A 173,190-nucleotide genomic window follows, 5' to 3' on the forward strand; every position below is an offset into this window, starting at 1 on the left:
CGCCGGAGAATGAGGCCTGTAACGCCAGCAACGGCTGCGCCAAGAACGGCAAGGACAAACAGGGAGACGACGTTGGGGGGCAACCAGCCAAACCAGCCCTGCACAGTCAGCAAGGTTGAGAAAAATCTCTCCTTCAAAAGTCCGTCCCTGTCCTTTCATGCGGAATCTGCAAACGCGAACAGGCAGACGAAGGGTCGCTTCGCCTGCTCTCTGATTCCGAAATGCCCTGCGGGTCGTCCCGCAACGGAGTATGGTGAAAAGCGCCAGAGGGAGGAGAAGTTCCTCCCGTTTCCACAGCCAGCCGGACGATGATCCGGTGAGGGAAGGCACATGCCGTGAGGAGAGCAGTTTGCCTCCCCCGGATATGAAAGGACTATGCGTCCTTCAGTCAGCAACCCCGGACCGGGTTGAAACCCGGCCCGTCATTGGTCTCAAACGGACTTTTTGGAACGGTCGTTTTTCTTACGCTCGTGCGGATCGAGGTAACGCTTACGCAGACGCACGGCAGACGGTGTGACTTCCACCAGTTCGTCGTCCTCGATGTAGGCAATCGCCTGCTCAAGGCTCATCTTGCGCGGCGGGATCAGCAGTAGAGCCTCATCCTTGCCAGCGGCACGGATGTTGGTCAGCTTCTTTTCACGAACCGCATTCACTTCGAGATCATTCTCACGGGAATGCTCGCCGATGATCATGCCGATATAGACTTTTTCGCCCGCACCCACGAACAGCGTGCCGCGATCCTGCAGGGAGAACAGCGAATACTGCGTGGTGGCGCCGTCTTCCGACGAGATCAGCGAGCCGTTGCGACGGCCTTCGATCGTACCGGCATAAGGCTGATAGCCCGCGAACAGACGGTTCATGACGCCCGTGCCGCGCGTGTCGGTCAGGAACTCGCCGTGATAACCGATCAGGCCACGCGACGGGATGATGAAGGTCAGACGCACCTTGTCGCCGCCGGACGGACGCATGTCCTGCATCTGGCCCTTACGGAGCGACATCTTCTCGACCACGACGCCTGAATAAGGCTCGTCCACGTCGATCAGAACCTCTTCGTAAGGCTCCTCACGCTCGCCGGTCTCTTCATTCGTGCGGAACAGCACGCGGGGACGACCGATGGTCAGCTCGAAGCCTTCACGACGCATCGTCTCGATAAGCACGCCAAGCTGAAGCTCGCCACGACCGGCGACCTCGAAGGCCTCGCTCTCGGGGCTTTCCGTCACGCGGATGGCGATGTTGCTTTCCGTCTCTTTGAACAGACGGTCACGGATCTGACGCGACGTCACCTTCTTGCCTTCACGACCGCCGAGAGGGCCATCGTTGATGCGGAAGGTCATGGACAGTGTCGGCGGATCGACCGGAATGGCCTTCAGGGCTTCGGTCACTTCCGGAGAAGCAATCGTTTCCGGGATCGTGGCGTCGGACAGACCGGCGACGGCGACGATGTCACCAGCCTCGACCTCATCCACCGACACGCGGTCGAGACCACGGAAGGACAGCAGCTTGGTCAGACGGCCTGTCTCGACAACGCTGCCATCTTCACGCAGCACGCGAACCGGCATGTTGACCTTCGCACGGCCCTGCTCGACACGACCCGTCAGCACGCGGCCGAGGAAGTTGTCGGACTCGAGGATGGTCGCGATCATCGCGAACGGCTTGTCCTTGTCCACGTTCGGAGCCGGGACATGACGCAGCACGAGGTCGAACATCGGAGCAAGGTCCTTACGGGGCCCCTCGAGTTCAATGTCGGCCCAGCCCTGACGACCGGATGCATAGAGCATCGGGAAGTCGAGCTGCTCGTCATTCGCGCCAAGCGACGCAAACAGGTCGAAAATCTCGTTGTGGACTTCGTCCGGGCGGGCGTCGCTACGGTCGATCTTGTTGACCACGACGATCGGCTTCAGCCCACGGGCCAGCGCCTTGCCGACGACGAACTTCGTCTGCGGCAGCGCGCCTTCGGCGGCATCCACCAGCACGATCGCGCCGTCCACCATGCTCAGGATACGCTCGACCTCGCCGCCGAAATCGGCATGGCCCGGCGTATCAATGATGTTGATGCGGGTGTCTTTCCACACGACGGACGTGCACTTGGCGAGAATGGTGATGCCACGCTCGCGCTCAAGGTCATTGCTATCCATGGCGCGCTCAGCAACCTGCTGATGTTCATGGAACGAGCCGGACTGCTTGAGCAGTTCGTCAACAAGGGTGGTTTTACCATGATCGACGTGAGCGATAATGGCGATGTTGCGAATATCCATCGTGGGGCGAGCCTGATCTTTCATGCGTACCTGTCCGCCGCTGACAGCAAGAAGCGTGCAGCAGACACCTGTTAATGGCAGTCCATAGAGGGCAGCGGCGCGGATTGCACGCGAAACTTCGCGGGAGAGGGCCTGTTGACGCGGATCTGACACGCGCGGAAGGTCAGGAAGGTGGCGCCTCCCCGCTCTGACCTGTCGATCAGGCCGGTAACATCATGAGGCCCTGCGGCATACCCGGAGTCTCGACGCGAAAGCAGAAAACTGCCCCGTTCAGGGGTTCGTCTTCACGTTCGGCGACCGAAAGTCCCTTGCACGCCGTGGTCACGAAGACCGTGCGCAGATCGTCCCCGCCAAACGCCGCCTTGGTCACGTTGCTGGCCGGGATCGGCACGGGCGCGAGGCGGGTACCATCAGGCGCGAACCGCTCAAGACGATGACCGCCCCAGATTCCCACCCAGAGCGTCCCTGCGCTGTCGATCGTCAGGCCGTCCGGCGCGCCCTCCTCTATTTCTGCGAAAATCCGGGGGGGCGCCAGCGTTCCATCCGGTAGGATATCGAACGCATAAATGAGACCCAGTGCCGATTCGCAGTGATAGAGGGTCTGGCAGTCCGGGGAGACCGCCGGACCGTTGCTGATCGTGTAGCCGGTATGATGCTGGCGCAGCGAAAGGTCGTCCTCAAGAGTATAGAGGGAGCCCAGCGGGAGCTCCTCCCCGTCATCCATTGTCCCGAACCACAGGCGACCAGCACCATCCACGTGGGCGTCGTTCAGCCGTGTACGGGCATTATCCTGCTCGACCGGCATGATCGGCACGACCTCTCCGACCGAAGGATCGCAGAGGTAAAGCCCGTCCTCCATGCCGCACAGCAGACCGCCATCCTGTTTGGGCACGATAAAAGTGGGGCGACGCGGCACATGCAGCGTCAGCGTTTTGCCGTCAGACGGGCTGTAGCGGTGGAGCGTGCGACTCAGGATATCCACAAAATAGAAAGCCTGCTCAGCTTCGCTCCAGACGGGCCCTTCTCCGAGTTTTGCGTGCAAATTCCACACACTAACCGCCTCATTGAGGGGCGCATGCGTGGCCACGAATGGCCTGGCTGAAGGAATGGAATGAATCATCTGCTCGTCTCCGAAACACACAACGCTCCCCTGCCGGACAAGGTTGCCCCATCATTTATACGGGATTTGATGAAAACATTCGAACATGGACAGCGGTGCAGATAGGAAATAGGTATCATTCGCAATCAGTGACAGGCCAACAGGAGCCCCTCATGCGCCTGGACGAGCTTTCGGCCGGAATGAACGCCGTCATCGACCATATCGAAACCCGTACCGCCGATGACATCGTGGCGCGACGGCTGGGGGAACTCGGCTTCGTTCCCGGGGAACCCGTGAAAGTCGTGGCGGTCGGCCCTTTCGGCGGTGATCCGATGGCTGTGAAAATCGGCTTTACACGCTTCGCTCTGCGCCGCACCGAGGCTGCCCGCGTCATCCTGAAGGAGCGTGCGTAGGACCATGGACGCAATGGTCGAGACCCTCCCCCTCCGGGCCGCGCTCGTCGGCAATCCGAACTGCGGCAAGACCTCCCTGTTCAACCAACTGACGGGCAGCCGCCAGAAAGTCGCCAACTATGCTGGCGTCACCGTCGAGCGGAAAGAAGGACGGCTGACCACACCGGCAGGCAGAGCCGTGCGGCTGCTTGACCTGCCGGGCGCCTACAGTCTGGAGGCCACGAGTCCCGACGAGGCTGTGACCCGCGATGTCTGTGCCGGGCGCTACAGGGGCGAAGCGGCTCCCGAGCTTTTGATCTGTGTGCTGGATGCCACAAATCTGCGGCTGCATCTGCGCTTTGGACTGGAAGTCTGCCGCCTCGGCCGTCCGACAATCATCGTTCTGAACATGCTGGACGCCGCGGAAAAGGAAGGTCTGAAGATAGACCTGCCCCGGCTCGCCGCCGAACTTGGAACGCCGGTGGTAGGGGTGGTGGCAATCCGCAAGAACGGCGCCGCCGATCTGCTGGCGTTGCTCGACAACCCACCCGTTATGCCGCCTGTCCTGCGGGAAGCAGATGGTGGTGATATTCATGCGACCGTAAGGCGGCTTCTCACAGAGTGCGTGACACGGCCCGCCGTCGCGTCCGAAGCTCTGGAAGACCGGCTGGATCGCTGGGTGCTGCACCCTGTCTGGGGGCTGGTGATCCTCCTTGCCCTGATGTTCGTCATGTTTCAGGCCGTGTTCTCCTGGGCACAGCCACCGATGGACGCCATCGAAAGCGGCATGACGGCCTTCGGGGAACTGATCCGCTCGCTCCTGCCCGCAGGCCTGATCCGCAGCCTGCTGGTGGACGGCATTCTCGCAGGCGCGGGCACTGTCGTGGTTTTCCTACCCCAGATCCTGATTCTCTTCCTCTGGATTCTGGTGCTGGAAGAGTCGGGATATCTTCCGCGTGCGGCCTTCCTCCTCGACAGGGTCATGGCCTCCGCCGGACTGTCCGGGCGCTCCTTCATTCCACTTCTGTCCAGCTTCGCCTGCGCGGTGCCGGGAATCATGGCCACGCGCACGATCCAGAACCCGCGCGACCGTCTTGTGACGATCCTGATCGCGCCCCTGATGACCTGCTCGGCCCGGCTGCCCGTCTATGCCCTGCTGATCTCCGCCTTCATTCCCAAACGCCTTGTCGGCGGCGTGTTCAACCAGCAGGGACTGGTGCTGTTCGGACTTTATATGGTCGGAATTGGCAGCGGGCTGGCCGTGGCGTGGGCCATGAAGCGCCGGGAAGTGACCACGGAGCACCCGCTCCTGATGGAACTGCCCGCCTATCGCCTGCCCAGCCTGCGCGATCTGGTTCTCGGCCTGTGGCAGAGGGCTGTCATCTTCCTCTCCCGCGTGGGCACGATCATCGTCACGCTGAGCGTTCTGCTCTGGGCGCTGTCCAGCTTCCCCGCGCCGCCCGCTGGCGCAACCGGCGCACCGATCGACTACAGCCTTGCCGGACGGCTCGGCCATCTGATGCTGCCTCTGTTCGCGCCCATCGGATTTACATGGCAGATCTGCGTTGCCCTGATTCCAGGACTGGCGGCCCGTGAAGTCGCCGTCAGCGCCCTTGCAACGGTGTATGCTGTCGGGGGTTCAGAAACCGACGCCGCCTCGCAGCTCACGCCGATTCTATCGAGCCAGTGGAGTCTGGCGACGGCCCTGTCTCTGCTGGCGTGGTATGTTTATGCGCCCCAGTGCTTCGCGACGCTGGCCGTTATCCGCCGCGAAACCGGTGGGTGGAAGGTCGTCGCGCAGACTGCGGGTTATCTGTTTGGACTGGCGTATCTGGCCTCGTTCCTGACGTGGCGGATCGCCCTGGCACTGGGATGGGGGCCATCATGATTGAAGCTCTGATTGTCGGGCTGCTTGTTGTCGCCTGCGGGCTGTACTGGCTCGGCCGGGTAGCCCCTTCCGCGACGCGGGGACTCTGGCGCGGATTCGGCAGGACGTTGCAGGTGATTCACGCTCCGTCCTCACTCCAGATGGCCGTCGCGGGGCGCGCCACCGCCGCTCCACAAGGAGGTTGTGGCGGGTGCAAAGGATGCGACAAGAACGGCGGCTGTCACTGACGCCAGCCTTGGCGGGTCGGCTGTTTTCCAAAAACAGGTGAACCCTTATGCGATCCCGTGGGGTTGAAAACGCGCCCCACGAACGGCAAACCTGCACCGCATCGCGTGCGGCACGCCATCACATCCAGCCGGCCACGCAGACTGCCCCACGGTACAAAGATCTGCCTCGCATGCCGGCCTCGGGATACTATCGCAATGACATTGACGGGCTTCGTGCGCTCGCGATCACGGCTGTCGTCATCTATCATGTCTTCCCCCGTGCGCTTCCGGGCGGTTTTTGCGGCGTCGATGTGTTTTTCGTCATTTCGGGCTTTCTCATCACCGGACAGTTCAGTCGCCGTGAAATCGGCCTGACTGCGTTTTATGCGCGACGAGTCCGACGCCTCGCCCCGGCGCTCCTCTGCGTCCTGCTCGGCACGCTGCTGCTCGGAACATTCGTTCTTCTGCCGAATGAACTGAGCGCCCTCGGACGGGACAGCTTCGCAGGCGTCACTTTTTTCTCGAACCTGTTTTCCTGGCACGAACAGGGTTATTTCGATCGGACTGCCGCCCTGAAGCCGCTGCTTCATCTCTGGTCGCTCGGGATTGAAGAACAGTTCTATCTTCTGTGGCCCATTCTGATCCTCATCGGTATGCGCACCCGCCGCCTGTCACTGGGCTGGCTGGTGGCAGGCACCTTCGCCTTATCCTTCACATTCAGCTTGTGGTGCACGTTTTTCGCTCCGGACGCCGGTTTCTACTGGCCGATCAGCCGGATGTGGGAATTCATGCTGGGAGCTGCGCTTGTCGTCGGCGCCCCGGCGGTCAGGTCTCTGGGATCACACTGGCGCACGGGCCTGAGCTGGCTGGGGCTTGCCAGTCTGGGGCTTTCCGTCCTCGTCCTGTCTCCGACATCGGGCTTTCCAGCACCTCTGGCTGCATGCCCCACGCTGGCGGTCATGCTGCTGATCGCTGCAGGACCGAAGACATGGCTGGCGCAGCGGGTGCTGGCTTCGCCGCCAATGCGGACCCTCGGGCTCATCAGCTACCCGCTCTATCTCTGGCACTGGCCCCTGCTCGCTTACGAGCACATCCTCCACGGCCTCACCAATCAGGGCAGACGCACCGGGTACGTGATCATCGCGCTCTCCGTCGTTCTTGCCGCACTGACGAATCGTTTCATCGAAGCGCCTCTGCGCTGGAGAACGCCCGCGCGCCCGACACTCTGCGGCCTGCTGGCCGGCCTGTTCGCCACAGGCTGTCTCGGACTGGCGCTCTGGGCGTGGCCCGGCCTGCTGAGTCAGCAGTCACGGCACGGCACCGACATCAATATCGAAAGCATCAGTATCGCCGAACAGGATGGTATCTTCCCCGTGACTCCCAACATGACCGTCGAGCATGTCGGCAGCATCACGCTGGCCACCATCGGCCCCTCTATCGGCAATCCCATTCTCTTCACGGGCGACAGCCTGCTTTTCCAATGGGCGCCCCATATCGACGCTTTGTTCTCGGAGGGAAAACTCGCGCACACGGTCATCTTCGTCGCGGGACCGAGCTGCGCCCCCCTCCCCGTCGAACATTACGCGACCGAGTTCAGATTCTGTAAGGCGATGTCAGATCTTCAGGACAGGATTCTCACCACCTATCCCATCAGAAAAATCGTGATGGGCGCCTTCTGGCAGCGCGTCTTCAGTCTCGATCCCGCCGTATGGCCAGCCAGAAAAGCACAGGCCGAAGCCCGTATCAGAACGCTGCGGGATGGCGGGAAACGCGAAGTGACCATCATCCTGCCCACCCCCGCCAACATTCATTTCGACCCGGCGAATATGGTGCAAAGAAGCTTCTCGAACATCATGATCGACGCCAGCACCTTGCGGGCCGGTGTTCCCATGTCATCGATACGGACCGGAGGCGCTGACTTCACCGCCCTTCTGGAAAGCATCGCCCACGATACACAGGTTTCGACACTCGATCTGACAGAGGAAATCTGTGGATCACGCGATGCCTGTTTCCCTCTTATGGACAACGGCACTCCGAAATTCGCGGATGAGAAACACCTTCGCCCGGTGTTCACGCAGGGACGCCTGCAAGGGCTGGACCGGCTTCTGACCCACTAATCGGGCAGCGTGACCAGTCTTGAGGTGAGAGCGGTTTTAAGGAAGGTCGTTCACGCCGTTCCGCTGAACGATGCCAGTTTCAGCGGGTCGATATTGATCGCTGCCAGCGCCTTCCGCCATTTGCCGGAATGATCCGCGCCGAACACGATCTCCCGCGACGCAGGCGCGACGAGCCATGCGGAGTGGCGGCCGATCTCCTCTTCGAGTTGACCGGGTTCCCATCCGGCATGCCCGAGGGCCAGAAGCGCATCCCGAGGACCATCCCCGGCAGCAATATCCCTGAGCACATCAAGACTGGCGCTCAGAGATATCTTCTGGTCAACGGTCAGCGTCCCGTCGCCGCCCCAGTCGGCAGAATGCAGAACGAGGCCACGCCCGGCTTCGACCGGCCCACCGGCGCAAAGACCGATGCGGCGACGCGGCGGGGTGGGCGCGATATCGAGCTGAAGCAGCAGGTCGTCAAAGGCAGGCTGCGGAAGACGACGGTTGATGACCAACCCCATCGCGCCACTTTCGGCGGAATGGGCGCAGATATAAATCACACTCCGGTCGAACTCGGATTCCGCGAGGGAAGGCATGGCGATGAGAAGCTGCCCGGTGAGTGACTCTTCGTCTTCCGGGGCGGCGAGCATGTCTGTGGAGAGAAACGGCATGGCCCAGATATGGTGTGCTGCGGCTGATTTGACAACACACCGCACGAGAGCGGGTAATGCCTCCCCTTATGACCGGAGACACTGACATGGCTGATACAGTTCTTGTAACAGGCGCAACAGCGGGCTTCGGACGGGCCATCACCGAACGGCTGATCCATGACGGCTATCGGGTGATCGGCACCGGCCGACGGGCCGAACGGCTGGAAGAGTTGCAGCAAAATCTGGGAGAAGCGTTCCTTCCCTACCCGCTCGACATGATGGACCGGGACTCCCTCCGCACGCTTCCCGAGGAACTGCCCGAAGGCTGGCGGGAAGTGGATGTGCTGGTGAACAACGCCGGGCTTGCCCTCGGTATGGGTCCCGCACAGGGAGCGGATATTGATGAATGGGAGCGGATGATCGGCACGAACGTCTCGGGCGTGGTGGAGATCACACGGGCACTTCTGCCCGGCATGGTGGCGCGCGATCACGGGCATGTCGTGACGATCGGCAGCACGGCAGGCACATACCCTTACAAGGGTGGCAACGTGTATGGCGCGACAAAGGCGTTCGTGTCGCAGTTCATGCGCAACCTCCGCACGGACCTGCTGGGGACGCATGTGCGGGCGACCAATCTTGAACCGGGTCTTTGCGGCGGCAGCGAGTTCAGCAGCGTCCGTCTGGGTGACGATGAGAAAGCAGCGGACGTGTATCGTGATACGCACCCGATTCTGCCGGAAGACATTGCCGAGACGGTGGCGTGGGTCATCGGGCTGCCTCCGCGGGTGAACATCAACCGAATCGAAATGATGCCTGTCTGTCAGGCGTCCGGCGGCCTGGCAGTTGTGCGCGGGCTGGACTGACGGACAGGAAGATCAATGAGCACTCAGACCAAAAACTCAGTAACCGTGGACGATCTGGGCATCCTCGCCACGCGGTATCGGGTGGATGACTCGAAGCCGTTTCACCTGAAAGACTGGGACCCGGATGATGACGCCGCCCTGGGTCTGCGGAAAAAGGACGGCAAGGTCCTCCTGAAACTCGCGAAGGAACGGCTCGCCGTTCTTCAGGAACTGCTTTACGCCAACGGCACTGCCTCCATGCTCATCGTCCTGCAGGGCATGGACGCTGCCGGCAAGGACGGCACGATCAAGCATGTCATGTCCGGCGTGAATCCGGCGGGCGTCTCCGTGACATCGTTCAAGCAACCCGGCGCGCAGGAACTGGTGCACGGCTTTCTGTGGCGTATCCATATCGCAGCTCCGGCCGCGGGCCGGATCGTGATCTTCAACCGCAGCCAGTATGAGGATGTTCTTGTCACTCGCGTCCATACCGACCTGCTGGAACGCGAGCATCTGCCGGGCGAGATCGGCACCCCCGCGTTCTGGGAAGGCCGGTTCGACGATATCCGTCATTTCGAGCATTATCTGGCCCGACAAGGCACACTCGTTCTGAAGTTCTGCCTGAACATTTCAAGAAACGAGCAGAGAAAGCGTCTTCTCAGTCGTCTGGACATAAAAGACAAACGCTGGAAATTCTCGTCCTCCGATGTCAAGGAACGCCAGTTCTGGGATCAGTATCAAACCGCCTATGAAGAAGCGATTGCCCACACGTCGCGCGATTATGCGCCGTGGTTCGTCGTCCCGGCGAACCATAAGTGGTTCGCGCGGCTTGTGGTGATCGAGACGATCATCAAGGCTCTGAAATCGCTGAAGCAACAGCCGCCCAAGATTGATCCTGATTTCATGAAAAGCCTTGATGATTACCGCGAAGAACTGAGCAAGGAACAGGGCTGACCCTCCCTCTTCCGGAGTGTTCCATGATGTCTTTCACCCCGACCATGCGCGCCGTGCAGCTTGATACGCCTGACAGGCCCTTTGTCCTCCGCGCCGTTTCCATTCCCGAACCGGCAGCAGGGGAAGTTCGGGTGAAAATCGGGGCGTGCGGCGTCTGTCGCACCGATCTGCATATCCGTGACGGATTGCTTGATCTGGGAAAGCGGCATTTCACCGTGGGACACGAAATTGCCGGTGTGATCGACAGGTGCGGCGCCGATGTCGATCACACGTGGGAAAATCGGAAAGTCGCCGTCTATTACTATATCGGTTGCGGCCATTGTCGTTACTGCCGCGTGGGGGACGAGCAGCTCTGCCCTCACCCGAAAGCGCAGCCGGGTTTTTCAAGTGACGGCGGTTATGCCGACTATATTACGGTGCCGCTGCGCAACTGCGTGCCCATTCCGGATCATGTCGATCTGGCCGAAGCGGCGACAATGGGCTGTGCTGGATCGACTGCGGTTCATGCCGGGCGGCTGGCCGCCATCCATCCGGGCGAGTGGGTGGTCATCAACGGCACCGGCGGTGTCGGACTGGCGCTTCTCCAATACGCACGTAACGCCGGTGGTCGCGTGATCGCCATCGGTCGGGGTGGCGAACGGGAGAAACTGGCCCGCGAAATGGGAGCGGAACACACGATCGATGCGACCCGGACGCCCGATACCGCAGAGCGTGTGCAGGATCTGACCGGAGAAGGTGCTGACGTCGTCTTCGAACTCCTTGGCACACAGGAGGCCATGAGCGCGGCTCTGGGCATGTTGCGGCGACGCGGGCGCATGGTCATGCTCGGCTACACCACTGACGATTTCCGTGCCCACCCGGTCTCTTTCATCGTGCGGGAAATTACTCTGCTGGGGTCCGTCGGGTCCACGCTCGAGGATCTTCACGAAGCGATCGACCTGCTGGCGCGCGGCGTGCTGCGCTCGCCCGTGGCGGAACGCCTGCCGCTGGAAGACTTTGAAAAGGCGCTCACGGCTACACGTCAGGGCGGCCTTGCCGGGCGCGTCGTGCTCACGCCCGCCTAACGCACCATATGAGGAGTCGAACGGAAATTACGCAGACGTGGAGGCAGGAAAAGGCAATTTAACCCAATCGTAAATCTTCCTTGCGAACCTTTGCGGTGACGAAAAATCGTTCTTCGCAAGGGTAAAACCGATCCATGGAATTTCACGATCATCATCCGGACAGTGATGTCCGGCAGCCAAAAACCGCGGAACTTGCCGGGCTCCGCACCTCCCTCTCCCGCTTCGCCTCAACCGATCCGGTCATTCTCGCCTGGGCGAGACAATGCGCGAACAATCTCGCGGAAGAAGACCAGACCACTGAAGACATGATCCGCCTTTCAGCTACGGTGCTGAAATTCGTACTGGATCTTGACCTTCAGGCCCGCGCCGCCGTGCGGCGCAGCCTGCCCACCCAATGGTGTTCAACTCTCTAAATTCACGTCAGCGACGACGGAACAGCAGTTCCAGATCGTTTCTGGTCAGACGCACCCATGTCGGTCTTCCATGCGAACACGTACCGGCACGGGGCGTCTCTTCCATACGGCGCAGCAGGGCGTTCATCTCCGCAATCGTCAGGGAACGCCCTGCCCGTATGCTGCCATGACACGCCATACGGGCGATGACCGCATCCAGCCGCGCATCCAGCGTGGGCGTTTCGTCAATCGCCGCCAGTTCGTCCGCATCCAGCTCCTCCGCCAGATCGCGCAGCAGATCAATGGCCGAAGCATTGCCCAGCAGGGCCGGAAGGGAGCGCACCAGCACCGCCCCGGGTCCGAAGGGCTCAAGGTCGATACCGAGTTTCGAGAGAGCCGCCGCCCGCGACACCAGCAGATCAGCCTGACTGCGTGAGAGTTCCACCACATCCGGTACCAGCAGGCGCTGGGCCTGAATGGTGCCGGACAGAAACTGTTCGCGCAGCACCTCATGCGTCAGACGTTCATGCGCCGCGTGCTGATCAACGAGAATCATGTTCTCCTCCGCCGTCACGGCAATGATGTAAGTGCTCAGAACCTGCGCCACCGCGGCCCCGAGCGGATGCTCCGGCGCGGGCGAAGAGAAGGAGGGAACCGCAGTTGCCGGACCTATCGCAGCGGGCGGCACATCGCGAACCATCTCTGGAGAAGAGGGCGCCCTCGATGCGGCAGGAGCACTCCCGAACGTGCGTGCCGCAGGCTGCGCTCCCAGCGTCAGGAACGGTTCAGCAAATCCTTCCGAACGCGGCGTTTCCGGGGGATATACGATTCTCGCCGGACGCGGTGGCGTGAAAGCGGGCCGGACACCCGCCGTGCCGGCACCGAGTCCCAACGCCCGGGTGATGGTGCCGATCACAAGAGAGCGTACCCCGGCCTCATCGGCGAATCGCAGCTCCGTCTTGGCGGGATGCACGTTCACATCCACCTGCTCGTAGGGCAGCGACAGGCTGATCACCGCCACGGGATGCCGACCGGCCTCAATCACCCGGCGGTACGCAACCCGGAGCGCTGTGCGGAGCAATGGGTCAACCACGGCACGCCCGTTGACCAGCATGAACTGTCCCGCCGTTGTCGGGCGATGCACCGAAGGGCTACATGCGAATCCGCTCAGTTTCATATCGCCACGCTCGCCGTCCAGCCGTAGCAATCCGTCGGCATCGTCGAGCCCCAGCAGGGCCGCGGCCCGCGACTCCAGTGTTTCCACGGGACGGTCGAGAATCGTGCGCCCGTCGACGTCCATGAAGAACGCCACATCCGGTGCGGTCAGCGCCAGACGGCGCACTGCCGCCTCGGCGTGCGATCCTTCCACCCGCGCGCTTTTCAGGAACTTCCGCCGTGCGGGCGTGGCGAAGAACATATCCTCCACCAGAATACTGGTGCCCTTTTCGCCAGCACACGGCTCGGGCGGGGAGATTTCTCCGCCTGCCACATGGATTCGCCAGGCACATTCGCTATCAGATCTGCGCGATGTGATTGTCAGCCGGGCCGCCGCGCCGATCGACGGCAAGGCTTCCCCCCGAAAGCCGAGCGTTGCGATCCGCACCAGTGTCTCGTCCGCGAGTTTCGAGGTGCAGTGTCTTTGCACTGCCAACGCCAGTTCGTCGGGCGTCATGCCGATGCCGTCATCCGTCACGACGATCCGGTCGGCTCCTCCGTTCACAATCACCACCCGCACTCTGCTCGCGCCGGCATCAAGGGCGTTTTCAACCAGTTCCTTGAGGGCTGCGGCTGGGCGCTCGATGACCTCACCGGCCGCGATGCGGTTGATGACAGCGTCGGACAGGCGGCGCAGAACGGGAGTGGAGAGAGAGCGATCAGACATGCTGGGCCTGTTGTAGCCCATTCCCCCCGAAGGCGGAATCATGTCGCAAAACCTTTGATGAGGAAGCTTTGACGACGCATCCCGCTTTACGTCCGCGCTACATTGCGGCACCACATTTCCATGACTCGCATTTATATCGACGCTGACGCCTGCCCTGTGAAAGACGAAGTCTATCGTGTCGCAACCCGTTACGGGATCACCGTTTCAGTCGTCTCCAACAGGATGATCGCCATTCCGGATGCGCCGGGAATCGACCGCGTGATAGTGGAGGCCGGTCCCGACTGCGCCGATGACTGGATTGCTGAACAGGCCGGACCACAGGATGTCGTGATTACAGCCGACATCCCGCTGGCCGCGCGCTGCGTCGCCAACGGCGCGGAAGTTCTGGACCCGAAGGGGAAACTGCTCGATGCAGATTCGATCGGCATGGCGCTCGCCGTGCGCAATCTGATGACGGATCTGCGTTCCGCAGGCGTGCAGACACCCGGCGGTGCGGGTTTCAGCAAATCCGATCGCTCACGGTTCCTCTCGGCGCTCGACACGCTGGTCGTGCGGATGCGCAAACCGCGCCCCCGCAACCTCGCAGCGCGCTGAAAGCACGCCCCAAAGTCAGTGCCAGTATCAGTGTGACAATCGCAGGGCGCTGTCCTTGATGATGGTATTCAGTGCTGACGAAAACGCGTTCTGGATGGCCGGGCCGTCATCGGCCTGAAAATAATAGCCTGAACCGGAAGAACAGGCGTCCATAGCCCCTTCCATGCTGCCCGAACCACTCGTCGGCAAAGAACCGAAGAGCGCGTCATAGAGCTTGTTACCGGGAAACGGATAATACGGAACCCAGATGGAGAAGAGCTTCACGTTCTGGTTCTTCAACTGGGTGCAGTAAGATCCGTAACTGACATCCACGACACTCTGGTAGGTTGCCCTCGATGAATACACATCCTGCGCCCCATCGGAAATGAAGATGACATAGGTTTTCCGGCTGGTGGGCGAGGAGCCGTTCCCAACATTCTCCAGTCCCTGAACGACCTGCTGGAGAGCGAGACTGGTCTTTGTGTAACCACCATTATACACGCTGTAGTCAAACGGACCCCGGCGCGGATCATTGTTCTTGTTGCCATACGGGGTCGCATTCTCAATATCGAGTGCCGAGGCGGTATTCTGTACGGTCTCTATATCCGTGGTCGGGATCAGAAGCTGTGCGAAATTTGTTCCGAACGTATCGATGCCGACATACAGATGATTCCTGTTATCCTGCGAATATTCCGCCAGTTCCGTAAGAAAGGAATTGAGAGACTGATTGACGTAATCAATCTTCAGACTGATGCCGGAGGCTTTCGCCACCGTGCGCATATCGCACGGCGGCTGCCAGACCCCTCTCGATGAATAACTGCCTGTTGAAGACATGATGCAGCCATTGCTGATCGTGTAATATCCATTGGGATCGTGACAGGCGAAGGCACAGCGACCTGCTCCGTTTTCCAGTTCCGAAATGGCCGCGGGCGTTCCCCCCACTCCCATCGAATTTGAAATATCCACCAGAAAGATGACCTGAAGATAGGAATTCCCTTCTGTCATTGTCGCCATCGAACTCACTGAAATTGTTCTGGCACTGGAAGGCACGAAACCGGACATGAAGAAGTTCTGTGTCTGGGACAGAGAAACCTGCACGCTGCCTGAATAGGCCGTTTGTGGAATATACACCGCCGTGACATCCGGCACGGACGTGTTTCCATGCCCTGTGGCATTGGCTGCCACGGAAGCCCTGGCGGCACTTTCCGCGATCTCCGACGCATTGGCTCCCGCGTCCAGAACCAGACTGTCATTAACGGCCTTTGCTGCATGCAAAGATGCGGAATCCGCGATCTCCTGCAATTTGCCGCGTTTGAGAACCAAGTTGCCAATATTGACCGAAACAGCCATGCCCACCATGAGCACGCAGGCCGAAAACGCCACCAGAAGCGTCACGCTCCCTTTTCGGGATTTGTACAAGCGATGAATCATCAGTTTTTTGCGAAACCAAAAAGATGATCGGAGGCATGCATCGGCAAAATTCAAATCGTTCTTGTGAGATACAAATATCGGACGACAAGCCGGGACAAGTTTTTTTGAACTCTCCTCCGCAACGAATCATCGAATTCCGATACAATACTACACTATTTGAAATGTAATTAATAAATACCTAATAACCCATCGCGGTCTGGTTAATAATCACTTACCAGACGAACGCTCACTTCCTGATGTTAAAATCGAATCAAGAAAATGAATGTGTTTTTTTACAAACTCTGGCCGAAGATGGCTCATGTCCGCGTATTTCGGTTCACCATCCGTATCCAGAATGAAACATGACGGGGAACTTCCACAGATGTCGGCATAGGGATCAATGACCCCCACCTGAGAACGGCGCGCGATATCGCGGAGCGTTGCCGCCATTTCATCAGAGTAATCACGCAATTCGGAAATCGGCACACCAGATTTGATCGCCTGCTCATTCACGGTCGTGCGCAGCAGGCTGCGCTGCACCAGTGCTGCCGGATCAAAACGGGCATCCATGGGTGTTGGAAGAATCAGCCAGACCGCCCGGACACCCAGAGAAGAAAAATCCTTTATCTGCCGGACAATATCTTCCTTGAATGCTTCCTGATCCTGTCTGTGCTGCAAAAGAATGGGAGGCCATGCTGCACCGGCCACAAGGGTCCGGACATGATATTGCTGGATCACCTGTCGCTGAATGTCCGGCATGACAGTGCAGAAATTGAACATAGGCAAATAGTCGTTTCTGAAAAATGGACTGCATGCCGGCCCGGAAACAAAAACGACCGTATGTTTCAGACGCCCTTCGACCAGAAGCTGCTCGACCCGAGGCCCCCACTGAAACAGCAGGCTGTCGCCAGTCAGCATGACGGTGTCTCCGGCATCACCCATGACAGCGATGGTGATACCGTTTTCCCTGCGTATTTTCATATGAGGCGTTCTGGAAAATATCCCCTGTTTCACGGCAAGGTTTATTCGAGACACATCAATGGTGGCTGCACTCGGTTCGTAACGCCCGGGCCAGCCCTGCTTCTGCCATACCAGCAATCCTGCCGCACACATGAGTGCCAGCGCCACCAAAAGACTGACTGCCTTTCTTCCACGATGATGTTGTGAGCGGAAAGGACGCTCCGCCACCGCCGATGTCAGCCAGCCCAGAACCGTCGAAGCCGCGATGATGGAAAGTCCGGCCTTGTTTCGTAAAGTTCCCACGCCGTAAATGATGTGATGCCAGCTGACCAATGGCCAGTGCCACAGATAGAGCGGATAGCTGAGCCGTCCGATCCAGCGCAGGGCCGGACGCGAGAGCAGCTCCTTGTTGACGATACTGTCCGGTCCGGCCGCAAGCAACATGGCCGTGGCACCCGCAGGCAACAGGGCCAGTGGACCGGGAAAGAATCGTCCAGGCCGTAACAGCGCCAAAGCCACACCAAAGGCAACGCTCCCGCACCATGAAAGCATCATGCGTGACCGAGGCGATAAAACCAGACCTGTTCTGCGATGATCGGACGTCTGGAGAAAAACCAGACCGCCACCGAGCAAAAATTCCCACAGGCGGCTGAAGGGCGAATAAAACCCGGCTGTCGGGTTCGTAAACGCATAAAAACAGCTGATAACACCAGAAACGGTGAAAACACTGGCCATCAGGAATCCCCGATGTTTGTGCCAGCGGCAAATCCCCAGCAGCAGGAGCGGCCAGATAAGATAAAACTGCTCTTCAACGCCCAGAGACCATACATGCAGGAGAGGCTTCAGGGCAGCTTCCCGATCGAAATAGCCCTGCTCATGCCAGGACAGCAGGTTGGAGATGGAAAGCGCTGCGCCGCTCACGTCTTTTCCCAGTTCCGCAAATTCCACGGGCAGAAGCGTGAACCATCCGGCTACCAGTATCGCGGCAAGGACACACAGCAGAGCCGGCGCGAGACGACATATCCGGCGCAGGTAGAAATCGAGAAGCCCGACGCGCCCTTTTGCGTCATGCTCCAGAAGATGTCCTGTGATCAGAAAACCGGAAATAACGAAAAAGACGTCCACGCCAACGAAACCGCCGGGCATGAGGGCGGGAAAGACATGATAGAGAACGACGCTGAGCACAGCGACAGCGCGTAACCCGTCAATATCGGGACGCCAGCCCTTCCTGCTGGCAACGGTCGGACGCAGCCGCTTGAACTTCAGAATGTTCCCGGCTGTTCCCGCTTCTGCCTTTCGGAAGACGGTGCCGGGCTGCTCACTCACTCGCTACCCTCAAAAAACGTCCGAATCTCCTCCACGGCCGCCGCAATCCCCAGCCGGTGTGGAATCACACCCGACGGAAACGCGCTCAGCAGTCGGGACGGTGTGCGCCGGTCAAGCAGCACAAACACGCCGCGATCATTGCGCGCCCGGATGAGGCGACCAAAAGCCTGACGCAACCGAAGGCGGGCGATCCGGTCGTCGTACAGTTTAGGATTTCCCTGCGAGAGATGCATGCGCCTCTCGCGATGAAGGATATCAGGGCGCGGCCATGGCACGCGCTCGAACGCGACAAGACGCAGCGCATGACCCGGCACATCCACGCCATCCCGCATCGCGTCGGTGCCCAGCAGGCAGGAATCGGTTTCCGTACGGAACACATCCACCAGCGTGGTGTTGTCCATCGCATCGACATGCTGCGCGTAGAGCGGGATGCCCTCCTCCTCCAAAGGTGCCGCGATCCGACGCTGGACAGCGCGGAGACGCTCGATGGCCGTGAACAGTCCCAACCCTCCGCCTCCGGATGCCAGAAAGAGCGCCTGATAGGCCGCCGCGAGGGTGTCCGGGTCGTCATGCGCGACGTCATTAACGATGAACACGCGGGTCTGGCGGGAATAGTCGAACGGACTGGCGAGGGAAGCTCGCAGCGCCGGGGATGGCAGATGGCTCGCACCAACCCGCGCCTCGGCAGCCTCCCATATCTGCTCGGCTTCCGCGGACTGGTCAGTGTCCGTCTCGTCGCGCAAGGTCGCGGACGTGATCAGCAGCCCGTGCGCGGGGGCAGCCAGCACCGCGGCGAAGGGCAATGTCGGGTCCAGCCAATGCTGGTGCAGGCCGACATCCTGCTCACCGCGCCGCTGGCCTTCACGGGCCTCAAGACGGATGAAACGGATGAACTGCGGTGGGCCCACTTCGTCGGGTGGGGTGCAGAAGGTGGTGAGCATCGACACCCAGCCGTCGAGGCGGCCGATGGCGCGGCGCTGCAACGAACGGATCATCGCCTCGATACGGGCGCGGGTGGCAGTGTCGAGACTGTCCGTATCCTCGCGCAGCTTGTCTTCCAGCCGGTTGACGAGCGTGCGGAGCGGTTCGGCGATACGACTGAGAGAGCGGGCCAGTCCGTCAGCGGCCTCGGCAAGACCGGGGACCATCGGATGCAGGTCGCACTCGCTGCCATTACGCCGCACCGGTCCGCTGCCAACCGTGCGGGCCAGCACCTGATCCCGCAGCAGCCGCAGCAGCGTTTCGGTAGGGTTGTCGATGACCGGCTCAACAAGCTGCACCGGCACCGCCATCGGAAAGAGCGATGCAGTCACATCCTCCACTTCCGCTGTTTCCTCCGGTTTATCGGTCTGTGATGGGTCTGTCGGGGGTTCGATCCACAGACGGGCAGACCATCCCGGTGCGGGAAGCGCCTTCGCCGCCAGCAGGGCTGCGTCGAGGGGCGTTTCGAGACGCGGGTTCCCGGCGATCAGATCGTCGAGGCGACGGCGCAATCCCCGCGCCCGGGAGCGGCTCCCCTCGGCGCCAAGCAGCCAGCGCCTGAGTTCCGCCGCTTCCAGTCCGGACAGTTCGAGCGCGAACGCCCCATCCGCCGCATCGGCCAGATGGTGCCCTTCATCGAACACATAGCGCGTGGGGATGCCGTCCTCGTCAGGCACGGCTTCTTCCGGTGCGGTCTCCGGCTGGTCGCCCAGTTCGAGCGCGGGAAGGCCCTGCGACTGCGCCCATGCCGCCTGCGACATGACCAGCGCGTGGTTGGCGATCACCAGATCCGCATCCTGCGCCCGGCGGATGGAATGTTCCACGAAGCAGCGCTGATAGTGCGGACAGGCTCCGTGGATGCACTCGCCACGCCGGTCGGCCGTCGCGGCCAGCACGCCATGCCCGAGGAGATCCCCGAACCAGCCGGGAAGATCGCCCCCGAACAGATCGCCCTCCACCGTCGCCATGCCCCAACGAGCGAGCAGGCCGAGCGCGATGACCGGACCGGGTCCGCGCGTGGGGGCGATGTTCACCGCCTCCTCCATATTGAGCAGGCAGAGATAGTTCTCACGCCCCTTCCGCACCACCACATGGTTACGGCGCACGGCGGGGTCCGGGTGCAGGCGAGCGGTTTCGGCTTCGATCTGTCGCTGGAGATGGCGCGTATAGGTGCTGACCCAGACCGCGCCGCCATTGCGCTCCGCCCAGATGCTGGCGGGCGCGATATAGCCGAGCGTCTTGCCTGTGCCGGTTCCCGCTTCCGCCAGCACGACGCGGGGAAACCCCATCCCTTCACGCGGCGCGAACGCATGGGTGGCGACATCGGCAAAATCAGCCTGCCCCACCCGAGTCTCGGCATCAGGACCAAGAATCTGGCCGAGCCGGGCGCGAGCCTCCGCCGGTGTGACAGGATTGGAGCCGGGCGGCGGCCGACGGGGAGTATCTTCCCATTTGGGAAGCTGGTCCCAGATCCGGAGGGCCTCGCCGGGCTGCATCGCCTCCCGGGATAGTGGCCCGGTGATCTCCAGCGCTTCCAGCACGGCTCCGCTCCAGATCCATCCGGCCTGCGCGAGCCGCGTGGCGAGGGCGGCAAGGAAAGGATGTGCCGGTGTGTTTTTCAGGGCCCGCAAATCGGTCAGAAGCCGCGCCGCGAGGTCGGGCAACGCACTGGCCTCCACACGGCGGCCATCGAGATCGCCAAGGCCGAGGGCTATGGCCAGACCGCGCGGCGTAGGCGCGACGGGGCGGGCGGGATGTACGAAAGCAAATAGTTCCAGCAGGTCGAACCAGGGCGCGGGCTGACCCGGTGGCGGAATGCCGAGCATTCGGGCCGTCGCGGGCGCATGGACGACCAGCGGTGCCGCTTCTTCCTGAATGAACTGGCGGGCCCGTGTCCGGTTGAGCGTCAGCAACTCTCCATCGGCGGTGAGGCACGAGAAGAAACCGTGACCGGCGACAAAAGCGGGAGCTTCGTGGGGGGATGGAAACGCGGCGCACATCTGGCCCGCAGTCTAACGCAGGATGGCGGGGGTGCAATCACGGGATTGCGCCGGTCTGCCTCGCCGGGAGACTCCACCTCCGACAGAAGGGGGCTTTCTCCCGGCGATCACAGGCTTATTTCTTCGGAGCGCGGACCGCCACGACCTCGACTTCGATGAGCCATCCCGGATTGGCCAGTTGCGCCACGGCAAAGGCTGACCGCGCGGGCACGTTCGGCTGATCGGCCGATCCGAAGAACCGGCGATAGCCGTGCATCATGCCCTCAAAGTCCAGTTTCTTCGTGGCTGGGTCCGCCACCATATAGAGGTGCATCTGCACGACGTCCGCCATCCCAAGCCCCATCTTGCCCAGCGCGTCTTTCACGCGCTGAAAAGCGGCCGTGCTCTGATCTTCCATATCCCCATAGGCGGCCGGAGTACGAGCCGGCGCATGCGAGTCGCGAACAGGTGGGCCCAGGCCGCTGATATAGACAGTGGAATAGCCCGCCGGCACTTCAACGGCTGTGGAGATGGGATAATCCGCTTCCGGATAACGGACGACCTCCGCGCGGGCGGACATCCCGCAGGCTCCGCTCGCCAGTGCGAGACCGACGGCTGCCAGCAGCCCCCGGCGGATCGTGCGGCCATGATGATGGTTCATCCTGTTATTCTTCCTCTTGGGTGATGACGGGGCGGATGGGTGCCACATCCTGGGGCTTGAGGAGGTCGGTGTAGTGGTTGCCGAAATGTGTGCGGATATAGTTCACCACATCCGCCACCTGCTGGTCATCCAGCATGTCCGTGAACCACTGCATGGCGCCATAGCCGTGCAGAATGATGGAGGCGGGATAATACGGACTTTGCAGGTGACTGTTGTCGGCAAGCGCGGGAATTTTGGCGCCCGCACCCTGCGCGCCGCGTCCGTCCGCCATGTGACAGCTCTGGCACACATGGCGGTAGATGGCTTGCCCGTTCGAGAGGTCTTCCCCTTTCGGCGCCCCTTCGAAAACACCGGCGCTGTCGGCCATCGCTGGCGTGGCCCCGAACAGGAAAAGGCATCCCAGCACGGGGAGGATAACCGTCTTTCTCATCATGCCGCCCCTTTTGCGCGCCGATGGAGTTGCTTCACAGCATCGAGGGCGGAAAGAATCGCTCCTTCCTGCCAGCACCCCACATAGGAGGCGTGTTCCCCCGCCAGCACGATGCGCTTGTCCATCGTGCACAGCGTTTTGTAGTGCATCTTCCGCGACTGCTCGCTCCACAGGGAGCAGCACCCCATGGTCCACGGCACACGGCTCCATGCAAAACTCACGCCGTTGAGAAATTCCTTGCGATATTGGGGGTGAATCGCCTCCCCCTGCGCCAGCGCCTGCTCAATACGTTGCTGCGGCGACATCCCGGCCAGTTCATAGGCAGGCGCCCTGAACATGTAGGCTCCGAGAAGAACAGCGGGGCCCGGGCTGAATATCCCGTGACTGGGATAGGAAATCTGTCCGATGGACTGGTCGGTGAAGCTGATGCCACCGTAGATCTGCTCGTCCTCTTCCCAGAATCGCCGCCGAAACTCCAGGCCAATCTTCACCGACGACGCATAAGGCACCGCACTGATCGCCGCCTTGAGGTCGTCGCTCACCTGCACATCCAGTTGCGAGAGAATGGACAGAGGCAGAGTGCAGACACAGAAATCGGCCTGCGCCTGCTGGACGGCCCCGCCCTGCTTGCCATCGTTGTATGTGACCGTGACGCCGCTTTCGCTTTGTTGGATGGCCGTCACTTTGCAGTTGAGATGGATCAGATCCTGCACCTGACGGGTAAACGCCTTGCCAATCTGATCCATGCCGCCGACGGGCTGAAACATCGTCGTCTGCATGTCGACCGTCTCGTGAAACTCCATCCAGCGCCAGAATCCGGACTTCCAGATGTCGGCGGGATCGAAGGGCTGGGAAAGTTCGGGAATACCGCTCAGGCCCCCGCCCCGCGCCTTCTCATACCCACGATGCAGTGAACTCGGCACGCTTTTTTCATATCGCATGTTCGGGGTCAGGCCGCCCCAGTCGCGCATGGCCTCGCGAACATGCGCCCGCTCGTCGGGTGTCAGGACATCGTCCAGCTTGTGCTGATCCACCGCCTTCGCCAGCAGTTCCGCCGTGAAACCGTTGAAGTCGCTGTTGAACTCCCGATAGCGGACAGGTTTGCCGCCGAACTGACTTTTGGAATGCAGCCAGCTATTTTGGTTGATCTGGATGAAAGGTTCGAGCTGAACGCCGAAAGCCTTACAATAATGCAGTAACCCCTGATGATGGTAGGGAATCCGCCAGGGACCGGGGTTCAGATAATTGCCTGATGAAAAACCAACCTTCTGGGTCGCGCCCCCCATTTCCGTGACGGTGTCGCCGCCACGAAGCGTGATGTTTCGACCGCCGCTGCGGTTCTGGAATTCGAGAATCGTAACGGCATAACCTGCTTTCCGCAGTTCATACGCCGCCAGCATTCCCGACAGACCCGCGCCAAGAACCAGCACCCGCGTGCCGCGCTTAGCCCCGCCCAGAGCCGGCGGTCCGGAAAAATCAGTCCCCTGCGCATGGCCCAGGCTCGTCATGGCCTGATAAAGCGCGACACTGCCTGCCGCCGCCCCTATCCGCGTCAGAAACTGTCTGCGTGTCTCCGCCCGAAGCCCCCCATGCGATACCATTGCCATTCCTGCTTCTCTGTGAAAGACGATTTTCGTTATTGCATCAAAACCATATTGATAGCAGGGCGAAATATAAATGGGGCAAACTTCATTTTGAGAGGAGAAAATGTTTTTAAAAGACCGGAACAACGCAGGTACGACCGAGCGAAGCCAGTTCCGAGGGCAGATAGTTATAGCAACCGGCTATCGATAACGGCCGACAATGAGGCAGGCGAGGCCGTTTTGGGCAACGCGGATCGCCTGCCTGCGCTGCCGGGAATGAGCGTTCAGGGGCTTGCGAATCTAAACGCGGACCAATAAAGTCCGCGTATGGCACTTTATGGCGCAAGCACTGAATATGTTCTGCACAGTCTGCTCTGGCTCGTGGACAATCCCCAGCCTGTCAGCAGTCTCGATCTGGCGGAATTGCAGGCCATCCCTGCGGCTTTTGTGGCTAAACTGCTCCCGAAGCTGGAAAAGACAGGCTTGCTGGAGGCCTCCGAAGGGCTACGCGGCGGTTACAGGCTGGCCCGTCCGGCTGACCAGATCAGCGTGCTGGATATCGTCGAGGCCGCCGATGGTCGCAAAACCCTTTTCAACTGTCAGGAAATTCGAGGACAGTGCGTGCTGTTCGCGGCGGACGCACCCGAATGGGCAGGGCGGGGAGTGTGCAGCATTCATGCCGTAATGCTGAAGGCCGAGCAGGCCATGCGGCAGGAACTGTCACAAACTTCTCTGGCCGATCTGGCGCAAAGCGTGCGGAATAAAGCGCCCGCTCCCTTTCTCGGTGAAGTCCAGTCCTGGTTTGACGACCGCGCGCGGACACGCCGAACCAGCAAGGTCAGACAGCGAAAGCGATCAGCCGACGAATAGCCAGCGCCCCCTCATAATCAGGAAGATATGATACTATGCGTAAGTTCATCGCACTTGGTGCCCTGACGATGGGTCTCTATGCGCCTGCCCTTCTGGCGGCGACGCAGGTAACGCCTTTGCTGTCCCATGATCTGCCGGGTCTTCCGGGCAAGGAAGGGACGATGCTGACAGTCGATTATCCTCCCGGCGGTTCAGACCCGGTTCACCGGCATAATGCTTCGGTTTTCGTCTATGTGCTGAAGGGCAGCATTATCATGCAGGTTGCTGGTGGCCTTCCCGTCACCTTGCATGAAGGACAGACCTTTTTCGAAGGACCGGACGATATTCACCTTGTCGGACGGAATGCCAGCAAGACAGAACCTGCCAGGTTTCTCGCATTCTTCGTAAAGAACAAGAATGCTCCATTTGTTTTTGCAGCACACTGAATATCCGGAACATCAGACATGAAGATCTTTGTCGCTGGCGCCAGTGGTGCACTCGGCCGTCCGTTGATCCTGCGCCTTCGTGAGGCAGGTCATCAGGTGTGGGGAATGGCGCACCGCGCTGAAAGTCTTGCCATAATCCGGAATCTGGGAGCCGAACCTGTGCAGGGCAATGCTCTGGATCGGGCAGCTATTCATAACATTCTCGAGCAGATCAGGCCGGATGCGGTTATCGACCAGCTCACATCTCTCCCCTCCACCCCTTTCGATCTGCCGCAAAGGCTCCCGGCAGACCGCACATTGCGTCTCGAAGGCGGCGGCAATCTGTTTGATGCAGCGCAGGCTTGTGGCACCCGGCGTTATATCCAGCAATCCTGTGGCTTCTATCTGGATGCTCCTGACAAACTTGCCGATGAAACATCGTCACTCAAAATCATGGCGCCCGGCCATATCGGCGAGAGTACCCGGATGTATGCCGCACTGGAAAAGCGGTGCATGAGTGCTCCCCTCATGCAGGGGACGGCTCTGCGGTATGGCTTTTTTTATGGGCCCGGCACCTGGTACTGGCCTGATGGTGCGTTCAGCGCGGCTGTACGGAACAGTGAAGTGTCCCTCATCGGTGCGGGGAAGGCCACGTTCTCCTTCATTCACGTGGATGATGCAGCCGACGCAACTATAACAGCTCTGACCGCACCAGCCGGTATTTACAATGTGGTTGATGACCAACCCATTATGATAGCGGAGTGGCTACCTGCCTACGCGAAATGGATCGGAGCCCCGGCCCCCGTTCGCATGGATGAGAAAGAAGCACTTCGGCTATTGGGAGAAGAGAGCGTCTATTATCACAACACCCTGAATGGGGCGTCCAACCAGAAAGCCAGAAAAATGTTAGGTCTTGAGCCCCGGAAACTTCCCTGGCTGCAAGACATCCGGCAATAATCACTGACAAACGCTGGAATCAGGAGGAATGCCCGCAAGAGTTCCATACGCAAACTGGGGGTTATTCTCTGTCTTTCGGCGTTGTCTTCTGGATATGCCAGTTCCATCAACACGCTTTTCCAGCGCACTATGAGACTGTTTGCTTTCCGGTGATCAACTTCGCCCCCCTTAAGGGACAATGAGCGTGATAACGCACTCATCGCCCCTTATAGACAAAGCCTCAGTCTTCCACCAACAAGCCGTCGCGTAATGTCACCACCCGATCCATTCGTGCCGCCAGTTCCTTGTTGTGGGTCGCAATGAGTGCCCCCACTCCGGAACCACGCACCACGCGCAACAGCTCTTCAAAAACGATATCTGCCGTCGAAACATCAAGATTTCCGGTCGGCTCATCGGCCAGCAGAACGGACGGCGCATTCGCCAGCGCACGCGCGATGGCCACACGCTGCTGCTCGCCGCCGGACAGTTTGCCGGGCAGATGGTTCAGACGGTGCCCCAGACCAAACAGACCGAGCAGTTCCTCAGCACGGCGACGGGAAGCGGCAGGAGACGTTCCTGCAATCATCTGCGGCAGGGCCACGTTTTCACGCGCCGTGAACTCGGCCAGCAGGTGATGGAACTGATAGACGAAGCCGATTTCCGAGCACCGGATGGCAGTGCGGTCCTTGTCGGGCAAACGCCCGGCGTCACGGCCCGCAATCTCGATCACACCTCCATCCGGATGGTCGAGCAGACCCGCGATATGCAGCAGCGTGGACTTGCCGGTGCCGGACGGCGCAACCAGAGCCACAGTCTCGCCTGCACGGAGTTCGAAATTCACTCCGCGCAGGACATGCAGCGTCTCGTCGCCACTGAGATAGGAGCGTGTGATATCGCGCAGGTCCAGAACGGTCTCACCCATGACGCAGCGCCTCCACGGGGTCGGTTCGCGCGGCCCGCCATGAGGGATAGAGCGTCGCCAGCAGCGACAGACCCAGCGCCATGACGATGATCTCCGCCACCTGACCCCAGACCAGCTTCGCCGGAAGATGTTCGAGGTAATAGACCTCCGGGTTAAAGAGGTTCGTGCCCGTCATCTTCTGCAAAAGCTGTCTGATGCGCTCGATATTTTCACAGAACACCACACCCAGCACCGTACCGAGCACCGTGCCGGTCACCCCAACCGACGCACCGCACATCAGGAAGATGCGCATGATCGCGCCACGTGTCGCACCCAGTGTCCGCAATACGGCGATATCGGCGGTCTTGTCCTTCACCATCATGATGAGCGACGAAATCACGTTAAAGGCGGCAACCAGAATAATCAGCGTCAGGATCAGGAACATGACGTTCTGCTCGACCTGCACCGCACCGAAGAAGGCATTGTTGCTCTTCGTCCAGTCGATCACGCGAATACGCGGATCAGCCAGCGTCTCCGTGATTGCGCGTGTGACCGGCTGCACGTTTTCGGCGTCGGTGGTCATCACCTGAATCTGAGTCACAGCACGGGGCTGCTGAAAATAGACCTGCGCGGCAGGGAGCGGCAGAAAGACATACCCCGCGTTGTAATCGTTCACGCCCGCGTCGAAGATCGCGACAACAGTATAGGCGCGGACACGCGGCACGGTGCCGAAGGCGGTCGCGGCCCCGTTGGGCGAGACCAGCGTGATTTTGGAACCGATCATCAGACCCGACCGGTCGGCCAGCGTAACGCCGACGGCGATGGCGTCGTCACCCTGAAAATTGTCGAGAGAACCAGCGATGATCGAGGAACTGACTTCCTTCAGGTCCATCAGCCCCTGCTTCGTCATGCCATGCACGACACCACCGGAACTGTAGTTGCCGACACTGAGGAGCACCTGCCCCTCCAGCAGCGGCGTGGCGCTGACGACACCGGGCACTTTCCGAACTTCGCCCGCGATGGCGTCATAATCCGTGATCGAGCGCGTGACGCTGGTGCTGTAGAGCGAAAGATCGCCATTCAGACCGAGAATGCGTCCCATCAGGTCGGAGCGGAACCCGTTCATCACCGCCATGACGATGATGAGGGTTGCCACTCCAAGGGCGATACCCACCAGCGAGAAGATGGCGATGACCGAGACAAAGCGCTCGCCTTTTCTCGCCCGTAGATACCGTCCGGCGACGGCGCGCTCGAAAGAACCGAACATCAGGCGCCGGGAGCTTTCGCCATGATTTTTGCCAGAGCTTCGTCTGCCGTCAGCTCGAAACGCTCGCCAGTGGCACGACGCTTCAGCTCGACCTTGCCTTCTTTCGCACCGCGCGGCCCGACGATGATCTGCCACGGGTGGCCCATCAGGTCGGCATCGGCGAACTTGGCCCCGGCGCGGTCGGAACGGTCGTCATAGAGGAACTGCTCGGGCGCTGCGTTGTAGAGCGTCTCGCACATGGCGTCGCAGGTTTCGTCACCCGTTTTCAGGTTCAGGATCACCGCCCTGAACGGCGCGACATTGTCCGGCCAGATGATGCCCGCATCGTCGTGGCTCGCTTCGATGATCGCACCGACCAGACGCGACACGCCAATGCCGTAGGAGCCCATTTCCGGATGAACCGGCGTGCCGTCCGGCCCGGCGACAGTGACATCCATCGACTTGGTGTATTTCGTGCCGAAGTAGAAGATATGCGCGACTTCGATGCCCCGCCCTTCACGACGACGCTCGGCAGGCACGGACTCCCAAGCCTTCTCGTCGTGCTTTTCGTCGGTAGCGGCATAATAGGACGAGACGTTGTTGAAGAACTTCTCAAGATCTTCCGACTTGTCCACGTCCACCGGATCGGCCAGCCAGTCGAGCGTGTCGAGCGCACCGTCATAAAACACGCCACTCTCGCCGGTCGGAGCGAGAATGAGGAACTCATGGCTCAGGTCGCCACCGATCGGGCCGGTATCGGCCACCATCGGCACGGCACGAACGCCGAGACGCTGGAAGGTGCGGAGGTAGGACAGCATCATCTTGCGATAGCTGTCGACCGCACTCTTGTAATCGATATCGAAGCTGTAACCGTCCTTCATGTAGAATTCGCGACCGCGCATCACGCCGAAACGGGGACGGATCTCGTCACGGAACTTCCACTGAATCTGGTAGAGGGTCTGCGGCAGTTCCTTGTAGGATTTCAGTTCCTGCCCGACGACATCGGTGATGACTTCCTCATTGGTCGGTCCAAAAAGCAGTTCGCGCTCGTGGCGATCCTTGATGCGGAGCATTTCGGGGCCATAAGCGTCGTAACGGCCGGAGCGCTTCCACAGGTCGGCGGACTGGATGGTCGCCATCAGCACTTCCTGCGCCCCGACCCGGTCCTGTTCCTCGCGCACGATATTGGCGATGTTGCGCAGAACCTTCAGGCCCGCCGGAAGCCAGGTGTAGATGCCCGAAGCCGTCTGCCGGACAAGACCGGCCCGGAGCATGAGCCTGTGCGACGCGATCTGGGCGTCGGACGGGGTTTCCTTGAGGGTAGGCAGAAAACTGCGGGACAGGCGCATGATACGGCTCTCGTTCCTGAAGACGGACTGTTTGACCACGGACCGCACATGGGCGCCCCGGGTGGCATTATGCGTGATCTCTTACGCGGGCGCGGGATGCAAGTCTCCCGTGCCGTCAGATCCGAAGTTTAAGGGAAACCGGCCCCACTCCTGACGGGCAGCATGCCTCCGAAACCTCGATCTTATCGATACGATTCCCAGAGACGCGCCGCTGACAGGGTCCGGGGCGATGCCCCGGAAAATCATCAGACCCGAAGAACGTGCACATCCACCAGCGGACGCTTCTGGAGCTTGCGTCCCAGCGCCCGGCGAAGCGCCGTTTTTGCGGCTTCCCGGAAAGAGCCGTCATCCATGCGCAGTTCGTCCGGAATCTCGTCGATCGCGTTGGAGAACTCCTCCTGCACGCGATTGCTCTCCGGCTCGTCCTGCTCCAGCAGACCCGGCGCGCTGATCTTCGGCTCGCCGATCACGTAGCCTTCGTCATCAACCGCGAAACTGGCGATGATGATGCCGTTGAACAGCATTTTGCGTCGGGCGGAGAGAACATCGCCGTCCATGGCCAGCAGACGATTACCGTCCACGGCAAGGCGACCTGTCGGTGCCGTATCGACAACCTGAACCGCACCGGGTGCGAGGTTCAGGATATCGCCGTCTTCGAGCAGGATGGAGGCGATGCCCTTTTCCTGCGCAAGGGCAGCGTGAGCCGTCAGATGACGCCACTCGCCATGTGTCGGCACGGAGTACTGCGGACGGATCAGGTCATACATGGTCCGCACGTCATCGGCCGTCGCATGGCCGGAACAGTGGATCATGTAGCCTTCCTTGTCGGTAATGACACGGACGCCACGGCGGGTCAGGTTGTCCTGCACCTGCATGATCGCGCGTTCATTGCCCGGAATCATGCGGCTCGAATAGATGACCGTATCGCCTTCGCCGAGAGCGATGGTCTGATGGGTATCCGCAGAGATACGCGACAGCGCCGAGCGCGGTTCACCCTGACTGCCGGTGATGATCATCACCACCCGATCATCATCCAGATCGTTGGCTTCATATTCCGACAGGAACGGCAGCACGCCCGACAGATAACCGCATTCACGGGCGGCCACATCAAGATTGCGCAGCGAGCGCCCGACCAGCACCACGACGCGACCGGCGGCCTGCGCCGCCATGGCGATGGTTTCCACACGGGCGACGTTGGACGCAAAGCACGTGACGGCGATGCGTCCCTTGAGCGTGCCCATCAGCTCCGTCAGCCCCTGACGCACTTCGGCTTCAGAGCGCGACGAACCGGGGGTCATGACATTGGTGCTGTCACACACCAGCGCCAGCACGCCCTCGTCGCCAATCTGCTTCAGGCGTTCAATGTCGGTCGGAGGGCCGACCAGCGGCGTCGGATCGATCTTCCAGTCGCCGGTATGCACCACAACACCCTGCGGCGTGCGGATGGCCATCGCCTGCGCTTCCGGCACCGAATGGGTGACGGGAATGAACTCGATGTCGAACGGGCCGACATTGAAACGACCGCCGCAAGGGATCACGTGGATCTTCACCTGCTGGTCGAGACGCGCCTCGCCGAGCTTGCGGCGCAGCACCGTTGCCGCGAAAGGCGTTGCGTAAACCGGGCAGCCGAGGCGTGTCCAGAGATGCGCGACAGCCCCGATATGGTCTTCATGGGCGTGGGTGATGACCAGACCGGCCAGCTTCTCCCGACGCTCCATGATATAGACCGGGTCGGGCACCAGAATTTCTGCTTCCGGCGTGTCGTTGCCAGAGAACCCGATGCCGCAATCTACCGCGAGCCATGTGTCTCCCAACCGGTAGAGGTTGAGATTCATGCCGATCTCCCCCGTTCCGCCGAGTGGCAGAAAGGCCAGACCGCCGTCCTTTTCCGTCATATCGTATTGTTATCCTTCTGTTGTCGTGTCTTGTTCGTGGTCTAATGGCGGTTCCGGGTTTCGCGCGAACAGGAACCGCAATCCGTTGATGGTCAATTCGGGGTCGATATGGTCGAAGACCTGTGTCCCCTCGGAGAAGAGCGGAGCGAGGCCGCCGGTCGCGAGCACCTTCATCGGCGCTCCGAATTCACGCCTGATGCGCTCGACGATCCCCTCGATCAGCCCGATATACCCCCAGAACACGCCCGACCGCATGGCAGCGTTCGTGTTCTTGCCTATGACAAGGCCCCCTTCCGGGCGACCAATTCCGATCCGTGGCAGCCGCGCCGCCGCTGTATGCAACGCTTCGACCGACAGGTTGATACCGGGAGCAATGACGCCCCCAAGATAAGTGCCGTCCTCCGCCACAACGTCGAACGTCGTCGCCGTGCCGAAATCGATGACCACCACCGGGCCACCATACAGACGCTGGGCCGCAAGCCCGTTCAGCAGACGGTCAACACCTACTTCCGTTGGATTATCCAGATCGATCCGGAAACCCCAGTCGAGACGTGGTGAAGCCACCAGCGGCTCGACATTGAAATACTGACGGCAAAGCTGGCGCAGATGGTAGAAGGCCGCCGGAACAACTGTACCGACGGCCGCGCCCGTAATGTCCTCGGGCGAAATACCTTCATTCTGGAGAAGTGTCAGCAGCCACACCGCGTATTCGTCGGTGGTGCGCTGGGTCTGCATGGAGATGCGCCACGTCCCGCGCCATTTTTCCCCGTCATCGACGGCGAAAACGACGTTCGTGTTGCCTGCATCAATGACCAGCAGCACGACCGGTTTCCAGCGCGTTCACCGTGGGATCACCATAAAGCACTTCACCCGTGATCACCCGCTCGACCCTTCCGTTACAGTCGAGGAGCAATTCACCATCCTCACCAATCCCTGCAAATCTGCCTTCAGAATAGTGTCCGCCGCCGTTTACCACAAGGGGCGCGCCCACGGGCAGCGATCGGTCCAGCCATCCGGCCCGGATCGCGGCAAAGCCTTGGGCCTGAAAAACCTGCCGCCAGTGCGTCAGCGCGGCAAGAACCCGTTCGCCAACCGAGCGGGGTGCGCAGGACGCCGACCATTCCGCAAGACAGGCCAGTTTCCGGCCGGAAATGGCGGGCGACGCCACGAGATTGGCGCCGAAGCCTATGACCAGCCAGGGCCTTGGACCACCACCCGCCTCGACCAGAATACCCGCCATCTTGCGGCCATCCAGCACGATATCGTTGGGCCATTTTATCCGCAGACGGGAACTGGACCGGCCATTGGAAAGCGCATCGTAAAAAGCCAGAGCGGCAATGAAGGCCCATGCGCCCGGCTGTTTCCGCTCCGCCGCGTCCGGGCGAATAAGCGCCGAGAGCGCAAGACTGTCGCCGGGATCGGTCCACAGACGACCACGACTACCACGCGGGCTGGTCTGATGGAGAGCGAGAACGGCCAGAGCGTCCTCCTCCCCTTCCTCGGCTTTCCGGAGACAGAAATCCGAGGTGGAAGGCAGTTCATCGAAACAGGCGAGCCGCCACCCGGGCAGCCGGACTTCATGCCCGACTGCGCTGCTCCTTTCCGGAGTGCGGGGACTAATCAATGAGCGCCTGTGCCGCGGCCTGCGCGGCATCGCTGATCGGGCCGAGGCCAATCAGGAACAGGACCGTCGCCAGCCCCATGGCGATGGAGACGAACGAAACGGACGGAGCGGGGTGGTCGAAGGCCGGAGCCGCCGGATCGAAATAGGCCACCTTCACGATGCGCAGATAGTAGAACGCCCCCACCACGGCAGAGACCGCACCTACGGCGATCAGCGGATACAGCCCTGCGTTCCAGGCGGCGGCGAAGACCATGAATTTACCGAAGAACCCCGCAAGCGGCGGAACACCGATCATGCTGAACATGCAGATGACAAGGACCAGCGCGAGACCGGGGTTGTTGCGTCCAAGCCCTGCAATATCCGAAATCTCCGAGACTTCATGACCCCGCCGCCGCATGGCGGTGATCACGCCGAACGTGCCTGCGTTCATGATGAGGTAGGTCGTAAGATAGACCAGCGTGCCGGTCGTGCCAGCGGGAGAGGCGGCGGCCAGCCCCATCATGGCGTAACCCATATGGCCGATGGAAGAATAGGCCATCAGGCGCTTGATGTTGGTCTGAGGGATGGCGGCGAACGCGCCGAACAGCATGGACAGCGCCGAAATCACCTCGATCAGCATCTGCCAGCGCGGCGACATCGCGCCGAACGGGCCCATCATCACCCGCAGGATCAGGGCGAAAGCCGCGAACTTCGGAGCACCCGCCATGTAGGCCGTGATCGGCGTCGGGGCACCCTGATAGACATCCGGCGTCCACATGTGGAACGGCACGGCGGAGAGCTTGAACGCCAGCCCAACGATCAGGAAGACAACGCCAATGACAAGGCCTAGGGGCAGAATGCCATTGCCGTTGATCTCGGCGGCGATGGGCGCGTACTCCATCGTGCCCGCATAGCCGTAAACCAGCGACACGCCATAGAGCAGCAGCCCGGACGCCAGCGAACCAAGGATGAAGTATTTCAGTCCGGCTTCGGCAGACCCCAGACGATCCCGTTCAATGGCGCACAGCACGTAGATCGCCAGCGAGGACAGCTCCAGCCCGACAAACAGCGTCATCAGGCTGGCAGAAGACGCCATGACCATCGCGCCAAGGGTCGAGAACAGCACAAGGACGGGTGTTTCAAACGGCAGTTCACGATGCTCGCTGGTGTAACCCACCGACAGGGCGATCGAGACCACGGCCCCAACGATGGCCAGCAGCTTGATGAAACGCGCGAACGCATCCACCACGAACAGCCCCTCATAGCCCACGCCACCCGGCGACAGCGCCACCAGAAAGCCGGTCACCACGAAGGCTGCGATGCTCAGCGTGGCTGACGGAAGGAAGGCATGACCTTTCTTCGTCAGCACGCCCGCCGAAAGGATCAGAAGACCACTAACGGCCAGAAAGATTTCCGGCGCTGCAAGGATCCAGTTCATCGTCCATTCTCCCCGGCGATGACGTGCAGGACTTCAGAAAAACCGCTCATTGGAAGAACACCACGGTGGTGACCAACACGACGAGCCCGACAAGCATGGTGAACGCATAGACGGCGATGGAACCTGTCTGGGTGCGCGTCGCCGTGATGGCGGTGCCGCGTGTCATCTCGGCCAGCCCGACCGGCACTTTCTCGATGACGCCCTCATCCACGCCGTGCCACAGGGCACGGGCAATGACGCGATAGGGTTTCACGAAAATCAGGTCATACAACTCGTCGAAATACCACTTGTTGAGCAGGAATTGATAAACCGGACGGAAGGACGAGGCGATCTGCGCCGGCATTTCCGGCCTGGCGATGTAGAGAACATAAGCAAGGCCAATGCCCAGCAGACCGACAATGCTCGGGAGCAGCGCAACCAGCGTCGGAACATTCTCCAGCGACGCCATGACCGTGTTGCCCGGTGCGTTGAAGATCGCCCCGCCCCAGAAGCCTTCCTGCTTGCCGCCAATGTAAAGTGGTGCCAGCGCCGCACCGGCGACGAGGGCCCCGATCGACAAGATCAGCACCGGTCCAAGCATCACCGCCGGGCTTTCATGGGCGTGGTCGAACGCATGCTGGTCATGCGGTTTGCCGTGGAACACGAGGAAAATCAGACGCCAGCTATACAGCGCCGTGATGAACGCGGTGATTGTGCCGAGGATCCAGCCATAGGTGCCGACCTCCGAGTGAGCGGCCCATGCGGCATTGAGAATGGCGTCCTTCGACCAGTAACCGGCGAAGGGAAATACCCCCGCAAGCGCAAGACTGCCGATCCACATCATGGCGTAAGTCACCGGGATCTTCTTCCACAGGCCACCCATACGGAACATGTCCTGTTCTTCGTGCATCGCGTGGATCACGCAGCCCGCACCGAGGAACAGGAGCGCCTTGAAGAACGCATGGGTCGTCAGATGGAACACACCCGCCTGATAGGCGCCCACGCCGATGGCCATGAACATGTAACCAAGCTGCGAGCAGGTCGAATAGGCAATCGTGCGCTTGATGTCAGGCTGCACGAGGCCGACCGTCGCGGCGAAGAAGCAGGTCGTCGCGCCGATCAGCACGATGAACATCCGCGTATCGGGTGCGAACTCGATCAGCGGTGACATCCGCGCCATCAGGAACACGCCGGCCGTGACCATGGTGGCGGCATGGATGAGCGCCGAGACGGGCGTCGGCCCTTCCATCGCATCCGGCAGCCATGTGTGGAAGAACAACTGCGCCGACTTGCCCATCGCGCCGACGAACAGCAGCGTGGCGATGATCTCCAGCACGGAATGGATCGAACCGAACAGGTAATACCCAGTCTGGACGTGATCCGGGACTGTGGCGAAGATGTCGTCATACTGGACCGTGCCGAAGACCACGAAGATCAGGCCGATCCCGACAAGGAAGAACAGGTCGGCGACACGGTTGACCACGAAGGCCTTGATCGCGGCGGCGCAGGCGCTCGGCTTCTGATACCAGTAGCCGATCAGCAGATAGCTCATCAGACCGACGCCTTCCCAGCCGAAGAAAAGCTGGATCAGGTCGTTGGAGGTGACCAGCATCAGCATGGCGAAGGTAAAGAGCGAGAGATACGAGAAGAACCGGTAACGCGGCATCGTATCGTGAGCCATGTAGCCGATGCTGTAGACATGCACGAGCGTCGAGACGGTCAGCACCATCGCCACCATGGTGACCGAAAGCGTGTCGAACCGCAGCGCCCAGTTTACATGAAACGAACCGGCATCGATCCAGTGCGAGAGAAGCACCACGCTGGGCATACCCCCGCCTGCCATGCCGCCCATCAGCGCCCCGTAGCTGCTCAGCGTGGCGACGACCATGCACAGGATCGTCACGGCCTGCGCCGGACCGTCCCCGATGCGCCGACCGAACAGACCGGCGATGGCCGCACCGAACAGCGGCGCAAGCGTCGCGACTGAAAAGAGGATGAGTGCTGCCTGCATGGTGCTCAGCCCTTCATCGTCGCAACGTCCTCGACCTGAATCGAGCCACGGTTGCGGAAATAGACAGTGAGAATGGCCAGCCCGATCGCTGCTTCAGCCGCCGCGATGGTCAGCACGAACAGCGTCAGCACCTGCCCCGAGAGATCGCCGAGCACAGAGGAGAACGCCACCAGATTAAGGTTGGCGGCCAGCAGAATGAGCTCCATCGACATCATGATGATGATGATGTTCTTCCGGTTGAGAAAGATCCCGAACACGCCGAGCACCAGAAGCGCCGCGCTGACCGTCAGGTAAGGTCCGAGCCCGATCTGGGCGATTGCCGCGTTCATTCTGCGTCTCCTTCACGGCTGTCCTTCGCCCGGTTTTCGGACGCAGGGATTCCGTAAGATCCCGGTACAGCTGTGTCGTAATAGGACCCATGCGGACGGATGAAGCCGCCATTGTCATCCGTGCCCTGCCCCAGTGGCAGGGTCATCATCTCCAGCGTTTCCGCGCGCTTGCGGGCATGCTGACGGGAAATGATCTGGCGGCGGCCCATCGGACGATCACGCAGCGTCAGGGTGATCGCACCGATCATGGCGACGAGCAGCACGATGCCGCACAACTGGAACAACAGAAAATAGTGCGTGTAGATCAGGTTGCCGAGCGCGCCGGTGTTGGTCGCGGCCCCGCCGACCTGGCCAAGGCCACCCGTGATCGGAGCGGGCATGACAGGGGACATGCCCCAGTGCAGTCCGGCCATCACCAACTCGACGAACAGGATGCAGCCGACGATCGCCCCGATGGGAGCGTAGCGCTGTAATCCTTCCCTCATCCTGGTGAAATCGATGTCGAGCATCATCACCACGAACAGGAACAGCACAGCGACCGCACCGACATAGACGATCACCAGGATCATCGCGAGGAACTCGGCCCCGGCGACAAGGAACAGCCCCGCTGCGTTGAAGAAGGCGAGAATCAGGAACAGCACCGAATGGACAGGATTACGCGCGGTGATCACCATGGCGGCCGAACCGACCAGAATGGTGGCGAACACGTAAAAGACAAGCTGGACCATCATGCGGCGGTTCCCCTGCGAAAGGCGGCGGACACGGCGGCGGGTATAGCCGGGGGCCGATCAGCGATAGGGCGCATCGAGCTCAAGCCTCCGTGCCAGCACGCTCTCCCAGCGGTCGCCGTTCGAGAGCAGCTTTTCCTTGTTGTACATCAGTTCTTCACGGGTCTCCGTGGCGAACTCGTAGTTCGGTCCCTCGACGATGGCATCGACCGGGCAGGCTTCCTCGCACAGGCCGCAATAGATGCATTTCGTCATGTCGATGTCGTAGCGCGTGGTGCGGCGGGAGCCATCGTCACGCGGCTCGGCCTCGATGGTGATCGCTTCCGCCGGGCAGGCCGCCTCGCACAGCTTGCAGGCAATGCAGCGTTCCTCGCCGTTCGGGTAGCGACGCAGCGCGTGCTCGCCACGGAAACGCGGGGAGAGCGGTCCCTTTTCATAGGGGTAGTTGATGGTGACTTTCGGCTTGAACATCATCCTGAATGTCGAAGCCATGCCGGAGACGATCTCAGTCAGCAGAAAAGCCTTCAGCGCACGATCCATGCCAGCCATCAGCTTACTCCCTGCGGCAGAAGACCCGTTGCAAGCAGGAACCCGGCGGTCGCGATCATCCAGAGCAGCGAGAACGGCAGGAACACTTTCCAGCCAAGGCGCATGAGCTGGTCATAACGGAAACGAGGGAACGTTGCGCGGGTCCAGATAAAGACGAAAAGACAGAACAGGATCTTGGCGATCAGCCAGAGGGGTCCCGGGATCCATGTCAGCGGCGCGATACCGAGTGGAGGCAGCCAGCCGCCGAGGAACAGGATGCTGACCATGGCGGACATGAGGATCATGTTCGCATATTCGCCAAGAAAGAAGAGACCGAAGGAGAGTGAGGAATATTCGACGAAGAAGCCTGCCACCAGCTCGCTCTCGCCTTCGGGAAGATCGAACGGTGCGCGGTTCGTCTCGGCCAGCGCCGAGATGAAGAACAGGATGAAAATCGGGAACATCGGCACGCAGAACCAGACGTGGCGCTGCGCCAGCACGATGTCGTTGAGGTTCAGGCTCCCCACCGCGAGCAGCACGGACACGATCACCAGCCCGATGGAGACTTCGTAGGACACCATCTGCGCGGCGGACCGAAGACTGCCGAGGAAGGCGTATTTTGAGTTCGATGCCCAGCCTGCGATGAGCATGCCGTAAACACCGAGCGAGGAGATCGCCAGCAGGTAGAGGATACCCACATTGATGTTGGCGACCGCCAGCCCGTTGCCGGTCGGGATGACCGCCCACGCTGTCATGGCCAGCGAGAAGGTCAGGAACGGCGCGAACAGGAACAGGAAGCGATTGGCCCCGGTGGGGATGATCGTTTCCTTGGTGATCATCTTGATCGCGTCGGCAAAAGCCTGAAGCAACCCGAAGATGCCGTTCACGTTCGGGCCACGACGCATCTGCATCGCAGCCATCACCTTACGCTCCATGAGCGTCAGATAGGCCACGCCGATCAGCAGCGGCACGAGGACCGCCAGCGTCTCCAGCAGCATGAGAATGAGCTGGCCTGCGAGTGTATGGAAGAAAAAGTCAGCCACGTTCCTACTCCGCCGCCACAGCTACACCCGGCGCGTAGACATCCGCGCACTCGACCATGGTCGGACTGGACCGGCTGATCGGGTTTGTCAGGTAATAACTCCGGGAGGGCACCATCAGCGGCTTCGCCTCGATGGCCTCCGCACCCGGTTCGTCCGCGGTCAGACCCGCCGCCGAGGACACGCCGAGCTGAAGACGCTCACGCAGTTCCTCGATCGTGTCGTAGGGGAGTTTGGCATTGAGCACTTCCGAGGCGGCCCGGATGATCTTCCAGTCTTCCTTCGCCTCGCCCGGTGGGAACACCGCCTGAAAACTGCGCTGGATACGGCCTTCGGTGTTGACCCAGGTGCCTGATTTCTCGGTGTAGGCCGAACCGGGCAGGATCACGTCCGCACGGGCCGCACCCGCATCGCCATGATGACCCTGATAGATCACGAATGTTTCCGGGCTGATGGCGTTCACCGAGAACTCGTCTGCGCCCAGCAGCCACAGCACATCGACACCACCGCTCAGCATGCCACGCAGGCTACGGCCGCCGGGGCGCGGCACGAACCCGAGGTCCAGCGCGGCAACGCGGGACGCCGCCGTGTGCAGGATGTTCAGACCGTTCCAGCCCTCCGTGATCGCCCCCACCGATTCGGCAAGAGTGCGACAGGCTTTCAGAAGCGCACCGGAATCCTCACGGGTCAGCGCCTCCTGCCCGACGATGATCATCGGCTTCTTCGCCGCCTTCAGCTTTTCGACAAACTCGATATTGCCGCTCAGCAAACCATTTACCGAAACCGGATTGCTGCCGAGATCTTCGTAGGCCCATGTCGGATCTGACGAGAGCGAGCCGATCACACCGACTGGGAAACCGCCGCGTCCCAGCGACAGATAACGCTTGCGGATACGGGCATTCAGGACCGGCGCATCCAGCCGGGGATTGGCCCCGACTACGAGTAGCGCATCGGCCTCATCAATCCCGGTGATGCCGCTCGCAAAAGTGTAGCGTGCCCGATCAGACAGATCGTATTTCGCCCCATCCTGACGGCAATCGAGATTGAGTGAACCGAGAGTCCACATCAGGTCACGCAGCGCCATGATGCTCTCGGCGTCACACAGATCGCCGACAAGTGCGCCGATGCGGCTGCCCTGCACGCCCTCAAGCCGCTTGGCGATGGCGACGAACGCCTCCTGCCAGCTTGCGGGATGCAGCTTGCCATGCACGCGCACCCACGGACGATCGAGGCGACGACGTTTCAGGCCATCGACGGAGAAGCGGCCTTTATCGGACAGCCATTCCTCATTCACTTCGTCATTCACACGCGGCACGATGCGCTTCACCTCACCGCCACGCGCCTGAATCTGGATGTTGGTGCCGACCGCATCCATCACGTCGATGGCGTCGGTCTTCCGCAGTTCCCACGGACGAGCCTGAAAGGCCGATGGCTTCGAGGTCAGCGCACCGACCGGACAGATATCGATCAGGTTGCCGGACAGTTCCGAGGTCAGCGCTTTCTCGACATAGGTGGTGATCTCAAGGTTCTCACCACGCGAGATGCCACCCAGTTCCGGCGTGCCTGCCACTTCCGCGCTAAAACGGACGCAGCGCGTGCACTGGATGCAGCGCGTCATCACCGTCTTCACCAGCGGGCCAAGATTCTTGTCGGTAACGGCGCGCTTTTCCTCGTGATAGCGAGAAATGCCGCTGCCGTAGCCGTAGGCCTGATCCTGCAAATCGCACTCACCGCCCTGATCGCAGATCGGACAGTCGAGCGGGTGGTTGATGAGCAGGAACTCCATCACCGCCCGACGCGCCTTACGGACTGTTTCGGTGTCCGTGAAGATCTTCATCCCCTCGTTGACGGGGAAACCACACGAGGCAACCGGCTTCGGAGCCCGCTCGACCTCGACGAGGCACATGCGGCAGTTGCCCGCCACGGACAGGCGTTCATGGTAGCAGAAGCGCGGAATTTCCTTACCAGCCGCCTCACACGCCTGAAGCGCGGAGGAACCCGGAGCGACATCAACCGGCGTGCCGTCAACAATGACTCTGACCATCAGCCTTACTCCGCCGCAATCGCTGCAACTGGCGTGCCGGCAGGCAACTGAACCTGCTGCGGACCGCCATGCTGCCGCTTGTAGTCGCGGATACGCTCTTCCATGACCGGGCGGAAATGCCGGATCAGACCCTGAATGGGCCAGGCCGCCGCATCGCCGAGCGCACAGATCGTGTGGCCCTCGACCTGCCGGGTGACCTGCTCCAGCATGTCGATTTCCTCAATCTCGGCGCGGCCTTCGACCATGCGGTTCATCACGCGCATCATCCAGCCCGTGCCTTCGCGACAGGGCGTGCACTGTCCGCAGCTTTCATGCTTGAAGAACTGCGAGAACCGGGCGATCGCCTTGATGATATCGGTGGATTTGTCCATGACGATCATGCACCCCGTGCCGAGGCCGGATCGCTCCGCACGCAGGCTGTCATAGTCCATCAGGACCGTCTCGCAGATGTCTTTCGGCAGCAGCGGCACCGAGCAACCACCCGGAATGACCGCCAGCAGATTGTCCCATCCGCCGCGAACGCCACCGCCGTGCTTCTCGATGATTTCCTTCATCGGCACGCCGAGCTCTTCCTCGAACACACACGGCGTATTCACATGGCCGGAAATGGCCATCAACTTTGTGCCAGCATTATTCGGACGACCGAGGCCGGAGAACCACGACGCACCACGACGCAGGATTGTGGAGGCAGAAGCAATGGACTCGACGTTGTTCACCGTCGTCGGGCAGCCATAAAGACCAGCACCTGCCGGAAACGGCGGCTTCATGCGCGGCTGGCCCTTCTTGCCTTCAAGGCTTTCGAGCAGTGCCGTTTCCTCGCCACAGATATAAGCACCCGCGCCACGATGCAGATAAAAGTCGAAATCCCAGCCAGTGCCAGCAGCGTTCTTGCCGAGCAGTCCGGCTTCATACGCCTCGTCGATGGCGATCTGAAGGTGACGCGCCTCGTTGTAGAACTCACCACGCACATAAATATATGAGGCGTGCGCACCCATTGCGAAGGAGGCGATCAGCGCGCTTTCGATCAGCTTGTGCGGCTCATGACGCAGGATCTCGCGATCCTTACAGGTGCCCGGCTCTGACTCGTCACCATTAATGACGAGGTAACGCGGCACTGGTCCGTCGCCTTTCGGCATGAAGGACCACTTCACACCGGTGGGGAAGCCCGCGCCACCACGACCACGCAGGGCGGACGCCTTCATCTCATTGACGATCCAGTCGCGACCCTTGTCAGTGATCGCCTTCGTGTCGTCCCAGTCACCACGGGCACGCGCCCCGGCCAGTCGCCAGTCGTTCTGGCCATACAGGTTGGTGTAGATCCGGTCCTTGTCACTCAACATCGTCGCAGATCTCCCTCAGCCCTGACCCGAACCGGTCTCTTCGAGCAGCACACGGCGGCCCCCTTCAGGGGCGCAGGCTTCACGGTTGATGGTCGGCCCCGGCTCCGGATAGTCGCCACGCTTCAGCGCTTCGATCAGCACCTCCGTGCGGGGACCGTCGAGGTCTTCGAAAAAGTCGTTATCCACCTGAAGGATCGGCGCGTTGGAGCAGGCCCCGAGGCATTCGACCTCGCTCAGCGTGAACAGGCCATCCTCGCTGGTTTCGCCGATACTGTGGATACCGGTCGCCTTCTTGCAGGCGGACAGCACATCGTCCGAACCACGCAGCCAGCAGGATGTCGTCGTGCAGACCTGAAGGTGATACTTCCCGATCGGCTTTGTGTTGAACATGAAGTAGAAGGTCGCAACCTCGTAAATACGGATCGGCGCGACTTCCAGCCTGCGGGCGACGGCGTCCATCGCCACGGTCGGCACCCACGCGCTGCCGGTCTGCCGCTTCATTTGGTTCTGGACGACATACAGAAGCGGCAGAGCGCCACTAGCCTTCCGTTCAGGCGGATACTTGGCGAGGATCGTTATGATTTCGCCTTCACTGATCTCATCGAATTCGAAGTGATCAGGCTGCGCATTTGTGACAGAACTCATCGGTCCACCTCACCAAAGACGAGATCCAGCGACCCGATGATCGCCACGGCGTCGGCCAGCATGCCCCGACGCGACAGTTCGTCGATGGCCTGTAGATGCGCAAAGCCGGTCGGACGGATTTTGCAGCGATAGGGACGATTGGTGCCATCAGCCACGAGATAGACGCCGAACTCACCCTTCGGTGTCTCGACCGCCGTATAGGTGGCGCCGGGCGGCACGTGATAGCTCTCGGTAAACAGCTTGAAGTGATGGATCAGCGCTTCCATCGACCGCTTCATTTCCGCACGCGGCGGCGGCGAGAATTTCGGGTCCTGCACCTTGATAGGGCCGGGTTTGATCTGCGCCAGCCCCTGCTTGATGATCTTCACGCTCTCGCGCATTTCGGCGACGCGGACGAGGTAGCGATCATAACAATCACCATGCCGGGCAACGGGAATCTCGAAATCGACCTTGTCGTAATTGTCGTACGGCTGAGAGCGCCGCAGATCCCACGGCACGCCGGACCCGCGCAGGCATGGACCACTCCAGCCCCACGCCAGCGCCTGCTCGCTGGTGAACACACCAATGCCGACCGTGCGCTGTTTCCAGATGCGGTTTTCCGTCAGAAGACCTTCAAGATCATCGATCCAGTTTGGAAACTCTTCAGCCCACGCAGCGATTTTCTCTTCCATCCCTGCAGGCATGTCACGCGCAACACCGCCGGGACGGAAGTAGTTGGCATGGAAACGGGCACCGGAAACGGCCTCATGGAACTCAAGAAGCTTTTCACGCTCTTCATAGCCCCAGAGCGCCGGTGTCACTGCACCGCAATCGAGCCCCATCGCCGTCAAATTGAGGATATGGTTCAGGATGCGGGTAATTTCCGCGAAGATGACACGAATCCATCTGGCGCGGTCTGGTGCCTGAATCCCCAGCAATTTTTCGGTTGCCAGCGCGAAAGCGTGTTCCTCGCACATGGGAGAGGCATAATCGAGCCGGTCGAAATACGGCAGAGCCTTGGGATAGGTCTTGTATTCGATCAGCTTTTCCGTGCCGCGATGCAGCAGGCCGATATGCGGCACGGCGCGGGCAACGACCTCGCCTTCCATCTCCAGCACCAGTCGAAGCACGCCATGCGCGGACGGATGCTGCGGGCCGAAATTCAGCGCGTGACTGTCGATTTCGACCGTCCGACGCTCCACTTCCTTGTCAGCGACCTCTTCCGGCAGCAACGCTTCCGGCAACACGCCTTCATCAAGCACGTCACGCTGGCCGTTCAGCCGTTCGTCCTGTTTCAGGGCCTCTGTCATGCTCCGGCTCCTGTCAGTTCAGCTTTTTCATGATCTGGCGCAGTTCGTGCGCCCGCTCGTCGCCCGGCAGCGTCAGCACGCCTTCCCAGGGAGAGACAAAATCGAAATCGCGGAAATCCTGTGTGAGGGTCACAGGCTCGCGCACGATCTGGCGTCGTTCCGGATCGTACCGGACCTCCGTGTAACCGGTCAGCGGAAAATCCTTGCGAAGTGGATGCCCCTCGAACCCGTAATCGCTGAGGATACGACGCAGGTCAGGCTGTCCGGAGAAGAGGACGCCATACATGTCGTAGCACTCACGTTCCCACCATGTGGCGCAGGGCCAGATCTGGTGCACGGAGGCAACCGGCGTCAGCTCATCCGTCGTCACGATCACGCGCACGCGCTGATTCAAACTGACGGAGAGAAGATTATAGACGACGTCGAACCGCTCGGGGCGCTGCGGAAAGTCCACGCCACACAGATCCATGAGCTGCTCGAAACGGAACCGGGGATCGTCCCGGAGCAGCATCATGAGAGGGATCAGCCGCTCACGATCGGCTCGCACGACCAGTTCCCCGCCTTCAATGGCAGCGGACGCGATACCGGGCAGCGACGTTGAGAGCGTAAAGGCGAGGTAGGAAGGGTAGGAAGAAGACCGTCCTGCCGGGACGGAAGCAGTGGATTGATCAGCCACGGAGAATCGTCCCTGTCCGGCGGATTTTCTTTTGCAACAGCATGATGCCGTAGATCAGGGCCTCCGCCGTGGGCGGACATCCGGGCACATAAACATCCACCGGCACCACGCGATCACAACCGCGCACCACTGAATAGGAATAATGATAATAGCCGCCGCCATTGGCGCAGGACCCCATGGAGATCACCCAGCGCGGCTCGGCCATCTGGTCGTAAACACGCCGGAGCGCTGGCGCCATCTTGTTGGTCAGGGTCCCCGCCACGATCATCACGTCTGACTGCCGCGGCGAACCGCGCGGGATGACTCCCATCCGGTCAAGATCGTAACGGGGCATGTAGGCGTGGATCATTTCCACGGCACAGCACGCCAGACCGAATGTCATCGGCCAGAGACTACCGGTGCGACCCCAGTTCACGAGCTTGTCGAGACTGGCGACCACGAAACCTTTTTCACTGATCTCGCCCGTGATGCCGCGCACAATGGCATCCTGTTCGGGTCCGGCCGGAACCATCTCGCGGTTCCAGACGATATTCTCGCCTGCGCCGCCGGCGTTCTCACCGCTCATTGCGTGTTCTCCACCCTGAATTCCGTTCACCGTCACGCGTGCAGGCTTCCATCAATCCCAGTCGAGAGCGCCTTTGCGCCACTCATAGAGAAATCCAATCCCGAGGACGCCCAGAAACCCCATCATCGAGAGGAAGCCGAAAAGACCGATTCTCGACAGGCTCACCGCCCACGGAAACAGGAAGGCCACCTCAAGATCGAAGATGATGAAGAGGATCGAAACGAGATAGAAACGCACGTCGAAACGGCGTCGCGCGTCATCGAACGCTTCGAAGCCACACTCATAGGCTGTAAGTTTTTCGGCGTAGGGCTTCTGGTGTCCGCAGACCAGCGAAGCGCCAAGCATGGCTCCCGCAATTACTACGGACAGCACTCCGAAAATCAGAACCGGAAGGTAGTCATCAATAACCGACGGCACGTCGTCCCCCGCAATGGCTTCCTGCTCCATCCCCGCGCCGAGAGGCTCGATACGATGGATTAACGTCGTCAAACTATGCCCTGAAATCCAGCGTGGCCAGTCTCAAGCAGGTGAAAGCACAAACTTTACCGTGAGCGGTTCAGTATGCTGAACAGTGTTCCGCATACCGACATCGCCCGTTCCCGCCCCCTTGCCATCCTTACGTCTCAGTCACGCCAGGACGTTTACGGATACCAATCTGTATACAATCATATACAGATGATGAAAGAGCCGATCCGGTTGAAGACCAACGTAATATTCTGGATTTCCGGGTTCACTGCCCCCAACACACCCGGCTACGGAAAGACCGGCGAGAGCGGTCACTCGCCCATAACATGACACGGAATGTCAGAGGATGAGCGTTCGGCAGGATGCCGCAGCATAAATTTTCATGGGAAGGGGAATGGTGGGCGATGACGGGATCGAACCGCCGACCCTCTCGGTGTAAACGAGATGCTCTACCGCTAAGCTAATCGCCCTTGGCGCACTGCTTAGCTAAAAGAGAATGATCAATCAAGAGCCCATATGGGTAAGCACAGCAGACAAAAAACAGGCGTGGCGACCATGGCCACCACGCCTGTTTTCAAAACACGCTCAGAATGCAGCAGATTAGCTGACTGCGTCCTTAAGTGTCTTGCCGGGCTTGAAACGCACGGACGTCGAAGCCGGAATATCGATTTCCTCGCCGGTGCGGGGATTACGGCCCTTGGTTGCCTTGCGGTGCGCCGTCACGAACGAACCGAAACCAACCAGACGGACTTCCTGGCCACCCTTGAGAGCCTTCTCAATGGCTGCGAAGACAGCATCAACAACCTCGCCAGCCTTCGCCTTGGGCAGGTCAACATCGTCTGCAACAACCGAGACGAGTTCCTGCTTGTTAAGCGGCTTGTCCATACATACGCCTTTCCATGTTCTGGTCTCGCGCGCGACGCATTGTCGCCGGAGACATTCCGCGGCGCACTATGAAGCCGTTTTTCGCCACGTCAACCGCCACAGACAGGCACGGGGAAGCAAAAATTGCTTCCCCGTCACACGCAACCGTTTTTTAGTGCGCGACTGCGATCATGCCTCCCGATGCAGCGATCGGTGTCAGCGACTCAGTTTCATCTTCCCACTCGATGGGCTGAGGCGCACGAACGAGTGCACGGGCAATCACCTCGTCAACATGGGACACCGGAACCAGCTCCAGATTTTTCTTCACTGCCTCTGGCAGTTCCGCAATGTCCTTTTCGTTGTCCTTCGGCAGAAAAACCGTCTTGATTCCGGCCCGCAGAGCCGCAAGCAGCTTTTCCTTCAGCCCCCCGATGGGAAGCACCCGGCCACGCAGGGTAATCTCACCCGTCATCGCCACGTCACGCCGCACGGGAATGCCTGTCAGGACACTGACGAGGGACGTCGCCATGGCGATACCCGCCGACGGACCATCCTTCGGAGTCGCCCCTTCCGGCACGTGAACATGAATGTCCCGCTTCTCGAACAGGGTAGGCTTGATGCCGAATGACGTCGCTCGGCTGCGAACATAGGACAGGGCAGCGGAAACGCTTTCCTGCATCACGTCACCCAGCTTACCGGTCTGCTTGATGTTGCCCTTGCCCGGCACCATCACGCTCTCGATCGTCAGGATCTCGCCACCGACCTCGGTCCAGGCCAGTCCCGTCACCACACCGACCATGTCGACGGCTTCGGTCTCGCCATGAGCGAAACGATGCACACCAGCGAACTTGGCGATATTTTTCTCGGTAACCGCGACCTTCTTCGCCTTGCCCGTGACGATCTCCTTCACGACCTTGCGGGCCACGTTAGCGATCTCGCGCTCAAGGTTACGGACGCCCGCCTCACGTGTGTAGAAACGGATCAGATCCATCAGCGCCGCATCGGAAATCGACCATTCCTCAGGCTTGAGGTTGTGCGATTCACTCTGCTTGGCGACCAGATGCCGCTTCGCGATGTTCAGCTTCTCGTCTTCCGTGTAACCGGAGAGACGGATGATCTCCATGCGATCCAGCAGCGGCTGGGGCATGTTGAGGCTGTTCGCCGTAGTGACGAACATCACATCCGACAGGTCGTAATCGACTTCGAGATAATGATCCGAGAAACTGCCGTTCTGCTCGGGATCCAGCACCTCCAGCAGTGCGGAGGACGGATCGCCGCGCCAGTCCGCGCCAAGCTTGTCGATCTCATCCAGCAGAAAGAGCGGGTTGGAAACCTTCGCCTTCTTCATGCCCTGAATGATCTTGCCCGGCATCGCCCCGATATAGGTGCGGCGATGACCGCGAATCTCGGACTCGTCGCGCACGCCACCAAGCGACATACGGACATATTGACGCCCGGTTGCCTTGGCGATGGCCCGTGCCAGCGTGGTCTTGCCGACGCCCGGCGGCCCCACGAGACACAGAATCGGACCCTTGACCTTCTTGGAACGGCTCTGCACCGCGAGATATTCAAGAATACGCTCCTTGACCTTCTCCAGCGCGTAATGATCCTCGTCGAGCACCTTTTCTGCGACATCAAGATCGTTCTTGACCTTGGTCGGCTTCTTCCAGGGCACGCCGAGCAGCCAGTCGAGATAGTTGCGCACCACCGTAGACTCGGCGGACATGGGACTCATGCCGCGCAGCTTTTTCAGCTCGCCGACAGCCTTTTCCCGCGCTTCCTTGCTCAGCTTCGTCTTGGCGATCTTTTCTTCGATTTCGGCCGTCTCGTCCTTGCCGTCCTCGCCCTCGCCAAGTTCCTTCTGAATCGCCTTGAGCTGCTCGTTCAGATAGTACTCGCGCTGCGTCTTTTCCATCTGCCGCTTCACGCGATTACGGATGCGCTTTTCCACCTGCAGGACACCGATCTCGGCTTCCATGTGAGCCAGGATCTTCTCAAGCTGCTTCGTCACGGACGGCAGTTCGAGAATTTCCTGCTTCTCGGAAATCTTCAGATTGAGATGGCTGGCAATGGTGTCGGCGAGCTTGGAGAGATCGCTGATCTGGTTGAGTGAAACCAGCACTTCCGCCGCGATCTTCTTGTTGAGCTTCACATACTGCTCAAACTGTCCAACTACGGCACGAGCCAGCGCTTCCGCCTCTTCCGTCGCGGGAGGAGCGTCCGTCACGAATTCGATATCGGCTTCGAAATAACCATCGACATCGTGCAGAGCCACCACTCGGGCGCGCTGGTTGCCCTCGACAAGAACCTTCACCGTCCCGTCGGGCAGTTTCAGAAGCTGAAGGATCGTGGAGATCGTGCCGAAACGGTAGATATCGTCCGGCCCCGGATCATCAACGGTCGCTTCCTTCTGCGCCACCAGCAGGATTTTCTTGTCGTCCTTGGTGACGGATTCGAGGGCTCTGACCGATTTCTCGCGTCCCACGAACAGGGGCACAATCATGTGGGGAAAGACCACGATATCGCGCAAAGGAAGGATAGCCACACGCTCCAGAACGGGAGCTTCCGGCTTTTTCGCGACGGCTTTTGTCTTAGTGGTGGCGCTTTCCGCCTCCGCAGGCTTCGTGCGCTTGCGGCGGGGCGTCGGTGTTTTGGTTTTTTCTGTCATGATGCCGACCTCCTGAATGGACGATCCGGCGATGCGCGCCCGGTCATGGCACGCCCATCGCCCGTCTGCCCCGGCAATGGGCGGACATTTCTCCCTCTGGCCGCTCCAGCGGTCATGGGGAGAGGTCGTTGATATGGATCAATATCGGGATGATTTCCGGCACTACAAGAGCCGGGCACAAGAAAGCGCCTGCCCTGATCCGGCAGGGCAGAGCGCATTCCGTATGGTGGTGTGTCAGGCGTCAGGCGGACTGCTCCGCAGGCTGATCCTTGCCTTTGCCGTAAACAAATACCGGCGACGCCTTTCCTTCAGCAACCTCCCTGTTCACCACGACTTCCTCGACATTTTCGAGGCCGGGAAGTTCGAACATGGTGGACAGCAGGATGTTCTCCATGATCGACCGAAGGCCGCGCGCACCTGTCTTACGCTCAATGGCGCGATGGGAGATCGCCTTGAGGGCGTCCTCGGTGAAGGTCAGCTTGACGTCTTCCATCTGGAAGAGCTTGCCATACTGCTTGACCAGCGCGTTCTTGGGTTCCGACAGAATCTGCACCAGAGCAGTTTCGTCCAGATCATCAAGAGTAGCTACAACCGGCAGACGACCGATAAATTCGGGGATCAGACCGAACTTGATCAGATCCTCAGGCTCGACATGCTTGAGGGTTTCGCCAGTGCGACGATCCTCGGGTGCCTGCACGTCTGCACCAAAACCGATGCCTGAGCCCTTGCCTCGCGCGGCGATGACCTTCTCCAGCCCGGCGAAAGCACCGCCGCAGATGAAGAGCATGTTGGTCGTATCCACCTGCAGGAATTCCTGCTGAGGATGCTTGCGACCACCCTGCGGCGGCACGGAAGCGACCGTGCCTTCCATCAGCTTCAGCAGGGCCTGCTGGACACCTTCGCCGCTGACGTCACGCGTGATCGAGGGGTTGTCCGACTTGCGGGAAATCTTGTCGATCTCATCGATATAGACAATGCCGCGTTGGGCCCGTTCGACATTGTAGTCGGCAGCCTGCAACAGCTTGAGAATGATGTTCTCGACATCCTCGCCCACATAACCGGCTTCGGTCAGCGTCGTGGCGTCAGCCATCGTGAACGGCACATCGATAATGCGGGCCAGCGTCTGCGCCAGCAGCGTCTTGCCTGAACCGGTCGGACCGATCAGCAGGATGTTCGACTTGGAGATTTCGACATCGCTGTTCTTCTGCGCATAGGCAAGGCGCTTGTAGTGGTTGTGCACCGCTACGGAGAGCACCTTTTTCGCGTCGAACTGACCGATCACGTAGTCATCGAGAGTCTTGCAGATCTCTTTGGGAGTCGGGACACCGTCACGCGACTTCACCAGCGTCGTCTTGTGCTCTTCACGGATGATATCCATGCAGAGTTCGACGCATTCATCGCAGATGAACACCGTCGGGCCCGCAATCAGCTTGCGAACCTCGTGCTGCGACTTCCCGCAGAACGAGCAATACAGTGTGTTCTTTGAATCGCCGGACTTTGCGTTCATCTGCAGTCCTCCAATCTTGGCCCCCTGAGGGACCATCCGGCCAGAACGCCGGATAAAGCAAAAATCGTAACCAGACCCCGAGGACGCATCAAGTGATCGTCAGGCATGTCGTTCCCCGAAGGCTCACGCCTTCTCCGGTGAACCGGCTTCGTGTTTCTTGATGACTTCATCGACAATCCCGAAGGATTTAGCTTCTTCGGCCGACATGTAGCTGTCACGTTCCAGCCGAAGCTCGATATCCTCAAGCGACTGTCCCGTGTGCTCACGATAGATCTCGTTCAGACGCTGGCGGATCGTCAAAATCTCGCGAGCTTGAATTTCGATATCGCTCGCCTGCCCCTGCGCACCGCCGGACGGCTGGTGAACCATCACGCGGGCGTTGGGCAGTGCATAACGCTTGCCCGGGGCACCCCCGGCCAGAAGCAGGGAACCCATGGAGGCCGCCTGCCCGATGCACACCGTGCTGACGGGGCTGCGGATGTATTGCATGGTGTCGTAGATCGCCAGACCTGCAGACACCACGCCACCCGGGCTGTTGATATAGAAGGAAATTTCCTTGTTCGGGTTCACGCTCTCCAGATAGAGGAGCTGAGCCGAAATCACGGAAGCGACCTGATCGTAAACCGGACCTGTCAGGAAGATGATCCGTTCCTGCAGAAGACGCGAATAGATATCGAACGCGCGCTCACCACGGGAGGTCTGCTCGACCACCATTGGCACAAGAGCATTGTTGTAAATTTCGACAGGGTTCGAATCCCACATCACATCAATTCCCGACTTGTATGCCGTACATCCTGCCCCGACCCTGACTCATTGACCAGAGGCCGGCGCACTCCGGAAAAAACGCCCGGTCTGCTTAAGATAGAGATAATCAGGACCAGCGCCACCCCATACGGTGAAAATCCTGCGTTTCCACCCATCCAGCCATCCTCTGAACAGACAAGCGGCACTTCTCCACAAAACGGGAGAAGTGCCGCGAATCGACCATTCAGTGGAATGGCGGAATATCTCAGACGCTGGCCGGAGGCATGTCTGACAGCTCTTCCGGCGTCACTTCCTTGTCTTCAACCTTCGCGAGTTCGATGATGTAATCAATCACCTTGTTCTCGAAGATCGGACCACGGAGAGACTCTGCCGCCTGCGGGTTCTTCGAGAAGAAGTCGAACACCGCCTGCTCCTGACCACGATAACGCATGGCTTCGGCGCGAACCGCACGGGCCATCTCGTCCTGCGTGACGGTGATGCCCTTGGCGCGACCGATTTCGGCCAGCAGCAGCCCCAGCTTCACGCGGCGCTCGGCGATCTTGCGATAATCGGCCTTGAGCGTCTCTTCGTCCTTACCCTGGTCTTCCTCGTCGAGCTCACCGGCCTTGCGGTCAGTTTCGACACGAGCCCAGATCTGCTCGAACTCAGCTTCGACCATGCCTTCCGGAGCCGGGAAGTCAGTCTTTTCAGCCAGCTTGTCGAGCAGGTCGCGCTTCAGGCGCAGACGGGAAAGCTGCTCATACTCGTCCTCGACCTGCTTCGTGATCAGCTCACGAATCTTGTCGAGATTCTCGAAACCGATCTTCTTCGCAAGGTCATCGTTGAGTTCAGCCTCGACCGGCTTCTTCAGCTCTTTGGCCTTGATGTCGAAGGTGACTTCCTTACCGGCAAGTTCCTCTGCGCCGTAATCGGCCGGGAAGGTCACGTTGATGACCTTTTCCTCACCAGGATTCATGCCTTCGATCTGCTCGGCAAATCCCGGAATGAAGCCTTCGCCGCCGATCTCGACATTGATGTCCTCAGCCGTGCCGCCCTCGAAGGGAACGCCCTCGTGCTTGCCGACAAAATCGACGACCACGACGTCACCGTGAGCGGCCGGACGAACTTCCTCGATCGCCACGAAATCACGCTGGCGCTTGGCAATGTCGTTCAGGGCCTTGTCGACTGTCGCTTCGTCAACCTTCGCCTTCAGACGCACCAGAGACAGGTCGGACAGGTCCGGTTCCTTGATCTCGGGAAGAACTTCCGTCTCGACCTTGAACTCGAGATCGCCCTTGCCGTCGCCACCGGACACGACATCGACCTTCGGCTGCTGGGCCGGACGAAGATTGCGCTCCTCAAGCAGGCTGCGCAGCGAATCGTTGACCGTCTGCTCCAGAATCTCGCCCTTCACGGCATCGCCGTAACGCTGGCGAAGGACCGGCAGCGGCACCTTGCCGGGACGGAAGCCGGGAAGATTGGCGGAAGCGCCGACTTCCTTGAGGCGCGCCTCTTCCTTCTTCTCGAGTTCGGCCGACGGAACGACCACGGTGAAGGCGTGCTTCAGGCCTTCGGAAAGCGTCTCAGTAACCTGCATATGCCCAGGCCATCCTCTCGTACGAACTCGTCAACACAAGGCGATCGTCATGCGACCGCCAGAAATCTTTTCGGCAGAACAATCATGGGGTGCAGCCAGGCCCCACCTCCGCAGGAAGGGCTGGTACGGGCGGAGGGACTTGAACCCCCACAGCTTACGCCACCAGAACCTAAATCTGGCGTGTCTACCAATTCCACCACGCCCGCGTGGCCTTAATCAGCGCAACCCAAAGAACGCCGAGGGCGCCCGATTACCGCAGACTGCCGGACACGGCAAGGTCGCACCCCATGTTTCCGTCCCCTGCGGTCAGGAAACCACCCGCAGCCTGCCTCCCATGTCTCAGCTCATCCGTCCACCTGCAGGCGTGTCGCCTTTTCGCGAGCGGCAGCGAGATGCACGTCCAGATCCTCGGCAATCAACCAGTCTCCCGCCCGCAACGCGGCCTCTCCATGCAGCCACACGCCGGCGCAGGCAGCCTCCCACGGCTCCATTCCGGCCGCCAGAAGCGCACCGATGATCCCGGTCAGTGTATCGCCGGACCCGGCTGTCCCCAGCGCAGGTGTCGCATGCGTATTCAGCGCCACCCGCCCATCCGGCGCGGCGATGATGGTGGTCGCACCCTTCAGCACCACGACAGCATCGACACGCTTCGCTGCGGCGCGCGCTGCCGCCAGCGGATCGCCGCCCGGCGCTCCGAATACGCGCGCGAACTCACCCCCGTGCGGCGTCAGCACAGCGGCCCCACGCAGCCGCTCTGGCGCATCTGCCGCCCAGGAGAAGGCACCAGCATCGGCGAGAATCTGCCGTTCCGCCGCGACAAGCTGAGGGAAAACCTGCTCCACCTCCTCCGGCAACAGACCGGGACCGCAGATCCATGTCTTGCGACGATGATCCTTCAGCAGGTCGGCGAGCGGCTCCTCGTCGATGATGAGGCCCGGTTCGCCCAGACGAAATGACGGCGCAGCCTTTCCTGCTGCAACGCGAACGAGCCCCGCCCCCGTCCGTCGTGCGGCAGCAGCGGCGAGACGGGCCGCTCCCGGCATGGCCTCGCCCGCACAAAGGCTGACCACCCCACGCGAATATTTGTGAGCCTCCAGCCCGAGCACCGGAAGTTTCCACAGTCCCGGTTTATTCTCCCACGTCCGCACCACGACTTCATCAAGCACGGATGCCGAAATCCCGATGTCTCTCACCACGAACTGCCCGAGATATTCCCGTCCGGGGAGCAGAAGATGCCCCGGCTTGGCACGAAAGAACGTCACGGTGAGGTCGGCTTTGCGGGCGTGCCCCCGCACCTGCCCCGTGCCGCCATCAATGCCGCTCGGCATGTCGATTGAGACGACCCGTTTCGCGGCAGCCAGCACGGAAGGAACCGGCTCCTCCACATCGCGACTTAACCCCGCACCGAATACGGCATCGATCACCAGATCGGCGCGAGCCGCCTCTTCAGGCGAAAAAGGAACGCGGGGGCCCCGAAACCGTGCGGCGACTGCGGCGGCATCGCTCCCCGCATGCGGCTCGGCAAGCGCCGCCACGGCAACCGGCCAGCCTGCCTCGGCCAGACGACGGGCCGCGACGTAACCGTCACCGCCATTGTTTCCCGGCCCGCACAGCACCAGCACACGACAGGGCTTCGCAAAGCGTCGCACGGCTCGGGCAACGGCTCGTCCGGCATTTTCCATCAGCACGGAAACAGGAACTGAGCGCGAGGCGACCTTATCTATAGCCCCCATTTCCTGCGGAGACGGCAGGGCAAACCTGTCATTCCTATCGGGCATTGCTGTTTCCTCCTGCATTCCGCCGCGCGACCGGATGGCCTCACATGATTTTGTGTGCAAACGCACCCGCTTGCGTTCGGCGCTCCGATTGGCGACACCATACGACCGTCAAAGCCGATCTGTCCGATGGAGTTCGCATGCCGCATATTCTCTGGAGTCTTGTCCTGACGCTCCATATCGCCGGAATGGCGCTGTGGGTCGGGGGCGCCACCTATGCCGTGATGATCCTGCGTCCCAGCCTGACACTGCTCGACAAGACGCAGCGCAGCGCCGTGCATCTGCTGACACTCAAGCGCTTTCTTCGCGTGATCTGGCATATCATGCCGATCGTGCTGATCACCGGCTGGCTGATGATTCTCCATGAAGGCGGTTTCGCTGTGATACCGTGGACAACAAACCTGATGCAGCTTCTCGGTTTGATCATGGCTGGGCTGTTCCTGCGCGTATTCTACGGCCCCTACCGGAAGGCCAGCCGCGCGATGCGGCCCCAGCAGGCAACGTTCGATTCCATCCGTTCGCTGATGCTCGGAGTCGTGGCCTGCGGCGTGCTGACCATTCTCTGCGCTTCGCTTGGGCATGGTCTCTGAAAGTTCATGAAACCCGAACCCTCATCTGTCCGCTGCCCCCAGTCGGGTGACACAGGAGCGCAACGGGTAACGCTTGATTTTTCACCCGGGACGGCCTACCGACAGGCACCGGTGTTTTACCGGTCCTTCCGTGCGCATCCGCCTTCTGGCGGCCGACATTATCTGAGAGCGACTTGAGCCCCAAAGCCTCCGACACGACCGAGAAAAAGCCGCGTAAAGCGGCCTCCCGCACTCGCGCCCGCAAGACCGGTGATACCGGTGATGCGGTAACGGCTAAGGCCGTCGCGCCTGAGGAAGAACCCTCGACGGCTGCCGCTGCGAAGCGGGCACCCGCGCGACGCCGGAAAGCGGCTGAGCCCATGACGGAAGCCCTGGCTGCTGAAGCCAAGGCGCCGGCGGCGAAGCCTGTCCGCACGCCCCGGAGAAAACCAGCGGCTGCGGCAAGCGAAGCCACAGTGCCGGAACCGGTAGCTGTCGCTGAAGAAGCTCCCCGGAAGCCCCGCCGTGCACCGCGCCGGAAAGCCGCACCGCCTGCTGAGGCCGTGAGCCCCGTGGCAGAGGTTTCTGCAAACGAGACAATCGAAGAAACTGCCCCCGCTCCGAAGGCGCGCGCCCGGAAAACGGCTGTGAAAGCCGCACCGGAGAAAACTGCACCGGCTGCGAAGAAGCCCGCGCCCCGCCGCAGGAGCGCAAAGGTCGCAGCGGCACCCGTTGAAACCGATACCATTGATGAAATCGTCGAGAATCGCCCGCTGCATGTGAGTGGGGCTCTGGACGGCGTCATCGAGACGGAAGCCACGATTGCCGCGCCTGTCGCAGTCGAGAGTGCGCCTCCTCAGCCGGTAGCGGAAAAAACAGCGGCTCCAGAAGCTGACAAGACGACATTCGCCGATCTCGGCCTGTCCGAACCGCTTCTCCGCGCTGTGCTGGACATGGGCTACATCCACCCGACGCCGATTCAGGCGCAGGCTATTCCGGCTGTCCTTCAGGGACAGGACGTACTGGGTGTCGCGCAGACCGGAACGGGCAAGACGGCGTCCTTCACGCTGCCGATGCTGGAGATCCTCTCCGGCTCCCGCGCCCGTGCCCGGATGCCGCGCTCACTCATTCTTGAGCCGACCCGCGAACTGGCCCTTCAGGTTGCCGAAAATTTCGTCAATTACGGTAAGCATCTCAAGCTGACCCATGCCCTGCTCATCGGTGGCGAGAGCATGGCGGACCAGAAGGAAGTGCTGAACAAGGGCGTCGACGTGCTGATCGCGACGCCGGGTCGTCTGATCGATCTGTTCGAGCGTGGCGGCCTGCTGCTCACCCAGACGCGGATTCTCGTCATCGACGAGGCCGACCGCATGCTCGACATGGGCTTCATTCCCGACATCGAGCGTATTGTCAGCCTGCTGCCGCCCCATCGCCAGACCCTGTTCTTCTCCGCCACCATGGCGCCTGAGATTCGTCGTCTGGCAGATGCGTTCCTGCGGTCTCCGAAAGAGATCACCGTCAGCAAGCCCTCAACGGTGGCCACCACCATCGAGACGGGTCTTGTCGTCGTCGAGGAAGACGACAAGCGCAAGATGCTGCGGAAACTGTTGCGGGCGGAAAATCTGCAGAACGCTATCATCTTCTGCAACCGCAAGCGCGATGTGGACGTGCTGCTGAAGTCACTGCTCAAGCATAGCTTTTCGGCTGGCGCGCTGCATGGCGATCTGCCGCAGTCGGTGCGGTTCCAGACGCTGGAAAAATTCAAGTCCGGTGAACTGAAGCTGCTGGTCTGCTCCGATGTGGCGGCACGCGGTATCGATATCGGCGGCCTGTCGCACGTCTTCAACTTCGACCTGCCGTTCCATGCCGAGGACTATGTTCACCGCACCGGACGCACTGGCCGCGCCGGAAAGGAAGGCAAGGCCTACAGCCTTGCGACGCCTTACGAGCGCAAGCTCGCCGAAGCGATCGAAACCCTGACGGGCAAGCCCATTCCGCGACTGGAAGTGGAAGGACTCAGGCAGCTCGACTGGGCCAGCGACGAGGAAGCGCGGGCCAGTCGCGGCAAGAGGCGGAAACGCAACACCCGCGAGCGCGAGCCCGAACAGCGTCCGAAGCCGCAGCAGGAAGAGCGCCCACGCAAGGCGCCGGTTCCTGAGGCAGTGGTGGCTGTTGCTCCTCCGGTTGCTGAACGCGAGGAGCGCCGTCCGGCCAATGGTCGTGATCGCAAACCGGATCCCCGTCGCAATCGCGGTTCGGAAATTGCCGATGCGCCTGCGGAAAGCGTGGTTGGATTCGGGGCCGACATGCCTGCCTTCATGAACCTGCCTAAACGGGTTCCCGTGAAGTTTGACACCACGACCGACGATGTCCCGGAGGCCTGAGCGGGGACGACATTCTCGTCCTCGCCGGGAAACGGCCCCATTAGATCAAACGCCGCGCCGTTATCGCATTGACGCGCTGGGCAGCAGTGGCGATGGCATAGGCTGTTTACTCGACTCCGAGGCTGACGCTTCTCCGGTTTTCATTCCCTTTACGGCTCCCGGGGATGAGGTGCTGGCCCGAATGGTCAGCACCGACCGCGCGATTGTCGAGGAATTGCTGGTTCCCGCACCAGAGCGTGTCACCCCTCCGTGCGATCTGTTCGGTGTGTGTGGCGGCTGTGCGCTTCAGCATCTGTCTCCGGCATGGATTCTCGAGTGGAAGAAATCCGAGATCGCCACGGGCTTTCTCAAAGCGGGCGTCACTGATCTTCCCGAAATCCGGGCTTTCCAGACACCGCCCGCGACACGTCGGCGAGCCGATCTTGCGGCGAGACGAACACATAACGGCGTTACCCTCGGCCTGCACCAGCGCGGGGGCGCAGTGATCGATCTGACGGAATGTGCGTTGCTGCATCCCGCCATTGTCAGCCTGCTGCCCGCTCTGCGCGGGATGCTGGAACGTCTGGACCTCTTCCGGCGTGAAGCCGATCTTCTGGTCAATCTGCTCGATTCGGGGCCTGACCTGCTGCTCGCTTCCGATGGCGTTCCTTCAACGGCGGACCGCACCAAGCTGGCCGATTTCTGCCGGTCGCACGGCATTTCCGGACTCGCGTGGAAACCGAAAGAATCGCTGGATAAGTCGGAAACACTGGTTCGGCTCGCCCCTGCTACCGTTGCTTTTGGCGATGTGCGGGTAGAGCCGCCTCCGGGTGCGTTTCTTCAGGCGAGTCGTGAAGGAGAAGGCGCGATTCGCGATGCGGTCATCGAAGCACTTCCCCCGAGTCCCGGTCGCAAGTCGAAAATCATCGAACTTTATGCGGGCTGCGGCACGCTGACCTTCCCGCTGTCCGCCCATGCACGTGTTGAGGCATTCGAAGGCCATCCCGACGCGGTGCAGGCGCTCTCCAGAGCCGCCGTAGGGCAGCGAATCGACGTCTCTTTGCGCGATCTCAACCGTCAGCCGGTTGAGGCCAAGACCCTCAGCACCGCTCTGGCCGTGGTTCTCGACCCTCCCCATGCGGGAGCCGGGCTGCAAATGACCCAGATTCTGGACGGAAAACCTGCCGCCCTCATCTATGTCAGCTGCAATCCGCGCATCCTGTTCCGGGATACGGCATTGCTGCTGAAGGCGGGTTATCGCGTCGATTCGGTGATGGTGATCGACCAGTTCCTATGGTCAGCGGAAACGGAAGTCGTGTGCCGGTTTTCACGGAAACGGCAACGGACCTGAAAGCCCGCGGCCTGTTCCTGATTACTGTTTTCTGAACTCCGCGACCTTTTCAGCCGTGACATGCGGATCACCGCTGCCGAACGTCCCCATCACATAATTCACCAGACTGGCGATTTCGGTATCGCTCAGACGCTCCACCTCAGACTGGCCGTTGAAACCCGGCATGAAGGCATGATCCTTACCAGTCGTGCGATCCACGCCGTTCAGAATAACCATGATCAGGTTGTCAGGCCGCAGCGTGCCCGTCACCGAGTTGGAAAACAGCGACGGCGTATAATGGTCGTCGGTGCCCGCACCGTTCCGCTGATGGCAGGCGGCGCAGTTATCATCGAAAATCCGGTCGGGACTCATCTCGGCAAGATCGTCGATCCGCTTCGGAACAGCTGTCCGGATGTCCGGAGCGTTGAACGCCTGACCGAAACTGTCGCGTGCCTTCCGCTCAATATCGTCCTCAAGCGCGGGAACCTGCCTGAGATAGCCCGCAAGCGCATGAAGGTCGGTGTCCGTCAGCTTACTCGTGCTGTGTTCGACCGCTTCGCCCATCGGTCCCGCAGCCTGCGCCCGGCCCGGCACCTGCCCGGTTTTGAGATAAGCGACGAGATCATCCTCGCTCCAGTCACCGATCCCGGCCGTCTTGCTGGAGGTGATATTCGGCGCATACCAGCCACCAAGTGATCCACCGCCCAGATAACGGTCCTGCTTCTCACCCAGCATGAAATTGCGGGGCGTGTGGCAGGTGCCGCAATGTTCGAGCGCGTTGGCGAGATATTCACCACGCTTCTGGCTGTCGAAAGTGGCGGAATCGCCAGTCGCTGGTTTCTCCGACGAGGCCAGCATGTTCCACACCTTCATCGCCGAACGCACACTGGCGGGGAAAGGTAGCGATGTTTCAGGCGGCGTGGTCGCGACCGGCTGCACGCGATGCATGAACCATGCATAGAGCGCCTTCATGTCCTGATCCGTCATGCCCGCATAGGAAACGTAAGGCATCACAGGATAAAGATTGGCCCCATCAGCGCGAATACCGTGGCGCACAGCCTGATCGAACTGCTCCTCGGTATATTTGCCGATGCCGTGCTGTGAATCGGGCGTGATGTTGGTCGAGATGATGTCACCCATCGGCGTGGCGACTTTCAGGCCACCGGCGAAGGGCTTTCCGTCCTTCGCGGTGTGACAGGCCACGCAGTCGGCAGCGGTGGCGATATAGGCGCCGCGTGCGATCACGGCATCCTCTTCCCCGGCCACCACCGGAGCAGGTGTGGTCTGAGAGGGCGTCGCGGGTGAAGCCGCACTGGCGGGCGCAGCGCTGGAGGCTGGGGCGTCCGGTGCGGACTCCGCCGCCGCCGGCACGGCAAGGACGGTTCCCAGCACCGTGCCTGCGACCAGCAGAGCGCGAAAGGTCTTGGCGAAATCAGGCATGGGTCAGTTCTTTTTTCAGCGTATCGGCAACGCGGAGCGCCAGTGCCGCGACGGTCAGCGTGATGTTGCCGGTGCCTACCGTCGAGAAAACGGAAGAACTGGCAATGAAGAGATTGTCATGATCATGGGTGCGGCAGTGACCGTCGACGACTGAATCCCTGGGGTCCACGCCCATGATGGTGCTGCCCGAGGGATGATCCTGCGGGAAGTAACCGGGTGTCCACTGCTCTTCCGTGCCATGCATATGGCCGATCAGTTCGCGGAACACCTTGCGTGTGTGCTCACAACTGCGGACCGTATATTCCGGGAGTTTGTAATAAACATCCGGATGCGGAATGCCGAGCGCATCCTTTTTGGTCTTGCTGAGCGTGAGACGGTTGTTCGGATCGGGAAGCGCCTCGTTATGGCTGAACAGCCGCACGGTGTGCGCTGCCATGTACCGGATCTGCTCTTCCAGTTCGCGCCCCACATACCCTTTGGCAATCGCCATCTGGGTCGCAAGATCGACCTGATTGTCATCCACCATGTGCACGAGATAAGCGCCGCGTTCATTGCGCCAGTCGCCATCACGGAAATTGTCGATCACGTTGGTCTCAAGCGGACCACGACCCGGCCAGAGCGCCTGATCTCCGCTGATGAACGTCACCTGCACGCCGGTATGATCCATCATGTTGCGGCCCACATGGCCGGAACTGTTGGCGACACCATCGGGGCTTTGCTCATCTGCGGAGACGAGGAGCAGCTTGGCCGTCTCGATGCAGTGGGCGGCGATGACGAAATACTTGCCCGTCACGCGATGAGATCCCTTGTCGGGATCGAAATACTGCACGGCGGTCACCCGCTTGTTCGCCGCGTCGCGCTCGATCTTGTAGACCACGGCGTTGGGGATGAACTTCGCCCCCGCCGCTTCCGCGTCATAGACGGAATAGCTGCCGTTATACATCGCCCCGATCGGGCAGATCGGCATGCAGTTGTTGTGGCCCTCACAGGTGGGCCGGTTGGCATACGGCCGCGTGTTGCGTGCCTGCGGTTCGTGCACGACGCGCCAGGGGGTCTTTTCGTCGATCAGCTTGCGGAACTGCTGGGCGGCAAAGGAAATCGGCAGCGCTTCCATCGGATAAGGCTGCTTGCGGGGAGAACCGAGATCCTCGACAGCCGGATCGGGGCCGCAGACACCCATCGTCACCTCAGCCTGATAATAGAACGGCTCAAGGTCATCATATTTCAGCGCCCAGTCACGACCCTGCCCGTAGCGCGATTTCAGCTCGAAATCGGATGGCAGATAGCGCCACGCGCACCCGGCCCAGTGCCATGTCGTGCCACCGATCATGCGCAGATAGACCTGCTGGTAGGCCTCCGCGTCCGGACCGCTCGTATGCAAATATTCGTTCGGAGTGATCTGGTTAGGCGGATGAGGCGCCCAAGGAACGGCTGGAAACGGCTCCTGATAGGACGGCTTGTTTTCCAGATTGCGAAAATTCTCGACGAAATGCTGGCGATCCACGCGCGGACCGGCCTCGAGAACGATCACGGAAATGCCCGCGCGCACCAGTTCATTGGCGATGGAACTGCCGGCCACCCCGGACCCGACGATCACGACGTCAGCGGAAAGATTTTCTTCTGAAGACATAAGGCTGATCTTTTCCTGTTCTCAGGTCGGCTCGACGACGAATTTCGACGGAGACAGCGCAGGCAGGCCGTTGGGTTTCGCCACTTCCGGCGGCTTAGACGTCCAGTAGAACGGACCGCCCGCCGCATAGGTCTTCGGAAACACCGCGTCCTTTGTGAGATCGAACATGAGCGCAGAGCGATAGACCACGACCTTCCCGTTCGCGACGCCGCGATACCAGCCCGTCATGATCTCGTGGATAACGTCCTTGAGCGCAGCATCCTGCTTCTCGGCCGCCCGCGCAAAGTCGGACGCGCTGGCATACTGCTCCTTCGTGAGCACCGTATGCAGCGCCTGAAGCTGGGTTTTCCGCTCCGCACCGCTCTGCACGATCCCCATGCACAAAGCCGCTCCGATGCGAGCATCAAGGGCATCGCGATCCGTCAGACGCTGCGAGAGGACCATGAACTGCTGTACCAGCGGATCGGTCGCCGCCAGCGCACCGTTCTGCGCATCCGGCTCCCCGGCCTCGGCAGCACTCCCGGCCAGCGCGGCCCCCATACCGCTGAGCAGCACATCCCGACGCGACATACGCAGCAGTTTGCTCAGGCGCATCCGATTGGGCGAAACCGCCCACAGCGGGGCAGAGGGACAATCGCGGTTCTTGGGCATGCCGTTGAAAAACTCCCGGATAGATTGCTCGCCTCATCCACCGGGGACTGGCGACGTACTGTTAGGTACCTGCCTGATTATGCCCGTAAACCGCCAGGAGTCTGTGTGCAACCACCGGAAAATGCAGACCAATTATGGGGTGATCCACAATCGCGGGTCACAGGGATGAAACCGGCTCCATCACATCAAGTTGAAGACCCGATATTTCACTCCCCACGAAAGGCCGAACACAGTGGAAAACCCCCGTGAGGCGCCATGCGCACCCGGAACAGAAGTCCCGCGCCCAGCACACATGGACAGCGTCCGGAAGGAACGGCATAGGCACCATTCCGCCCTATTTCCGACCGGATCAGAATCATGTCGCGTACGCTGACAGCAGAGAGGACGCAGGCCAGCGGACAGTTGCCTTTTCATCTGGTCGCGCTTCTTGGCCTGATCACCGGAATCGGACCGCTTTCAACCGACATGTATCTGCCCGCCTTCCCGATTCTCGATGAGGATCTGGGCGGAGGACCGGGATCGACCCAGTTCACGCTGGCAACATGGTTTATCGGTCTGGCGGTGGGCCAGTTTTCCAGCGGGCCCCTGTCCGACCGGTTCGGACGACGCGGGCCGCTCATGGCGGGGCTGTTTCTCTACACGCTCGCTTCCATCGGCTGCGCCATGACCAGCGACTACCGCATCTTCTGCCTGTTCCGCTTTCTGGCGGCGCTGGGCGGTTCGACGGGTGCTGTCATTCCTCGCGCCATGATCCGGGATATCGCCACCGGCAGGGAAGGCGCGAAGATCATGACCCAGCTCACGCTGGTGTTCGGGGTGATGCCGATCCTTGCCCCCTCCATCGGCGGCATGATTCTGGCGATCGCCTCCTGGCGCTGGATCTTCTGGGCCGCCGTCGCCTACGGGTTGGCTGGCATCCTGTCGATCTGGTTCATGCTGCCGGAAACACTTCCCCTCTCCCGACGCGTCCGGCTCCCGGTCACCGCCGTTCTCTCGCGCTACCTGTTCCTCATCCGCGAACCGCACTTTCTGCTGAACGCGCTGATCACAAGTGGCTCCAGCTTCGTGATGTTCGCCTATCTCGGCGGTGCGCCAGTGGTGTTCGAACATCTGATGGGCTTCTCCCCCCGTGCATTCGCCGTATTTTTTGGCATCAATGCCGCGGCATTCATCCTGAGCACGCAGGTCAGTGGCAGGCTCGTGCACCGTTTCCCGCTGGAAAAACTGATGCAGTTCGGCATCGGCTGGGCGGCGCTGGCCGGAATGCTGAATGTGGGACTGACGGTCTCTCACATCGCCACAGCCCAGACGCCGCTGCTCGTGGTGGGGATGATCGTGTGCATGACGGGTTCGCTGGGGTTCATCGGCGCCAATGCGACAGTGCTGGCCTTCCACCATCACGGAGCACACGCGGGGAGCGCGTCGGCCCTGCTGGGCACGATGCAGTTCAGTCTCGGGGCCGTCAGTGGCCTGATGATGGGCTTCCTCCCCACCACTTCCATCATTCCCACGGCCAGCGTGATGGCCTGCGGCGCCTTCATGATGGTCGCGGCGAACCTCGTCCGCCGTCGGATCTGTCCGGGGAACTGAGAGTCGGTTTCAAAAGCTCTCTGCTGAGTGAGAACCTCCCTGAGGCGGCTGACTGGCCTCTGCTTCCAAGCACTGAAGCGCAACGGCCAAGAAGGCCGCAAACATCGGAGCGCAAAACGCGCCCCGGATCGTCCGCAAAAAGCTTGTGAATTAACCTTCGGGATTTACGCTTCTTCCGAGAGCCCGTGCTTTCATGAGGGGAACAGAGGAGGAGGCCATGCCCCGCTCGCCATCCTCCGTCCGTTTTGCTAGAAATCACTCTCCTGTCGTGAACGCTGCTCTTTCCGGCGCGTTCGATGCTTCATCGTTCCGGGCAACAGAGATGGTCGGAACGGGAAGGATGATGATGACACACAGCTTACGGACATCCGCCTTGGCTTCAGACACGACAGCCTGCGAGACCGCCATTGCAGGACTGCGCACCGCTCTCGAAACAGCCCGCTGTTCGACAACACCGTTCCGTCACTGGACACTCGCCGATGTCCTTCCGGGCGATGCGTGCGACGCACTTGTCGCATGGGAACCCGAGGAAGACGCCGTGGCGGGGGATACCGGTGGACGACGTGAAACGCGCAATGGCTCACGGGTTTTTGTCGAGCCGAATGCGCGTGCACGTGATGAGCGGCTGGATGTCATGGCGAGAATGTTCGACTGCCCGGAAGGCCGCGCAGCCATTGAGGCGTTGTGCGACACGAACCTCGATCATACAGCCCTGCGGCTGGAGCTGAGCCTTGATACGGACGGGTTCTGGCTGGAGCCGCATACCGATATCGGAGCGAAAAAGCTGACCCTCCTGATTCCGCTGTCCATCCACGAGGAAGCGGAAGACTGGGGCACGGATCTCATGAACGCCGAAGGCGAAACCGTCGTTCGCAGCAACGGGCGTTTCAATGCGGGCACCCTGTTCGTACCGGGCGACAATACATGGCATGGCTTCCAGAAGCGCCCCATCCACGGACTGCGCCGCGGGCTGATCGTCAATTTCGTTGATTCAAGCTGGAGGGCGACCCACGAACTGGCCTTCGGACCGGCAAACTGATCCGGAAGGATTGCTTTTCACCGCCGGAATCCATCGTCAGGACAGCCCGAGATCCACTCACCCGGATCGTGCCGCACGCTTTTTCTGCCACACCTATTCCTGAAACGTACCCGTCGTGGGGCGGCACAAACACAAACAGCCTTGGCAAACTGTAACGAACGCCTTACCCGAACGTTTCAAATGAAAGAAACTGCGGGACAGGCGATCTTATGCGCCTTTCCACCCTGCAAACACGGACGACAAGGAACGAGGACCGATGAGCGAACGCGAGGCGATGGAATTTGATGTCGTCATCGTGGGCGGCGGCCCGGCGGGTCTGGCGGCAGCCATCCGCCTGCGCCAGCTGAACCCGGAGACAACAGTCTGCCTGATCGAAAAGGGCAGCGAGATCGGCGCGCATATCGTGTCCGGAGCCGTCATCGAACCGCGCGCTCTTGAGGAGCTGCTGCCGGACTGGCTTGAGCGCGGCGCGCCCCTGAAAACACCGGTCACGGAAGAGGAGATGTATTTCCTCACCGAGACAAAGGGCTTCAAAATTCCGGCGCTGGACCGCGTCATGCCGCACCTCGCCAATCACGGAAACTATGTCGTCAGCCTTGGCGAAGTCTGCCGCTGGCTGGCCGAGCAGGCGGAAGAACTCGGCGTCGAGATCTATCCCGGCTTCGCAGGCGCGGAAGTGCTGATCGAGCAGAACCGCGTCGTCGGCGTGGCCACCGGCGACATGGGCATCGCCCGTGACGGCGAGAGAGGCCCGAACTACCAGCCGGGCATGGAACTACGGGCCAAATATACGCTGTTCGCCGAAGGCTGCCGTGGCTCCCTCACCAAGCAGGTGATGGAACACTACAATCTCCGCAAAGGCGTCGATCCCCAGACCTACGGCCTCGGCATCAAGGAAGTGTGGGAAATCCCCGCCGAGAACCATCGTCCCGGTCTGGTCGTGCACAGCTTCGGCTGGCCGCTCGACGACAAGACCTATGGCGGCGCATGGCTCTACCATTTCGGCGAGAACCTTGTGTCCTACGGCTTCGTCACGGGCCTCGATTACGAGAACACCTGGCTCTCGCCCTTCGATGAGATGCAGCGCACGAAGCTGCACCCTGTCTTCCGCAAGCATTTCGAGGGTGGTCGCCGCCTGATCTATGGCGCACGGGCACTTTCCGAAGGCGGCCTCCAGTCCATCCCTCGCCTCACCTTTCCCGGAGGCGCACTGCTGGGCGATTCGGCAGGCTTCCTCAACACGCCGAAGATCAAGGGCACGCATACGGCGATGAAGTCCGGCATGCTGGCGGCTGAAGCCGTGATCGATGCGCTGAAGACCGATCGTGCGGAGCCGGCGTCCTATACGGGCCTCGTCCGCAAATCGTGGCTGTATGACGAACTGAAAACGGCCCGCAACGTCCGTCCGGCCTTTGCCCGCTGGGGCGCGAAGCTGGGCGCTCTCTATGCCGGTTTCGATGCGATGGTGCTGCGCGGCAAGGCGCCCTGGACGCTGCATTTCAAGCATGCGGACAATGAAACGCTACAGCCTGCCTCCCTCAGCACGCCGATCGCCTATCCCAAACCGGACAACAAGGTCACCTTCGACAAGCTGTCATCAGTATTCCTCTCGAACACCAATCACGAGGAAGACCAGCCGGTGCATCTGAAGGTCCGCAGCGTGGACCTGTGGAAGACGGTGAACTGGGACGTCTTCCGTGCGCCCGAAAGCCGCTACTGCCCGGCAGGCGTGTATGAAACGGCGGATGCGGACAGCAACCCACATCTGGTGATCAACGCCCAGAACTGCGTCCACTGCAAAACCTGCGACATCAAGGATCCCACCCAGAACATCGACTGGTGCACCCCGGAAGGTGGTGGTGGCCCGAATTACCCCGCAGGTATGTGATTTCGGACGATAGTACGTTAAGGCTGCCGTCAATTCCGGTGGCCCGATCGCCGGACGTGGTTCCGTGCCCGCGTCCGCGCGCCACCTCCAACGGGTACAGGCAAGAGACACCATGAAGATTCTCGTCCCGGTGAAGCGCGTCGTCGATTACAACATCAAGGTTCTCGTCAAGTCTGACGGAACGGGTGTCGAGACGGCGGGTCTGAAAATGTCGATGAACCCTTTCGACGAAATTGCCGTCGAAGAGGCCATCCGTCTGCGTGAGAAAGGCGTTGCGACCGAAGTGATCGCCGTCTCGATCGGCGTGCAGCAGGCGCAGGACACTCTCCGCACGGCGATGGCGATGGGCGCTGACCGTTCCATCCTCGTTCTTTCCGATGAAAGCCCGGAGCCGCTTGCGGTCGCCAAGGTGCTGAAAGCCCTCGTCGAGCGTGAAAAGCCGGACCTTGTCTTCCTTGGCAAACAGGCCATTGACGACGACATGAACGCCACGGGCCAGATGCTCGCCGGCCTGCTCGGCTGGGGGCAGGGCACCTTCGCCAGCAAGGTGGAAATCGCCGACGGACGTGCTGAGGTCAGCCGCGAGATCGACGGTGGCACGGAGACGGTCTCCCTGGCCCTGCCTGCCATCATCACGGCGGATCTGCGCCTGAACGAGCCGCGCTATGCGTCGCTGCCGAACATCATGAAGGCGAAGAAGAAGCCGCTTGAGACGATTCAAGCGGCTGATCTCGGTGTGGACATGACGCGTCGCCTGACGACGGTGTCGGTGGCTGAACCGGCGACCCGCAAGGCTGGCATCACGGTCGGTTCGGTGGCCGAACTGGTCGGGAAGCTGCGCAACGAAGCGAAGGTGATCTGATCATGACCGTTCTTGTTCTTGTCGAGACCGAAGCTGGCCAGATCCGTCAGGCTTCCCGCTCCGCTATCACCGCCGCCACAAAGCTGGGCGATGTTCACGCGCTCGTCGTGGGAGATGCTGCCGGGGCTGATGAAGCTGCCGCCCTCACTGCCAAAGTGCCGGGCGTGGCCAAGGTACTCAAGGCCGGTGCGGACGTGCTGGCACACGAGCTGGCCGAGCCTGTGGCTGATCTGATCGTCTCGCTGGCTGAGGGCTATAGCCATATCGTTGCGGCCTCCACGGCTGTTGGCAAAAACATCCTGCCCCGCGCTGCCGCGCTGCTGGATGTCCAGCCGATTCCCGATGTGGTCGGCATTGTCGATGCCGATACGTTTGTTCGGCCGATTTATGCGGGCAATGCGCTGGCGACAGTGAAATCCTCGGATGCGAAGAAGGTGCTGACCGTCCGCGCAACCAGCTTCGAGCCAGCTCCGGCCGAAGGCGGTTCCGCCCCTGTCGAGGCAGTGAATGCTGCCGTGCAGGATACGGTCTCGCGCTTTGTGTCCGCCCAGACTCCGACGAGCGACCGTCCGGAGCTTGAGGCGGCCCGTGTGATCGTTTCCGGTGGTCGTGGACTAGGCAGCGCCGAGAACTTCAACGCCCTGCTGGAGCCACTGGCTGACAAGCTGGGTGCGGCAATCGGTGCATCCCGTGTGGCGGTCGATTCGGGTTATGCCCCGAACGACTTCCAGGTGGGCCAGACCGGCAAGATCGTCGCGCCGGAGCTGTATATCGCCGTCGGCATTTCCGGGGCGATCCAGCATCTGGCCGGGATGAAGGACAGCAAGGTGATCGTCGCGATCAACAAGGACGCGGAGGCCCCGATCCTTCAGGTGGCGGATTACGCGCTCGTGGGTGATCTCTTCCAGATTGTCCCCGAACTTACAAAAGACCTCTGAAACCTTCCGGTTTCCATAATCCAGAAAGGCCCTACCCTCAACCGGCAGGGCTTTTTTGTTTGAGAGAGCCCGTGGAGCGATAAGGGGCACGCACGCCAGAAAGCCGGGAAGAAGGCGGCAGACAGCGGGCCAGGATGCGGTCATAGCAACTCATTAACGAGTAAGTGACCAGAACAGTGCAGATTTCACTGACCTGCATCACTGGATCAGTTGTCTGCCATGTCCAACCTTCTTCCCGACCTCACCGGTTATGATCCCGTTTTCGTTTTTGGTGCGCTGCTGCTCTGCGCGACCACAATGCTCATGGCCGTGCGGATGGTCTGCCGCGCGTCCATGGTCCGTGGCCAGTCACGTGCGAAACGACTCGTATTTGCCGCTGCTGTCGCCGGGAACGGGATCTGGGCGACGCATTTCGTGGCGATGCTCGATTGCAAGACCAATATGGCAGCCGCAATGGGCACGCCTTATGAAATGATGCTCACTGCGCTGTCGGTCCTTGTTGCCGGGGGCCTGTTCCTGCCGAGCTGGTGGACGGAATGCCACGCCCGGAAGCTTTCGCGCTCCCCACTCACAGCCCTGTTGATGACAGCCGCTGTCGGCGGCATGCACTATATCGGTGTCGCCGCGACACAGAGCCACAACCTGTTTCCGGTGCCGCCGGCAAGAATGCTTCTTTCGCTGACTGCGAGTTTTATACTTTTTTATATCGGCAGCCTCGTTTTGCGCCGCCAGCAGGGCACAAAACGGGCACTGGCCGCTCTTCCCTGGGTGCTTGGCGTGTGCACGCTGCATTTCATCGGTATGCCCGATGTCATCATGGCTCCGGAACGGATGGCCCCTCATGCACAGGATCTCTCGCTCGCGGGGATGGTGGGAGCCGGCACCTCGACATTTCTGGGTCTGGCGTTCGTTTTCGTGCTGCTCGAATACCGGGCGGCAAAACGGAAGAGCGAGGACAACATGCGCGCCCGCAGTTTCGCGGATGTCGCGCTCGAAGGACTGGTAGTGACGACGGGCGGCATGATTCTCGATGCCAACTCGGCTTTCTGGAAACTGACAGGCGCATCGCATCACGATGCAGGGCATCTGAAAAACTGCCTCCCAGCTCTTGCAACAGATGAAATGGTGCGGGTTCTCGTGCAGGAAGAAACCCCGCGCGAAATGATGCTGCAGAAGAAAAACGGAGAACACGTCCCGGTTGAAGTCTATGCACGGGAAAGTGCATGGCGGGGCAAGCCGCGGACCATTCTGGCCATCATCGACCTGCGGGCCCGCAAGGAAGCTGAGGCGGCTCTCCAAGAACTCGCCATCACAGACACCCTCACAGGGATCGGCAACCGCTCCTTTTTCGTCTCCTCCCTGAGCGTGCTGCTACAGAGCAGCCATCAAAAAGGGCAGGTCGCGGTCTTCCTCATTGATGTGGACCGTTTCAAGAATATCAATGAGACCGCCGGTCATGCCGCCGGAGACGCCGTTCTTGCCCATATCGCCAGGCGTATCCAGACACTTGCGCCCCCCGACGCCATCATGGCCCGCATCGCAGGTGATGAATTCGCCGTGGCCTATGTCGTCGCTCACCGCGATGTCATGGAATTCGCTCTCTATATGGCGCAGGGACTGAAAATTCCTGTACCCGACGCGCAGGGCGAGCTGCCTGTCTCCGTCAGCGTCGGCTTTGTCGTCTCAGACGATGAGATCCGGGATGGGGATGCTCTTCTCCACTGCTCGGGCATGGCGCTTCTCGCGGCCAAGCAGGCTGGCCGTGGAAATGTCCGTGAGTATGACAGCTCTTTTGACAGTTCGATCAAGCACCGCATTCGCATGGAGCGTGAAATGCAGCTTGCGCTCGAGCGCAATGAATTTTTCCTCGAATATCAGCCGATCATGTGCACGCGGGACCGCAAGCTCACCGGATATGAAGCCCTCGTCCGCTGGCAACATCCTGAACTGGGGCGCGTGCCTCCGGATCAGTTCATCGGCATCGCGGAAGAATGTGGGCTGATCACGCAACTGGGCGAATGGGTGGCGCGCCGGGCGTGTCTCGACGCCATGGAATGGGGTAATGCCCTCAGCGTCTCGGTCAATGTTTCGCCCATCCAGTTCGCGACATCTGATCTTCCGGAAATCATGAGTCGTATTCTCTATGAAACCGGCCTTGAGGCAAAAAGGCTGAGCATAGAAATCACGGAAAACATATTCCTTCAGGGCTCCCAGAACATCGAAATTCTCCGCAAGCTGCGTGCCCTTGGAATCGGGATCGTCATGGATGATTTCGGGACAGGGTATTCGAGCCTCAGCTATCTGCAGGATTTCCAGTTCGACAAGGTCAAGATCGACCGGTCGTTCATCTGGGGGATGCTGGAAAAGACCCATTCAGCAGCGATCGTGAACGCAATCCTTTCGCTCGGCCATGACCTCGGTATCGATATTGTCGCGGAAGGGATCGAGACGGCGGAGCAGCTTGCCTATCTAGAAAAACGCTCCTGCTCTCTGGTTCAGGGATACTTCATCGGCAGGCCCTGCAAGACCATCGCCGAGGCTCCCCGGACTGAAGCGATGCAAGTTGCCGTAGCTGCGGCGTAGGATGACGGCGGCTGAACAGTCTCATTGTAAAAACAGGGTGTTTCCGCCATCGACAGGCAACCGGTGGGTGTGGCCATAATGGCGTCCCGTGTCTGTCATCCTGCGGAGCCATTTCCGGTGAACGCCTCAGCCCATTATCGTCAACTGGACCCAGCCGGGCTTGCGAACCAGCTTGCGGCTCTTCCATTCCTCCGTGACCGCCTTGGCGGCAACCCGCCGGACTGGACAATCCGTGAAGTCAGTGACGGCAACCTCAATACCGTCTGGCTGGTCCACGGCCCTGCCGGATCGTTATGCGCAAAACAGTCACTGCCGCATGTACGTGTCGATCCATCATGGAAAATGCCCCTCGACCGAACGACGTTCGAAGCCGCATGGCTGCGTGAGACCGAAGCCGTCGCTCCCGGCATGGTTCCCCCTTTCCTGCACTTCGACCCCCATCTCTACCTGCTTGTGACAGGTTGCCTCGACGATTACGTCACGCTGACCGAAGCCCTCGCACGCGGAGAAAACCCGGCCCCGATCGCCCGCGAGATAGGATTCTTCATTGCGCAAAACACGTTCCACCACTCTTTTCGTGGAACCTCTTTTGAAAACATGGCGCGTCTCGAAGGGTTTTTCTCTGGCAATACCACGCTGACCCGCATTACGGTCGATCTCGTCCTGACAGACCCCTATCATGCCCATCCGCGCAATCATTTCCATCCGGCACTCACGACTCTGGTCGAACGCCTGCACACGGATGGCCTCATTCATGGGGCAGTCTGTCATTTGCAGGAACGCTTCTTCACCACACGACAGGCGCTCCTGCATGGCGATCTCCACAGCGGTTCCGTCATGGTACGGAACGGAAAATCCTCTGTCATAGATGGGGAATTTTCTCTCATCGGCCCCATAGGATTCGATCTGGGCATGTTTGCCGCCAGTCTGGTTCTGGCCGGTTTCGCCGCTGCCTCCGAGGAGCGAAGACAGGAACTGCACAACAGTCTGGCCCTCCTTCACGACAGCTTTCTCAAAACCTATTGCCATGAATGGATGAATCATGAAGGGGCTCACGATCTTTCCCCCTCTTTTCTGATGCGTGACAAACTGGAAATCCTGTCTCAGCAACAGAAGCGGGAGTGTGCCGCCATTGTGGAGGACGCTGCGGGATTCGCGGCCATGGAAATCGTCAGGCGGCTGACGGGATATGCCCACACCCCGCATTTCGAAACTCTCTCACAGGAGGCCAGCGGAGACCGGCAGCATGATGCGCTCTGCTTTGCTATTGACCTGCTCAGTGACCTTTCAAATGCGGCGGGAAAACTATTCGGAACGGGATCTGGCCTGCATTCGTAAAATTCTGTCCTGAAAACAGATATGGAAAGCTCCTCTTAACCTACATCCGCTATCGGATTCCCAAAAGGAGTCCACCATGCCCGATCGCGCTGAGAAGCCCTCATCCCCCACGGAACTGGATGTCCTGATCGAAACGGGAGGGCGGCTGGAAAAAGCGGGAGACATGGCTGGCGTTCGTGGTGCCGCGCTGCGCTATCTGGCGCGCCATCCGCACGAAGCCGTGGCGCTCGTCCTGCTTGGACGGGCCGAACTACTGCTCGAACGTCCTGCCTGCGCCCTCGCCCCCCTGCAGCGTAGCGCCCGCGTAACAAACCAGTTCGTCTTCCACCTGTTGCATGCGGACTGCCTGAAAAAGCTTGGTTTGCACGACCAGCAACGCGTGGCTCTTGAAAATGCCGCCCGCAGAATGCCCCATGCCGGTTCGGCCTATTTTATGGCGGGCGTCGCTTTCGAGGGTATTCGGGAGACTGATCGTGCCGTCCGTTTCTATCGACAGGCTCTGGAGCTGCTGCCTGATGAGGCAGGGCTGCACCACCGGCTCGGCCGGATTCTGATCGAAAAAGGCGAAACTGCGGACGCGCTCCATCATATCACAGAGGCCCTTCGCCATAAGCCGGATGACCCGATCTATCTTGTCGATCACAGCGTGGCGCTGGAGCATATGGGGCGGCTGGACGAGGCTCTTGTCGCCGCCGAGAAAGCCCTGTTGCAGACACCGGACAATCAGGAAGCGATCCATAACCGCGGACACCTGCTGTTCAACCTCAACCGCTCGACAGAAGCTCTCGATGTTTTCGATGGTGCGATCGAGAACGGTCTTGCTTCTCCCAAAACCCATTTTTCGCGGGGGGTGACCCTGCTGAAACTCGGTCGTCTCAGCGAAGGGTGGGAGGGATATGAAACCCGGTGGGGGATGTCACAGAAACTTCCGACGAATCTTCCTGCCCCCCTGTGGCAAGGTGAATCGCTCGCAGGGCGGGATATCCTTCTTCACGCCGAGCAGGGCTTTGGTGATTCGCTCCAGTTCATCCGTTTCGCCAGCCGGCTTGCCGCTCAGGGCGCCACCGTCACTGCACTTGTGCCTCCAGCTCTCACGCGCCTGTTTGCACGTGTGGACGGTGTGACGCACAGCGTTTCTGACCTAACCGAATCGGCATATTTTGATTTCCATTGCCCGCTGGCCAGTCTTCCTCACAGACTTGCCATCACGACTGAAACCATTCCCTCCGCTCCCTACTTTTCCGTTCCCAGGGAAGAAGCCCTGCAGCAAGGTGGCGCGATCCGCCGCCTCATGTGGTCCAGCAAAGGCTCAGCCCGCAGGGTAGTGGGGCTTGTGTGGTCGGGAGCACCCCGTCCCACTCATGTCGAAGCCCATGCCATCGACAAACGGCGGTCAATGCCTCTGACGGCCCTCGCCTCGCTGGTGGAAGTTCCGGATACTGTTTTTGTCAGTTTCCAGATGCATGGCGGTCGCCTGATCCGGGAATCAGCCCTTCCGATCATCGATGGCACCGAGGGAATCACCGACTTTGCCGATACGGCGGCACGACTTCTGGGTATCGACCTTCTGGTCAGCGTGGACACGTCCATCGTTCACCTCGCGGGTGGCCTTGGTCTGCCTGTCTGGATGCTTTCCCGCTTCGACGGCTGCTGGCGCTGGCTGGAAGATCGAACCGACACGGCATGGTATCCCACGATGAGGATTTTCCGGCAGCCCCAACTGAATGACTGGGCCAGCGTCGTGAATCAGGTGAAGACGGAGCTCATGTCCCACTGTCCCGTGAGCCAGCCGGTCGGGTAAGGCCCGTTCGGGCCGGGGAATAAGATACTACGAATTACACGGAGATCTGCGTGGCACGGGAGTGCCCCTTCTCCAGCTGCGACAGTGACCATGACCGCAAGAGTCAATGGACAGTCGCCACCAATTTTATTACGATATCAAACAGAATAATCCGCCAGTATGAGTTGTCTGACTATCCATCTTCTTTTTATAGAATGTTTTGTCATCGGGTGATGCAACGCCTACCTTAGCCTGTGCGTACAACTAGCAATCCTGCGAGGATTATTTGTTTCAAGAGTGTGTCAGGCTGCTGTTTTTACATTGCCATTCCCCGCGAGGACCGTTCATCGGAACCGTGGGCCTGTGCGTAACCCTTATTGTCTCATCTTTTCCTGCACACGCCGGAACCCTGCACGATGCCCTGATGGCCGCATGGTCCATCGATCCGTCGCGCAAATCCATTTCCACCGATGCCACAGCCGCTCACAAACGAGCGTCTGCTGCCCGTTCATGGTTTCCTGATGGGCCGATCCTGAACGGCCTGTACATGGACGACCACTTCATCGGCAGCAAGGTCGGCTACACCACCTATCAGGGCGAAATCAGCGTCCCTCTCTGGCTGCCGGGGCAGGGCACGGCGACCGAAGACGCCGCTCTGGCCGATGAGAAAGTCGCCACACACCAGATGAAGGTCCAGCGTCTGGCCACAGGGGTTCACGTGCTGGAACTGGCCAGTGAAGGTGCGGTCCTCAGCGCCCGCATCGCCAATCAGGAAAAGGTCAGCGACGTGCTGGGCCGGACCATGCGGGACGTGGAAAAGGCCCTCCGCGCCGGCGAGGTGTCCGACACGGATTACGAAGCCACAGTGACGGAAAAAGAGGACGTGGACGGCATGCTGGCTGAAGCGCGCCAGCATCTGGAAAACGTCCGTGCAGACCTTGAGTCCCTGACCGGCGATGATGCGCTGCCGGATCTGTCGGGGATCGACGGACGCCTGCTTTCACGCTTCGACGCCCAACTGAACCCCGAACGCGACCCGCGCATCGAACTGGCTGACTCGGTGCTGAAACAGGCGCGCGCTTCCTATGCCGTCGCCAGACATTCCTACATGCCCAATCCGCAGGTGGGTGTGATCCTCAGCCGTCAGGAACAGTATGACAGCCCGTGGGACACACAGGTGGGCGTGCAGTTCCAGATGCCGCTGCCAAGCGAAGCGCGCAACGTGCCGCTGGTCATGAAGGAAGTGCAGGCGATAGGACGTGCGGAACGCGACGACACGCAGGCACACCGCAGGATCAAGGCGGAATACCGGCAGCTCCGCAATCAGCTGACAACCGCCACGCAAATTCTCCAGCACGCCCGCGAACTGCACATTCACTCCGACCGGCGGGCGAACGATCTGGCTTCGGCATGGCAGGTCGGCGAAATTCCCGTGATCGAATATCTCCGGGCGCGACGCACGGCCCTGACCGCCGCGGAACGTTACGCACAGGCGGATATTGTCATGCGCGCCGCCATCGCCCGCATGATGCTCATGAGCGGGAATATACCATGAACAGAATAACCGGCTCCCGCACCGGCTTCGCAGTGCTTCTCGCCTGTTCTCTTCCGGCATTTACAGCCATGGCGGCCCCTTCACAGGAGGCAGCCCCCCTTCCCTCCGTCGTCATTTCGGACGAGGCGCTGGCCACCGAAAACATCCACACAGCCGTCGCGCGCGCCGGAGCCCTGCCACACCATCTGGACGTGCCGGCCTATGTGGTCGCCGACGACCGCCGTGTCGCCCGCATCCGACCCGTCGGCAGCGGCCGAGTGCTGGATGTCGCCGTCGTCGCGGGCCAGCTTGTGACCAGAGGTCAGCCCCTGCTGACCTACGAAAACTTCACGCTCAATGACGAAACGCAGCAGCGCCTTTCTGCTGAAGCGGCCCTTCAGGAGGCCCGTGCACGGCGAGAGAATGCCCATCAGCTTTACGAGCGGGCACGCTCGCTCCGGGGCGGAGCGGTGTCGGTTGGAGAACTTGAGCGCCGCGCTTCTGCTCTGCGGGAAGCCGATGCTCTTGTGCACGGCCGGGAAGCAGTCCTGCGCACGATGAGCGAACATCTCCGTCGCTATCAGTCGAATATGGAACGGCCGGAGGGTGGTCAGTCGGTGGTTGTCTCTCCCATCGATGGCGTTGTCGCGAGCATCAACGTCGCTGCCGGACAGGAAATGACCGCCTCCGGGCTGCCGCCGGTGGAAATCGAAAACCTGTCCCGGGTCTGGATCGTCTCACAGATCGACGAGAGCGATGCGACCCGTATCCGCCCGGGCGACCGCCAGCTCACATGGCTGGCCTCCGGCGAGGCTTCCATAGCGTCCCATGTCGATATGATCGAAGGCCATGTCGATCCAAAAACCCAGCACATTCTCGCCCGCAGCCTTGTCGAAAACGCGAAACGGCACCTGCGCCCCGGAATGCTCGTGCGGACACGCCTGTTCTCCTCCGACAAGGTTGAGGGCATCCTCATCCCGAGCACGGCCCTCCAGACACTGGACGGCATGCCCTGCGTGTTCGTCCAGACAGCGCCTCATCGCTATACGGCGCGACTCGTACAGACTGGCCCCTCCCTTGAAGGCCAGACCGTCATCACGTCCGGCCTTCAAAACGGCGAAACAGTTGTCACACAGGGCAGTTTTACCCTGAAATCGCAGGCTATTCTCGCCCCCTCCGCAGAGGCTAACGGCTGACCCCAATGAAGCTTCTGCGCTGGCTGATCGAAAACCGCATCCTTCTTTTCTGCATCGTTGGCCTCCTGATGCTGGCCGGACTGGCGGATCTCGCAAGCCTTCCGGTCGAACCGGTGCCGGATATCTCTCCCCGGCAGGTTCTGGTGTCGGTTCAGGCACCGGGGCTTCCGACGGAAGAGGTGGAAAAACTCGTCACCTCCCCTGTCGAAAAAGCCATGTCCGGGGTGGTGGGGCTGAGCGGGATGCGCTCCGTCTCCCGGACCGGCGTCGCCGTACTTTACCTCCAGTTCGACGATGACACCGATATTTACCGTGACCGGGAACTGGTCTCGCAGCGTCTGCCGCAGGCGCGGGACTCGGTTTCCGTGCATGGCCTCTCCATCGACATGGGACCGATGGCGACCGGCATGGGCGAGATTCTGCATCTCCAGATCAAGGGCCGCGAGCAGTCTCTCGAAGACCTCAACCGGATGATGGTCTGGAACGTCGTGCCACGCCTGCGTCTCGTCCCCGGCGTGGTTGATGTGAACGTCAACGGCGGCTCTTCGGAGACTTACGAGGTCGCTCTCGATCCCATGGCCATGCGGCGTTACGGCGTTTCAGTATCGGACGCTTTCGATGCGATCGACACCGGCAACGAGGCCGCTGGCGGCGCATGGATCGAACATAATGACGAGCAGCATGTCATTGTGGGCCGCTCACTGATCGACGATCTTTCCGAACTCGGCGAAGTGCAGGTGCGCAGCGGCCCCAACGGTGAGATCATCCATCTTCGCGACATCGGCACCGTCCGCAAGGGCAGCCGCCCCCGTCTGGGCGCGGTCACCCGCGACGGAGAGGGCGAGATTGTCAGTGCCGTGGTGCTTCTGCGTGAAGGCGCCAGCGCCCGCGCGACACTCGCCGCGCTGGAGCAGGAACTGCCCAAGATTCAGGCATCCCTTCCCGCGGGCGTGACACTGGAGCCCTATTACAGTCGCGAAAGCCTGACCGAAAAAACCATCGACACGGTGCGGGAGAATCTCTCCGTGGGTGCGATCCTCGTGCTTGTCGTGCTGCTGCTGGTGATCGGAGACTGGCGCGCTTCGCTCATCATCATCTCCGTCATTCCGTTCTCACTGATCGCCGCCATGGTTGGCATGCGGCATCTGGGTATTTCGGCCAACCTGCTGTCACTCGGCGCGATCGACTTCGGCATGGTCGTGGACAGTTCGCTCGTCATCGTCGAAAACGTGCTGCACCGTCGGCATCACGACACCCCCCTCCGCACCACGGTCCTCACGACAGTGAGTTCCGTCATCCGTCCTGTGACGTTTGCCGTTCTCATCATCGCGATGGTCTATCTCCCCGTGCTGACCCTTCAGGGGGTGGAAGGCCGGATGTTCCGGCCGATGGCCGAGACGGTCATTCTCGCGCTGATCGCGTCCCTTATCTATTCACTGGTCTGTATTCCCGCGCTGTCGGTCCTGCTCGGGCGCGGCAAGACCACCCATCAGGCCGGTGCGACGCACCACACGCGTTTCATCGCCTTCATGTGGCGGATTTTCCGTCCAGCCTCCCTCTACTGCATGAACCATACGAAGCAGGTAATCGGGATCGCCACTGTCTTTCTGGGGTTGTCCGTGTTCGTCGCGACACGTCTCGGCGGGGAATTCATCCCGCAGCTTCAGGAAGGAGACCTCGTCGTCACATCGACGCGCCTTCCCGGCATCTCTCTGGATGCCTCACTGAGGGCTGCGCTGGCGATTGAACAGACCCTTCGCGCTTTCCCCGAAGTGGAGACCGTGGTCAGCAATACCGGCACGTCTGCAATCCCCACCGATCCTCAGGGAGGGGAGCAGACCGACACCTATCTCATCCTGCGCCCTCGGTCGGTATGGAAAACAGCGCAGACGCAGGAAGGACTGGTCCGCGCTTTCGACAAAGCCCTGCGCACAAACAATCCGGGATCGCTCTACAACTGGAGCCAGCCGATCCAGATGCGTATGGATGACCTGCAATCCGGCGTGCGGTCGCAGATCGCCATTGGCATCTATGGGCCGGACATGACGGTGCTTGCCCGTCTGGCGGCACAGGTATCGGATGTCGTGTCCAGAGTGCCCGGCGCCGCGGACGTCGCACCGCAGGATGTCGGCACGATTCCCTATCTGCATATTGACGTTGATCGCACCATGACGGGACGCCTCAACACGGAGACGTCCTCCGTGCTGGATGTTGTCGAAGCGCTCGGCGGCCATTTCGGGCCACCAGTGTCCGTGGAGGACGCCCTGATCCCAACGGAAGTCCGTTTTGACGAGGATTTCCGCCAGAATCTCGACGATATCCGCGCGCTCCCCGTCGTCACCCGCGACGACCGGACGGTCAATCTCTCGCAGGTGGCGAGCATCACCCTCACCGATGGACCGGCCGCCATACGCCGCGATCAGGGGATACGCCGCACGATGGTTCAGGCCAATGTGCGTGGCCGCGACCTCAGCTCCTTCGTCACGGCGGCACAGGACGCGGTGCAGAAGACCATCCATCTGGCGCCCGGCTATCATCTGGAATGGAGCGGTCAGTTCCGGAACCTGCAAACAGCCGTGGCCCGGCTGGAAATCGTCGTGCCCATCATGCTCGGGCTGATCTTCCTGCTGCTGGTCATGGCGCTGGGTGAACTGGGACTGGCCGCGCTGGTCTTCGTCAATCTGCCTTTCGCGGCCACCGGCGGGATTATCGCGCTTTACATGCGGGCCATGCCGTTCAGCATCTCGGCGGGCATCGGCTTCATCGCGCTGTTTGGCGTGGCTACCATGAATGGACTCGTGCTGGTCTCCTACATCCGCGATCTGCGGGAAGACGGCCTGTCTCCTTTCGAAGCCGCTGCCGAAGCGGTCCGCGAGCGTTTCCGACCCGTCATGGCAACAGCAACCGTCGCCTGTCTGGGCTTTTTCCCCATGGCCTTTTCGATGAGCGAAGGCGCGGAAGTGGAAAAACCGCTGGCAACAGTGGTGATTGGCGGCCTCGTTTCCTGCACCATGCTGACGCTGCTGGTGCTGCCTTCCCTCTACGCGTGGCTTTACAGAAACCGAACGACCTGAAGCACCGACATCCCCGTCAGGAGGCGGACACGACAGCCCCCGTGTCACGTGCCACGGGTCGGAGATTATGGACCGCCTGGATATCCGCCAGGAGCGTAGCCACCATCATTTCCCACTGAAGCTGCGGGGAGGCCATCGCCTTAAGGGGCGCATCAGGCCCTCGGGCGATGAGTGCTTCCAGCGCGAGCGCGAGGTCAGCTGCGTCCGGCGCGCACAATGTCACGCCCTGCTCTCCGGCGAACTGCTCCGCCAGTCCTCCGACCCGCGTTGCCAGAATCTGCCTGCCAGCAGCAAGAGCGACCGCGCCAACGCCGCTCTGGCTGGCCTCCCGATATGGGAGCACCATCACATCCGCCCATGTCACAAGGGCAGCGATCTGCTCTTCCGGAACCCAGCGATTTTCCACTGTCACCTGCGACATGGCCGCCAGTTGCTTCAGTTCCGTTGTCTCGGGACCAAGGCCGACAATCCGCAGTTCGAACTCCAGTGTTTCCGGGAGCGCCCGCAGCGCTTCCACCAGCAGATCAATGCCTTTGTAGGCAAGCAGTCGCCCGAACATCAGCAAACGCAGCGGACCGGGAGAGCGGGGAGCCTCGGCCTGCTCCCTATGGGAGATGTAATCGAAGGGTGGAAGGGAAGCGACGACGATCTCGCGCGCGTCCACCCCCGGCAACGTGCCAAGTTGCCGCGCAACGTGCTGGGTCAGCGCCACGACCACGTCGGCACGGCGTACCAGCATGTTCTGCAACATATGCTGGAAAGGAAACCCGTCGCCCGGATGCGGCAACGCATCATGCACGACAACCGCGAACGGCACCCGCCGCCAGTAAAGCGCGACAGCCATCAGCAGGTCGAGCGGGCCGGTCATCGCACAGATCGCCAGATCGGGACGCCAGTCGCGCAGTGTGCGGACCAGTCCCGGAATGACGACTGGCGCTTTCAGCAGGCGCACGATCAGGCCGCCAAAGCCGCCATAGGTTTCAACCGGCCACAGTGGCACCTCCCGATCGGGGAAATCAGGAGCCTGCAGAACTTCCGCGCGACGGGAAAGAGACAGCAGGACCTGACAGCCCGGCATCCGCGCAATGGCCCGGGCAATATTCAGCCCGAAGCGCGGCCCGCCTCCCCGTCGGCCCCATTGCCAGACAAGAATACGTTTCATGCGACGTTCCTCTGAGACAGGCCACGCCGCATCAGAGCCCAGTGAGCGGCCACGAGTTCCTCACCGGAAAACCGCTCCCGGACGACGGCAGCAGCCTTTTCCCCCAGTTGCCGACGCAATGCCTCGTCTCCGGCGGCACGCTGCAGGGCCTGCACGGCTCCCCCGAGGTCGGCCTCCGCCCAGACGGCCCCCTTGGCCTCGAAAACACCGCGTGGATCTCTGGCCGGAACCAGCCGATACGGAACCGGCAAGCCGCATTCCCCGTCCAGAAACTCCGCCGTCGCCGACCAGTCCGTCGCCACGACGGTCCGTCCAAGTTGCATCGCCTCCGCTGGCACCAGACCAAACCCCTCGCTGCGATGCAGCGAGAGCACGATATCGGCGCAGCGCGTCAGGGCATGGGAATCCGCCGTGGGGAAAAGCCGTTCCTCGATACGGATATTAGAAACGCCGGCGATCGCCTCCCGCAGACGCCCCATGTCCTCGGGGTAATGGCCACCATGCGAGATTTTCAGCAGCAGGAAACGGTCGGCGCGATTGCCGAATGCCGCGCGAAAAGCGTGGATCGCCGCCAGCGGGTTCTTCCGCTCGAAACTGGAAGCCAGACTGAAGGAAACCAGCACCACCACGGCATCCTCCGGCAGCCCGAAGGCGGCACGGTCGAGATGGGAGGGCCGGACGGGAGCCGCAGCCAGCGCATGGGGCACCACACGCACGCGGCCAGCGGCAATGTCTTCAAGAGCACGGGCCGAAAATGCCGAGGGCGTCCATACTTCGTGCACGCAGGCGGCGGCAGCGCGCCAGATCGGCGGCACGACTGGCAGTTCCCATGCCCAGTAACCGATGATCCGGCGCTGTCGCAGAAAGCGTTTTCCAAGCCGCAGCAGAACAGCCGGAAGGGTGGGCGCGTTGACATGGAGGATCAGCGGGGCCGTGCTGTCCTCAAGCGTCCGTCCCGGTCGTTCGCTGCCTTCCAGCAGTCCGGCCTGTAACCCGGATGCGGGAATACCCAGCGCGCCACACGCCCGCAGCATGATCCGCGCCCCTTCTCCCAGCCCGGATTCCCGCCCGATTTCGCCCGCAATGATCAGTCCGTCTTCGGCATCCGGCATGGGGTGGTGCGTCGCTTTGGGGGCGAGCCACGCTGTCAGTCCTGCCGCTCCCCGACGACGCTGCTCCGCCGGGAGACGCCGCCACAGGCTGTGCAAAGGATTAAACTCTTTCTCAGACAGGTGGGGCAAGTCCAGAAAATCCGCGGATATCTAAAAAATTATCCAAATCTTTCAAAGACTTGAACGATAGAGATATCCGTGCCGCAAAAGAAGTCTGGCGTCTAGTAAACATGTGTAAACGCACACGTGCTGTTCGGGATTGCGGCGAGCGCACAGGATGTGAATACTCTCTCCATGGACGACGCCCCACTTTCTTCGACCGCTCCACTGCCCGGCTCGACCGACAGTGTCGCCATGCTCGCTCACATCGTCTCTTTCAACACGACCAGTAATCTCTCCGATCTCCCGCTCATCGACTGGATCGGTCAGTGGATGGACGCGCACGGCGTCCCATGGTCGCTGAGCCACAATCCCGACGGCACCAAGGCCAATCTGCATGCCATCATCGGTCCGCGCACCGCTGGCGGCCTGGCCTTCTCCGGTCACGTCGATACGGTTCCGGTCGACGGACAGAACTGGTCCTCAGATCCCTTCCGATTGCAGAAAAGCGGCACACGCCTGATCGCGCGCGGGGCCGCCGACATGAAGGGCTTTGTCGCCTGCATGCTGGCCGCCGTGCCAGATCTCGCGGCCATGGACCTGAAACGCCCGGTCCACCTGCTTTTCACTCATGACGAAGAAATCACCTGCGACGGTGCGCGGATCGCCATGCAGCACGCGCACGAACACAACATCATGCCCGCATGGTGCGTCGTCGGCGAACCCACCCTGATGCTGCCGGTTGTGGGACAGAAGGGTCGCCTGTCGGTGCGGCTCCGGGCACGCGGTAAGGCAGGACATTCCGCCTATCCCGAAACAGGGGTGAACGCTCTCCATGCGCTTGGCGAAGCCATGGCGTGGGTGGCTGCTGAGGCGCGCCAGTTCGCATTCGATGGGCGTCAGGTCGATGGCTTCCATCCTCCCCACTCCACGGTTCAGATCGGCCTTGCAAGCGGAGGCGTGGCGCTCAACATCATTCCCGAAACTGCCGAAGCCGAAATCGAGTGGCGCACAGTTCCGGGCGACGACGCGCACGCACTGCTTGCCCGGATGGAGCAGGCGATGGCGAAAACCGATCAGTGGATGAAACAGGCCGATCCGGAATGTGGTCTGTCATTCGAGATCATCAACGACCTGCCGCCTTTCGATCTGCCACTGAGCAGCCCTCTTCTCACGGCTGTACGCCAGTGCCTCGGCGCCAATGCCGAGGGCTTCATTTCCTACGGCACCGAAGCGGGTATCTATGAGCAGGCTGGCATGACCAGCGTGGTCTGCGGTCCCGGCAGCATAGCGCAGGCACATCGGCCGGACGAATGGATCGAACGCAACCAGATTGAGCAGTGCGACGTCTTCCTCCGGAACATGGTCAGACGTGTCTGCGCGCCGGATGCCGACCCGACACATTCCGGCATCACCTGATAATGGCGCGCCTTCGATGAGGAAAAATCGTTTTCCTGAAACGGATTTTCCGGTCCGCAGCACCCCCGAACCCCGCATCTCCGACCGATTGCCATCCAATACGGCAAAACTTCCTTCATTTTCCATCGAACTTTCTCCTCCCGATCTGTCACGCTGGCAGGAAGGCAATACCGGCATCCCCGGCGTGCATCAGGTCCGCAGCCCGCACGCCGGTCCGCATGTCGCCATCACGGCGCTGATGCATGGCAATGAATATGCAGGCGCCATCGTACTGGCCGATCTGTTGCGTCTTGGCTTCGCTCCAAGGCAAGGCACACTTTCACTGATTTTTCTCAATCTTGAAGCTTTTTCGCGTTTTTCCCCGACTAACCCGATCCGATCGCGCTTCATGGACGAAGACATGAATCGCCTGTGGGGAAACGTTCACGGCAACCTGTCCCGCCCTTCCAGCGAAGAGCGACGTGTCCGGCAGCTTCTGCCCTATATCGAGACCGTCGATAGACTTCTCGATCTGCACTCGATGCTATGGCCAGCCGATCCCCTGATTCTGGCCGGACCCTCACAAAAGGGGATAGATCTGGCTGTCAGGACAGGCACACCGGCTCTGGTTATCGCCGATAGCGGGCATAGCGCCGGACCGCGCCTGATCGATCTGCCGCATTTCACCCGGCCGGACAGTCCCGCATGCGCGTGTCTGCTGGAAGGCGGTCAGCACTGGTCTTACGCCTGTCTGGAAACGACAAGGAAAACCGTCTCAAGTTTTCTTGCTATTTCAGAAAAAGACAGAAAAGCGACTGAGCCTCATCCCCCGCAGATCATTGCGGAGGTCACCCATCGCGTCACGGCACAGACCGGGCTGTTTACCTTCACACAATCCTTTCACGGGGGCGACATCATCGCCACACGCGGCACGCTGATCGCCACTGATGGTAATGACGAAATCCGCACGCCTTACGATAACTGCCTTCTGGTCATGCCCAATTTCCGAACCGCACGGCATCATACGGCAGTCCGTCTTGCTCGGGTCCAGTCGATGCCGACCTGAGCATCGCGGGTCATCGCCTGTCTTTTCCTGCCCTGACCGCCAGCATGCGATCAGGGCCTTCCCCCAAAGATTTTCTTAATGCGCTGACGTCTGCACAGCAGTGCCTTTCACGAGATTCTCGAACTGCTCGGGAGGTTGAGGCGCAATCCCACCGGCTGGTTTCGGAAAATGCAGATTGCCATACTGGAGCACATCAAACGTCATGGTCTCGTCCGGTGTCGGAAGCAGCCTGTCATTCCAGCCTCCGCCTACAGAACGAATCAGCCCGACCGTCGCCTGTTCCGCCCGAACGGCGACCTGCACTTCCGCGATACGCGCGTCGAGAGCGGCTTCCTGCGCGACGATTGCATCCAGATAGTTCGAGAGTCCTCCCTTGTAGAGCGTCATCGTCATGTTCTGCATATCGAGTGCCGTATCAACCGCGCCCTTGAGCTGCACATCTTCCTGACGCAGCAGACGCACCCGCGATTGCTCATCCTCCACTTCTCGGAAGGCGGAAAGCACGCTGGAACGATACGTATCCCGCGTCTCCCGATAGACGGACCAGGAATACTGAAGCGCCGCACGCCGGAGTCCGCCTTCGAAAATCGGCATGGACGCCGTCGCGCCATAACTCCACATGCTGTTCGCCAGCTTGGCCAGATCAAACCCGTTGGAGTCAAAACCGCCATTCGCATTCAGCGAAATATGCGGATAAAACGCCGCACGCGCCACGCCGATGGAACGATTGGCCTGAGCCATCACACGTTCAGCCGCAGCAATATCCGGACGGCGCTGAAGCAGTTCGGAAGGAATGCCAACGGGCACGGAGACCTGCCGAAAGGCGAAGATATCCCTTGGGCTGATATGAAAACTTTCAGGTGCGGTATTCGTCAGGATAGCGATGGCATGCTCAATGACTTCCCGCTGCGCACGGACATCCAGTTCCGCCGCCTGCGCCACGTAAAGCCGGTTCTCCGCACGGGCAAGATCGAGACGAGGGGCGGCCTGATTTTCAAGCTGCGTGTGCGTCATATCCACGGCTTTGTGATAATACGCGATGGACTGACGATAAATCGCATCCTGCGCGTCATATCCCCGCAAGGCGATATAATCGGTCGCCAGATCGGCCTCAAGGCTCAGACGGGCCCCTGCGAAATCAGCCGCTTTTTCCTGCGCGGCGAATTTCTGCATGCGCACCTGATTCCTGATCTCCGACCACAGATCAGGCTCCCATGACGCCAGGCCGCCATAAAACTCATCCGTCTGGGTTGTCGCTCCTTTATACCGGAAAAGCGCATCCGCTGACTGCTTGTTGTCGGTTGCTCCGAATGCCAGACCAAAATGTGGCAGCAGATCGGCACGTGCTTTCATGACCAACGAACGGGCCTGAACAAACCGCTCCGCAGCAGCCTGCAGGTCGGCATTCTGTGCAATCGCCCGCTGCTCCAGATCGTCAAGGACCGGATCATCCAGAAGCGTCCACCAGTCAGTGGGAATCTGCAATGTGGCTGGCGTGGCTTTTGCAAACGGGGCCTGTCCTGTCCAGCTGTCAGGCACGATGAACGTCGGCGCCTGATACTGTGGGGCAAGGTCGCATCCGGACAGAGCCAGAGCAGATGCAAGAGAGGCAGCGCCAATAAATCCTTTCCGGAGAACCGGCGAGAAGTATGGGAATGTCTTCACCCTTCGATCTCCTCATCCGTACGCTCATACCCCTTGGCTGGCTGCACGATCCTGACTTCCTGTCCGTCCAGAAGATCAGCCGGAGGATTGCGAATGATCCTGTCACCGGGCTGAAGTCCGGACAGCACGTCCGTATGGGTATCGGCCATCCTCCCCACCGATATGGAGTGAAAATGAACGTGGTTATCGCTGCCCACGACTGCGACCTGCATGCCGGATTCCTGAAAAACCAGTGTGGATGTCGGGATCTTCCAGACACCGCCTTCAGCCGGAGCCGCAAGATGGACGGATGCAAACGTTCCCGGCCAAAGCAGGTGGTCTGAATTATCGATCGTGAATTCCGTTACTGCCGTGCGGGTATTCGGGTCATACCCCTTCGCAATCGTCAGGAACTGCGCCTCGAAAGTACGCCCGGGAAACTGCGGCACCGACACCGTGGCCGTCAGACCCGGTTTCAGCATGTAGGAAAACACTTCCGGCACGGAAACGAACAGACGCATCTTGTGCATATCAGAGACGACGAACATCTGGTTCGCATCCCCATTCGTGGAATGTTCACCACCACCGGCGCTGACGTAATCCCCCACGTTAATAAGACGGGATGTCACGATGCCATCGAAAGGCGCCACAACCGTCTTGAATTTTTCAAGAGCCTCGAACCGATCAAGATTATGTTGGGAGGCCTCCATCTCGGCATAGCCGGATTTACGGTTTGCATCCGCCACCGATACGGACTGGCCTGAGACAGCCTGCGATTTTGCCATGGCGTGCCAGCGATCAGCGCTCACGACAGTCAGGTTGTATTTTGCCTCCTGCGCCTGCAGGTCAGCCTTGGCCTGCGCATACTGGGCGTCAAGACCCGGCGCATTGATATCAGCAAGGACATCCCCACTTTTCACTTCAGCACCAAAATCCTTGTACCACATCTTTACATATCCGGATGCTTGCGGATAAATCGGGGCCTGATACCAGGCCTCGATCGTTCCCGGCAGCGTCAGGGCCACCGTTTTCGCCCCCGGTTCCGGCGTGACGACCTCCACATTGGGAATGGCGTTGTAAGCCGTCACCTTCGCAACTTCGTGGGCGGAATAAAGCCGCCCGACGATGACGTAGCCCGATGCCAGAACTAGCACTCCCACGCAGATAAGCGGGCCGAAATATTTACGGCTTGAGCGCGCCATCACACGGTCTCCTTACGAGAAAATTTTCGGCTGTAGAGAATTGCATAAACACAGGGGACAAAAAGAAGGGTCGAAACTGTTGCCACGATCAGGCCACCGATGACCGCCTTACCCAGAGGGGCATTCTGGGAATTGCTGATCGACATGGGAATCATGCCGACAATCATCGCACTGGCAGTCATGAGGACCGGACGGATACGTCCGTACCCTGCTTCCAGTGCAGCCTTCAAAGGTTCTCCATGCTCTTCCAGCCGCTCTCGTGCATACGAAACCACGAGGATGGAATTGGCCGTTGCCGTTCCCATGCACATGATAGCCCCGGTCAACGCGGGCACAGACAAATGCGTGCGCGTCAGAAAGAGGCTCCAGGCAATCCCCGCCAGAGCACCGGGAAGTGCCGAGATGATGATGAACGGATCAAGCCAGGACTGAAAGTTCACCACAATCAGCAGGTAGATCAGAACGATGGAGACAACCAGGCCGCCCACGAGCTCCTTGTAGGCGGAACTCATTGTCGTGGCCTGCCCTTCGATATCCACGGCCGCTCCACGGGGAACATCCTTTTGCGAAGCTGCAACCTCTCGCTGCACGCCTTTCAGAACGGAACCGAGATCCGTGCCTTCCGCCGACACATAGATATCGAACGCCGGCATCGAATTGTAATGCGAGATTTCCCCCGGCGTGCCGACAGCCTTGATCCGGCTCATCGCACCAAGAAGCTGCATGGATTTCCCCGATGGATCACCATCGCCCTTGTCCACCGGGATGGTCAGAAGATCGTTGTAATGAGTCAGCTGATCCTGTGACACATATGTATTCAGCGTGAAGGTAACGCCCATTTTCGGATCGAACCAGTATTGCGGATCGACCTGCGAACTGCCCGCGAGAGTCATCAACTGGTTATCGGCAAGATCGCCCTCATCAATGCCCGTTGCCTGCTCGAACGTGCGATCACCCTCCACGAAGAGCGTCGGAGTCCTCATAGTCTGTTGCAGGGAAACATCGGCTGCGCCGAAAACTTTCCGAAGACGGTTGGCGAGTTCGACGGCGTAGTTATAGCCAGCGTGCAGATCAGGACCCGTGATCTTGACGTCGATAGGTGAAGGAGAACCAAAGTTCAGGATCTTCGCCGTCAGATCCGCAGGCTGGAACGTGAACACCGTGCCGGGGAAACTCGCCGACAAACCGCGGCGCAGGATGGCGCGATAATCCCAGACTGGTGATGCCGCGTCCGTCAGGGAAATCGTCAGGTCGCAATCCTGAGCGCCCAGTGTCGGCGTCGGAATGAATGCCTGATTATGCGGACCTTCCGGAAGACCACAGTTGCTGACAACATCATCGACTTTTTCGGGCAGAAGTTCTCCTATGCGGTCGCTGACCAGTGTGGCGATACGACTTGCCACCTCGATGCGCGTACCCAGAGGCGTGCGCATGTGCATCTGCAACTGGTCGGATTTGATCTCCGGAAAGAAATCGCGACCAGCTACAGTGTACAGTCCGCAAGACAGAACCGACACTCCAAGAAAGATGCTGACAAAAAGGTTTCGCCGGATAATCAGACGTTCCAGAAGCAACCCATAAGCCGTCCTGAAAGCGGTGAATTTCCGCTCGAATCCTTTCTGAAAGCGGGTAAAGGCGTTATTGCCATGAGGCAGCGCTTCATGTTCCTCACCATGCGCACCGGGGTGAACATGGCCAGCAAACAGGAACTTCGCCATTGTCGGCACAAGCGTTCGCGACAGGATGAACGACGCCACCATCGCGAAGATGATCGCCTCTGCCATCGGCATGAACAGCCACCCAGCGACACCATCGAGTTCGAACAATGGCAGCCACACAATGCAGATACACGTTGTGGAGACAAAGGTCGGGATAACGATCTGGTTCGCGGCGTCAATAATCGCGGATTCGAGATCCTTGCCCATTTCAAGATGCGTATCGATGTTTTCGATCATCACCGTGGCGTCATCAACAAGAATACCGACCGCAAGGGCAAGGCCGCCAAGAGTCATGACGTTGATGGTCTGCCCCACCCATCCCAGCCCGATGATCGAGCAGAGAATGGCCAGCGGAATGGAGGTGGCAATGATGACTGTCGAGCGCCATGATCCCAGAAACAGCAGGACCACAAGACCTGTCAGAGCGGCGGCTGTCGCCATTTCCCGCATCACATCATTGATCGAATCCTTCACGAAGCCGGAAGCATCGCTGAGAACGCTGATCTGCACGCTCGATGGCAGCACCGCCTGAAGGCGCGGCATCATTTTCTTCACGTTATCGACGACATCGAGTGTGGAAGCTTCACCGCTTTTCATGACGACCATGATGACGGCCTGTTTGCCCTTCACCAGAACGCTGTTGCTCTGGGGATGGCCACCGCGATACACTTGTCCCACATCGTGAATGTAGACCACGGCGTTTCCGACACGTTTGATCGGAATATCCGAGATGTCATCAAGACTTCTCGGAGTCGCATTGGTTTGCACCATCCAGTCCGTGGCACCGATTTTCTGATCACCAGCCGGTCGCACGACATTCTGACGGTCCAGCGCATTCTGCACATCCATTGCGGAAAGCTGATGGGCCTGAAGCTGCTGCTGATTCAGCGAAATCATGACGAAACTGTCCATGCCGCCATAAGGCTGCGGCACCACGGCTCCGGGGACCGTCACCAGAAGAGAACGCACGCGAATGAACGCGAGCTTCCACAAATCCGATGGCGTCATGGTGTCGGAGGTCAGTTTCAGCGTGATGACCGGCACTGAAGAGGCTTCCAACCGCATGATCATCGGTGCCGCGATATGTTCGGGAAGCTGCTGCAGCACGGTCTGGGAGATTGCCGTCACATCCGCTTCCGCCGCACCGATATCTGTGCCGGGCTGGAAATAGATTTTCACGATTCCACGTCCGTAGAAGGAATCGGCCTCCATATGCTCAATTCCCTCCACGGTGGAGGTCACCCCCTGCTCGAAATTGTACATGATGCGGCCGGAAAATTCGTCCGGGAGCATCCCCGAGTAGGACCAGACAACCGCGATGGCAGGAATCCGGATATTGGGGAAAACGTCTGTCGGCGTCTTCTTGATGGAAAGAAAGCCGAACATGACGATAAGAATCGAAAGGACGACAAAAGTGTAAGGCCGCCGCAGAGCGGTGACGACGATTGCATTCATCGAACTGCCTTGCCTTGAAAAATAGGGATCCGTCACCGCGCCAAAGAAGCAACAGTGCGCCTGACTGCTTGTCCGGCCGCATCGAGCGGCAGGCCATCAGACATCTTTTGACATATCTACTTTTGAGGAATGACTGATATAAAATTCTTTTTTAAATACCTGCATGCAACCTTTTTCCTCGCGGATATGCTGGTATTTCGAAGAATATTACTTTTCGTTCAGGCGCGGGGACATTCGCTTCCTTCAACCCGAAGGCGTCATCCTGCTGCCAAACGGCTTGATACGGGCCTCAACATCTTCGTGGTTGCGTCTCGCCTCGGGCCGAGTCCCGGAACGTCAGGATGCGGGATGCTCGCATGCATTGTTTGGGCAAATACGGGCTACTGTTTTGGAAAGCAGGCCAACCCTCCACCAAAAGTGTGGGGATCCCTTTTCCAAGGACGTCACGCAATGCGAGATAGTCTGACAATCCTCTTCATGGAAACCGCAAAGTAAAACAAAAAGCGCTTCCCAACACTTCACATGAGCGTGGTCAGAATTGAAAATACGCCCGAGGCAATTTTTCCGACGCGCTGGCTGCATCTGTTCTGCTGGAACAAACATGCAGACTTCGGTTGGTCTGCAATATTCGGACACTTGCCTGAAGGATGATATTCTCCAGCCGTCCCAAACAAGGTAACCGTGCGCGTCCTGCCCACAGCCTTATGCCAATCATGGGGGGTAAGCAGCGCCAGCGGCTTCATGCTTCCCAACTATCCGTAAAGCTCCTCGCTCTGCGGCTTTATCTCTCTGTGCCTGTAGTGATTTCTAAAGGTCAGTTTCACCGCCATCCCTGAGAAATCCGGGAAAGTATGGCGACACGTCCCCACCCTGATGGCCTTCTCACCGTCTGCCACATTTATTGTCGGAGTGGTACGGGCTCAGCTGCTTTATTCAACTCCAACTTTGCCGGAGAAGATCTCAAATACAGCCGAATTCTTTCTGCCTCATAGTACAGAAGAAATTTTTCTGAAAATTTACACTGATTTCCGGTGACCCGTCATAACCAGTCCAGAAGGCGGACCAATGACGTGATGGGGAAATGCTACGGAAATGAACTCCACGGTCTGGACCAGTCAAACGACTGGCCCAGAACTGTGAATGTTTTTACCGCTTATAGATAGGGAACTGCGTGCAGAGCGCCTTGACGCGCTCGTGGACAGCGTTCTCGACAGCCGCATCGCCCTCACCGCCGGACGCAGCCAGCGCGGTCAGCACTTCGTCGATCATCTCGCCGACCGCACGGAACTCCGCCTCGCGGAAACCACGCGCCGTCGCCGCCGGGCTGCCGAGACGAATGCCGGACGTGATCGCAGGCTTCTCCGGATCGAACGGCACGGCGTTCTTGTTCGCCGTGATACCCGCACGCTCCAACGCCTTTTCGGCGATCTTGCCCGTCACCTTCTTCGGACGCAGATCAACCAGCAGAAGGTGACTATCCGTGCCACCCGTCACGAGGTCGAAACCGCGCTCGACGAGCACTTCGCCCAGCACCTTCGCGTTCGCCGCGACAGCTTTCTGATACTCGGCAAACTCAGGCTGCAACGCCTCGCCGAACGCAACGGCCTTGGCGGCGATCACGTGCATCAGCGGGCCACCCTGTAGACCAGGGAACACGGCGGAGTTGATCTTTTTCGCCAGCACTTCGCTGTTGGTCAGGATCAGGCCGCCACGCGGACCGCGCAGAGTCTTGTGCGTCGTCGTGGTGACGATATCGGCGTGCGGGATCGGGCTCGGATACAGGCCAGCCGCTACCAGACCGGCGAAGTGCGCCATGTCCACCATCAGGAAAGCGCCGACCTCGTCAGCGATCTTGCGGAAACGAGCAAAATCGATGATCCGCGGATAGGCCGAGCTTCCGGCGACGATCAGCTTCGGCTTGTGCTCGCGGGCGAGGGCTTCCATCTCGTCATAATCGAGATAGCCGTCCTGCTTGCGCACGCCATACTGCACGGCGTTGAACCACTTGCCGGAATAATTCGGAGCCGCACCGTGCGTCAGGTGACCACCGGCGGCGAGGCTCATGCCCAGCACCGTGTCGCCCGGCGTCACGACGGCCATGAACGCGGCCTGATTGGCGTTGGCGCCCGAATGCGGCTGCACGTTGGCAAAGCCTACGCTGAACATCTGTTTCGCGCGCTCGATGGCGAGAACTTCGACCTTGTCGACCTCGGAGCAGCCGCCATAGTAGCGACGGCCCGGATAGCCCTCGGCGTATTTGTTCGTCAGAACACTGCCCTGAGCCTGCAGAACAGCCTCCGACACCATGTTCTCCGAGGCAATCAGCTCAATCCCGTCGCGCTGGCGCTCAAACTCGCTCTCAATCGCAGAGAATACCTCCGGATCAATAACACTCAGCGGGGACTGGAAAAAACGATGCAGATCCGTCTCGCTCACGTAGGGACTCCCTTGATTCCGAGCTCATTCACCATAACAGGCAGTCTCGTAACAAATAACTGACCCGAAACATGCCTTGCCGTTGGCGCGCTTGTAGCCTTTTCATAAAAGGAAAACCACACCCCTGCGCATGAACCGCTGTGGGGGAGAAAGGATGATCACCACGATGCTCCAGCCGGTCCGGCCCTCTTCTTCGCTTTTCCGCCGGAAACCCCTTGATGAAACCGCGACGGACAGCGGGCTGAAACGCGTTCTCGGCCCGGTCAGTCTTATCGCGCTTGGCATCGGCGCCATCATCGGCGCAGGGCTTTTCTCCCTTACGGGGATCGCGGCCGGCGATAACGCCGGGCCCGCCGTCACCCTTTCTTACATCATTGCGGCCGTTGCCTGCGGGTTCGCCGGGCTTTGTTACAGCGAACTTGCGAGCATGATCCCCGTGGCAGGAAGCGCCTACTCCTATGCCTATGTCACGATGGGTGAACTGATGGCATGGATCATCGGCTGGGATCTGGTGCTGGAATACGCAGTCGGCGCCGCCACCGTCTCCGTTAGTTGGTCCGGTTACGTGACGTCGTTGCTGGCGGGCTGGGGCATCCATCTGCCTGCGCGTCTGACCGTTTCCCCTTTCGAGACGATCCACCTTGCCGGTGGCGGCACGGTCCATGGCATCGCCAACCTCCCCGCCGCCTGCATCATCATACTCGTTTCCTTGCTGCTGATCCGCGGCACGTCGGAATCGGCGCGGGTCAACGCGGCCATCGTCGTCATCAAGCTGGCCGTGATCGCCGCCTTCATCGGGTTTGGCCTCCCCTGGATCGACACTGCCAACTATCATCCCTTCATTCCGCCCAATGCCGGGACATTCGGCCATTTCGGCTTCTCGGGCGTGATGCGTGCGGCTGGTACCATTTTCTTTGCCTATATCGGATTTGACGCCCTTTCGACGGCCGCGCAGGAGACGAAGAACCCGAAACGCGACATGCCCATCGGTATCATCGGCAGCCTCCTCATCTGCACGACCGCCTATGTCTGCTTCTCCTTCGTGCTGACCGGGATCGTGAATTACACCGACATGGCGAACGATCCCGCGCCCGTTGCCACAGCAATCGACAGAACGCACATCCTGTGGCTCCAGATCGCCGTCAAACTGGGTGTTATCTGCGGTTTCACCTCGGTTCTTCTGGTCCTGCTGCTGGGGCAAAGCCGGGTGTTCTTCGCCATGTCACGCGACGGCCTGCTGCCGCCGATGTTCAGCCACACACATCCCCGCTTTCACACACCCTGGTTGTCCAACCTGTTCTTCATGGCAGTCACCGGGCTGCTCGCCGCCTTCCTGCCGATTGCCGAACTGGGTCACATGACGTCCATCGGCACCCTGCTCGCCTTCGTCATCGTGTGCGCTGGCGTGATGGTACTCCGTCATCAGGCACCCGATCGGGAACGGAAGTTCCGCCTGCCCGGTGGCGCGACCATCCCGGTGCTCGGCATTATCTCCTGCCTGAGCGTCATGGTGTCTCTGGACGGGCTGACATGGCTGCGGCTTGTGGTCTGGCTGCTGATCGGACTGGCGATCTATTTTCTGTATGGCCGCAAGCGCAGTCTGCTGAATGGGAGGCCACGCTGAAAAACGGGCTGGAAACAGCATTGGCTTTTCTGACCCGGCAGCCTCTGAAGAATCGCTTCAAATATCGGCTTTTATTTACCTGTTTTTAAACTGTGCCGGACTTCATCCGTAGTCTGGCCATCGGGGCCACTAATACTAAGGCCCCCTGTCTAAAAAACATACGATATCGCCCCGACAACAGTGACAATAGAACGGAAGCATAAAAGCCGACGGAAAAATGTCTTTATGCGACACGCAATGCTGGTAAATTGATCAGTCGGGAGTATATACCTTCGCAGAGGCCGCGCTTTATCAAGGCACGGCACAAAAAGAAAAACCGGTTGGTCCCCCGTGCTGCTGCTTCTGATGGGCGTCGTTGCTGTCGTCCTGCTTATCGCCATCAACATTCTTATCTCCCTCTCGGAAATCTCGTTCGCCGCCGCGCGCGACGTGCGGCTGCGATCCCGTGCCGAAGCGGGTGACGAGCGCGCCACGGCCTTTCTCGCCCTGCGCCGCAACAGCGGGCAGGTAATGACCGTTCTGCAGATCCTGCTGAACGCCGTCGGCATTCTGGGCGGTATCGTCAGTTCCGACATGCTGACCCCTCCACTGGGACAGATTTTCCGGAGATGGGGATTCAGCGACACGTCGGCGGACAGTCTCGCCGCTACGGCCGCTTTCGTGTTCATTACCGCCATGTTCGTGGTGTTTGCGGACCTGTTGCCGAAACGCATCGCCATGAACGCGCCGGACAGGATCGGACTGGCCATCGGCTGGTTCCCGTCGACGGCCCTGCATCTGCTGTATCCGTTCGTCTGGGTGTTCTCCAAGATCTCGGACGCGATGCTACGGGCGTTGAAAATCCCTGCCGCCTCCGCCGTCGAACCCGTCACCCCCGAAGATCTGCGCGCCATTCTTGCCGCCGGAACTGCCTCTGGCGTGCTGCTCGAAGAAGAGCACCAAATGATCCAGAACGTGCTGGGTTTGCAGGATCGTTCTGTCAGTTCCGCCATGACCCCCCGTGACGAGATCGTCTATCTGGATGTGCAGGAAACTCCGGAAGCTGTCCGCACGAAAGTCCGGCACGATTCCTATTCCCGATACCCTCTTTGCAATGGCGGCCTGGATCACGTCATCGGGTCTGTCCGGATCGAGGATATTTTCGTCGCTTCCGCTGACGAAACGCGCTCGCTGCCGCTCAGCCGCCTGCGCCGGGACGTTCTCTCCGTTCCCGAAACACTCAATCTCTGGGACACGCTTGCCCAGTTCGACGCGCATGGTGCCGGTTTCGCCCTTGTCATCAGTGAATACGGCCTGGTTGTGGGGCTCATCACCTTCAAGGACATCATGGGCGCCCTGATGGACGGCCTTGCAACGCCGTTCGAAGAGCAGCTCATCGTGCGTCGTGATGAGAATTCATGGCTGATCGACGGTGCGGCACCGATCGGGGACGTTATCCGCGAACTCGGCGTGCCCGATCTGCCGGACAGCAGTTCCTTCGACACGATCGCGGGCTTTATCATGCACCGCCTCCGCCGCATGGCCCGCAAGGCCGATCACACGGATGCTGCCGGATTCCGGTTCGAGGTTGTCGATGTGGAAGGTTTCCGCATCAACCAGCTACTCATCACCCGGCTTCACAAATCCGATGACGGGGCCGGGCCTCTGTCCCTGCTCTGAGAGCGACCTTCTGCTTCAGGGGAAAGCGCTTTCCTTACGGGCGGTAGCGTTTTTTTCTCTTCTGAAACAGGACTGTTCCCGTCTTTCTGCCAGCCCGGCAGGGAGGCGCGAACCAGACCTGCTATCTGCGCCGCCTCCATCGGTTTCCCGAAATAGAAGCCCTGCCCCTCTTCGCACCGATGGCGCGCCAGCCAGCGCGCCTGCTCGGGGCGCTCGATGCCCTCGGCAATGATGCGGATTCCCAGATTGCGACACAGCATGATCATGGAACGGACAATCGTCTGATCCGTCTGATTGTGCTCAAGCCTGTCGATAAACGATTTGTCGAATTTGATCCGGTCGATCACCAGGCGGCTGAGATAGCTCAGGGAGGCATAGCCTGTCCCGAAGTCATCCACCGCCACGGCAACACCCAGCTGGCGCAGTTTTTCCAGTTGCCTGTTGAAAAGCTTTGCGCGTCGGATGAGCACGGATTCCGTAAGCTCCAGTTCCAGCTGGGCCGGATTCACTTTATGCCGCTCGATGGCCGCCATGACCATCGTATGGACATCCGTGCGGGCAAACAGAACCCCCGAGAGGTTCACTGCCATCCTGATATCCAGACCCGCGTGGTTCCAGCGGGCAAGCTGAGTGCAAGCTTCCTCCAGAACCCAACTGGTTATGGGAACGATCTGCCCGGTTTCCTCGGCGATGGGAAGAAACTGCATGGGGGGAAGCAGGCTGCCATCCGGCTGTTTCCAGCGCAGGAGCGCCTCAACGCCGGTTATACGCCCTGAGCGCAGATCCACCTGTGGCTGATAATGCAGCACCAGACTGTCATTGCACACGGCATGATGCAGCCCCTGCTCGATCTGCATGGCGACGGCTTCCACCCGTTCCATCGCGGGATTATACAGCCGATATCCATTCCCGCCGCCGCTCTTGGCCTTATACATGGCCATGTCAGCGCATTTAAGTATGCCATCGAAGGTTTCATCGCCCTTGTCCTGGATGACGATGCCGATACTGACAGTCGTGATCACGACCGTATCGTCCGTAAGATTGTCATCGGTGCCGCCAATTCCGAACGGCATTTCGAAACATTCGAGAATCAGGCGTGCTGTGCGGCGAGCCTCTTCTTCACAATTGTGAGGATCAAGCGGATGAACAATTGCAAACTCGTCTCCTCCCAGCCGACCGATCACATAAGCCTTTGGAAAATTCTCCCGTAATCGGGAAAGAACACTCCTGAGCAGGCGATCGCCCATCCGATGACCCAGTGTGTCATTGATGGCCTTGAAGCGATCGAGATCCAGCAGGAAAAGAGCAAAGGTCTCGCACTGGTCTTCAGGACAGGTCAGAAGCCTGCTGATCTGTTCTTCCACTTTCAGCCTGTTCGGCGCGCCGGTCAGCTGATCATGATACGCCAGAAACTGGAGTGTCTTCTGGGCTGCTTTCAGGTCGGTGATATCGAGGGCCGTCACAAGCGCGAGCGGCATCTCGCTGGCGCTGCTGTAAAGGGGGGTTTTCGCCACCAGCAGCACGCGCTCGCGGCCCTTCGCATCCCTGATGGTCTTTTCGTATCTTCTCCAGAACTGTCCATCCGGAAACAGATTTGCCACTTCATCGGAAGCCGTCTCGCGACGGGTCAGTTGCTCAGGGGTCGTCCCAAGGGCTTCGGCCATGCAGCGATTAGCGAAGACATACCGTCCCTCTCTGTCCGTCGCGCCGATCAGCGCCGGAACCAGATCAATGACTTCCAGCAGCCGCTTATGACTGTCACGAAAAAGGGTCGTCCGTGCGCGATGGCTGGCTTCCTCTTTCTGTTCGAGTTCTTTTATGCGGACCAGCGCGCGGCTGCGGCTTTCCCCCAGCCTTAGCCAGTTCCGCGCCCGAGGGAGGAACTCCGCCTCCTCAACCGGCAATGTGAAGCATTCCGTGGCCCCTGCCTGCAACATCTTCAGGCGGAAGGCTGGCGTTTTCGACGCCGTGGCCACAATGACCGGCATCCCCTGCGCGTCTTCGTGCTCGCGCAAGGCAGTCAGGAAAGAACAGACATTCCGGCCAGATCGCCCACAGACGACAATCATCAGATCCGGATAACCTCTTTCCGTGCAATAGCACTGGATATCTTCGAGCGAGGCAAATGCTGCGATTTGAGCATCCGGGGAGATTTCCCGAACCAGACGTTCAAAAACAGTGCGGTCTGTGGCGTGATCGTCCACAATTGCGATCAGCTTCATCCACTCCTCGCGAAACAGATCTGGCGACCGAAACGAAATCCCCGTCACTTTTGCAAGTCACGCGGTCTGTTTCGGACAGGCCTTCCTCGATTCTTCATTGTAGGAACGAGATGATGAAGGAATATTAAACCTGACACGCGGTGACGCGCCTCACCTGCCCCATGCTGTCGTTTACGGCGTCAGGGCGAAACGCGGGGGGCGACGTTTGCGTGCAGCCGGAGCCTGACCGTCCGCGACCTGCACCTTTCTTTTCACAGGTCGGGGTGCCTGTGATGGCGGTTCCCAGCCGAAAACACTCCGTCCTCCATAACTGTGAGAGGCCGCGCGCTCCGCCACGACATGCTCTTCCAGAGAAGGCCCTGATACCCGTCGTTCCAGCTCTCGCGCCTGCGTATCAAGACGCCGCATGGCCTCCAGCCGCTCATCATTGCCGAGTCTGGCCTGCTCGACGGCTCCCTTGAGCATGGCGATCGTCTGGTCATAGACCGCCGTCGGCACCGGAAACGGATGACGGTCCTTGCCCCCATGCGCCATTGAGAAACGGGCCGGGTCTGCAAAACGACATGGCGTCCCGTGAACGACCTCCGCCACCATCGCCAGCGATTCCACCGTACGCGCCCCGACACCCGGCACAAGCAGCAGATCCTGAAAATCCTCCGGCCCCTTCTCGGCTGCAGCAGCCAGCGCGCCGTGCAGACGGCGTATCATGACGTCCCCGGATCGCACGTCATGATGTTCGGGCATCACAAGATGAGGCAGTACACCCTGCGGTTGCTCTGCACTGCCACGCAGGCGGGCGACTTCGCGCGCCACCTTGTCCGGTCCCAGATCCCGCAGCAGGTCAAGTTGCGCGCTGCGACAGCCTTCTGCGCGCCGATCGGCCAGATTGATGATATTGCCCCGTGGCTTGCCGTCGATGGCACTGTGCGGATCGGTGACAAAACTCTCGAGACCTTCGGACAGCCAGTGATAGCGCCGCGCATAACGGCTTTCACCGTTCATGCCCTGCTGGACGACAACCCAGCGCCCATCGTCGGCCACGACAAAACTATGAAGATACAGGTCGAAACCGTCCTGCACCGCCGCGCTGTCCACCTTCGCCACCAGGCGGCTGGCCCGGCCAAGCGCCACACCATCAAGACCGGTCAGATCCGCAACGGCTGTCAGCTCATCCGGTGTCCGTCGGGAATGTCGCCCGCGTCCGCCACAGACATGCAGACCAAGCTCACCCGAAAGCGGCTCCAGTCCGCGCTTGAGGGCACCCATCACGCTGGTGGTGATGCCGGAGGAATGCCAGTCCATCCCCATGACGGCACCGAAAGACTGGAACCAGAACGGATGCGCCAGTCGGCGGAGGAATTCATCCCGTCCGTAATGGTGAATCACAGCCTGCACGATGACGGCGCCCAGACGGCTCATCCGGTCGGCGAGCCACATCGGCACACGGCCACCATGCAATGGCAGGTCAGCGCTTCCGGCTCGACGCGTCATGGTTCTTCCGTCCCCTGAGTTCCTGACTGACCCTATCATGATTATCGGCTTTGCCATGTGCGGGGAGATCAGATCTGCGACCAGAAAAAGGTCGCGCGATCCATAGCGCTGACACACTGCGGGGCGGAGCATCCCAGAGAGGATTCCCCCCATGGGTGGCTTGGAACAACAAAAAAGCCGGAAAGCATGGTGCTTTCCGGCCTTCAGGCAGACATATTCCGATGAAGAATCACGCGACGCGCAGGGTCATGACACGATGACCCCAAACGTTCGCATCATTATTTGCCGGGATAACCCGCTTCGACTTTCTGCTTCACGCTTTCCGGCAGCGGAACATAATCGAGCTTTTTCGCAGCCGCATCACCCGTGTGGAAAGAGTAATCGAAGAACTTGTAGACCGCATTGGCGCGGGCAGCATCTTTCGCGTTGGTCGGCACCAGCACGAACGTCGCCGACACGATCGGCCATACGCTCTTGCCCGGGCCATTCAGCAGATCGACTGCGAAATGCGATGCATGATCCCAGTCGGCTGACGCGGCGGCAGCGGTAAAGCTGGTGATATCCGGCGTCACGAACTCGCCGTCCTTGTCCTGCAACAGGACAGTCGGAATGCTGTTACGACGGGCGTAAGCATATTCGACGTAGCCGATGGCGCCTTCGGTCGCGCGGACGGAAGAACCAACGCCATCGTTACCACGGGCGCCAGCGCCACCGGCCCACTGGACGGACGTTGCCGCACCGACCTGGCTCTGCCAGCCGGAAGACATCTTGGCGAGATAGGAGGTGAAGACGAAGGTCGTGCCGGAACCGTCAGCGCGATGCACCGGCGCGATGGCGACGTCAGGCAGCGAGAGACCCGGGTTCAGTGCTGCGATCTTCGGGTCGTTCCAGGACGTGATGTTGCCCAGATAGATCTCCGCCAGAACGGCACCGCTCAGCTTGAGCTGGTTGGAGGCGACACCCGGAATATTGACGATGGGCACGATGCCACCGATCACGGTCGGGAACTGATAGAGCGAAGCGGAAGCAAGCTTGTCGGCCGCCATCGGCGCATCGGAAGCACCGAAATCGACAGTCCGGGCCGTGACGAGGTTCTGTCCTGCACTGGAACCGACGCTCTGATAGTTCAGGGAAACGCCAGCGGCCGACTTCGCGCTATCGCCCCATGCCTGATAGATCGGTGCGGCAAAGCTCGACCCGGCACCCGTGATGTCCGCCGCATGAGCCTGATGCGCCATGACCGGCGCGGCCGTCAGCAGAAGAGCGGCAAGAAAACGGTTCCTGTTGAGCATTCTCAACTCCATTGAAAGCAGCACGACGGCCTGTAGCATCCAGCCCGTATGACGGGTCGCTCCTACCCTACATCTCCCATCAGGAAAAATGATGTCTTCATGACAATGCTGGGGGAGGGGGAACTAACTGCCCGACAGGCGGGGCTCCCGCAGCGATGGAAGCCAGACATCGCAGCGCGTGCCCTGCCCTATCCTGCTTGTGATCTCGAAGCAGCCATCATGGCGGTCGAGGATATGCCGCACGATAGCGAGCCCCAGACCGTAGCCGGAAGCCGACATGCCGCGACGCCCTTCCACACGATAGAAACGCTCGGTCAGCCGGGGAAGATGTTCCGGTGCAATCCCAACCCCATTGTCCCGCACCACGAACGACACGCCCGTACGGCCCCGGAGAATCTTTTTCTCCACGGTGACCGAAACGCGCACGTGCCGGCCATCCGCCCCTGCATATTTCACGGCATTCTCGACGAGATTGACCAGCACACGGATAATCTGTTCCACGTCTCCCGGCACCGAGACGGAATCCGCGATGGTTTCCAGTTCGATGTCCCGGGCCGCACACAGACTGCCCAGTTCGTCGCGCACAAGGTCCACGACATGCTTCGCGTCCACAATACCGCGCGGCTTGCGGTGCTCCAGCATTTCGGCACGCGACAGTTCCAACAACTGCTCGATCAGTCGCTGCATCCGGCTGGCCTGCGCCGCCATGATGCCGAGGAACTGCTGTTGGGCGGCAGGATCATCCGCCGCCGGACCGCGCAGCGTTTCGATGAAGCCGATAAGAGCCGTAAGCGGGGTCCGTAATTCATGGCTCGCATAGGCCACGAAATCGGACCGCATGCGCTCAACGGCGTCCCGCTCGGAACAGTCTGTCAGAATGGCGAGGATATGGGCCGGTCCCGTTGCCAGAACTTCAGGCAGAAGCCTCAGATCGACGCGCACCACCCGGCGCACCGGCACTTCCAGCACGAATTCCGCGCTGGTGCTGACAGTTGCGCCATCCAGATGCCGCATTGCCGCGAAAACGGCCGGGTAGCGCATGATCGTGCCCAGCGCGTCACCAAACGCCCCACCCGCCTCGACATTGGCGAACCGCATGGCGCCATGGCCGTCGAGCAGCACGGCGGCATCAGGCAAAAGATCGAGGACTTCCTCAAGGGAGACGGAGGATGTGCCGACCTCTTCCCGACGGGCACGAACGCTGCCCGGCAGCACCCGCCTCAGACGTTTCCCGCGGGCCATCCATCCTGTCAGGCCACCGGCCAGCCCGGTGGAGGCCAGACATACAGCCAATTCGGCTCCGGTCATGCCGCCTCCTTTTTAGGGGTGGGAAAGGGCGTTATTCGCCCTCGCTGTCCAGTGCATAACCGGCGGAACGCACTGTACGGATCAGATCGCGCTCGCCGAGACCGTTGATCTCCTTGCGCAGACGCCGGATGTGAACATCGACCGTGCGAATCTCCACATGAATGTTCTCGCCCCAGATCGACCGCAGGATGTCTTCACGTGAAAAGACCCGTCCTGGACGCCGCATGAAGAATTCCAGCAACCGGAACTCCGTCGGGCCAAGCTGCACCGAGCGCCCACCGCGTTCGACCCGGTGCTTCACCAGATCCAGGACGATGTCCTCGAAGTGCAGGAGTTCGGATGGCCCCTGCGTGCGTCGCAACAGGGCACGCATACGGGCTTCCAGCGTCGCCATACTGACCGGCTTGGTCAGGTAATCATCCGCGCCGGTTTCCAGCCCCCGAATGGCGTCCACCTCCTCGGAGCGCGCCGTCAGCATGATAACCGGCAGTTCGTGACCGCCCGGCATCGCACGCAGCCGACGGCATATGTCTATGCCGCTCAGGCTGCCCGGCAGCATCCAGTCCAGCAGGACAAACGACGGGCGGAAAGCTGTCAGCGCCGTCAGCGCTGCTTCCCCGTCCCCCGCCACTTCCACGCGATAACCCTGTTTCTCGAGGTTGTAGCGCAGCATCACCTGCAGGGAGGGATCATCCTCCACGACGAGAACGCGCAGACCGTTCCCTCCTCCGAGCGATTCCGACATCGAGGTCCTCAGGTTGAAGTATGGCCGCGACCGCCGCGCGGACGCACGGCAGGCAGCATTTCACCGGTCACGGCATAATAGACGCGCTCGGCGATATTGGTCGTGTGATCACCGATCCGTTCGAGGTTCTTCGCCACGAACAGCAGATGGATACAGGCAGTGATATTACGCGGATCTTCCATCATGTAGGTCACGAGTTCGCGGAACATGGCGGTGTAAAGCTCATCCACCGCTGTATCGGCCTGCCAGACGGCGACTGCGCCGTCCCGATCCCGCTCCGTCAGCGCATCAATGGCGCGACGCAGGTTGTCCTGCACCAGACGACCCATGTTCTTCAGGCCGACAAGGGACATCGTGCTGCCGTCCATTTCGAGCTTCATGGCACGGCGCGCGATAGAAGAAGCATAATCACCGATACGCTCAAGATCGCCGGTAACCTTCAGGGCGGCGACAATGGTGCGCAGATCGACGGCCATGGGTGAGCGCAGCGCGAGGATGCGGATGGCTAGCGCCTCGGCCTCACGCTCCAGTTCATCGACTTCAGGATCAAGCTCCGGCGCTTCGATGGCGGCTTCCTCGTCGCCGTCCACGACCGCTTTCACGGCCTGCGCGGTCTGGCGCTCGACCAGACCACCCATCTGCGCCATCAGGCTCCGGAGATGCTCCAGTTCCTGCTCGTAGCTCTTCACGGTGTGCGTCGCCTCGGTCATCGCCCTGCTCCCCTCAGCCGAATCGGCCGGTGATATAATCCTGGGTACGTGTCTCTTTCGGCGCGGTGAACATGCGGTCGGTGCTGTCCATTTCCACCAGTTCGCCAAGATAGAAGAAGGCCACCTGATCCGCGCAGCGCGCCGCCTGCTGCATGTTGTGCGTCACAATGGCAATGGTGAACTCTTTCTTGAGTTCGTCCAGCAGTTCCTCGATGCGGGCTGTGGAAACCGGGTCGAGAGCGCTCGTCGGCTCATCGAGCAGCACGATTTCGGGGCGTGTCGCGATGGTGCGGGCAATGCACAGACGCTGCTGCTGGCCACCGGAAAGAGCCGTCGCCGAAGCCTTCAGCCGGTCTTTCACTTCCGGCCACAACGCAACACGGCGCAGCACGTCTTCCACGCGTCCGTCCATTTCCGACCGCGACAGTTTCTCGTGCAGCTTCACCCCGAATGCGATGTTGTCATAGATCGACATCGGGAAAGGTGTCGGCTTCTGGAAAACCATGCCGATGCGGGCACGCAGGCGGTTCACATCAACGGCCTGACTGATGATGTTGCGCCCGTCGAACAGCACTTCACCCGTCGCGCGCTGGCCGGGATAGAGATCGTACATCCGGTTGAGGACGCGGAGCAGCGTGGATTTTCCGCAACCGGAGGGACCGATCATGCCGGTCACCTTGCGGCGCGGGAAATCCATCGTGATGTTCCGCAGCGCCTTGTTATCACCGTAGTAGAAATCGAGTGACTTCACCGAGATCGCCGGCTTCGCTGCCACCGCCTCTCCATTCGCCATCTGTCCGTTCGTCAGGCCGATCATCCGATTATGCTCCCTTCCGGCCGAAGCCGACGCGGACAAGAATATTGATAAGGAGAACCCCGAGCGTCACCAGCAGCGCGCCGGTCCAGGCAAGTTGCACCCAGTCATCGAACGCCGAGCCTGCATACTGATAAATGGTGACCGGCAGGCTCGCCATCGGGCGGTTGAGGCTGACCGACCAGTCGAGATTGCCCAGCGAGGTGAACAGCAGTGGCGCCGTCTCACCCGCCACGCGGGCCACCGCCAGCAGGACACCGGTCATGACACCCGTCCGGGCGGCGCGCAGGCAGATGAAGAGGATCACCCGCCACTTGGACGCGCCAAGTCCGATCCCCGCTTCGCGCAGGGAGATCGGCACCAGCCGCAGCATGTCTTCCGTCGTCCGCACCACGATCGGCAGGGCGAGAATGGCAAGGGCCACCGAACCGGCGAGGCCCGAGAAATGCCCCGTCGGCACCACGAGCAGCTGATAGATGAAAAGACCGATCAGGATCGAAGGCGCGGACAGCAGCATGTCCGACACGAAGCGTGTCGTGCTGGCCATCCAGCCGCTCCCATAATCGGCGAGATAAATGCCGCACATCATGCCGAGCGGTGCACCGATGAGAATGGAAACGGCCGTCTGGATCACACTGCCGATGATGGCGTTGGCAAGGCCTCCATTCGATCCCGGCGAAGCCGTGGAATGGATGAACGTCACCAGAGAAAGACCGCCGGCACCCCGGATGATGAGCGTGAAGAGAATCGACCCTAGCGCGAGCAGCGCGACACCCGTGGCCACAAGGCTGAGGACTGTCGCGGTCCGGTCCATAATCTGGCGACGCATGGCCAGCGAGCCATTCACTTTCCAGCCGTCGATTGAGGGCTGCACGTCGTCGGCAACGTCATTCTGCGTCATGATCAGCGGCCCTCCCGGCGCGTGGACATACCCAGCAGCACGCGGGACACCGCCAGCGCCATGAAAGAGAGAGCCATCAGAATCGCGCCCAATGCCATCAAGGCAGAGAGCTTCAGGCTGCCTGACGGACTCTCGGGAAATTCAAGGGCGATCAGGGAGGCAATCGTGTTGCCGGGAGCGAAAAGCGACCAGCCGATCTTGTTGGCGTTGCCGATCACGAAGGTGACGGCCATCGTCTCGCCCATCGCGCGGCCCATGCCGAGCACGACACTGCCGATGACGGCGCTGCGCGACCAGGGGAGGATGACGTTGCGCATGACCTCCCAGCGGGTCGCCCCGAGCCCGAACCCGCTTTCCTTCAGCACGGCGGGAATAGAGGCAAACACGTCGCACATGACCGCGGTGACGAAAGGCATCACCATCACGGCAAGGATGAGACCGCCGGTCATGAGACCGGTGCCGAAAGGTGCACCCTGCACAAGCGCGTGAATGATCGGAACATGTCCGAACCAGCTTCGCAGGAGGGGCTGCACATAACGCGCCATCAGCGGCACGATGACAAAGAAACCCCACATACCGAAGATGATGGAAGGAACGGCGGCGAGAAGCTGCACGGCCATACCGACGATGAAAGAGACGCGGGCCGGGGCCATCTGGGTGAGCCAGAACGCGGCGCCAAAGGCGAGGGGAACGGCGACAACCAGCCCGATCAGGCTTGTCATGACCGTGCCGAAGACGGGCGCGAGCGCTCCGAAATTCTGCGTCACGGGGTTCCAGACGGCCGATGCGAAGAAAGCAGGGCCGAATGTCTCGAAGGCTTTCATGCCCCCGCTGACCATCACAAGAATGATCGCACCCAGCAGCAGAAGCACCCCGACACCGGCTGCCGTCACCAGCCATCGGAAAACCTTATCCCCGTTAAAACTCGAGGGAGAGCCAAGCGCCGCCTTCTGCGCTCCGGTTCCTTCGGGCGGTTCACCGGAAACTGCCTCAACCGTCCGCGCTATTCCATTCATGAACCAGACGCTCCGTTTCCTGACGGAGCCGACCATTACTTAACGGTCATCCGGCGGGCAACCACCGAATGACATCCGGACACGTGACATTTTTGTTGCGCTTGTCTGCACATGAGAAAATCCGGCTCACCCGGCTCCCACCGTCCCTTCCGTGAGAACAATGCTGATGAGCGGATTCCACATGCCTTCCGGCATCGGACAGGCTGTTTTCGTGCGGTGCAATGTCATCCTATGATGGATCGGAATAAGAGCAGAGCAGGAGCAGGAACGATGATGCATCGGAAAATCATGGGTGCGGGCGCGTCCGCCCTGTTGGCGGGACTTCTTGGTGGATGCGCGGATGCTCCGGCCCAGCCAGCCACTCCCCGTGCAGGCATGGCCAATCCGGCCTCGGTTTATTGCGAGAAGATCGGCGGCCATCTGGAGATGAAGCAGGGCGCGGACGGCACATACGGAATCTGCCATCTGCCCGATGGGTCATCAATGGAGGAATGGGCGCTGTTCCGACGCGATCATGCTGCGCCCGTGCAGGCAGGACAGACCTCCAGATGAGCAACGGTTTCCGGGCGCTCTGGACAGAACGTTACGGTGAGGGCGTGCCCGTTCCGTCCGTGACGCCGGATGCGGTGACGAAAAGCCTGATGGCGCATCGCACCGTACGTGCCTTTCTGAAAACTCCCCTGCCAGAAGGCGCGCTGGAAGCAGCGATTGCGGCCGCCCAGTCGGCCTCGTCATCCTGCAACATGCAGGCATGGAGCGTCGTGGCCATCGAAGATCAGGCACGGAAGGACAGACTGGCGGAACTGGCGGGCGATCAGGCCCATATCCGGCAGGCACCCCTGCTGCTGATGTGGCTGATCGACCTTGGCAGGCTGAAGCGGCTCGGCGCGACGGAAGGCGTTTCTCTGGAAGGGGTGGATTATTTCGACACCTTCATGGCCGCAACGGTGGACGTCGCGATGGCCGCCCAGAACGCGGCCGCCTCCTTCGAAGCCGCCGGGCTCGGCATCGTTTATCTCGGTGCGATGCGCAACCACGCCGAACAGGTGGCAACGGAACTCGACCTGCCCCCTCTGACGACGGTGGCATTCGGACTGAGTGTCGGGATACCGGACCCGGAGAAACCCGCGCATATCAGGCCACGCCTCGTCCCATCGGTCGTGCTGCACCGGGAGCGTTATGATGCATCAGAAGAGCAGCAGGGCATCGCGAATTACGACGCCGTTTATGCGGCTTTCCAGAAAGCGGAAGGGCTTCCTGAGAAGCGATGGACGGATGCGACTCTGCGCCGCTTTGCGACGCCCAAGGCGCTGCATGGCCGTGAACACCTGCGGGAAGCACTGGAAAAGCACGGCTTCCGGCTTCGTTGAGAGGCACTGCACGACAGAATTCCCCATATGGAATGAGTTACTCCGGAGCGCAGAGGCAGACAGCACCCAATACTCCCGGGTCTCTGCGTGACGCCGTTACAGGACGCCGCTGAATCCGGCAGCGGCGGCACACGCCCCTATTTATTCCCAAGTCGGGATCAAAAGGACTCTGTTCCTTTGTGGGGTTCGGGGCAAAACCCGGAAAATCCTTTACTGCCCAAATATTATTGTGATGCGCAAGGCACAGAAAGCGCGCCATCACATCGCATCCATTATTGCAATCAAACATTCGCAAATAACAGAAATAAATACAGGATTTATACAAGTATGAATAGAATTACGGTCTACATATAAACCATTACACAACCGGCACAAACTTCCTGATTTGAACTATTTTCGCGCATTACTCTTGCAATACACTCAATGCGCTCCAATCTATTACAGAACAGCGGGAATGGCTAAATGTCACTTCCTGCCAAAGGGAGTGCCGAAAATGTCAGCTTACAAAACTTTGCGTGAAGCCATCGAAAAGAAAAGCGTTGTCAGCTTTACTTTGGGAGACAAGCCGCAGAGCGGATCACCCCATGCTCTGGGCAAAGGCGACAATGTCGAAAAAGTGCTGATGTATCGTGGCGAAGATTCGCACAAGAAGGGGATTGCCCCCACAGGGGAATGGAGCGTTCTGTCGGTTTCAGAGCTCTCCGATGTACAACTTGTTCCTGATGCACCGTTCCACATCGGCCATCCGTCTGAGAAGCACCGCTCCGAAATCCGGGAAGTTGATATTGAGCTGACCTGAGATAATCCTGTTGGTGCTTGTCACGTAGCAAGCACCAACAGGGCGTCACGTCAGATTTTCAGAGTGCGATAGCAGGAAACCAAGGTTCTTCTTTCTTGCGTTTCGCTTCGAAAATCTCGATCGCGCCCACCTGTTTCAGCGTCTGGCCGATATCGTCCAGCCCTTCGAGCAGCAGACGCTTGCGGAGCGGGTCGATCTCGAAACCGACTTCCTGTCCGTCCGGGCGAATGACCACCTGACGCGCCAGATCGACCGTGATGCGACTGTTGGAGCCTTGCGTGGCATCTTCCATTAGCGCGTCACAGACTTCACGCGGCAGACGGATCGGCAGGATGCCGTTCTTGAAGCTGTTGTTGAAAAAGATATCGGCAAACGACGGCGCAATAACGCAGCGGATACCGAAATCCAGCAGCGCCCAGGGGGCATGCTCACGCGACGACCCGCAGCCGAAATTCTCGTGTGTGACGAGGATTTCCGCCTTTCGGTAAGGCTCCCTGTTCAGCACAAAATCCGGGTTTTCAGAACCGTCCGGACGATAACGCATGCCGTCGAAGGCATGGATGCCAAGACCGGTCCGCTTCGTCGTCTTGAGGAAGCGGGCCGGAATGATCTTGTCCGTGTCGATATTGGCCTCGGGCAGAGGTGCCGCGATAGCCGTCAGAGTGGTGAATTTCTCCATCGGTCTTCGTCCTTCTGCCGAAATCAGTTGGTAAGTTCGCGGGCGTCGGTCAGCATGCCGGTGACCGCCGCCGCCGCTGCCATCGCGGGCGAGAGCAGATGCGTGCGACCACCCGGCCCCTGACGACCTTCAAAATTGCGGTTGGAGGTCGAGGCGCAACGCTGGCCCGGAGTCAGCTTGTCCGGGTTCATGCCGAGGCACATGGAGCACCCTGCTTCACGCCACTCGAAACCGGCGTCGAGGAAAACGCGATCCAGCCCTTCTTCCTCGGCCTGCGCCTTCACCAGACCGGAACCCGGCACGATCATTGCGCGCACACCCTCGGCAACCTTGCGGCCCGCAGCAATCGACGCTGCTGCCCGCAGATCCTCGATACGGCTGTTGGTGCAGGAGCCTATGAACACCACATCGACCGGTGTCCCGGCGATCTTCTGACCGGCCTTGAGGTCCATATATTCCAGCATCCGCACGAGCTGCGCACGCTTCGCTTCGTCGGCCTCATTGGCCGGGTCCGGTACCGTGCCGTTGATCGGCAGCACTGTTTCCGGACTTGTGCCCCATGTCAGGCACGGCTCGATATCTTCAGCCCGCAGCGTGATCTCGGTGTCGTAAACCGCACCTTCATCGGCAGCCAGCGTCTTCCAGTATGCGACGGCCTCATCGAACCCCTCCCCTTTGGGAGCGAAACGACGGCCCTTCACATACGCAAATGTCGTCTCGTCCGGTGCGATCAGACCCGCACGGGCACCGCCTTCGATAGCCATGTTGCAGACCGTCATACGGCCCGCCATGTCCAGCCCGCGAATGGCGGAACCGCAGAACTCGATGACATGCCCTGTGCCGCCTGCCGTGCCGATCTTGCCGATGATCGCCAGCACGACGTCCTTCGCCGTCACGCCCGGCGTGAGTTGCCCCTCGACGGCGATTTTCATGTTCTTCGCGGGCTTCTGCAAAATGGTCTGCGTGGCCATCACATGCTCGACCTCGGACGTGCCGATGCCAAAGGCCAGCGCACCCATCGCACCGTGGGTGGAGGTGTGGGAGTCACCGCAAACGATCGTCATGCCCGGCAGCGAGATGCCCTGCTCGGGGCCGACCACATGCACGATGCCCTGATTGGCCGACAGCAGAGGGAAATACGGAACGCCGAATTCCTTGACGTTACGCTCCAGCGTCTCGATCTGGTTGCGGCTTTCCGGCTCCTCGATCGGTTTGGTCCGGTCGGAAGTCGGCACGTTGTGATCCACAACCGCGATCGTGTTTTCGGGGTGACGCAGCTTGCGGCCAGCCAGACGCAGCCCCTCGAACGCCTGCGGGCTGGTCACCTCATGAAGAAGGTGCCGGTCGATATATAGGATGGCGGTCCCGTCCTCGAGAGTATCGACAACGTGGTTGTCCCAGATCTTGTCGAACAGAGTACGCGGTGACATGGCCAATCCTGAATATCCTGAAATGAACCCGGGCTTTGCCTCCCCGCCGCGCGGAACGTCAAGGCCGTCCATGCAACAGGGATACACAAATCACGGTATATGCAGTGAAGATGTGGCGAGCGTTGCTCTAACCCGCAAGCATCCGTGAAGAAACTAACACAAATGGTTTCCAAAGGCACCGCCTTTGGCGCGCTCAGATGGAGCGTCTTTCGCAATGCCCTAAGCAGCTAAAAAAGCGATGATATATCCTGCAAACCCAAGGATGGCACCGAGCAATCTCCTGCATTTGGAAGGAAATGAAAGGATTGCGTGCCGTTTCCGGACTCCCCGCACAGTCCGGAAAACTCTCCCCTCATCGGGAATAGGTTTGCAAAGGCTCTGTTGTCGTTACGTGTTGGGTGTGATTTTTCAACGGGTTAACGGAATCCCGGGCTCGGCCCGCATCCGGCATGAACCGCAGGGCTCGACAGCCTGCTCTGTTGATAAACAAGCGGGTTTCCGAAGACCCGGGGCTTTGGCGCAAAGCCCTGAAAAAGACGCGGCACGGAACAACAGAGCCTCTCAAAGGCATACAAACGCCAACAAAAAAGCCGGTGCCCTTGCGGGACACCGGCTTTTCCGAACGGAAATCCGTTATGCGCTGGCCTTGGCGGCCGGACCCGTGTCACGAGCGCGCTCGGCAATACGAGCGGACTTACCGCTACGGCCACGCAGGTAATACAGCTTCGCGCGACGCACCTTACCGCGACGGATCACCTTGATCTCGGCGATGGTCGGCGCATACAGCGGGAACACACGCTCCACGCCTTCACCATTGGAGATCTTGCGAACCGTGAAGTTGCTGTTCAGGCCCTTGTTGGAACGGGCGATGACAACGCCTTCGTAAGCCTGAACGCGCTCGCGCTCGCCTTCCTTGACGCGGACGGACACGCGGACGGTGTCGCCGGCCTGGAAAACAGGCACTTCACGAATGGCGGTGAGGCGCACGATTTCGTCGGCCTCGTACTGCTGGATGATGTTCATAGGGACTGTCCTTCCTGAACGGATGGTCTGGAACTGTGCGACAGATGAGCTGCCCACAGGTCGGGCCGACGCTCGCGCGTGACCCGCTCGGATTGTTCGCGCCGCCAGCGGGCGATGGCCGCGTGATTTCCGGACAGAAGGACGTCCGGCACCGAGCGGCCCTGCCATTCGGCGGGGCGGGTATAGTGAGGATATTCAAGAAGACCGTCGGAGAAGCTTTCCTCGACACCACTTTCCGCAGAACCCATGACGCCGGGTAGCAGCCGCACGCAGGCATCCAGCAGCACCAGTGCCGCCGTTTCCCCGCCTGAAAGCACATAATCGCCGATCGAGACCTGCTCGATGGCGCGTGCTTCCAGAACGCGTTCGTCCACACCTTCGTAACGCCCGCACAGCAGGGTCACACCCGGCCCCGCCGCGTAACGACGGATATCGGCCTGCGCCAGCGGGCGACCGCGCGGGGTCAGATAGACGCACGGAGCGCCATCTTGCCGCGAGACCGACTCAAGGGCCGTGTCCACCACATCCGCACGCATCACCATGCCCGCACCACCCCCGAAAGGTGTGTCGTCCACGGCGTTGTGACGTCCGAGCCCAAAAGCCCGCAGGTCGCGCACGTCGCAGTTCCAAGTGCCGCTCTCCAGCGCGCGTCCGGCCAGTGACTGACCGAGCGGGCCGGGAAACATCTCCGGGAACAGGGTGATGATCGTCGCCGTCCAGCTCATGCGGCACTTCCCTTCGGCGCGTGTTCTTCCTCACCGATCACCTCTATCGGACGCACGATGGTCGCGCGGCGATTGGGGAAATCGAGTTCGGGTACACACACCTTGGTAAATGGCACGATCAGCCCGGTATCGAGTTCGAGACTCGTTCCCGCGCCATAATCATGCACCGTGACAATCCGCCCGAGCGAAGCACCGTCTTCCACAGCATCCAGACCAATCAGGTCACTGTGATAGAACTCGTCTTCGTCAGGTTCCGGCAGCATGTCACGGCCGACATAGAGCTTGCGGTTGACCAGCGCCTGTGCCGCCGTCCGGTCTGCGAGCGGGTTTCCCTGCGCATCGCGCAGTTCCGCCACGCCGCCCGAACGCCAGCTCAGGGTCCAGCGATCGCCATGATCGTCAGTCAGCACCCCATAGGAGACAAGGGAAGCCTCGTCGGCGACGCCGCTGTGCACGTGCACAAGCCCGCGCACACCGTGCGGCCTCCCTATAACTCCGATCTGGATAAGTCTGTCTGTCATGGCAAGAAAGCGTCTTCCGGTCTTTCAGCTTCAGGCTGCGGCAGCAGCTGCGGCAGCGGCAGCTTTCGCACGCTCCTGAGCTTTCTTCTTCGGCGCGGCCTGCTTCGGCTGCTCGTTCCAGGTCGGTTTCGCGATCAGGCCGGCATTGCCGAGGAAGCGAGCGACACGGTCTGTCGGCTGAGCGCCCTGCGACAGCCAGTGCGCGATGCGCTCGTTCGTCAGCTTCACACGCTCGGCGTGATCGGACGGCAGCATCGGGTTGTACGCGCCAACCTTCTCGATGAAGCGGCCATCGCGCGGCGAACGGCTGTCGGCAATCACGATGTGATAATAAGGACGCTTCTTCGCACCAGCACGGGCAAGACGGATCTTAAGGCTCATTCAACTACTCCGGATAAAGCCAGAAAAACAAAAAAAGACGAGGGCAGGTCAGCCGAAAGGAGGCCGGCCACCGGGGCCACCAGGGAAACCACCAGGGCCTCCCGGCATGCCGCCCCCGGACATGAGCGCGGATGCCTGACGCATCAGGCCTTTCAGCCCGAGCTTGTTGACCCGCTTCATCATGGTGGACATGTCATCGAACTGCTTGAGCAGCTTGTTGACGTCCTGAACTGTGCTTCCGGACCCGGCGGCAATACGCTTCTTGCGCGACGCTTTGATGATGTCGGGCGTCTTACGCTCCGCCTTGGTCATGGAAGAAATGATGGCCTGATGCTTCTTGAAGATCGTGGTGTCGAGCTTCTTCTCGTCAACCATGTCCTTCAGCTTGCCCATACCCGGCAACATTCCGAGAATGCCGGAAATCGAGCCCATCTTCTGGATCTGCCCGATCTGCGCAACATAATCGTCGAGATCGAACTTGCCGGCCATCATCTTCTTGGCCAGCCGCTCTCCCTCTTCCTGATCGAGCGTATCGGCGGCTTTCTCGACCAGTCCGGCGATATCGCCGAGGCCAAGGATGCGGCCTGCGACGCGCTCAGGATGGAACTCCTCCAGCGCGTCCAGCTTCTCGCCAGAACCGGTCAACTTGATCGGTGCACCGGTGATCGCACGCATGGACAGCGCGGCGCCACCACGAGCGTCACCATCCATACGGGTCATGACGACACCGGACACACCAACAGCTTCGTTGAAGAGCTTGGCTGTATTGACCGCGTCCTGGCCCGTCATCGCATCGACAACGAGCAACGTTTCCGCAGGGTGGGTCACGTCACGGATCTGACGGACTTCGTCCATCAGGGCTTCGTCGATGGACAGACGGCCCGCCGTATCGAGGATAACGACGTCGTAGCCTTCGCGACGCGCCGTATCCATTGCCCGCGTGGCGATCTCGACCGGCGTCTGCCCCGCAACGATCGGCAGCGAGGCCACTTTTGCGCGCTCGGCAAGCTGCTGAAGCTGGAGCTGTGCGGCGGGACGCTGCGTATCGAGCGAAGCCAGCAGCACCTTCTTGCGCTCGCGGGTCGCGAGACGCAGGGCGATCTTGCCGGAAGTGGTCGTCTTGCCGGAGCCCTGAAGACCAACCATCAGGATCGGCACGGGCGGTGCGGCGTTCAGGTTCAGGGGAACAGCGCCAGCGCCACCGAGGGCGTCGATCAGCGCATCATTGACGATCTTGGCGACAGCCTGACCGGGAGAGATGCTTTCCAGCACCTCCGCGCCGACCGAGCGCTCCTTGACCTTATTAACGAAGTCCTTGACGACCGGCAGCGCGACGTCCGCCTCCAGCATCGCCAGCCGAACCTCGCGCATGGCTTCCGCAACGTCGGCCTCGGTCAGCGCGCCACGCTTGCCGAGATCACCAATAACGCCGGAAAACTTGTCGGACAGAGATTCGAACAAGAACCGTTTCCCCAAAAGAATACGCGCCACTGCGCGAGCACTCGCGAGGTGGCGTGACTTATGTGTGGGCTATGCTCCTACGCGCCAGCGCGATGGGAGTCAAACTGAATCGGGACTCAGGGAGAAACGAGGATCTTCAACCCGAGCCGCGAAAGGCGGTGCGTCAGGCAACCGCACCTCTGTAGGGTCGGGACCAAAGGCCCCAACCCCCGTTTTAGCGAACGATCAGAACTTCAGTCCCGCCATGTGCATCGCCTTGACCTCAAGGAACTCGTCAATGCCTTCCGCGCCGCCCTCCCGCCCGAGCCCGGACTGCTTCACGCCTCCGAACGGTGCGCTCTCCATGGAGACAAGCCCCGTATTGACGCCGACCATGCCATATTCCAGTGCCTCGCCAACGCGCCATGCACGGGCCATGTCGGAGGTAAAGAAGTAGCTGGCCAGACCAAACGGCGTGTCATTGGCCTTGCGGATAGCCTCTGCTTCATCACTGAATTTGAAGATCGGCATCAGCGGACCGAAAGTCTCTTCGCTGAAGACCCGCATATCGGTGGTCACGCCTTCCAGTACGACCGGCGTAACGAAATTGCCGTTTATTTCCAACGGGGCGCTGACACAGATGGCACCTTTGGACAGCGCATCCTCAACATGATCGCGCACTTTCTTCACGGCGGCCTCGTTGATGAGCGGTCCCATCGTGACTCCGTCCTCAAGTCCGTTGCCGACCTTGAATTTGGCGACTTCCTCCTTCATGCGGGCGACGAAACGGTCGTGGATACCGTCCTGCACGAAGATCCGGTTGGCACACACACAGGTCTGACCGGCATTACGGAATTTGCTGGCGAGAGCCCCCGCGACGGCGGTTTCAAGATCGGCGTCATCGAAGACGATGAACGGTGCGTTGCCGCCGAGCTCCAGGCTCAGGCGCTTGATGGTGCCAGCCGACTGACGCATCAGCAGCGCCCCGACATGGGTGGAACCCGTGAAGGACAGCTTGCGCACGATCGGACTTGACGTCAGTTCGGGGCCGATTTCCTTCGCATCGCCGGTGACGAGCGAGAACAGCCCCTTCGGCAGACCAGCGCGCTCGCCCAGCACGGCGAGAGCCAGCGCGGAATAAGGGGTCAGTTCGGACGGCTTGAGCACCATGCTGCATCCGGCGGCGAACGCCGGGCCGCATTTGCGGGTGATCATGGCGTTGGGGAAGTTCCACGGCGTGATGGCGGCGGTGGTGCCGACCGGCTGCTTCACGGTGAGAACGCGGCGGTCTTTCTGGTTGGGGGTAATGACCGCCCCGTTAATGCGACGCGCCTCCTCGGCGAACCATTTGAGGAAGGAAGCGCCGTATTTCACTTCCCCCCGGGCCTCGGCAAGAGGCTTACCCTGCTCGACGGTCATGATAAGGGCGAGATCGTCGATATTGGCAAGGATCAGGTCATACCACGCCATGAGAATGTCGGCGCGCTCTCCGGGAGAGGAGGTCTTCCATTTCCCCTGCGCCCGGTCGGCCGCTTCAATGGCTCGCTGCGTTTCAGCGGCTGTGCAGGCCGGGATCGTGCCGATGGTCTCGCCGGTAGCGGGATTGGTGACGGAGAGCGTCTTACCGGAAGCGGAGGCCATCCATTCGCCGGCGATGTAGGCCTGTTCCCGGAAGAGGGACGGATCGGCAAGGTTGGCGATGGACATGGATAGCCTCCGTTGAGTGGTGCTCTGTTAAACTACTCGCACGTCATATCACCCGGAATGCTGGCGATCCATCTGGAGCTTATGCACCGTCCGCCGCCTCGACTTACAGGCTGCCTGATGGCCGGAAGAGCAACTTCAATCCAGCGTGATCATCACCGGCACATGATCGGATGGCTGCTGCATGGCCCGCTCCTCCCGGTCAGGGGCGGCGCTGGTCAGACGTTCGGCCACGCGGGGTGAAAGCAGCAGATGGTCGATGCGCAGCCCGAGATCGCGGTGGAAAGCACCGGCCTGATAGTCCCAGAAGGTATAGATCGTCTCATCGGGATGCAGGGCGCGGACGGCGTCCGTCAGTCCAAGCCAGAGCAGCCTGCGGAACGCAGCGCGACTTTCCGGACGAACGAGCGCGTCCGTCGGTGGCAGAGCCCCCGGCGCAAAATCGCGATCCGTTGGGCAGACATTGTAATCCCCGGCAAGGATGAAGTCCCTGCCTTCCCGCAGCATGACGGCGGCATGGCGCTCAAGGGCGTCGAAAAATTCCAGCTTGCCCTGAAATCCCGCCGCACCACCGGAATTGCCATTGGGAAGATACAGGTCGCCGACCGTCAGGGTTCCCAGCCGCACCTCGATATAGCGGGCTGGCGGTTCCGGATCGTTGAGACCCGGGAGGCTGCGGGCAAGAACGTCAACCGGCTGGCGGGACAGAATCGCAACGCCATTATAGGATTTCTGCCCCACGACGTTGCACACATAACCTGCATCTTCAAAGACCTGCGCCGGAAACTGGTGCGCCTCGCACTTGGTTTCCTGCAACAGCAGCAGGTCAGGCTCATTGCGCTTCAGCCAGTCGAGCACATGCGTCTGGCGCTGACGGATGGAATTGACGTTCCAGGTCGCAATCTTCATGGCATGAGTCGTCCTTCTGCGCGGATGCGGCTTCTTCCGGGAAAGACGTGATCGTCAGGCGAGAGAGAAGCTGGTGCCGCAGCCGCAGCCGGACGCGGCGTTCGGGTTGGTCACGGCGAAATGCGCGCCCATCAGCTTGTTGACATAGTCCAGTTCGCCATCATGCATAAGGTCGAGACTGGCAGGATCGACGACGACACGGATGCCGTGCGTGGCGATGACAAGGTCATCGGGCGCGACCTCCGCATCCAGCCGGAACTCATACTGGAAGCCATTGCACCCGCCCGCCGACACGGCAACGCGCAGCGCCGGGACAGGAGTGATGTCGCCTTTGCCGGAGATGATTTCGGCAATGCGTTTCGCGGCGGCGTCGGAGACGGAAAAGCTCTGGGTCATGGTATGATAATGGGATGCGGACGACCGAATGTGAAGAGGAAGGAACGGGTCTTTGATCGGTTCCGCAAACAAAGATCCCGGCATCGGGCCGGGATCTGAAACGACATACCCGTCAGCAGGTCGTTCCAGGCAGGCAGCCTGTGCGTGGAACGATCTGGTTTAATGGGATGTGTCAGAGAGCCTCGTCGCCACTCTCGCGGGTACGAATACGCACTACGCGATTGAGATCGCTGACGAATATCTTGCCGTCGCCAATCTTGCCCGTATGGGCGGACTGGAGGATGGCCTCGACAACCTGATCGACCAGTGCATCGGACGTGGCGATTTCGATCTTGATCTTGGGCAGGAAGCTGACGTGATACTCCGCGCCCCGATAGATTTCGGTCTGCCCTTTCTGACGCCCGAAACCCTTCACTTCTGACACGGTCAGGCCCTGAATGCCCAGCGGCGAAAGCGCGTCGCGGACGTCGTCGAGCTTGAAGGGCTTGATAATAGCCGTGACGAGCTTCATCCCAGTTCCTCTTTAGATCAGCAGAAAATTCACAACGCTGCCGTAATGGCTTTGCTCAAGGAAGCATATTGCGCGCCCCATGTCACGGGGTATGGGATGGTCCGAACGCACAAAGCATGTCATGAGTTTCCCTCCCCGCGCCCGACAATATGATAAAGTACCGGGTGCGGAAAGAAACCGCTCGATTTTGAGGAGTTGCGGGCATGTCCGGCATGATGGAACCGAACGCTGGCGAAACGGTCACGGACGTCGCCGTGTGCATCATCGGGGCCGGCCCGGTGGGGGCGACGCTGGCCTGTCGACTCGCTCGTGACGGCATTGCCGTGGCAATTGTGGATCGTGCCGCCCTGTCTCCGATGGAGAACCCCGAATTCGACGGACGCGCCTATGCCATCGCGGCCGGTTCGAAAAATCTCCTCGAAGCCGCGGGCGTCTGGGAGAATCTGCCGCAGGTTGCATGTCCGATCGAGGATATCCTTGTTACGGATGGCCGCCCCGGTGAACCGCCCTCCCCGCTTTCCCTCGAATTCACCCGCGAAGATTCCAAGCAGCCTTTTGGCTGGATGGCCGAAGCCCGGGCTCTCCGCGTCGCACTCAACGCCACGCTCCATGCTTCACCGCTGATCACCCTGCTGGCCCCGACCGAAGTCTCGATCGTCCGTCGGGAAGACGGTGTGACGGTCCGCGCAACAGACGGACGCGTCGTCAACGCCCAGTTGCTCGTGGCGGCAGACGGACGCGGCAGCCGCACACGCTCGCAGGCCGGAATTCCGATTACGAAGCTCCCTTATGGGCAGAGCGGCATTGTCTGTGCCATCGCGCATGAACTGCCCCACGACAACGGAGCGCTGGAACATTTCCTGCCCGCCGGTCCCTTCGCCCAGTTGCCGATGAGTGGCACTGAAGACCATCCTTATCTTTCCGCGATTGTGTGGAGCGAGAAAGACGCGATGGCGCAGCGTATCGCGGCTCTTCCCGACGCGGCCTTTCGACGTGAACTGCAACGCCGCATGGGCGATCGGCTGGGTGAAGTGACGCCCGTAGGGCGGCGATGGGTCTATCCTCTGTCCGCGCAATATGCCCAGCGCTACACTGACACGAGACTTGTGCTCGCTGGCGATGCCGCGCACGGCATTCATCCCATCGCCGGACAGGGTCTCAATCTCGGGTTCCGGGACGTGACCACCCTTTCCGAACTGCTGATCGCAGCGCACCAAAAAGGCGAGGATCTGGGGTCTCCTGCTCTTCTTGCCCGCTATCAGGCGCGCTGCCGTCCGACCAACATGCTGATGTTCATGGCGACCGATGCGCTTGACCGGCTGTTCAGCAACGACAATCCGGTGCTCCGTCTGGCGCGGGATGTCGGCATCGCGGCGGTTCACCGTCTGCCGCGTCTACGCAAGGCGTTCGTGAAGCACGCAATGGGCGTTTAAAAAACAAAAACGGTTTCTGCCGTGTCGCAAGCGACGAGGACAGAAACCGTTTTTATACAGAGTGGAAAACCGCAGAACGCTCCTGCGTCCGGATTCTTATCCGAAATAGCTCGACAAAGCCCCGTTAGCCCGTGAGATCCGAACGAATGCGACTGCGCGGACGACGCGGTCCTTCTTCGGTGCGCGCCGTTGTACGCTGGGCGCGGTTATCGGGCGAGGATTTCAGAGCCGGAGCAGCCGTCAGTTCGGCCTCAAGCTGGGCGATACGTTTGCGCACGCTCTCCCGCAGGGCGGGAGCGGTGTGCGACTTCATAGACGCCAGTGTTTCCTTGAGGTCACGAAGCTGCTTCTGTTTCTCGGAAAGAGTACGGCGGATCGGCTGGTTATCCGAAAGCTGGCCGTGAAAAGCACGCATGTTTCAAAACCCAATCAGGCAGGATAAAAGGACTGTCCCTCCATATCTGGCGGACAAATCCTAACAATGAATGAAGAAACAGGCTTCTCCACATAGCATTCATAACTGGCCGGTCCTGCCGACTGGCCAGAAGGGTTATGTGCAGGGCTTATCTGTTTCCACAGAAGCAGGACGCATCAGGCTCGCCGCAAAATTCGACCGTATCAGTCGTTTCTGCGCAGGATATCCTTCAGGGCGTCCACCAGCGCCGCGCATTGCGCGTCGGTTCCGACCGTGATCCTGAGCCAGGATGATGTTCGCGGGCCTTTCAGATGGCGCACGATAATCGCCCTTTCTCTCAACGCGGCCGCCAGTGAAGCGGCCTCACGATCCTGATGGCGAGCGTAAACAAAGTTGGCACAGGAAGGCAATACCTCGAACCCGAGTTCCGCCAGAGAGCCCGAAAGGGTCTCCCGGCTGGCCATGACCTTGCTCACGCACTCGCCAAGCCAGTCCTCATCCTCATAAGCCGCCTTTGCGCCAGCCTGTGCCAGACGGTCGAGCGGATAGGAGTTGAAGCTGTCCTTGACGCGGACCAGACCCTCAATAAGAGCCGGATCGCCGACGGCGAAACCGACGCGCAGGCCAGCCAGCCCCCGTGACTTGGAGAATGTCTGGACCACCAGAAGATTCGGGTAGCGACTGATCAGGGAAATGGCGCTCTCTGCACCATAATCCACATAGGCTTCATCAATCAGCACCACCCGGTCCGGATGCGCGGCAAGCAGTTTTTCGATGTCCCCAAGACCCAGTGCAATGCCGGTCGGAGCGTTCGGATTAGCCAGAACGATGCCGCTGTTGGGAAGATTGAAGTCATCTATCCGCACACGCAGTCCGTCATCGAGCGGCACAGTTTCGAACGGCAGCCCGTAAAGGCCGCAATAAACCGGGTAAAAACTGTAGGTGACGTCGGGAAAGAGAACCGGATCGCCATGATTGAACAGGGCCTGAAACGCGTGCGCCAGAACCTCGTCCGAACCATTACCGACAAACACATGGTCAGTCGTCAGCCCTGTCCTGCGGGCGATGGCCTCACGCAAACCGAGCGAAACCGGATCTGAATAAAGGCGCAGCGAGTCATCCGCAGCATTCCGAATGGCCTCAATCGCCTTTGGCGACGGACCGTAAGGACTCTCATTGGTGTTCAGCTTGATCAGGTTGCTGATCTTCGGCTGCTCGCCGGGAACATACGGCGTCAGACGCTGGACAAGCGGACTCCAGAAACGACTCATTGAGACACTCCGAAAAGACTGAGCAACTCGGGCTGTCCCTGTGCGGCCGCCATGTCGCAGGCGCTCAGGCCCTCACCGTCCTTGCCGTTCGCGTCGGCCCCCGCTTCGAGCAGATACCGCGCCATGGCGGTGCGCCCGAACATGACGGCGAACATGAGAGGCGTACGGCCCACATTATTCGGGGCATCCAGAGCGGCCCCATGACTTACCAGAAGCTGGGCGATTCCCAGATCGCCCTTGAACGCCACACCGGCCAGCGCGGTCGCGCCCTTCGCATCCCGGAGGTCAACAGTCGCGCCGGCTTCCAGCAGCAACCGGACCGTCTCCGGATGACCGTTATAAGCGGCGAGAATCAGCGGTGTGTAACCCTTGTCGTTCCTGATGTCTGGACTCAGTCCGGCTTCGATGAACTCACCCACCAGATCACTCTGGCCATCCCGCGCCGCATCGAGGAACAGGGCTTCGATTTCGGCCTGATCAAATGTCGTGCCTTCCTGTTCCACCATGATACCTCTCCCTTGCAGGTTTGCTCCACCAGCGACGCTCCCCGCCGCAGGCCTTCATTCCTTCTACGCCATCCACATCCGTCTGCGAAGGATGTCACCGACCAATACTGCGTGTTTCGCCGAAAGCGAGGGGTACGAACGCATCGGGAGCCAGTCCGGCCCAGTAGAGCGTTTCCTTCAGGCAGCGCTCCGGCTCACCCAGCGGCTCCTGCGACAAGGGAAACGTGCCGAAATGCATAGCGATCCCCTGTCGCGCCTCAAGCTGGCGGAACCCCTCGACGGCCTCCACCGGATCGGTATGGACCTTCCGCAGGAAAGAGCGGGGCGCATACGCTCCGATCGGCAGCAGGGCAATATCCGGTGCCCCAAGACGGGCACGAATATCCTGCCAGTGCGGCCCGTGAGCCGTATCGCCGGCGAAGAAAACGGATGGAATAGTGGGTGCCCTGGGAAAGCGCAGGAAGAAACCACCCCACAGACGTCGCCCGGCATCCCGGAGCGTGCGCTGCGCGAAATGACGCGCTGGTGTGCAGGTGATCTCAAGATCCCCGATACGGACTGTTTCCCACCAGTCGCGCTCCGCCACGCGCCGGAGACCGGCCTGACTGATGATTTCACCATTGCCCGAGGGTGTGACCACAACAGGATTATCCCGCCGCGCAATGGCCCGAAGTGAGGGAAGGTCCAGATGGTCGTAATGGCTGTGCGACACCAGCACGATGTCGATCGGCGGCAGATCCTCCAGCCGCCAGGCGGGGGGACGTAGACGCCTGGGACCGAAAAACGACAACGGGGAACAGCGCTCAGAAAAAATCGGATCGGTCAGCACCGCAAGAAGCCGTCCATCCGGTTGAACGAACCGCAGCAGGAACGTGCTGTGACCGATAAAGGTCACACTGACGCTCTGTGAATCCGGTGAATCGTGCGGATTTCCGACGGCCGGAGGATCAACGATGAAAGGATGTTTCTCGGTCAGATTCGAAATCATCCATCGCAGAAAAAGCGTCGGCTTGATGCCACGACGACGGCTCTTGGTGGCAACGGGAGGTTCATCCGGCCACGCCGGGGGACGTGGCCCGGGCTTCCAGTCACCGGGAATCGGAGGATTGAAGAAAAACTCTCCGTCGCAATGATCGGATGGTGCAAAATTCATATGCGGCATGAAAGTCTTTTACCCGGGCACGGACAAATCCGTAAGCCTGCGATGCTCCTCCATGGCGAAGCGGTCCGTCATGCTGGCAAGGTAATCAGCGACAACACGGCGACACCCCGCGTCATCCCCGGCCGCCGCGGCCTGCTCGCGCCAGCCATCGGGAAGCAGCCCCGGTGAAGAGCCGAGTATATCAAACAGTGCAGCAACCACGTGTTTCGCCTTGTGCGTCATGCGATTGACACGCCAGTGACGATAAAGATTGGCGAACAGAAAGGACCGTATCTGCCCGTTGGATTCCGCCATGGCCGGACTGAAGCCAACCACCGGCGCGGCTGCATGGCGGACATCGTCGGCGGAAGAGGGGTCGAGAGCCAGAAGATTTTTCCGGGTCTGCTGAAGAACGTCAGAAACCAGAGCGTGTACGATACGACGTACCATTTCATGCCGGATGCGTTGCTCGATGCCGTTCAGCGCCGCTCCGCCCGTCGCGGGAACATCCGCACTGCTTCCCGCACCAAAGGGCGTGACCGGACGCAGCAGCAACGTGCCTGTCAGTGACCGTGCTTCCCGCAAAGCATCGCCCACTACCGGCACATCGACCAAATCGTCCAGTGAGAGAAGGCCGGACTTGATGCCATCATCAAGATCGTGACCGTGATAGGCAATGTCATCAGCCAGCGCAGCCAGTTGCGCCTCGACAGAGGCAAACGTCTCCAGTTCCAGCGGATACGCGGTGTTGTAATCCTGAAGCCATTTTGAGGGATTGCTGACAGGGCCATTATGTTTGACCAGTCCCTCCAGCGTTTCCCACGTCAGGTTGAGGCCGTCAAACTGGAAATAACGCTGCTCCAGAACCGTGACCTGCCGGAGAGCCTGCGTGTTGTGGTCGAACCCTCCCCACGGAGTCATCGCCAGAGAAAGCGCATCTTCGCCAGCATGTCCGAAGGGGGTGTGACCCAGATCATGCGCGAGGGCGACAGCTTCGGTGATATCTTCGTCCACGCCGAAATATCTGGCCATGGACCGGGCAATCTGCGCGACCTCAAGAGAATGTGTAAGGCGCGTCCGGAAGAAATCACCTTCGTGATTGATGAAGACCTGTGTTTTGTACTGGAGCCGCCGAAATCCCGACGAGTGGATGACGCGATCACGGTCACGCTGCCATGGTGAGCGCGTGGGCGAGTCCGGCTCCGCATAGAGCCGGCCGCGTGACGGCCGGGCATTGACTGCATAAGGGGCTATGGTCATCTGGCTCCGTTCCGCACAGGGTTGCGGAACGCATATGACCATGTCCAGCGCGATGTGGCGAGAGGATGCCGTTCACAGAGGAAAAGGAGCAGCAGCGCCCCTCCCCCTCTGTCTCATCAGAAAGCCCAGATCACGTCGCAGTTGAACCAGAGCATGTTGTTGGTGCCGTTGTTCACGACAGGGTTCTGGACGGTACCTGCCTGGTTGAAAGGGCGGGTGCCGTTGAGGGACTTGTCGAGACGAACTTCCGGACGAATTGTGAACTGTCCGAAGCTGACATGCTTGTTGATGAAGTCCGGTCGGTACGTCACGCCGACGGTGAGAGCGCCATACGTGGTCGGCATGGCATTGTAATAGGGGTAAGGCTCGTTGGAGACGGCCTGCGTGAAGGAGTTGAAGCTGGAATATTCGGTGATGATCCCGCCCGTATTGTCGCGGAAGATTTCACCACGCGCGTTGAAGGTCAGGTTCGGGTTGAGATCATAGGCAAAGTATGTGGTGACGCCATAGGCATCGTCCCGCAACAGATCATCGTGAAGATAGGTGCCGTCAACAGTGACCGTCATCTTTTTGTTGAGCTTGTAGCTCACAAGGATGTCGCCGTTATACTGCATTTCCTTGTTGGCGAGTTTGCCGACGCCTGCGCTCACCCATCCATACGGAGAGGTCCGCGACACGCCGTTATTTCCCTGCGGGCCGAAATGACCGAGAAGATGAAAACTCAGCTTTCCGTCGAGAAGATTGTTGAACGCAAACCCGAACGTCCCTTTTGGACGGCTGTTGTTTCCTGCCTGACCGAAAGAGGTTGAGTTACCCGCGTCGATCCCGAGAACCCAGTCCACATACTTGTTAAGGTGCAGCGTTGTATAAATGCCGATGACCTGAAACGGTACGATATAGTCAGATGCATAATTGAAGGTATAGAACGGCCGTGCCAGCGCAGGCGTGCCTTCCGAGCCGAGAAGTCCGTACATCTGACCGAGCTGAATATCTATTCCACGCTTCAGCAGCCAGGGCATATGGAAATCGACATGCGCCTGAGTCGGCACCCACTGGTAAAGACCATGCAGAGAACCGTCACCCATGCCGATCGTAGGATCAAACCGTGCATCCGAACCATACATGACTTCAAAATTGAAGCCGAAGCCGTACCCATCACCGATATTCGTCACGGGGTGAGAGAGGGACCCCATGATCTGGTTCATCGTTACAGTATTGGCGCGATCCACATAAAACTGCCCGAAGTTGCGCGCCGAACGCGTCCATGGGTTACCGGCAATACCAACTTCCGCCGTCAGATGTCCGACCAGCCCATCCCAGTATGAAAGGGCTTTTCCGGCTTTGGGGTGAAAGATGTTCCCCTGAACGACTTTGAGGCTTTCCTCTGTTTCTGCCACATCATCATCAACAAGCTTGTTGTGATCAGTCACTTCATCGGGCGCCACAGACGATTTGGTCGTTGACAGGGTGACAACAGGCGCTGCGGACGCGGCAGGAAGAACCGTCTGGGTCTGAGCGTGAGCCGCATACGGCAGGAACAGGCCCGCTGTCATAAACATTGATGAAAGCAGCAAGCTCTTTCTGCAGTATATTTCTTTCATGGACCAACCTCTTTCGTATCGAACTCACCTGCCTCAGGAAACCGGCAGTCTTTTCTTCGTTGATGTCATCATAAAGAATACAGACAGAATTGATACGAAAGCGATATAAATCAAGAAGATTGTTGTGTTGTAGAAGATAACAGCTGCAAGTGCGATAATTGCGCAACTAAGTGCAAAGGCGGGAAGCACAGGATAAAACGGCGCACGATAGGAACGCTGCATGTCCGGCTCCTTTCTGCGCAGTACAAAAAGGCTGATCATGCTCAGGATATACATGGTCAGAGCACCAAAAACAGACATCGTGACAAGTGTCGCCGTCAGTGACTGGCCGGCTATGGAAACGACATCATCCGAGAAAATAGCTGCAATTCCCACGACGCCACCGGCAATCGTTGCGACATAGGGCGTCTGGAATCGCGGATGGATGCGTCCGAGAATCGCTGGAAGAAAGCCAGCTCTGGCGAGTGCGAACATCTGCCGCGCATATCCCATGATGATGCCATGCAGCGATGCAACCAGACCGAAAAGACCCAGCCATACGAGCATGTGCAGCCAGCCGCTATGGGTACCGACAACGCGCTTCATTGCTTCCGGCAGCGGGTCATTGAGATTCGCAAGAACGTGCCAGTCTCCGACGCCACCAGCAAAAATCATGACACCGAAGGCAAGGCACACCAGTGTCAGAATGCTGGCGATATAAGCGACAGGGATGGAACGTTTCGGATCTTTTGCTTCCTCGGCCGCCATGGCGACGCCTTCGATGGCGAGAAAAAACCAGATTGCAAAAGGAATAGCCGCAAAAATACCGCCCATCGCTTCAAGGCCGAAATGCGGTGCGACTCCCCAGCCGTCATGAACGAAGTTTCCCCACGAGAAAGCGGGAGCGACCACACCCATGAAAACGAGAAGTTCGATAATGGCTGCAATCGTCACAAACAGTTCGAACGATGCCGCCACATGCACGCCGACGATATTGAGCGCCATGAAAACGATATATGCCCCGACTGCCGCGACTTTTGGCGACAAGGCAGGAAATTGCACGTTCAGATAAGCACCGATTGCAAGGGCAATTGCAGGCGGAGCGAAAATGAACTCCACGAGCGTAGCCAGTCCCGCGACCAGACCTCCGAGTGGTCCGAGAGCACGGAAACTGTACATGAACGGACCGCCTGCATGCGGAATTGCAGTGGTGAGTTCCGTAAAGCTGAAGATGAAAGAGGTATACATCAGCGCCACGAACATGGTCGCGAGCATGAAACCCAGCGTTCCCGCTGTACCCCAGCCATAACTCCAGCCGAAATATTCGCCTGAAATCACGAGACCGACGCCGATTCCCCACAGATGGAAGGAGCCGAGTGTCTTGTTGAGCGTTGTCACACCCGTTGTCATGCTTGTGTGTCCTTATCAAGGGCAGGCGAGGCATTGTCGAGAATACTGCTTTCCGGAGCATCATCTTTCAGATCGACACCGGTCAGCTTCCTCTGTCTGGCCTCACGCATCAGCCAGGCAAGTTTATCGGCGGCAACAGCCGTTCTCAGGCCATGCGGATGAATATTGGAAAGACAGTTGCGGGCGGAGTCCGGGCAGCCGACCCGTGGCGCATAGGTCAGATAGACACCCATGCTGTTCGCAACACTGAGACCTGGCCTCTCGCCAATCATCATCACAACCATGCTCGCACCCATGGCTGCGGCAATTTCGTCACCGATGGCGACACGTGCCTGTTCGGCGATGACCAGAGGGGCAATGGACCAGTCCTTCAACCGCTCCTTCATGGCGTGATAAAGCGGCACGGCGCCCTCCGCCGCAGCAACAGACGACAGGCCATCAGCGGCGACAAACACCGCGTCCCACGTGCCTTTTTCCAGACCAGCGAGACTTTCTGGCGATAAACGTCGCCCCATATCCGGCCGCCGCAGATAGGTCGGGCGATCCACCGCACGACTATGCACCAGCAGACAGGGCTCTCCCTGCAGCTCCGCCTTCATCGCGTCCACATCAAGAGGTGCGTGCACCGCATCGCGCGCCTGCGCATGTGCGGCCTGAAACGCCAGCACATCCGTACTGCGCTGGGCATTACCGCTGCGTCCAAGACCGATACGGGCGCGGGTCAGCGATCGCAGGTCGTTCCATGGATCGACGGACAGGCGATCAGGCTTCTGAACTGGAGTTTTGTCATGCGCCATGGTCAGGCAATCATCTGGCCGAGACGGGTCTGAGCCGGCGAGAGCGGCAACATCCGGTCACGCACGGCATCGTAAAGACCCGTCTGCTCCAGCCATGCGGCAAATTCCGGTGCGGGCTTCAGTTTCAGGAGATCCCGCAGAGTCAGGATGTCGTGAAACGCCAGGCTCTGGTAATTGAGCATGATATCGTCGGCACCCGGAACCGCGATCAGGAATGAGATCCCTGCCGTGGCCAGCAGAACCATCAGGTTGTCCATGTCGTCCTGATCGGCCTCGGCATGGTTGGTGTAGCAGGCGTCACATCCCATCGGCACGCCAAGAAGCTTGGCGCAGAAATGGTCTTCCAGACCGGCACGAATGATCTGCTTGCCGTCATAAAGATATTCGGGGCCGATGAACCCGACGACCGTGTTCACCAGCAGCGGCCGGAACGCCCGGGCAACGGCATAAGCCCGTGTTTCGACGGTCTGCTGGTCGATGCCGTGATGGGCATCCGCCGACAGCGCCGCGCCCTGCCCCGTCTCGAAATACATGAGATTGTCGCCAACGGTACCGCGCTTCAGCGCCTGCGCGGCCTCGTGCGCTTCCCTGAGGATGCCGAGCGTGACGCCGAATCCTTCGTTCGCCTTCTGCGTGCCTGCGATCGACTGGAATACCAGATCCACCGCGCCGCCACGATTGATGATCTCGATGGTGTTGGTCACATGGGTCAGCACGCAGGTCTGCGTCGGGATATCGTAGCGCTGACGGGCATGATCGAGCATGTCGAGCAGCGCCAGCCCATTGGCCACGCTGTCCGTCGCCGGATTGATGCCGATCACCGCATCGCCGATGCCGTAGAGCAGTCCGTCAAGCGTAGAGGCCGCGATGCCTTTCAGATCGTCTGTCGGATGGTTCGGCTGCAGACGGGTGGCGAGGCAGCCCTCCAGCCCGATCGTATTGCGAAACTTCGTGATGACCCGGATCTTTCGCGCCACACTCATCAGATCCTGATTACGCATGATCTTGCTGACTGCCGCGGCCATCTCCGGCGTGATGCCCGGCGCGACGGCGGCGAGAGTCGCCGTGTCAGTTTCGTGCGACAGCAGCCAGTCACGGAAGCCACCCACTGTCAGGTGGGAGATCGGCGCGAAAGCCTGCTTGTCGTGGGTATCCACAATCAGGCGCGTGACCTCATCCTCTTCATAAGGCACAAGATCCGTATTCAGGAACGTCGTGAGCGGGAGGTCGGCCAGAGCATAACGTGCGGCCATCCTCTGACCGTCCGAGGACGCAGCAAGACCTGCCAGTTCATCGCCCGAACGCTGCGAAGAAGCCGCCGCCAGCAGCTTTTTCAGATCGTCAAACTGGTGGCGTTCACCGCCAAGAGTATGATGGAAACCCATCGTGGAAGCTCCTGAAACTCCAACCCCGGCATGATGCGGCAGCAGTCGGCAATGTGCGCATGATATGCGGTCACCGGCGAAATGATGCGCTTGTGAAACATACCGGATGCGCAGGCGGAATACAAAAAACTCCCCCCGCCGCCTTGCAGGCAGCGCAGTGGAAAAGGCCCTTTTCGACTCATCATTTAAAAAGCATGATTTTTTCGAAATCAGACCCGCCTGAAGACAGGAGTATGACTCAAAAAGAAAAACGTAATCACGCTCGGAGAAAGCCTTAGAAATGTTTTGACATAAAATTTAAAGCGAGAAGGATTATATTTCTTATAACATATTGTAAATAAACAGTTTTATCTTCATTCAATCAGTTGAACGGACATAAAATGATATACTTTTCCCCACCCTACTTCCCTGTCACATCGGCTTCAAAGAAATGAATTCAGCCATGTCGTCCGCTATCCCCTTCATTTTCCTTGATAATGAAGCGTCCTCGCTCACAACGGACAGTTATCCGATCGAAATCGCATGGGTGCGGCAAGACGGCTCAAACGAATGTTTCCTCATCCGCCCGGAACCGGAATGGACCGACTGGTCTGAACAGGCTGAGGCACTGCATGGCCTGAGCAGGGAACAACTGATGAAGGAAGGTCACCCGGCCAGCGAGGTAGCGGCGCGTTTTCTCTGTGATGTGAAAGGCGCCCGGCTGGTCAGCGATGCCCCGCCTTTCGATCGCGCCTGGCTGGAGACGCTGTGCGGGGTTGCCGGGAAGACCACCCCCGTCATCCACCCCGTGCTTGAAGCATGGGTCGAGGCGTTACGCACTCACGAGGGATCATCAGCGCAGGAAGAAGCGGCCCTGCTCACACGCGTCCGCCGCATGGAGGAAAGCCGCCGGAAGCGCCGACACCGGGCGCTGCCGGACGCGCAGGAACTCTGGCGGATATGGAAGGATCTTGGAGGCCGGTGACCGAGGGCGAGTCACCCTCTCCCTCGGGTCATCGCGAAACCGCTGGCTTCAGCGGCTCTTCTTACTTTCTGAGAGGAAGCTCGCCTGTCAGGAACTGAGCGCGACCCAGTCCGAACGACCAGTGCGCATCCTTGTTTTCCACGACGGAAATCATGACGTCAGAAGACTTGATGCCGCACTCCGCCTCCAGACGCTCGGTGAGCAGCCGATAGAACAGGGCGAAACCACCATCGCCACGCGGACGACTGAATACCTGTAGCAGCACCATGTCCTTCGTGCGCGGAATACCGAGGCCGGTATCCTCAAGGATCATGTGAGACGGCTTATGCTCGGTGACGATCTGGTAGCGATCGCCGCGCGGCACCTGAAACGCCTCCAGCATGGCCTCGTGCGTGGTGTCGAGAAGCTTTTTGATCTCGGATTCACTGCGGCCTTCATAGACGTGAAAATGCAGCAGGGGCATGAAACTCTCCTCTGTCCGTTGGAAACGGAACGATGTCAGTCCAGTTCGGCAATCAGCTTGCGAACAGTGGCGACCATGTCACGCAACTGCTCAGGTGTCGAAATGAAGGGAGGGCCAAAGGAGATGGTTTCCCCGGTGCAGCGCAGCAGAACCCCGCTCTTCAGCCCTTTTTCAAAGACTTCAAGACCGCGTGCGCCCGGCGCTCCGTCCTTCGGCTTCAGGTCAATCGCTGCTGTCAGGCCGATATTGCGCAGATCATGCACCAGCGGCAGATCGCGCAGGCTGTGAATGGCTTCTTCCAGCACAGGCTCCAGTGAGCGCACGCGGGCGATCAGGTTCTCTTCCTCCATGATATCGAGAACCGTATGCGCCACGGCCGCCGCCAGCGGATGCCCTGAATAGGTATAGCCATGAGCGAACTCGATGGCGCTTTCTGAGCCGTTCATGAAAGTGTTGTAGATCTCGTCGGTCACGATCACCCCACCCATCGGCACGATCCCGTTCGTGACCGCCTTGGCGAAGGTGATCATGTCCGGCTTCACGCCGAAACGCTGGGCCGCGAAGTTCTCACCCATGCGCCCGAAGCCGGTGATGACCTCATCAAAGATCAGCAGGATGCCGTGTTTGGTGCAGATCTCGCGCAAACGCTGGAGATAACCGATCGGCGGCACCAGAACGCCCGTTGATCCCTGCACCGGCTCGACAATCACTGCTGCAATGGTCGAGGCGTCGTGCAGCGCCACCAGACGTTCCAGATCTTCCGCCAACTCCGCGCCCCATGCGGGCTGACCTTTGGTGAAAGCAACCTTCGCGTGGTTGTAAGGATGGCGGATATGATCCACGCCCGGCACCATGACTGTGGCGAACATCTTGCGGTTCGGCACGATGCCGCCAACAGACATGCCGCCGAACCCGACACCATGATAACCGCGTTCACGACCGATCAGACGGAAGCGCGCACCTTCTCCGCGCAGACGATGAAAACCGATGGCAATCTTGAGGGCCGTATCGACGGCTTCCGAGCCGGAATTGGCGAAAAATACATGCTCCAGACCGGCTGGCGCCATGTTGGCGATGCGCTCGGCCAGGCGCACAGCCTCCGGGTTCGCCAGCTGAAAGCTGGGGGCAAAGTCGAGGGTGTCGGCCTGCTTCCTCAACGCTTCCGTAATGCGGGGCTGGGCGTGACCCAGCGGCGTGCACCACAGGCCCGACAGCGTGTCGAACAGCTTCGTGCCATCTGCCGTCGTGTAATAAGGACCTTTCGCCGTCTCCAGAACCCGGGCCATGCCCTGTTCCCTGACGCGTCGATTGGCCGTGAACGGCATCCAGAACCGGCCTTCTTTCAAGGTGGTGGCACAATCAAATTCGTTCTTCAAATCCGCCATGATCTGCTCCCGCTCGACCCCGCAGCGGGGCCACCTCATTCTGCTTGTGCAGAGAATGTTATGAAATGACAACTTTGTAAAACACGGGAAGGGGGCTGCTGGACGCATGCTTCACGGGCTTCCGTCGTCCGCCATATCGTCCCTTAGAACGACGATCCGGGAGTGCGTTTTTTACAAAATCCACTGTCAATTTCGAGAACAGACTTCATAAATCGCGAAGAGAACAGGTTCCTGCCCTTCTGCCGACTTCCGGATATGCCGCGAACATAAGGGGCCATCCCTGCGTGGAATGCGGAGCAAATCCTGTCTCTCTCCGAAGGGGATATGCTGCGGAACACTCCCTTCCAAAAAAGCTTATCGCGCCGGAGCCAGAACCTCTTGGAGGATGCTGTTCAGCCTTACCGAATAGGCTCTGGGGCTGTTTTCACTTTCCAGCATCCGAAGCGCGCCATGACGGACCGTGTTCCACAGATCCTCATCTGTGTAGAGCGCCACGATCTGGTCTGCGAACCGTTGGGAATCGTTGTCACCACCCGAGACGATCTCAAGGCCGCTGCGCCAGTCGAGCTGGCGGCACAGGAGATCGGACGCCACGACCGGCAATCCATAGGACGCCGCCTCGTGGATCTTGAAGGGGATGCCTCCGGCGAACCGGGTGGGCGCCACGAAAATGCGGTGGGACGCGTAAAGTGCCGCCGCATCCTTAACCGGGCCTACCAGCTCGACACGCGGATCGCGACCCAGCGCACTCAGATCGACGGACGCGCCCCGGAAACCCGCCACGGTGAAGCGGACATCCTCTGGCAGGCGATCCTTCAGCAAGGGCAGGACCTTATCCACGAACCAGATGAGGCTGTCGTGATTGGGTGCATTCGGCTCATGAATCGCCCCGAGGAAGAGCATATCCCGCCGCTCTCCCCATTTTCGGGGTGTCGGCCGGACAGGGCACATATGTCCCAGTTCAGCCACATTCTCATACCCGGCGGCACGCAGGATTCGGACATCCAGCGCGTTGACGGCAACGATCATCCGGCACAGCCAGGCATCGGCCAGTTCGGCCTCCAGCGCCTCATCCAGCGTCTGCGTCAGAGGCTCGCCGAAAAGGTTCGCCTTCAGCACCGTGCGCGGAGCCGTCACCGCCTCGGTATCGAGCACGATTGCCTCGAGTGGCAGTGCTGCGGCCTGTGCCATCAGCACCGGCATCATGCGCCCGATATTGTGTGTCCGTCCGATCCACACGCAGTCATAGGCACCGCTGCGCTCCTGCAGGAATGCCTCGAATGTATCGAAACCGCGATCATGCAGGACTTCGACGTCCGCTGGAAAATCAGCGTAAATCGCTGGCAGCGGCGCCGTTGAGGCATAAATGGGATAGACCGTGACCTGATGACCGAGAACGGCCATTGTCCGCACGATATCGTTGGAACGGACAAAGCCCGAACCCAGACTGCGCGCGGGCACCTGATCCTCGATAAAGAGGATGCGTTTCGCGGAGGGATGCAGCACGCTGCGGGCGCGCGCCGCCAGTCCCGACGCAGGCGGCCATGCCTTACGGATGGTCGCAGCATGGCGCTGACGCAGCAGGCGGCGATCCGCCTCCGTAATGGCGGTGGCATCGCCATCATGCACATCCTCCGACACGATCATCGCCGGTTCATGGACAATTCGGAAACCGGCCTCGCCCGCACCCAGGCAGAGATCGGCAATCTGCATGGCGCTGGCTTCGAAGGCTGCGTCGAACCCGGCCAGCTGTTGCAGCAGCGCACGGTCGATCAGAAACGCAGCCTCGGTCGTGCAGGCGATGTCGCGACGGAAACAAGCTTCCGGCGCGCTCATGTCCGCGCCTTCCAGATAACGTGTCAGCGTCCCGTCACGTCCCAGCAGCACCCCGGCTTCACCGATACGACCGTCCGCGCGCAGCACACGGCCAGCAACGATTCCCACCTGCGTCTTTGTGACGGGAGAGTGACCCTTGAGTTCGCGCAAGGCCGCTTGCAAGGCTCCGTGGGACAATCGCATGCCCTGCCCCAGCCAGAGCACTGCGGAAGCATTCAGATGCGGCAGGGCGGCCTGCAAGGCCTCGGCGTGCGTGGTGGAGCGATCCAGCCGGAGAATACGGATGCCTTTGACGAAATGCTCAAGCCGGGTCGTATCGTCCTGCGATCCGCCATCCACCACGATGACATCCAGAGCACCGGGAAAAGTCATTCGGAGCGCCGACAACGCCGAAAGCGTCAGGGGGAGCCGGTTGCGCGCGAACAGAACGACGCTGACCTCGGCCTCACCGCTGACCGTGAAGTCCAGTGGACGACGCACCAGCAGTGGAATCAGGTTCTCGGCCTTCCTTACAGCCAGCCCCTCAAACATCTTCAGATCCGGACGATCCAGATCCGCATCGAGAGGGCGCTGATGGCGTCGGGACAGCCAGTGAACGAAGACGTCCCGCACCAGTCCGCGCTCGATATCGGAGCGCACCCTTCCTGAGAAGAAATAGGTATTGAGATCCACATCCGGGTGCGGTTTCCGGCGTTCGAACGTTCCGTAATGGACGAAATGATCGTAGGCCGAACGCAGTTTCCCCGCAGCGATCGCATCCGCGATATCGGGGTAAAGGCCGAGATAGTAATCCTCGATGAACCATTCCAGCGCGTTGTAAACGCCTGGAGTGGTGTTGGTGAGGAAATGATGGAGTGCGCTCCGCATCTCACCGGCATTCACGGCGGCGGCCGCTTCAGGATAGGTGTTGAGATACCATTCCGGATCGAAATACCAGCTGACTTTGAACCTGCTCGCCTGTGCCTCGTCGCTCAGAAAGCTGGTGAATGGGCCAGCCGCGGGAATGGTCGTGGCAGACGATGAATCCGGACCGGACACAAGCGCGTTGGCGTAATAGAGATGCGGGTCGAAAAACAGATGGCCGGACCGGAACTCGCGATCGCCATAGCGGAGATAGTGGTCGTAACCGTTGATGACCCCAAGACGGTCAAGTGTCGCCCGGGTCAGATCGGGATAACGCGCGAGATAGGCTGTTTCCGAGAACAGCCAGTGCGGCGACCGGTTGATGAATCCGTCCGACCGATAATGATCAAAACCGGACGCGAATGCTCCCGCCTCGACGGCGGCGGCCACATCCGGGTGCGCCTGCAGATACCAGGCTTCATCAAAAAAGCGATTGGGGGAGAACTTCTCGCGCTTGCCAACCCGCACATAGTGGTCGGCCAGTTCCTCGGCAGAGGCATCCACAAGATCGCCCAGAGCATGTCTGTAGCGGGCGCGGTACCATTCAGCGTCAAATCCTGCCCACAGAGGCTCATTCATGGACTGGGACACAGAATCGGAAGCCACCGGACCTCTCAAAAACAAGCGGGGACAGCCCCGAAAAATACAGACGTCCGCATTTGCCGTGCCAGCGAAAGTCTCAACGCATGGCCGCCGCCAGACTTCAGTTTCGGATCAGCACGACTGAAACGAAGTGTCAGAAAACCACAAAACGTCCCGCAGATCACCCTGTCTTCTGCGTCGTGCTCCGGGAGCGCCACAGCGCCAGAAAATCGACATGCTGGATGATGACTGGCAGGAACCCCGCTTCCCGCGTCAGATCCGCCAGATAGTTGCGGGCCGCCGGAAAAAGCATCTTCGGTGCTTCAACCAGCAGCAGCGGCTCGAACGTCTCCGCCGTCGCGTTGCGCAGCGAGAACAGTCCGGAATAGGTGATCTGAGTTTCGAACAGCGTCGCCGCCTCTCCCCCTTCCACCGGAGCGTCCGCACGCCCCACGCAGTTCATCACCACGTCCACTTCGAAATCGGGCTGGTTCTCAGCGACCTGCCGGGCCATCACGTCCAGCGTCATGGACGTGTTCGGACGAACGGGTGGCCGCGTGTGGATGAGGGCGGAATCAAGGGTCCGGAACGTGACGCCACGCACATACTGCGCACCCATCAGAACCGTTGGAGCGGCCGGGGCCTGTCTGGTTGAACCAGACACGCTGTCCGTCACGTTGCCCGCGCCCGTTACCGATTCCATCGTGTTCTGATCGACCATACCTGAAGGAACTTTCCGTCTTGCTGTAAATCCTTGCGCAAGAGGCCTTAGCAAACTCCCTGCGCGCCGACGAGTGTAACAGTACAACTCTTTCTATTAAATAAAACGTCCCGGCAAACTTCCGAGCGCCAGCATTGGCGAGCAGCCTTGCGGAAGTTCCCTCCGGTGGATCAGCGCAAGAGGGTAAACAGGGGCCAAGTATCTCCGGTCCAGTAAGGAAATGCGCATAAGCCACGGCCTGATCGCAGCGCCACAGACAATCCGACAGGGCTGCTAACCGGGATGCATGCAACACTTGCTGCCTGTCTCTTGCAGCCCATCATGGCCCCCACGACCCGGCTCCTGCCGCGCGTCGCATCCCTGCCCGATTTTGAGGACAGGTCGACGGCAGGCTCGTCACCATTGCGCTTCAGCCCTGTCCACGGAAACAGGCACGCCATGCTGCTCACGAGACCACGCCTTACAAGGTGTGGCAAGGCGGCGCCCTCAGTCTCCGGCAACGAAAAGAATACCGCGCTGCCCGCAGCCGCCTTCATTCAGGCGAAGCGTTCAGGCCGAAAAGACTTTCCCGCAGAGTGTGCTCCATCAAGGGATCTTCTCCCATCAGAAAATCGTCGATAGCCGCGACACGCTGCACCGACAGCGCCGAGACGAGCCACGCCGCTTTCACAGCGCCAAGTTGTCCCAGCGAAACGGACCGCTCCACACACAGCCCCATCTCCAGCAGGCGTGCCCGCGATGTGCCCGGGAGCGCCCCGTCCTCCACCAAAGGCGTTACCAGCTCACCATTCAGCAGCAGAAGGATATTCGAGGCGCTCGCTTCCGCCACGACGCCCCTAAAACCGGGCAGCAACGCATCGTCAAACCCCGCAGCCACGGCGTCCATCCGCGCCATGACCATTGGCAGATAGTTCAGCGATTTCACCCGCGATAGCGGCGATGAGCCATCCCGCACATACCGGCTGACACCAAGTCGCACCGGCTTTAACGGTGCTTGGGTCGCGAGGGCGCAGGTCAGTAGTACCGTCGGTTTCATGTCTGGCGAAGGCAGCAGCCCGCGTGGACCGCAGCCCCGTGTAACGGTCAGTCGCATCGACCCGTGCGCGATGCGGGACGCGGCTGCAAGATCCGCCACCGCCTGCTGCATGAGGGATCGTTGCGGCGGAGGCAGCCTCAGTGTCGCGCAGCCATCCTCAAGCCGGGTCAGATGTCGCTCCAGATGGGGGATCTGCCCCTCCGCTACCCGCATCGTCTCGAACAGCCCGTCGCCCAGCAGGAAACCCCTGTCTCCCGGTGCAATGCGAGCTTCTTCCTCAGACACGATCGTGCCATTCAGCCAGACTTTGCCCGTCATGCGCCAAACACTCCCAGCAACGCCGCCACTTTCAGCCGCATCTCGTCATATTCCCGTTCCGGATCGGATGGCCATGTGATCCCGCCGCCCGTTCCGATCGTCAGCCGGTTGCCGCACCGCTCCACGCTGCGGATCACGACGGAACTGTCCATCGCGCCATCCCGACCGATCCGGAACACGCTGCCGCAGTAAGCGCCCCGCGCCGAACGCTCGATATGATCGATGATCTCCATGGCCCGTTTCTTGGGCGCGCCCGTCACCGATCCCGGCGGCAAGGTTGCTCGGAGCAGATCGATGGCGTCCAGCCCGTCCCGCAACTTCCCCCGCACGCAGGACACAAGGTGATGGACATGCGCGAACCGTTCCACCGCGCAGAGCTGCGGCACCGAGACCGAACCGACTTCACACACACGCCCGATATCATTGCGCATCAGGTCGGTGATCATCAGGTTCTCCGCATTTTCCTTTGCATCCCGCCCAAGAGCCTCGGCAAACCGCGCGTCTTCCTCTGTGGTGTTGCCAGCCTGCGCCGTACCCTTGATAGGGCGCGTTTCAACCACCCCGTCTGGGGAAAGGGAAAGAAACCGTTCCACGGAGGCGCTCATAAGAGAAAAAGGGACCTCTCCCGCGCATCTGAGATAGGCCCCGAACGGAGCGGGGGAGCCCTGTCGCAATGCGGCATAGGTCGCCAGTTCGTCGAAGGGCGGCGGCACTTCGGCATGCCAGCGCAGCGTCAGATTGGCCTGAAAGATGTCGCCTTCCCCGATCAGCCGGATGATCTCCCGTACCGCCGCGATCCATTCTTCACGGCTCATGTCCGGCTGGAACGCCCGATTGGGGGCAGACGCCCGCACGGGCTTCATGGTGGACGGCATGGAAAAATTGCCCACCCGAAAACACCGTTTCTCATACCGGTCGAAGGCCAGCACCGCGTCATAGGACGCTGCGATCAGGTCCGGCGTTTTCGTGTGGTGCCGGGACTGCACAGTTTCCAGCGTCATCCCCGCCCCATAGGACGCCAGCCCGACAAGCCCCCCTGCAAACGGCAATCCTGTCTTCCCTTTGTCAGGAAGACGCCGCTGCATATCCCGCAAATGCTCCCATGCATCGCCTGCGACGGACTGGCCATTCCGTCGGATATGGTCGCCCCGCACCACCAGCGTTTCCTGTGGATTCACGCAGAGGAACGACCAGCGCGACCGCTCTCCGTCCGGCGCGCCGCCACTGTCCAGAAACGCCAGCCAAGGCGCGTCCTTCCATGCCGAGAGGGCCGTCCACGGGTCGATCCAGGGCAGTTCGGTCACGCAGTCAGGGCACATGACCGTTTCATACATGCAGACGGCCGCACGCGGCAGAGGGATGTTTCAGGCTTCCACCAATGTTGCATGTTCCGCTGTCATTCCGCATGCCTCCGGATGATCGACAGTCAGCACCAGACGGTCAACCGGGACAGCCAGCGCCGAACAGCGGCGGAGAGTGATGCAGCACCGCTCCGGTTTCCGACCAGCCAGGAGAGCAGAGACCTTTCAGCACGGTAACAACACCCGCCTTCGTCTCATGAATGGCGTGTGCATCCGTGAACTTCCACTGCACACCGGGGCTCGCATAGGTGCAGAGCAGTCTCAGCGTCACGTGATCCACGTGAAAGCGGCGGCAACTGTCCCCGAAGATACGCTCCAGAGGAAACCGGACGTTCCCGACGCCCGTCAGACGCTGGTACAGCCGCACACGATCCAGCATGTCTTCCACCAGCACTTCGGAACCGGGGGGCGGTCTTGTGCATGAGGCTGCCAGAGCCACCGTCATGCGATCATGAGACGGACGTTTTAACGCCTCCTGAGGGCAGAACAGTATAATTGTTTCCCCGACCAGCGCAGGATCAGCGTGAGCACACCCGCAGGACGTAGCTGTCCTGCGCCCAGCAAATCTTGTCGCTGCGGCGCGCATGATGCTATTGCGAGTCTCTCGCAAGAAGAGCCTCATCCCATGATTGCCCGTTTTCTTTCCAGACGACGTCCACCCGAACCCACGCCGCTTCCCGACCATATCGAGAGCATCCGTCTGGCAGCGCTCAAGGGCGATCCACTGGCCCAGACGCAATGGGGGCAGGCGCTGCTCAGCAGCACGTTCATGCAGGGGGATCCCACCGCAGCGGCCGGCTGGTTCACCATTGCCGCCAGTGCCGGGTTCGGCCCCGCTCACAACATGCTCGGACGTTGTTACCATTTCGGCCGGGGTGTGGAGAAAAACATGCCGAAAGCGGCGGAACATTATGAAAAAGCCGCAGAGCTGGGCGATGAATGGGGGCGATACAATCTCGGTATTCTTCTCCTGCGCGGGCTGGGCGTCGAAGCGGACCGTCCCCGGGCATTCATTCTGTTCCGGGACGCCGCACAGAACGGTCATGCCAAATCCATGAATCTCTACGCCCGTTTTCTCGAAGAAGGGTGGGAAGTTCCGCAGGACCAGCAGGCAGCACTTTCATGGTATCGGCGATCTGCGGAAAGCGGCGATTACCGTGGTCAGCACAATTACGCCACGGCCCTTGCGGAGGCGGGACTTGTCGAAGAGGCCCTTCACTGGTGGCGTCAGGCAATCGAAGACAAGGACATGACACCGGACATCCTGCAGGCCATGCGACGGTCCCTCACCACTCTCGGCACCGAGGGTGATACGGCGTTACTTGCCACGGTGGCGCAGCGGCTCACGACCATCCTCCGGAAGCATGAAGACGCAGGCCCACACTAACCCACACGTTGAACCCGTTTTTGCAACGCTGCCGGTGTTCACCTCCTCCTGTGCGTAGGGCGGCGCAGACAACAGTGCGTGCCCGTTTTCATTGCCGTGAAATGGCGTGCGCCAACGAACACTTTCCGAGAATAACAAACGAAGGCTAAAGAGGCCGCGAGGCCTGCCCCCCCATCTCGAGGCAAGGCGTCTTTATCGGAGAGTATGTTTCATGTTTCCCGAACAGGTCTCGACAGCAAATATCCTGTCCGCCTTCATCTATGTCGTCAGTGCTGTCAGCGTGATTCTCGTTCTGATCGGTCTCGGCCTCGTGGATGCCGGTCTGGTGCGGAAAGACAATGTTCTTCACTGCTGGGTGCAGAAAGTCACGACCTGCGTCATTGGCGGTCTTGCCACCTTCTTTGTCGGTGACGCTATCTGGCAGTGGCAGTTCTATGCCGCCTTCGGTACGCCCCATCCCCTCCGACAGGCCTTTATCGACTGGTGGCTTGGGAGCGCCCCCATGAACACGCCCGCCATCGCGCAGGACCCCAAACTATTTCCCAGCGCCGATACGCAGCAGGTCTTTTCAGTCTTTTTCGTGACATTCGCCATGGCAACCGTCGCCCTGATCCACAGCGGCACGGTCGAGCGCATCCGCAGCGCCCCTCTCTATGTGATGTCCCTCGCGGTCGGCCTGCTTTTCTGCCCGCTTGCTGCCTACCTCACGTGGGGACCGCTTTCCCCCCTGACCAACACGGGACTGCATGATTTCGAGGGAGCTGTGGCCCTCTATGTCTTTACCGGCACATGGACGCTTGTGACAGCATGGCGCATGGGGCCACGCGCGGGAGTATTTTCGCCAGACCCGGAAGGGTTGCAGCCCAAGCCGAGCAACTACGGCAACGTCGCCTCCGGCGCGCTCTTCGTGTTCATGGCTATCCCCCTGATCGCTCTCGGCTCGACATGGATCACACCGGGCAAGAGTGTCTACGGCATCACCATGGCCCAGACCGGGGTGGGTATCGTGCTGAAAAACGTCTTTTGCGCCCTCCTCGGCGGCGGCCTCAGCGGCGCCATCCTCGCGGCCCGGCTGCGCGAGCCTGTCTGGGTGTTTTTCGGTCCCATCGCGGGAGCCGTGATGACGGGAACCATTTTTGACGTTGCCGGTTCACTCGAGAGCCTGACGTTCGGCCTGCTCGGACCAGTTCTCGCGGTGCTGGTGTCACGACTGCTTGTTGCTGCCCGCATCGACGAACCGAAAGTTGCCCCGCTGGCCTTCGGTCCGGGTATTGCCGGATCATTACTCGGTGGGTTTCTCCACTGGGGCACGGCGACCGGCGGTTTCCCGGATCTTCCAGCCCCCTATGCGCTCGGACATGCGCAGATCACCCCGTGGTTGCAACTTGTGGGAATCGGAACCGTCATTCTGCTGGCGGCCGTGCCCGCGTATATTCTGTGCCGTGTGTTCGAGGCGACATCCGGATTGCGCATTTCCCGGGACTGCGAACGCGAAGGGATGGACGCGACATACTGGGGGAAGGCGGATACCTGAACATTGTTGTTTGACAATAGTCTTTCCAAAATTTCTCTGAAAGATATTTTCAGTTCACACCCCGCATCCTGACAAGCCGGCTGATCTTTATACGGCCCCGTGAGCGGGATAATCCGCTCACCCCATAGCGCGTGCTCAGGGGCGCAGGTCGGTGCACGCGCATCCCTTCACCGGGTAACGCCTGCCACCATCCCGCACGCCGGATGGTACCCGCTGTGTCTTGCACATCTGCCTCATTGAAAAATCCGGGTTTCCGTAAAGTATTTCAACGGGTGTGATGGCCAGCACATCCCATCCAGGCATGGGGCGGCTCAGGTCGAAAGCATTTTTAAAACCCACAGCGCACTCAGGGACAGCTACTCGTAGCCCATTCTGTGTCGCGACTGAATTACAACGCCTGATTTTAGGAATTTCTTATAAATGACCACATGGACGCAAACTTCCGATACGAGCATCACCAGTGCCGTAAGTGCTGTCGGAGCAGGCCAGACGCTTCTCAACGGGTGGATTGATCTTGTCGGCAACGTCTGGTCCACAACCGCGCTCTGGTCGGATACCACAAGCGGTGACTATTACCTGTCGTCGATCAAGGAAAGCACACCGTGGACCGGTGGCCCCCTTTACCGCCCTGAGACCGAAGACAGCAAAAACCAGCGACTGAACGCAAGTTTCCGGATCGACAACAACCAGACCATGTGGTTCATGCTGCGCGCAAACCGCAGCACATCGACTTCCGGCTTTACCGGATATCTGGTCAGTATCGACGGCACGGCAGACGCTTCGCGCTATGTGCATATTTTCGCCATGGTCAATGGCAGCACGGCCTCGTCTTCCCAGGTATCCTCAGGCACATTCACCGCCACCAACGGTGGCCTCTACAACATCGATATTCAGTGTCTTCAGGTCACGACCACGACTTCGGAAATCATCGTCCAGATCAATGACTCCACGGGCGCCTCGGTATTCAGCTACGACACAGGAAGCGCCAGTTCTGTCATCAACGCTTCAGCGCTGCAGAACGTCACCGGCTCCACGGGCGTCTGCGTTTACGGAACGCAGAACAATACTGCCGGCATCCAGGAAATTACCGTTTACAATGGTGATGCCGCAGCCACCACGACATCCACGACCTATTCCCTCGCCCTGAATCCCACCTCCCTCCTGCTGGGCGCGTCCTCCACCGTTTCTGCCCAGATGAACGGAACCGGCCCTGCGGCCGCAACGGTCGTCACTCTCTCTGACGGCAGCGCGGGAGGCACGTTCACTCCCGCGACGCTCTCCTTCGCCGCAGGCGTGACGACGGCTCTCACCTCCGTCTACAAACCGGCAAAAAGCGGTACAATCTCTGTCAGTGGCACGAACAATCAGTCCCTGACCAATCCGACGGCCCAGACACTCACCATCACGCCAGTGGCTACCACCTACACGCTGACAGGTTCTTCGTCCCTGACGATCAACACCGCCGGCACCTATACACTCACCCCGAATGCCGCACTTTCGGCCAGTGTGACCGTAACACCTGCCTGCACTCTGGCCGGAACTTTCTCTCCCGCCACCCTTACACTAGCTTCTGGCAGCACGACGGCGGTGACTTTCACCTTCACGCCCACCGCATCCGGCTCCGGCACGCTTTCGACAACCAATAGCGGCACACTCACCAATCCCGCTTCGCTGGCGCTTACGGTCAGCAGTCAGGCGACCGCTCCTTCCGCGCCAGCCTTCACCCTGACGGCCGGTTCCGCTCAGGTGACAGTCAACGTCACAGCATCCGCTTCAAACGGTGGCGCAACCATCTCGGGCTACCCGATTTACGTTGGTTCCAGCGCGGGAGGCGAAAGCAGCACGCCGGTCACCACCCTCACCAGCACCGGTTCCTATGTCATCACCGGCCTCACCAACGGCACGCCCGTCTATGTGAAAGTTGGTGCTACCAACAGCGTCGGAACAACACTGGCGAGCGAACAGACGGCAACGCCCGTAGCGCCCGTCAGTGGTGGCACAATCACTGTCGATTCACCCGCGTTCCTGTTTTCACCGGGAAACTGGTACGGCGACACCGGCCGTGCTGGCTCTTCCTGGAGAAGGACCTGGAATGTCGGCGCCTATTTCGTGTTCACCTGGACAGCGTCCGCCAGTCCGAGCGCGACCCTGCATCTGGGACCGACCGGCACAGGCGCTTATGTCACGCTTTATGTGAACGGCGTCGCCGCCACCGTTTCCGCCGCCGGGGATGTGAAACTTTCGAACATTACAGCATCCTCCGAGAATGTTCTGTTCGCCATCATGGATTACACACCTCAGACAACGCGCTGGAGTATGGGAGCCAACAACCTCGTTGTTTCCGGTATCACACTGGATACGGCCTCCAGCGCCGGGACATCCGTGGCTGGCAGCAAGGGCTGGGTCAAACTGATTGGCGACAGCATCACGGAAGGCGTTGAAGCCAACAACAACAAGAACGAAATTATCTACGGCTACGCTTTTCAGGTTCTTCAGGGCCTGCGCAACGAGGGATACGAAGTCTGCGTCTCCGCCTGCGGTTATTCAGGATATCTCGTACCCGGAGACAGCACCGGCGATGTGCCGCCCTATTATTATGTGTCCGGCTCGACGTCCGGCACAGGCGGAACATACACCGACAGCAAGAGCCGCTGGAACAAGATCGATGCGAATATCTCCGCACTGGACAGCGTCAATCATCTTTCGGCATACGGCACCACTGGCACGGAGCCCGCGGCGATCGCCGTGAACTACCTGACGAACGAAGCGCTCAGCAACTACAGCCAGTCAGATGCGCAGGCGGCGATGACCCAGGCCATGATCGCCCACAGAACCGCCGCTCCGGATGCATGGCTGTTTCTCATCGTGCCTTTTGGTTTCCACTATTCCGGAAAATACGATCCGTCTTGGCTGACCGTTTTCAACAATGCCGTACAGGCTTACAAGACCGCATATCCGACGGACGCCCGCGTCGCCGTCATCGACATCGGCTCCGATTTATCCAATACCCTTCAGAAGAATCAGGGATGGTACATTTCCGCCTCTGACGACGTTCATCCTCTGGCACCCGGCCATGCTCTCATTGCCCCGGTTGTGCAGGGTGCACTCATGACGTCAATGGAAGGGCGCAAAAGCCAGTCCTATACCTTCTACTGATCTTCAGAATGGGAGAAAACCATGCTTTTGCCCCAGATCACGGGGCAAAAGCATGGCCATTCTAAAAGAAACGAACTGCCTGCATTTTTAACGGCACATTTGCTCCAGCTCCATAATCCCGGCAAACAGCCTCCATGCTGCTGTTCATTCGCCTTCTCAGTCTCGTTCTGCTTCTCGCGCCCCTTGCTGCACACGCCTCCTGCGCGGATCATTTCGCGGCACAGGCACAGCCGACGTCTTCCCGACAACTGATATTTCTCTGCTCATCAAGCTTTGCAATCGGCTACTCCCCTCAGGATCGGGAAGCCGCATGGAGCGCCGAGCATCTGACGGCAGACATAATCAATGAGGCCGACTCCCTGAAAGGACGCTCTGATTTTCAGGAGGATCTGCGTCTGCCTCTCAATGCGCGATCCGAACTTTACGATTACAAGCGATCCGGCTGGTCACGGGGACACCTTACTCCCTCCGGAGATGCGCCGACATCCCCAAGCCGCAGTGAAACCTTCATGCTTTCAAATATCGTCCCACAGGCCGCCCGACTGAATTCAGGTGCATGGAATCATATTGAAGCCAGAGTTCGCAAACTTGCGCTGCGCCAGAAAAATATTTATGTCATGACCGGCCCCGCATTTCGGGAATCACACGGCACGATCGGGCCAGATCATGTCAGGGTGCCGTCTTCAATCTGGAAAGCCGTCTATGTGCCGACAATGACGGCGGTCTCAGTTATCGTCTGCAAAAACACAGCGCCATACCGTTGCAACAGCGTGAGCCTCGACTCTCTGGAACGCGTGACCGGTATCGACCCTTTTCCGGGTCTTTCATCCGCTGAACGCAGCAGAAGCAAAATTCTTGATCACTCGCTCCTGTTCTGACCTTCACTGATATTTTGCAGAGACAGGTTCAGGTTCGGCTTCGACTCATGACCCGTCGCCAAACCTGAGTAGCAGAGATATTTTCAATGTGATGAACACACCAGAGCGTTATGCCATCAGCGATTCTCACGCCGAGAGATAAGCGCGACCCCCGACCTGTCCGCTCAGGCTGCGAAACTGGGCAACAGCACGACGGACAAGTTCCCGTCGCTCATTCAGAACCTGATTATGCAAGGAGCGGACGCTGTCGTGCGTCGCGTAGAACCGGTGGCGAGTCCGGTTGGATTCGAGAATGATGGTCCCGACAAAAATTCCATCAACTTCAACGGTTTGAGATTCATACATGATCAAACTGCCTTCCTGATCTTTACGACCGGCCGACAGATGACTGCCGGCAATTTCAGCCCTGAATGACACCTTGTACGGCATCGCGGAACATGGCCCGACATCGGACCTCGCGACACATTCGATGGTATATCATGTTCATTTCACGCGATCTTTTCAAAAAGACCCTCCCCTGAGAGTGCGGCCATTGAGACAAAGTCTCGGGGGGCGGTCAAGATAAAACACCCAATACGTATCATTAAATTTGTAAAACCATAATTTCACTAATATCTATGATTATTTAAGCTTTCTCGTTGCAGCAAACTACCCGATACAGGCCCTGATAAGAAAGCCCCCATATGGGCTACCCTCTTCAAGTTATTTTGAATGTTATTAGATAAAATAATAAAACTGTAAAAATTACCGACATTCACCCCATTCACCAGCCACCTGAGACCGGAGGCTTTCAGGCAGCCTGCGAATAAAGCAGCTGAGACAGAATCTTTTCCCGCAGGACGATCATCTCAGGCGCATTCCTGTCGCGTGGAAAAGGAGCACTCAGCACAAGATCAGAAAGAATGGCCGAGGAGCCCTGCCCACCCAGCGTCACGATCCGCGTCCCCAGCAACAGAGCCTCATCCACATCATGCGTGACCATGATCGCCGTGAAGCTCCGCTCTTTCCAAAGGCGATGCAATTCCGTCTGCATCGTCAAACGGGTCAACGCATCCAGCTTTCCCAGAGGTTCATCCAGAAGCAGCATTTGCGGCTTATTGACCAGCGCCCGCGCAAACGCGACACGCTGCGCCATGCCGCCGGACAACTGGTGCGGCCACGCTTTCTGAAACCCTTCCAGCCCCACCAGCCGGACAGCCGCATCGACAGCCGCATCATCGCGTTTTCCGGAAATATCCTGTGACAGAGCTATATTCTGGCGAACCGTTCTCCAGGGATAGAGCGTCGGGTCCTGGAACATCAGAATGCGGTCCGGTCCCGGTCGGGTGATGGGAGTGCCGTCCACCTCGATCCACCCGTCATTCGGCGATTCCAGCCCGGCGATCAGACGCAATAGGGTCGATTTACCGCATCCGGAGGGACCAAGCAGCACAACGAATTCACCCGGCTCCACACGCAGATTCAGGTCGGCCACCACCTCCCTGTACACACCCTCCAGCCTGTATCCATGACGCACGCCGCCAAGATGCAGCGTCACGCCTTCAGCGCGCGGCGTTACCATTTCAGGCCGTCCTTCTGCCACACCAGTATCCTGTCCCGAATACGGAACAGCAACGTAATCAAGCCCGTGCACATGACGGACATGACCAGAAGCGCCGCATACATATTGGGATAGGCCGCCCAGCCCTGCGCCCATTGCATGTAGAACCCCAGACCGGCTTTCACTCCCAGCATTTCGGCCACGACAAGCATGGCGAAGGATGCACCGAGTCCCATGAACAGACCAACGAAGATCTGAGGCATGGCAGCCGGCAGCGCCACGCGGAAAATAAGAAACCGCTCACTCGCCCCCATTGTCCGGGCGACGTCATGAAACGCCGGATCGACCGCCGAGATTCCGGACCACGTCAGAACCGTCACAGGAAAAGCCGCCGCAAGCGCCATCAAGGCCTCCCCCGCGAGCCAACTCGACGGACTGAGCACAAATGCCAGCGGCAACAACGCCACAGGAGGCAGAGGGCCAATCGCGCGCAGGACCGGATGGGCCCAGTAGCGAAAACGCGCGAACCGGCCAAGACCTATGCCCGCTGCGATACCCAGTAGCGAACCGATCGAATAACCCACCACCAGCAACCCGAGCGAATGAAGCAGAGAATTACCCAGCTTCGACCAGTCGGTGATGAACACGTCCAGCAGATCCTGCGGTGTCCCGAAAAACGGACGCGGAAGAGCCAGCAGTTTTGCCTGCGCCACCTCCCATGCCCCCAGTCCCGCGCCGAGCGCCACGGCCCACGCCGCCCGTTCCTTCAGAAGCCGCAGCGCCGCCGCTCCCAGAAGCAGCACGCCGATCAGGACGAAACCGACCGCCAGCACGTTGGTATCAGGAAAATCATCAGCATCGGGCCATCGCCATGTCAGCAGGGCTGATACCAGCCACACCGGACCGGCCAGCCACGCCGTAACAGACACCGATCCCAGCCGACGCGCCCCCACATTCTCTGGCGCTGCTGCCAGATAAGTAGTCTCCGCCCCGCTCATGACGCGAACAGGTCCTGCGTCACCCGCGCCGCGTAGCGCGTCGTGTCCAGAGAAGGCCGGAACACGCCCACGCCTTTCAGGGCTTCGGCATAACGGACGATCTCGTCACGGAATGAACCGGCAAGTGCCTGATGATGATGGCCCTGCATGCGGATCATGGCCGCGAGTTCCTCAGCCGGGACTTTCGGCGCGAACGGCTGGAAGATCCGCCCTGTTTCCTCTGGATTACAGGCCACCCAAGCACCGGCATCCAGAATGGCCCGCGTAACGGCGCGCGCGACATCCGGCTCCTCACGCACCAGACTGCCGCGCAGACCGATGACGCAGCAAGCGGTATGCGCCCACGCCCCCGTCATGTTGCTGTCGATATCGCGCAGGCTGGACTGTTTCCTCTGCATCCGGCTGTACGGGTCGGCATCGGAAATTGCCTGCACTTCGCCGCGCTGAAGAGCCAGCGGAAGAAGATCGGGCGGGAAAGCACGCCATGAAACGTCCGTTTCAGGGTCCACGCCAGCTTCCTTGAGTCGTATGGCAAAGAAATTGCGATCGGGGCCACCGATGTCGGTCACGCCGACAGTCTTCCCTTTCAGGTCAGCGAGCGCCCGGATGGCGCTGTCATTCGGCACCATCAGATACATGCAACCGGCATGCAGTCCCGCAACCAGCTTCACATCGAACCCCTGCTGAAGCGGCTTGAGCCAGCGTAATGCCATGCCGGGAGCCCCATCGGCCTTGCCCGTGGCGATCGCCTCCAGCAACTGATCCGTCGCACCGCCGAAATTCACATAGTCCACGTCGATATTATATCGCGCGAAAAACCCCTTCTCCTTCGCGACCGGCACCGCCGCCACGCAAATGGACGTCTCGTTCCATGCGATGGACAGCTTGCGCGGCTTTGCCAGCGGTTTCACCTCTCCCGCGATGGCCGCATGACAGTCCTCGCCATGAGCGCCAGCGGCAGACATGGCCTCCTGCGCCCAAAGGGGTCGCGCCATGACAGCGCCGCCCACACCCAGCAGGGAAGAGGCGAGAAACCTTCTGCGAGAAGACGAGCCTGTGAACGACATCAAATCTCAGTCCTGTCCGGAACCAGTCCGGAACGTTGATGGATGAACCAACGGAAGATGGTGAAAAGCCCGGGCGAACCACGCGAGGGCAGCATGGCTCGGATTGCCCAGAGCAATCGCCTCCACGGAACAGAACAGCACATCATGCGTGCCGGATGTCCGCACGTCGCCGATCGAACAATCCAGTGTTACAACAGCATCATCGAGGAGTGGGGCTCCGGTATGACCCGTGCGCCACACGCCCGAAGCAAACTTTTCATCGGACGCCCTGCGACTGCTGGCGAAAACACCGGCCATCTTGTCATGGCCCTGCCCAAGAATGCTGATGCCCACGACACCGTTCTGCAAAAAAGCTTCATGCGAACGATTGCTGCGATTGAGGCACACCAGCACCGTTGGAGGTGTGTCGCTCACGCTGCTGATGGCCGACACCGTCAAGCCATGCCGTCCCCCCGGCCCATCCGTCGTAACCAGTGTCACCGGCGCACCGAGGCGGCTCATCGCTTCACGAAACAGATCCGGAGCAAGCGACGAGGCCGCAAGGGTCAGCACATCTTCAGGCGGCATGGGAGGCTCCTCGCTGCGTGAGGCCAAGCGCCGACAGGATGCGCTCACTTTCCGTGCGATCCATCCAGTCCGGCGACACATCGACAAAGCGTACGACACGACCCCGACCGATGACGACAACCGCGGGCTTGGGAAGTTCCCATGTCTCTTCAAGGCCATTCAGGGCGGCGCTGTTTCCACCTTTCGACACAGCCGCCTGACGGGACGGTTCATCAAAAACATAGGTAATGCCCAGAGACCGTGCGAAAGCCAGACCCGTGTCGGATGCAACGGGGAATGGCAGATCATGGCGCACCGCGATCTCGGCCAGCGCCTGCGGCGGCTGCGGTGAGATGGCCAGCAGGGGAATGCCCGCAGCGGAGAGCGCGGGCCAAAGCGTGTCGCGATAGTGAGGCAGGGCAATGTTGCAGGCAGGACAACCGGCGAAACGGAAAAACACCAGGACGGCCGGTCCTTTCGCGACCAGCGTGTCCAGAGAAATGGTGCCCCCGTCAATCGTGGGCAGCGACGTTTCCGGCAAAACGTCATTCTCCTGAACGACGTGACCGGCAGTCCCGTGCTCGTCAATCAGCGTCCTGCGCTGGTTGACGTTGATGGCCAGCGCCTCGGCCGACCATGTGCGGACGCGCTCATCTTCCAGAGCGCGGAATTTCGTGCGGAGAGGCGACAATGCATTGGATGATGTCATGGGAGAACTCGAAACAGGAATGGGATGGAGCCAATCCTGCCGTGAAATCCCGCTGAACTCATAAGAAGTTCTTGTCATCAATCGGTTGAGCAACACTCAACCTCCCGCCGCTGCGGCCAGAAGGTCACCAAGCTCGTTCGCCGCATCCGCGAGATGATTGCGGCGCACCAGAATGGTTTCGATCTCCGGCACGGCAGGCAGCGCATCGCCCGTGATGGTGGGCAGACCCTCTGCCGTGGCGAAGCGCCGGGTGCGGCAACTGACACCAAGGCCGCCCCGCACCCCCGCCCGCAGAGCCGGCAGGTTCGGCGTTTCCAGAACCAGTCGGTAATCACGACGTTCCTGCGTCAGCGCCCGGAGCGCCGCATCACGAAAACGGCAGGGTGGCTCAAGAAGAACAAGCGGAACTTCCGAACGCTCCGCAATCTGAGGGTCCCCGATCCATGTCATCCGGTCATGACCCACCACCTTCCATGTGGCGCCGGAGCGGTCTCCATGCTGACCGAGGCAGAGCACCAGATCGAGCCGCGACCGGTCGAACATGTCCAGCAGTTCGGCTGAGCCACCCACGCGCACCACGAGCCGCGAACGCGGATGGGCGAGACGGAACTGGCCGAGCACATCCGGCAGCAGCGTGTCGGCAAAATCCTGCACCATCCCCACCGTGATGGGGTCCGGCTCCGCATCCTCCCCGAGCGTGCTCATGATGCGGTCGTTGAGCGCCAGAAGCTGCCGGGCGTAACTGACCAGTTCCTCTCCTATGGGGGTGAGGATCAGCTTGCGGCCATCGCGCTTGAAAAGCTTCTGCTGCAGCACGTCTTCCAGCCGCTTCATCTGAAGGCTGAGCGCGGACTGGGTCAGAAAAATGGTTTCCGTGGCCTGAGCCATGGAACCGGCCTCCACGATCGCCACGAACGAACGGAGCAACTCCGTGGGCACATTGCGTGCCATGCGCTGAGGCAGCGAATGACCGGACTGGGACATGACAGAAACTCCGCCCCGCGACTCTTCGGGGGTCATATTAACGAATGTGAAGTGCGTATTGAGCATTCCTTGCTTGCTTTAATTCATTTTTCAAGCGTTAATTTTGTTATAAACTATTTTGTATAGTGAAATTAGGAGTCGACATGCCCGTGGAATTCATCGGCTATATCGGAAGCCGCAACCAGTCCGAGATCATTCCCCCGTCCGGCCCAACCGTGAATGCCAAGCATATCGAGACAGCAGCGAAAATTCACGAAAATGGTGGATTCGACCGCGTTCTCGTCGCCTTTCACTCAAATTCACCCGAAAGCATCCTCATCGCGCAGCACGCCTCATCCGTAGCGCGTGATCTGGGACTGCTGATCGCCCATCGCCCGGGGTTCAATGCACCGACCATCGTCGCGCGGCAGCTCGCGACGCTTGATCACCTCACGAAAGGTCGCGTCGCCGTTCATATCATCACTGGCGGTAGTGATTTAGAACTTCAGGCGGACGGCGATCACACGACCAAGGCCCAGCGCTATGCCCGCACGAGTGAATATCTCGACATTGTGAAGCAGGAATGGAGCGCCACCACCCCTTTCGACTACAAGGGCGAATTCTACGATGTGAGAGGAGCAAACTCCCTCGTCCGTCCCTATCGTGACAGCGGCATCCCCGTCTATTTCGGCGGCTCCTCCGCTGAAGCCATCGACGTCGCAGGCAAACACGCCGACGTTTATGCGCTGTGGGGTGAAACATACGAACAGGTTGCCGAGACCGTCTCCCGTGTTCGCGCTGCGGCGGCCCGTCACGGTCGCACGCCTCGCTTTTCACTGTCCCTCCGCCCCGTGCTTGCGGAAACGGAAGAAGCCGCGTGGGCACGCGCCGACCGTATCCTTGAAAAAGCACGGGATCTTCAGGATAAAACCGGCTTCACCCGGCCCACAGTGATTCCAAACGAAGGCTCACGACGCCTGCTCGAAGCTGCCTCCCAGGGTGGCCGTCTCGACAAGCGCCTGTGGACAGGTATCGCGGCCCTCACAGGCGCGCGGGGCAACTCCACCTCACTGGTCGGCACCCCTGATCAGGTCGCCGAAGCCCTGATCGACTACTACCGCCTCGGCATCTCCACCTTCCTGATCCGCGGTTTTGATCCGATCCTGGATGCCTATGAATATGGACGTGACCTGATTCCCCGCGTCCGGGAACTGGTGGCCGCCGAGGATGCGCGGTCGGCCAGTCACGCGGCCTGATATCCCATGCTGGAGTTCGCCAGACGCCCGGTTATCCTGAATCAGATCGGTGGAAGCATGACCACCGTTCTTGGCGACTATGCTGACCGCATCGACGTCATTTCCGGAGACCGCGACGCGGCGGAACCGTGGAAAACGGGAGGCGCGGACATCCTGCTGACCGGCCCCTCCCGTGCATGGGCGAAGGCGCCTTCCACTCCTCCAACGGACTGGAAAGATGGACCACGATGGGTGCAGATCGCATCTGCTGGCATTGACAGTTTTCCTGACTGGGTGCTCAGCGGTCGGCACGTGACATGTGGGCGGGGAGACGCCGCCACACCCATTGCCGAATTCGTCCTATCGGCACTCCTGGATTACGAACGCGATATCGACCGCCTGCGACCCACATCTCCCCGGGAATGGGAAGCGGCGGCACAGGCACTCCGTAAGCGGCCCGAAACCGGCACGCTGCATGGACGGACGCTCGGACTGGCCGGATATGGCGCGATTGGGCAGGCCATCGCTGTCCGTGCCCGTGCTTTCGGAATGCGTGTGCAGGTGCTGCGTCGGAGCCCTCTCACGGCTACGTCCGGCGAAATCGAACCTGTGCAGTCGTTGACGGACCTCTTCCGGCAGGCGGACCATCTCGTTCTCGCCATGCCTCTGACACAGGAAACCCGGGGCATCGTCGACAGGGAAATCCTGCAACAGGCCAAACCGGGTCTGCATCTCGTCAACATCGCCCGTGGTGCCCTGATCGGTCAGGATGCTCTCCTGCATGCGCTCGACGCAGGCCGCCCTGCCTTCGCCACACTGGACGTGACGACGCCCGAGCCGTTGCCCGCCGACCATCCATTCTACACCCACCCGCGCGTAAGACTGACACCTCACATAAGCTGGGCCGGCCCCCATGTGCGTGAAAATCTTGCCCGTCGCATCAGCATCAATCTGGACCGCTATCTGCGTGGCGAGCCGCTTCTGGACACCATAGACCCCACACGCGGCTACTGACCGTGTGAAGAAAGGATCAGTGCGATGAACGTCATTTCTCCTGTCGAAACACAGGCGCGTGTGCGCCGTCTGGTACCCCGCGCTCCTGCGGCATCCCATGAAGAGGAACGTCTGCATCGCAAGCAGCGTCTTGCCGCCACGTTCCGGCTGTTCGGTCGTTATGGCTTCGATCAGGGACTGGCAGGTCATGTGACCGCACGCGATCCGGAATTTCCCGATCGTTACTGGATCAATCCGCTCGGCGTCCATTTTTCACAGATCCGTACATCCGACCTGCAACTGGTCGACCATGATGGTGCGATCCTGATCGGCAACAGACCGATAAACACAGCGGGTTTCACAATCCATTCCGCGCTTCACAAGACACGTCCGGATGTGATCGCCGCAGCACACACGCATTCCACCTATGGCAAGGCGTTCTCCGCGCTCGGAACAGAACTTCTTCCTCTCACTCAGGATTCCTGCGCTTTTTACGAAGACCATGCTGTTTTTGATCCGTTTTCCGGTGTGGTGCTCGATGACAGCGAAGGAGAACGGTTGGCCGAAACGCTCGGCTCACGCAAAGCCGTGATCCTGCAGAATCACGGCCTGCTGACTGTGGGCGATTCCGTGGAAGCGGCCGCATGGTGGTTCATTACGATGGATAATGCCGCTCACGCACAGCTTCTTGCACAGGCCGCAGGTCCCGTGAAACCCATCGCCGCCGATATCGCCCGCAAGACAGCCGCTCAGGTGGGAACGGATCTCGGTGGATATTTCTCGTTCCAGCCCCTCTGGGACTGGATCGTCGCGCAGGAACCCGACCTTCTCGACTGACATATGACACACTCCTGCTCCGGAACAGTTCCCATGACCCAGATTTCCCCACTTCGCGACTTTGTCGTCGGTCTTACGAAACTCTACGATGAAGGTCTCGATCCTCAGACCCTTCAGGTAAAAGGCGCCGATCTGCTGCGCACCCTCGTTTCTCGCGATAACTGGCTGCCCGATGAATTCGCTCGCCCCAATCCAGAACGCTACAGCCAGTATCTTCTGCATTGCGATCCGCTGGAACGCTTTTCGGTCGTAAGTTTCGTGTGGGGTCCGGGCCAGAAAACCCCCCTGCATGATCATCGTGTCTGGGGCCTGATCGGGATGTTGCGTGGCCGTGAGAGCGAGACTCAGTTCGAACGTGATGGAGACGGTCGTTTTCGAGCCACGGAAAAATCCTTTCTGGAACCGGGAGAGGTCGCATCCCTCACACCGGGCGTGAACGATTACCATCTGGTCGCGAACGCACTCACCGATGAAGTCTCCATTTCCATCCATGTCTATGGCGACAATATCGGCGGCGTCTCCCGCGCAACCTACGACCCTGAAACCGGCGAGGAAAAGACGTTCATCTCCGGTTATTCAAGTGAGGAAACCCCTAATCTCTGGGACCGCTCCCGTGAAAGAAAAGCCGCATGAACGCGATCTCTCCTGCCACTTCCGTGCAGATTACCGAAACGCTGCCTGAACAGGTCCGGAAATCCCTGCGCAGGGGCGCCGAAATTGCCCTTCTCGATGTAAGGGAGGAAGACCCATTTGCGAGCGGGCATCCTCTTTTCGCAGTCAATCTGCCGCTGGGCAGAATCGAAGAACGCATCGGCGCGCTACTCCCGCGCAAAACCGTTCCTGTCGTGATCTATGATAATGGAGAAGGGCGTGCACATCCGGCCGCGATTCTTCTCCGGCAACTTGGCTACACACAGGTTACCCTCCTTGCAGGCGGTCTTGAGGGATGGAAAGCCTCGGGTGGCGAACTGTTCATCGACGTCAACGTGCCGTCCAAGGCCTTCGGCGAACTGGTCGAACATGTACGGCACACGCCCTCCCTTCCGGCTGAAGAGGTGCATGAACGCATCGCGCGCGGAGATGACTTGGTGATCCTCGATGCGCGCCGCTTCATAGAATATAATGTCATGTCCATTCCGGGTGCCCAGTCGGTACCCGGCTCGGAACTGGCGCTCCGGGTCAGAGATATCGCTCCGTCTGTCAACACCACCGTGATCGTCAACTGTGCCGGCCGCACCCGATCAATCATCGGCACGCAGTCTCTAGTCAATGCCAAAATCCCCAACCCCGTCTTCGCGTTGCGAAACGGTACAATCGGCTGGACACTTGCCGGCTTCGAGCTGGATCATCATGCAACCCGCAATGCGCCGGAACCGTCAGAAGACAATCGGCTCGCCGCCCGATCCACAGCAGAGGAATTGGCGGAGCGCGCAGGCGTGCGCCTCATCACGCCCGCCGAACTGGAAACCCTGGCACATGACGACCAGCGCACGCTCTATCGTCTGGATGTCCGCTCCCCCGAAGAATATGCTGCTACCCATCTGCGTGGCTTCCGCTCAGCTCCCGGCGGCCAGCTTGTGCAGGCGACCGACGAATGGGTCGGCGTCCGGCACGGCACCATTGTCCTGACCGATACGGATGGCGTCCGCGCACGGATGACAGCTCACTGGCTGCGACAGCTTGGCTGGAAAGAGGTGTATGTTCTGGATGACTGGAGTGGTCTGGAACATGAGAGCGGATCGGAACCGCGTGTGCTGGCTACTCCCCTTCCGCAAACGGAGATCATCACGGTTGATGCGCTGGCGACATCACTGGCATCGGGATCGCCGCCTCTGCTTCTGGATGTCGCCGCCAGCCCCGCATTCCGGAAAAGCCACATTCCGGGGTCATTTTTTATTATCCCCACGGACCTCTCGTCAGTCTCTCGTATCCGCGATGCTGCTGAAATCGTCCTGACATCGCCTGATGGCGTAAGTGCCCGTTTTACCGCAGCGCGTCTCGCATCCTCTGGACAAAAAGTGCGCGTGCTTGAGGGTGGAACACAGAACTGGCAGGCTGCCGGTCATCCTCTTGAAAGGGGATTAACGCACGAAAACAGCCTTTCCCAGCCGATCGATGTCTACAAACGTCCTTATGAAGGCACCGATAACGGCCATGCAGCCATGCAGGCCTACCTCGACTGGGAGTTTGGTCTTGTCGCGCAACTCGAACGCGATGGCACTCACGGTTTTAATGTGCTCGAATAAAGATACTGCTGCCATTGAGATAAATAAAAAGGAAGCCTCGTTTCGGCTTCCTTTTTTTATGGTGTCATAACCAGAAAAACGGAGTTTTGGTTTTGCGACAAACGACCGGATTTCGTTCGCTCTGATCCCTTGCGCCTGCAAAGAATGAATCGGAGAAGATTCCCATTTTATCACGATTTTTTAGGCACAATAACAGAACCCATCTCTCTAATGGATGGGCTTTATTCGACAATCCCTACTTACTTCTTCTACAGATCGAACCGAGCACTCAGAGTCACGGTCCGCGGTGCGCCGGGGAAAAGATTCCGGTTTCCACGACTCAGCCAGTACCGAACATTACCGATATTCTCGACAGCTGCCCGGAAGACCATCGGGTGTCCTCCAACATTCATCGCGTAGGAAGCACCGACGTTCCCCACAATGTAGGAAGGCAGGTGGATCGTGTTGGCAGCATCAAACCAGCTGCGTGAAACGAAATTGAAACCTGCATTGACACTGAGTCCCTTGATCGGGCGTATCCGATAATCCGTATTCAGCGCTGCCTGAAAAGGTGCGACGGCTTCCAGCTTGTGGCCTTCATATCCAACCGCCGCTTTCACATAGCGGGCATCCAGATAGGCCAGACTGCCATTCAGGTTCAGATCTCTGGTGAGCAGCCATGAAGCCGATGCTTCCACGCCCTGATAACGGGACGTTCCATCCTGCACATAATAATTCTGTGCATTCGTATAGGCGGCGCCGGTATCCATACGAAACACAGCGATGCTGCCACTGAAAGTCTTACGCTGCACCTTGACGCCCAACTCATACTGAGAACTGCGGATCGGGCCAAACACCTGCATGTAATTCACGTTGGATGAACCGCCCTGGCCACCAGCCTGCATGGCCTGCACCCAGCTGAAATAGGCATTGATTTCCGGCGTGATCTTGTAGCTCAACGATACGACAGGTGTGACCGGATTGTTCCGGTGGGCTGCCGTTCTGGCACCGGTTTTCGAGTAATCGTTTTCCATGTAATCCGTGTAACGGGCTCCCGCCATCAAAGACCATTTTCCATATGTGAATGTATCACTCCAGAAGGGCGCTACCTGCTGATAGTCGATATAGCGATACATCTTGGGATTAAAGTCTGTTGCATTCGTAATAATTGGTCGACCGTCATGGATATTTCCATATTCGATCGGTCCGACTGCCCCAGAATTGGCATCTGCATCAAACATCTGCCGAAGCCATGTGATACCAACAATCACATCATGGTGGATTGGCCCCGTGATGAAGTGTCCCTGTGTGATGGCATCAACCTGATGATAGGTCAGAACACGCTTCTGCTCGAATGCCTGATTGTAATACTCACCGTCAGGATTGGTAAAGGTAATCTGATTGGAAGGAAACTGCTCATCGAGATGCGTATAGCCATATGTCAAGCTTGCAGACCAGTTGCTGGCGAACTCCCAGTCAAATCCTGTACTGAACCTTTTCATATCGTTCGTTTTCCAGGAGTCCTTCGCTCCGAATTCCGACCGTCCGCTAATGGTATGGACAGCACCCACACCATTTGCAGAAGCAATCGTATTCACCATACCTTTCTGTAAGGTATTCATGTAAAAACTATTGAAATGCCAATGCAAGGTATCGGTGATACGCACGTTGGTCGTAAACGAGGTCGAAAGATTTCTCAGGAAACTGCCGTTGTATTGATTGCCGACCTCGCTTGCGAAGGTGAGGCGTGTCTGGATGCGATGAGCATCATCCAGAGAACCACCGACATCAAGCATCTGTCGGAAAACCGAGTCCGAACGATAGCCAGCTTCCACTGTAACTTTTCTGTTTTCTACCGGTGCTTTCAAACGATAATCCAGAACGCCACCCGGCGACCCAAAACCGTACATGAAAGCCGAGGCACCCTTGAATACCTGAATAGTATCGAAATTACCGAGGGGCAGATCAATATACCAGTAAGGAATGGCCATTCCATCGATCTTGTAACCGTTGGTCCAGTCCAGATTGAGTCCACGAACCCGCACGCTGGAACCGGATGCAGTTGCCGTCCCGTTGGAGTTCGCCTGCACGCCGGGTTCGTACCGCATGACATCGTTGATGTCGCTAGCCTGCATCGCCTCGATTTTGGCAGCCGAAACCGAACTTACGGAAAAAGGCGTATCAAACTCGGATCGATTCCCAAGCGCTCCCAGTGGAACATGGCGCGCAAGGCGTGGTGCATTACGCGCTGTTCTGATCGTGATTGTTTCCGAACCACCCACGACCGGTTTATGAGTGACAGGTGGCTTCTGAATATTCTTTTGCTGGCTTGCAGCGTGAGCAGCATGGCTGGTCGAGTCATGTGAAGTCGCTGCATGAGCAACAGAAACACCGGACAGCGAGGCAAGCAGAAGGGAGCGCAGCCCGATACGGGTCATAAAAATTATCTCCGGATACTAAAGAAAAAGAAACTGGTCGAAAGCGATGTCAGGCTGTCAGCTTGCCACATCGGCCTTCACGTTCGACCAGTGCCCGCACGCGGGGAATCAGTTCATTTCCATAAATCTGGGCATCCGCGATTGGATCAAAACCCCGAATAAGGAAAGTCTCTATGCCAAGCCTGTAATAACGCAACAGACTTTCAGCCACCTGGTCAGCCGTCCCCACCAGTGAAGTGGAATTCCATCGACCACCAGTGGCCTGTGTAACACCAGTCCACAGACGTTCGTCATGCCGCGAACCGCTGGCGGCAATTTTCTGCAGGCGGCGCGAGCCTTCGTTAGTCGGCAACGCCCCAGGAACTGGTTTCCGTCCCGCCCGATCAAGACCGATGCCTGTCGTATCCTGTTCCTTTTCCTGTCGGGCCTCGAGTTCAGCCTGAATGGCAGCCGCACGCTCCCATGCATGCTCTTCCGTATCTGCAATGATAGGACGAAAGGAAATCGAAAACCTGATCCGCCGTCCGTGAGCGCGGGCAGCAGAGCGCACACGATCCACAAGCGCACCAGCTTCCCGAAGCGGCTCGCCCCACAGAGCGTAACCATCCGCATACTTGCTTGTGACAGCAATGGCTTCTTCAGATGCACCACCGAAATAGACCGGAATACCCGAGCCATGAACCGGGCGCACTGCTGAATGTGCACCCTTTATTCGGTAATAATGCCCTTCATGATCAAAAGGTGCTTCACCATGCCATTCCTGCCTCACCACACGGATATATTCCGCCGCCCGCGCATAGCGCTCCGCTTTTGTCAGGTGATCCCCATCAGCTTCCAGTTCACGGTCGCTGCCTCCCGTGATGACATGCATGGCGACGCGGCCGCCCGTAAGCTGGTCCAGAGTGGCAAACTGACGGGCTGCAAGCGTGGGCGCCACGAAACCGGGACGATGAGCAATCAACAGACCAAGATGTGTCGTCGCGAAAGCAGCATGATGCGCGACAATCTGGCTGTCAGGAGAAGTGGAATGGAAAGCCACCAGAACCCGATTGAAACCGCCCCGTTCCTGAAGAATGGCACTGCTTGCAATATAATCGGGATCCACGGCAGCCCCATGAGGGCCAACAATTTCCGTCTGCTCCTGCGCGCTGACATAACCAATGAATTCGACCGACATTATCCCATTACCCTGATATGCTATAGCCGCTAAGCATCATGGGATTTGAGGACAAAATCACGCCAGTAATCTTCATGTGTGACGTAAGAATTGCTTTATAACGACACCGCTATACGCTGCACAACAACATCACACGACACAACAAACAATACGGAAAGCCCTTTGTGTTGCTGGCATGAAATATTTTACAAGGTGAATTTTGCGGAGACGAAAATGGTCCGGGGGTCTGCATAAGAACCTGAGTAATAAACTGGAACACCGCCGCCCTGCACGAAAGATGTCCCCTGAAGATAACGGTGATCGAGAAGATTGCGTGCCGTTGCCTGCACAAGCCAGCGGGCATCAGGACTCGTCCAGCTTGCCATGGCGTTGACATACACCTGATTGGGCAAACGGTTCTGGGGGTTGATCAGTGAGGATGCATAGACTCTCGTCTGATAGGAGACGTCTGCTCCCACACGGAATGTTCCCGGTAAACGAACAGGAATTCTGTATGTAAGGGAACCGGCCGTCTGGAAACGAGGCGACCATGGCAACGGATCGCCACTACGGGGCGTATTATCGTACCAGCTCCCGTCCGCCAGTTGGGTGCGGCTGTAAGTGCCTTTAAACTTGTCCAGAACGGAATAAAGATAAGAGGCCGAATAACGAAGATCGAGATCCCTGGTGATCTTTACGGTCGTTTCGATTTCCGCTCCCGTAGAATGCGCTTTGCCCGCGTTGAACCGATGCGTGAGACCGTTGGAAGGATCAAGGGAGGTCAACTGGATGTCATCGAACTGGTTCCAGAAGAGTGAGCCATTGAAATGCACACGCCCTGGAATGGGATCTGATTTGATCCCGATTTCATACGTCGTGACGATTTCAGGGCGATAGGGGATTTCCGCCTGCTGAGGAGCCGTGGGAGACTGGGCGCGATAATCATATCCGCCCGATTTTCCACCCTGCGAGATGGAGACATATGCCATGAGGCGCGGAAGGGCCTGCCAGCTCAACGATCCTTTCGGCAGAAGCTGAATCCAGCTTTTATTTTCCGACACCTGCCAGGCCACGCCCCCCTGTGGACTGGAATACAATGTTGCCAGCTGGTTGGCGACGGTCGTAATATGCGATCCACCAGCCAGATAACTGAGTGTTTCCGAGTTTGAATGGTTTTCGTAGTTGAAGCGCAGTCCGGCAGCAAATGTCAGATTGGGAGTAATATGATAGTGAGCTTCACCATAAAGCGCCCAGTTCCGGGTCTGCTGATCAATCAGCGCATTCACGGGCATATACAGTATTTTTGTGGGGTCGTTGGTCTGAGCCCCATATGTATTATTTGCATTCCGATTGGTGAGCCAGTTTTCATACAGGAAATACGTTCCCACGTTAAAATCAAACCGACCATAATCACCATGCAGGCGCACTTCCTCAGAATACATCCTGTCCTTGTAGTAGAGAAATTGCGATCCACGGGAATAGATATCCCCGTAATTGTCGTACATCCCTCTGTCATCGTACCCACGGATACCGGTGATGGAAAACAGGGTTAGATGAGGAGAAATCGTATAGCGCACATTTCCCGTAAAACCCGCCTCTGAATAATTGTTTTTTGGATAGGCTGGGTTATAGTTTCCGTATTTGTAATAATTCAGAAGATTTCCCACACCCCGGTTGGTGCTGCCATCAATGGTACCATCGAATGAGAGTGTGATGTCCCAGTTCTCATTGGGAGTGAAGCGGAGTTTCCCGCGCGCTTGGCTATAATCAATGTTGTTAGTGCCTTTGCCAACAGCATAGTTGTGATCAATACTGCCACGAGAATGACGACCAAAGGCAATACTCCCGTAAACCTTGTCGCGAATCAACGCCCCACTTGCCGCCACACCAATCTGATATTCATTGTAAGTACCATATCCTGTCTGAGCCACAACACGACGCTTGTTGGTCGGCACGATCGTATTGATATGCACGGCTCCACCCTCGGATTGATGCCCAATTGACGTCACGGGACCACGATCGACCTGAATGTCGTCGACATCGAGCAATTCCTGCATGGTTCCCATGTTGCGGGTCAGAAACACGCCGTCAATATAGGTACCAACCGACGGCTCCCCCTGCGGATCTATTTCGCCGATACCTCTGATAAAGTAATTAGTGACTGAATACCCCGGCATGTTGTTCGGAATGAAAAGATTGGGTGTGAGGCGAGCAAGCTGGCGCACGTTCTGCACTCCCAATCGCTCAAGCTGCGCACCTGACAGAAGGGATGTCGAGGAAGGAGTTTTCTGTAATGCTGCCTCACGCCGTGCCGTACGACTTTTTCCAGAAACCGTAACAGTTTCAGGTTGCGATATTGCCTTCACAGAACGTGGAGTATGCTTATGATCTTTCGTCGCTGCCGACTTGACGGAAGCAGAAGAAGCACGTTGCTCATGAACGGGATCCTCTGTCTGTGCCGCAGCCGCATCCTGTGCAAATGCCAGAAGCAATGCCGAACAGCATGTCGTCTGCATCAACAGGAATGAGCGCACACTTGCAACAGATAACATGACAATGCCGGGACGGGAAAACATGATCTCGTTCAGTCTCGAAAGTTCATGAAAAAACAAGAAAGACTTCATAGTCTTTCAATCGCGACCATCACGGAAACTGTTCAGTTTCGTCCATCAAATAATGCCAATGGCTGATTTGATTAAATCTATTTTTCACTTTCGAATGAAAATATTTCTTCATCTCATTCATTTTCCGAGGATTTTTTATTCCTCGAATTTCTACAAATAATGCAAAACAGGAAATAGACACTTTATTATTTCAGAATGGAAAACCATTATAATGCCCACTCTCTCCGTATCCCGCCGCCATTTTGGCCTTGCCGCTCTTTCCCTGTTTGCAGGGAGCACCCTCATGCACCCGGGAGCAGCACACAGCAGCGAAAACCTCTCAAACGTCACGCTGCGCGTTGCGACATACCGTGGATTCGATACCACTCTTCTACCGGCTGCCGGTCTGGATAATTTTCCTTACAAAGTGGAATTCAGTGAGTTCAATTCCGGAAACCTCATTGCACAAGCTATAAATGCCAATGCCATCGATATCGGCACATGGAGCGAAATTCCTCTCGTTTTCGCGGCAGCTGCAAGCGCACTGATCAGTGTCGTCGCTACAATAGACGGACCAACCTCCAATCAGGCCGTCGTCGTCCCCGTCGGCTCCCCCGCCCACTCGATCAGAGACCTGCGCGGCAAGAAAGTCGGCTATATCCGGTCCACAACTGCCCAGTATTTTCTAATTCGCATGTTACAACAGGCTGACCTCACACTTTCCGATATAACACCTGTTGCGCTTGGTCTTAGCGAGGGCCTGACTGCGCTCAAATCAGGAAGTCTCGATGCATGGGCCACGTACGGTTATGTCATTCCAATGATTGAAGCCGACGGAACGGCTCGTGTCCTTCAAAGTGCCGAAAATATTTTATCCGGTCATTATTTTATTGGAGCCAGTCCGGCACGCCTCTCTGATCCAGCCTTTGTTGCCGCTGCCGCGGATTATATAAATCGTCTTGGAAAAGCCTACGCAACTGCCATGCAGGATAAGCCACGATGGGCACATATCCTTGCACCCGTCATTCGCATCCCTGAAAAAATCATCCTCAGCGATCTGGAAGCTGAGAACAGACCCTACCGTATCCGACCGTGGACTGGTGCAGACATCACGAGTGCTCACGCGGTTGCCAAAATCTTCGCCGAGCAGAAATTGCTGCCAGAACATATTGATTTAAAGAACCTGTTTTCAAATGCTTTAACCCCCTTCCTTTGACATCCCACTGCCGAATGTAGCCGCCGAGTTCGCACCGTGATGCTCACGCTTCCATTGCTCATGGCGAGCGGAAGAGATCTCGACACCTTCTTTCAGCAAAGGCCCCAGTTGCCAGAAATTACGCAAGGGATCTTTCACACTGCTATCCCAGCCGTAATCATGGCGAATACGTCCTAATGAAACATCAGCAGGTATGGAGTCGGATATTTTCGCAGGGACATTCACCCCGACATACAACGCATCCTGTGGACAATAAAGTTCACAAAGGAAACAGGTCTGGCAATCCTCAAGCCGCGCAATAACCGGTGGCTGACCTGCACCCCCCGGATCGAATACGTGATCCGGACATGCGATGACACACGCATTGCAACCGGTGCAGCGATCCGAAAGAATGTCCACCATCATGCCAAAACCTCAGTCATCACAGAAGATTCTGACCTCACTATAATTTTTTCCAACCCTGTCGTGACAAGTCTGCTTTCAAATTCCTGACGTTGCGCAGGATAGTCAGTGCGCACATGCATGCCACGACTTTCCTGTCGAGCAAGCGCCGCGGCATTACACCAGCGTGCCGTCGCCACCATGGCTGCGGTTTCGCGTGCTGCGACCGCGTCCAGACCTTTTCCCTGCAAACCGTTTTCTATCTCATGCCATGCCGCATCCAGAATCTCCTGTGATGTAGTCAGTTTTTTCTCCGATCGCCATATAGATTTATCAAGATCAAGCATTTCATTCTGGACAGTTTTTATAATAGATTTTTGATTCACGGCACGCACCGGTCCTGTCGGACGAAGGCCCACCCTACCCTTCGGCCTGAGCGCCGCAAATACAACCTTGTCGTCGCGCTGGCGCATGGCCGAAATAGCCGCTCCCTGTCCGGCCAGCACTCCGGATGACAGCGCCCATGCCGCATTCTGCGCTCCACCACCACTACTCGCCCCAGCGATATGCTCCCGGGTCGCGGCGTCACCGGCTGCAAAGAGGCCGGGAACTGTCGTCGTGCACGTGGCATCGGCAATCCGAAGGCCTCCAATCCCCCGGATCGTGCCTTCCCCAAACAGTTTCACTTCGAAGCGGTCACGAAACATGTCCACGCCCCGACGGTCGAAAGCAGCCACGGTGGCAGGCTGAATTTCCCGAATGATGGCCGCCAGACCAGCTGGAGCCTCATGCAGATCGGCATAAACCGGTCCTTCCCGGAAAGCATCGGCAAGAGAACACAGATATTCACGTGCCTTGTTCCATCCCGGAATATCAAGCTGCTGTCCCGATGCATTGAAATATCGCGCACCAGTATAGGGAAGTGTGCGGGTACTGAGCCACGCAGGGGAAATGGAATAGGAAACGCAGAACTCCATTCCGGACAGTTCAGCTCCGGCCTCAATTCCCATGAGATATCCATCACCCGTGTTGGAATGACTTCCGAGCAACCCTGAGCGAAAGGCACACCCTCCTGCCGCCATCACCACACTCCCTGCCAGAGCACGCCAGGGGTGACGGGCCAGTCGGTCATATCCAGCGGCGCCTCTGACCGCACCATCGGTTCGCGTCAGCAACTCCAGAACCGGATGATGATCGAGAATCGTGACACCCAGTGATTGCGCATAATGCCTCAAGGCTCTGAGGTATTCAGGTCCCCGCAACCCGGAGCGGAACAGTCCTCCTTTCCCGTCCCCTGAAAACGGATACCATGGGTCCAGTTCCGGAATTGATTGCCAGGTTATATCGATAATCCGTTTCATCCATTCCGGATCAGCCAATCCGAAAGCTGTTTCCAGACGCCTCCTGACCGCTTCCTCCCGACGTTCAGGATCTGGCGGCACCCACCAGTGATTGGGGCCAGCGGGCGCTGTAACACCGCTTGTACCCATGAACCCCTTATCGACCACCACAACAGATGCACCCGTTTTCGCGGCAGATATGGCAGCCCAGCCAGCAGCCATTCCTCCCCCCACAATAAGAACATCCGTGATGATTTCTTTCATGTTCATCTTTTTCCGTTCACCGCATTCAAAAGATGGTTCAAGCTGGCCATCAGATCCCAAGATGATCGCGCAGGGTGCGCCCTTCATAGCGTTTGCGAAACACACCTTGTTTTTGAAGCTCTGGTACCACGCCTTCGAGAAATAAATCCTCCGAGGCAGAAACGTAAGGCGGAATCACGGTGAATCCGTCTACCCCTGTCGTTTCCACCCATTCCGCCATTAACCCGGCCACTGTTGCCGGGGCTCCCACGAAGATGGGAAAAGACAGATCCCGCGCATAGAACCGGGCCGTCTGGTCAAGCGTGAGCCCCCTTGCTCTTGCCTCCTTTACGAGAGGCAGGAAACGCCCCCGGCTGCCGCGTATCCTGTCTCCCAGATCCGGCATCAGCCCATCCGGCGCATAAGCCGCCAGATCATGATTCATGCTTCCGGACATGAAAGTCAGCCCCGCAAGAGGGTGAATCAGTGCGTCCAGTTCCGCCCGCAAAGCCTCTGCCTGCGTGTCGGTTTCCGCTATGATCGGCACGCAACCCGGCAAGATGCGCACACGATTGGGATCACGCCCTGCTGCCGCGACACGATTCCGAAAACCCGCGGTAAAGTCACGGGCACTGGCAACTGTTGGAAGCACGGGAAAGATGACTTCGGCATGGCGTGAGGCAATATCGGAAAATCTTTCTGAAACACCGGCCTGTATCAAAACGGGCTTTGCGTCGGGGAAAGGAGGCTGGTTCAGCGGTCCTTCGACCCGAAAATGCTGTCCACCATGCTGGATCGGTTCGATGCTGTCAGGCAACGCATATCGACCGCTGACCTTGTCGCGGACGATGGCCTGAGCATCCCAGCTTTTCCAAAGTTTTTGCACCACTTCAATGAATTCTTCCGCACGCTCATAGCGTTCGGCATGCTCAAGGTGACGATCCCGACCGAAATTGCGGGCTTCACTGTCACTGACCGAGGTGACGGCATTCCAGCCAATCCGGCCCCGACTATAATGATTTATGGAACCAATCATGCGCGCCACATGATAGGGCTCCGTGTAGGTCGTCGAAATTGTGCCCGCAAGACCGATCCTGTCCGTCAGAACGGACAACGCGGAAAGAAGTGTGAGCGGCTCAGGGGTTCCTACGACACGACTGACCAGCGTGGCGTCGATCGATCCCCCATAGACTCCGTCGATCCCCAGCTTGTCGGCCATGAACACCATGTCCAGTGCGGCTTCCTCCGCCCGACATGCCATGGCAGCATACGCCCGGACATCCATCGGGTCCGCGTCAAGGGAGGTGGGGTGACGCCACCCTCCCAAATGAAGGCCGGACAACGTCAGGAACAGGGCCAGATGCATGATGGACACGGTCTCGTTCAGAAAAATGGACTTTCATTTTCCATGCATGCCAACCCGCCACAATCGAGTTTTCGTCCTGACTGGTTTAACGAAACATCATCGGATGGCCTTCATCCTTTTGCCTCACATATCTCAGTATTCACAATTACTCGTTATCCAGAAGGACACGTTGCCCTCACACTGACGTCACACTCTTATCTCGGAGACCATTATGAGCAGCACGACATCCTCCAGCCTGAAACGCGGTGTGCGTCCTGCCACCGCAGACACCGATTTCATGCTTTGGATCACGATACGGGAACCATAATCGGTACCGGGTCATCACCGACGAGATCGAAACCGTGATTCATCGTAGGCACTGCGCACGGGTTCACTACCCACAATGATTGCTCTGCGTGGTTTTGTCTTATTCCGGAAGTTGGTCATTTCTACCGTTCATAACTAGAGATTCTTCAAGGCTGATTACAATAAATCACCCTTTCATGGACATACTGAAATTCCATTTCCCGAAAATAACTCGGGCACTCAAAGGAATTTCGCTCGCAGTCATGCATGTGAACTTCGCAATACAGAGGACATTCATCAGATGACACAGAACCGCACGCTCAAACTGGGCTTCATCCTACATGGCGTCGGACGAACGTGGGATGACTGGCGGCATCCAGAGCGCGACGTCCGTGCAAGCACACGATTTTCTTTTTACAGGCATCAGGCAAAAATCGCGGAAAATGGAAAATTTGATTTCCTCTTTGTTGCTGACAGTCTTTCCATCAATGAAAAGTCCAGCCCGCATTATCTCAACCGGTTCGAGCCAGTGACGATCCTGTCTGCCCTTGCCGGAGCGACCGACCATATCGGCCTGGTCGGCACGGTGAGCGTAAGTTATACGGAGCCTTTCAACGTCGCCCGACAGTTTGCTTCACTCGACCATATCAGTCATGGCCGTGCCGGGTGGAACGTCGTCACCTCCTGGCTTGCCGATACGGCCGCCAATTATGGAAGGGCCAGACACCCGGCTCATGATGAGCGTTACCGCATCGCAGCGGAACATCTCTCTGTCGTGCAGGGACTTTGGGACAGCTGGGAAGACGATGCGCTTGTCGGAGATAAGAAAAGCGGTGTTTTCGTCAATCCTGACAAACTGCATCGGCTTGACCATGCCGGGCAGTATTTTCAGTCACGGGGCCCACTGAACATCGACCGTTCTCCACAGGGGCAACCGGTAATCTTTCAGGCTGGTGCTTCGGAAGAAGGAAAGAACTTCGCCGCGCGGCATGCCGAGGTCGTATTCTGCGGTCCCCATACCCTGCAGGAAGCCCAGTCCTATTATAAGGATCTCAAAAATCGCGCCCACAAGCTGGGCAGAGATGCCGATCTTCCGTTCATCCTGCCGGGCGCGGCGCCGATAGTGGGCCTGACGGAAGAAGACGCTGAGGCACGCTATCAGGAACTTACAGCCCTGACCTCCATCGAAACCGGTCTGGGGTTTCTGGCCCGCGCCTTCAACGATCATGATTTCCGGCAATATGATCTTGATAGTCCGTTCCCGGATGTCGAACATATCGGCAATGAAAGTAATCAGAGTGCATCACAGAGAATCCTTGAACGCGTCAGAGCTGACAACCTGACCATCCGCCAGATTGCACTGGAACTCGCGACGCCCCGCAGTGATTTCATCGGCACCCCTACGCAGGTGGCGGACGCCCTGCAAAACTGGTTCGAAACCAAAGGAGCGGACGGATTCAATATTTTCGAAGCCCTACCCGGTCAACTGGAACTTTTCGTGGAGCACGTGATTCCCATACTACAGGATCGGGGACTTTTCCGTCGTGAATATGAGCATGAGACCTTTCGCGAGAATCTCGGTGTTCCTTTCCCCGTGAATCGTTACACTCTCAATCGAGCACAAGCCAGCTAAGCTTTTTTCTGTTCTGGAAACATCCCCCGGAAGGAACTTCTCCTTCCGGGGGCGGCAAAGGATCTCACCGCATGACGTCACAAACGGACCGCGACGCCGACTCTTCAGTTGCATCATTCATCCTCGATCGCTGGTCGCCCAGAGCTTTCACGCCCACTGAAATCACGGAAGCGGAACTGCTCGGGCTTCTGGATGCCGGGCGCTGGGCTCCGTCCGCCTATAACAGCCAGCTCTGGCGTTTCATTTACGCCCGACGCAATACCCCCCACTGGGAACGTTTTCTGTCCTGGCTGATCCCCTTCAACCGTTCATGGGCAGAAAACGCATCCGCCATCGTCTACATTGCTTCTCGTACAAACACGCTCAGCTCCAGTACCGGCGAACCGGTGGACGCACCGACACACGCCTTCGATGCCGGAGCGGCCAGTGTCCTCATTCAGTTGCAGGCGACTCATGAGGGATGGGCCACTCACCCCATAAGCGGTTTTGACAAGGACATTGCCCACGCTGGACTGGAGCTTCCAGAAGATCATGCCCTGCATGCGGCCATCATCATTGGTCGTCGTGGAGACGCGAGTGTCCTTCCGGAAAGTCTTCAGGCGCGCGAGCAGCCTTCCGGTCGACATCCACTTGCCACACTGGCTCTGGAAGGCCGGTTCGTGACGCCCGGGACAGCAGACTGAACCGCCGGAAGACGCTGTTTTCTCTCAGATCCTGATTCTCTCAAGCAGGACATCCAGCGCCCGGAAACCATCCGGCCAGAAGCCGAGATTTTCCCTGTTTCCGATATGGCCGATCCAGCCGGCCGGAAACAGGGAGGCACCCCATTGACGCGCCAGCAGAGTGGCCCGCGTGAAAGATAGCCATTCGTCATTCTGGCTCGCTACCATGACTGCCGGGAATGCAAGCCGCATCGAAGGCAACGGAGTAAATCCGGAAATACGGGAAACCTGAGAAGAAATCGTTTCCTCGACATCCGCCGGAGCCACCAGCAACGCACCAGCTACCGGCAGATCAGCGCAATGCGCCGTCAGCAACGCGCCAAGACTATGCGCCACCAGCAAGACAGGGCGAGTGCATCGGCTGATTGCGGCATGAAGCTCTTTTCGCCACTCCGACAACTGTGGTCTTGACCAGTCGTCCTGTTTTACCCGCTGGACGGAAACTCCCTGCCGTTTCCAGAAATTTTCCCATTGGGACTGCCAGTGCAGTTCATCCGAATTATCCAGTCCGGGCACAATGACCACATCGAACCGACGCAGACGGTCGATCAGGGAACGTTCTCGATTTATTGGAGAGAAATCGTTGTCATACCCCTCAGTCTGCCCGCGAGACCCGTTACGAGGTTCCCGGGATCCGAACGGTGACGATACTGAAGGTGACCACATGATCTTTCTCCGCATGTCCGATGACATCATTCCCGGAGAATAGCTTATTTTATCTAATTCAATAGTGAATAAGATAAAACGATCACTTTATAAAGTGCTTAGAATCTTTTGGAAATTCACGGTCCAACCTCAGGATAAAAATCCACACCAGGAACGCCCTTCAATGTGCAGTTGCAATCTGCCATCGCGGAGCTGGGACGGCCTATCAGGGATAGAGACGCGCTTCCCAAAAGGCTCTTTTCTGCCTTCTGACGCGAAAAAGGGGAGTGAACCTCACTCCCCTTTTTCGATGACCATGCTTTTAGGCACAGAGAGTTTTACCGAGGATGTCGGAAAATCTCTCCTGACCCGATTCCCTGGCCCGTGATTCTCACTGTTCGTTCATGAACTGGTCCTGTCCGACGATACCGAGCTTTGTGATGCCCAGTCTCTGTGCGTCGGCGAGGACATGGGCGACGGTTCTGTAGTCGGCCAGTC

At 59.5% G+C, this 173,190-nt stretch carries 145 protein-coding genes, 2 tRNA genes and 1 pseudogene (1 of these 148 cut by a window edge); 47 read left to right on the forward strand and 101 right to left on the reverse strand.

What is annotated here, in order from left to right:
• From GOB81_RS08715 to GOB81_RS08725, 3 genes are all read right to left on the reverse strand, one after another.
• Nucleotides 1–104, reverse strand: partial view of a mechanosensitive ion channel family protein gene (locus GOB81_RS08715; RefSeq protein WP_338421345.1) — the start only. The gene continues 1,027 nt to the left of window position 1, outside the view; the window shows 104 of its 1,131 coding nt (coding positions 1–104); the start codon lies at nucleotides 102–104; its stop codon lies off the left edge, out of view.
• Nucleotides 105–431: 327 nt separating this feature from the next.
• Nucleotides 432–2,255, reverse strand: a complete 1,824-nt coding sequence (gene typA / locus GOB81_RS08720) for a translational GTPase TypA (protein WP_173570164.1) — start codon at nucleotides 2,253–2,255, stop codon at nucleotides 432–434.
• Between the two features lie 199 nt (nucleotides 2,256–2,454).
• Nucleotides 2,455–3,375, reverse strand: coding sequence for an SMP-30/gluconolactonase/LRE family protein (locus tag GOB81_RS08725; RefSeq protein WP_173570030.1), 921 nt, complete (start codon nucleotides 3,373–3,375; stop codon nucleotides 2,455–2,457).
• Between the two features lie 152 nt (nucleotides 3,376–3,527).
• Here GOB81_RS08725 and GOB81_RS08730 point away from each other — a divergent pair, with 152 nt between their 5' ends.
• The 4 genes from GOB81_RS08730 (at nucleotide 3,528) to GOB81_RS08745 (ending at nucleotide 7,957) form a co-directional block, all read left to right on the forward strand.
• Nucleotides 3,528–3,767: a FeoA family protein gene (locus GOB81_RS08730; RefSeq protein WP_173570031.1), complete on the forward strand. Its 240-nt coding sequence runs from the start codon at nucleotides 3,528–3,530 to the stop codon at nucleotides 3,765–3,767.
• Between the two features lie 4 nt (nucleotides 3,768–3,771).
• Nucleotides 3,772–5,634 carry a ferrous iron transport protein B gene (feoB, locus tag GOB81_RS08735; RefSeq protein ID WP_173570032.1) on the forward strand — a complete coding sequence of 621 codons (1,863 nt, stop codon included), beginning with the start codon at nucleotides 3,772–3,774 and terminating at the stop codon, nucleotides 5,632–5,634.
• A complete protein-coding gene (locus tag GOB81_RS08740) occupies nucleotides 5,631–5,861 on the forward strand; it encodes a DUF6587 family protein (RefSeq protein WP_173570033.1) in 231 nt (76 codons plus the stop codon). Before feoB ends, GOB81_RS08740 begins: the two co-directional genes overlap by 4 nt.
• 170 nt (nucleotides 5,862–6,031) lie before the next feature.
• Nucleotides 6,032–7,957: an acyltransferase family protein gene (locus GOB81_RS08745; protein WP_173570034.1), complete on the forward strand. Its 1,926-nt coding sequence runs from the start codon at nucleotides 6,032–6,034 to the stop codon at nucleotides 7,955–7,957.
• Nucleotides 7,958–8,007: 50 nt separating this feature from the next.
• Here the strand turns inward: GOB81_RS08745 and GOB81_RS08750 are convergent, their stop codons facing one another.
• On the reverse strand, nucleotides 8,008–8,610 hold the full coding sequence (locus GOB81_RS08750; protein WP_173570165.1) for a YqgE/AlgH family protein: 603 nt from the start codon (nucleotides 8,608–8,610) through the stop codon (nucleotides 8,008–8,010).
• A gap of 86 nt (nucleotides 8,611–8,696) precedes the next feature.
• On the opposite strand from GOB81_RS08750, the gene GOB81_RS08755 reads away from it, so the two are divergent.
• From GOB81_RS08755 to GOB81_RS08770, 4 genes are all read left to right on the forward strand, one after another.
• A complete protein-coding gene (locus tag GOB81_RS08755) occupies nucleotides 8,697–9,452 on the forward strand; it encodes an SDR family NAD(P)-dependent oxidoreductase (RefSeq protein ID WP_173570035.1) in 756 nt (251 codons plus the stop codon).
• Between the two features lie 15 nt (nucleotides 9,453–9,467).
• Nucleotides 9,468–10,385, forward strand: a complete 918-nt coding sequence (locus GOB81_RS08760) for a polyphosphate kinase 2 family protein (RefSeq protein WP_173570036.1) — start codon at nucleotides 9,468–9,470, stop codon at nucleotides 10,383–10,385.
• Nucleotides 10,386–10,408: 23 nt separating this feature from the next.
• The gene (locus tag GOB81_RS08765) at nucleotides 10,409–11,449 is read left to right on the forward strand and encodes an alcohol dehydrogenase catalytic domain-containing protein (RefSeq protein ID WP_173570037.1); all 1,041 of its coding nucleotides are present in this window, start codon (nucleotides 10,409–10,411) and stop codon (nucleotides 11,447–11,449) included.
• Nucleotides 11,450–11,583: 134 nt separating this feature from the next.
• A complete protein-coding gene (locus GOB81_RS08770; RefSeq protein ID WP_173570038.1) occupies nucleotides 11,584–11,862 on the forward strand; it encodes a hypothetical protein in 279 nt (92 codons plus the stop codon).
• Nucleotides 11,863–11,869: 7 nt separating this feature from the next.
• Here GOB81_RS08770 and mutL read toward each other — a convergent pair whose 3' ends face one another.
• Nucleotides 11,870–13,723 carry a DNA mismatch repair endonuclease MutL gene (gene mutL, locus GOB81_RS08775; RefSeq protein WP_173570039.1) on the reverse strand — a complete coding sequence of 618 codons (1,854 nt, stop codon included), beginning with the start codon at nucleotides 13,721–13,723 and terminating at the stop codon, nucleotides 11,870–11,872.
• A 120-nt stretch (nucleotides 13,724–13,843) separates the two neighbouring features.
• Here mutL and GOB81_RS08780 point away from each other — a divergent pair, with 120 nt between their 5' ends.
• Complete coding sequence (locus GOB81_RS08780; protein WP_173570040.1) at nucleotides 13,844–14,317, forward strand: YaiI/YqxD family protein; 474 nt, start codon at nucleotides 13,844–13,846, stop codon at nucleotides 14,315–14,317.
• A gap of 27 nt (nucleotides 14,318–14,344) precedes the next feature.
• On the opposite strand, the gene GOB81_RS08785 is transcribed toward GOB81_RS08780, so the two are convergent.
• The 6 genes from GOB81_RS08785 to GOB81_RS08810 form a co-directional block, all read right to left on the reverse strand.
• On the reverse strand, nucleotides 14,345–15,727 hold the full coding sequence (locus GOB81_RS08785; RefSeq protein WP_173570041.1) for a VWA domain-containing protein: 1,383 nt from the start codon (nucleotides 15,725–15,727) through the stop codon (nucleotides 14,345–14,347).
• 207 nt (nucleotides 15,728–15,934) lie between these two features.
• Complete coding sequence (locus GOB81_RS08790) at nucleotides 15,935–17,992, reverse strand: acyltransferase family protein (RefSeq protein ID WP_173570042.1); 2,058 nt, start codon at nucleotides 17,990–17,992, stop codon at nucleotides 15,935–15,937.
• A complete protein-coding gene (locus GOB81_RS08795) occupies nucleotides 17,989–20,973 on the reverse strand; it encodes an ATP-dependent DNA helicase (protein WP_173570043.1) in 2,985 nt (994 codons plus the stop codon). The genes GOB81_RS08790 and GOB81_RS08795 overlap by 4 nt, the downstream gene beginning before the upstream one ends.
• Before the next feature lie 115 nt (nucleotides 20,974–21,088).
• Nucleotides 21,089–21,613: a RidA family protein gene (locus tag GOB81_RS08800; protein ID WP_173570044.1), complete on the reverse strand. Its 525-nt coding sequence runs from the start codon at nucleotides 21,611–21,613 to the stop codon at nucleotides 21,089–21,091.
• A 4-nt stretch (nucleotides 21,614–21,617) separates the two neighbouring features.
• Entirely contained in the window at nucleotides 21,618–22,046 is a 429-nt protein-coding gene (locus tag GOB81_RS08805) for a c-type cytochrome (protein ID WP_338421342.1), read from the reverse strand.
• Nucleotides 22,043–23,644 carry a flavin monoamine oxidase family protein gene (locus GOB81_RS08810; RefSeq protein WP_242010151.1) on the reverse strand — a complete coding sequence of 534 codons (1,602 nt, stop codon included), beginning with the start codon at nucleotides 23,642–23,644 and terminating at the stop codon, nucleotides 22,043–22,045. Before GOB81_RS08810 ends, GOB81_RS08805 begins: the two co-directional genes overlap by 4 nt.
• Nucleotides 23,645–23,953: 309 nt before the next feature.
• On the opposite strand from GOB81_RS08810, the gene GOB81_RS08815 reads away from it, so the two are divergent.
• Genes GOB81_RS08815 through GOB81_RS08825 form a run of 3 tightly spaced genes read left to right on the forward strand, consistent with a single transcriptional unit; the run spans nucleotide 23,954 to nucleotide 25,857 of the window.
• Nucleotides 23,954–24,496, forward strand: a complete 543-nt coding sequence (locus tag GOB81_RS08815) for an RrF2 family transcriptional regulator (RefSeq protein ID WP_173570045.1) — start codon at nucleotides 23,954–23,956, stop codon at nucleotides 24,494–24,496.
• A 35-nt stretch (nucleotides 24,497–24,531) separates the two neighbouring features.
• Complete coding sequence (locus GOB81_RS08820; RefSeq protein ID WP_173570046.1) at nucleotides 24,532–24,921, forward strand: cupin domain-containing protein; 390 nt, start codon at nucleotides 24,532–24,534, stop codon at nucleotides 24,919–24,921.
• An 18-nt stretch (nucleotides 24,922–24,939) separates the two neighbouring features.
• On the forward strand, nucleotides 24,940–25,857 hold the full coding sequence (locus tag GOB81_RS08825) for an NAD-dependent epimerase/dehydratase family protein (RefSeq protein WP_173570047.1): 918 nt from the start codon (nucleotides 24,940–24,942) through the stop codon (nucleotides 25,855–25,857).
• A 220-nt stretch (nucleotides 25,858–26,077) separates the two neighbouring features.
• Here the strand turns inward: GOB81_RS08825 and GOB81_RS08830 are convergent, their stop codons facing one another.
• From GOB81_RS08830 to GOB81_RS08960, 27 genes are all read right to left on the reverse strand, one after another.
• Nucleotides 26,078–26,758, reverse strand: coding sequence for an ABC transporter ATP-binding protein (locus GOB81_RS08830; protein ID WP_173570048.1), 681 nt, complete (start codon nucleotides 26,756–26,758; stop codon nucleotides 26,078–26,080).
• Nucleotides 26,751–28,004: a lipoprotein-releasing ABC transporter permease subunit gene (locus GOB81_RS08835; protein ID WP_173570049.1), complete on the reverse strand. Its 1,254-nt coding sequence runs from the start codon at nucleotides 28,002–28,004 to the stop codon at nucleotides 26,751–26,753. The genes GOB81_RS08830 and GOB81_RS08835 overlap by 8 nt, the downstream gene beginning before the upstream one ends.
• Complete coding sequence (gene proS, locus GOB81_RS08840; RefSeq protein WP_173570050.1) at nucleotides 28,004–29,332, reverse strand: proline--tRNA ligase; 1,329 nt, start codon at nucleotides 29,330–29,332, stop codon at nucleotides 28,004–28,006. Before proS ends, GOB81_RS08835 begins: the two co-directional genes overlap by 1 nt.
• A gap of 245 nt (nucleotides 29,333–29,577) precedes the next feature.
• Nucleotides 29,578–31,227: a ribonuclease J gene (locus tag GOB81_RS08845; RefSeq protein ID WP_173570051.1), complete on the reverse strand. Its 1,650-nt coding sequence runs from the start codon at nucleotides 31,225–31,227 to the stop codon at nucleotides 29,578–29,580.
• A 9-nt stretch (nucleotides 31,228–31,236) separates the two neighbouring features.
• Nucleotides 31,237–32,049 carry a type III pantothenate kinase gene (locus GOB81_RS08850; protein ID WP_173570052.1) on the reverse strand — a complete coding sequence of 271 codons (813 nt, stop codon included), beginning with the start codon at nucleotides 32,047–32,049 and terminating at the stop codon, nucleotides 31,237–31,239.
• Nucleotides 32,033–32,851 carry a biotin--[acetyl-CoA-carboxylase] ligase gene (locus GOB81_RS08855; RefSeq protein WP_242010152.1) on the reverse strand — a complete coding sequence of 273 codons (819 nt, stop codon included), beginning with the start codon at nucleotides 32,849–32,851 and terminating at the stop codon, nucleotides 32,033–32,035. Before GOB81_RS08855 ends, GOB81_RS08850 begins: the two co-directional genes overlap by 17 nt.
• Nucleotides 32,844–34,268, reverse strand: coding sequence for an NADH-quinone oxidoreductase subunit NuoN (nuoN, locus tag GOB81_RS08860; protein WP_173570054.1), 1,425 nt, complete (start codon nucleotides 34,266–34,268; stop codon nucleotides 32,844–32,846). Before nuoN ends, GOB81_RS08855 begins: the two co-directional genes overlap by 8 nt.
• A gap of 46 nt (nucleotides 34,269–34,314) precedes the next feature.
• On the reverse strand, nucleotides 34,315–36,258 hold the full coding sequence (gene nuoL, locus GOB81_RS08865) for an NADH-quinone oxidoreductase subunit L (RefSeq protein WP_173570055.1): 1,944 nt from the start codon (nucleotides 36,256–36,258) through the stop codon (nucleotides 34,315–34,317).
• A gap of 5 nt (nucleotides 36,259–36,263) precedes the next feature.
• Nucleotides 36,264–36,587 carry an NADH-quinone oxidoreductase subunit NuoK gene (gene nuoK / locus GOB81_RS08870; RefSeq protein ID WP_173570056.1) on the reverse strand — a complete coding sequence of 108 codons (324 nt, stop codon included), beginning with the start codon at nucleotides 36,585–36,587 and terminating at the stop codon, nucleotides 36,264–36,266.
• On the reverse strand, nucleotides 36,584–37,318 hold the full coding sequence (locus tag GOB81_RS08875) for an NADH-quinone oxidoreductase subunit J (protein WP_173570057.1): 735 nt from the start codon (nucleotides 37,316–37,318) through the stop codon (nucleotides 36,584–36,586). The genes nuoK and GOB81_RS08875 overlap by 4 nt, the downstream gene beginning before the upstream one ends.
• Before the next feature lie 57 nt (nucleotides 37,319–37,375).
• Nucleotides 37,376–37,864 carry an NADH-quinone oxidoreductase subunit NuoI gene (nuoI, locus tag GOB81_RS08880; RefSeq protein WP_173570058.1) on the reverse strand — a complete coding sequence of 163 codons (489 nt, stop codon included), beginning with the start codon at nucleotides 37,862–37,864 and terminating at the stop codon, nucleotides 37,376–37,378.
• Nucleotides 37,864–38,886, reverse strand: a complete 1,023-nt coding sequence (gene nuoH, locus GOB81_RS08885) for an NADH-quinone oxidoreductase subunit NuoH (RefSeq protein WP_173570059.1) — start codon at nucleotides 38,884–38,886, stop codon at nucleotides 37,864–37,866. Before nuoH ends, nuoI begins: the two co-directional genes overlap by 1 nt.
• A 4-nt stretch (nucleotides 38,887–38,890) precedes the next feature.
• Nucleotides 38,891–40,927 (reverse strand): NADH-quinone oxidoreductase subunit NuoG, encoded by a 2,037-nt coding sequence (nuoG, locus tag GOB81_RS08890; protein ID WP_173570060.1) that lies wholly within the window; start codon nucleotides 40,925–40,927, stop codon nucleotides 38,891–38,893.
• Nucleotides 40,928–40,932: 5 nt separating this feature from the next.
• On the reverse strand, nucleotides 40,933–42,267 hold the full coding sequence (gene nuoF / locus GOB81_RS08895) for an NADH-quinone oxidoreductase subunit NuoF (RefSeq protein ID WP_173570061.1): 1,335 nt from the start codon (nucleotides 42,265–42,267) through the stop codon (nucleotides 40,933–40,935).
• Between the two features lie 15 nt (nucleotides 42,268–42,282).
• Nucleotides 42,283–42,912 (reverse strand): complex I 24 kDa subunit family protein, encoded by a 630-nt coding sequence (locus GOB81_RS08900; RefSeq protein ID WP_173570062.1) that lies wholly within the window; start codon nucleotides 42,910–42,912, stop codon nucleotides 42,283–42,285.
• Nucleotides 42,909–44,201, reverse strand: a complete 1,293-nt coding sequence (locus GOB81_RS08905) for an NADH-quinone oxidoreductase subunit D (protein WP_173570063.1) — start codon at nucleotides 44,199–44,201, stop codon at nucleotides 42,909–42,911. Before GOB81_RS08905 ends, GOB81_RS08900 begins: the two co-directional genes overlap by 4 nt.
• A gap of 13 nt (nucleotides 44,202–44,214) precedes the next feature.
• Nucleotides 44,215–44,877, reverse strand: a complete 663-nt coding sequence (locus GOB81_RS08910) for an NADH-quinone oxidoreductase subunit C (RefSeq protein WP_173570064.1) — start codon at nucleotides 44,875–44,877, stop codon at nucleotides 44,215–44,217.
• Complete coding sequence (locus GOB81_RS08915) at nucleotides 44,870–45,442, reverse strand: NuoB/complex I 20 kDa subunit family protein (RefSeq protein ID WP_173570065.1); 573 nt, start codon at nucleotides 45,440–45,442, stop codon at nucleotides 44,870–44,872. Before GOB81_RS08915 ends, GOB81_RS08910 begins: the two co-directional genes overlap by 8 nt.
• Before the next feature lie 51 nt (nucleotides 45,443–45,493).
• A complete protein-coding gene (locus GOB81_RS08920) occupies nucleotides 45,494–45,859 on the reverse strand; it encodes an NADH-quinone oxidoreductase subunit A (protein WP_173570168.1) in 366 nt (121 codons plus the stop codon).
• A gap of 443 nt (nucleotides 45,860–46,302) precedes the next feature.
• Nucleotides 46,303–46,377: transfer RNA gene (locus GOB81_RS08925), tRNA-Val, on the reverse strand.
• 130 nt (nucleotides 46,378–46,507) lie between these two features.
• Nucleotides 46,508–46,792 (reverse strand): HU family DNA-binding protein, encoded by a 285-nt coding sequence (locus GOB81_RS08930; RefSeq protein WP_173570066.1) that lies wholly within the window; start codon nucleotides 46,790–46,792, stop codon nucleotides 46,508–46,510.
• A gap of 151 nt (nucleotides 46,793–46,943) precedes the next feature.
• On the reverse strand, nucleotides 46,944–49,439 hold the full coding sequence (gene lon, locus GOB81_RS08935; RefSeq protein ID WP_173570067.1) for an endopeptidase La: 2,496 nt from the start codon (nucleotides 49,437–49,439) through the stop codon (nucleotides 46,944–46,946).
• 241 nt (nucleotides 49,440–49,680) lie between these two features.
• A complete protein-coding gene (gene clpX, locus GOB81_RS08940) occupies nucleotides 49,681–50,946 on the reverse strand; it encodes an ATP-dependent Clp protease ATP-binding subunit ClpX (protein ID WP_173570068.1) in 1,266 nt (421 codons plus the stop codon).
• A gap of 123 nt (nucleotides 50,947–51,069) precedes the next feature.
• Complete coding sequence (locus tag GOB81_RS08945; protein WP_173570069.1) at nucleotides 51,070–51,708, reverse strand: ATP-dependent Clp protease proteolytic subunit; 639 nt, start codon at nucleotides 51,706–51,708, stop codon at nucleotides 51,070–51,072.
• A 247-nt stretch (nucleotides 51,709–51,955) separates the two neighbouring features.
• Nucleotides 51,956–53,287, reverse strand: coding sequence for a trigger factor (gene tig / locus GOB81_RS08950; protein WP_173570070.1), 1,332 nt, complete (start codon nucleotides 53,285–53,287; stop codon nucleotides 51,956–51,958).
• 121 nt (nucleotides 53,288–53,408) lie between these two features.
• A tRNA-Leu gene (locus GOB81_RS08955) sits at nucleotides 53,409–53,493 on the reverse strand.
• Between the two features lie 138 nt (nucleotides 53,494–53,631).
• On the reverse strand, nucleotides 53,632–55,065 hold the full coding sequence (locus tag GOB81_RS08960; protein ID WP_173570071.1) for an NAD(P)H-hydrate dehydratase: 1,434 nt from the start codon (nucleotides 55,063–55,065) through the stop codon (nucleotides 53,632–53,634).
• Between the two features lie 137 nt (nucleotides 55,066–55,202).
• Here GOB81_RS08960 and GOB81_RS08965 point away from each other — a divergent pair, with 137 nt between their 5' ends.
• From GOB81_RS08965 to GOB81_RS08975, 3 genes are all read left to right on the forward strand, one after another.
• Complete coding sequence (locus tag GOB81_RS08965; protein WP_173570072.1) at nucleotides 55,203–55,652, forward strand: hypothetical protein; 450 nt, start codon at nucleotides 55,203–55,205, stop codon at nucleotides 55,650–55,652.
• A 173-nt stretch (nucleotides 55,653–55,825) separates the two neighbouring features.
• Nucleotides 55,826–58,015 carry a DEAD/DEAH box helicase gene (locus GOB81_RS08970; RefSeq protein WP_242010153.1) on the forward strand — a complete coding sequence of 730 codons (2,190 nt, stop codon included), beginning with the start codon at nucleotides 55,826–55,828 and terminating at the stop codon, nucleotides 58,013–58,015.
• Complete coding sequence (locus GOB81_RS08975) at nucleotides 57,999–59,345, forward strand: class I SAM-dependent RNA methyltransferase (protein WP_173570073.1); 1,347 nt, start codon at nucleotides 57,999–58,001, stop codon at nucleotides 59,343–59,345. Before GOB81_RS08970 ends, GOB81_RS08975 begins: the two co-directional genes overlap by 17 nt.
• A 21-nt stretch (nucleotides 59,346–59,366) precedes the next feature.
• Here GOB81_RS08975 and GOB81_RS08980 read toward each other — a convergent pair whose 3' ends face one another.
• From GOB81_RS08980 to GOB81_RS08990, 3 genes are read right to left on the reverse strand one after another with little or no spacing between them, the layout of a single operon-like run.
• Entirely contained in the window at nucleotides 59,367–60,764 is a 1,398-nt protein-coding gene (locus tag GOB81_RS08980) for a cytochrome c (RefSeq protein ID WP_173570074.1), read from the reverse strand.
• Nucleotides 60,757–62,394 (reverse strand): GMC family oxidoreductase, encoded by a 1,638-nt coding sequence (locus GOB81_RS08985; protein WP_173570075.1) that lies wholly within the window; start codon nucleotides 62,392–62,394, stop codon nucleotides 60,757–60,759. The genes GOB81_RS08980 and GOB81_RS08985 overlap by 8 nt, the downstream gene beginning before the upstream one ends.
• A 21-nt stretch (nucleotides 62,395–62,415) precedes the next feature.
• Nucleotides 62,416–63,045, reverse strand: a complete 630-nt coding sequence (locus GOB81_RS08990; protein ID WP_242010154.1) for a sorbitol dehydrogenase family protein — start codon at nucleotides 63,043–63,045, stop codon at nucleotides 62,416–62,418.
• A 357-nt stretch (nucleotides 63,046–63,402) separates the two neighbouring features.
• On the opposite strand from GOB81_RS08990, the gene GOB81_RS08995 reads away from it, so the two are divergent.
• Complete coding sequence (locus GOB81_RS08995; protein WP_173570076.1) at nucleotides 63,403–64,635, forward strand: multidrug effflux MFS transporter; 1,233 nt, start codon at nucleotides 63,403–63,405, stop codon at nucleotides 64,633–64,635.
• A 255-nt stretch (nucleotides 64,636–64,890) separates the two neighbouring features.
• On the opposite strand, the gene GOB81_RS17890 is transcribed toward GOB81_RS08995, so the two are convergent.
• A complete protein-coding gene (locus GOB81_RS17890; RefSeq protein WP_277876909.1) occupies nucleotides 64,891–65,022 on the reverse strand; it encodes a hypothetical protein in 132 nt (43 codons plus the stop codon).
• Between GOB81_RS17890 and GOB81_RS09000 the strand changes: the two genes are divergently transcribed.
• The 10 genes from GOB81_RS09000 to GOB81_RS09045 all read left to right on the forward strand — a co-directional run bounded on the left by GOB81_RS09000 (nucleotide 64,979) and on the right by GOB81_RS09045 (nucleotide 80,867).
• Nucleotides 64,979–65,674 (forward strand): 2OG-Fe(II) oxygenase, encoded by a 696-nt coding sequence (locus tag GOB81_RS09000; protein WP_173570171.1) that lies wholly within the window; start codon nucleotides 64,979–64,981, stop codon nucleotides 65,672–65,674. The two genes, GOB81_RS17890 and GOB81_RS09000, sit on opposite strands and share 44 nt — an antisense overlap.
• A 256-nt stretch (nucleotides 65,675–65,930) precedes the next feature.
• Nucleotides 65,931–67,562, forward strand: a complete 1,632-nt coding sequence (locus GOB81_RS09005) for an electron transfer flavoprotein-ubiquinone oxidoreductase (protein ID WP_173570077.1) — start codon at nucleotides 65,931–65,933, stop codon at nucleotides 67,560–67,562.
• 112 nt (nucleotides 67,563–67,674) lie between these two features.
• On the forward strand, nucleotides 67,675–68,424 hold the full coding sequence (locus tag GOB81_RS09010; protein ID WP_173570078.1) for an electron transfer flavoprotein subunit beta/FixA family protein: 750 nt from the start codon (nucleotides 67,675–67,677) through the stop codon (nucleotides 68,422–68,424).
• 2 nt (nucleotides 68,425–68,426) lie between these two features.
• The gene (locus GOB81_RS09015; protein WP_173570079.1) at nucleotides 68,427–69,362 is read left to right on the forward strand and encodes an FAD-binding protein; all 936 of its coding nucleotides are present in this window, start codon (nucleotides 68,427–68,429) and stop codon (nucleotides 69,360–69,362) included.
• 219 nt (nucleotides 69,363–69,581) lie between these two features.
• The gene (locus GOB81_RS09020; RefSeq protein ID WP_173570080.1) at nucleotides 69,582–71,945 is read left to right on the forward strand and encodes a bifunctional diguanylate cyclase/phosphodiesterase; all 2,364 of its coding nucleotides are present in this window, start codon (nucleotides 69,582–69,584) and stop codon (nucleotides 71,943–71,945) included.
• A gap of 117 nt (nucleotides 71,946–72,062) precedes the next feature.
• A complete protein-coding gene (gene mtnK, locus GOB81_RS09025; protein ID WP_173570081.1) occupies nucleotides 72,063–73,283 on the forward strand; it encodes an S-methyl-5-thioribose kinase in 1,221 nt (406 codons plus the stop codon).
• Nucleotides 73,284–73,359: 76 nt separating this feature from the next.
• On the forward strand, nucleotides 73,360–75,084 hold the full coding sequence (locus GOB81_RS09030; RefSeq protein WP_173570082.1) for a tetratricopeptide repeat protein: 1,725 nt from the start codon (nucleotides 73,360–73,362) through the stop codon (nucleotides 75,082–75,084).
• 403 nt (nucleotides 75,085–75,487) lie between these two features.
• Nucleotides 75,488–76,618: a TolC family protein gene (locus GOB81_RS09035; protein WP_173570083.1), complete on the forward strand. Its 1,131-nt coding sequence runs from the start codon at nucleotides 75,488–75,490 to the stop codon at nucleotides 76,616–76,618.
• Nucleotides 76,615–77,793, forward strand: coding sequence for an efflux RND transporter periplasmic adaptor subunit (locus tag GOB81_RS09040; protein ID WP_173570084.1), 1,179 nt, complete (start codon nucleotides 76,615–76,617; stop codon nucleotides 77,791–77,793). The genes GOB81_RS09035 and GOB81_RS09040 overlap by 4 nt, the downstream gene beginning before the upstream one ends.
• 5 nt (nucleotides 77,794–77,798) lie before the next feature.
• Entirely contained in the window at nucleotides 77,799–80,867 is a 3,069-nt protein-coding gene (locus GOB81_RS09045; RefSeq protein WP_173570085.1) for an efflux RND transporter permease subunit, read from the forward strand.
• A gap of 16 nt (nucleotides 80,868–80,883) precedes the next feature.
• Here GOB81_RS09045 and GOB81_RS09050 read toward each other — a convergent pair whose 3' ends face one another.
• Nucleotides 80,884–82,029, reverse strand: coding sequence for a glycosyltransferase family 4 protein (locus GOB81_RS09050; protein ID WP_173570086.1), 1,146 nt, complete (start codon nucleotides 82,027–82,029; stop codon nucleotides 80,884–80,886).
• Nucleotides 82,026–83,270, reverse strand: a complete 1,245-nt coding sequence (locus tag GOB81_RS09055; protein WP_242010156.1) for a glycosyltransferase family 4 protein — start codon at nucleotides 83,268–83,270, stop codon at nucleotides 82,026–82,028. Before GOB81_RS09055 ends, GOB81_RS09050 begins: the two co-directional genes overlap by 4 nt.
• A gap of 165 nt (nucleotides 83,271–83,435) precedes the next feature.
• Between GOB81_RS09055 and argE the strand changes: the two genes are divergently transcribed.
• Both argE and GOB81_RS09065 read left to right on the forward strand, forming a co-directional pair.
• On the forward strand, nucleotides 83,436–84,659 hold the full coding sequence (argE, locus tag GOB81_RS09060) for an acetylornithine deacetylase (RefSeq protein WP_173570087.1): 1,224 nt from the start codon (nucleotides 83,436–83,438) through the stop codon (nucleotides 84,657–84,659).
• A 16-nt stretch (nucleotides 84,660–84,675) separates the two neighbouring features.
• Nucleotides 84,676–85,704 (forward strand): M14 family metallopeptidase, encoded by a 1,029-nt coding sequence (locus GOB81_RS09065; RefSeq protein WP_194299859.1) that lies wholly within the window; start codon nucleotides 84,676–84,678, stop codon nucleotides 85,702–85,704.
• A gap of 75 nt (nucleotides 85,705–85,779) precedes the next feature.
• On the opposite strand, the gene GOB81_RS09070 is transcribed toward GOB81_RS09065, so the two are convergent.
• The 5 genes from GOB81_RS09070 to glyA all read right to left on the reverse strand — a co-directional run bounded on the left by GOB81_RS09070 (nucleotide 85,780) and on the right by glyA (nucleotide 94,159).
• Nucleotides 85,780–87,324, reverse strand: a complete 1,545-nt coding sequence (locus GOB81_RS09070; RefSeq protein WP_408736917.1) for an efflux transporter outer membrane subunit — start codon at nucleotides 87,322–87,324, stop codon at nucleotides 85,780–85,782.
• A 41-nt stretch (nucleotides 87,325–87,365) separates the two neighbouring features.
• The gene (locus GOB81_RS09075) at nucleotides 87,366–88,550 is read right to left on the reverse strand and encodes an efflux RND transporter periplasmic adaptor subunit (RefSeq protein ID WP_173570089.1); all 1,185 of its coding nucleotides are present in this window, start codon (nucleotides 88,548–88,550) and stop codon (nucleotides 87,366–87,368) included.
• Entirely contained in the window at nucleotides 88,550–91,723 is a 3,174-nt protein-coding gene (locus GOB81_RS09080; protein WP_173570090.1) for an efflux RND transporter permease subunit, read from the reverse strand. Before GOB81_RS09080 ends, GOB81_RS09075 begins: the two co-directional genes overlap by 1 nt.
• A 518-nt stretch (nucleotides 91,724–92,241) precedes the next feature.
• On the reverse strand, nucleotides 92,242–92,466 hold the full coding sequence (locus GOB81_RS09085) for a hypothetical protein (protein ID WP_173570091.1): 225 nt from the start codon (nucleotides 92,464–92,466) through the stop codon (nucleotides 92,242–92,244).
• 403 nt (nucleotides 92,467–92,869) lie between these two features.
• On the reverse strand, nucleotides 92,870–94,159 hold the full coding sequence (glyA, locus tag GOB81_RS09090; RefSeq protein WP_173570092.1) for a serine hydroxymethyltransferase: 1,290 nt from the start codon (nucleotides 94,157–94,159) through the stop codon (nucleotides 92,870–92,872).
• A gap of 166 nt (nucleotides 94,160–94,325) precedes the next feature.
• Here glyA and GOB81_RS09095 point away from each other — a divergent pair, with 166 nt between their 5' ends.
• Together GOB81_RS09095 and GOB81_RS09100 are read left to right on the forward strand one after the other, a co-directional pair.
• On the forward strand, nucleotides 94,326–95,783 hold the full coding sequence (locus GOB81_RS09095) for an amino acid permease (protein WP_173570174.1): 1,458 nt from the start codon (nucleotides 94,326–94,328) through the stop codon (nucleotides 95,781–95,783).
• Nucleotides 95,784–96,113: 330 nt separating this feature from the next.
• The gene (locus tag GOB81_RS09100) at nucleotides 96,114–97,442 is read left to right on the forward strand and encodes a CNNM domain-containing protein (RefSeq protein WP_173570093.1); all 1,329 of its coding nucleotides are present in this window, start codon (nucleotides 96,114–96,116) and stop codon (nucleotides 97,440–97,442) included.
• On the opposite strand, the gene GOB81_RS09105 is transcribed toward GOB81_RS09100, so the two are convergent.
• The 9 genes from GOB81_RS09105 to pstC form a co-directional block, all read right to left on the reverse strand.
• Nucleotides 97,400–99,664: a GGDEF/EAL domain-containing response regulator gene (locus GOB81_RS09105; RefSeq protein ID WP_173570094.1), complete on the reverse strand. Its 2,265-nt coding sequence runs from the start codon at nucleotides 99,662–99,664 to the stop codon at nucleotides 97,400–97,402. The genes GOB81_RS09100 and GOB81_RS09105 overlap by 43 nt on opposite strands.
• 171 nt (nucleotides 99,665–99,835) lie before the next feature.
• Nucleotides 99,836–101,155 (reverse strand): DUF763 domain-containing protein, encoded by a 1,320-nt coding sequence (locus GOB81_RS09110; RefSeq protein ID WP_173570095.1) that lies wholly within the window; start codon nucleotides 101,153–101,155, stop codon nucleotides 99,836–99,838.
• A gap of 278 nt (nucleotides 101,156–101,433) precedes the next feature.
• Nucleotides 101,434–102,447 (reverse strand): phosphate ABC transporter substrate-binding protein PstS, encoded by a 1,014-nt coding sequence (gene pstS, locus GOB81_RS09115; protein ID WP_173570096.1) that lies wholly within the window; start codon nucleotides 102,445–102,447, stop codon nucleotides 101,434–101,436.
• 123 nt (nucleotides 102,448–102,570) lie between these two features.
• A complete protein-coding gene (locus GOB81_RS09120) occupies nucleotides 102,571–103,755 on the reverse strand; it encodes an ATP-binding protein (RefSeq protein ID WP_173570097.1) in 1,185 nt (394 codons plus the stop codon).
• A gap of 31 nt (nucleotides 103,756–103,786) precedes the next feature.
• The gene (locus tag GOB81_RS09125; RefSeq protein WP_173570098.1) at nucleotides 103,787–104,500 is read right to left on the reverse strand and encodes a response regulator; all 714 of its coding nucleotides are present in this window, start codon (nucleotides 104,498–104,500) and stop codon (nucleotides 103,787–103,789) included.
• A gap of 8 nt (nucleotides 104,501–104,508) precedes the next feature.
• The gene (phoU, locus tag GOB81_RS09130) at nucleotides 104,509–105,210 is read right to left on the reverse strand and encodes a phosphate signaling complex protein PhoU (protein ID WP_173570099.1); all 702 of its coding nucleotides are present in this window, start codon (nucleotides 105,208–105,210) and stop codon (nucleotides 104,509–104,511) included.
• Between the two features lie 13 nt (nucleotides 105,211–105,223).
• Entirely contained in the window at nucleotides 105,224–106,003 is a 780-nt protein-coding gene (gene pstB / locus GOB81_RS09135) for a phosphate ABC transporter ATP-binding protein PstB (protein ID WP_173570175.1), read from the reverse strand.
• A 28-nt stretch (nucleotides 106,004–106,031) separates the two neighbouring features.
• Complete coding sequence (pstA, locus tag GOB81_RS09140) at nucleotides 106,032–106,925, reverse strand: phosphate ABC transporter permease PstA (protein ID WP_173570100.1); 894 nt, start codon at nucleotides 106,923–106,925, stop codon at nucleotides 106,032–106,034.
• A gap of 2 nt (nucleotides 106,926–106,927) precedes the next feature.
• Complete coding sequence (gene pstC, locus GOB81_RS09145; protein ID WP_173570101.1) at nucleotides 106,928–107,941, reverse strand: phosphate ABC transporter permease subunit PstC; 1,014 nt, start codon at nucleotides 107,939–107,941, stop codon at nucleotides 106,928–106,930.
• A 270-nt stretch (nucleotides 107,942–108,211) separates the two neighbouring features.
• On the opposite strand from pstC, the gene GOB81_RS09150 reads away from it, so the two are divergent.
• The 3 genes from GOB81_RS09150 (at nucleotide 108,212) to GOB81_RS09160 (ending at nucleotide 110,110) form a co-directional block, all read left to right on the forward strand.
• A complete protein-coding gene (locus tag GOB81_RS09150) occupies nucleotides 108,212–108,493 on the forward strand; it encodes a putative hemolysin (RefSeq protein ID WP_242010158.1) in 282 nt (93 codons plus the stop codon).
• The gene (locus tag GOB81_RS09155) at nucleotides 108,490–109,311 is read left to right on the forward strand and encodes a nitroreductase family protein (protein ID WP_173570102.1); all 822 of its coding nucleotides are present in this window, start codon (nucleotides 108,490–108,492) and stop codon (nucleotides 109,309–109,311) included. The genes GOB81_RS09150 and GOB81_RS09155 overlap by 4 nt, the downstream gene beginning before the upstream one ends.
• A 493-nt stretch (nucleotides 109,312–109,804) precedes the next feature.
• Complete coding sequence (locus GOB81_RS09160) at nucleotides 109,805–110,110, forward strand: hypothetical protein (RefSeq protein ID WP_173570103.1); 306 nt, start codon at nucleotides 109,805–109,807, stop codon at nucleotides 110,108–110,110.
• Nucleotides 110,111–110,168: 58 nt separating this feature from the next.
• Here GOB81_RS09160 and leuD read toward each other — a convergent pair whose 3' ends face one another.
• From leuD to GOB81_RS09215, 11 genes are all read right to left on the reverse strand, one after another.
• Nucleotides 110,169–110,789 (reverse strand): 3-isopropylmalate dehydratase small subunit, encoded by a 621-nt coding sequence (gene leuD, locus GOB81_RS09165; RefSeq protein ID WP_173570104.1) that lies wholly within the window; start codon nucleotides 110,787–110,789, stop codon nucleotides 110,169–110,171.
• A 23-nt stretch (nucleotides 110,790–110,812) separates the two neighbouring features.
• Entirely contained in the window at nucleotides 110,813–112,219 is a 1,407-nt protein-coding gene (gene leuC, locus GOB81_RS09170; protein ID WP_173570105.1) for a 3-isopropylmalate dehydratase large subunit, read from the reverse strand.
• A 633-nt stretch (nucleotides 112,220–112,852) separates the two neighbouring features.
• Entirely contained in the window at nucleotides 112,853–113,242 is a 390-nt protein-coding gene (gene rplS, locus GOB81_RS09175; RefSeq protein ID WP_173570106.1) for a 50S ribosomal protein L19, read from the reverse strand.
• On the reverse strand, nucleotides 113,239–113,967 hold the full coding sequence (gene trmD, locus GOB81_RS09180) for a tRNA (guanosine(37)-N1)-methyltransferase TrmD (RefSeq protein WP_173570107.1): 729 nt from the start codon (nucleotides 113,965–113,967) through the stop codon (nucleotides 113,239–113,241). The genes rplS and trmD overlap by 4 nt, the downstream gene beginning before the upstream one ends.
• Nucleotides 113,964–114,488, reverse strand: a complete 525-nt coding sequence (gene rimM / locus GOB81_RS09185) for a ribosome maturation factor RimM (RefSeq protein WP_173570108.1) — start codon at nucleotides 114,486–114,488, stop codon at nucleotides 113,964–113,966. Before rimM ends, trmD begins: the two co-directional genes overlap by 4 nt.
• A gap of 30 nt (nucleotides 114,489–114,518) precedes the next feature.
• Nucleotides 114,519–114,869 (reverse strand): 30S ribosomal protein S16, encoded by a 351-nt coding sequence (rpsP, locus tag GOB81_RS09190; RefSeq protein WP_173570109.1) that lies wholly within the window; start codon nucleotides 114,867–114,869, stop codon nucleotides 114,519–114,521.
• Nucleotides 114,870–114,917: 48 nt separating this feature from the next.
• Entirely contained in the window at nucleotides 114,918–116,330 is a 1,413-nt protein-coding gene (gene ffh, locus GOB81_RS09195; RefSeq protein WP_173570110.1) for a signal recognition particle protein, read from the reverse strand.
• A gap of 225 nt (nucleotides 116,331–116,555) precedes the next feature.
• Nucleotides 116,556–118,016 (reverse strand): NAD-dependent succinate-semialdehyde dehydrogenase, encoded by a 1,461-nt coding sequence (locus tag GOB81_RS09200; protein ID WP_173570111.1) that lies wholly within the window; start codon nucleotides 118,014–118,016, stop codon nucleotides 116,556–116,558.
• A 135-nt stretch (nucleotides 118,017–118,151) separates the two neighbouring features.
• Nucleotides 118,152–118,922, reverse strand: coding sequence for an exodeoxyribonuclease III (locus GOB81_RS09205; protein ID WP_173570112.1), 771 nt, complete (start codon nucleotides 118,920–118,922; stop codon nucleotides 118,152–118,154).
• A gap of 54 nt (nucleotides 118,923–118,976) precedes the next feature.
• On the reverse strand, nucleotides 118,977–119,318 hold the full coding sequence (locus GOB81_RS09210) for a HesB/IscA family protein (RefSeq protein WP_173570113.1): 342 nt from the start codon (nucleotides 119,316–119,318) through the stop codon (nucleotides 118,977–118,979).
• Nucleotides 119,319–119,490: 172 nt separating this feature from the next.
• Nucleotides 119,491–119,829 carry a P-II family nitrogen regulator gene (locus GOB81_RS09215; protein WP_173570114.1) on the reverse strand — a complete coding sequence of 113 codons (339 nt, stop codon included), beginning with the start codon at nucleotides 119,827–119,829 and terminating at the stop codon, nucleotides 119,491–119,493.
• Nucleotides 119,830–120,032: 203 nt separating this feature from the next.
• Here GOB81_RS09215 and GOB81_RS09220 point away from each other — a divergent pair, with 203 nt between their 5' ends.
• Nucleotides 120,033–121,262, forward strand: a complete 1,230-nt coding sequence (locus GOB81_RS09220) for a UbiH/UbiF/VisC/COQ6 family ubiquinone biosynthesis hydroxylase (protein ID WP_173570115.1) — start codon at nucleotides 120,033–120,035, stop codon at nucleotides 121,260–121,262.
• Nucleotides 121,263–121,386: 124 nt separating this feature from the next.
• Here GOB81_RS09220 and GOB81_RS09225 read toward each other — a convergent pair whose 3' ends face one another.
• From GOB81_RS09225 to GOB81_RS09265, 9 genes are all read right to left on the reverse strand, one after another.
• Nucleotides 121,387–121,677 (reverse strand): hypothetical protein, encoded by a 291-nt coding sequence (locus GOB81_RS09225; protein ID WP_173570116.1) that lies wholly within the window; start codon nucleotides 121,675–121,677, stop codon nucleotides 121,387–121,389.
• A 203-nt stretch (nucleotides 121,678–121,880) separates the two neighbouring features.
• On the reverse strand, nucleotides 121,881–122,948 hold the full coding sequence (hisC, locus tag GOB81_RS09230; protein ID WP_173570117.1) for a histidinol-phosphate transaminase: 1,068 nt from the start codon (nucleotides 122,946–122,948) through the stop codon (nucleotides 121,881–121,883).
• A complete protein-coding gene (locus GOB81_RS09235) occupies nucleotides 122,945–123,454 on the reverse strand; it encodes an ankyrin repeat domain-containing protein (protein ID WP_173570118.1) in 510 nt (169 codons plus the stop codon). The genes hisC and GOB81_RS09235 overlap by 4 nt, the downstream gene beginning before the upstream one ends.
• 94 nt (nucleotides 123,455–123,548) lie before the next feature.
• Entirely contained in the window at nucleotides 123,549–124,616 is a 1,068-nt protein-coding gene (locus GOB81_RS09240) for an MBL fold metallo-hydrolase (RefSeq protein ID WP_173570119.1), read from the reverse strand.
• Nucleotides 124,617–124,625: 9 nt separating this feature from the next.
• Nucleotides 124,626–125,855, reverse strand: coding sequence for a dGTP triphosphohydrolase (dgt, locus tag GOB81_RS09245; RefSeq protein WP_173570120.1), 1,230 nt, complete (start codon nucleotides 125,853–125,855; stop codon nucleotides 124,626–124,628).
• A gap of 116 nt (nucleotides 125,856–125,971) precedes the next feature.
• Nucleotides 125,972–127,414, reverse strand: coding sequence for an outer membrane beta-barrel protein (locus GOB81_RS09250; protein WP_408736916.1), 1,443 nt, complete (start codon nucleotides 127,412–127,414; stop codon nucleotides 125,972–125,974).
• A 75-nt stretch (nucleotides 127,415–127,489) separates the two neighbouring features.
• On the reverse strand, nucleotides 127,490–128,845 hold the full coding sequence (gene eat, locus GOB81_RS09255) for an ethanolamine permease (protein ID WP_173570122.1): 1,356 nt from the start codon (nucleotides 128,843–128,845) through the stop codon (nucleotides 127,490–127,492).
• Nucleotides 128,842–129,642, reverse strand: a complete 801-nt coding sequence (eutC, locus tag GOB81_RS09260; RefSeq protein ID WP_173570123.1) for an ethanolamine ammonia-lyase subunit EutC — start codon at nucleotides 129,640–129,642, stop codon at nucleotides 128,842–128,844. Before eutC ends, eat begins: the two co-directional genes overlap by 4 nt.
• A 2-nt stretch (nucleotides 129,643–129,644) precedes the next feature.
• Nucleotides 129,645–131,027, reverse strand: coding sequence for an ethanolamine ammonia-lyase subunit EutB (locus GOB81_RS09265; RefSeq protein ID WP_173570124.1), 1,383 nt, complete (start codon nucleotides 131,025–131,027; stop codon nucleotides 129,645–129,647).
• A 442-nt stretch (nucleotides 131,028–131,469) separates the two neighbouring features.
• Between GOB81_RS09265 and GOB81_RS09270 the strand changes: the two genes are divergently transcribed.
• On the forward strand, nucleotides 131,470–131,991 hold the full coding sequence (locus tag GOB81_RS09270) for a 3'-5' exonuclease (RefSeq protein ID WP_173570125.1): 522 nt from the start codon (nucleotides 131,470–131,472) through the stop codon (nucleotides 131,989–131,991).
• A gap of 61 nt (nucleotides 131,992–132,052) precedes the next feature.
• Here the strand turns inward: GOB81_RS09270 and GOB81_RS09275 are convergent, their stop codons facing one another.
• The 7 genes from GOB81_RS09275 to GOB81_RS17690 form a co-directional block, all read right to left on the reverse strand.
• Nucleotides 132,053–132,454 (reverse strand): tautomerase family protein, encoded by a 402-nt coding sequence (locus GOB81_RS09275; protein WP_173570126.1) that lies wholly within the window; start codon nucleotides 132,452–132,454, stop codon nucleotides 132,053–132,055.
• Between the two features lie 35 nt (nucleotides 132,455–132,489).
• A complete protein-coding gene (locus GOB81_RS09280) occupies nucleotides 132,490–133,839 on the reverse strand; it encodes an aspartate aminotransferase family protein (RefSeq protein WP_173570127.1) in 1,350 nt (449 codons plus the stop codon).
• 354 nt (nucleotides 133,840–134,193) lie between these two features.
• Complete coding sequence (locus GOB81_RS09285) at nucleotides 134,194–137,184, reverse strand: glycosyltransferase (RefSeq protein WP_338421343.1); 2,991 nt, start codon at nucleotides 137,182–137,184, stop codon at nucleotides 134,194–134,196.
• Nucleotides 137,185–137,341: 157 nt separating this feature from the next.
• Nucleotides 137,342–137,881 (reverse strand): protein-export chaperone SecB, encoded by a 540-nt coding sequence (locus GOB81_RS09290; protein WP_173570128.1) that lies wholly within the window; start codon nucleotides 137,879–137,881, stop codon nucleotides 137,342–137,344.
• A gap of 532 nt (nucleotides 137,882–138,413) precedes the next feature.
• Entirely contained in the window at nucleotides 138,414–139,235 is an 822-nt protein-coding gene (locus GOB81_RS09295; protein WP_173570129.1) for an aminotransferase class IV, read from the reverse strand.
• Nucleotides 139,232–140,569: an anthranilate synthase component I family protein gene (locus GOB81_RS09300; protein ID WP_242010159.1), complete on the reverse strand. Its 1,338-nt coding sequence runs from the start codon at nucleotides 140,567–140,569 to the stop codon at nucleotides 139,232–139,234. The genes GOB81_RS09295 and GOB81_RS09300 overlap by 4 nt, the downstream gene beginning before the upstream one ends.
• A gap of 106 nt (nucleotides 140,570–140,675) precedes the next feature.
• A complete protein-coding gene (locus GOB81_RS17690; RefSeq protein WP_242010160.1) occupies nucleotides 140,676–141,041 on the reverse strand; it encodes a DUF1826 domain-containing protein in 366 nt (121 codons plus the stop codon).
• A gap of 180 nt (nucleotides 141,042–141,221) precedes the next feature.
• Between GOB81_RS17690 and GOB81_RS09310 the strand changes: the two genes are divergently transcribed.
• Complete coding sequence (locus GOB81_RS09310; RefSeq protein ID WP_173570131.1) at nucleotides 141,222–141,983, forward strand: tetratricopeptide repeat protein; 762 nt, start codon at nucleotides 141,222–141,224, stop codon at nucleotides 141,981–141,983.
• Between the two features lie 211 nt (nucleotides 141,984–142,194).
• The gene (locus GOB81_RS09315; RefSeq protein WP_173570132.1) at nucleotides 142,195–143,517 is read left to right on the forward strand and encodes an ammonium transporter family protein; all 1,323 of its coding nucleotides are present in this window, start codon (nucleotides 142,195–142,197) and stop codon (nucleotides 143,515–143,517) included.
• A gap of 135 nt (nucleotides 143,518–143,652) precedes the next feature.
• Here GOB81_RS09315 and GOB81_RS09320 read toward each other — a convergent pair whose 3' ends face one another.
• Entirely contained in the window at nucleotides 143,653–143,820 is a 168-nt protein-coding gene (locus GOB81_RS09320) for a hypothetical protein (RefSeq protein WP_173570133.1), read from the reverse strand.
• Nucleotides 143,821–143,937: 117 nt separating this feature from the next.
• Here GOB81_RS09320 and GOB81_RS09325 point away from each other — a divergent pair, with 117 nt between their 5' ends.
• Both GOB81_RS09325 and GOB81_RS09330 read left to right on the forward strand, forming a co-directional pair.
• On the forward strand, nucleotides 143,938–146,673 hold the full coding sequence (locus GOB81_RS09325) for an SGNH/GDSL hydrolase family protein (protein WP_173570134.1): 2,736 nt from the start codon (nucleotides 143,938–143,940) through the stop codon (nucleotides 146,671–146,673).
• A gap of 134 nt (nucleotides 146,674–146,807) precedes the next feature.
• Nucleotides 146,808–147,551, forward strand: a complete 744-nt coding sequence (locus tag GOB81_RS09330; RefSeq protein ID WP_173570135.1) for a DNA/RNA non-specific endonuclease — start codon at nucleotides 146,808–146,810, stop codon at nucleotides 147,549–147,551.
• A gap of 126 nt (nucleotides 147,552–147,677) precedes the next feature.
• On the opposite strand, the gene GOB81_RS09335 is transcribed toward GOB81_RS09330, so the two are convergent.
• The 7 genes from GOB81_RS09335 to GOB81_RS09365 all read right to left on the reverse strand — a co-directional run bounded on the left by GOB81_RS09335 (nucleotide 147,678) and on the right by GOB81_RS09365 (nucleotide 153,395).
• Nucleotides 147,678–147,896, reverse strand: a complete 219-nt coding sequence (locus GOB81_RS09335) for a hypothetical protein (RefSeq protein WP_173570136.1) — start codon at nucleotides 147,894–147,896, stop codon at nucleotides 147,678–147,680.
• A 445-nt stretch (nucleotides 147,897–148,341) separates the two neighbouring features.
• Nucleotides 148,342–149,112 carry an ABC transporter ATP-binding protein gene (locus GOB81_RS09340; protein ID WP_173570137.1) on the reverse strand — a complete coding sequence of 257 codons (771 nt, stop codon included), beginning with the start codon at nucleotides 149,110–149,112 and terminating at the stop codon, nucleotides 148,342–148,344.
• Nucleotides 149,106–150,089, reverse strand: a complete 984-nt coding sequence (locus GOB81_RS09345) for an ABC transporter permease (protein WP_173570138.1) — start codon at nucleotides 150,087–150,089, stop codon at nucleotides 149,106–149,108. The genes GOB81_RS09340 and GOB81_RS09345 overlap by 7 nt, the downstream gene beginning before the upstream one ends.
• Nucleotides 150,086–151,156: an ABC transporter substrate-binding protein gene (locus GOB81_RS09350; RefSeq protein WP_173570139.1), complete on the reverse strand. Its 1,071-nt coding sequence runs from the start codon at nucleotides 151,154–151,156 to the stop codon at nucleotides 150,086–150,088. Before GOB81_RS09350 ends, GOB81_RS09345 begins: the two co-directional genes overlap by 4 nt.
• Nucleotides 151,157–151,162: 6 nt before the next feature.
• Nucleotides 151,163–151,723, reverse strand: a complete 561-nt coding sequence (locus GOB81_RS09355; protein WP_173570140.1) for a flavin reductase — start codon at nucleotides 151,721–151,723, stop codon at nucleotides 151,163–151,165.
• Entirely contained in the window at nucleotides 151,713–152,411 is a 699-nt protein-coding gene (locus GOB81_RS09360) for a peroxiredoxin-like family protein (RefSeq protein WP_173570141.1), read from the reverse strand. The genes GOB81_RS09355 and GOB81_RS09360 overlap by 11 nt, the downstream gene beginning before the upstream one ends.
• A gap of 96 nt (nucleotides 152,412–152,507) precedes the next feature.
• On the reverse strand, nucleotides 152,508–153,395 hold the full coding sequence (locus GOB81_RS09365) for a LysR substrate-binding domain-containing protein (RefSeq protein ID WP_173570142.1): 888 nt from the start codon (nucleotides 153,393–153,395) through the stop codon (nucleotides 152,508–152,510).
• Nucleotides 153,396–153,538: 143 nt separating this feature from the next.
• Between GOB81_RS09365 and GOB81_RS09370 the strand changes: the two genes are divergently transcribed.
• The 5 genes from GOB81_RS09370 to GOB81_RS09390 are packed head-to-tail and all read left to right on the forward strand — an operon-like array spanning nucleotide 153,539 to nucleotide 158,685.
• Nucleotides 153,539–154,630, forward strand: coding sequence for an LLM class flavin-dependent oxidoreductase (locus GOB81_RS09370; RefSeq protein ID WP_173570143.1), 1,092 nt, complete (start codon nucleotides 153,539–153,541; stop codon nucleotides 154,628–154,630).
• 6 nt (nucleotides 154,631–154,636) lie between these two features.
• Entirely contained in the window at nucleotides 154,637–155,623 is a 987-nt protein-coding gene (locus GOB81_RS09375) for an NAD(P)-dependent oxidoreductase (protein WP_173570144.1), read from the forward strand.
• A gap of 24 nt (nucleotides 155,624–155,647) precedes the next feature.
• Nucleotides 155,648–156,439 (forward strand): class II aldolase/adducin family protein, encoded by a 792-nt coding sequence (locus tag GOB81_RS09380; RefSeq protein WP_173570145.1) that lies wholly within the window; start codon nucleotides 155,648–155,650, stop codon nucleotides 156,437–156,439.
• Nucleotides 156,440–156,472: 33 nt separating this feature from the next.
• Nucleotides 156,473–157,072 (forward strand): cysteine dioxygenase family protein, encoded by a 600-nt coding sequence (locus tag GOB81_RS09385; RefSeq protein WP_173570146.1) that lies wholly within the window; start codon nucleotides 156,473–156,475, stop codon nucleotides 157,070–157,072.
• On the forward strand, nucleotides 157,069–158,685 hold the full coding sequence (locus GOB81_RS09390) for a rhodanese-like domain-containing protein (protein WP_173570147.1): 1,617 nt from the start codon (nucleotides 157,069–157,071) through the stop codon (nucleotides 158,683–158,685). Before GOB81_RS09385 ends, GOB81_RS09390 begins: the two co-directional genes overlap by 4 nt.
• Before the next feature lie 248 nt (nucleotides 158,686–158,933).
• On the opposite strand, the gene GOB81_RS09395 is transcribed toward GOB81_RS09390, so the two are convergent.
• From GOB81_RS09395 to GOB81_RS09405, 3 genes are all read right to left on the reverse strand, one after another.
• Nucleotides 158,934–161,102: a TonB-dependent siderophore receptor gene (locus GOB81_RS09395; protein WP_173570148.1), complete on the reverse strand. Its 2,169-nt coding sequence runs from the start codon at nucleotides 161,100–161,102 to the stop codon at nucleotides 158,934–158,936.
• A gap of 49 nt (nucleotides 161,103–161,151) precedes the next feature.
• Nucleotides 161,152–162,279 (reverse strand): LLM class flavin-dependent oxidoreductase, encoded by a 1,128-nt coding sequence (locus GOB81_RS09400; RefSeq protein WP_173570149.1) that lies wholly within the window; start codon nucleotides 162,277–162,279, stop codon nucleotides 161,152–161,154.
• Nucleotides 162,280–162,464: 185 nt separating this feature from the next.
• Nucleotides 162,465–164,882, reverse strand: coding sequence for a TonB-dependent receptor (locus GOB81_RS09405; RefSeq protein WP_338421344.1), 2,418 nt, complete (start codon nucleotides 164,880–164,882; stop codon nucleotides 162,465–162,467).
• A 211-nt stretch (nucleotides 164,883–165,093) separates the two neighbouring features.
• On the opposite strand from GOB81_RS09405, the gene GOB81_RS09410 reads away from it, so the two are divergent.
• Nucleotides 165,094–166,077, forward strand: coding sequence for an ABC transporter substrate-binding protein (locus tag GOB81_RS09410; protein ID WP_173570151.1), 984 nt, complete (start codon nucleotides 165,094–165,096; stop codon nucleotides 166,075–166,077).
• Here the strand turns inward: GOB81_RS09410 and GOB81_RS09415 are convergent.
• From GOB81_RS09415 to GOB81_RS09425, 3 genes are read right to left on the reverse strand one after another with little or no spacing between them, the layout of a single operon-like run.
• Entirely contained in the window at nucleotides 166,060–166,482 is a 423-nt protein-coding gene (locus tag GOB81_RS09415; protein WP_173570152.1) for a 4Fe-4S dicluster domain-containing protein, read from the reverse strand. The two genes, GOB81_RS09410 and GOB81_RS09415, sit on opposite strands and share 18 nt — an antisense overlap.
• Nucleotides 166,479–168,062: an FAD-dependent oxidoreductase gene (locus tag GOB81_RS09420; protein ID WP_173570153.1), complete on the reverse strand. Its 1,584-nt coding sequence runs from the start codon at nucleotides 168,060–168,062 to the stop codon at nucleotides 166,479–166,481. The genes GOB81_RS09415 and GOB81_RS09420 overlap by 4 nt, the downstream gene beginning before the upstream one ends.
• 49 nt (nucleotides 168,063–168,111) lie before the next feature.
• Nucleotides 168,112–169,407: an NtaA/DmoA family FMN-dependent monooxygenase gene (locus GOB81_RS09425; RefSeq protein WP_173570179.1), complete on the reverse strand. Its 1,296-nt coding sequence runs from the start codon at nucleotides 169,405–169,407 to the stop codon at nucleotides 168,112–168,114.
• 586 nt (nucleotides 169,408–169,993) lie between these two features.
• Here GOB81_RS09425 and GOB81_RS09430 point away from each other — a divergent pair.
• Together GOB81_RS09430 and GOB81_RS09435 are read left to right on the forward strand one after the other, a co-directional pair.
• The gene (locus tag GOB81_RS09430; RefSeq protein ID WP_173570154.1) at nucleotides 169,994–171,325 is read left to right on the forward strand and encodes an LLM class flavin-dependent oxidoreductase; all 1,332 of its coding nucleotides are present in this window, start codon (nucleotides 169,994–169,996) and stop codon (nucleotides 171,323–171,325) included.
• Nucleotides 171,326–171,396: 71 nt separating this feature from the next.
• Nucleotides 171,397–172,008, forward strand: a complete 612-nt coding sequence (locus tag GOB81_RS09435; protein WP_173570155.1) for a nitroreductase family protein — start codon at nucleotides 171,397–171,399, stop codon at nucleotides 172,006–172,008.
• Between the two features lie 24 nt (nucleotides 172,009–172,032).
• On the opposite strand, the gene GOB81_RS09440 is transcribed toward GOB81_RS09435, so the two are convergent.
• Together GOB81_RS09440 and GOB81_RS17695 are read right to left on the reverse strand one after the other, a co-directional pair.
• The gene (locus GOB81_RS09440) at nucleotides 172,033–172,713 is read right to left on the reverse strand and encodes an RBBP9/YdeN family alpha/beta hydrolase (protein ID WP_173570156.1); all 681 of its coding nucleotides are present in this window, start codon (nucleotides 172,711–172,713) and stop codon (nucleotides 172,033–172,035) included.
• 370 nt (nucleotides 172,714–173,083) lie between these two features.
• Nucleotides 173,084–173,190: pseudogene (locus GOB81_RS17695) on the reverse strand (biopolymer transporter ExbD); the annotation flags it as partial.

The sequence above is a fragment of the Acetobacter conturbans genome (assembly GCF_011516755.1).
GTDB lineage: Bacteria > Pseudomonadota > Alphaproteobacteria > Acetobacterales > Acetobacteraceae > Acetobacter > Acetobacter conturbans.

Coding starts and splice junctions, on each gene's coding strand:
- typA (WP_173570164.1), bottom strand. CDS start 2,255: ATGGATATTCGCAACATCGCCATTATCGCTCACGTCGATCATGGTAAA.
- GOB81_RS08725 (WP_173570030.1), bottom strand. CDS start 3,375: ATGATTCATTCCATTCCTTCAGCCAGGCCATTCGTGGCCACGCATGCG.
- GOB81_RS08730 (WP_173570031.1), top strand. CDS start 3,528: ATGCGCCTGGACGAGCTTTCGGCCGGAATGAACGCCGTCATCGACCAT.
- feoB (WP_173570032.1), top strand. CDS start 3,772: ATGGACGCAATGGTCGAGACCCTCCCCCTCCGGGCCGCGCTCGTCGGC.
- GOB81_RS08740 (WP_173570033.1), top strand. CDS start 5,631: ATGATTGAAGCTCTGATTGTCGGGCTGCTTGTTGTCGCCTGCGGGCTG.
- GOB81_RS08745 (WP_173570034.1), top strand. CDS start 6,032: ATGCCGGCCTCGGGATACTATCGCAATGACATTGACGGGCTTCGTGCG.
- GOB81_RS08750 (WP_173570165.1), bottom strand. CDS start 8,610: ATGCCGTTTCTCTCCACAGACATGCTCGCCGCCCCGGAAGACGAAGAG.
- GOB81_RS08755 (WP_173570035.1), top strand. CDS start 8,697: ATGGCTGATACAGTTCTTGTAACAGGCGCAACAGCGGGCTTCGGACGG.
- GOB81_RS08760 (WP_173570036.1), top strand. CDS start 9,468: ATGAGCACTCAGACCAAAAACTCAGTAACCGTGGACGATCTGGGCATC.
- GOB81_RS08765 (WP_173570037.1), top strand. CDS start 10,409: ATGATGTCTTTCACCCCGACCATGCGCGCCGTGCAGCTTGATACGCCT.
- GOB81_RS08770 (WP_173570038.1), top strand. CDS start 11,584: ATGGAATTTCACGATCATCATCCGGACAGTGATGTCCGGCAGCCAAAA.
- mutL (WP_173570039.1), bottom strand. CDS start 13,723: ATGTCTGATCGCTCTCTCTCCACTCCCGTTCTGCGCCGCCTGTCCGAC.
- GOB81_RS08780 (WP_173570040.1), top strand. CDS start 13,844: ATGACTCGCATTTATATCGACGCTGACGCCTGCCCTGTGAAAGACGAA.
- GOB81_RS08785 (WP_173570041.1), bottom strand. CDS start 15,727: ATGATTCATCGCTTGTACAAATCCCGAAAAGGGAGCGTGACGCTTCTG.
- GOB81_RS08795 (WP_173570043.1), bottom strand. CDS start 20,973: ATGTGCGCCGCGTTTCCATCCCCCCACGAAGCTCCCGCTTTTGTCGCC.
- GOB81_RS08800 (WP_173570044.1), bottom strand. CDS start 21,613: ATGAACCATCATCATGGCCGCACGATCCGCCGGGGGCTGCTGGCAGCC.
- GOB81_RS08805 (WP_338421342.1), bottom strand. CDS start 22,046: ATGATGAGAAAGACGGTTATCCTCCCCGTGCTGGGATGCCTTTTCCTG.
- GOB81_RS08810 (WP_242010151.1), bottom strand. CDS start 23,644: ATGGTATCGCATGGGGGGCTTCGGGCGGAGACACGCAGACAGTTTCTG.
- GOB81_RS08815 (WP_173570045.1), top strand. CDS start 23,954: ATGGCACTTTATGGCGCAAGCACTGAATATGTTCTGCACAGTCTGCTC.
- GOB81_RS08820 (WP_173570046.1), top strand. CDS start 24,532: ATGCGTAAGTTCATCGCACTTGGTGCCCTGACGATGGGTCTCTATGCG.
- GOB81_RS08825 (WP_173570047.1), top strand. CDS start 24,940: ATGAAGATCTTTGTCGCTGGCGCCAGTGGTGCACTCGGCCGTCCGTTG.
- GOB81_RS08830 (WP_173570048.1), bottom strand. CDS start 26,758: ATGGGTGAGACCGTTCTGGACCTGCGCGATATCACACGCTCCTATCTC.
- GOB81_RS08835 (WP_173570049.1), bottom strand. CDS start 28,004: ATGTTCGGTTCTTTCGAGCGCGCCGTCGCCGGACGGTATCTACGGGCG.
- proS (WP_173570050.1), bottom strand. CDS start 29,332: ATGCGCCTGTCCCGCAGTTTTCTGCCTACCCTCAAGGAAACCCCGTCC.
- GOB81_RS08845 (WP_173570051.1), bottom strand. CDS start 31,227: ATGACGGAAAAGGACGGCGGTCTGGCCTTTCTGCCACTCGGCGGAACG.
- nuoN (WP_173570054.1), bottom strand. CDS start 34,268: ATGAACTGGATCCTTGCAGCGCCGGAAATCTTTCTGGCCGTTAGTGGT.
- nuoL (WP_173570055.1), bottom strand. CDS start 36,258: ATGCAGGCAGCACTCATCCTCTTTTCAGTCGCGACGCTTGCGCCGCTG.
- nuoK (WP_173570056.1), bottom strand. CDS start 36,587: ATGAACGCGGCAATCGCCCAGATCGGGCTCGGACCTTACCTGACGGTC.
- GOB81_RS08875 (WP_173570057.1), bottom strand. CDS start 37,318: ATGATGGTCCAGCTTGTCTTTTACGTGTTCGCCACCATTCTGGTCGGT.
- nuoI (WP_173570058.1), bottom strand. CDS start 37,864: ATGGCTGGCATGGATCGTGCGCTGAAGGCTTTTCTGCTGACTGAGATC.
- nuoG (WP_173570060.1), bottom strand. CDS start 40,927: ATGGTCAGAGTCATTGTTGACGGCACGCCGGTTGATGTCGCTCCGGGT.
- nuoF (WP_173570061.1), bottom strand. CDS start 42,267: ATGTTGAGTGACAAGGACCGGATCTACACCAACCTGTATGGCCAGAAC.
- GOB81_RS08900 (WP_173570062.1), bottom strand. CDS start 42,912: ATGAGTTCTGTCACAAATGCGCAGCCTGATCACTTCGAATTCGATGAG.
- GOB81_RS08905 (WP_173570063.1), bottom strand. CDS start 44,201: ATGACAGAGGCCCTGAAACAGGACGAACGGCTGAACGGCCAGCGTGAC.
- GOB81_RS08915 (WP_173570065.1), bottom strand. CDS start 45,442: ATGAGCGGTGAGAACGCCGGCGGCGCAGGCGAGAATATCGTCTGGAAC.
- GOB81_RS08930 (WP_173570066.1), bottom strand. CDS start 46,792: ATGGACAAGCCGCTTAACAAGCAGGAACTCGTCTCGGTTGTTGCAGAC.
- lon (WP_173570067.1), bottom strand. CDS start 49,439: ATGACAGAAAAAACCAAAACACCGACGCCCCGCCGCAAGCGCACGAAG.
- clpX (WP_173570068.1), bottom strand. CDS start 50,946: ATGAACGCAAAGTCCGGCGATTCAAAGAACACACTGTATTGCTCGTTC.
- GOB81_RS08945 (WP_173570069.1), bottom strand. CDS start 51,708: ATGTGGGATTCGAACCCTGTCGAAATTTACAACAATGCTCTTGTGCCA.
- tig (WP_173570070.1), bottom strand. CDS start 53,287: ATGCAGGTTACTGAGACGCTTTCCGAAGGCCTGAAGCACGCCTTCACC.
- GOB81_RS08960 (WP_173570071.1), bottom strand. CDS start 55,065: ATGCCCGATAGGAATGACAGGTTTGCCCTGCCGTCTCCGCAGGAAATG.
- GOB81_RS08965 (WP_173570072.1), top strand. CDS start 55,203: ATGCCGCATATTCTCTGGAGTCTTGTCCTGACGCTCCATATCGCCGGA.
- GOB81_RS08975 (WP_173570073.1), top strand. CDS start 57,999: ATGTCCCGGAGGCCTGAGCGGGGACGACATTCTCGTCCTCGCCGGGAA.
- GOB81_RS08980 (WP_173570074.1), bottom strand. CDS start 60,764: ATGCCTGATTTCGCCAAGACCTTTCGCGCTCTGCTGGTCGCAGGCACG.
- GOB81_RS08985 (WP_173570075.1), bottom strand. CDS start 62,394: ATGTCTTCAGAAGAAAATCTTTCCGCTGACGTCGTGATCGTCGGGTCC.
- GOB81_RS08990 (WP_242010154.1), bottom strand. CDS start 63,045: ATGCCCAAGAACCGCGATTGTCCCTCTGCCCCGCTGTGGGCGGTTTCG.
- GOB81_RS08995 (WP_173570076.1), top strand. CDS start 63,403: ATGTCGCGTACGCTGACAGCAGAGAGGACGCAGGCCAGCGGACAGTTG.
- GOB81_RS09000 (WP_173570171.1), top strand. CDS start 64,979: ATGATGACACACAGCTTACGGACATCCGCCTTGGCTTCAGACACGACA.
- GOB81_RS09005 (WP_173570077.1), top strand. CDS start 65,931: ATGAGCGAACGCGAGGCGATGGAATTTGATGTCGTCATCGTGGGCGGC.
- GOB81_RS09010 (WP_173570078.1), top strand. CDS start 67,675: ATGAAGATTCTCGTCCCGGTGAAGCGCGTCGTCGATTACAACATCAAG.
- GOB81_RS09015 (WP_173570079.1), top strand. CDS start 68,427: ATGACCGTTCTTGTTCTTGTCGAGACCGAAGCTGGCCAGATCCGTCAG.
- GOB81_RS09020 (WP_173570080.1), top strand. CDS start 69,582: ATGTCCAACCTTCTTCCCGACCTCACCGGTTATGATCCCGTTTTCGTT.
- GOB81_RS09030 (WP_173570082.1), top strand. CDS start 73,360: ATGCCCGATCGCGCTGAGAAGCCCTCATCCCCCACGGAACTGGATGTC.
- GOB81_RS09035 (WP_173570083.1), top strand. CDS start 75,488: ATGGCCGCATGGTCCATCGATCCGTCGCGCAAATCCATTTCCACCGAT.
- GOB81_RS09040 (WP_173570084.1), top strand. CDS start 76,615: ATGAACAGAATAACCGGCTCCCGCACCGGCTTCGCAGTGCTTCTCGCC.
- GOB81_RS09045 (WP_173570085.1), top strand. CDS start 77,799: ATGAAGCTTCTGCGCTGGCTGATCGAAAACCGCATCCTTCTTTTCTGC.
- GOB81_RS09050 (WP_173570086.1), bottom strand. CDS start 82,029: ATGAAACGTATTCTTGTCTGGCAATGGGGCCGACGGGGAGGCGGGCCG.
- argE (WP_173570087.1), top strand. CDS start 83,436: ATGGACGACGCCCCACTTTCTTCGACCGCTCCACTGCCCGGCTCGACC.
- GOB81_RS09065 (WP_194299859.1), top strand. CDS start 84,676: ATGAGGAAAAATCGTTTTCCTGAAACGGATTTTCCGGTCCGCAGCACC.
- GOB81_RS09075 (WP_173570089.1), bottom strand. CDS start 88,550: ATGGCGCGCTCAAGCCGTAAATATTTCGGCCCGCTTATCTGCGTGGGA.
- GOB81_RS09080 (WP_173570090.1), bottom strand. CDS start 91,723: ATGAATGCAATCGTCGTCACCGCTCTGCGGCGGCCTTACACTTTTGTC.
- GOB81_RS09085 (WP_173570091.1), bottom strand. CDS start 92,466: ATGAAGCCGCTGGCGCTGCTTACCCCCCATGATTGGCATAAGGCTGTG.
- GOB81_RS09095 (WP_173570174.1), top strand. CDS start 94,326: ATGCTCCAGCCGGTCCGGCCCTCTTCTTCGCTTTTCCGCCGGAAACCC.
- GOB81_RS09105 (WP_173570094.1), bottom strand. CDS start 99,664: ATGAAGCTGATCGCAATTGTGGACGATCACGCCACAGACCGCACTGTT.
- GOB81_RS09110 (WP_173570095.1), bottom strand. CDS start 101,155: ATGACGCGTCGAGCCGGAAGCGCTGACCTGCCATTGCATGGTGGCCGT.
- pstS (WP_173570096.1), bottom strand. CDS start 102,447: ATGCTCAACAGGAACCGTTTTCTTGCCGCTCTTCTGCTGACGGCCGCG.
- GOB81_RS09120 (WP_173570097.1), bottom strand. CDS start 103,755: ATGACCGGAGCCGAATTGGCTGTATGTCTGGCCTCCACCGGGCTGGCC.
- GOB81_RS09125 (WP_173570098.1), bottom strand. CDS start 104,500: ATGTCGGAATCGCTCGGAGGAGGGAACGGTCTGCGCGTTCTCGTCGTG.
- phoU (WP_173570099.1), bottom strand. CDS start 105,210: ATGACCGAGGCGACGCACACCGTGAAGAGCTACGAGCAGGAACTGGAG.
- pstB (WP_173570175.1), bottom strand. CDS start 106,003: ATGGCGAATGGAGAGGCGGTGGCAGCGAAGCCGGCGATCTCGGTGAAG.
- pstA (WP_173570100.1), bottom strand. CDS start 106,925: ATGACGCAGAATGACGTTGCCGACGACGTGCAGCCCTCAATCGACGGC.
- pstC (WP_173570101.1), bottom strand. CDS start 107,941: ATGAATGGAATAGCGCGGACGGTTGAGGCAGTTTCCGGTGAACCGCCC.
- GOB81_RS09150 (WP_242010158.1), top strand. CDS start 108,212: ATGATGCATCGGAAAATCATGGGTGCGGGCGCGTCCGCCCTGTTGGCG.
- GOB81_RS09155 (WP_173570102.1), top strand. CDS start 108,490: ATGAGCAACGGTTTCCGGGCGCTCTGGACAGAACGTTACGGTGAGGGC.
- GOB81_RS09160 (WP_173570103.1), top strand. CDS start 109,805: ATGTCAGCTTACAAAACTTTGCGTGAAGCCATCGAAAAGAAAAGCGTT.
- leuD (WP_173570104.1), bottom strand. CDS start 110,789: ATGGAGAAATTCACCACTCTGACGGCTATCGCGGCACCTCTGCCCGAG.
- leuC (WP_173570105.1), bottom strand. CDS start 112,219: ATGTCACCGCGTACTCTGTTCGACAAGATCTGGGACAACCACGTTGTC.
- rplS (WP_173570106.1), bottom strand. CDS start 113,242: ATGAACATCATCCAGCAGTACGAGGCCGACGAAATCGTGCGCCTCACC.
- trmD (WP_173570107.1), bottom strand. CDS start 113,967: ATGAGCTGGACGGCGACGATCATCACCCTGTTCCCGGAGATGTTTCCC.
- rimM (WP_173570108.1), bottom strand. CDS start 114,488: ATGACAGACAGACTTATCCAGATCGGAGTTATAGGGAGGCCGCACGGT.
- rpsP (WP_173570109.1), bottom strand. CDS start 114,869: ATGAGCCTTAAGATCCGTCTTGCCCGTGCTGGTGCGAAGAAGCGTCCT.
- GOB81_RS09200 (WP_173570111.1), bottom strand. CDS start 118,016: ATGTCCATCGCCAACCTTGCCGATCCGTCCCTCTTCCGGGAACAGGCC.
- GOB81_RS09205 (WP_173570112.1), bottom strand. CDS start 118,922: ATGAAGATTGCGACCTGGAACGTCAATTCCATCCGTCAGCGCCAGACG.
- GOB81_RS09210 (WP_173570113.1), bottom strand. CDS start 119,318: ATGACCCAGAGCTTTTCCGTCTCCGACGCCGCCGCGAAACGCATTGCC.
- GOB81_RS09215 (WP_173570114.1), bottom strand. CDS start 119,829: ATGAAGCTCGTCACGGCTATTATCAAGCCCTTCAAGCTCGACGACGTC.
- GOB81_RS09220 (WP_173570115.1), top strand. CDS start 120,033: ATGTCCGGCATGATGGAACCGAACGCTGGCGAAACGGTCACGGACGTC.
- GOB81_RS09225 (WP_173570116.1), bottom strand. CDS start 121,677: ATGCGTGCTTTTCACGGCCAGCTTTCGGATAACCAGCCGATCCGCCGT.
- hisC (WP_173570117.1), bottom strand. CDS start 122,948: ATGAGTCGTTTCTGGAGTCCGCTTGTCCAGCGTCTGACGCCGTATGTT.
- GOB81_RS09235 (WP_173570118.1), bottom strand. CDS start 123,454: ATGGTGGAACAGGAAGGCACGACATTTGATCAGGCCGAAATCGAAGCC.
- GOB81_RS09240 (WP_173570119.1), bottom strand. CDS start 124,616: ATGCCGCATATGAATTTTGCACCATCCGATCATTGCGACGGAGAGTTT.
- dgt (WP_173570120.1), bottom strand. CDS start 125,855: ATGACCATAGCCCCTTATGCAGTCAATGCCCGGCCGTCACGCGGCCGG.
- GOB81_RS09250 (WP_408736916.1), bottom strand. CDS start 127,414: ATGTTTATGACAGCGGGCCTGTTCCTGCCGTATGCGGCTCACGCTCAG.
- eat (WP_173570122.1), bottom strand. CDS start 128,845: ATGACAACGGGTGTGACAACGCTCAACAAGACACTCGGCTCCTTCCAT.
- eutC (WP_173570123.1), bottom strand. CDS start 129,642: ATGGCGCATGACAAAACTCCAGTTCAGAAGCCTGATCGCCTGTCCGTC.
- GOB81_RS09265 (WP_173570124.1), bottom strand. CDS start 131,027: ATGGGTTTCCATCATACTCTTGGCGGTGAACGCCACCAGTTTGACGAT.
- GOB81_RS09270 (WP_173570125.1), top strand. CDS start 131,470: ATGTCGTCCGCTATCCCCTTCATTTTCCTTGATAATGAAGCGTCCTCG.
- GOB81_RS09275 (WP_173570126.1), bottom strand. CDS start 132,454: ATGCCCCTGCTGCATTTTCACGTCTATGAAGGCCGCAGTGAATCCGAG.
- GOB81_RS09280 (WP_173570127.1), bottom strand. CDS start 133,839: ATGGCGGATTTGAAGAACGAATTTGATTGTGCCACCACCTTGAAAGAA.
- GOB81_RS09290 (WP_173570128.1), bottom strand. CDS start 137,881: ATGGTCGATCAGAACACGATGGAATCGGTAACGGGCGCGGGCAACGTG.
- GOB81_RS09295 (WP_173570129.1), bottom strand. CDS start 139,235: ATGACGGGCAAAGTCTGGCTGAATGGCACGATCGTGTCTGAGGAAGAA.
- GOB81_RS09300 (WP_242010159.1), bottom strand. CDS start 140,569: ATGTATGAAACGGTCATGTGCCCTGACTGCGTGACCGAACTGCCCTGG.
- GOB81_RS17690 (WP_242010160.1), bottom strand. CDS start 141,041: ATGACGGTGGCTCTGGCAGCCTCATGCACAAGACCGCCCCCCGGTTCC.
- GOB81_RS09310 (WP_173570131.1), top strand. CDS start 141,222: ATGATTGCCCGTTTTCTTTCCAGACGACGTCCACCCGAACCCACGCCG.
- GOB81_RS09315 (WP_173570132.1), top strand. CDS start 142,195: ATGTTTCCCGAACAGGTCTCGACAGCAAATATCCTGTCCGCCTTCATC.
- GOB81_RS09320 (WP_173570133.1), bottom strand. CDS start 143,820: ATGCCTGGATGGGATGTGCTGGCCATCACACCCGTTGAAATACTTTAC.
- GOB81_RS09325 (WP_173570134.1), top strand. CDS start 143,938: ATGACCACATGGACGCAAACTTCCGATACGAGCATCACCAGTGCCGTA.
- GOB81_RS09330 (WP_173570135.1), top strand. CDS start 146,808: ATGCTGCTGTTCATTCGCCTTCTCAGTCTCGTTCTGCTTCTCGCGCCC.
- GOB81_RS09335 (WP_173570136.1), bottom strand. CDS start 147,896: ATGTATGAATCTCAAACCGTTGAAGTTGATGGAATTTTTGTCGGGACC.
- GOB81_RS09340 (WP_173570137.1), bottom strand. CDS start 149,112: ATGGTAACGCCGCGCGCTGAAGGCGTGACGCTGCATCTTGGCGGCGTG.
- GOB81_RS09345 (WP_173570138.1), bottom strand. CDS start 150,089: ATGAGCGGGGCGGAGACTACTTATCTGGCAGCAGCGCCAGAGAATGTG.
- GOB81_RS09350 (WP_173570139.1), bottom strand. CDS start 151,156: ATGTCGTTCACAGGCTCGTCTTCTCGCAGAAGGTTTCTCGCCTCTTCC.
- GOB81_RS09355 (WP_173570140.1), bottom strand. CDS start 151,723: ATGCCGCCTGAAGATGTGCTGACCCTTGCGGCCTCGTCGCTTGCTCCG.
- GOB81_RS09360 (WP_173570141.1), bottom strand. CDS start 152,411: ATGACATCATCCAATGCATTGTCGCCTCTCCGCACGAAATTCCGCGCT.
- GOB81_RS09365 (WP_173570142.1), bottom strand. CDS start 153,395: ATGTCCCAGTCCGGTCATTCGCTGCCTCAGCGCATGGCACGCAATGTG.
- GOB81_RS09370 (WP_173570143.1), top strand. CDS start 153,539: ATGCCCGTGGAATTCATCGGCTATATCGGAAGCCGCAACCAGTCCGAG.
- GOB81_RS09375 (WP_173570144.1), top strand. CDS start 154,637: ATGCTGGAGTTCGCCAGACGCCCGGTTATCCTGAATCAGATCGGTGGA.
- GOB81_RS09380 (WP_173570145.1), top strand. CDS start 155,648: ATGAACGTCATTTCTCCTGTCGAAACACAGGCGCGTGTGCGCCGTCTG.
- GOB81_RS09385 (WP_173570146.1), top strand. CDS start 156,473: ATGACCCAGATTTCCCCACTTCGCGACTTTGTCGTCGGTCTTACGAAA.
- GOB81_RS09390 (WP_173570147.1), top strand. CDS start 157,069: ATGAACGCGATCTCTCCTGCCACTTCCGTGCAGATTACCGAAACGCTG.
- GOB81_RS09395 (WP_173570148.1), bottom strand. CDS start 161,102: ATGACCCGTATCGGGCTGCGCTCCCTTCTGCTTGCCTCGCTGTCCGGT.
- GOB81_RS09400 (WP_173570149.1), bottom strand. CDS start 162,279: ATGTCGGTCGAATTCATTGGTTATGTCAGCGCGCAGGAGCAGACGGAA.
- GOB81_RS09405 (WP_338421344.1), bottom strand. CDS start 164,882: ATGAAGTCTTTCTTGTTTTTTCATGAACTTTCGAGACTGAACGAGATC.
- GOB81_RS09410 (WP_173570151.1), top strand. CDS start 165,094: ATGCCCACTCTCTCCGTATCCCGCCGCCATTTTGGCCTTGCCGCTCTT.
- GOB81_RS09415 (WP_173570152.1), bottom strand. CDS start 166,482: ATGATGGTGGACATTCTTTCGGATCGCTGCACCGGTTGCAATGCGTGT.
- GOB81_RS09420 (WP_173570153.1), bottom strand. CDS start 168,062: ATGAAAGAAATCATCACGGATGTTCTTATTGTGGGGGGAGGAATGGCT.
- GOB81_RS09425 (WP_173570179.1), bottom strand. CDS start 169,407: ATGCATCTGGCCCTGTTCCTGACGTTGTCCGGCCTTCATTTGGGAGGG.
- GOB81_RS09430 (WP_173570154.1), top strand. CDS start 169,994: ATGACACAGAACCGCACGCTCAAACTGGGCTTCATCCTACATGGCGTC.
- GOB81_RS09435 (WP_173570155.1), top strand. CDS start 171,397: ATGACGTCACAAACGGACCGCGACGCCGACTCTTCAGTTGCATCATTC.
- GOB81_RS09440 (WP_173570156.1), bottom strand. CDS start 172,713: ATGTGGTCACCTTCAGTATCGTCACCGTTCGGATCCCGGGAACCTCGT.